We start from the raw sequence: 230,686 nt of genomic DNA on the forward strand, positions 1-230,686 counted from the left end.
TATATTTCGGGTTCTGTGCAACAAATTCATGTAGCTTTTCCCCATAATTTTCGATCCATTGATTTACTACTTTTTCGGTTATTTCCATTCCTTGATATTCTCTTCCTGCTTTTGCATATGTACTTTCAAAATCTTCCCATAACAGCTCGACCCATGTTTGTGCTTGAGTAACCGTAATGGATTGATTTATTTCCAATAACCGATCCACCAGCCTTCTTTGATAATCATGCATCATCTTTTTAACCTTCTTTCTTTTTTCTATATGAAGTAATAGTTTTTTTATTAAAACAAATACTAAGTCTGTAATAAACTTGTTGTTTTATTACGACACCACGGATTAAACATTGGAGGTTTTTTTATGAGCAAAGGTGTAGACAATATAAATGAAAATAAATTTGAAGGGGAACCTCGCGCGAAACCGGAATTTGCTTCAAAACGGGCAGATGGTTCAATTAATACCCATCCACAAGAAAGAATGAATGCTTCTTCTCATCGAGAAACGAATAAATAATCTTTTGAGAGCAGAGAGGCAGGAAAAATATATTCTGTCCTCTCTCTCTTCTCATGTATTAAACACGCACTTTTAGTAAAGAAATAGGAATTCCTTCTATTTTTTTATCATTGCTGCGAATACCCCAAGCAAAAACTCCGTTTAAATAGTGAATTTTAAATAATACACCAGGATCTCCTTCTATTTCATAAACTTCATTTTGTTTATAATCTGCTGTATTAACTAAATATGCTTTAGCTAAAACGGCTTTTCGTTCTAAAACGGCATATTCATTGACCATTCCCAATTGTTCAGCCTTCTTCGCTTTTTCATTTAATAAAGCTATTTCTGAACGAAGCTCGTACTCTGTCATCATGCTATAACGTTTTGTATGCATACATGAATTCCTTCCTCCGTTTTATTACCCTGGATAATAAAAAGCTGGCCATTTCTTTATAAAGTGAATGGAAGACTCTACTTTATTTTATAGGAAAGATAGCTTTCTGCTCAAAGATAAAGCCTCACCAAAGGAAAAATTCAATCTGTTATCTCTTCCAAATATCGATCAATCTGTTCAATAATAAATCCTTTTCTATATAAATACTGTTTCATCTTTTGTTTAAATTCATATCCGCTATATTTCGCAAACTTTCTCTGTGCTTTTTCCCCTTGTACACGAATCATATCCATTTCATCAGCCACTTCATCCATAAAAGAAGGTTCATTTTTCACTTCTTGAATAATAGCAGAAGTATGTCCTTTTCTTACTAATGTTTGCTCAAGCTTCTGCAAAAGCATACGCTTCGATTCCTTTTTATTGCTTCCAATAATTTTATTGGCTATTTTTCGAGCTGAAAATAATTGATCATCAAAGGATAATTCCTTGATTGCCTCTTCGATAATAGATACCTCTATTCCTTTATCCTTTAGTTCTCTTTTAATAACTTGTGGACCTTTATCTGTTGTATTTCTTTGTGTTCTAACGTAGGAAAAAGCATAGTCTTCATCATCAAGGAATTTCATCTCATAAAGCTTTGTCATTACCTCTGAAATAACAAAGTCACCTTCTACCTTTGTTTTTAAATGGCTTCGAACTTCTGCGTCTGTCCGTTTAACTTTCGCTAAATATTTCACGGCAAATGAATAGCCTTTTCTTATTTCATCATTAAATTGAATTTCGCTTAATAATAAGGAATCCAATTCTAATCCTTTTTGAAGTTGGTATTTTATTAATATGCCTTCATCGACACTAAAAGCATATTCTTCTTTTCCATTTTTTACTGTAAAAATATTATATCGATCTGTTATCTGTTTCTGCCTTGTAATTTTAGAAATGATCAAGTTTTTATCCCCCTCATGATTTTTTCTGTTTTTTCCGGGAATATAAAAGAAGAGATATATTTTATATACCATTATCATACATGAAAAATGAGCGTTTTATTATATTATTACATTATAACTCAAACTTCGCAGTTATAATTCCTCTTCATCTATTGCCATAACTTTGGTTTAGAACAATCAAAAAAGGAGGAGTGAGTATTCTTTTAGGGTGTTTTTTTGCAAACATTATTCCTTACAAATAGGGGGTTGCTTGGGGCGTACGATGAGTCCACAGGAGTCTCGCATATCCGCTTCAATCAGGCTATTTTGAACAATTAGTTGCTGGCGTTTTACTGGTGAAAACACCCCTCTTATAGAGGTAGACTCAAGCGGCACATATAAAGGAGGCGGATATTATCAATTTTTTAATTGCTGGAGGAACTGGTTTAATTGGTGAAGCACTTATCACTACTTTATTAGATCAGGGTCATACTGTTTATTGCTTAACAAGAACTGCTTCCAATAAAAAAAAGAAGAAACATTTAATTTATGTTCAGTGGCTTAACAGAAATCATGGTTCAGAACACTTACTTAAACAAACAACAGTGGATATTGTTATTAATTTAGCCGGGAAATCGCTTAATAGCGGCAGATGGACACATAACACAAAGCAGCAGCTAATAAATAGCCGTCTAGAAGCTACAAATGCACTTATGAATATAGTAGAACAACTGCCCATTAAACCGAAGCTACTTCTGAATGCGAGCGCTATCGGAATATACGGTACTTCCGAAACAAAAATTTTTAGTGAAACGGACAAGGCTGCTCATGATTTTCTTGCAACTACCGTCTCTAAATGGGAGGAATGCGCCAGCAGCAGAGCAGCACAAAATAATATTCGAACAGTCTTTTGTCGTTTCGGGGTTGTGCTATCCAATAAAGGAGGCGCATTGCCCTCCTTAATTTTACCGTACAAATTATTTTTAGGAGGCAAAATTGCCAGTGGTAAGCAATGGGTTTCTTGGATTCATATTGACGATGTAGTAAAAGCATTACTATTTATTGTAAAAAATGATTCCATATACGGCCCAGTAAACTTTACTACTACCAGTCCTGTTAATATGATGGAGTTGGGAAGCATAATCAGCAAACATTTGCACCGTCCTAATTATTTTCCTCTTCCTTCCACTTTATTGAAAGCAGTCTTAGGAGAGATGAGTATTTTAATCACAGAAGGACAAAATGTTTTCCCCCATCAGTTAGTAAACCATGGTTACTCTTACAAATTTAATTCTATAGAAGCAGCAATTTCGGATCTTTATTAAGTATCTTTTTTTTAAACGAAGGAGAAACTATAACAAATGAAAGGATGTTGCAAATGGAAAAGCGAAGACAACAGCAAAAATCAAAGCATACTTTATCTAGTATGCAAGAAGTTACTTATACCCATGAATTTAAAAAAGCGGACAAAGCAGCAGAAGAACATACTAAATCAAAAAAGAATTAGTTTTAAGCAGACTAGAGGATCAAGTTCGTGTTCCTCTAGTCTCCTATTTATAACCACAATTGATAGCAACCGCTTTCTTTATGCAAATTAAACTTATCCACAGAATATGATGGTTTTTTGTTTCTTCCTTGTGGATAATGTGTATAAACCTGTGGAATACTTCTATAGCAAAGATCTTGATGTGAATAAAAAGTGAATAACCGCAGCAATTTTCCACATATTTATTTTTTGGTTCATTATAAGCTAAGATTACTCTTTACTCTTCTCATACAATTTTTTTACTATTCCCTCATACTAAGAATTTATTTTCCACCATTAAGAAGCCTGAATTCATCTAGAATTAACCAGAATGCCAGACGAGCAAGATTGTAGGAGTGAGTGACTGCGAAAAAGCCATTAAGGTGCTGGCTTTAAGCGCTACGTCTTTATGTTTTTTGGACTGACACAAGTATACAGAATTAAAACCACTCCGTTATCCATCATTTCCTAGACAAAAAAACTGCCATAAAACATGGCAGTTAGGACTTTTTAAATAAAATGCTTCTTTTTTCAATAAAGTAAAAAAAATCCTTAGAAAATGCTACTTAATAAACTACTTTGGAATCTGACATATGACTTTTCAATATTACTTCTTTCTCTATATAGCTCGATTTAATACCAAAATGAGGAGAAAGAATTTCAACCGCTTCTTTCCCGTGCAGCAATAATTTAACCGCTCGATAAGGAATATTAATTCCAGCTAAGCAGCTGTAATGAAGCCCACCAGACATTCTTGGATTAATTTCCAATAATTTTGGTATGCCATTTTTATACTTTACTTGAATATTATAAACAAAGGGAATTTTTAATGCCTTATTCATTTCTTTTGCTATTGTAAGCAACTCTTGATTATCTTCTAGTTCTCTAATTCTGCCTTTTGCTTTTTTTCTTGGGATCGCTGTCATTAATACTCCATCGTAGGCTAAACAGTCAATGCTGTACTCATAACCATCCAAGTATTCGGAAACCATTAGCGGAGGGAATGAACTTTGCTGTTGCAGGATCGTATAGGCTTGTTGAAATGAAATAGTGGATGTAATACCTTGATAAAATAAGGTTTGAATAGTATCTACTTTTTCTTGAACAATCCGAAAACCATTTCCTCCCTCTCCAATTACTGGCTTAAAGCAAACTTTATGTCCTTTTTCTTTTAATAGACTATAAGCCTTTTTAAAATCTTCAGCATTATTTACAATAAAATAATCAGGAATACTTACATACTTACTTAATACAGGATGGTTCTGTATGTAACGATATGTTTGTTCTTTATCATCTAATATTTCCATTAGATCTGGATCGGGGCATACTAACACCTTAACACCTAAATCATGAAATTCCGATAAATGTTGCGCTATTAAAACATTTTCTTTTCTTGGAACAAATATATCAATAGAATGTTTTTGACAAAATTCTAAGCAAAACAAAATATACATTTCCCCAGAAACAGCTGGTTCCTTAAAAGCAGCATCACAATAGCTTAAGTACAAAGCATCTTCATTTGTGGATGTACCATACACTTCAAATTCCTGTCCATCTGAGTTGTAGCGAATCATATCGATAAAGTGTGCTACTGTTGTGAACCATTGGTTAAACCAGATTCTTTTCTTCATTACTTTATCCTTTCCAACATACTGACGGATTAATTTATCTTTTATAATCCGTAAATAAATAGTTTGCTTTATTTTTTAAATAAAATGTAAGAAATCATAAATTTTTTGAACTGTGCAGGCTGTCTAGCTCCAGCGCCTAGCTCTAGTGAGTATTGCCCCATGCCTCTAAAAGTAAAAAACACTTTTTGAGTCATGTGAACATTTTTCTTCAGAGCTGTTCAAGGCGCTTGCGCTTTTCTATTGTCTAGCTCCAGCGCCTAGCTCTTGTGAAAAATAACCCCATGCCTCTAAAAGTAAAAAACACTTTTTGAGTCATGTGAACATTTTTCTTCAGAGCTGTTCAAGGCGCTTGCGCTTTTCTTATTATTCGTCAAAAACAGATAATACTCCTAAAATTACTGATATATTCGACAAATATTGTCGAAATCCTCTATCAATAACTCCCTCCAAAAAATTATTTTATAAAAACACTATTTGGTCTAAACCGAAATACGGCCTTATGTGCAAATTCACTTTAAATAAAACATAGTATGGTTTGAAGAACCGTTCCCAATGTCATCAAGCCGAACTTCAATATATTAAAAAAAGTATGTCGTAAGCCTCAGGAAATGAACTAGGAGTTTCCCAATCAATGAACAGATTTTTTGTTGCTAGTAGTCGATAATAATGAGATGTTTGTTTATTTCTTTTAGCAACGGGAAAAGATATAGTAGATTTTTATTCATTGATAATGATGGCTTAAAATTCTATTTAACTGTCTAGCTCTGCATAAGAGGGAGTACAAACAATTGATTCCTAACCTTCCTGCTGCTTCCTTCTTTCAAGCTGATATAATTTAAATCTTCAAATATTTTGTTATAATAGACTAAATTATGTTTAAAGGAGACTTGTACATGACTAATTCAAAAAAATTTATCGGTTATATTGGTACATACACGAAAACTAAAAGTAAAGGAATTTATTCATTTGTACTTGATACAGAAAAAAAGAAGATAACAAATATTGAATTGGTAGCTGAAATTGATAATCCTACCTATTTAACAGTTAGTAAAGATAATAAACATCTTTACGCTGTAGGGAAAAAGGGATCTCTTGGAGGCGTTTCTGCTTATACTATCGATTCTGCATCGGGTAAGCTTGAATTGCTTAATAGCCAATATACAGAAGGTGCTTCTCCATGTCATGTAAGCGTTGACGATGGTAAAATTATGGTTTTATCTGGAAACTACCACAAAGGAACTGCTGATGCATATCCTCTTGATAAGAATGGTTCTATCCAACCTGTTTCTTCTATTATTGAGAATAGCGGATTTGGCCCTAATAAAGAGCGCCAAGAAAAACCACATATGCATTTTGTTGGATATACCCCGGATGAAAAATATGTGGTGTCTGTTGATTTAGGAATTGATCGCTTAGATACATACAAGCTGTCAGAAGGCGTTCTAAAAGAAGTAAATAGCTTATCTGTAAAACCTGGAAGTGGTCCACGACATATCGCTTTCCATCCCAATGGTAAATTTGCTTATGTGATGACTGAGCTAAGTTCTGAAGTGATTGCTTTATCTTATGATGCAGAAACAGGGAGCTTTGAGCAGCTACAGTATATTTCAACTATTCCAATTGACTTTACAGAAAATAATCAAGGCAGCGCTATTCATGTTTCATCAGATGGCAAGTTCGTTTATGCAGCAAATCGTGGCCATCATACTATTTCTATATTTAGCGTGAACCCTGATACTGGACAACTTGTGTTTGTCGATCATACTTCTACAGAGGGAGTTTGGCCACGTGACTTTATATTAGATCCGACAGAACAATTTTTGATTGCATCAAATGAACAATCAGATACACTAACATTATTCCAAAGAGATCCAGGTACTGGAAAACTAACATTACTGCAATCTGAAATAGAAGCACCTGAACCTGTCTGTGTTAAATTTTTGCATTATTAATATGGCTACTTCATTTGTGTTACGCTTGGACTTTTACTAGAAGTAACCAATCAGATAAAAAGGAAGCTGACTTTATTAAGCTAGGAAAAATAGCTTATCTAAGTCTGCTTCCTTTTCATTTAGGCTAAATATGCCTCTTGTACTTGTTTATTTGTTATTAATTCCTCTCCCGAACCTTCAAGAACAATTTGTCCTGTTTGAATAACGTACCCCCTGTTAGCAATTTGCAATGCTTGGAATGCATTTTGCTCAACTAAAAGAATCGTCATCCCTTCTCGGTTCAGCTCTTTAATTATTTCAAATATTTGTTCCACAATTATCGGTGCCAATCCCATGGAAGGCTCATCTAGCATTAATACTTCCGGTTGCATCATAATGGCACGTCCAATCGCAAGCATTTGCTGTTCCCCGCCACTCATCGTTCCGCCTTTTTGGTCCACCCGTTCTTTTAATCTAGGAAAATATTCAAAAACTTTTTTCATTCTTGTTTCAATTAACTTTTTATCTTTTACAGCAAAAGCGCCTATCAATAAGTTCTCTCGTACAGATAATTTAGGAAAAATCCTTCTTCCTTCCGGCACTTGTGAAACACCTAGTATAGCTGTTTTATGTGCAGCAATATTCGTTATTTCATTGCCTTTATAAAAGATAGATCCCTGTTTCGCTCGAACCTGACCACTTATTGTTTTTAACGTCGTTGATTTTCCTGCTCCGTTACTTCCGATAAGCGTAACAATTTCGCCTCGATCTACATGCAGGCTAATTCCCTTTAATGCCTGGATGCCGCCATATGATGCTTCTATACTATTAAGTTCCAGTATTTTCTCCATGCTGTTACCCCCTTTAAGCAAGTGATACCGCTCCTTTGCCTAAATATGCTTCAATTACCTTAGGATTCGAACGAATGTCTTCCGGTCCGCCTTCCGCAATCTTCTCTCCATGATCAAGCACAATAATATGATTAGAAATTTCCATTACCAGTTTCATATCATGTTCGATTAAGATAATCGTCAAATCTAATCTATTACACATATCTTGTATTAAATCAGTTAATAATCTTGTTTCTTTTGGATTCATTCCAGCTGCCGGCTCATCTAATAATAAAATGCTAGGTTTGGTTGCTAAAGCACGGGCAATTTCTAATCTACGCTGAGCACCATATGATAAGTTTCCTGCTGCTTCATTTAACAAATCAGCAAGACCAACATATTCTAGTAATCGATAAGCCTCTTGTTTTGCTTCTTCCTCTTCATGTCTAGATTTTGGAAGTTGGAGTAAAGTCCCTAATAGATTTCCTTTTATATGATTATGCATTCCAATTAGTACGTTTTCTAATACAGTAATATCATTAAATAAACGAATATTTTGAAACGTCCGAGAGATGCCATGCTTTGCAACAGTATGTGGCTTTAACCCTGCTATTGATTTTCCCTCCAAAAGAATTTCTCCTGATGTTGGTTTATACACGCCTGTAATCATATTAAAAAAGGTTGTTTTTCCTGCTCCATTTGGTCCAATTACAGCCGTTATAGAGTTTTTCTCCACATACATATCAATATTTGAATTTGCAACAAGCCCGCCAAAAGTTTTGGTTAATCCTTTAACCTCGAGTACATTCACTTGATGTTCCTCCTTGTGCATTTAAGTCCTTACAGAGATTTTTTACTACTCCTAGTTCCCTGTTTTAATTTCTTTGCATTAAATTTTAAATTTTTTACCGGTATCAATCCTTGTGGACGATACAATGTCATGATAATTAATAATGCACCGAAAATAAATCTTTGCATTTTTGCCGGAGATAACGCATCAGGAATAACCGCAACAGAACTAAGCCATGATGTAATCTCTGCTAAAACTTGTAAATTTAATATAGTAATAACGGAAGCTCCTAAAATAACACCTGGAACACTTCCCATACCTCCTAAAATTACCATAACAAGAATAGTAGTAGATTCTAAATAGGTGAAGCTTGTTGGATCAATAAATGTTTGTTTTGCAGCAAATACAACACCCATCATTCCTGAAAAAGAAGCACCAATTGCAAAGGCAGTTAATTTTGTTTTAACAAGTGGAATTCCCATCGCTTGTGCAGCAATTTCGTTTTCTCGAACCGCTTTCCAAGAACGTCCCAATTTTGTATGTTCTAATTTCGTAACTGTATAGATAACGATCAAAAATACTACTAATACAACATAATAAAATTGATTTGGGAATATTAATTGAACCCCAAATATTTCAGGAGGACTAATGCTTGCAAGTCCCATTGCTCCATTTGTAATATTGACCGGTTTATCTAAATTATTAAATACAATTCGAATAATTTCTCCAAATCCAAGGGTAACAATTGCTAAGTAGTCACCTTTTACACGTAAAACTGGAATTCCCAGCAAAACACCAAATAAAGCAGCTACAAACAGACCAAGAATAATAAAAACCCAAAAGCTGTTTCCTGATAAAGGATAATGGCCAAAAGGCATAAAGTTAGACGCCTGTGTAGTTGCAAAAATACCGTATGTATATGCACCAACTGCAAAGAACGCTACAAATCCTAAATCAAGCAATCCAGCTAATCCAACAACGATATTTAAACCTAATGCCATACAAACATATATTCCTACCATTGTAGCAACTTCCATGTAGGACTGATAGGCAGGACCGTGACTTGCTGAAAAGGGAAGAACAAATCCCAAAATGATAATTCCCAAAGCCCATTTTATTTTATTTCCTAACTTTAAAAAATAAAGAATTAAAAGGGAAAATAATAGTAGTAAAAATGCCACAACCGATTGCTGCGCAAGGTATAAACTAGCACTCGTTACTAATACGTATACTAAAAATAGTATTGCTTGTGCCATTTTATTGTTTTGTAGTGTATTCATTATGTTTGACATTGTTCCCACCTACACTTTCTCTGCTACGGCTTTCCCAAATAAGCCTTCTGGTTTAAAGATTAGGACAATAATTAAAATAGCAAAAGCAACAACATCTTTATATTCTGCTCCTAAAAGACCACCTGTAATAACAGATAAATTAGCAGCGGTAAACATTTCAACAAGACCAATAATCAATCCTCCAACCATGGCTCCGCGGATATTCCCAATACCGCCAAGGACAGCTGCTGTAAATGCCTTTAGTCCAAGAATAAAGCCAATATAAGGGTCAATTGTTCCATATTGAATAGCAAAAAGCACTCCTGTTGCTCCCCCAAGGGCTGAACCAACAAAAAAGGTAACTGAAATTACTTTATTTACGTTAATAGACATCAAGGATGCAGTATCTCTGTCTTGAGCTACTGCTCTCATTGCCATGCCCCATTTTGTTCTATTAACAAACACATCAAGAGCAACCATTAGTATGATGGCAACAATAATAACTACTAGAAAAGAACTTTTAAAGCTTGGGTTGTGAATACCTGAGATAATAGAATCTAATGGTACTTTTATTTGTCCTTTAAAAAAACTTGGTGAAGTTAAAATATAATTTCCTTTATATAGTTCTGTAATAAAGCGCACAATATCCTGTAGTAAGAAGGATATCCCTATAGCTGAAATAAGTGCAATTAATTTCGGAGCTTTTCGTAATGGACGATACGCCACTCTTTCAATTCCCATTCCCATTAGACCTGTGATTAAACTGGATATCACAAGCATAATAATTAAACTAAATACAGCCGGCAGCATGGAAGTCCAGCCAAGACTTGTCAAAATAATTAATACGGCTGTTCCAATAAACGCACCCGTCATAAAAATTTCTCCATGTGCAAAGTTTATTAGCTCCAAAATTCCATAAACCATTGTGTATCCTAATGCTATAACTGCATATACAGCACCGAGGGTCAGACCGTCTATCAAAACTTGCGGTAATGTTTGTAGTATTTCTGTCAGCATTTTCTTCCCCACACTTTTGTTTTAAATTTTATTAACTACAATTAACTTTTTAAGTTATTTTCTTTTTTAGTTGTCCTTCTTGCTTATTCTTTTAAAATATTGCTTGTCTGCCATTAGAAAGGTAACTGATATAATCCCTTTGAACGATCATCAATCGGTTTATCATACAAAATTTTATCTAAAACCGTTTTTTTCTTATTGATAAAATATAAGAAGGGTACGGGATGTCCATACCCTCCTTATCTAATTATTCTTTTTCAATTTCTCCATCTAAAGTAGCTGGATATTTCGCTTCATCAAATTTATAGATGAAGATTTTTGCATACGTGTTATCACCTTTTTCATCAAAACCAACTTGTGTTACTACCCCTTTATAATCTTTAATGCCGCGTACTGCGTTCATAACTTGTTCACGAGATGGCATTTTGTTGTCGTTCTCTTTAATCGCTTTTTCAATACCAGCTAATAATACACCAGCACTGTCATATGCATATGCAGAATAAGACTCAATCGGTTTATTAAATTTCGCTTTATAATCATCAGCGAATTTTTTACCTTCTGGTGTTTTTCCTGTATCACCTGCAACAGAAGTTAAGAATGTATTTTTCACTGCATCGCCTGCAATTTCAACAAATGTAGAAGAGTCTAAACCATCTCCGCCCATAAATGGAACATCAATTCCTTTTTCACGAGCCTGCTTCACTATAAGTCCGCCTTCAGCATATAAACCGCCAAAATAGATTAAGTCAGGCTTTTTAGAGGCTACTTGGTTTAGAACACCATTAAAGTCTTTTTCTCCAACAGTGATTCCTTCATATCCTACAACTTCAGCACCCATTTTTTCTGCCGCATTTCTAAATGCATCTGCTAAGCCTGAACCATAGGCTGTTTTATCTTGGATAACAAAGATTTTTTTTGCTTTTAATGTTTCAACTGCATATTTTGCCCCCGCTGGTCCTTGGAAGTCATCACGTGCAACGACACGGCTTACAGATTTAAGGTTGCGGTCTGTAAAATCAGTTGCTGTACTTGCTGGTGATACACTGATAATTTTGTATTTTTCATATACTTCAGAAGCAGGAATGGAAACTCCTGAATTTAAATGGCCAACAACACCTAATACAGATTGATCAGCGCCAATTAATTGAGCATTTGCTACCCCTTTTTTCGGGTCTCCTTGATCATCTTGAGCTTCCAATTTTAGTTCGAAACCTAAGTCAGAGAATTTATCTTTTTGGTCATCTAATGCTAATTGTGCACCTAATTTAATTGCTTCTCCTAAAGTTGCACTTCCACCCGATAATGGAGATTGCGTAGCGATTTTAATAACTTTTTTTCCATCTGCACCACTATCTTTGTCCGTATTATTGGATGAAGCACACCCGCTCATAAAGCCAAGTGCTAAAGTTGCTGTCATCGCTAGTGATAGTACTTTTTTCGAAATCATAGTTAGCCCCCTAATTTTTCTTTTTCTTTAGGAAGATGCTAGTTACACACCTTACTACTCTAGGAATATTATCCCATAATAGTAGTTCCATGTTTGGATTATAATCCTGTATTAGACAAGTGTCTTTGTTTTTGTTAGATTATCTGACAATATATTTTCTAAAAAGTGCGCAAATTCCGACTTTTATTTTCGTATTACGAAATTCATGAACAAAACACACCTTCATTCGACAATTTCCAACAATTTTCTTGTTAGAAAATTAAAATACAAAACATAATGCATTCCTTGTAGGTTTAAAGTACCAACTAGGAAGAAACCATGTCAAAAAAAAGCAGCTGCCAGGTAAAGAGTAAATCTCAAACATAGTTGTCCGAGATTATCTTTTCCTAACAGCTCCATCGCTTACTATATTATTCTATTGCCTACATCCATGGAATATCGGTGTTTACAACACTTGCGAATGCTTTGCTATGTTCTCTTCTGTCTTTTCGAATTTTTACTCGCTGATCTGCTGTATTATACAGCATTAATTCTTCATTTGACTGAGGAACTACTTTTGGAATTTGTTTCGGTTTGCCATTTTCATTTAGTGCTACAAAGGTTAAAAAAGAAGTAGCTGCTAATTTTCGTTCTCCCGTTTTTAAATTCTCCGCTATTACTTTCACAAAAACTTCCATCGATGAATTCCCTGTATGAGAAACATAAGATTGCAAGCAAACGGAATCAGTTGGTTTGATTGGAACTAAAAAGTCGACAGAATCCGTCGATGCTGTAACAACATCACTTCTCGAATGTCTCGAGGCAGAAATGGACGCCACATCATCAATATAGCTCATTAATCTTCCGCCAAATAATGAATTATGGTTATTCGTATCAATTGGAAATATTCTGCTCGTCTTCACTACTAGAGATTCTTTGCAAAATTTCTCTTCGCGTACATCCATTGAACTCAACTCCCCTTAAAAAGCATATTTTTTAATACGTTAGTATACTCGTTAAGGAAGTAACAAGACATGCTTCTTCCCCATCCTTTTTACTATTTTTAATTGTAAAGTGGTACTTTCAATAAAAATATTGTAGTGGAAGCTTCTGATTTTTGTAAAGATAAATATCCTCCTTGCGCTTTTGCCAATAGCTGACTATACGGCAGACCCAATCCTAATCCCCTCTCTATATCCTTTTTATTTTTTCCACGGTAAAATCTTTCAAATATATTTTTTTGTTCTTCTAAAGGAATTCCATATCCATTATCTTCTACTGTGATTAGCGCATTTTTTTCGTCAGATGATACACTTATTTTTAACTTTCCATCTTTTTTGTTTTTAATAGCGTGCAAACTATTGTTTAATAAATTAATGATTATTTGTTGAAGTCTTACACTATCCATAAAAGCGTAGACCGGATGCTCTGGACTGCTATAGGTTAAAACAACATGGTTTAAGGCTTCTGCGTGCACAATTTCCCATTGATATATTATTTCTTTAATCACTACTTGCAAATTGATTTTTTCTAATTTAACGGTAACAGATCCAGCACTAAAACTATTAAAATCAAGTAAGTCTTCTACCATACTTTGCAATCTCTTTGCTTCTTTTAAACTCATTGTCAGAAATTCTTTTTTCTTCTCTTCTGAAACTATATTATCATTAACAGCTTGTATCAGTGCACTGACAGAAGTAATTGGTGTTTTCAGTTCATGGGTAACACCTGCAAGCAGTTGTGTTCGTAATCCTTCTAATGTTTTTAAACGATTGGCAAGTTCATTAAAGGAAATTATAAGCTGATGCAATTCTTTTTCATGAACCTCTTCATTTAAGCGAATATCATAGTTTCCACTCATTAAACTCTGCGCACCATTTGCCACTTCTTCTACTGGTTTTGCCATTTTTTTTGATAAAAAATAGATGACGAACCAACCAAGCAATGCAAGGCTGGTTAAAAGCAAGCCTAATAGCTGATATTCTTCCGGGTTAATATGATTCAGTACATTATGAGGCTGTATTATATACACAGAACCAATTAATGTCTGTTCTTTTTTTATAGGGGAGATAATCACTGTAGCTTTTTGATTATTCGTTAAAGTTACTTTTTTTTCCGCTAGTTCTTCTTCCAGATCCATTGATTCAATCAATGAACTTTGCTCATTTTTAAAATCAGGGCCTCTGTCCTGCGATAATGAAATTAATTTCCCTGTATTGGTTTTCATATAAATGGCAAGTGGAGCACCTTTATTAATAGAACGCTGTCTATCCTGCAGAAACGGCAAGCCTGTAGCAGAAAATTCATCCACTTTCATATCACTAATTCGATCGGATAATTCTTGTGCCACCAGTTTCGTTAACTCTAACCGATTTTCCAAAGCATTATGCCGAATCCAGAAAATCGATATCACCCCGATGATAACGAGTCCTGCTACTAATGTGAGTAAGTACCGCATTGTCCAATAATAAAGAAGGGGAGTTTTGCTACTATTTTTTTTCTTGAACATAAAATTGGTAGCCCAATCCACGTAATGTTTTAATTTCTCCATCTAAAGGATCCCACCCATTCACAAGTTTTCTGATTCTTTTTATTGCAAGGTCTACGGCCCGGTCACTCCCGTCATAATCTCTTCCCCACACATGATCAAGCAGCTGTTCTCGTGTAAAGGTCTGATTTGGATTGCTTGTTAAAAAGAGAAAGACGGAAAGATCTCTTGGTGTAAACGGTATCTCAATTCCATTCAGAAAAACTTGATGTGAACGATAGTTTATTTTTAAATGACCATAATATTTTATATCGTCTTCTCTTTGGTATTGCGGGGATCTTCTTAATACAGCTTGAACACGAGCAATTACTTCTTCCGCAATAAACGGTTTCGTTATATAATCATCTGCTCCCTCACCAAAGCCTTTTAATTTTTGTTCTGTATCGGATAGAGCTGTAAGCATAATGACAGGGCAGGCAGTTTTTTGCCTTATTTGCTTTAAGACAGCCCAGCCATCCATATATGGCATCATAATATCCAATAATACTAAAGAAGGATAGGATTCAGCCAATTTTTGAAGTGCTTCCTCTCCATTATAAGCATAGCTGACCGTATATCCTTCCTTCTCTAAATACGCTCCTAATACCATGGATATCGCTAATTCATCTTCTACTATTAATATATGTTTCATACTGTTATTCCTTTTGTTTTTTTCTTATTATACATAAAAGAATGCTTTTTATAAAAAAAGAGGGTTACCCACCTATAAAGTCACTCCCCACAACCAGCTTATCTATATTACGTTAGATATAGATAAGCTGGATTGGATAATAACCTTATTGATAGGATAAACCCACTTTCTTTTTGTCCAGCTGCTGTGCCTAGCCCCTTTGAAAAAGAACATTTTTCTTTGGGGCTTTCAAGGCGCTTCCGCTTTTCTTTTTGTCCAGCTGCTGCGCCTAGCCCCTTTGAAAGATAACCTCTTTCCTCTAAAAGTAAACAACACTTTTTGAGGAAAGAGAACATTTTTCTTTGGGGCTTTCAAGGCGCTTCCGCTTTTCTTTTCTACTGATATCTTAGTGCTTCTAGTGGGTTTAAGTTAGATGCTTTATTGGCTGGGAATATACCGAATATAATACCGATTATAACGGAAAACCCTACGGAACCTCCTACAACCCACCATGTAATTTGCAATGTCATATCTAATGTATTGGATAATAGTTCTGCACTTCCAATGCCGATTAATGCTCCTATTATTCCGCCTAATGCACTTAAAACAATCGCTTCTATTAAAAACTGAAGCATAATATCTTTTTTTCTTGCTCCAATTGCTTTTCTAATGCCAATTTCTCTTGTCCTTTCTGTTACCGAAACTAGCATGATATTCATAATGCCAATTCCTCCAACAATTAAGGAAATACTTGCAATTCCTGCTAGCAGCAATGTCATCGTATTATTCACCGAATCTAATGCATCTGCTACAGATGATTGATTTCGGACAGTGTAAGAAGTCTCATCTCCACCAAATTGGTTGTAAAGTTCTTGCTTCATTTTTGCCATACCTATTTCAACTGTATCTTCAGAAGTCATTTTTACCGTTGCAGAGGTTACATACGTTTGCCCGATAAATCGTTGAGCAGTTGTAAATGGTATCAATATCTGATCATCAACTGAACCAGATAATTCTTCTCCTTGTTCAGCTAAAACACCTATTACTTTAAAAGTAGTTCCATCAACTTTCACTGTTTGATTAACAGGATTTGAAAAACCAAAAAGCTCTGTTGCTACATTCGATCCTAATACCACTACTTTATTCCGGTTATCTAAATCTACATCTAGGATTGTTCTTCCTGATTGAATCGTGATTTCATTCACTTTTTCATAAGAAGGAGTAACACCATTAACGGTAACACCATCACTTGATGTCGTTCCATTTTTCACTGTACTATTAGAAGTAACAGTAGGCGAAACAGCTTCTACTTCGGAAAAATCCTCAAATGACATTAATTCATCGTATGTTACTACTTCTTCATCACTAGAATTTCCTGACAAATTAACTGAAACAGTCGTTGTTCCAAGACCAGAAACCTCATCAGAAACTGATTGAGAAGCCCCCATTCCAAGAGATGTTAAAGCAATAACAGCAGAGACACCGATAATAATGCCGAGCATCGTTAATATTGCCCGCAGCTTATTCATCGTTATATTTTTAAAAGATATCTTTATTGCTTGACCGAGTTTCAAGAATTCACTACCTCCTTTGCCTCTATAAGTTTTCCATCATGGATTCGGATTACTCTTTTGGCTTGTTTTGCTATTTCTAAATCATGTGTAATTAAGATAATGGTATGACCTTGTTCGTTCAGGTCTTTTATTAACTTCATTACTTCCATGCCTGTTTTACTATCAAGCGCTCCAGTTGGTTCATCAGCCAGGAGAATGGGCGGATTTCCAGCAAGAGCACGGGCAATTGCCACACGCTGCTGCTGTCCTCCAGATAATTCCGTTGGTCTATGTCCTGCCCTTTCTAATAACCCAACTTTTTTTAATGCATGTAAAGCAATCTCTTTTCGTTCCTTACTATTCAAACCTCTGTATATTAATGGCAATTCTACATTTTCGAAAGCTGACTGTTTTGTTAATAAATTAAATGATTGAAAGATAAACCCTATTTTATGGTTGCGGACTTCGGCAAGCTGCTTACTTTTTAATGCAAAAACATTTTCTCCGTCAAGGTAATACTCACCCGAATCAGGTGTGTCCAAACAGCCAACCATGTTCATCAACGTCGATTTCCCTGAACCTGAAGGACCTATTATGGCAATAAAATCTCCTTTATTTATAGAAAGGCTGACATTATTTAATGCTTTCACGGTTTCACCGCCAAGTGAATATTCCTTATTTACATTTTTTATTTCTACCAATCTCTTTTCTTCAATCATTAACGGTTTCCTCCCCCGCCTTGGCCCGGCATACCGCCTCCATTGCCAGATGGCATTTGTCCGCCGCCAGCACCGCCTGGCATCTGACCTTGACCTCTACCAAACATATTTTGTGAATTTTCATCACTGCTAGATTCAAATGTTGGTAGTACAACAGTTGTTCCCTCATCCAAGCCACTTGAAATCTCTGCAACATCTTCGTTTTCTAAGCCGACTTTTACTGTTTGTTTTGTAGTAGTTGTTTCTGTTGTTCCATCTTCTGAAGTTGTTGTACCTGATGGAATTAACACATAATACTCATCATCTTGTTTTTGTACTGCTTCTACAGGGACAGTAACAACATTTTCTTTACTGCTTGTAGTAATAGTTGCTTCAGCAGTCATTCCTACTAATAATCCTTTTGGTTTGCTTAACTTTACAGTAACAGCATATTTAGCAACACTTGAGCTGTCAGAATTAGCTTCTTTTGCTACGTTTGTTACTTCGCCTGTAAACTCTTTATCTTCTAAAGCACTAGCTGAAATGGTTGCTTCTTGTCCGACTTTCACTTTTGAAATATCTAATTCATCTACATTTACAACCATTTCTAAATTGCTATAATCTGTAATTTGCAGTACTTCTGTGCCCATTGATACATTTTCGTCTTCTTCTACATTAAGTGCTGTAATTTCACCAGAAAAAGGTGCTTCAATTGGATCAGCATCGCCGTCAAAAGTTACTAACTCGTCGCCTTCTTCTACCGTATCTCCGACTTCTACTAGAACTTCAGCTACTGTTGCATTTTCCGTTCCTGTAACTGTTTCTTTATTAATGGCTGCAATACTTCCCGTACCGCTTACTTTAATTTCAACATTTCCTACTTCTGCTGTAGATGTTTGTGTTCTTGCTTGGGCCACTCCCCCGCTATTTTCCTCTTTAGAAAATAAGAAATATGCTCCAATTCCAGCACCAATTATTACAATGATAATGCCACTAACGATCCACTTTTTTATATTTTTTTTCATCCTTTTTCTCATCCTCTTTCTATTAATTAAATTTAGCTGCTATTCGTTTTGCATAAAAAAGCAAGTTTTCATGCTGCCCTCCTTTTTTTATTTACTTATATAAGACCAGTGTGAAAGTCTTCCTTTATTGACTTGGGTGTGCTTTACAATTAATAGAATAAAAAAGTAATATGTCAGGAATAAGTCGAGGGAGAATTTTTTTATTTTTATTCATTTTCATATTTTTTCTAGATGCTTCCTTTTTTTACGAAAGTTAAACTTTATGTATTAATAAACACAAAAAAAAGTGAAGAATAACTCTTCACTTTTTTTGCTCATTTAATTAGCAATGCTTCTGTTTCATCTTTTATACCAACAAGTCCTAGAATAGTTAGAAATAGATTTTGTGTGCCTAAGTAATCATCTGTTGGATCAAAATATTCTTCCAATGTATGAATTCCTCCACAATCACCACCGCCACCTAATGTAACTGCTGGTATGCCTAAACTAATCGGTACATTAGAATCCGTGCTGCTTGCAAAAGAAAGCTCAGGGTTTAGCCCTAACATTCTAGCTGCATGTAAAGATGCTTGCACAATAGCATGCTCGCTGTTTTGTGTTCCAGCTGGTCTATCTCCTACTAACTTTATGTTTACTTCAATAACTGTGTGATCGCTGTTCCATCGATTATTTTCTTCTTTTGCTGCCAGCTCCAATAGATTCATCACATTCTTTTCCAACTTCAGCAACTCTTCTTGTGAATTAGAACGTAAGTCGATCATCATACTTGCTTCTTCCGCAATAGTATTAACAGAAGTTCCACCTGTAATGGTTCCTACTGTAAAAGTTGTTTTTGGATCGGTTGGTGTTTCGATATCGGCAATCTTGCTTATAGCTCGTCCTAACGCATGGACAGCACTAGGTATTCCAAAATCTCCAAAACTATGTCCACCTGATCCTTTATATGTAACATGATATCGGTGGCTTCCTGTTGCAAGATAAACAATTCGTTCAGGCGTTCCAGGCTCAATCGAAATAAAAGCATCTATATCGTTTCTATCCTGAAATAACCCTTTTACACCCCTTAAGTCTCCTAACCCCTCCTCTCCAACAGTCGCCCCAAAAATAATATCCCCGCTTGTTTGAATATTCGTTTCATTAAATGCCCTTGCTACTGATAAAACAGCTGCAAGCCCTCTGCCATCATCCGAAATACCTGGCGCATATACTTTTCCATCCTTCTTTTTCACCTGAATAGCAGTGCTTTCCGGAAACACGGTGTCTAGGTGGGCACACACAAATATTCTTGGACCATTTCCCGTCCCATAACGGATGCCAAAAACATTTCCATGCTGGTCTGTCTCTATTTGCGAAAGACCCAATAGCTCCAATTTCGATTTATATACTCTTCCTTTTTCTTCTTCTAAAAAACTCGGAGCGGGAATGCAAGTAAGTTCGATTTGTTCTTCTAATGTATGGCTAGCATCTTCCTTTAAAAAAGCTATTCCCTTTTTTACAAGGGCATTTTCTATTAACTGTTTCCATGTATCTTCGAAAGACTTTGCTATATCTGTCATATACGTGCATCCCTTCCTTTACTTATTTCGTGAATCTAAGTAATAACTTTATTATATTCTAAATTTTCGATTAATTCCATTTAAAAATCTGCCTTGCTTGAAAGACAGATTTTTAAATATTATCGTGTTGGCAGTATTTGCACCGTCCAATCAGCCCCTGCTCCAAGTGAATAGGTATTAGCCATTGATTGCTGATTTATGGCCAGCCCTACATTATCTAAAGAATTTATATAGGCGATGGATTCACCTATTTGGGCATCAGCAAATGATCTCCCAAAGATTATTTGCTTTTTAAAAACTTGTTCTTTTTTAAAAAAGATAGATACCTCTACCATATTTCCATACAAAATTTCACTTTTATTTACTAACTCTCTATCTCTTCCATAAAATGTATAGGATTCACCACTATTTGGAAGCCTATTTTTGGCTTCATCTATTAACCGAACTTCTTGCAAAACATCCTTCATATGAGAAATCGTCCCATTATCAGGGGTAATAATATAGTGATTATCAACCGTTTTAGCGACAATACTTTTTCTATCCGAGCCGACTCCAGGATCTACTACTGAAACAAATACAGTTTCTCTTGGCCAATAGGAAACCGTTTGAAGTAAACGATAGGAAGCTTCCCAAATATGAAATGGCGGAATATCATGTGTTAAATCAAAAATGCAAAGATTGGGATTAACACTTGTCGCCACTCCATACATCGCACTCACTGCTCCATCACTCAGACAAAAATCTGACTGCAATACCAATGATCTCAACAAGCATCCATCCTCTCAAGCTGCAATTCCTCTTTGTTAAGCTACTGTTCATCTCAATCGTTACTTTCTCTATCCTAATAAATTTTTATGCGAAAATAATTAGAACCATGCTTATTTTTTAATAGCATACTGAATAGCTACCAAAAAAAATAATGCACAGGCTTGAAGTTTTCATTCCAAAAAACATTGACGAACATAACTATCATGCTATAATATTATTCTTTGTTTAGAGATTGTCAGTCGTGGTTCGTAACCATCCCACGTAAAAAAACTAAGGGAGAGTAAAAAATGAAAATAAAAACACTTGCAGTAAATGCGATGATTGCTGCACTTTATATTGCTGTATCTGGTATTATTGCGCCATTCGGTTTTACGAACATACAATTCCGCGTTTCCGAAATGTTTAATCATTTAATTGTATTTAATAAAAAATATTTATACGGAATTGTGATTGGTGTATTTTTAGCTAATTTATTCTTTTCGCCAATGAAGGCACACGACCTTATTTTTGGTGTCGGTCAATCAATCATTGCATTACTGATTACCATTTTTGTCGGCAAATATGTTAAAAACATTATAAAACGAATGATCGTCAATACGATTGTATTTACATTTACGATGTTTATTATTGCATATGAACTATTCTTAGTTTTTAAACTACCGTTTTTATATACATGGTTTACTGTTGCGGTCGGTGAATTAGCTGTTATGGCAATTGGTATTCCGATTATTTATCTTGTGAATAAACGTGTTCATTTTGATAAATTAATAGAAGATAAGCAAAGTGTTCAAAATACAAAGTAAATATTTAGTAAACGGTTCAGCATTCCAACTCTTCAATGGAAAACTGAACCGTTTTACTTTTTTAATCAGACATTTAAGCATTCTCCATTAGTTCGCAGGCCGTTCTGTGCTTCGAGCATCAACAATAAAACTTCTATTCATGATAGAACAAGCTGCTTCTTTTCATGGTTCATAGTGCAAGATTGGTTGGATAGACTTGTCTGAATAAATCTCCACTTTCTCCATGTTTGTTTTTCCTTTGCTCAGTCTCCAAAAAAATATGGGATAACACTATATCAAATGAGTGCATATCCATATCTAAAAATATCTATTTATTTGTTTTTTATTTGTTCGAGAGTGGTTTTTAATTTATGATCTATTAGTGCAAAATCTTGTTCTGCCTTTATTCTACTTTCACGAGCATCTTCTTGGATTTTCCATGTCTCTTTTAGTGTTGAAATGAGATCGAGCTGTGTATTTTTTAACAGATCAATCTCTGCAAATCCGCTGTTATTCTCTTTCTCTATCATAGGATGATTCGCTAACTTTGCATTATTTTTGATTATTTCTTGGTTTGCTTTATTTATCTTGTTTTGCGTTTCTACTGCATGGCGTTGTCGCAGCAGAGAAAGTGCAATGGCCACTTGGTTTCTCCATAGTGGAATAGTTGTGAGAATAGAGGATTGAATTTTATCAATTACCTTCTTATTGGTATTTTGAATTAAACGAATTTGCGGTGCTGTTTGAAGGGTAATTTGCCTACTTATTTTCAAATCATATATTCTGCTATCTAAACGATCAGCAAACTCGAGCATGTCATCGACTTCTTGGCGTTTCATCTCATTTTTTTGTGTTTCTGCTTCCTTTTTCATTTCCGGAATAATGTTTTTATGTAAATCTTCCAGCTTCCATTCTGCTGCTGCAATATATATATTAAGTGCATAGAAATATTCTTTATTATTCTCATATAATTGTTCCAATAAATGGATATCAGATAATAAGATATTTTTGCTGCGTTCTAACTTCACACTAATTCGATCGATTTGAGCACCTGTTTTTTGATATTTTGATAAAATCTCCTGCACAGAACTAGACATTCTGCCAAAAAGTCTAGCAAAAAATGATTTGTTTTCCATCTTTAATTCATCTGGATTGATTTCGTTCAACTTGCCCATAAGCTCGCCAATAATATCGCTTACTTCTCCCACATCCTTTTTTTTCACATGCTCTAACATGGCATGGGAAAAAGAAAGCAGACTTTTTTGTGCTTTAGCACCGAAAAAAATCATTTCCCGGTGTTTTTTCGGATCAAGTTTCTCAGCTAATTCATATGCTCTTTTTTTCTCTTCCTCTTTGAGAACGTCAAGAAGGCGAACTGATTTCTCTCTCGCCTCCTCTCCTCCTATTTGGACAGTTTTCTCATTTGCTGCTTCAAGTGACTGAGAAAATTCCTTTTCATATTCTTTTCTCAAAAGCGAGTTCAAATCATCACTCATTTTAATCTCCTGCTTTCATCAAACAAGCTACTATCCTTTTTCTTTAAAGTAGTATGCTTCACTACATCCAATTCAAAATTCAGGTCATCAATATCATCTATAAGTAATTCATGAAGATCTTCTTCAATCGATTTAGTTAATTGTTCCAATGTATTTCTCGTCTCCCGAAGAGTAACTTGCAGTTCGCGATTTTTTTTAGGCTGTGCTGATAATAATGCATATTTTTCTGTAATTTCAACAACTGAATCTAAATGAGAGTAATAAAACTTCTCTGCTCGATAAAACCTTTTTGGCACTTGTGTCGTCAATCGGTATATCTTTCTTGTAACCCGCATTAAATCGACTCGCTGTTTGATGGATGAAAAATGACGTACAGCAAATACGGCTCTATTTAAACGTGTAATTTTCGTCTTTGCTTCTTTTAATTGCTTATCAATAAATTTATATTCTTTTCTAGTTAGTCCCTGCTTCTTTAAAAACCGATGATGAACTACTCCATCAGTTAGCAAGTATGCAGCAGTGCCTGCGATGATTGCGTATATAACTGCTGGGAAAAACGTTTGATCAAAAAAGAGGATACTGCTAAACCAAGTTATTATACCGGTTGGGACTGTCACTCCTGACCGAACAAGAAAAAGTAAAACTGGATTCAATCTCATCGACTCCTGACGTTATATTCCTTCTTTTATTTTACGATTTATTCAACTAATAGTTTCATTTAAGTAAAATGTAAAATATTCCTTTTCTCTTTATAGAATAACGAAAAAATCAAGAAATTGCTATGGACTTGAAATGGAATCTAAAGTAAGTCTTAAGACGTATTTATGGATAGTTAGTTTGTATAGTGCGTGTTCAAAAAGAGGAGCAAGAATTTCGAGACGGCTTCACTTTGAGCATCAGTTCCACAGGATGTGATGACTTCAACGTTGTTTACAGGACGGGAGCGTTTTTTATTGAAGATCCTCGAGTTAAATACGATAGAAGCGAAAAATAAGCCAACGAAGAAACTAGCCGAGTCCTTTTTTGGAACAACCTCGTATACTAGTTTCTTTTTATCTTACCATTCATTACTTATTTTATATGCTTCCATCTAAAATAATATCCTTTCACAAAACGAAAAGCATGGGTTGCAGAATCAATATATGGCTCCAGTAAGCTAATGTTTATTCTTAAAAGAAAAATAACAGCAGTAAAAAAATGAGTGGTTAAAAGGGGAGCTATTCACGGGGCAATAACAAAAAAATAAACCTAATTAAAGGGAGGTGAGTGACGCTTGTTCCATCCCCAATTAGGCTTAAGTAATTTTAATAACTAAAACTTTGCAGTTATAAATTCCACTTCTTGTATTGCCATACCTTGGTTTAGAGCAATTAGAAAAGGGTGATTGATTAGTCTTTTTAGGTATTTTTTTGCAAACATTATTCCTTATAAATAGGGGATTGCTTTCCGTGGGTCGTGCGATGAGCCTCCTCAGTCCAATCGCCTGCTTAGGCCTCATCTAACCCGCTAATCCCACAGGAGTCTCGCATATCCGCTCCAATCAAGCCGTTTTGCCCCATAAGCTTTAGTTGCTGTCATTGAACTGGTAAAAACCCCCACTTTATTGAATAGACTAAAAGTGCACATTTTGGGAGAGCAACGTTCTCACCTTTTAAAAAACAAGCCTCCCATTTTATTGTTCTAAACCGAGTCCTATCAAGATTTACAAACGAATTTGAGGTGCAAAGTTAATAAGATATACTCTCGTTTTAAACTTGACTATTTAATCAGTTGTTTCACTAATTCCTTATTGCGTTTTTTGAAAAGTTCATTATGTGATGAAACCATTCCATATTTATTAGCATCCGGTTCAATAAATTGTTTTGCCTTGTTTACTGCATTTGCAGCATCTTGGAAAGCCCCAGCTATTAAATGTAATTTTCCGTCATGATGAAGAATATCTCCAGCCGCATAAAGTCCATCTACGGAAGATTCGCTAGTGGCATTCCCAGCAATATAATAATTATCTGCAATCTTAATATTTAATTCATTATCTTGAAGCAATGTCGATTCCCGTTCATAGCCATGATTAATAATAACTTCATCAATGGATAAGCTGTTAATTTCCCCTGTTTCATGATTAGTCAGTTCCACAAATTCAATTGCTTCATGGTTCTCACATGCAATTAGTTTTGTAATCGATGTTTGGAAAAAACATTCAGCAGTGCTGTTCATTAATTGCGTTACTTGCGATTCATGTCCCGCTAATGCATTTTTTCTATACGTTAAATAAACTTTTTTAGCGATTGGCTCTAACTCATTCGCCCAATCAATTGCTGAATTTCCTCCACCTGAAATAATGACTGTTTTATCTTTGAAACGCTTTAAGGATTTTACAGTATAATTTAAATTGGCTACTTCGAATCTCTCTGCCCCTTCAATTTCAAGCTTTTGCGGATTTAAAATTCCGCCTCCTACTGCAACAATAACCGTTTTGGATAAATGCACCTCACCTGAAGAACCTTGTAAAACAAATATTCCGTCATTATTTTGTGTAATCATTTCCACTTTCTCATTTAGAACAACTTCAGGGTTAAAAGTTAGTCCTTGCTCAACAAGCTGCTGAATTAATTGTTCACCTGAAATTGGAGTAAGCCCCCCAATGTCCCAAATCATTTTCTCTGGATACACATGAATTTTCCCACCTAACTGTGGCTGGTATTCTATGAGTTTTGTTTTCATTTCTCTAAGACCACTATAAAACGCTGAATAAAGCCCCGCTGGCCCTCCACCGATTATCGTCACATCATATAACTCTTCCTGTTTCATTGATCATTCACTCCTCTATAACAAGTAGTATTGATTATCATTTTCAATTAGATTAAATATACAATGTTTTTAACGTTTATACAATAGCAATCATTGATTATTTAGGTGATTGGGAAAAAGGAAATACACTTCTTTTAGGAATAATATAGGAAACTAATAATTGTTTTTCCTATTGTATTTTTTGGCTCTTCGCTATTTAGTGTTGAAAAAACAAGTTAATAGGCCAGTAGTTTCTACCATTCCTGTTTGCCGTCGTTATTGTGGCACAAGAATAAAAACCAAAACCGGACAAGGGAATATGTTCAATTGCTCACTCAACATTCACCACCTGTAACATGAATAATTACCCAAATATGTGGGCACACTTATTCATGGACAAGGGAATGTGTTCGGTTGTGAGCGATACATGGCTCCATACTGTAACGCATTCTTTTTTGTTTGTAGGAAACCAAGATAAAATTAATCATGGTTCTATAATCAAATCCATTTTATTAACTGTTGCATAGATCATTGCTATAAAATTATCTGGTGAGCGATATCCACGTGCTTTTCTTTTGGCAGCTTGAACCAAACTATTTATTCCTTCAAGCAAACCGTTGGTCAATTTGGTTTTAAACCATCTCAAAATACCATCTTTATGCTTTTTTAAAGATTGTGCTAACTTAATTATCGGTTCCAGTTGAGATCGAATAGCCCAATTGTATCACTCATCAAAGTATAGTTCGGAGATTCCGGTTGATTTAGTAAACATTTTCTGCAGTGACAATTTCATACGGTATGCTCGACCAGTCGCTAAATCCATGTCCTTTAATTTGGCGTATTTTTCCTTTTGTTTTTCAGTCAGATTTTCTTGGTTTTTAAGCCATACATATCGTGAATTTTTTAGTTCAGGTTGGGTGCCCTGCTCTTGCCTTCGCACCTTGTCTAATGCTTCATTGACCATTTTCATCACATGAAATTTATCGAAGGTAATCGATGCTTCAGGGAAATTATCTTCAATTCCTGAAATAAATGACGGAGACATGTCGCAACAGAATTCTTTAATTTGAGAACGGGCAACCCCTTTACTATCAAGAAATTGGCAGAATTCCTTCAATACCTCTGCACTTTTACCTGTTGTGACAAAGATTACTCGTTTGGTATCCGTATCAACAAATAATGTAACGTACTTATGACCTCTAGTACGTGAAGTTTCATCCATAGCTATATTTTTAACATTAGATACATCCATGTTTTCAACTGCTTTATCAACGTAGTATTTAAAGACTCGCCAAAGACGAGTATCATGTTCACCAACTTTACGCGCAACTGCAGCAACAGGCATTTCAACCATCAATGACAGGACATGATATTCGAAAGGCAAAGAAAAGCCAGCTCCTGGGCGTGCCCAATCAATAACAACGGTACGAATTTTTCCACAAGATTCACACTTAACCCTAGGCATTCTTGCATGAAGTAAGGTTTGATATTGCCAAAAGTCGAGGTGTCTCCATGTACGGTCTAGATCCTGAATATCATGGACCTTACATCCTGGTGATCCGCAATTAGGGCATGAGAATTCGGCACCTTTTCTGTACTCAAGATAAATGTGAAGTGTTTTTTCTTTTTTGGCTAACTCATGATGGAAAACATACCACGGCTCAGGTATTTCTAAAGCAGATTCAAATACATTATATTCTTCTTGGATATCTTTCATAAAGCAGTCAACTCCTAGAATTCTACTAATTTTTACCCAGTATTGACAGCTATATGAGATTTTAAACTAAACACTAAATAGCGAGGAAGCTATTTTTTTAAGGAAGATGAAAAAAATGAAAAAGGAGGAAAGTATATGGCAACCCTTCAAAAATGGGGAAATAGTTTAGCCGTTCGTATCCCTACGCATTTTACCAAAAATATAGGCATCCGAGATGGATCAGAGATGGAACTTCAACTTTTGGATGGCGGGATCATGATGAAACCTGTTCAAACGAAGCCAACACTAGATGACTTATTAGCAAAAACAAAGGGGCGAACCAATCCACATTTAGATTACGGCTTTGGAAAAGCCGAAGGGAAGGAAATGATTTGATTATAACGGTACCTAAAAAGGGCGATATCAGCTTTTTAGACTTCAACCCACAACAGGGGTGGAGCAAGCCGGTAATCGCCCCTACACTGGGAACTGGCGAAGATTGGAGGAAATGGCACATCAAGACGTCCCTGATGCATTACATCTTTAGATGTAATCTCCGTACTCTTCGTCATAGTCGTTGTTTTCCCCTTCGAACAGAAAATCGTAAGCCTTCCCTACTTGTATTCTATTTTCATTTTCATCTGATTTAACTTGAACTGCGATCTTCTCACGATTTTTACTCATTAGAAAACCACTCCTCTCTTAATGATCATATATTACCATACCCACAAGTGCTTTTCCTAAGTTTTCCCTATCCGACTCATTCTGATCCTATTAGATTGAGCGGAACTTCAATTTGTGAAAAGGATAGAATTTCATGAAAAACGAAACGTTATTCCGCTACGCTACCTAATCAATAAACGGGATGAATGGAAAAACAAAACATAACTCGAACAGGAGATAATGATATGCCAAATACAAAATAGATAGCTGGAGCAAAAGAACTGGCAAAGTAAACGTAGAAAGCCAAATCCAAACGATGATAAAATCAAACCAATAGGATTTTGATGTAACATACCACGAAGAACATGGTTGGATTGTCGTAACTTCTTATTGCTCCATGGGTGGATGTACAGAGGACTTTGTCTCTTGTCAGTCAGAAGAATTAGCAAAGATCTATATCATAAAAATGGTATGATCCGTGTGGGAGGGATGGCCAGTGAATAGTAAAAAAAAGGATGATGATAAAATGAAAGCAGTAGTTCAAAAACAACAAACGGATCGTAAATCTAAGATTCATGACATCTTTGCAAAAGCAGTTAAAGCAAACGACAAAGCATTAGAGCGTCTTAGCAATAACTAATGGAATTATATAAACAAGAAGAGTAATTATTACGGTTCTGACAAACGTAGTGATTGCTCTTTTTTTATCAGCAAAACGAAAATGGAGGAAAATATAGGACAAGCCTTCAAAAATGGGGAAATAGTTTAGCTGTTCGTATCCCTACTCATTTTGCCAAAAATATAGGTATCCGAGATGGAACTTCAACTTTTGGATGGCGGGATCATGATGAAACCTGTTCAAACAAAGCCTTGCGGAAAATTAATCACTCCTTCTCTAACTAGCGGTAACGTTATACGATTCACACCCACATTCAAAAACATTATAGATATTCCATCATTTGCTAATTTTAATTCATAAATTCGACTGATATCGAGTCGCCTTCAAGGATGCCTTTGGTATGCCTTAATATTCCTATGATATCGTCACCTGTAGTTCCCATACTCTTGATAATTTTATCGAAATTTTCTGATCGGGCAAACACTCTGGATTTCAAGAAGAATTCTATATCAGATATTGTCGCTTTATTTGGGATATATATGCTAGCATGCCTCGTACTGTTCTCTAGGGGTACAACCGAGATACGTGTAAAAATGAGTCATAGCATGGTTTTTATTTCCATGAATTTTTCGGCATAGGGGACCTTCCACAGGCCTATCAAGTTAACATAAGTCTGAAAATAGGGGAATTTTTTAACGATATGCTACGTTCTTGTTACAAATGGTATTGTGAAAGACAACACCTAATATATCAAAAACTGTTATTTCACTGTTATTTCTCATAACGGTGAGATTTTCCTTTTTTATAGAGGACAAACAGGCGAAGCACCTGTTGTTTACATATCACGGAGCACATCCCAGCTGTTTATCGTCGGATCAATCGTGACCGGGTATTGGGTTTCCGGATCTTTCAAGAATACCTGATCCGCAATAACATCAACAAACGTTTTCCCATTTTCTTCACGTAGATCAAGAGAGACTTTTTCCGAGTATTCTCCTTTTGCATCTGTCATATAAGAATTTTCAAAGAACCATACTGTTTTTCCCTGTGAATCTTTGAAAATAATTGTCCCATTTTTCTCTTTATGAGGTGTTACACCCTTCATCTTCAGCTCAAAACTGAATGTATTTTCGTTTTGTTTTGATACTGATTAAGAATAATATCTTCTTTCACCGCGCTACCCTGTACACGATAAAGAACATCGACGTTATCGAAAACACCTTTATAGTTCACTTCATTATTTTTCTCGGTTCCCTGTGCTTTTTTTGCTTTTATTGGAACGAAGCTAATGGTTTGTTCATTCTTTTCAACTGTAACAAGTTCTCCATTTCTAGTTTCTTGTGTAAACCATACCTTTTGATCATTTGCGGTATTTTCAAATTTTCCCACTTTTTTTGTGCACGCTGCTGATTCTAAGTTGTCTCCGAACTTGGAAAAAAAATCCCCTCCATATAGTAGTGTAACATCAACGCTTAATCCGTGAACTTTTTTACACTGTATACTGTAAGGGGATACAAAATATGGACTTTTTTTTTATTTAATACTTTTAATATTTTTAATTTTAATGATTTTGCAATTCATCTAAATCTGTTGGTGGCTCTTTAATTCCAACATCACTGTTCTTTTTATCTTTTACACTTCCGCTACGCCCTGAGTTTAAAATATTCTTAGTTTCACCATCGTATACTACGTACTTTGATTCAAACATTTTATCATTATCAATTACTGTGGCTAAGAAATATACTTGACGATTAGGATCTATATGAGGTGCATTTGAGGAATACATCGTTTCAGATCCATACTTACCTAACTTATCTATAGCAGATTTTAAGTCTTTATACGATACCTTTTGTCTAATATTTAAATCAGCATTTTTAAACTCTTTATATTGATTTTCTTTTAGACTTAAATAAAACTCATTCGCACTTTTAAAGTTTTTATCAGAATTATTCTCAAAATACTCGTTCTTGTCTCCTTTACTCACTAAAGTAGATGCAATAGAAGAACCTAAACCAAAAATACTTGTGAACAAAATAATAAATGAAACTAGTGTTATTACTTTTTTCAATTTTATTTCCTCCTTTCATTGTCCTTAAATATAATTTCACAAAAAATTGTTTTTTATACTTATTTATATTTTTTTGATTTATATCCTTCCCTTTTAACCCAAAAATATCACTGATGTAATCGTCTTGTACTCAATTAAGAAAAGGTTTGACTGAGGAAATTAGAGTCAAAATTCTTACAAAAGCATTTACCAGTAATTTATTTAGATAACAGAAAGGAAAACTAAATGGTAGGAGCAAAAATTAGTTTATTTGAAAATTCCAACAAAAAAATTTGGGTGATTTCCAATAACAAAACGAGGAGCTGATATTTTGAAAATGTTATTTATTCTTTTGATTATTAAATTTTGGATAGATATTTTACCTATATGTACTGTCCGCAGCCACTTTCGATGGCGGTTAACTGGCCAGTGGCAGTGACATGGCAACTGAATAACAGTCACCCTCAATGCCACTGGCATTTACAAAAGTCAGCTTAATTGCCGATGGTTTAAAATGTCAAATCCCCTATCAGATCCTTCGATTCTTTTTTAAGCAAACCATTCAATTGATACAAGGTATTTCTAATTTCCATTAACTCGTTTATTTCCGTTCTTAACCGCTCAATGGTTGCTTCCATCTCGACAATTCCATTCTCCAATTGTACATAATAATCGGTACTTACACTTCTACAGTTCATTTACTACCCGATGGATATGGGATTCTCCCACAATCTTATTTCCTTGTATGAAAGCATCTAATAGGCTTTGACTACATAGTGTATTAATTTTTCTTGGAATCCCTTGGCTGAAGTTATAAATTGCTGTAATAGCCTCTTCCGAAAAGATTTCTTGGGGTGTTTCTACCACTTTTAATTGGTGACGAATATACTCATTCGTTTCTTTTTCTGTTAGACCACTTATTTGATATCGCATTTGAATTCGCTGTTCAATGGCTTCCATTTGCTTTACCCTTAATAGATTCCGTAAACTAGATTGCCCCACCACGATAAGGGATAGAGGGGACATGGAATCTTCTTTAAAATTAAGAATGAAGCGAAGTTCTTGTAGCATAGAATCGGAAAAATGATGAGCTTCATCTAAAATAACGACTATCTGCTTTTTTTCATTCTCATAAATATCAAGCATCAAAGACTGATATTGACGCTTCGCATCTGTTGATCGAAAGGCTGGTTGGATACCGAAGTTCTGCAGAACTTCTCTATAAAAAAGTTTTGGTGTTAGGGAAGAATCACAAATATATAGGTAATGATAATGAATCGGATCTAATTGCTGGACCAATGATCGAATAGCCGTTGATTTCCCCATCCCTGCTTCTCCTGTTAAAAGGCAAAACTGACGCTGTTGTACCGAATATTCTAAACGGGCAGCAGCTTCTTTTTGGCTGGAGGAATGGAACAAGTGCATTGGAGAAATTTCACGGGTGAAAGGAACTGCCTTCATTTCAAAAAAGTCTAACATGATTCATTCCCCCTTGATTGTGTCTCTTTTAATTTGGCAAAACTAGTAGTCCCTATTTGTTTTCGCTTTTCTTCTTCCTGATGTTTTTTCAACTGCTCTAAGAAACTAGAAACTCCTGCAGGCGTTTGAACGTTATCTGTTTCATCCGGTAATTTGGAGTGGCTTTGATTTCGAAGTACTGCCGGTTTCGCATCTTCGAAGCGTTCATTATCCTTCCATACTTGAATGGTTGTTAAATCAAACGGATTATATCTGATTTGAATTCGTTTCCCGCGTAAGGAGGAATCAACATCATATTGATTTCCTTCTAGTTCAATTATTGCTGTTTTTCGGACAGTTCGTTCCTCTTCCCAAAGAAAAATGTCTTTTAATATTTCTGCAGGAAGGTGACGCGTATGATTTGCCTGTGCTTCATATCGCTTTTTAGGTGTTTGTTTTGTACTTCGATGAATTCGGTTATCATAAGCTTCTAACCAAGAGCCCAAGTAATTGTTCAATTGCTTCAATGTCAAGAGCTTCCCCTGATTAATTAATAAATTTGCTTCTCCAGTAAAGCTACTATCTACAAATTGAAAAAATTTCTCAATTTTCCCTTTTGATTCTGGCGAATATGGCTTAGCATGGATAAGCTTAGTCCCCATTCTCGCACACATAATATGAAACTGCTTAGCACTATAAACGGAGCCATTATCACAGAAAAACAGGTTGGGTACTCCAAACTTTAAAACAGCTTTTTGGACACACCTTTCAAGACGAGGATACCTTTCTTCCATAAAAAATTCCGCATGCATAATTCGGCGACTATGATCATCGATTATAGCTATAAGATAAGCCTTTTTACGTTTTTCAAGATTTTTTGGATCGGGTAAGTAAAGAGTGTGCTGCGTATCTGCCTGCCAACAATCATTTGGTGTATCATGTTCAAAATGACGAAACTCCTTCTTTACCGCACGGTAAAGGTCCTTTTTACTCCAGCCCATTTCTTGAAAATAACGAGATAAAGTTCGTGGTTTGAGGACACCTAATGGAACTGTTTCCTCTAACTCTAGTATTCTGATGACCTGTTCAACACTTCGACTAGGTAATTCCTTTCGTAATTCGATTGCACGTTTCAGTATATCTGGGTTCTGATTTTGTAAACTTCCTTTTTTTTCTCTTACTTGAGGCTTCAGGCCTTCAAACCCTTTCTCTTCATATGCTTGAAGGTACCTTTCTAATGATCGAACACTTACTGTACTTCGTTCACTGCCTGGGATGGTATACCTTTGCTTTGCAATTTCCCTCAAAAGGGCATACCTTTCCCCAGGTTGTAGCTGTCTTTGAACAACTGGAGCAATTAATCCAAATCGAAAAGCAGCTAATTCATTACGTATCGTTTCATTCATCTTGTTTTCTCCTTTCCTACCATAAAATAGGGAACTAACCCCATTTTCCCCGAATTACCTTTTGTAGAATAGGGACATATTTTGTGGAGTAAGAAAAAGGAAATAAATCCAATTTTGCGTAATTAATCCGACAGCTTCACTGACTTCAGGAGTACGAGAAACGTTGGCGGAGATTAATCATAGAAAATAGCCTTCCTTTACAAGGAATAGACTCTTTTTTACCAAAATAGAAAGAGAGAAGAAAATGAATCTCTTGATTAGAGGTTATTCCTTGTCGATAAAGAGACAGTAATCCATCTGCTTCTTGGAACTTCACAGCCCATTCTTTTCGTTGGCTAATCCACCATTCCCCTAGAAAATTAAAAAAATGTTTCTTCCATCTATAGAGAGTTTTAAGGGATATCACAGAAACAGAAGAAGTGGTTAACCATTCAGCTAACTGACTAATAGGAATTCCCGCCATCAACCACCGTACAAAAAATTCATAAATATGATTCGCAAACCTTGCCCACGAGAGAGAAAAGCAAGGCATTAATGAAAAAGTCATATTACAAACGGGACATCTTCTTCGCATGATAGGAATCCGGAAGGATTGATGTTTAAAATGAACTGTTTTTTCATATTTCCCGTGTTTTCTGGTAATCCTCCCGCAGCAAGGACAAAAAGTATTTTCATTGTAAGTTTCGATGAATCTTTTATATTTCTTGAAAGTAAGAGGACAATCTAGTAAAATATGCATAGTAAGTGGGAGGTTATTTGTTCTCTGGCCGCCAAGCAAAGAGGAACAAATAGCCTTTTTCCTTTTCTAGTTTAAGAGCCGTCAGCTCTACTGACCCATTATACTATGGTCAGTAGAGCTGACGGCTCTTTTTTTGCATTCTCTCCGATAAAAATAGAGACCAGTACTCTCATAATAGCGACATTAGAGCAGGCTACGAACAATGTACTAACAGTTAAAGTAATATACAACATTATGTCATGTATGGGAGAAACGTTTTAATAACGACAATTATTTTGGGGAATTTGTTGAAAATAATCTTATTAAGTCGAAAGTATTCCTAGAGTTATAACTTATTATGAAAATCTTAGTATATAGTAGAATTGGGTGTTTTATCCCTATAAAAACAACTATAACCAGATAGTTATAACATGTATAAAATATATTATACTTGAATTTATAAATGGAAAATTTTCTCTAATAATTGAGAGGTTTTCACTAATTCAAAAGGAGGGAAGAAGAAATAATTACATAAAAAAATCTTATCTTTGCAACTTGGAGGCAACAAAGATAAGACTTTTCTATTAGAAGGGAGGTAATCAAGTTTTTGTCGTTTATCATTTCTATTCCTTTATGTTATTAACTGTTATCTATTATATACTTTTTTTAAAAAGATATTCTTACTTTGGAGGAATTTAATAATGATAAAAAAATTATTAACAGTTGGGTCTATTATAACACTATCTTTGATTGTTGGAGCTACTTCCAGTTTTGCAGCATCTACCCTTAAAGCTTATAAATATGGGTATTCTTATGTTCCTAACTACTCTTATGATCTACAAGGGTATGCTAGTATTTCTTTAACTGATACAGGTTATGTAACAGGATATGGACAAACAAGATTAACAGGATTTTTTGAAGGCACAGCACCAGTTGATTCAATGTCGGTGAAAATTGATGGTTATATTAATGGTAGTTATTACACCACTGCTAGTAAATCAGCTAACAAAGGTTCAGCAAGTCCTAACGTATCTATTAACTTGGGAAAAAATGATTGGAGCATCCCATATAATGTAAAAGGTTATCACAAAGCTTATCGAAATGGATCAAATATAAGTACTGCATCTACCTCGGTTCAATGGTAGTGTATTTGGCAATTAAGGATATGCATTAACATGTATCTTTTTTCATTACTCATGTTGCTTGACATGGAGTCTCTACGGGCATGATAAAGGCAAAGGAAATGCACCGTAAAGCTTTGCAGGCGAACAAGCCTATCATACCCGCCACTCCATATCAAGCTGTGAATATGCAAAATAATGTGCATACACTTAATTGCCAAACGATACATCTTTTAATTGCCAGCAACAATGGAAGAATGGTTTAATTTTATTAAACCATTCTTTTTAATAAAAATAGAGGAGTATTTACTTGAAAAGAATTATCTTTTTAATTTTTATAATTTTATTAACAGGATGTTCAAATAATGACAGTGTTTATAAATCTAACTTGCACTATAAAAATAGTAAAACATTAATTAAAAACGATGATCCCAAAGCTCCTATAGGAATGGAATTAGGATTTTTTGATGAATCTTCCATTGATGAGGACCAAGTAATACATAAAGTTGATAAAAATGAAATTTATTCTCCAAAAATAAGTGTAGGAAATTATTTTCAAGAAACATTTAAATTCCGTTTATTCTTCTTAATAGATTATAAGCAAATCCCTGTTATTACTGATGAAAAAGTATCCTTTATTGATGTAAAATTAAAGCCTGACGAAAAAAGAGATATTGATGTGGAATTACCAAAAAGTGATCTAAAACAAGGCTTGCATGATTTAATTGTAATACTCGTTCGTGACCCTGAAAATACTTTAAATAAAAATCAATTTGTTTCAGAAGATCAAGTTTATTTATCAAGAAGAGTTGCACTTATTGTAGAAAATGGACAAACGAGTCCAGTTAACTATAAAGCGGTAAGTAGTCAGGAGTCAAAAGATATAATAAGTAGTCCTATTATAACAAAAAAAATTAATGGAAAACCAAGAGATTATCTTTCATTTATTTCTTCTAAAGATAATGTTTTTTTAAATTTTGGATCTAATAAAAATGATAAGAGATTTGCTATAATCGGTATTATTAATTCTAAACAAATTAAATTAGAATTACCGTATTTATTAGCAAAAACTAAAGGGAATATGAGTTTGCCGATATCTTTTTATGAATATAAAAAAGAGCTTCCTGCAAATGCATTAATTGCAATTATTGATGACCCCTTTACATTAGATAAAAATAATTTAATACAGCAGAAGATTCAATTTACCAATTTAATAACATTAAAAAAATAAATACTATCTATTTACTATAAAATCTACCTAGTTTATTAAAAGTAGGAATAAGATTAAATAAAAAATCCTCTTCTGGCGTCAGAAGAGGATTTGAGTTGCTTTTTTCTCTTCTAATCGTTCAGACAATCATTTTGTCTGTCGGAATTAGCACAGTATTCCGAAGAACCCTGCTGCTGAGGTATCATAGGGCCTTTTCCCTCCACCTCTCTAGATAAGATTTATTATTATTAGAGGATGTTCAAAAAGGCACCAAATTAAAGCTTCGAATCTCTTCGTTGGCTTGCTTCTAATTTGTTACTTTTTTGAACAATCACCATTAGTAAATGTACCAACAATTAAAGCAGGATAAAGAATAAAAGTCGCAGGGAATTAAAAAGCAAGAAAAAGAAAGATCTACACAGTTAAACATTCCTTATATACCAGTTACAGAATAGGGAAAAATAAATGAGGACATTCGAAAAAGAAATGCACTTATTGAAGAAAGAAAAGAACATCAATTCGCCAGATTATACGTTCCATTCCGGTCAGGCTGTTTTTAATGGCTATGGAACAATTAAGGGTGAATGGGCTATTATTTTTTCAGTAACAACGGATGCCTATATTGAAGTATTAAAACAAATAACTGACAAGCTTTTAAAACAAGTAAGTTGTATTGTTTTAGTTTCTCCGACTTTAGGTTCAAACTGTTTAATAAGTAACTATATAAACAAGCTTAATTCAAATGCAGAAATTATTAGCTTTTCTACTATTATGGTGATACACGATGGATGGACGACAGACCGACCAATACTGTTCTTACGACAGCGGTCAAGAAAAAAATTTATATAGGATCGACGAACTATCCATCTAATAATGTCGATAGACTATGTAAGGTGTTTCAACAATTAGGTATCGCTCTAGAAACCATGGAATCTCCAATTGAGGCGGAAACGAGAAATATTTCTATATATGTTCATTCACCGTTATTTATGAATGATTTTTCATTAAGTGCAATATTTGGGGATATAGAAACCAAGAAATATGTTTACAAATTGTATCCTGAGGGGCCTATTACTCAATATTTAATTCGTAATCTGCTGACCCAATGGAAAGAAATTATGAATACCGGGTAGTCTGGATAATTATACCTACAATATTAAATACTGGATACTGTCACAAATTATGGTAAAACCCTTAGATGTTGTCTAGAACGATGTGTTGTCCTATCTACTTGAGATAGATTTAGAAGGTAGCTCACCAGATTACCAAAAACAATATTTTTTGTAACAACGTTAATTAGAAATTCTGGTGCTTGATTTTATTAGGTTTATAGGTTGCCAAAAATAATTACCAAAAGTTTTACCAAATACTTTTACAAAAATGAAGTCTCTTGTACAATAAAATTATTAAGTTGTGCAGGGGGCTTCTTTATGATAATTGGTTATGCCCGAGTTTCTACAGTTGACCAAAATTTAGACCGACAAATTAGATTACTTTCTGAGTATGGTTGTGAAAAAATGGTTCAAGAGAAATTTACTGGGACTATAAAGGATAGGGATGGACTTAATTCATTGTTAGATGTAATAAGGAAAGGTGATACCATTGTAGTAGAAAGTATTTCACGCTTAGGGAGAAGAACACTTGATATTCTTTCTATTATTCAGCAATTCGAGGATACAGATGTAAAGTTCGTTTCCATTAAAGAGAACATGGATACAAGAACATCAACGGGTAAAGCCATGTTTCAAATGATGTGTGTCATCGCAGAGTTAGAAAGAAATTTAATTGTAGAAAGAGTTAAAGAAGGATTAGAAGCAAGTAAGAAAAGAGGAAAAAAACTTGGAAGACCTAAAGTGGATCAAGGGAAAATTGAAATAGCTTTGAGGATGTATGACAGTAAAGAATACTCGGTAAAAGAGATTGTAGTAGGTACAGGACTTTCACAGGGATCATTATATCGAGCGATTAATAAAAGGAAACTAGAAAAAACGAATTAATAACTTTTTAGATTTTTAGGGAATAATGTGACGGGCTAGGGAAACTATCCTGTCACTGCCCTAACTTACAGAGGATGGAGTTGGTAATTTGGCATCTATAGAACGTACGGCTTACCCCAGATTTAAAAAACGTCCTGCTTCAAAAGAACTTCATGATGTTTACTCTCCTACATCCGAAGAAAATCAATTTGCACATAAAGTTGCCAGAGGACCAGTTTCAGTTCTAAGTTTACTAGTTATGTTAAAATCTTTCCAACGTCTTGGTTATTTCCCTCGGCCGAAAGATATTCCTTTAGAGATCGTGATTCATATTCGGACTTGTTTGAATCTCTCTACTAGTGTTGAACCGAATTACAATAGTAAATCAATTTACCGACATCAAAAAGCAATAAGAGAATACCTCGATGTACGTCCTTATGGAAAAGAAGTATTACATATTGCAACTACTTCAATTTATAAGGCCACTCAGGTAATGGACAATCCAGCTGATCTTATCAACGTATCCATTGAAGTATTAATAAAAGAAAGATGTGAGTTACCTGCTTTTAGTACATTAGATCGATTGGCTCGCCGTATAAGAACCTTAGTGAACCACCAGCTGTTTAATTCATTATTTTCAAAACTGACTCCTGAAGTTAAGCAAAAATTAGACCAATTACTTGTTACTACAGATGATAAACGGACTTCTGAATATAACTTTTTAAAAGAAGTTCCAAAAAGCGCAACACTTTCTCATATGAAGGAAATACAAATAAATTACACTGGTTAACTAATTTTATAGGAGAAATTGATAGCTTACTAGAGGATATTCCAAATTCAAAAATTAAGCACTTCGCTTTAGAAGCAAAAGCGCTTGATGTATCTGAATTAAAAGACTTTAATTTTCCTAAGAGATATACACTGTTACTTTGTATGACTTATCGCTCAAAAATTTCAGCTATTGATAGTTTGGTAGAGATGTTTCTCAAAAGAGTCAGAACTATACATAATAAAGGAAAAGAGGAGCTTGAACTCCTTCGAGAAAAACATAGGTCAAAAACTGAAAATCTCATCTCTGTTTTGGCAGAAATTTTGGATACCACAAGTATAAATGAGGACGATACCTTGACCGGTCAAAAAATAAAAGAGTTATTTGGAAAAAGAGGTGGTATCGACTTATTAAAAGAAGATTGCGAATCCATTTCATCATATAATGGCAATAACTACCTTCCTCTTTTATGGAAATTCTATAAAAGTCACAGGAAAACTCTTTTTAGATTGATTAATATGATTGAAATTGATTCAACCACTCAGGATCAATCACTTTTAGAAGCCTTGCGATTTTTACGTGATCATGAGAACCGAAAAATTGAAAATCTACAAATAGATTTTGATCTTTCATTTGCTAGTGAACAGTGGAAAAAAACGATTTATGTTCCTAAAGAAAATAATTTAATTTATCGTAAACACCTTGAGATCTGTATTTTTTCCTATCTTGCGAGCGAGTTAAAAACGGGGGACCTTTGTGTGAAGGGATCAGAAAATTTCGCCGATTACCGTGAACAGCTCCTTTCTTGGGATGAGTGTAAGCCTATGGTAGCTGAATACTGTAAAGAACTCGATTTTTCTTCAAATTCAGAAGATTTTGTTCAACAATTAAAGCACTGGCTAGAGGATACTGCACAAAAAGTAGATATAAGCTACCCTGATAACGGCCAAGTAATCATTAATGAAAATGGAGAACCCACGTTGAGAAAAATAATGAGAAAAGAACAACCTCAGACAAGTAAGGCGTTAGAGGCAGTTATTTCTCAACGGTTACCTGAACGAAATGTTTTAGATATTCTTTGTAATGTTGCACATTGGACAAAATGGACACGGCATTTCGGACCATTATCTGGTTCAGATCCTAAGCTTGAAAATGCAATGGAACGTTATATCATTACTTCTTTTGGGTACGGATGTAATTTAGGACCAACACAGACTTCTAAGCATATGAAAAAGTTAGTAACCCCACACATGATTTCATTTGTAAATCGGCGACATATTAATGCATCTAAAATCGACGAGGCTGTTCGTGATATTTTAAATCAATACAATCAATTTAGTTTGCCTAAACTATGGGGTGATGGAAAATCGGCTGCTGCGGATGGAACAAAATTTGATCTCTATGAAGAAAACTTAATTTCTGAATACCATATAAGATATGGAGGTTATGGCGGGATTGCGTATCACCATGTTTCAGATACTTATATTGCACTCTTTAGCCACTTCATTCCATGTGGGGTATGGGAAGCAGTTTATATCATTGATGGTTTGCTAAAAAACAAATCAGACATTCAGCCCGATACATTACATGCTGATACTCAGGGTCAATCAACGCCTGTTTTTGCACTTGCACATTTATTGGGGATTAATTTAATGCCTCGTATTCGAAATTGGAAGGATTTAAAATTTTACAAGGCTGATAAGGACACACAATATCACCACATTAACCAATTGTTTAGTGATACCGTTGACTGGGAACTAATTGAAACACACTGGCAAGATCTGCTCCAAGTAGTTCTTTCTATCAAATCCGGGAAAATATTACCTTCTACACTACTTAGAAAACTAAGTAACTATAGTAGAAAAAACCGATTATATCAAGCTTTTAGGGAATTAGGAAGGATTGTAAGAACTGTATTTTTGCTTAAATATATATCTGATATAAAACTAAGAGAGCAAATTGGTGCTAGTACAAACAAAGTCGAAGCATATAATGGATTTTCTAAATGGTTATTTTTTGGTGACGATGGCATCATTTCAGAAAATGATCCAGAAGAACAAGAAAAGCGAATTAAATATAATGATTTAGTTGCCAACGCAGTAATATTCCAAAATGTATGTGACATAACACTTATTTTGTGGGAACTTTCTAAAGAAGGATATGTATTTTCAAAAGAAGATATTGTCATGCTTAGCCCATATTTGACTAGGCATATAAAACGTTTCGGAGATTATATGATCGATTTAGAAAATGTTCCACAACCAATCGAGGGAGATATTCCTATATAGTATATAAACGGAAAAAAGCAAAAAGGGTTATAAATGGTAATTTATTCCAATCTATGACCCTTTTTTACACGTATCTCGGTCGTACCCCCTCTACATCGACTCTTCCTGTAGCGGAATCATACCTTATTTTTGAAATGACCTTTCCATTCTGTAGCATATTGAATCTCAAGTCTTTTGTCTCATCCATACGTTCCCCTCCGCATCTTCCAGTCTTGTTTATAACTCTTTTAACTCTCTACGTGTTCTTTATCGTATAAATCATTTTCAGTAGAATAATAAATGCTTCATATTCTTTAAATCTTCTTATGTCTTGTGAAATCTTCCATTTTTAACAAAACAAGCTTCGTAGAGTTGTAAATTCGCACTTTTGGGACGGGCCCCCTATTAGGCGAATTCAGCTTATCCTACTTCCTTACCATCTTTATGTTCTTTTTCAGATAATCAAATTCAGGGAAAGTTAAGCTATCAGCTACTATCCCTGAATTTTTTAGTCTTTCCGAAATATGAAAGAATATTATAAACTCCCCTGGTGTATGGATATCCATTCCATCTATTGTGAAATTAAATAAATTTTCCCCTGTAACAATCGAGTCTGGGATTATGAGGATATTGTTAATGAAATAAAAATCAAAACCTTCTTTCACCATTGCATCAAGTCTTGTGAATACAGTGGAATTACGCTCAGAATAATTACTCCAAATAAGTTCGGGAGAGTGTTTATTCAACCATAAAATCGCAATATGTGGCTTATTTGAAAATACTATTGTCGTCATTTTGACCTCCTTGAACTCGGAGTAAACTCTGTCTATTGTCCGAATTTAATAGCCAACTATTCTTACTAAATAAAGAGTAATTATGTATTATCTAGCATTTAGTGAATTAATATAGACGAGATAGCAAGCAAAATCACCAAAACATTTTCGGTCATTTTCGATAGTTCCCAATTGATTAAACCAATCAGCATTCCAATTTTGCTCTTTCATATATGAAGCGATTAACTTTAGGCTGAACATAAAATCATTGTGCTGCCTTGTTCTTCTCTCATCTACTTCTCTTCGTTCCGTGAAATTTTGTATACTCCATTTCGCTCTTGTATTTGCATAAATTATGGCATTGTTCATCATTTCTTCCCAGAATTCTTTAAATTCCTGGTCATTTAGATTTGCTGATTCGATAATCTGATTATAAATAGTCGAAGATTCTTCAAAAGGTAAACAATTATTGGCTTTTAAATAACCATTGTATGTATCCATATTTACCACTATTAAACCCTCCTCTTTGTTATTTGATATTCCATCCAAGATTTATCCATTTCTTTAGTGTAGCTTGAATATATACCTGTATAAGTATCATATTTTAATAGAGGAACGATACCGCTTCTTTCCGCTTCTCCGTCAATAAAAAAGTGACTTTGTTTATCCCAAAATACTTTTCCTAAATACTCACTATCCGCTGAAACAGTTACGGTTGAGATATGACCTGCAATTATATCTTTATAAAAAGAACCTGTTTCCGCTGGATATTCCCATGTGAATTCCTCTGGTTGTGTAGCATATTTCCATAAAAATGGATCGGTTTCACAGATGCCTGCATGGACGTAGATTTGTTTATCTGTTTCATAGTATAAAGGAGTTTTCTTTTTTTCAGAAAGCCAATCTAAAAGATCAGGGTGTAGCTTTCTAATTTCTTTTATTATGTATTCGCTCACTTCTGAGTAAGATTCTCTTTTTATTTCCATTTTTCCTATTATATTAATAAACTGTTCACTTGAAAAAAAACTCTTTACAGTAAGAAAATTCAAGTCTTGAGAAAGCCATTGTATTTCATCCTTTAATGTGTACCAGTCAATAAACATTTCTTCATGATTTCCTAGTAAAACGATGACTTGTTCCGGGTATTTCTCTTCTAATTCCTTTATATGATAAAGCGCTTGACAACTATCTTTTCCTCTATCTACATAATCTCCTAAAAAAATTAATTTATTTTCTTTGCTAGAATCTAAGTCAACAAGACTTAACGTATTGAGCATGAATTCATAAAACCCATGTATATCGCCTATAGAATAGATCGTCCCCATATAAAAACTCCTTTAAGTTATTGTCTAATCCGTCATTCTATTTATATGAAAGCCTTTTACGCGAGCTCATTATATTTACCCGAAAAAGCAGTAAACATATAGATATTTGACACTATATCACTCCTTATCTATCAAGGCTTTGATTTCCATTAAACGATTACCTGACAGCAATTTGCAATTATTATCTATATCGCTCATCAAATTTCTGCCAAATTTCCCGGCTCTTTTCACTTGAATTTTCTTTAATTATGTGTGAATCAAATAGTATCTGATAAGTACTTGGATCAATTATTTTTATTAAATCAGAACTAAAAGGATCTTTGCATATTCTATGTAGAGGGTTATTTGAAGCATCGAGTGATTGTATTGTCACACCACTAAATCGAATCTGAAAATTTCGTTTAAAGGACTCTATGGAGGCCTTTCTAATTGGATTATATATTCCTGCAACACCACCAGGTATACTGCCATGAATAACAATAAACTTCCCTGCTATTGCTTGCCATGAAGACATTTCATTATTATTAAGTTTAATTTCAAATATAGGATTAAAATTTTCTTCAAACATTTCTTTATTTGCGATAATTAGAGGATCTAGTGGCACCGTTGAAGTAACTGACCAACTTTTATTTTTTGATAATTTACGTCTGGAAATCTTATAATAAAAAATGTTATTATTATCTATCTCAAGCACCTTACTCATTTGTTCATCGCTAATGGAGTAGTAGTGATGAACAGATTCGTATTCTATATCTATTAGTTTCACAAAAGGATTATCAATAAAATTCTCATTTTTAAATTGAATGATATCATTCAATATATTATTTTCAGAAGTCATATTTATTTTTTCTTCAATATGCGCCTCCAAGTTTTCCTTGGTAAAATCAAATAGTAAAGCTTTAATTGTATCTCTCATATTGAAAACCTCCTTCTATAAATTTGAAAAACCTAAGCCGCTAAAAAGAGCTAGTCGTATACACTAGCGAAAAATATTTTTTATTTGAATTTCTTATTGGTTTTTCATTTGATTAACTCTTGTAGCATTTCTTTACCACGAATTTCAATGGAACGGTTTATTTTCCTAATTACTTCAAGAATTTGTATTGTATTAAAATTTGATGGTAATTTTTTATTGTTCATTGTATGTCCATCCCAGTACATTTGAATTTTTCTATTATCTAGATATGCGCCTATGTATTTAAACTTTTGGCACTGCTTTAGAAAAGCATCTTCACCAAACTCTTTTAAAAAGTATTCTAGCGTTATATCCCAATAATCATCAAATAATGCATTTCGTTTAGTATTAAAGCCTTTCGGAACTAATGTAAAATTTCCGATTGAATGTGTTAACGCTGCGAATTTTTGTACTTCTTCATGTTCATTTATTTCCTTGTAATAATCATACTCGTCCAACAACCATTCATATCTTAACTTATAATTGGAAATACCACTTGATTTCCAATATAAACTACCCTGTTCTATATCATAAGCCAATAATAGTAGACGATAAATACGATAAAATGAATTCATTGTATCAGAATCATAATTTACAAATTGTTCATCAGAAAGCCTCCATATTTTATTATATAAGCTTCTAGCTAACTCACTTCTATCACAGTCAAAAGAAGAACCACTAATCTTATATTTTAAAAACTTCTTAACTGGATTTTTCTCGTGCTTGACTTCTTCTTTAGGAGATTCATTTTTAAAATCATAATGGTAATCATTATTTTGTATAAATTGCTCTGTATTCATATAATTCAACCTCCAGAATATTTTATTAAATTTATTTGTTACATAAATGAGGAAGTACATCCATAAACACAAGTCGTAAAGTATATGCTAACTCGTGCATTAGTAATATTGATTCAGATTTATCGTTGTCATCTGTTGCATATTTATCCCATTTGAAGTTTCTTGCATACGAATAGCAATGCAAGTATTCGATATAGCGTTCCCTGCTTTCTACTTCCTCCTTATTTTTAGGCGAGTAGTTAAATGGCAATATTTGTGCGAGTTCAAAATCATCCTCAGTCCAATCTTTCATTGATGGATTATAATTTACTGAGTAACATGTATGGAAATAGTTCAAATTTGGATTGACTTCAAACCACTTTGGATCTTTCACTCCATCAACACCACTATAGCTTTTTACAAAAGTATTTACTGTGTCGATAATTTGTAACGTCTTCCTAAACTCTTCATTATTCAAAAACAGCATCGAATGTAATGTGGTATATACTTTATTTAACTTATTTTCCAAATAGTCCCATGCATCCTTATTGGTAAGTGGGATATAATTGTAGTAATTAGTAGGAATATATAAATAAATAATTTTCTCCAACGGCAGCACAATTTTTTCAATAATTTGTAACGCTTTTACCTCATCACTAATAACCCAAAAAGACTTTGCTTCAACAAATGATGGATTGCCTTTTTTATTCACTCGCTTAACATGTCTAATTAACTTTGCTTCTTCCGATAGTAAGAATTTTTGCTGAATAACTTCATGTAAATTCATAAAGAATGCCTCCTTATTCAATTGTCAATATAATTACAAGTCATATCGTATCAAATAATGGAGACATTATTGACTCCCAGTTTTTGTGACCGACCTATTTTTTCTTATCAAATTTTGTTATGTAATAAATAAAGTTTGTAAAATTAATTGCGTATTTCGTTCCACCAGAACTATTCTGACGTATTAGTATTGGATTCTCACCGTCAACATAACGATTTAAACTTTGTTCGATTTTTTCCTTGCTGAGTGGTAACGTATTATTATGTTTTGCATTTTGTACAATTTGCTCAACAGTCCAATATTCATAAGGATTTTCAAACATAATCGTAAAGCAAATTTTGTCGTTTGGCTTGAACATTAAGTTACTACTTAACAGCATTAACCTATATAATTTTTCCGTATCAATAAAAAGCGGCGTTTCCTTTTTAAAAAGAGTGTATAATTTTTTTATCGTTTCATGATTTGTTCTCCGAGAGGGACTCGTGAGTTTTTTTATAAATTCTTTCTCATGCAGAAATCCTTTTTCGCACATATATTCTAATAGTCTTGTTTTATTCTTAAAGCCTTTGCCATTAAACCCCCATTGTTCTCCTTCTTTTACTAGCACCGTCTTTTCCTCATGGATTAAATAATGTATTGTATTTTCCATCAATTCACTGTAAATAAAATCAAAATTAAGTAAAATCATATTGATTCCACCTTTCTTGTCTCATTATAAGTCTCCTTTCTAGGTTAATTCGTTTTTGTTTTAACTATATTAGGGAGTGCTGAACAACTCCTTTACGTAATTTTATAACGAGTTTGAATTGGAAATTAGATAATATATTTCGAGCCCACTGTTGGAAAACAGGCAAAAAAGAATCCCGGAGGACCTTTTCTATATTCATGACGAGGAATTGTAGGGCAATGACAGTCTCACTTGTCTGTCTTAGGCGTGCTTGAATTAAGCCAAGCCCATATTTGCGCTTACCTTCGCCGAATTTCCCTTCGATTGCGTTTCGTTCAGCATTATCTTACCGTTCGACCCGCTTCTGTTCCGCATTCTTCTGTCGATCGATGGAGGGTCTACCCAGATTAGGGTCGCTTAACCTTATGCCCAGTCCTTTACAGAGCTGACGATTTTCACGAGTCCGATAGATTGTGTCGGCCAAGACCGCTTCAGGATAGTAACCGAATCGCTCTTTGTAACTTTCAATGGAATCCTTTAGAAAGATACCTTCATGATAGGCGTCCCAACTGAGTGTATCTATGAAGGCGTAGCCATCTGCCAGACTGACGGATAACTTAGCACCAAACTCTACTGGGGCATTTGTTTTCCCTCTCACAATCGGGCGAATATGCGGCTGGCTTATGCTAACTATCCGATCTTCGACTGAATGGGATTGATTCTTATACATCGTGGACTGTTGACGATAAATTTCCTGGATAACAAGCAGGTCACGATATTGCTTCGTATTCAACTGATCAAGTCCAACTTGGGCAACAAGTTTCTCGACATGGAGTAGATTTCGTTTAACATAGCTTAGTTGGCACTCCATACCTTTACGGATTTTTTGATAGCCCGGCTTCCGTTGTTTCGTCAATGATAGGTACTCTTTGCGAGCTTTCACTCGGTAGGTACGCGGTTTCTTCTGTTTGCCGACCAGTGGTTTATGAAGCGTGTCCAACATCATTTCAAGTTTCTCACGTGATTTGTTCAGTAGCCCGATATCCGTAGGATAGGTGATATCGGATGGTGCGCAAGTAGCATCCAGAAGCAGCTTTCCTTGATTCGGAGGCAATGTTTGTTCCGACGAACTTGAAGAGCTAGGCTTTTCAGTGGGATGACCATCGCCAGTTGGTGGCTCATCGTCCTGACCTTTCTTCTCTTTTTTCCGCTGTTCTAATACAATGGATTCATTCAGTTCATTGATAAGTTCCGCATTGAAACGCTTGCGAAAATGTGTCATGGAAGAAGAGTGAAAAGGAGCAGCTTCTTGAAAGGAATGCAGCCCAATGAAGTATTGCAGATAGGGATTTTCTGTGATGGATTCGACTGTTTCTTCATCGCTTAGACCTAGTCTTTCCTTGATAATCAGAGAACCAAGTGCAAGTCGGACATTATAGGCCTTGCTTCCTTGTTTAGTATCTCCAAGCTTCTTGATATACGTTTCTTCGACTTCGTTCCAGGGTATAAGGGAAGCCATGACAACCCAACGATTATCAGGGTTTAACTGCCCTCCGAATGGCAAGAAAAATTCGTGTGGCATGATCATCTGATTTTCATTATGTTCGTACATGGCAAGCCCTCCAAGTCTATATTTTTGTTTTTTTTATTATTTCACCTTACATCTTTATTCGACAAAAGATGCGGAAAACCTTTTGGTTGAAGGAATGTTGGGTTGTTCAGTAGCACCTATATTAGATTTTCACTTATTTGACGAAAACTAAATTAGCCAGATTACATGATAATTATGGATTTACTAGGTTATCAGAAAGTTAGTATGAATAATTCAGGAATAATACAACACAATGATTTACTTAGTGGTCAATTTCTTAACATGCAGCTTGGACCAGGAAAGAATAATGATAAAACATATGGTACCGTCTGCCTTGAAACGTAGAGGCGGGCGATTTGTGTTTGCGTGATCTTGGTTACATTAATTTAAAGAAGATAAAAGAGAAGCATTTTAATTTTTTAACTCAAGAATAAGTTAAAAAAACTTATATCCCTGCCCTAAAAGGTACCAATTTTATTAGTTGAAACATGGTGTCTCACCCCAAAAGTTAGAGTAAAAACCTAACTTTTGGGGTGTTTTTGTATGGAAAAATATAGTGATTAAGTAAGCGTCAAACTTCACCCACATGATTTGAAGCTTACCTATACTGATAAACAAACTTTGAAACTAATCGAAGATATCTCAGGCAGGAGTGATGGACAATGGGTTAGTGAAACCGAATACAGAAGGTACGACACGAAATGTTTATCTCATAACATATGAAATGCGTACAACATATCGTATACCATGTGCCATTTCATGAGTGTCTGACAGGTGCGATACAACACATAGCATATAACCGAACGGCGTATCACACCGTATGCGTATAGGATACGATACGCAATGCGATACCGTATAACGGTGCGTACTTAATCACGTATGCTATGCGTATCAAATGAGTACGTCATACGTATAGTATGCGACATATCATAAAGATGATGGTTTGCGTATCCTATACGCATATGGTTCGTTATCTCATGCGTATGAGATACGTATGAAATACGTATAAGATGTAGTATGAATTAAATATTGCATATCGTTTCATATGGCATATGGAAAGTATGTGTGTTTTATACGGCACGGTGTGTCACACGGTATATGATACGGTATGTCAAATAAGATAACATTTGTTGCTGCTGCAACCGGTTAAGAATGTGAAGAGTCACACCACCAAACATATCCCATAAGGAGAGATGATCATGGCAGATTACACATACACAGGATTAACCGCCTATATATTACCGCATACAGGAGACATGGAGAAATTAAACCTATTAGCAGACGCAATCGAAGGGTTGAAAGCATGCGTCGAATCGGTTGAATTTGATAAAGATGCATACGAAAACGTTGTCTGCTCAGACGGTTACTTGCATATTTATTCTAATGAAAGCCTATGTTACCCACATGAGTCAGAACTCCCACAAGGTACACCGGAAGAATATGCACGCCCAAGCGTAGAAGGTGTCACGATTAAAGACATTTCTTTCATCAAACTGAATATACCGACCGTTTCTAAATCATCCGAAAGAATCGAAAGTTTTATCTATAAATCTCTACGTCCAGTGCTTCTTGAGTTATTTGGAAACCACATTGTTAGCATGAAAACCAAAACAGCGATGGAATACGAAAACTTCCGAGACGGAAAAGAAACCGTATTAGTGAGCGTAAAAGATAGAGTGAAATCACACGTAGCAGCATAACCGATAGCCGACACCTGGTTGTCGGTTTTTTTTGTTAGCAGATTCGCCATGCTATTCTGATCGAAGTACCAGATCCTCTTAATCAAACGATACCGAAAAGCCTGACAAAACGCTCTCCTGTCAACGAAACGGAGGATGGAAAGCCGGGTCCCGCCTTTTGGTCGGTGGTATCTGTTGCCTCTCTCGCTAGCGCTCGTATAACCGCTCCCAAAAGCCCTCTCTTTCCATCCTCCAAAGATCTATCTAATCAAGGTCAACGGGCGTTTTTACGCGGGTCCCGCGTCGTTCAGTGGTCTTTCTTGACGTTCTCGCTAACGCTCGTATAACCGCTTCTCTCCTTCCCACGCAAAACCTCCCAAAACGTGGCATTCGAACAGAGCGGAGCCTTCCGTCGTTCGGTGCTCTTTCCTGCCTTTTTTAGCGCGTACTTCTTCTACGAATCCGTACGTACGTATCCCATTTTTTTGGCATACAAGCGCCTCTCTCTGTCCCCTCTGTTCGAACAAAACGTATCTCTCCCGAAGCCCTTTAAGAAAGAAAAAGTTATTTTTTTTAAAAATAATAGTTTCACAATAGAGATTTGGTAAATAGCAGTGTTACAATGAAAACTGGTTCCATTAGTTATATCGCTCTCCATACAACTGATATGGAAAAAGCATTTGAAAAGATTCAAAAATGGATATCCAGATTATTACCAATGGAATAGAAGAATTACCTTACTGAATAAAAGGAATGAAGTGTTTTATCATTGCAGAACTGAAGTTGGAAAAGGTTGAGTTTTGTCAGATAATAGAATGAGAGGGTAATCACTCTAAACATAGATGGGGGGAAATGCAGCATTTTCATTAGGTAAATACAAACATTTGGAATAAAAATAAATTAGCGCGTCCTGTCCCAATGGCACAACTCTGATAAAAAATTTACGTTTTAACATGTAGATACATCCATATTCTTTATTAGGAACTTGCCGCTGAAATCATTATAAGGACAGCACTATTATACGAGGTGAAAGAATTGAAGAAAGCTTTTTGTATTGGCGAGGCATTAATTGATTTTATCCCTGTTCAAAAAGAGAAATCATTAAAAGAGGTTACTAGCTTTGAACGTGTGGCTGGTGGCGCCCCAATGAATGTGGCAATTGCGATTGCAAAATATGGGGGAGATTCGGTTATGCTAACAAAATTAGCTAATGATAGCTTTGGAGATTATTTAGTGGATGTGCTTCAAGAAAATGCTGTAGATACTTCCTACATTATTCGTTCAGAGGAAGGTGAGACTGGTTTAGCCTTTGTATCAGTCGATCAATCAGGAGAAAGAGACTTTAGTTTTTACAGAAAGCATGCTGCTGATTTATTATTTGCACCAAATGAGGTGAACGCAGCTTGGTTTAATGAAGGAGATTTGCTTCATTTTTGTTCTGTTGATTTAGTCGAAAGTCCAATGAAACAGGCTCATATTAAAGCAATAACTGAATTAAAAAAAATCGGCGGGATCGTTAGCTTTGATCCGAATGTGCGCCTTCCTTTATGGCCAGATAAAGAAAGCTGTCGACGCACTATTCTTGAATTTATTCCTTTAGCTGACATTGTGAAAGTATCAGATGAAGAATTATCTTTTATCACAAATATTCAAGAAGAAAAAGAGGCAATTAGTTCGCTTTTTGTCGGCAATGTGAAAGTAGTCGTTTATACAAAAGGAAAAGATGGAGCTATTATCTATTTAAAAAATGGAGAAAAATTTGAAGATAACGGATTTACAATAACTGTTTCAGATACTACTGGAGCTGGGGATGCGTTTATAGGCGGGTTTTTATCAGAACTGCTGACATTGGATACATCAAGTGATAATCTATGCCAAAAAGTTAGTGAACATCATCAACAATTACTTACTTTCGCCAATGCAAGCGGCGCACTTACTGCTTCCGTTAAGGGCGCCATTCAAGCGGCACCTGGCAAACAACATATATTGAATTTTATTGCTACCCAAAGGAATAATAAATAAAGAATAGAAGAAGGTGGTCAATCCTTCATTAAAAGCACTGGCTACCTTCCTATTCTACTTGCAGCGTAGCCAAATAAAAGTATACGTAAATGGAATCTTGCAAATGAATGATTTGCTTGCATACACTCCTGGTGGAAGCGGCGTTGGTCAATGAGCGATTACAGTACCAGCTGTACTTTGGATATTACAACATAACCTTGTATATCCTGTACTGCGAAGCTAGAGACGCCTCACATTTCAAAGATCTTATACTTTCGTACCTTTAAATGAAAGGGGACGTCCAAGAAGTCAGTATAACTGACTTTCTGAACGTCCCCTTTTTCATGAGAGTAACTCATATTTCTTCCGCCACTCTTTAATGATCTTCCACTTTTGGCTTCCTCTTTGGTTTGCGGAATTTGCTAAATCTTTTTAGTGATCTTTTTGCACTTCTTTTAGCGATTCCGTCATTTTGATATTTATCAGATAGTCCCTTTCAGTCTGCAGTTTCTGCAAAAATGCACTTGCCTACTTTTTGAAAATGCCAAATGGTTTTCCAATTGGTAAAACAACATATCCAAAATGTATATTTAACACAATGGCTCCACATCCATAAAAGGATAATAAAGCAATGCACATCTCTGCCATTCCAGCTATCATATGTGTAACTTCATACATAATGCCAAAAGAACTTAAAGATAATCCAATAAATAAAAGATCAATAAAGACGAAAATAAAAAATAATACTTTATGTGTTTCTAATGCCCCTATTGTCATAAATAAGCTAAAAATTAAATAGCCAATAAATGCAAAGCCCAGTTGTTTTGCATCCATATTTGCGGTAAGTGTTTCACCAAAAACACCTAATTGAATCAACCAAGTTGTTCCTACACCAAACCAGAATAGACCAAAAGCGCCAAAAGCAGTTGTGCCAAAAATATTATTATGCTTTGCATCTAGCATCGATGCAATCAGCTGTGCTATTCCTCCTAAGAAAAAGGCCCATGGCAAAACCAAAGAAACTCCTTCTGTTAAGCCTAATTTTTGCGATGAAGCAACAAATGTTACCATCGCAAGGCCGAACAAACCTAAAGCGGATGGATCTGCTGTTGTAATTTTAACTTGTGTGTGAGTCTGAGTTCCCATAAATTCCTCCTAAAATAAACATACCTATGTAATTTATAAGATTCCTGTAGGTGTGTCAATACAGAGTTGCTGGGAATAAGTAAATGTTTTCATCCTCTTTTTATATAGCCTCAGTTCATTTAGAACATTGAAATTATTGGAATAACAAGTTTACTTTATATCAAGTCAGATTACTGCCTAATCTTTAATCGATGATCTTTGATTGATAAGTGAAGAAGTGTAAAAACTTCATTTTTTTTATATATTTTCAAATTTTTAGGAAATAATAAATAATATATTGTGATTAAGGGGTATTTCTATGCATATTCTACTAAATGTTACTGGGTTTATAGTTGCTTATATATGGGGAGATTGGAAAAACTGGAAGAAATATTATCCCACCTATCTTTTTTTTATTGGAGGAGATCTATTTTTTAATCTTATTTCTTATAATTACAGGCTTTGGGAATATAAAGAAACACTCGCATTTAGTAATCTTTTAGATGGACACCTTGTCATCAGCCTCTTTATTATGGCAGTTGGATATTCCTCCACTATCCTGATTTATCTCGGTAATTTTCCAACACAACGATATAAACAATTTCTTTGGATTTTATTATGGATTTTATTATTTAGTTTCATGGAATTTATCAATAAGCATTATTTTGATATAATCGAGCATCATCATGGTTGGAGTGTATATTGGTCGCTTTTATTTAACATTGTAATGTTTCCAGTCTTAAAAATCCATGAAGAACATCCCTTTTTGGCATGGATTATTTCTATTTTATTTTTTATTTTCTTATACAATCAATTTGATTTTCCTAAAGATTCATTTCTTTAATTTCTCTTACTACAGATAAAATGTAAAGTAAGTTATTTGCTAAATATAATAATATCCATTTCATATGAATTTTTCCATTCATTTAATAAATCGAATTTTTTTATTAACAAGCTTTTTATTATCTTCTATCATTCCTAATATTAATAATAACGTCATAAATTAAGTGAATTTTAAAATCATTACATTACTCCTTCTTTTGATGATAGTTATATTGATTTGAAGGTTGGTTTGGTTGTTCTTCTACTACCAAAGAAAAAAGGAATCCGAACAACCTAATATCTCTACTACCATTACGGATTGCTGGTTATCGTCTTTTCCTTTTAGGTAGACCCATTTGGCCAGTAGGTGAAATTCCTGCCGGTATTGGTGGAGCCTACTTTTTGTACTTGTTAGCAATATCTTAATTTTGTTTGTAGGCTCCCTTGAAAAAAAGGTTCCGCAGGTGGAATAGACTTCGCTTTCTGCTTCAAACTTAGGTCATAAAACAATATAAAAAGCTGCTTCTTTTCTTATAATAATCGAGTAAAAAGGAGTATTTTAAGAGGTTATTCAAAAAGTCGGTAAAAATGACACGTCGAATTTCTTCGTTGGCTTCACTTTTCCGCTTCTCACGTATCAATACCATACGCTGTGATGCTCAAAGTGAAGCCGCCTTGAACTTCTTGGTCCTTTTTATCCTCCTTTTTGAACACGCACTTTAAGTATGTTGTTCGAGAGTTATTTATAATACTAGTAAATATGGATGTTCGAGATAATAAATCACTCGCCCTAAAAATTCTGCTGCTGGTGCTCCGTCTAATACACGATGGTCGAATGTTAAACTTAGCGGTAATTTTTTTATTGTTATCACTTGTTCATCTTCTAATTTAAGCTCTTCGATAAATGTTCCTACTCCAAGAATGCCTGTTTCTGGTGTATTTAAAATAGGAGTGAAATATTCAATCCCTTGTGCACCCAAATTTGTGATCGTAAAGGTAGACCCTGTTAATTCACTGCTGTCTGCTTTCCCAGACTTTGCTTTTTCTATAATATGACTAATAGCCTTTGCCAATTCTCCCAGAGGCAGTTGTTCAGCATGTTTCACAACTGGCACAACTAACCCATTGGCAAGTGCTGCAGCAATTCCTAAATGTACTTCTTCGTATTTATACAGTTTATTATCAATTAAATGGGTATTCATGAAAGGTTTATCTCTCAAGCTAAGTGTCACTGCTCTTGCTATCAGTACGGTTAATGTTAGTTTAATAGGAATATCACTATTACTTGCTTCATTTCGTACTTGTTTTTGGAATTCTATTAATTTATTTATCTCTGCTTTACGATGCAATGTCAGCTGTGCAGTGGCAGAAATGCTTTCATGCATACGTTTTGCGATAACACTGCGTATCGGTGGCAGCTTTTCTATAGTGGCAGCTGTATTTACAGTCCTTTCTTCGGCTTTCATTGGGGCTGTTTCTATTTTCTTTCTTTGCTCCAATTGGTTTGACTCAACTGGTGCGGTAGGATGTTGGTCTCTTTCTTTTGCATATAATTCAATATCTCGTCTTGTAATGCGTCCTTTTGGTCCGGTTCCTGTTACTTGAAGTGTTTCTACACCAAGTTCTTTTGCCTTTTTGCGAGCAGCTGGCGAAATGCGAATCTGCCTGTTCGGATGTTTCTCCACGTCCTCTTTACTTTCTATAACCTTGTTTTCCTTATATGGAGTTGGGTTTACAGGTTCTATAGCAGAAACAGGTTTTGCTTTTTCTCCTGCTTCACCAATAATTCCAATTACTTTGCCGACTTCTACTTCTGCATCCATGTCTTCGATGATTTCAAGTAATACACCGCTTGCCGGTGCTTCCACTTCACTTGTTAATTTATCCGAACTAATCGTTGCAACTCCTTCTCCTGCTATAATGGCATCCCCTGGTTTTTTCAGCCATTCTACAACCGTTCCTTCCTTCATTGTCATTCCTAATTTAGGCATTACAATAGATGTGGACATCTTCTCTCCCCCCTTTTATCGAGCTAATGTTAAGTCATTAACTAGTTCTTTTGCTGTTTGGACAACCCTCTCTGCATTTGGAATATAAAGCTGTTCTAAATTTGCTGCAAATGGCACCGGAGAATGTGGTGCCGTAATCAATTTAATAGGCGCATCCAAAAAGTCAAAGCCTTTGTCCGCAACTAATGCTGAAATATCTGCTGCCACACTGCAACGGGGATTTGCTTCATCCACTATGATCAATCTTCCTGTCTTTTCAACAGATTCTAGAATCGGTGCTTCATCTAATGGAGATAAAGATCTTGGATCAATAATCTCTGCTTGTATTCCTTTGTTTGCTAATATACCAGCTGCTTCCATGGCTACATGTACCATTTTGCCAATTGCCACAATGGTTACATCTTCTCCAGATCGTTTCACATCTGCTTTTCCAAGAGGAATCGTATAATAGCCCTCTGGCACATCCCCCTTCATGCTGTAAAGTGTTTTATCTTCAAAAAATACAACTACATCATCATCTTGAATCGCGGAAATCAACAAGCCCTTTGCATCATATGGAGTAGAAGGAACCACTACTTTTAAACCTGGAATGGCTGTAAACATTCCATAAAGTGATTGTGAATGCTGTGCCGCCGCACTTGCTCCTGCTCCATGATTGGTTCGAATCATTAAAGGAACCCTTGCTTTACCGCCGAACATATAACGCATCTTCGCTCCTTGGTTTAATACTTCATCCAAGCAGCTTCCAATAAAATCATTAAACATTAGTTCAGAGATTGGTCGTAAACCTGTTACTGCCGCTGCTACTGCGGCTCCCATATACCCAGCCTCTGCAATCGGCATATCAATCACTCTTTTGCGGCCATACTTATTGCCCAATCCTTTGGTTACGCCAAAAACACCACCCCATGCTTCTTCATCTTGTAAATGATCCACCGTTGCTCCGCCTGCAACATCTTCCCCAATTAAAATTACTTTTTTATCTCGTTCCATCGCGATATCAATTGCTTCATTAATTGCTTGTGAAAACGTTATTTTTCTCGTCATCTGTTTCACCTCATTATGATAATTTATAATTGACATACACATTTTCTGTTAATGTTTCAGGGCTAGGCTGACTACTGTTCTCAGCAAATAAAACAGCTTCTGTTACTGCTTCCTCTACATTTCTTTCAATGGTCTCTACCTCTGCTTCTGTTAATAAACTTTTTTCCAATGCATATCCCTTAAATTTTTCGATGCAATCCTCTTCTACTGGCCATTTTTGTTTATCTGATGAAGATTTATACGTTTGACTATCTCCTTCAAAATGTCCATAATTCCGGTAAGTTACTGCTTCAATTAACGTTGGTCCTTCTCCATTTCGAGCTCTTTTTACTGCTTCCTTTGCTGTCTCATACACGGCAACTATATCTTTACCGTCTACTTTTACGCCTGGAATATCATATGCAATAGCACGATCTACAATCGATTTTGCAGATGTTGCATATTCGAACGGAGTTGCTTCTCCAAACCCATTATTTTCTACAACAAAAATTACCGGCAATTTTAAAGCAGCTGCTATATTAATGCCTTCATGGAATGTACCATGATTATTCGCCCCGTCTCCTGAGAAACAAACAGTGACTCCATCCGTTCCTTCTACATAAGCAGTTAATCCCGCTCCAACTGCTAAAGGAAACCCGCCGCCAACAATACCATTTGCCCCAAGCATTCCAACATCAAGATCTGCGATATGCATCGATCCGCCTTTGCCTTTACACAGACCCGTTTCTTTTCCAAATATTTCAGCCATCATGCCATTTAGATCACACCCTTTTGCTATGCAGTGACCATGACCACGATGTGTACTTGTAATATAATCTTTTTCATTTAAGTGAGCACAAACTCCAACTGCAATTGCTTCTTCTCCGGCATACAAATGAACGAAACCGGGGATGGATCCAGTAGAAAAGATTTTATGCACCTGATCTTCAAATTTTCTTATCTCATTCATTTTCGTATACACCCAATATGCTTTTTCTTTATTCATCCCTTAATCCTCCCTGTTCATCTATTCCTTGTTTCACCTAGATTTTACAAGAATCACCCTTAAAATGAAAGCGCTTAATTTTATTAACTAAGCTTTTTTTATATAAAAAATGAAACAACTCTTTGCGAATTGTTTCATTTTGTCTCATAAAGTATTTCGCTGTATTTTTTTCATTTCATAATAGATAAAAGAAGCTATAGACATCTTGCTCTTCGCTACAAGACTTACTTAAATAGCTGTCTCACTTTCCAAAAAGTTTCTCAATTGTATCATTTATGAACTTTTTACTCTTTGCCCAAATTGTATTTTTTAATTTTTCGATACAAAGTCGCTCTGGATACATTTAATTCTTTTGCTGCTCTTCCTATTTTTCCATTGCAACTTACCAATGCTTCTTTAATCCTATTTATTTCTAATTTTGTTTTATAGTTAATAGACGGAGAAGAGACAGCATCGGGTATTAACTGATTTGAACAGCTAATCAGGTAATACAGTTCATTATCTGAGGGGATTTTATTTGTATAAAGTATTTCACATCGTTGCAATATATTATGCAATTCACGGATATTTCCTGGCCACTTCCCTTGCAAAAATATACTCACTAGTCGGTTTTTCCAGTGTGGATGCCAATTTATCCTATCAAAATAGGCATCCACATAACTTTCGATATCTTCCGACCTTTCTCTTAGAGGAGCAATGTTTATAGGATAAGCATATATTCTATAGAATAAGTCCTTATACATTTTCCCTTGTTCTACAAGCCGTCTTAAATCTGTACTTGCTGCTGTTATGATCCGTATATTTGTGCAGTTTTCTCTTTCCAATTGATGAAGAAATTGCAATACTACAAGTTGCATAGTTGATGACAGTTCCCCTATTTCATCTAGAAATAGCGTACATTCCTCGATTTCATTCAGATACTGTTTATTCGTTAAAGAAAGTGAAAAATTACAGCCAAAAAGCTCTTCTTCTAATTGCTTCTCCGTTATATTTCCACAATAAATAGAAAGAAATCGTTGTTTTGCTTTCGAGCTATTATCATGAATTGTTTTAGCAATTAGTTTTTTTCCAGTGCCTGTTTCTCCAAATAGATGAACAACAGTATTAGTAGGTGCTACCTTTTCCACTTCTTCTAAGAGATGTTTATATGTAGAGCTTTTTCCTTTTACTCCTTTAAACAAAAAACGAGCGATTTTCTGTAAGGGAATGCGATAGCCAATGATCCGATTTTCCTGTAAGATAGGCAGATACACATCTGATAATGGAATATTTTCCTCAATTAGTGTCTGCAAAGGAAGTCCTATATATCTTTGATACTTCTTATCTATCCCCTTTGATAAACTACAAATGATTTTGTCAAATGTACATATAATAAATTCTCTTTCAGAAGAATAATTCCTATTCGTTAACAAGTAAACTTCTTCCATCACTTTCTTTTTCCAATCAAAAGAGATGGAATCGGCTATTAATTTAACAGCAGATAAAACATAATTTACATTAATAGAAGAATATACACTTGAGATATTTAAAATACCAATCAGTTCATCCTTATGATTAAAAATGGGAGAAGCAGAACAATTCCAAATTTGTGATGCAGCAGCAAAATGCTCATAACCTTTAACCGTAATTGGTCTTTTTAATCTTTTCGTTAGACCAATTGCATTTGTTCCCACCTCCGTTTCATCCCACTTTGCTCCTTCTTTAAATAAGATATTTTCAGCTGCCTTTTCTACAGTGTTTTCTCCATTTTTAACTAAAATATAACCTTCCTTATCTGTTAATATCGTGGCATATCTCCAGCCAGTCAATAAACTTTGTAAACGCTTAATATTCGTTTTATATAAATGAATTAATAAGTGATTTTCTTCTTGTCTTTGAATTAGCTCCTCTTGTGTTAAGATGCAGTTTGCTGCACCGCCAAATGGGTTTACTTCCTGTTGTCTGCATAGTTGCCATGACTCCATAATTTCATTGTTAAGCATAGTCTTGTCTAATGAACCCTCACTTATAAAACGCTTCCAAATTTGTTCTGAAACTGCTTGTTTCCCCATTCACACATACCTCCTCTTACATAGTTTAATGAAATAAGAAATGAAGTATTACTAATACTTATTATACAAAAATTCAGCATATAGATAGGTGAATAAGCGATAGAATTCTATTTATTTGAATAAGGTAATTGCCCATCCCTTGTCATCAATGGAGAAACTAACTTCCCAATAAAATGAATCTACAGAAGATACGATAGGAAGAGATGATACCCTTCCCCTAAACGGATAAAAAGAAGAAAAAGGAAATGCTAGTAATGGAGTGGGTTGGGCTAAAGCCGAGCCCCACGGAAAGCGAAGTGTATGCAGGCTGCGGGTGATTACCACAAACCTTCTTTTTTACTTGAATAAAAACCCAAACAATGACACGAAATATTTTTTTACATTTTCGTATTATGGTTCGGGTTTATCTTCGGCTGGAATACTTATGTCCCAGCTTCTTAATCTTTAGTCAAAGCTATTAACAGCTATTTGTTTCTTATTTTTGATATTGCTAATCTTTACTACTGTATAAATAATTGCTGCTATCCAAACAATAGCAATCCCTGCATATACATATGGATAAACCGTTGTGTTTTCAATCCAGGACGTGACTAATGTTCTTGCATTCACTAAAATAATAAAACCACCTACAAGTACACCCATTAATTGCGCATGAATTTTTTGAACTAACCATGCAGCAATTGGTGCGGCTATAATTCCACCAAGCATCAATGCACCTACCCATAACCAATTCACTTGTTCCCATCCTAATGAAATAAAGAAACCAAGTGTAGCGGAAACTGCTATTGCAAATTCACTTGTATCAACCGTACCTACTACTTTACGGGCACTCATTCCTTTACGGGATAACAAAACAGGAGTAGCAATTGGACCCCAGCCACCTCCGCCTGTTGCATCAGCAAAGCCTGCGATTAGTCCTAATGGAATTGCTTGTTTTCGACTAAGCATTACACCCTTTTTCTCTTCATTCGGACGAAAATTTACTAAAAATCTAATTAGGACATATGCTCCTAAAATAAGCAAAAATAACGAAATATATGGTTTAGCCAAATCTCCTGGCAAATTGCTTAGAAATGTCGCTCCTAAAAAAGCTCCAATAGAACCTGGAATAATCAATCGATAAACGGTTTGCTTATCTACATTTCCAAACTTTATATGAGATGCTCCAGACGCAGCTGTGGTTACTACTTCCGCTAAATGGACAGAGGCAGAAGCTACTGCCGGCGCAATGCTAAAAGCTAATAAAAGAGAAGTTGATGTAACTCCATATGCCATCCCCAATGCACCATCAATTAATTGTGCAAGCAAGCCAATAAAAGCAAAAACGATTAATTTCTTCATACAAACACCTCTTAAATAATATGAATAGAGCAAAAAAAATTACAATAGAAAAAGGCATAACCCTTCTAGATAAAAGGTTATGCCTTCGGTTTTTCCGATCAGCCACTTATTTTCTAATTAAACAGATTATATATTTCATTATTCCTACCTGTCAACTAGTATTTTAAAAATAACTAATAATTTCTAAAATTATCTTAAACTTACAATTTTATTTACATTTATAATTCATATGTTGATCTTTTCATCATCTAAACTAACGAAATAAAGAAAAAATAGAGAACGAGCAATCCGAAACTTACTGTGAGGAAGGTTTCACTTATGATGGACAAATTGTTCCGATATAAAGTAGTTTCTTTCCTCCTCCCAGATTACTAGAGACAAAACGGGTTGAAGAAAACAAAACCACATAGCATTAGCATTTGTTTTCTTTCGTAAAGCTGGCTCACTCTGCCCCATTCTCATACAAAAAGACAATACCCAAAAGAGTATTGCCACATAAAACAGTTAATTTTTAAAAATTAGAAGCTGTTTTCCAATTCATCTATTAAACTTCCAACATAATTCACCGCATTACGAATCGGTTCGGGAGTGGACATATCCACATTCGCTAATTTCATAAGCTCAAACGGTTTTAGCGTTCCGCCAGATTTTAATACAGAAAGCCATCGGTCGACAGCCGGTTGCCCCTCTTCTTCTATCATTTGAGCAACAGCCGTTGAAGCCGTTAACCCCGCGGAATACGTGTATGGATAAAGTCCCATATAGTAATGAGGCTGGCGCATCCAAGTTAAACCAGCTCCTTCATCTATTTCCACGCTGTCCCCCCAAAAATCCGATAGTAGTTCTATATTTTGTTCACATAGAATTTTTGCTGTAATTGGCACCCCCTTTTCCGCGAGTTCATAAACACGACGCTGCAGCTCTCCTTCTAAAATATGGGTAACAAAATTATGATAATATGTACCGATTGATTGAAGAATTACCCATCGACGCATCTGTTCATTCTCTGATTGCTCCAAAATATATTTGCTTAATAACATTTCATTCATAGTAGAAGGTGCTTCGATAAAGTATCTAGAGGCACGAGTATTAGAAATACTTTGATTGCGGCCAGCTAGCACAAAATGGCCAGCATGACCTAATTCATGTGCTAAGGTAAACGCATTTCGCATCGAATTATTCCATGTCATCATAATATATGGATGGACGCCATAAGGACTAGCGCAGAATGCCCCAGATCTTTTCCCAATATTATCTGCTAAATCTACCCAGCGATTATGCAAGCCTTCTTCCATAATACGGCTATATTCTGGCCCCATTATTTTCAATGCATCCAAAATAAGCTTAGATGCTTCTTCATATGAAATTTCAGGATTATAAGCGGCATCGAGAGGCGCCTTCAAATCACTGTAATAAAATTTTTCTAACCCTAAAACTCGCTGTTTTAATTTGGAAAAACGACGCATATGTGGTGCTAATTCTGTTAAAATCGTATTTAATTGATTATCATACATTTCTTTCGTTACCTGCTGTTCATGTAACAGCATATCTGTAACTGATTCAAACTTGCGCAGCCTTGCTTCAATAACTTGCTTCTTCACTTCTGTAGACAATGTTGCTGCATATGTATGTTTGTATTGATTTAATGTGCTGACAAAAGACTCATATGCTTTTCTTCGCAGTTCTGTATTAGGTGATTCCTCATATTTAGCATAAGAATTAAAGGTTAATGGAAATTCTTCTCCCTCCTCTGTCTTAAATGAAGAAAACTGCATATCAGATGTTTTGCTGCGCTGATAAATCATGTAAGGAGCATCATGAATTTCACCAAAAGCAGCTAATACTTCCTCCGTTTCAGGAGACAACATATATGCCTTTGCTTCTAATAAGTCATTGAGTGTTTTCGAGAATTTCTTTAGCTCTGCCTCTTGTTCAATATAGTCCTTAATTGTTTCTTCAGATAAAGCAAGAATTTCCGAATCAATAAATGCTATGCTTGCACTTACAGTTGAATACATAGAAGCAGCAAGAGCAGCATTTGTTTGATTTACTGGATTTGTTCCATCAGCTGATTGAAGCAGACTAGCGTATGTCATCACACGAACTATCCTCTTGTTTAGCAAATCTTTAGACAATAAACAATCTAAAAGGTTCTTAGCATTTTCATGAAGACGACCTTTATATTGAGCAACCGTTTCAGTATCGCTTTCTAACGCTTGTAACTCTGCCCGCCATGCTTCTTCTGTTTCAAATAAATCACGTAAATCCCATGTTTCTTTCACTGGAACCGCTGAGCGCATTAACGTTTCTTTCATTAATTCCTTCATAATAACTTCATCCCCTAACAGCATAATGATTTTAAAACCTTGAAAAATATTTCGAATTCCGAAAAGACTACTTTTATTATATAAGAAAAAGGATTTGTATAAAAGAAATAGACTCCCTCCCCATTTCACCATAAGAAATAAACGCTATTAGAGCTTATTCAAGGAGTCTGGTAAAAAGGGCACACACTATTATTATTCAAATAATGCTTTTACTGAAACTTTTTCTTTTTTTCAACGTATTATTTGTTGTAAAGAAATTGGAAGTGAAAGAAACTTGAGTACAATAACGAAACAAAATGATGAAGATTAAGAAAAAATGAAGAGTACTCATTACATTATTCTTCTATGAAAGGTGTCTTTAACGTTATTCAATAAAAATTTTTTATTAATATGGAGGTTTTTACATGAGAGGCGACATAATTTTTTCTCTATTTCCCTTGTTGACTATTTTCTTATATGGGGTTCCAGTATTATTTGTTATTTGGTTTTTACTCAAGATCCTTAAATTACAAAAAGAAAAAAACAGTATTCTAAAAGAGATTGCAAATAAATTAGATAAATTGGATAAACCCAACTTATAAAGTTCAAGAGTCGTTTAATTACGACTTTTTAACTTTGACTAAAACAGCCTCAAGCCATTTTCACAATAAACTAATACTAGCAATAATCAAAATCAAACCAAATATAAAACAGATATACTTTGCGTGTTTTTGCTGCCCTCTATCAGGAATTATTGCATATCCATATAGATCGGCATTATAATAAACATCGATCTTCGTCCCCAGCGGTATCTCATAATTCCCATTATATAGATCTACCTGTTTGGTTTCCTTTTCTATCGTCTCAATCTCCACAATCACAAACCGGCCTTCTTTATAGAATCCTGCTTGATCATCCCAATACCTTCTTAATTCCGTCTCTATTACCTTGCCTTCGTAACAATTTTCAGGTACTAATAGTTTTTTCCACTTCTTATCCCCTTTTATTGCAATCCATAACATGAGAACTCCAATAGGAAAAAAAAAGAAAAATCCAATCACATCCACTCTCCTCCTTTTCTTCTCTTCTTTCCTTTACCACAAAAATACATTAGTCAATACTTAATTAACATGCTTTTTAAAAATAAAAGCATCAAAATTTTCTTATAACACCAACTAAAAAATGTAATTATATGAAAATTTATTCAATCGCAACATTATCATTAATAAGTTTATGATAAAATCGACATGTTTTATTACTATCTAAATAACGGTTATATACATAAAAGCTACAAAAAAGTAGCTACATGGAAATATGTTTTTGAATACAAATTTATTTTTAACAGCAAGTAGAATCTAGTTTAAAAAATCTGGCTAACACTTTTGCACAGACTCGAAGATAAAGTCAGACAAACTACCGTATTTTTCATTTTAGGAAATAAAGGACGAAATCTCTTAACCTACTCAATTTAACAAAAACACATAAGAAACACACATGATTTCACACTCACACCCCGGCATGAAAATTTTTTCTAAGCCGGGGTTTTACTTTTTTGTCCATTTTTCCATACTGATTAATGCTATGGGAAGTAATCTTTACGTGCGCTTTTGTGGTGGTTCGACCCTGTATAAGAAACTGTTTGGAATTTGCCTTGTGTACACCCCTTTGTTGACTCTTCAATTTTTGAGGATGATCACGTACAGAAAAATGCTGTTTGACCAAGCTTATTCCACTTTCCATAGACACTACTTTGGAGGTTGTTTTATTTGGACATTTTATTAACCCATTGTGCCGGAATGGATGTTCATCAAAAAGAGATTGTAGTTTGTGCCCTAACTGGCACTAATAATGAATCCATTCAAAAAGAAACCAAGACTTTTTCCACTTTAACCAAAAGTTTATTTGATTTATTAAAGTGGTTAGAAGAAAAACAAATTACACACATTGCTCTGGAAAGTACCGGAATCTATTGGAAGCCGGTATACAACATCCTTGAAGGATATTTCGATATTACTGTGGCCAATGCCCAACGTATTAAAAACGTTCCTGGTCGTAAGACCGATGTTTCAGATGCAGAATGGATTGCCAAGCTTCTTCGTCATGGATTGATTGAAAAAAGCTTTGTCCCTTCCCAAGATCTTCGGGAATTAAGAGATTTGAACCGTTTACGCAAGAAATGGGTTGGTAACTTAACAGCTGAAAAAAATAGAATTTCAAAGGTCCTCGAATGTTCAAACATAAAGCTTGGTTCAGTTATTTCTGATATCTTTGGGGTTTCTGGACGTAAACTTTTGAAACAGTTAGTCGATAATGGATACCTTGATAAGGCTGATGTTGATGCCAATATCCATCATTCTCTCCGCAAGAAGGCTGATACCATTTCCGATTCTCTTTTCGGAACATTAAATGAACATCAAATGTTTATGATTAAAAGCTCTTGGAATCATATCATGTATTTGGAAACTTCCATTCAAGAACTTGAAAATAGGATAGATACCCTGCTTCATTCCTATCAAGAAGAAAAAGAAATACTTTTATCTATCCCAGGTATAAAGGAACACACAGCTGCTGTTATTATTGCGGAAATCGGAACAGATATGAGCCAATTCCCTTCATCAAGACATTTAGCTTCTTGGGCTGGTGTATCACCTGGCAATAATGAAAGTGCTGGTAAAAAGAAAAGTTCCAAAAGCGTTCAAGGAAACCCACATATAAAAGCTGCTCTTTGTGAGGTTGCTTGGGCTATATCAAGGTCGAAAAATACCTCAATGTCAAATGTTTTTTGGTCTCTATCTGCAAGAAGAGGAAAGAAAAAAGCTTTACAGGCTATTGCACATAAAGTTTTAAGAATTATATATACCCTATTTATTAATAAGCAACACTTCTCTGAACCACGTCTAGCTGGTTAGACGACCTTCCATTACAATACTCTATTAAGGTTGTGATTTTTTTAAAAAATTGAGGTCACACCCTTTCTTTACTATTGTCTTTTTTCTAGAAGTCCACGCTTCAAGATTTTCTTTACACCAAAATCCTGTACCCGCCCTATCAAATAGAACACGTTACTGTATTATACAGATACCCAGAATAGCCACTCGCCCGTTTTATTTTCACAGAAAAAGCGTGGGACGCCTTGTTTAGCTCCGAAGAAAATATTCTCCTGCCTTAAAAACTGTTTTTTACTTTTAGAGGCAGGAGGCAATATTCACAAGAGCTAGGTGCTGGCCGATTATAGACGCCACATCCTTCTGTCTTCATCGGCATTAGTACGTCCTGTACATCGAAGCCTGGATGTGGACACTGCTAAGTTATCCACCGTCCCATTTTGTTTATCATTTTCTAGACAACAAAAAAGGCTGACAGAATTTCTCCCGCAGCCTGATACAGTTAATATTATTTACTTATTTCGAAGATGGAGCCGAAGAAACCTCTGGTGATGTTACCTTTTCATAAAAATCGACGAATTTATCTCGATCATCGCTATCACGGTATGCCATGGCGACGCGAGGATGTTCGTTAAGAACACCTGAAATCATATAAGGAATAATATAACCCCACTCCCATTTTTGGCGCATTTCCAGCATATGTTTTTCAATCACACCAAGAACCGGCTTCATCTCATAGCTCGGCTTTTGTATATAGCTAACAAGAAGCTCTGTGTTGCAGTTTCCAGCTGCACGTCCCATTCCATAAACAGATGAATCAAGGAAGGTAACTCCATTGCGCAATGCAGTTATTGTATTGGCAAATGCTAACTGCATATTATTATGTGTGTGAATTCCAAGCTGTTTATTAGGAATCAGCCCTTTAAACTTTTTCACTTGATGCTCAATATCAGCAGGATCTAGGCTGCCAAAAGAATCAACGATATAAACAACATCTACAGGACTTTCCTTTACCATTTCAAATGCTTCAATCAGCTGATTTTCAGGTACACTGGATAAAGCCATAATATTAAGAGAAGTTTCATAACCCAAATCATGAAACATTTTTACTAGCTCTAACCCTTTATCTACTTCGCGAATATAACATGCCACCCGAATCATATCCAAAGCACTTTGCTCACGAGGTAGTATATCATTAGGATCTACTCGTCCAATATCTACTAAAGCAGATAGCTTCGTGAACTTTTTCTCAGGAATAATTTCCTTCAAGAAATGATCATCAAGAAATCTCCATGGATTCGGTTCCGTTGCATTAAGCAGCTTAGCAGAATTTTTGTAGCCAATCTCCATATATTCAACGCCAGACTCGCTTAGGCCATTATAAAGGTCTTGCACAAATTCAATGCTGAAATTCCAATTGTTTACTAACCCTCCATCACGAATGGTACAGTCTATAATTTTACATCGATTTTCCATGCTAGTAATTTCCCCCTATTTCTGCTACTTTTATATTTCCACTTTCACGCTTTTATGCTTTTACGCTTTTATGTATTAAAATATCCTAATGTGTTTATACCATAGTTTCATCATTTATGTCAATCATGCATTTTAAAATTAGACTGCTATTAAACAAATTTCAACACTAAAAAAGAAAAACAATGGGTGCTAAAGTTATTATTCACCATTATAACATTAATAACGAAAAAGAAATTTTTTCTAATTAAGAAAAGCGCTAGAAACTAATCTAAGTTGAAAAATTTAATACTTTCTTACCTTTTAAGAAAAGGACTGGAGCCATTGCTCACTTCTAAAGAAAATAATTTCACACTTATAGAAACAGAAGCTTAGCTCACAGGATCCATATACATGAACGTCAATAATCTTATGTTTTCTCATTAAAAAAAGGACTGCTTCTACATTAAAAATTACATGCAGAAATAGTCCTTTCATCAAGATACAAGCTAGCCTGTTTATGATTTTTCATGTATCATTTTTTGTTTATATTTAGAACTTAGTTCATTTCCATTTAAGAAAACAATTCCTGTTGCTACTAAAAACAAGATCCCCGTTAATGCAAATACGGCTTGAGCCGGAAATATTCCACCAATCACTCCACCCATCATTGGTCCAAGCATTCCACCTACTTGGTTGGCAGTTTGATTAAGCCCAAATGCCCTGCCTCGAAAATCCTCCGAGGTAGACTTCACCACAAGTCCATTTAAGGCTGGAAATACTGCACAGAAAAATAGACCAAATATAAAACGTGTAATGGAGAATCCCCAGATATTACTGAAAATAATTTGCGCAAACGTTCCGATCGCTCCACCTAATAAGCCGATAAATAAAACGCGGTTAAACCCTACTTTATCTGCTAATCTTCCCCAGTATGGTGCCATTAATACACTTGCTATCCCTGGCAAGGAAAAAACGATACCAGCTAATAAAGAGGCTTTATCCGAAGATCCGCCTAATTCCACAATATATAAAGGAAGAATTGGCTCAATTGTCATGATCGAACACATTGATACAACCGTTAACACTAATACAAGCACCAAGGTTTTATTAGCAAATGCAATTCTTAAATCATTCATGACAGAACCTTTTTCCTTGCTTGGCGTAAAATTCTCTTCTTTTACGAAAAATATAATCAGCAATGTCGAAAGAAGTACAATAAAGCCAGCACTGGCAAATGCCATTCTATTCCCTGCTAAATCGGCAATAAATCCTCCAAGCAGCGGACCAATGATTCCCCCTGTCGCTGATGCAGTGGAAATCATGGAGAGTGCATACCCTGTTTTTTCAGAAGGAGTATTGGTTCCAACCAATGCAATGGCTCCTGGAATAAATCCAGATAGTAAGCCTTGCATAATCCGCAGTACTAATAATTGATAGGGATTTGTTACAAATGCCGCTAATGTATAAATGACAAAAAGAACAAACCCTGCACGGATTATCATTGGTTTCCGGCCATACTTATCAGCGACTCTGCCCCAGAATGGCGCTGAGATTGCACCTGCAAAAAATGCTGCGCTAAATAATAACCCGGACCACATTTCCGTATGTTCGTGTACATTTAGTTCTAAAAGAAAAATAGGCAAAAAAGGAATAACCATAAAAAAACTTGCTGCAGTAAAAAACACACCAATCCACAATACTATTAAATTACGCTTCCACGTAGCCATTTCAATCCGTCTCCCGAGTATCATATGCTTTACAATATTTTAAAAGCACATGATATGTTGATACTCACATCATAGCATACGCGGTTATTATTTTCACTATCGAAATATTTGTTTTCCGAATTAATTTTTGACATTTTTTCGACAGAAAAACTGCTTGAATATTTCTTGAGGCTGTTGAATGACCATAAGTGCAAAAAAAATAAGCTTATCAAGCTTGTCTTTTCTATTAACTATCCTGAGGGTTTCGCAGGTGGAATACACTTCGCTTTCCTGCGGGAGTCTTCGTGTATTCCACCTGCTCTCTACATTTATGGTGTTAATATCTGTGTTTGTTATGAAAATGACCTTATTTTAATCAAAAGACTTACTTATTATTGAAAGAAATATCCATTAATTGTTAATATAGACAATGAGGTGAATGATGAATGACTGAAAAAAATAATAACAGCAAATGGATAGTTTCAATTCTTCTAACTACTATAATGGTCTTTATTATTGCAGTGACATTATTAATTTCTAGATCTTTTCCAAATTCATTTGGATTAGGGAAAGTAATTGTAATTCATGTAATAACCATGATAGGGTTTATCTTTTCTTTCTTTATTGGACGAAAAAGCTCAAGACCTTATAGGCAATTTAGTATCATATCCAATTTTGTTCTTTTTTTGAGTCTTTGCGTAGTGACATTTCTATTAGCAGTAGCAAATGGCATTTCAGAACCTTAAATCCAAATATCAACCCGACTAAAGGTAACGCGAATAGGATGGCCAGTAAAACATAACCAATCCAGCCGTTTCCTTCGCTTATTTTAAAGCCAGTCTCACCATATGTAGCACCTATAATATAAGATAGAATAAAGACTGCAACAGACCCTAAGAAGCAAGAAAAAGATATGCTGGTGTTTTTGCTTTTCATATTCCAAACCTCCCCTTTGTGTTGTGAATATAATGGAACATAATATACATAATACACAAATATTGGGATTATACATAGATATATCGAACTGTTTTAATGGAATATTTTTCTAACACTTACTTTTCAGATAAAAAAATGACTATCCATAAGATAGTCGCGCTTTTATATTATTTTAGTTTTTCTCTAGAATTTTTTCATTCCTGTTTTTCTTTTGTTCCTATTTTCGTACAGAAAGCAGCAGCAATTAAAAGCAAGATGGCTACTGTATAGGCTAGAGCTCCTTGCTCAAATATATTAATTAATACCAGGTTAGCACCAATCGCTAATATAATCAAAATAACCACATATTTATTTAAACGCAAAATTCTCCCCCCAGTAAATTTTCAGCTTCTTTAACTTTTTCCTTTTCTACATGAACAATCAAGTTTCCTAACAGGATCATTTTACACCATTTTTCTTTTTCAACTTAAATATATCGTTTCTTCCATCGTCATCCTAATATATTGTTGAATTGCATTGTCAAGCTGACTATCGTCCTTTTCAAGCCAATTTTCTGGAATTACCAAGTAAGCACTAGTTTCTCTGTTTAGATAACGATAGACAATTTGTGCTTCATCGATTTCTTCTTTTTTCATCTCAAAAGCAATATTGGATGCTGTTTGTTTGAAACAAGTTTGAATATTGAGTTTCATCCATTCCCCAAAATCAAGCCTATTTTTTTCTAAGACATAGCCTTTTTTCAGCAGGATTTTGTTTTGATTAATTAGGAATAATTTCACTTTGCAATCATTAATTTTTTCAAGAACGACGATATTTTTCTTGTCTTTCGTAAATGTGAGAACTTTTTCTTTTTGAATAAGTGACTGAATGGCTTCCAAGCCGTCACGAAGCTTTGCCGCTCTTTCAAAATCAGCCAGAACTGCCGCTTCCATCATCAGGTTGTGCATTTCTTTTAATAAGCCTTCATCCGTTCCTTTAAGAAGGGCAATAAAGCTTGTCATAATTCGCTGATATTCTTTCGCTGCAGTGCTTTGAAAACAAATCCCAATGCACAATCCTAACGAGTAATTTAAGCAGGGGTTATTTGTATTCCCTTGATTGCTGCATTGTAGTTTAAAACACTCTTGCAAATGTTGGATTGCTTTTCCAACCACTTTTTTGCTTGTATATGGTCCAAAAGAAAAACAGCCATTTTTTAGATCCTTTTCATAAGTGCACTCAATCCGGTAAATCCCCTTATTCATTCGAAAGGTTATATACGTGTAAGATTGGGGACTTTTCATTAATTTATTATAAAAGGGCTTTATTTTCTGTATTAATTGGCATTCCAGCATAAAAGCTTCAAATTCTGTATCTGTTAAAATATAGTCAAAATCCTTTATTTGCGTAACAAGCTTTTCCACCTTTTTCGAATGATTCGTTGAGTTTTGAAAGTAGGATTGAACTCTATTTTTTAGATTTTTTGATTTTCCCACATAGATAATATGCCCCAAATAATCTTTCATTAAATATACTCCTGGGGAGCTAGGAAGGTGTTTAACCTTCTCTTTCACATTCAAGATCTCTCCTCCTACTAGAAAATATAAAACTAGCTTTTTCCATGACTTTTCCAATATTCATAGATAACCTGTTTAAATATTTGTGTTAATTCTTTATTTTTCTTCGTTTGCAGCCACTCTGTTTGGTCAATTGGCAAATTTAATTTCAATGTGATTTTTTCATTAGGCATTTCATATTTTCTTATTTCCTCTAAAGTAATTCCTTCCTCTATGTTTGGAAACAAAGAATCATTTTCATTCACTATATGAAAATCTTTATACTCTTCTATATCGTTCCATTCACAAAATAAATGAAGTTGAGGTAATGCTCCTGATAAACTTCTTACATGCATGAATGTATTTATAACTCGACCATCTTGTAATTCTATCTCTAAGATTAGGTTTTCTTCATGATTATATTTTTTCAAAGCTACTTCACTAACAATCATATCCAACTCTAACGTGTATCCCGTATTCGACTCAAAGATATAGATTGCACTATTAAAAATATGGATTATCTCTCCATCAATTTTTACTTCTTTAACCTCTATCATAAAATACGCTCCTTCCATGCATTATTTCGACATAAAAAGAGTATTTCCCTGCAAAAACAAAGGGAGGTTCCTCTTGCCTCTTTTTGAAGCAGAAAAACCGTCCCTGTTTAATTTATCTATATTTTAATGCTAATCCCTTTAAGAAATTCCGAGCGTATCTATCCCCGCACGCTACGTAATTTTTATGGCCTTCTTTTCTTAATAGCGCACTTAGTTCACCTTTTGTGATGATTACTCCTGCTTCTTCTAATATATCAAGCATGTCCTCACTTTTTAATGCAAGTGCTATTTTCAATTTCTTTAGCAATACGTTATTAACACTGCCATTATTCTTGATAGACATTGCCGGTTTTTCAGGTTGACCTGGTTTCGGATCTTGTTTCCCTCTTTTAAACGTAATAAGACCATTCAAAAAGGACTCTAACATGAAATTGGTACATTCTATATGATTCTCATCTATATACTCTTCATTGCCAAATTCCTCTTCTTCACTGTCCTTTGATTTTGTAAGCAGCTTTAGCACTTCTTCTTTCGTTACTTCCACGCCTCCAAGTTTAAATATCTCTATCATATCTGTATTCTTTATATCTAGAGCGTATCTTAATCGAATTAAGATATCATTATTATTCATATTCACTACTATTTACCTCCTGAAAATATGTACTGGCACAGCGTTCAAAACGTATCATCCGAAACCTTCTAATTTACATAACTACATGTAGTATCACCAAGAAAATTCGTTCTATAAAGAGGTTGTTCAAAAAGTCCGGTAAAAATGACACATCGAATTTCTTCGTTGGTTTGCTTCTCCGCTTCCCACGTATTAACTAGAGGATCTTCAACTAAAAACGCTCACGTCCTGTGAGCAACGTTGAAGTCACCACATCCTGCGGAAGGCCGATGCTCCAAGCTAAACCGCCTCGAACTTCTTGGTCCTTTTTATCCTCCTTTTTGAACACGCACTATAAGCTTACCTCAGCTGATGCCCATTAAAATAATAGTTTAACATGTTAATGACATGTTTTATAGCTGATCAGAATTTGTATTTGTATCATTTATATGAAAAATCCCCCTGACCTTCAAATTTGAGGGCAATTTAATGCTTATTTAAAATGCATTTTTATTCTATCATCTCAACAGTATACACTTCAAAATAAAACAGCTCCCTCACTTTTTAAGCAAAAGAGCCGTCTCTAATAAGCTTCTTCCCCTTCTTTAATTGCTTACTTCTCTCTCTTTCATTACTCGAAACATCACAATCATGCAAACTATACTGGCCAAAAGTACAACCACACTAACAAAAACAGGAAATACAACTGGCAGTCCGAATAAATTTATAACCTTTAAGTCACTGAATAGATATTCAGCCTTCATCATATAAAGCGAGGAAAACAGCATGATATTTCGCAGCCATTCCCATTGAATCATTTCATATATGACAAATGGGAGAATAAACACACTTGCACTTATAAAGAAAGTAATTAACACATTTTTATTCAGCATAGAAAGAAAGAGAATCAATAATGCAAAGCAGAGTGCTGCTAGTAAATGCAACCCAAATTGAATCAAATGATATTGCAAAAAAGTAAACGGATAAGGAGAGAAAGTGAGATAAAAATTATATTGCATCGCCATATCCCATCCTTCCTTACCGTATTGGATAGAATGTAAAAACAATACCCATAGTTCCCAAATCGCAACAACTGCCATTGTATAAAGCATGGAAGCCAATATCTTTGCCCAAACAATCGTTTTTCTTCCTTTTTTGGAGCTAAGCATATAATGATCGATGCCTGAACTATATTCATTAGAATAACTTGTAGATAATCCTATCAGCAGCATTGCAGCCGTTGCCACAAAGCTAAACATACTCGTAAATTCGATGATTCTCATTGGTCCATCATGATAAGAAAAATACGAAACATCAATCTGCTTAAGCATTGATGTTTCCATTTCTGCTTTATCCGTATTCTTATTTTTTAGTTCTGCTATTTTTTGTTCAGCCCTTTGCATTATCCCCTGACCAAATGCAATATTTTCATAAATTCCATATTTTATCCATACCTCTTTCGCCAGCACTTCACCATTTTCCAGCTCCTCCATCTCTTTACTTAATACTGTATTCTCTTTCTCTGCTTGTTGAATCTTTTCTGATGTTAAAGGTCCTGTCCATTCTTGATAAATTTCTTTTTTTTCTGCCGTTTGTTGCTGAAAAATAAAACTAGTAGAAAGAATCATGAAACCGGTAAAAACAATATATATAATTTTTTGATTGAAAATTTTGTACAGTTCCCACTTAAATAGATCCATTATACAAGTACCTCCTCGTCAAAATAATAGAGGTATAAGTCTTCTAAATTAGGTATTTCTTCTTTTGCATGATCATTCGGTTTTTCTTCATGAATGATTCGCAATTGTATATCTTTATCCAAACGTACGATATTTCCGATTTTATAGCGTGATTGATAGAAAGCAACTTCTTCCTCTCTTACTGTTAAATTCCAAACTTTGTTTTTCATTCCTTTTAAAAGTTCTTGTGTTGTTTCTTTTTTAATTAAACGACCCTCTTTTAAGATCAGTACTTCTTTTGCAATAAATTCAATATCAGAAACAATATGTGTAGACAATAAAACAATTCTGCTATCAGCTATTTGTGATAATAAGTTTCGAAACCTAATTCTCTCTTTTGGATCAAGACCTGCTGTCGGTTCGTCAACGATTAATATTTTTGGATCATTTAGCAAAGCTTGAGCAATGCCTATTCTCCTTTTCATTCCGCCAGACAACTTGCCTGTTTTTTCTTTTCTTTTGTCTGTTAATCCTACTAGTTCGATTACTTCGTTTACTTTCTTTTTTGCTTCTTGTTTCGTTAAACCCTTAAGTGAAGCGATATACATTAAAAACTTTTCTGTTGTAAAGCTTTTATATAATCCTACATGTTGAGGAAGATAGCCGATTATTTCACGATACTGATGATTTAAAACATGAATATCTTGACCATCTAGCAAAATCCTTCCAGTTGTTGCCTTGGAGACACTCGCAAGTATGCGCATAAAGGTCGTTTTTCCAGAACCATTGGCACCTAGTATTCCATAAACACCTGTTGAAAGTTCTACATGGATATCATTTAACGCTATTTTTTCGCCAAAGTTCTTGGATAGATGCTCAATGGATAGCTTCATTTTCAAATCCCCTTTTAAACATATTTATAGCTTTGAAGAGTGCCATTATTGCAGATATTATGCAGATAAAAATAAAAACTGCAACAGGCACACCTTCTATTTTTTTTATAAATGACGTTTGACTCAACATACTGCTGCATACAACCCAAAGAACGATTCCCGCAGTAATAAAATAAACGTTTCGTATTTTACTCACTAACATGAGAGAAAGAGCGGTAATGACGCTAAAAGGAGTTATCCAATAGAGAAGCAACTTTCCTATTAAAATAGTTGGATAAGAAATGGAAAGAACCCATGTTGCCAGTAAATTAATAACTGCATTAAACCCTCCTACTACCACCATTTTTGATAAAATAATTTCTTGAAAACTAAATTTTAGCGATATCTCTAATTCTGCCATGCCAATATTTCTGCTTTTTATCACTTCTATTAATCCAGTAATAGTAGGAATAGGTGCAAAAATCATGATGATTAGGTAAGGACTCTCCTTTGTTAAAAATATCCCCAACAAGCATGTGACTAAAAATATACTATTTGCTATCCAAAACAACGGGCTCACATAAAAAACTTCATTGAGAGAATGTTTTAAAATTATTTTTGAATAATCATAAAGTTGCTTCCAAGTTTTCTCTTTCTGAGGTACATATGGACGAAGCACCTGAATAGTCGTCATGATTTCCTCTTCACTTGGAAATTCTACATCAAATTCTGTTAAGGAGTATCCAAGTTCTTGTTCTATCTCCAAAAAGGCTTCATCTAATTCAGCTTCTTCCTTTTTCACGTTTTCGTACATCTGCTTCTTCCTCCCTTCTTAGCATCGCTGCTAATTTCGTTATTCCTTGTCTCAGCCGTGATTTAACAGTTGAATCACTTGTTTTCGTTATTACAGCAATCTCTCTAATTTTAAAATGCTGGTAATACTTTAATAGAATAGCTTCTCGCTGGTATTCTGGAAGGGTCTGCATTGCTTGCTTGACTTGTTCTCTCGCTTCTTTTCTTTCAAAAATATACGTTACATTATTTTGTTCGTTCTCTGCTACTTCCGGCAATTCCGTTTGTTGGGAACTCACTTTGTATTCCTTGCTTCTCCAATAATCTCGACAATGATTTATGGCAATTGTAAAAATCCAGCTGCTAAACTTCCCTTCATTTGTGTATGTACTGATTCTTTGCATCATTTTAATAAAAATTTCTTGTGTTAAATCATAGGCTGTTTCCTTATCGACTATTTTTCGATAGACAAAGGCATAAATAGGCTTATAGTATTTCCTCGTTAATACCTCCATGGCTGCTTGGCTTCCAGCCTGTATTTCCTTCACCAATTCGTGATCTTCAGGCATTTTTATCACCTCATTTTAGTTAGACGAATATATTTTGAAAAAGATTTAATTAATTGTCTATATTTTTCATTCTTTTAGATAAAAAGGGATAATGAGTTTGGTTTACATATTTATCATACTGTAAAAAACTAAAGGCGCTTGTCAATTAAAGACACCATATCCTTTACGTCGAAGCTGAATGTGGACACAACCATTAAGTTATCCCACCATCCCATTTCGTTGATAATTTCATGGACAAAAAAAATAGCTCATTCATCAAAATGAATGGGCTATGCTTAATCCTCCTTTTTGAACACGCCTTTAAAGCTACGTCAGTTATTTGGAGATCGCCTGGCTTTTTCTAGAATAAGAGAAGGCTATTCCATGGCTTTTATTTCTGGAGGCATTGGGCGACTATGCCCATACAGACCTATATAAATGTGATCAATTTCTTCTCCATTCAGGTCTCCGTATTTCAGCAAGTCTTCAGCAATCGCATGAACAAAACGATCGTGTTCTTTAACCAGCCTTTTAACTTGCTGCATTTGGTCTTTTAGCAGCTCGTTTATTTTTGGCCGCAGTGCCTTGAGGGCATCAGCCTGTGATCCTATGGAGAGCCAGCTGAACAGTTCCTCTCCCATTCCGACCATACCAAGATAAGCGCCTGCGAGCAATGTAGCCTGCCGCAAATCAGAGGTTACGCCGTTCAACTTTTTACCAAGAAACTCCTCTTCTACCGCTCGAGCTGCCAGACATACTTGAATACCTGCTAGCATCTCACTGTCACTTTGATTATATCTCTCTTTTGTTGGCTTTGTCGCAGCAAGCCCTAAAGCACTTCCCCTCCGAATAATTGTCACCTTCCAGACACGGTCATGGGGATTCAGTAGATACTGTGCTACCGCATGGCCAGCTTCATGATAAGCGACATTCCGTTTCTCATCATCGCTCATAGAACGGAGCGGCTGTTTAAGTCCCCATTCATACGTTTCCATTGCATTCCGAAAGTCCTCATAATGAGCAGATTCCGCACCTCTCTGATGGGCAATTACCACTGACTCATTAACGATATGCTTTATCTGTGCAGGACTATAGCCAATTGTATCAATTGCTGCCTTTTCTGGTGTTAAACTGGCATCTCGTTTAATCTTTTCTAAATAATACTGAAAAACATCCAATCTTCCATCATAATCTGGAGAATCCACCACAAGCTTCCGGTCAAAGCGACCTGGTCTAAGGAGGGCAGGATCAAGCACATCTGGCAGATTAGTAGCTGCAATTGTGAGCACGGCCGGACGCTCAGCCTTCTTTCGCCGCAATCCAAGTGAACGAAGCAGCTTCGCTAGCTTTGTGTTATCAATATTCGGCGGGTCCATCTGCAATAGAAGTTCGTTTAATAAACCTGAACCACCTCCCATGCCGAGCATCCCCATTCCTCCCCCTCCTGAAGATTGACGAGCCATGCCAATCGCATCAATTTCATCAATAAATATAATGCAGGCTCCATATACTTTTGCAAGCTTGCGAGCCTTCTTGTAAATTCCCATTACCTTCAGATTGCCAACACCAAAAAACATGTTTTGAAAGCTAGGAGCAGACGCATATGCAAATGGTACTTGGGCTTCATTCGCGATTACTTGTGCCAGATAAGACTTCCCGGTACCAGGAGGTCCACTAAGAAGCAATCCTCTGATCGACTCACCGCCCATTTCCTTAAATTCCTTCACTCCTCTAAGCAAAGTGACAATCCGATTGGCATTTTCAACAATTACTGGGTTTCCCCGATAATCCTTCCAGGTTGAACCTGTTTCTCCAGGCAAAATCCAATAAGTACGCCCTCTTGCCAGAAACCAGAAGAGAGCAACAAACTGAATAATCATAAACATCATCGCGAAGAGGAGCTGTAACGCATATCCGACAATCGTTAATGTAATTCTCCAGTAAGTCGGACCACCAGCATATAAAAGTATGCCTATAACAATAATAATGACAGTCCACAGAATAACTTTACGCCACTTGATCCATTGATAGTTTTTCATGGACACCCCTCTTTCGATTACTGAATTTTCAGTTTTTTTTAAAAACTGTTTCTTTTACTTAAATAATATCATATAAAAAAGATATATATGAACTTGTATTCTGATAGGTGAATTTTCATTCCTATTTAGAAAAATTTATAAAAAGCTATTAAAAAAACCCTCTATTCAAGAAGGCTCAATCCATAACATTCATTAAAATTTACGGATAATATCCATTATATATTTCACTGATAATGCTATGCCGCCAACAAAATAAAAAACTACCAATGTCCATGTTGTAGGATCAATTGGAATCATGGATAGGATGATATTTAACGGAAAGATATAATACAGAATATCCTTTAAATAGTCCAGAACAATCATTGGACTGAAAGATCCTTTCCAGAAGGATTTGAAAAAGGCAATAAGAAAATCAATAAGCATAAGTCCAAATACAGCCCACATGGTATAAATAAACCAACTGGTAAGCATAAAATTCATTCATCATCACCACCTTTATACATAATATTATGCAGATTATGTATAAAGGTGCTTTTCGTAGAGAGACAGATTCGCTGTCCCTCTTACCGTTTATTTTTTATTTACAGAGGCATCATAAATGGAAGTTACAGCTGATTTTAAAGCAACATTAAATTCATCGTCTGTTTGTTTAACATTTAAATCTGCACTTAATGCTCTAGAAAAACTTGCAATTACGCCCTCATTTTCTTTTAATTTTCTATTGGCTTCTTCTCTAGTATAACCACCAGAAAGCGCCACAACACGAACAACTCGTGGATGTTCGACTAATTCTTTATATGCATTAGCAACCGTCGGAATAGATAGTTTTAACATCACGTTTTCTGTTTCAGCTAATTTATTTAGCTGATTTAATAATTCATCTTTTAAAATAGCTTCTGATTTTTCTTTATCACGACTAGTAATATCTACTTCTGGTTCAATAATTGGTACTAGGCCAGCTGCAATAATTTGTTTTCCGACTTCAAATTGTTGAGCCACTGCCGCTTTAATACCCTCTGGATTGGCTTCTTTAATAACGGAGCGCATTTTTGTACCAAAAATATGGCGTTCATTTGCGTGCTGCAGTTTTTTATCTAAATCCGGAATCGGTTTCATTAACTGTACACCGTTAGATAGATCTGCTAAACCTTTATCGATTTTCAAAAAAGGAGCAATTCCTTTTACCTCAGCCAAATAATCCGCTGTGTATTTTCCTTCTATCAAGCGATCCATTGTTTGTTCAAATAGAATAGCACCAAGAATATATGTAGAATTAAAAGCAGGTGATGTAATAATTCGTGTCCGCATTTCGTGAACCAGATCAAACATCTCTTCTTCATTTTTATAAGTATCTTCTAATACACCGTAATTTAGCAATGCTTTTGGAGTACTGCCTCCACTTTGGTCTAGAGCAGCAATAAATCCTTTATTATTTTTGACTTTTTGGAATTGATCTTCAAGCATTTTTATCTACTCCTTTATTATAAAGTTAGTAACCTTATATTTTTACCCAGTAAATGACAGAAGAAACATCTTTCTTGTTATTTTTTGATTTTCTCGAGGATTATTTGTGCAAAGGCAGGAATTGTTTCTTTTTCATTATTTCTATAGTTGGTTATTTGGTTACTTTAATTTAGGCTACTCTGAAAAGTGGTTTTGGGCTCTCACGATAGAGTCCGCAGTCAAATACACTTCGCTTTCCTGTGGGCGAGTGTCGAGCCTCCTCGCTGCGTGGTCTCGTCTTTCTCTCATTCTCACGGGAGCCTTCGTGGATTCCACCTGTTCTCTGCTTCAAACTATGGCGATATGTCAAAAAGCAGTATTACTGTTTTTTAAGTGGATTCTTTATGGATTAAATAATTATTTACTAATATATTGGTTAGTACATATGTTACTATTTTTACTATTAGAAGAACTGGAGGAGATATTATGTTATTTGCCAATACACCAAATCCACCTTATTATGCTGTTATTTTTACTTCTCAAAGAACGGAAAAAGACGATGAAGGCTACGGAAAAATTGCTCATTTAATGGATGAACTTGCTTCTAAACAAACAGGGTTTTTAGGTGTGGAGAGCTCTAGAGATCAAGATGGAATCGGTATAACTATATCCTATTGGAATAGCTTAGAATCTATAAAGTTATGGAAAGAAAATATACCTCATCAAAAAGCTCAAGCAAAAGGGAAAAGTGATTGGTATTCCAGATATATTACTCGCATCTGTAAAGTGGAAAGAGATTATTCTTTTAGTAAATAAAAATAGCTTATGTAAGGGTTCGTATTATCGAGGACTTTATTGTTTAAAAAATCCACTAGTATCTATCCTAGTGGATTTTTCCCTTTCACCTGTTTTAACGTCGCTACTATAAGAAAGCTAACAATCACTAATAAAAGCCATGAACTTACCTTTCCTAGATGAACGAGACTCCATGCTTCGGTTTGGTTTGGATATTTCCAAGCACCAAAAAAAGTTGCTATATTTTCGGCTATCCATATAAAAAATCCAATGAGCACAAAAGAAAGGGCGAGCGGCATACGGTATCTCGTTCCATTCACCTCATATGTGACCTTTGATTGCCAAAAGACGATTATGACAAGTCCTGATAACCAAAAGCGGACGTCTATCCAAAAATGGTGAGTGAAAAAATTTAAATAAATCGCAGTGGCAAGCGGTACAACTACCAAAAACGGCGGCCAATTAATGAGTTCCACTTTTAATCTTCTCCACGCCTGACAAAGATAACTCGCTACACTAGCGTACATAAATCCGCTATACAAAGGCACACCATAAATTTTGAAATATCCTTCCTCTGGATAAGACCAGGAGCCCATATGTACCTTAAAAAGTTCAAGTGCCAATCCAATAAGATGGAATAATGTAATAACCTTTAGTTCATCTCGTGTTTCGAGACCAGAACGCACCATCCAGCCTTGCATCAAAAGGCAGATGATAAGCAGCCAGTCATATCGTGGAAGCATGGGAAGTGGGATGATTTTTGTAAAAGCCAAAGAGGCAAAAATAACGACAGGAAACAAACAGGATAGAGCCTGCTCCCAACCAAAACGAACAAATTGTTTAAGTGCTCTCCTCATTTTTTGTCTCCTTTTTTGAATGGTTCCATTCAAGAGTAGCTCCCCTTTTATGAATTTGATTCCCATTTCATTTATCTTGGGTGTCTTCATCACGTCGGTATTCTAAAATATCTCCTGGTTGACATTCTAAAGCCTTACAAATCGCCTCTAAAGTGGATAATCGAATCGCTTTTGCTTTTCCGTTTTTCAAGATAGAAAGATTAGCCATCGTGATTCCAACCCTCTCCGAAAGCTCTGTAACACTCATTTTTCTTTTAGCCAGCATCACATCAATATTAATTATAATCGCCATTGTTTTCACCTCAGACCGTTAAATCATTTTCAGATTTTATATCGATGGCTTCTTGTAAAAGCCTTTGAAGAACAGCAGCAAAAACTGCAATGACAATGGAAGCAAAAGGAACAATCAATCCAATAAAAATAACACCTGGTGCATCGTCTTTATCCGCAAATAGATAAAAAAGCGGCAAGACTAGTACATGCAAGCTACTGATTATAATGGCACAGTATTTGATCTTCTTTAGGGCTATTACAGATAATTCGGAGAAAGCTTTATTCTTGTCAATATAGCTTAACATTTTGATAGCCTGATAAAGAGCAAAGTAAAAAACGATCGCCGATGCATAAAAAATGATGGCAACGAGATATTTTATAGAAGCAAACTCTGGTAACAATTTCTCTGCCAGATCCCCTAACTCAGGCACCAAAAATATACACAAAGCAAGAATTGGAATTCCAATAAAAAAAACAGCTATTTTTAAAAAGAGCGTTGACACTTGTTTCATAAAAAAACACCTCACCTATTTATTTTCCATTTGAATTTAACATATAATTTATCGTTTTACAATAAATTATTATTGAATATTATTATTTATTTATTGATATAATTAAATTCATTCTAATTATTAAAGGCAATTGGCTATTTATCTTTTTCGCTAATCTGGCTTTTTTGCAAAATAAAAAGAGGCACTCACCTTCTGAAGGTGAGTGCCTCTTTACTTTATATAAAATTTTTTTACAAAGTATGATGCTCTTTAAGAATCTGTTTAAAATATGACTTAAACGTTCATCTGCTATAGCAGGTGAATTTTTGATAACGAGTATATTTTCCCTAAAAATTAATTTATTTACGAGTTCTGCTTAAAGGACAGCTAGCACATCGAAACGCACCATCCAATAAAGCATGCCAAGTAAAAGATAAAGGAAGTACGGTGAAACCAGCTTGTTTTAACGATTTTTGAAGCTTCCGATGTCTTTTTTGGACAATCACTTTGTTAGGACCAATGACTAAAACATTGCTCCCCATCTGCTTTCTCGTTTTTCCATCAATTTCAATGAATTTGTAATCACTAAGCTCCTTAGGTAATGGTTGTTGGAGTGACTCACGATGAATAATGGCTTTTTTGGGTCCTACAATCGTCATGCAGCAATCAAGATGAAGAATTGCGTCATTGGATAACTGGATAGGAACTACATGCCAAGAATTATCGAGATGGGATCTCAGCCATTCTACACCGGCAAGATTGCTAGCATATTTTCCAACCCCCACAAATATGTAAGGCTTATCAATGATTACATCTCCACCTTCTAAAAAAATATCTTCTTTGGTCGGAACAGACAGGATATCATTATTATTTGAGACCATATCAATAATTTTCTGGTAGCCCAAAAGTTCTTTTTTCCGCATTTCAATTTGAAGATTTCCTTCTATTAATTGATTACCAAGACTTATTACACTGTCACGAGCAAACATCTGGCCAATCCCTGGAGCATCTTCTGTTTTTGGTATAATAGGGTCAACAGTTAATACTTCCACACCATGATCTTCTAAAAGTTTTTTTAATGAGTATAATTCTTTTTTGAATTGTCGTTTTATCAATTCAGGCACTTTTTTTCCTTTAAGCATACGATACACATAATTAGTGAGGAATTGCTTCCATGCAGGCATTCCTTCTTCCTGTTCAATTTCATGAGCATCCGGGAAATAGAGTGATTCCGCACTGCCAATAATAACTTTTTCCAAAGGATCGTATTCATTGTAAATAGTTATGTTCATTTTTTCGTCCTTTCTATCCGTTTTCTTTGAGTAATCAATTCCATATAAACTCCAGTTGAAGAAATTCGTAATGAGCAGAAAGCTCTTTTTGGATGGCTTCCTTCTTTTTTAACAAATCTTTGGTATCAACCATTTGTGTTTTACTCTTTACTTTTGCACATACTTTAAATAGCATACCAACTTTATAGATTGTACAAGCTTCTAGAACGAGAGAAGCTTCCAAGTGATTCTCGATTCGTTTTTTTATCGTTTCTTGAATAGGAGCATCGGTTAATTTTCCACCACTTAATTCAATAAATGCTTCTTTCAATACACGAAAAGGTGTCTTGATTGTTAAACTAGCTAAAATGCTTGTAATAAAGAAGTCGCCTGTATAAAGTAAAAAGCTCCAAATTGAATCTTCTTTGATAAAAAAAACAATTAGGGCCGTTAAACCAATTCCGGCAGACATAATTCCATCTATCATGGTTCCTTTAGTTTCTGCCTGAAGGAGTGTACTAGCACCATTCATTTTTTGATTTTGTCGATAGTAGTACCATGACAAACCTAAACAAAGAATTACCATGATAATCTCATAAGGAATAACCGGACCTATATTCATCTTTTCCCCTTGGCCATAGGCGAAATACAAAAAGGCTTTTTTACTGACTGTTAAGAGAGAAGCACACAGTAAAAAAATGGATAATAAAGACTTAACTATCGCATATAGCGGTTCCAATAGGAAAAGTCCCTGTGGAAAATGCTTTGTTTTCTTTGGACTTATTTTTGAAATAAAAATAGCAGCGATCCCCGAAGCTAATGCAATTATTGTAAAATATGCATCCACAAACAATGCCTGAATCTTCGTTAGTTGATATACCCATAAACCAGCCCCTCCCATAGCAAGATTGACTATGATACCAGCTAATAGCCCTTGTTGTTCTATACGTTTTTGATTCATAATTTCCACCACTCACAAATTTCGATTGATTTTTTCTAGAATTTCTTGAAGTTGTTTTTTTTCTTCTCCTGTAAGAACAGCAATACAACCAAGAAATAATTGATCAAAAAGTTGATAATTATTTTTAAAATATTCTTCAAGCTCTTCACTCAAGGTTAAATATTGAACTCTCCCATCTGTCTTAGATGGTCTTTTTGTCAGATATTTTTTTTCAATGAATTTCTGAATAATTCTTGTAGCAGCAGGCTTTGAAATTTTCGCTTTTTCCGAAAACTTGGTAAGTGTAGGCTTTTTCAAAGAATACAAAATATCTAAATAATGTTCGTCATTAGAAGATAATTCCGAAAAATTCTGATCTCTTTGAGAATTGTTTTGATAGAGAATTGTTGTTTTTTCATATATATCAGAGAACTGTTGACTAATTGTTTTCATACTTCCCTCTCCTTTTGGTTAACAAAAGTAATTACTTTCGTTAACTATATTAACACAAAAAAAGTTTCTGTCAAACTAATTTTAGTCACAGTGACGACCCGAAATTCGTCGAAGATTGTTAGATTAATTGAAAGGTCTGTAATCTTTCTTCTTACAATAAAAAACCTCTTCAAGTTTTGATTGGAAGAGGATATCCTTTACCAGTGCAACCTTTTTTATAATATCCGTTTTTTTCAGATTTCCTTGATAATATATCAGCAAGCATTTCCCATTTAAACTCCCTCAACACTAAACTTTAACAGAGCCTAATAATAAATAAAACTCGCGATAATATAGTAAATGTACATTAAATAACTAATGGTGACTAAGCAAAGTGAACAAATATTTATTAATTTCGAATATCCTACCTTTTTAAAAAGATGGTAAGTTAATACGAAGAGACCTAGAATAATCAATTGTATGATAACTGTTATATAGAAATATGCATGTAAAGACTCTCCTCCTCCAATGTACATACCCAGACCTACTAAAATAATCCCAAATAACCCATATATAGCAGTAGTATTATTTAGCGTTCTATTATTAAATTTTACTGTTTTAGCTGGAAATAATGTTATTCCTAACACCATGAAACCTATACAAATATGAACTAAAAATGCTAACAATATTATGTCCCCTATCTTTTGATTTTAGTCACAGTGACGCCCCGAAATTTGTCGAAGATTGCTAGATTAATTGAAAGGTCTATAACCTTCTCCTCGCAATAAAAAGCCTCCTCAAGTTTGATTGGAAGAGGCTCTCTTATATACTACTTATATTAATTTCAGGTGGTTTTTGTAAACTTTAAGAATGGAAATAACACAAAGAAATTAAATTATTGCTGTCGAAGGTTATTAATTTTTTCTTTGGTGAAGCCAGTAATATCACTTATGGTTTTATTGTCTATCCCTTTTTGAATCATACTAAGTGCCAAATCTCTGATAGCTTCTTGTCTTCCTTTTTCTAGTCCTTTTTGTTCGCCCTTTAGTAATCCTTCTTGTAATCCTTTCTGTAATCCCAAGCTTTCTGCCCGTTTTAACGCGGATTTTTCATCCAATAACGCTTTTCTTCTTGCCTCGTATGCAAGCAATACCAAGGATAAAACATCAGCCACTGATAATTCGTATGTTTTATAGCATCACTAATTTCCCAGTGAAAACACATAAGTATTACATGATTGAAATTAGATTGTATATTAATCAGAAATTCAAGTACCTAAAATATTGTGCCTTTAAAATATTTTCCGTTTAAATACTGACCAAATCCAGGAAGTGCGATGCTCCATATTAATTTTCAAATATGTTTTATTCACTGATCATGCCCCAGCAATTGTTTATACTATATTTCTTTTGCAATTTCTTTTCTATTAGGAGCAAGTGGGGGCTGTTCTAACCATTTATTTTGAACCATAATATTAAACCATTTTTTTGTAACCATAAGATTCTTTAGAATAGTACCTTCATAAGTTGTCACAAGGTCTGTTCGCATGGCTGATGCTAGGCCTGCCCCATGATAGTTTTGTGCCGCTTGAAACAAGAATCCAATATGATATAACATTAATTTATCGGAAAAAGGAGAGTCCGTTGAAGTTGTCACTTCTGTTTCCCAATATTTAGGAACTGGTAAGTTATCAGCTTGCATTATTTTTGAAAATGCTTTTATTTGACCATCAGCTGTTTTTTCGGATTCGGTTAAAAACTTTCTTACTTCTTTTGTTTGAGCGACTTGACTGAATGCGATAGAAAGGGTTTTAGCCATAATGTTTTTTTTTAGGTTGAAAGAAATACTAATGATTTCTGTCGCTGCTAGTTTTCTACCCTTTCCGAAGAATCCATCTATGAAATCTTGGCTGGAAACATATTCAGGGTTTTTAGCTGGATAAAATAAAGGGTCTCTTTGAAAACTTCCTTTCTCAAGCAATAAATCAATTGTTTGATGATACATCCTTTTTCCATCATTATCACAGGAGTCGTAAAAGTACCGTAAGTCTTCTCTTACAGAAACGCCCAATGAAGTTGAGTGTCCCAGCAAACCATGTAATGTCATGATATGCAAATAATTTAGGCAAAAGATATCTGTAAACAACCTCTGTTTATCTTTAAAGAGGTCAGATTCTGTGAATCCAATGGGAACTGGAAATCCCTCATTTTTTATAAAAGTAACGATTTGTTGTTTTTGCTTTTCGAATGTTTTGATAGCATCTTCAAAAATGGCTTTAATTGACTCATCCTCAATAATAGAAAACATATACCTATTTACTACATCAACTGCTGTGCCATTAATATATTCTCCCCACAAAGTTCCTATTTCGGAAGATGTGAGTTTTAATTTTTCCTTTTCCATATTGTCACCCTTTTCTATATTGTTACTTTTTTAAATATTATTTACCAATTCATCATGAGATATGAATTTTTATTGGACATAAAAAGAGGGAATAGATTCTTAGTGAACGAAGTCAACAAAAAAGGCAAGCAAAACTTTGCTCACCTTTTTCCTACTACAATAAGAATTTTTTATACCGCCATTTACTTTCCATATCCCAACTTCTATAGGCATATACTCACACCTCTATATAATATTATTTAAGAGAAAAAATAGTAATTTCCACACTGTTATTTATAGTATAATATTACCATATTCCCCTAGGAGAAAGGTGAGTTAAATTGTCAAAAACTAAATCTTTAACACACGACGCAATAATAAAGGCATTAGATTGGTCTTATGATAAAGCAATTAATGGTGGTGTACCTGGAATGGACACTGCCATAGAATTAGCTGATAGTTACTTGAAAAAGAGTGGAACCTTAGATGAAAAAGTTAAAAGTTTAATACTATGGCAAAACACCAAAAGTGCTACTAGTGGATTTTTAACAGGTTTGGGGGGACTTATTACATTACCTGTTGCTGTACCCACCAATATAACAAGCGTTATTTTAGTTCAAATGAGAATGGTTGCGGCTATTGCACATATGGGTGGTTATGATGTAAAAGATGACCAGATTAAATCTTTTGTTTATGCTTGTTTAGCTGGAAGTGGAGCAAAAGATATTCTTAAAAACGCAGGGATCCAGATAGGGAACAAACTCGCATTAACCGGTATTAAAAAAATTCCTTTCGAAGTAATAAAAAGAATCAACCAAGCTGTAGGATTTCGTTTACTAACAAAGTTTGGAGAAAAAGGAGTTATAAATTTAGGCAAGATGGTTCCTTTAGCAGGAGGAATTATTGGTGGTACCGTAGATGCAGTTGCTACAAATACTATAGGGAACGTTGCATACAAGCTGTTTATTCAAGAACAAAACATTAATAGTAATGATGAACCTGAAATTATTGATATGTTATAGCAATCGAAGCATCTACATACTTACTCTAACTTGCATTAATTAGAAATCAGCTTGATGCTACATATCAAATAGGATTTAAAGCTTTTACACTTAACAGTGATAATATTCAAGAATGGGAAATAGTAAATAAAGCTATTTCCCACGATAATTGTGATTTTTTAATTGTTGCTTCTGAAAGATTTCATAGTAAACCTTTTAAAGAGGAAACATTGCCACTACTTGAAAGAGGTCCTGGAATAGCATTAATAGTTGTAGATGAGGCACATTGCATTTCAGACTGGGGACACGATTTTTGACAAAAATACAAAAAAATCATTCAATTTGTTAATACATTAGAAAATCAAATACCTATGCTGCTACAACCGCTACAGCAAATGAACGAGTTATTTTAACCACAGTGACGCCCCGAAATTTGTCGAAGATTGCTAGATTAATTGAAAGGTCTATAACCTTCTCCTCGCAATAAAAAGCCTCCTCAAGTTTGATTGGAAGAGGCTCTCTTATATACTACTTATATTAATTTCAGGTGGTTTTTGTAAACTTTAAGAATGGATATGACACAAAGAGATAATTAGCAATTAATTATTGCTGTGAAGGCTATTAATCTCTTCTTTTTTGAGACCAGTAATATCACTTATGGTTTTACTGTCTATCCCTTTTTGAATCATACTAAGTGCCAAATCTCTGATAGCTTCTTGTCTTCCTTTTTCTAGTCCTTTTTGTTCGCCCTTTAGTAATCCTTCTTGTAATCCTTTCTGTAATCCCAAGCTTTCTGCTCGTTTTAGCGCAGATTTTTCATCCAATAATGCTTTTCTTCTTGCCTCGTATGCAAGCAACACTTCAGGATCTTGACTGACACGTTCCCATTCGTCCATTGCTTTTTTTAATACTTGATCTTCTTGCATTGGCAATCTCCTCCAATACTTGCGTGATTTCTTCGTCTTCAGAGGCTTCCAGTAATAATAACCATCTTACTAATTGATCTTCTCTTGAGTCGACTTCTTTTCTGCGCCATTTAATAAGAAGTTTAGGAAGTTCCATGAAATGAATTTCTAGCATGTCGGTTAACAATACTTTTTCTTCTTGTTCATATAACTGAAAAATGGAATGGTAATGGTGGATGTGAGATAAATAACGAAAATTTATAATGTTAATCGTAATCGTTTGACATAGCTCGTTATTGTCCATTCCTTCTTTCATTTGGCGACTATACATTTTGGACCAATAATAAAGGGTTCTCTTTTCCATATCATGCTTATTATTTAGTTGAATTTCAATATTTATGCGCGTTCCGTCTTCTAATTGTGCGTGAACGTCTAGAATGGATTGTTAATCTTCGAGGTTTTCTTTATTAAAATGTGGATCTAACAGGTGAACGATTGTAATTTTCTTTTCCGCAGATAAACGTAGAGCGGCAATTAAAAAAGTAGCTAAAATCGATTCATTTCCATGGGTTCCAAAAAGTGATTTAAAGGCAAAGTCAATACGCAAATCTAATCGTTTGGTCATTATCTCCTCCGTAAATTCTCTTTTATTTAGTCATAAACTTGTTATTTTCAGTCACCCGTACAACCACAAGAGGTGTTTATGCCCACATCACAGAATCGATAAAAGAAAAACTATGGATTTCATCGAAAAATTCATTTCAAAATAAGTTTTAAGCAAGGCATGTGGTCAATGTGAACATACCTTACTTAAAAACCTTGTTATATCAACGTTAGTAAAGCCACACACTCAACATGAGCCGTATGCGGAAACATATCCACTGGCTGAATATACTCTACCTTATATTCCTTCGACAAATAATCAATATCCTTTGCCAATGTAGACGGATTGCAGGATACGTATACAAATTTCTTTGGTTTTACTTTTTTAATGGCGTTTAGTAGTTTTTGGTCGCAGCCTGTTCGTGGTGGATCGACTACTACTACGTCTGGTTGCCAGCCTTCTTCTACCCATTTTGGGAGCCAATGTTCGGCTGTTCCTGTTACGTAGGTGGCATTTTTGATTCCATGGCGGGTTGCATTTTTTTGTGCGTCTTGAATTGCTGCATCAATGGTATCCATCCCTCGGACTTCGCTTGCACCATCTGCCAGCCATAATCCGATTGTTCCTACACCGCAGTATGCATCGGCAATTTTTTCTTTGCCTGTTAGTGCGGCAGCTTTTTTTACTTCATCGTACAATGTTACCGTTTGAATAGGATTTAATTGAAAAAATGCTCGTGCAGATAATTCGAAATGGATGTCTCCCAATGTTTCTTGAATTACTTCTTCTCCTCTTAAATGCAAGGTTTTTTCTCCGAATATAAGAGACGTTTTGTTACCGTTAATATTTTGCACAAGTGATTTTACTTCTGGTAGTCTTTCTTGAATTTCTGCCATGATTTTCTTTTTACGCGGCACTTCTTTTTGCGTTGTAATTAATACCACTTGCACTTCGCCTGATTGAAAGCCTGCACGGGTTACGATTGTCCGGACAATGCCTTTTTGTGTACGCTCATTATAGATTGGAACTTGCTGTTCTTCTAGTATTTGTCTTACTTCTTCTGATACTTTATTTGTTAATGGATGCTGCACCATGCAATTTTGAATAGGAACTAACCGATGGGAATCAAGTCCATATAAACCTGCAATAATTTCACCGTTTTTCTGCTGTCCCATTTGAAATTGGCTTTTATTGCGATAATTCCATGGGTCCTTCATGCCAAGAGTCGGACGAATAACCAATTTGTCCACTTTTAACTTGGTATGGCGCTCCATTGATTGCATCACAATATCGCGTTTTTCCTTTAGCTGCTGATCGTATGCCAAATGCTGAAGCTGACACCCTCCGCATTGATCATAGATCGGACAAGGCGCTTTTACTCGGAATGGAGAGGCTTTGCGAATTTTTTTTATTTTTCCTTCTGAAAACTTAGGCTGAACTTTTGTTGCTTCCACTACCACTTCTTCACCAGGAAGTGCACCAGACACAAACACAACCTGCCGTTTGAAATAGCCAACGCCTTCTCCATTAATGCCTAGACGTTTTATTGTTAAAGGGAATGTTTGTCCTTGGGTCAATTTAACCGTATTAGTTTGCTTGTTTTCTTTCATTTTAATGCTCCGTTCTTTTATAGTGCGTGTTCAAAAAGGAGGATAAAAAGGACCGAGAAGTTCGAGGCGGTTTAGCTTCGAGCATCACAGCGTATGGTGTTAATACGTGAGAAGCGGAGAAGCAAACCAACGAAGAAATTCGATGTGTCATTTTTACCGGACTTTTGAACAACCTCTTATAACTAGAAATCATCCTTTAATAATAAGGCTTCTTATTTCGAATATCCAGCTATTCTATTTACCAAATCATTCAATGCTTCGCCATAAATAAAGAGAAGCATAGCTTAAATAAGGATGCCAATGAATAATTAACTCCTCCATTTGTTCTTTTGTTGGCTTTTTTTCTAACTGAAGCAGATTTTTCAAGGCATTTTGAATACCTATATCAGCAATCGGAAATAAATTATCTCTTCCTAATCCGAATAATAAAAAATTTTGTACCGTCCATGGTCCGATTCCTCTTAGCGGAAGTAGCTCTGCCATTATTTCTTCATCTGTTTTTTGTTCTAAATGTTCTAAATGCAAATTTCCGTCAGCTATTTGTTTCGATAAATTAATCACATATTCTGCTTTTCGTGTGCTGAATTGCAGCTCTCTCAACTCTTCCACTGTCAATTCTGCGACGGTTTCTGGCTGTGGATAAAACCAAACTCCTTCTTTTTCAAAGCCATATGTAGTCACAAATCTTTGCGTAAGCGTATAGGCAAATTTGAGATTTAGTTGTTGATGGATAATGCATTTTACTAAACAGTTATATGGACTGAAATCTAATACAATAGGTGTGCCGTAGTGGGTTTCAAACAGTTCTTTTAAATCGGTACTTTGAAAATGATCATGAATGGAAAGAAGTGATTTATCCCACTGGAAAATCCGCGTTATTTCTTGTAAAAGCATTGCTTCCTTTTTTCCGTTAATCCCATCTACCTCAAAAGCAGATTGCTCTGTTGTTCCAGTTGCTTTAATAGTAACAACATACGGAATTTTTTCTATTAAAAGTGGAACCTTCACACTTCTATCAGCAATATTCACCTCATGAAGGGGATCTAATGCTAAACGACTTAAAACAAAATCAAAATTATATGGTCCTGCAACTTTCATTTTCCGCAAAAGGAATCATCCGTTCTCTTTTTTTTCGTATTATAGCATGGATATCGCTGGAAATACTACGGCTTCGATTCCTAAGAATAAGTATTGTTTCAGTTTTCACTTGTTTTGTTTCATTTTAGCTGGTTATTGTTTCAGTTTTATCCTTTTTTGTTTCAGTTTTTGCTGATTTTATTTCAAATTTTCCGACACAGCTATTTTCCCTATCAAAAAAGCAGACCCAAATCGGGTCTGCTTCATTCAACCTTATTTTTCTGCGTCAAATCATCCAAGCTCTTGAAGGTATAGCCTCTTTTCTTTAACTCTTTAATTGCTTGTTCGAGTGCGTCAGCATTATCTTTTGAAACGGTATGAAGCAGCATAATACAGCCTGGATGTGCTTGGGCCATAATATTATCATAGCTGTATTTCCAGCCTTTTTGCTGATCGGTTTTCCAATCAACAAAAGCCAATGACCAGAATACTTGTGTATAGCCAAGTTCTTTTCCTAATTTAAGGGTGCGCTCACTAAACACTCCCCTTGGCGGACGTAGATAGGTCATGCCTTTTTTTCCAGTTAGTGCTTCTGTTTCTGTTACCACTGTCTCTAATTCTGTTTTCAGTTTTTCATCCGAAACTTGGGTGAAATCCGGATGATGGTAGGAATGATTACCGATAATATGGCCTTCATTCGCCATTCTTTTTACTAAATCAGGTGCGCTTTTTATATAATGACCAGTGATAAAAAAAGTAGCTGGCACTTTCTCTTTTTTTAATACATCTAATATTTTTCCAGTGTAGCCATTTTCGTAGCCATTATCAAATGTTAGATAAAGAACTTTTTTATCTGCAGTATCTTTATAATAAGCCCCATATTTTTTTAGCAGTTCGTCTAGCTGTTTACCTGCTTCTGCCGGCTGCTCATTTGCTGCCTTTTTAAAACCCCAGTTGATCGGACTGTTGGAAACATTGGCAAATGCATGTTGGATTCCAACAGATAAGATAAGACAGAGCATAACAGCATATTTAACTATAAGCTTCACTTGCTTTTCCTCCTTAACAAACCATAATCTTCTTTTTATTGTTTGTGTTATAAGAGGAAAAAATGCTTGGTTAATTCTACATAAAAATTTCTTTTATCTTCTTTTTTATTGATTTTATTTTTTATTTATCTTCTTTTTTATCGGATTTATCGATTTTTTGACAAAATACGCTAAATTACGACTCAGTTACTGAAAAACAACGTCCTTAAATTGAGCTAATTTTTCTAATGAAGACTTCTCCACATCTTTGTGAAGGGAATTGCCATGTGCATCCATTGTGACTACTGCTTTAAAGCCTTCGACGCGCAAATGCCACATTGCTTCTGGGATGCCGAATTGCATTAAATCCACTCCTTCAACCGATTTCATACAGTCTGCGTAATATTGAGCCGCACCGCCAATAGCATTTAAATACACACCACCATGTTCTTCTAAGGCCTTTAATGTTTTAGCACCCATTCCGCCTTTTCCAATAACAGCTCGAATGCCGAATTTTTTCATAATATCACCTTGATACGGTTCTTCTCTAATGCTAGTAGTTGGTCCCGCTGCCTTTACATGCCATTTTCCCTCATCATCTTTTAGCATGACTGGTCCGCAATGATAAATAATTTGACCATTTAAATCAATAGGAGCATCGTTTGTACTTAAATGTTTATGGATGGCATCCCTGCCTGTATACATCATGCCATTTATTTGCACAACATCGCCGACCTTCAATTGGCGAATAGCTTCTTCACTTACTGGCGCCTGTAAGGTAATCACTTCTTCTTGATCTGCTGATGGGGCCTTTTCTTCTTTGTTAAAATCTATTTTCTCTCCGTCTTGATATTTCCATTCTGAAATCGCTCCTGTATCTGCATTTATTTTTACAGCCAGGCGACGAAAAGCCCAACAATTATACGCAACAGAAACGAAAAAGCTTGCTGGGATTCTGTTCATCACTCCCACTTTGCAGCCTAAAAGTGTTGTTTCGCCTCCAAATCCCATCGTTCCAATCCCAAGCTTATTAGCGTTTTCCATAATATACGTCTCAAGTGCAGCAAGCTCAGGAATAGGGTTCGTATCTTCAACAGAACGAAAAAGCTGCTCTTTTGCCAAATCATAACCAGCAGAACGATCGCCGCCAATTCCTACGCCAATAAAACCAGCACTGCAGCCTTGACCTTGTGCCTGATAAACCGAATGCATGATACATTTTCTGATTCCATCTAAATCTCGTCCCGCTCTCCCTAATCCTTCTAGTTCAGCAGGGAGACTATATTGAATATTTTTATTTTCACAGCCCCCACCTTTTAAAATTAAGGCAACTTCCATATAATCCTTTTCCCATTGCTCAAATTTAATAACTGGTGTACCTGCGCCTAAATTATTTCCACTGTTTTCTCCTGTTAAGGAATCCACTGAATTCGGTCTTAATTTGCCTTTTTTAGTGGCAAACTCCAATGCTTCAAAGATAGCTGCTTTTATCTCTAATTGATTCGTTTGAATGGGTGTTTTTATTTTAAAAGTCGGCAAACCAGTATCCTGACATATTGGTGAAACTTCTTCATCTGCCATGCTGATATTTTGGGTGATTGTCGCTAAGCTCATGGCAGAACGAGTACCCGCACTTTCTGCTGCTTTTGCCTTTTTTATTGCCCTTCGTACATCTTTCGGCAGATTGGTAGAAGTTTCTACAATTAATTGGTACATGCTTTCTGTGAGTTTTTTTCTATTCATATTATTGCTGCTCCCCCTTATCCTTTTTACGAATAACCTATCCCCAACCTAATTTCGTAATAGGAATTCCATCTATAGAAAATTATACTCTTCCTGTCAAAGTGTGAGAAGTGTTTCGCAACCGTTTTCATTTATTGTTTTTTAGAAAAAGCATTTTTCTCAAAGTTTATTGTTTCTTACAAAAGTAGGGAAAGAATACTTAACAGCCTGTATCTAACTGCTGTGGAAATGCTTGAAAGACTAGACTTATGTAGGAGAATTCAACTTCACTGGCAAGAAGAATAAAATCATACTAGGGGAAGGCCCCAAAAATAAAATGAGTTATGGAGGCCTGTAGTGTAGAGCTATTTTACATCTCTATGCTTAAATTCATTGCATTTTGATTCGAGATCATCAATCATTTCAATTAAACGATCAATATCTTCTAATTCTGCTTCTTCTGGATCAATTGCATCAAGCACATCTAAAAACATATTTAACCTTGTTTTTAAAAAATCTACTTGTTCGTTTTTGCCAGTAATGGAACTACCCAAATAAAATCTCTCCTTTCACTAATGTAATCATCCTACCGAACTTTTTACCATTCAGCAATGCCTAACTTTTATTATCTTTTATCAGTTTACACGTTATACTGCTTTTTACTCCTATTGAATAATCTGCCCATCATTTATATGACAATTTTTATTCATAAACTTATTAAAGGCGTTAAACAGAATTAGAACACGTTATCTAACCCCACTTTTTTGAACTTGCATTAATAGTTGAAAAAAAGATCACCATTTTCTCTACATTCGGCGATCTTTTTCTTCGAGTGGATAAGGCTTTATTTTCAGGTAAAACAAACAATAAGACACGAGGCACCCTGACGGAAATTACACTTTATGATAAACTGTTAATAGAAGCAATAGCTAAAAACATATGCTTTATAAACTCGGATGATTATTTATCATTCGGTTTCCTTGAACTGCCGGGAGGTTTGCATTTTCTGCTACATTACTTGATTGAACCTTTACCGTGTTGCCGGCTTCTTTTAATTTTTCTGTAATTGACTGCAATTCTTGTTTTGATTGATGATACGTATCGACTGTATCTTTGGCGATATCCTTTACGTCATTCGCTCTTACACGAACTGTATGTTGAATTTGTTCATATAATGCTTGACCATCACGCCATGCATCTCTAAAAATAGCAGCTGCATCGTAAAATTTTTCACTAAATTTATCCTTCACTTCTGAAGGGTTTTCTTTTAATTCTTGCACCATCTGATTAGAACAAGTTTTGATTGACTCTAATTTTAACTTGACATTATTTCTTGTTGACCTATCCATGAGGGAAAATGTTGTACCAACGAGGCCGCCAATTACCATACCAGCTATTAATTTACTGTTTCGTTTCGCTTCAACAGACATACAATTCCTCTCCCTTTTGTCATTTTATTTTAACCATTCCCTGCTGCATTTTTTTTTAAACAAAACTGTATTCTAAACGTTTATTGCATTGAATTAAAATAATAAATTCTTAAACAAAAAGCAGCCGGCATAAACGAATACACTCGAGGGAAAGCAAGAAAGTCTAGACCCCGCAAAAAGGAGGCTTGTAGATGAGCCCACAGGAAAGCGAAGTCTATTCCTTGCTGCAGACTAAATTAATCGTACTTATTTTCAGGGTAGCCTAAATAAAAAACGTTTGACAACCTAATCATTTCGCTCAATAATACTAAAGATTTGAATGAAAAAGGAGTAAAAAGATGATTTCTCAAAAAACATCCATTAACCCAGATATTGATCCATGGGAAGCGTATATGGATATCGAACAGCACGGAAAACTAACCCTTTCCAATATCGAATTTACAACCACTACATTATGCAATATGCGCTGTGAACATTGTGCTGTCGGTTATACGCTTCAACCAAAAGATCCTCAAGCACTTCCAATAGAATTGCTAATAAAACGACTAGAGGAAATTCCTCATCTTCGTTCCATCAGCATCACTGGCGGTGAGCCGATGATGAGCAGAAAATCTGTCGAAAATTATGTCGTTCCTTTATTTAAGTATGCACAAGCCCGAGGTGTAAAAACACAAATAAACTCTAACTTAACATTAAGCTTGGATCGATATGAACCGATTATTCCTTATTTAGACGTACTGCATATTTCACATAACTGGGGAACAGAAGAAGAGTTTGCAGAGAGAGGCTTTGCCATGATGGCAAAAAAACCGACCTATGCCCAAAGAGGAAAGCTGTTTCAAAATATAATTACAAACAGCAGAGCATTAGTCGAAGCAGGTGTCGTAGTTTCAGCAGAAACAATGTTAAATAAACGCACCCTGCCCTATTTAGAACATATTCATCGCCAAATTGTAGATGAAATGAAATGTCAGCGGCATGAAGTGCATCCTATGTATCCCTCTGATTTTGCATCAACATTAGAAACGTTATCACTTGATGAGATTCGGAATAGCATTCATCATCTCTTAGATATACGGGATGAAAATGTTTGGATGTTATTCGGCACCCTTCCCTTTTATCCATGCAATAGCAAAGAAGAGGATTTACAGCTTTTAAAACGACTATATGCTAGTAAAAACGTAACCGTTCGTAATGATCCCGATGGACGCTCCCGTTTGAATATTAATATTTTCACAGGTGACGTTATTGTAACTGACTTTGGTGATACACCAGCATTAGGAAATATCCAGCATGATCAATTAGAAGATATCTTTCAAAAGTGGATGGCAACTGATTTAGCTCATTCTCTTAATTGCCATTGTCCGAGCGTGCGCTGTTTAGGACCGAATGTGTTAGTGAAAAACAGCTATTATCAAGACGTTGATTTTCTTAAAAGAAAATCACTTATTGCAAAATAATCTATCACCTGTAAAATAAATGGAAATTCTGCAGATAAAAAAATAAACAGCATGGATAGCTCAAGCTTCCGTGCTGCTTATTTTTTAAAATTACGAAGTACGCAAGTTATCTAGGTTTATCACTTGCTAGGAACCCAAAGGAAACATGATCTTGCACAGGAATCCAAGCCCCGATTCCTTGTGATGTCACGTTCTTCACAATAATCATTTTTTTTCTGCCTTTCAACATTAAATAGACTTCCCCATAGGTTACTTTTCCTTTTTCATTAACTGCTGGAGCATACCCATATAAATAGCCGAGGTTTTTTGCAGGAATATTATATACTTGGTCTTTTTTTGTTCCTGTTCCAATGACCGTTTCAAACGCAAGAGACAATCCAGACTTTTGCGTTGCTTTTACCAGCATCATTTTTTTCACATCTTCCGCACTTGGAATTTTTGCTGTCAAACCACCTCTAACAAGCTTTTGAGCTTCTTGCACATAATGAATTTGATATGGTGCTTTTCCGCCTCTATTATCAAAGAAATTTGTATTGATTTTTTGGTATTCCCAATTAGGCGCCGTTTCTGTCGACTCATAATTTAATGGCCACTGTCCTAAATAAACAATCGCTTTGTATCCTAGTGCAAATGGCGAACTGTTAACCGTCGATTCATTTAACATGCGAATTAGGTCAGGATTTTCTATCTTAATTTTCGATGAGTCAATTAGCTGCTGTGTTAGTTCACTTGGCTGCAGCTTCGGCATATCCTGTGCTGGATTGGGATACGTATTTTCTTTTGTTATATTCATAACAGAATTAGGAATTGCTATTAAATTTGATTTAGGCAATTCCACTTGTTTTTTATTATTTTTGGCATAAGCAGGTGTTATAATTGAAAGCATCATTATAAACGTGAATAGTACAAACGAAATTTTTTTACTCAAAGTTAGAACTCCCTTCCATTGCAATAACTACTATTTATAGTGCGTGTTCAAAAAGGAGGATAAAAAGGACCAAGAAGTTCGAGGCGGCCTTTACTTTGAGCATCGTAGCGTATGGTATGGATACGTGAGAAGCGGAAAAGTGAGGCCAACGAAGAAATTTGACGTGTCATTTTTACCGGACTTTTTGAACAACCTCTTATAGTTATTTTTTTCGGAGTTCCCCATTCTTATCCATTATTTTATAACTTAATTTTTTCCTGCCTTATTTAATAGACAATTTATTCATTATTCCATTGCAATAAGGGTGAAAAAATTGTATTGCAGGTCCGATTCCAAAGGCAATAATTACAGTTCCGACACCAATCGGTCCATTTACAAGCAAAGCAAACAGCATTGCTAATACTTCTCCAATTAATTTCGCCGCCATAATATTCAGCCCGAATTTCTGCTGCATACTCACCATAAAATGATCAATTGGATTTAATGGAAAACTAGCTTGTAAATACGTAGCGATTCCTAAACCGACAATAACTAAGCCGGTAATCAGTAATATTAATTGATTTTTCAACTCAAAATAATGAAAGCTATTTATTAAATGAGACATCCAAAAATCTACAAAAAACCCTAATATAAATACGGTAAATAAGGATAGAAGCTCTGGCCTTGTTTTTAATAAACAAGCATTTATAATAATTAAAACAATCCCAATAATAACTATCCAGCTGCCAATCGATAGGCCGATTAAATGAGATAGTCCTACATTTAATGCGTCCCAAGGACCTGCTCCAAGATTCGCTTTTATTGTAAGAGTCGCACCAAAAGATAATATGAACAGGCCAGATAGATAAAAAAGACCGCGATAAAATAAGGACATTTTGTCTCCCCTTCTCTTCTTTTGATTAAGCTCCCTTGAAAATTGGTGCTCTCAAAAGGGTCCTCAGGCAGAATACACTTCGCTTTCCGTGGGGCTACGTTTGAGCCTCCTTGGAGATTTGCTCCTGCGGTCCCGCAAATCCCATAGGAATCTTCGTGTATTCCGTCTGCTCCCTGCTTATACATTTAAGAAATCTGCTTCTTTTCATGGGCCATGATGCAAAATTTTCTGCCTGGTTGCCTTTTCTAAAAATATGACTGGCAGGTTGCTCTTTGCAAATGACAATATTCATTAACATTGCTTGGTTTATTCATTATTTTATTGAATTCAACATACATGTCCTTAATACATATGCATGTTTTTAAAAAACTTGTACAATTTTTAAAAAAATATAAATCTGAATATTTACAACTATTAAAAAATAAAGTATACTTAGGTTATCAAATAAAAGGAGGGCAGAATAGTCAAATCGCTTTTTTTAACTTATAAAAGGAGGTATAAAAACACTCTTGTATATTCATCAATCCAGATTTATTTTATCGCAAATTAAATTAGAAAAAGGTTGGTGATCGAATGGAAGCGACTTGATTTACTTCCCTAAACAGAACATATTTATTTCATATTCGTACTTATTCTTTAAAAACATTCTAATAAAGGAAGGATGATTCAAACAAAAGAGCCAATCTGCTGTAAAGAAAGCAGATTGGCTTTTGTTTTGCTTCATTTTTTTATCGCTACCTTTTTAGCAGCTCTCCTTTTTTTCTAGAAACTACTGATTTGGCACTTCCCCTTCAGCAGACAAAACTTCTGTAAATAACAAAAAACCACGAGGCGTTTTACTTTCCTCGTGGCTCTTTGTATAAAGTGACCCTTTCATTAGGGAGTCTTACTTCGGTATTCAAACTTCGAGCTCCAAAAAAATCATTTATTGGAAACTTCCTTTATAATAAGTAAAATCCAATTCCCATTATAAAATACGCGGCAAGTAAGGTTGCACCTTCAAACCAGTTTGTTTCCCCATCATTTGATATAATGACCATTAATAATACAGAGGCTGCCATCGATACGAGCTCTGGCAACGAAAAGACCAAACTTAATGATGTTGGGAAGAATAAAGATATTAATACTAATAGTGGTGCAACAAACATAGCTACTTGTAGAGTGGAGCCTATTGCAATTTCAACTGCAATATCCATTTTGTTCTTAAATGCCATCAATACGGCGGATGCATGCTCTGCTGCATTACCAACAATAGCAACTATAATAATCCCGATAAACAACTCCGTCCATCCAAAAGATTCAGCCACTACTTCAAATGTATGTACTAAGTTTTCAGAAACATATGCCACTGCTATTGTAGCTATCGCTAAAACAGCAATACTCTTTTTTACAGACCATTCTGGTATCTCATCATGAGCATCATTGTTAATCCCTTCTGTTTCTGATTGATATACACCTCTATGTGTTACCAATTTAAAAAATAATGCGGCTAAATATAATACGATGAGTATGACGGATATCCCAACACTTAATGTTTGTGTTTCGCTTCCCGTCATTGTCATAGAGAATACTTCTGGGATAACAAATGCGACAATTACTGCAAACATTAATAATCCAGAATTATGACGTGCGTCAAACACATTATAATGCTGTCTTTTATATTTGATTCCTCCTATAAAAAAGGACAATCCAGCAACTAATAATAAGTTTCCTAGCACCGACCCAGTAAGTGATGCTAATACCACTTCCGTTAACCCTTCTCTCAATGCAAAAATAGCAATTATTAATTCCACTGCATTACCAAATGTTGCATTTAATAGGCCGCCAATTCTAGGTCCGGCGACAATTGCCAAGCTTTCCGTTGCTCTGCCCATAAAACTGGAGAGGGCAATAATGGTTAAACAATACACAACAAACATTAAAATACTCGGCAAGTGTAAAATCGAACCGATAATGGATAAAGGCACTCCTATAATAGCAGCAATCATAAAAATTTTATTTACCATATAGATCCTCTTCCTTTCATATTCAAATTCTAAGTTTCCCTTTTCTTACAAAAGATAAACACAATGATACAAATACACAAACCTTCCATTTCTCTCCAACTATTTTACCATAGTTTGAACATTGAAAAAGGAGGATAAAAAAAGAATAGACGTGCAAATTATAAAAGAAGGTAAGTTAAAAGGAGTGTGTCTGTCTTGAATGAATTATTAAAAGAAAAAATTGTACAGCTTTTTAAACACCACAAAATTGGTACATTGGCAACAATCCAAAATAATAAGCCATACAGTCGATTTATGCTGTTCCTAGCAGAAGGGCTAACGCTTGAGCAATAGCAACTGGATCTATCAGTATTATTTTTTGGAAAGAACGATTATTCAATAGGTGTGTTCGTAGTACCGTCGTACCACCAAAATCATGTCCAACGATGATAGGGTTTTCTAAACCCCAATGATCTAAGATTTCATTAAGTAATAAATTTTGTACACCTAGCGATACATCAACTTCAGTTTTTTCTGAGGCCCCGTATCCAAGTAAATCATAATAATAAACAGTGAACCATTGACTGAGCCCCGGGACTATATGCCGCCAATTAAATGAAGACCAAGGAGTTCCATGTACTAGGACTAGAGGAGGACCAGCTCCAAAAACTCCATATCTTACTTGTCCATAGCTTGATTTGAATGTTTTAGATAATTTATTTTCAATCATTTTAAAGCTCCTTTAGTCTTTTATTAGTTTTTCCTTGATAATATTTCCTAGCCTTCTCTCTATTTCCACAGAGCTCCATTGAACACCATTGTTTACTTCTATTTCTCGTCTTATCTATAAATAACCAATCACATTTTGCACTTCCACATTGCTTAACTCTGTTAAGAGTCTTACTTGATATTAGAAGTTTATAAAATGAGCGAACAATTGGATTGAGAATGGAACAGATACCACCGTCATCAAGGTGGTTTACTTTTATTTCCTCTTCATCACTTTGATATATTTCTATACTATTATGAGCTTCTATCAACCAATTATTATATACATCTATATCTTTTTTGTTTACGCATCTTTTATTAATAATTGAATACATAATATTGAACATAGAATCTCTAAGTAATCGTATATCTTCTATGTTTATTTGAGTATTTATGTTATCCAGCTCATTACCAAGATTAAGGTTTTTAGCCCACTCGATTAAATCAGATGTATTTATTAATAGTTCTTGATAAGATTCATCGTATCTATTGTTCGCAGTATTAATGAATTCCAAACTTAAATCTCCACCAATGCTTTTAGCGTTAAGATAATTCATATTCACACCACTTTCTAGCCAAAATTATAACCACCTAAATAATTATAGTAGGTTATATGCCCTTCTGTCAAAATGGTGATTTTATAAAAAACTGTACATTAGGCAGATATAAGAACTGCTTTTTTGGGGAGGAAGTTTTAGAATCGATGGAAGAAGCTAAATTATTATCAATATCAATAGATTTTGATTAGTTTGATTTATCATTCCTCCCCCATTCTCCTCCATATTTTTTTATTGCAAACCGTTCCATTTCCAGTTAACATCATTTAGTAATGCTAAATTTTTTCGGTTATTTTTGCAGGGGAGTTTATAGATATGACTAACAAAAGATTTTGGATATTAATTTGTATGGTTAGTATTTCTGGTTTTAGCCAAGGAATGCTGCTGCCATTAATTTCGGTTATTTTTGAAAGTGACGGGGTTTCCTCCACCCTTAATGGATTAAATGCGATAGGATTATATATTGGAATATTACTTATTTCCCCGTTTATGGAGTATCCATTACGTAGATATGGATATAAACCCGCTATTGTGGCAGGTGGCCTGACAGTTATCCTATCCCTATCTCTATTCCCATTATGGAAAACATTTTGGTTCTGGTTCTTTCTGCGTTTATTGATAGGAATTGGAGATCATGCCTTGCATTTTGCAACTCAAACATGGATCACCTCTCAATCCTCTGAAAAAAATCGCGGGAAAAATATTTCCTTGTATGGATTATTTTTTGGAATTGGATTTGCTGTTGGACCTTTATTAACACCACTAGTAAAAATAAATGAAGCTTTGCCATTTATACTTTCTTCTCTTTTGTGTTTAAGTGTGTGGATATTTGTCTTATTTATTAAAAATGATTATCCTGAACAAACCATTGCGGTTAATTCATTTAAAGAAACAATGAAGCGTTTTTCCATTGCCATAAAGTATGCATGGGTTGCTTTTCTTCCCCCTTTAGCATATGGTTTTTTAGAATCAAGCTTAAATTCAAGTTTTCCTATTTATGGCCTTCGAATTGGTCTTGAAGTTGTTAATATATCCATTTTGTTAACGGCATTTTCCACCGGTGCTATTCTTTTTCAGCTTCCACTTGGTATCCTAAGCGATACTTATGGCCGACGAAAAACACTTATTACGATTCTTTTTATTGGCTTCGTTTGCTTTTTAGCAGCAAGTATCTTTGAAGTATCGTTTCCCATCTTAACTATTTGTTTATTTCTTGCTGGAATGGCAGTCGGCACTACTTTTTCGTTAGGGGTAAGCTATATGACAGATCTAGTTCCATCTAATTTACTTCCTACTGGTAATTTATTATGTGGAATTGCCTTTAGTATTGGCAGTCTTTCTGGTCCTTATTTAGGTGGCAGCTTTATTCAACAATTTAAAGAACTCAGTTATTTTCTAGTCATCAGCAGTATGCTGTTAGTATTATGTTTCATTGTCTTATTTTTTGGAAAACAAAAATCAGTTAAATCCAACAAAAATTTTGGAACAAACTTATAGGAATTGCATATATATTATGTTAGGATGAATGTAATTAAATAATTTCTGTTAGCAATTTTTAGTCCTATTCAACAAAAAACCAATTGCCTTAACAGTTTTTCGGAAGAAATGATGCTGTCACCTTATTAGGTGGCAGCTTTCGTGTTTTTTAAGGGTAATGAATGTGATTCTCTCTCTCAATAAGAATAATCATCTTTGCTAAAAGAAATAAACTAATTTACTAATTAGGAGGAATAAATATGACAACAGATACAAGAAGCCTTGCACAGGAACAGGAAGTAGTGGAGAGCAGTATATTTCAAAAAATAGCACCCCATATTGAATTAATTGCTGCCATCATTAGTGGAATCTTCATCTTATTAGGCTGGATTTTCAACCACGCTCAACAAGAAAACTTATCAATCACTGCTTATATACTTGCATTTATTATCGGCGGATTTGCAAAAGCAAAAGAAGGCATAGAAGAAACGATTGAAAATAAAGAATTAAATGTAGAAATGCTAATGGTATTTGCAGCCATCGGTTCTGCTTTGATTGGATATTGGACAGAAGGAGCTATATTAATCTTTATCTTCGCATTAAGCGGTGCTTTAGAAACATATACGATGAACAAAAGCAATAAAGAAATTTCCTCTCTTATGAGTTTACAGCCAGAAGAAGCCGTAAGAATTCTTGCAGGTGGAAGAGAAGAAGTTGTTCCAGTTGCTTCATTATCTATATCCGATCAAATACTTATTAAACCAGGGGAAAGAGTTCCAGCAGATGGAAAAATAATCATCGGTGCTAGTTCCATTGATGAAGCAGCAATAACTGGTGAATCTTTGCCCGTTACAAAAGGGATTCATGACGAAGTTTTCGCAGGAACAGTTAATATTAATGGTTCGATTACAGTAGAGATTACCAAAAATACAAACGATACTCTTTTTCAAAAAATTATTACCCTTGTTCAATCAGCTCAAAGTGAAAAGTCTCCTTCTCAAGCATTTATCGAAAAGTTTGAAGGTACCTATGTAAAAGTCATTTTATCTTGTGTTGCTGTGATGATGTTTCTTCCTCACTTTCTATTTGACTGGTCATGGAATGAAACGTTTTATCGAGCAATGATTTTATTAGTTGTGGCATCTCCATGTGCACTTGTTGCCAGCATTATGCCCGCTACATTATCTGCGATTTCAAATGGCGCCAGAAATGGAATTCTTTTTAAGGGTGGCATTCATTTAGAGAATTTAGCTCATATTACAGCGATAGCCTTTGATAAAACAGGTACTCTCACAAAAGGAAAACCAGTTGTTACAGAAGTCCTTGTTAAAGAGGGATTAGCAGAGAAAGATGTATTGCTAAACACAGCTAGCATTGAAAGTCATTCTAATCATCCATTGGCAAAAGCAATTGTTCAGTATACAAAAGCTGCTTATGATACAGAGCTGCTTCAGCCAAATAGTATTCAAGACACCTCCGGCTGGGGAGTAACTGCTGTAATGCACGAGGAAGAATGGAAAATCGGAAAAGCTGAATTTGTTGGTCAAGAGGAAGCATATGCTTTTTACAACGGCGCTTATGATCGCTTTTCTACAGAAGGAAAAACGGTTGTTTTTGTTCAAAAATCTTCAGAAATCATTGCATTGATTAGCTTAAAGGACGTCGTGCGTGAAGAAACAAAACAAGCGATTGAAACTTTAAAGAAGCAGGATATTTATACGGTTATGCTTACAGGGGACAGCGAAAAAACAGCAAAAGCCATTTCCAAAGAAAGTCATGTGCATAGCTATATTGCAGAATGTCTGCCAGAAAATAAGGTAACACATATAAGAGAGCTAAAAGATAAATATCAGAATGTCGCAATGGTTGGAGATGGCATTAATGATGCACCTGCACTTGCAACAGCAACTGTTGGAATAGCAATGGGAGAAGGCACAGACGTAGCCTTAGAAACAGCAGATGTTGTGCTTATGAAAAATGACCTGCCGCGAATCGCCGAAGCCATTAAGCTTTCCAGAAAAATGAACCGCATTGTAAAACAAAATATCATTTTCTCAATAACGGTTATCATGCTACTAATCAGCTCTAATTTATTGCAAGTTCTTGATCTTCCCTTTGGAGTAATCGGCCATGAAGGCAGCACCATTTTAGTCATCCTAAACAGTCTACGCCTTTTACGCAACTAAAAATTTCAACTGACTGCGGACTCATTGAGAGCATGTATACACGAAGACTCCCGCGGGAATGCGAGAAAGACGGGACCCCGCAAGAAAGCGAAGTGTATGCAGGCTGCGAACACATCGAGAGTCCATTCCTATTTTCTACAACCATGCAACAAATTTTGCACCATCAACTAAAAAGAGGCAGTTTGATTAGGTTTCTTGATATGTTGAGCAGGGAGCAGCCGGAATATACGAAGACTCCTATGGGATTTGCGGGACAGGCGAGACCCCGCAGGAGTGAGCTGCGAGGAGGCTCGCCGCCCGCCCCATGGAAAGCGAAGTGTATTCCGGCTGCGGACTCATTGAGAGAGCCAAAGCCTCTTTTCAGAGGAAACCTAAAAAAAGAGGTAACTCAAATTTTGAGTTACCTCTTTTTTGTTATTTAATGATAGCCATTTTGTCCATTTGCAGAACCAGAAGTTTTATGCTTCGGTTTACTTTTACCCTTTTGTTTTGTATCGCCATCTTTTTTTGTGTGCTTAGTCATAATGTAATACCCCCTATTGTGTTGTTTCCCCAATAATAGTTTGTACAGTATGACTCTTTTTATAAAGGTAAATAACGGATTTCATTCAATCACTTTACCATCACAGTGAATAAACCTTTTTAGCAAGTTTTCTTTTTATCTGTATAGTAAGCGTTAATTTCTCCGCCAATCATAATAATAACACCGGTTAAATAAAACCAAATCATCGTAATAATAATCGCACCGATGCTCCCATATGTTGCAGAATAATTGCCAAAATTCCCAACATAATAGGAGAATCCGAATGAAACAATCACCCATCCTACTGTTGCAAAAATTGCCCCAGGAACCGCACTGACACATTTCATTTTCTTATTTGGAGCAAACCAATATAACGCTAAAAATACAATAAATAAAATAGCAGGACTAACTAAGAAGCGAACCGCACCCCAAACAGTTAAAAATTCATCAGACAAGCTAAATTGAGAAAAAAGAAATAAACCTATTTGTTCTCCAAATACAGGCAATAATAAAGCAATTACTACAACAGCAATCATCGCTAATGTCAAAACAATCGACATAGCACGCGCCACAATAAAAGAGCGAGTTTCTTCCACATCATATGCCTTATTAAATGCCTTTACAATGGCGTTTAAGCCATTTGATGCAGACCAAATGGTTGCAATAATCCCAAAGGATAATAATGTTCCATTTTTACTTAACACTTGTTCCAAATTTGATTCAATGATGTTCATGCTGTCGCCGGGAGCAAATGTTCCGATTATTCCTAATAAATCTTCCTTCGTTATCGGTAAGTAGGGAAGCAATGTCATCATAAAAATGATAAGTGGAAAAATGGATAATAAAAAATAATATGCTAATTGAGCAGCTAGATCAAACACATCATCTTGTTTTATTCTTTGTGCTATTTTTTTTGTGAATGTTATAACCTCTCCCATTCTCTTCACCTTCCTCATCCACTTGTGGGTTATATCTGTTTGTTATGTACTTCCCCTTAAAAAGGGACTTAAAAACATAAAAAATAAAACCTTTTATTAGAGGTTGTTCAAAAAGTCCGGTAAAAATGACACATCGAATTTCTTCGTTGGTTTGCTTCTCCGCTTCTCACGTATTAACACCATACGCTCCGATGCTCCAAGCTAAACCGTCTCGAACTTCTCGGTCCTTTTTATCCTCCTTTTTGAACACGCACTATTAGAAAAGTTTATTCCTTAAATAGGAAACAAGAAAAACAGGAGGATTCCGACCTATAAGACGACCAATTCCATCCTGTTTATCATTTTTCCACTTTAGAAGAGCAGCCCACTAATAAAAGAGGAATAATACATCGTAAAGGCTTTAAGGTAAATAGTGTACGCTAGATGTTTGTTTGTTTTCCTGTTGTTCATTACTTCCCTTGGAAAAGGCTTGCTTTGTATCTTTAACAATGCCAGCAATTGCTGGAGTGACTTGTTTTAATTCTTCTACCTTTTCTAATACAAATGAAATATCATTTGATAGCTTTTCTGCAGTTGTTCTTATTTTTTCTGATTTATTGGTGATGGCTGTTGTTATACTATCTAGATCTGTCATAGTTGCTTTTAATTTTCTCATTGTTTGGACAGTGTTGTCTCTTGTTTGCTTTTGAAATAAACTTAATGAAGCTCCAGCTAAGCTGCCTAACATCATTCCTCTAAAAAGACTGATTTGTGTCATCCTTTTCACCCTTTCTTTTATTAATATGGCTACCCTGGAAAAAGCTTTGGCTCTTTCAATGATTCCGCAGCCGGTATACACTTCGCTTCCCATGGTGCTACGCTTGAGCCTCCTCAGAGTTAAAGCTCCTGCTATCTTCTCATCTTTCCAGGAATTCCCATAGAAGACTTCGTGTATTCCGGCTGCTCTGTGCTTTAAACTTCGGTCATAAAACAAAATGGAATGTGCTTCTTTTCATGTTAATAATGGTTTGTTGTGATGATTTCCTTTAATAAGGCTTGACAGCCCTCTTTTACTAAATCATATACTTCTTCAAAATTACCTGTATAATACGGATCTGGTACTTCTTTCCCCTTTTTTTGTTCGGTATAATCTAATAACAATCGAGTTCGTGCTTTTGAAGCAATTCCTAACTTTTTAATGTTCTCCATATTGCTTGGGTCCATTGCAATTAAATAATCAAATTGCTCTAAATCCTCTGATATAAGCTGTCTTGCAACGATGCCAGCATCACTGATATTGTTCAGCTTTAGTATATCTCTCGTTCCTTGATGAGGGGGATTTCCAGTATGCCACCCCCCTGTACCAGCTGAATCACAACTTATTTTATCTTGTAATCCTTCTTTTTTAACAAGATCACGAAATATTGCTTCTGCCATCGGTGAACGACATATATTTCCTAAACAAATAAATAAAACGTTAATTCCCATAATAGTTTCCTCCATTCTTTTCATAACATACATAGATAAACACTAGCATTTCTGCTAATTTGAAGCAATTCTCTCTTTCATGGAAGGTTCTTTATTTTTTATCATTAATAAAGAACATTTTCAAAATTCTATTTTATCTCGTCCAAATATTATTGACATTTTTGCAAACCCATGAAAAGATGTACTAAATAGTAGGAAAACTTCCATCTGGCAAGGGTCTTACTGCCTGTTAAAAGCAGGATAACTTTCATTTAGAAGAAAGGAGAAATATACACATGAATTTAAATACAAAATCACCTGAAAATGTAGAATATATGATTGACCAAATCAAAGAAAAGCTAAAAGTATTAAACTTTGGGGCAATTAAACCTTCTCATTTTGATGGGGAAATGTACGAAGAGTTAAAAGAATTGTATGAACATGTTATGAAAAAAGATTCCTTTAGCCCTAATGAAATGCAGGCAATTGCAGAAGAATTAGGATCTATTCGTAAATAAGCAGTAGAGGGAAAGCTTTGTCATTCCCTCTTACACCCTCCAGGATACAATTATTGCTCCGTTAAAATAATCGGGCCTTCCTTTGTAATTGCAATGGTATGCTCATATTGCGCAGAATATTTTCCATCGACTGTACGAGCTGTCCACCCGTTTCCGTCCATTTTTATCCCTGGCTCACCTAAATTAATCATTGGTTCAATTGTAAATACCATTCCTTCCTTTATCCGCGGTCCTTTTCCTTGTAAACCAAAATGAGGTACATTTGGCTTTTCATGAATAACGGCACCTATGCCATGCCCAACAAATTCTCTTACAACCGAAAAGCCTTTTTTTTCTGCGAACTGCTGGATAGCATAACCTATATCACCAATTCGACTACCAATTTGCGATTCCTTTATGCCAATATACAAAGCTTCTTTTGTTGCTTCTAATAAACGATCAGCGTCATTTGCTATCGGACCAACGGCATATGTCCATGCAGAATCTGCTAAAGCTCCATTATAATTTACAACCATATCGATCGTAACGATATCCCCTGCACGAAGAGGTTCTTCTCTAGGAAAACCATGACAAATCTCATCATTTATGCTCGAACAAGTAGCGAAAGGATAATTTCGGTATCCTTTCTGTTCTGCTGTTGCTCCATTTTCTTTTAAAAAATTTTCTACAAATAAATTAATTTCCATCGTTGTTATTCCTGGAATTATTTTCTTTCTGATCTCTTTATGACAACTAGCCAGAATCTCTCCCGCCAATTTCATTTGTTCTATTTCTCTTTTTGATTTTAAAACAATCATTATCTGCCTTCCCTTCCACTTGTTATACAGTTCCATTATGTTCTTTATTATATATATAATAAAATGGGGAAAAAAACACAATATTTCTAGCTTTCCCATATAACAAAAAAAGAAGGGACAAAATAAATTGCCCCCTCTTTATATAATGCTTATATTATTTTAAAAGTTGTAGTGATTCTTTAATAAAAGCAGGAATATCTTCTGGTGTTCTGCTCGTTACTAATTGGTTTTTACAAACAACCACTTCTTGGTCTTTATAAGTAGCACCTGCATATTCCATATCTACTTTAATTGATTTATATCCAGTAGCGCTTCTTCCTTCTAAGGTTTTTGCAGTAATGAGAAGCTGTGGACCATGACAAATAGCAAATACTGGCTTTTCTGCATCCATAAATGCTTTTGTAAATGCTACTACACGATCATCACTTCGTAGTTGATCTGGCGAAAAACCTCCAGGAATAAACAATGCATCAAACTCGTCTGCCGATACTTCATTTATGGCTTTATCAATTTTCACTTTTGCTTCTTTTTGTTTGCCTTCCACCGTTTTCCCTGCTTCTAATTCTATTGTAACTACTTCATGACCAGCTTCTTGAAATGCTTTTGCTGGATCTGTAAATTCTACATCTTCAAACATATTTGTAATAACAGTTGCGATTTTTTTCCCATGTTTAGCATCTCCCATTCTTATATTAGTCTCATGAGTAAGTTTCCCCAAATAAAAAGAATCAAACATACGAACTAAAAAGAAGAAAAAATACTTGTGTTTAAATCCTTATAAATATGTTAAATAAAAACTATAAGAGGTTGTTTAAAAAGTCCGGTAAAAATGACACGTCGAATTTCTTCGTTGGTTTGCTTTTCCGCTTCTCACGTATAACTTAGAAGATCTTCCACTAAAAACGCTCACGTCCTGTGAGCAACGTGGAAGTCATCACATCCTGTGAAAGGGTGATGCTAAAGGTGAAACCGCCTCGAACTTCTTAGTCCTTTTTATCCTCCTTTTTGAGCACGCACTATAATACTTTATTTCTCTAGCTATATTTTTTAAAAGGATATTTGTCTATCTTAAAAACGTTATATACCTGATAAGAAAAACCATCGAACAACTTGTTCTTTATATGGAACTTCTTGTTTATATTTGTTATGATAATATTACATATAGTGATAAGGTGAGTGAGACTGTATGATCGGAGACCGTGTAAAGCAATTACGAAAAGAAAAAAGAATATCTTTATCAGAATTAGCCGAACAGGCTGGTGTTGCCAAATCATATTTAAGTTCATTAGAGAGAAATTTACAATCCAATCCATCCATACAGTTTTTAGAAAAAATTGCTGCCGTTTTTAATATTCCTGTTGATCATTTAATTAATGAACAACAAAATAAAGAAGATTTAGATTCAGAATGGCTTAAAATAGTAAAAGAAGCGATGGATTCTGGAGTCTCAAAACGTGAATTTCGAGAGTTTTTAGAATTTAATAAATGGAGAATTGAACAAAAAAAATAAAACCTCCATATATGAAGGTACATTCTGCTGCAAAGACACATTTTTTTGTGTCTTTTGTTTTTTCTATCTCTATAACTAGGTGAATGAAACTAGTACTTTTTCAGCCGTTTTGAATGAAGCAATCATTTAAATTATTCCGAATAAAATTTAGCACATCATGTTTATCTAGTCCTATTTTTTTCGCTTCCATAATTAATTTCAGCCAATCTGTGTCTAGTTCTTCCGTTAATAATTTGTCATTCATCCCTTCATTCTTCCCTTCCTTCAAAATAAGTCCAACTATTTATTATCCTTCCTTTTTCTAGACTTGGTTTTTACTCTGTCTTATTTTCTAGTAACAATCTATTTATCAACTTTGCTTGGATTTTTTTATCAAAATATATATTTTGATATCCTTTTAAAACCTTTTTAAAGGAAAAATTAATATGAATTTGTTCAAAAGTTATCGCATCAAAAAATGGATATTCAGTTAAATCATTATGACATAACGGACAATACCAGGAACCTATCTCACTACTACTATAGGAAGGCCTATGACATTTATCACAATTTTTCCGGTATATTTTCTCCACCTTCTTATCTTTCTCTTTTTTCACTTACTAATTGCATACTGATTAAACAAAAATCTAGTAGTAAAAACAAGAATAGTTCTTTTTAAATAACTTTTCGTTCTTTTTACAGAACCTTTATAGGTAGTATAGTTCAAATATATCATTTTGAAAAATTCTGAATTCGCTCATTTTTTCTTTTTAACGAACGTTTTTCGTTCTTTTTCTCGAATTACCTCCTAATAACTAGCTTTTTTATATTTTTTATTGAACGATTTGTTCGTTATAATGAAACTATCTATAGATAAGACCTAAGGAGACTATTCTAAATGGTAGGAGCTCGCATTAAGTTATTAAGAACCCAAAGAGGATATTCTATTAATGAACTTTCCGAACTGGCAGGTGTTTCAAAATCTTATTTAAGCTATATAGAACGTGGTATCCAAAAAAATCCATCGTTAAAAATACTTTCAAAGCTTGCTAAAACACTTGATACTAATTTGGAAGAATTGTTTGATACAGAGGATTCCTTACCTTCAGAAACAATAGATGAAGAGTGGATGAAGCTATTGGAGGAGGTTATTAAGGAAGGGATTACAATCGAAGAATTTTCCTATTGTTTAGAATTTATTAAATTTAAAAAAATGATAAATGATAATTAAGTATGAGGCTGGAATTAAGAATTAATTAGTCCCTCTTCTTTCAACTTTCAAATGATATAATCTTCCCTGAAAAGAGGATTGCACTTTCAATTAATCTGCAGCCTATATACATTTTGCTTCCCCGCGGATCTTCGTGTATGCAGGCTGCTTCTTTTTATGCGCCATGGTGCAAATTTTATTTGCTTGGGTGTCTACTTAGTGGAAATATTTTTTAAAAGCCTCTTGCAATTTTTTTTGATTCATTTCTTGATTGACCGTTTCAAAGGATTGTAATGTTAAGATGGAACAGGCACTACCAATTTTACAGGCATCTTCTGTTTGTAGTCCTTTTAAATGGGAGTACATTATCCCTGCAAGAAGCGCATCTTCTGCTCCTGTTACGTCTGCAATACTTACTGGTGGCAGAAGAATCACTCCTGCTTCGCCCATTTGAGTAAAAAAAATAAGCCCGCCATCTCCCCTTGTTATAACTACTTTTTCTACTCCTTTTTCTAGAATGTTTTCGGCAGCTTTAAAAAAATCCCCATCTTCCTTAATTTCTATATCAGATAGTGTTTCTGCTTCCTCCTTGTTTGCTATTAACCAAGTTACTCCACGTAAATCTTTAGGCAATTTTTCAACCTTCGAGGAGGATACAGGTTTAATACAAAGTGGCAGATTTTCGTTTCTGCAATTCGTTATAATTTTACTCAACACATCTGCTGGAAAATTAGTGTCTAAAATTACAAGTTCAGCTGAAGCAATATGCCCCCATTTTTTTTCAATGTTTTCAATCCCTACCGAGTCATATATAGACATATCTGCAAGAGCTACTACTAATTCTCCATCTGTATCTAATAATGCCGTATAGGTTCCTGTTGAATAATCAGCAGAAAACAAGGATGGTTTTACATCTACGAACGTTTTTGTATGATCAAAAAGCCATTCTCCTTCATGATCTGATCCAACAATAGTTAACAGCGAACTTTCACAGCCTAGTCTACCAAGGTTTTCGGCAACATTTCTTGCAACTCCTCCACATGATTGACTGCTATTCGCTGGGTTGGAAGTGCCAAACTTCATATCGTTTTGTACTTGTATTTTCCGATCAATATTCGCTCCGCCTATGCAAATAATTTCTTTTTTATTCGGCAGTACATATGCTCTTCCTAAGAGTTTTCCTTCTCTTGTTAATGTGGAAATATATCCTGCGACAGCTGATCTGGACAACCCCATTTTATCTGCTATTTCGTTTTGCGTTAAGAATGGATTATCTTGTATTAAATGAAGAATTGCAAGCTCTTTTTCATTCAAGTTTACCACTTCCTACCAACATTTATTTTGACTATAGACTTTTGTTTTAATTATAGACTTCTGTTTACGTGATAACAAGTCCGATGCTATTCCCTTATAAAAAACATTAATAAATAGGACATTTTGCTTTTTAAAAAGCTTCTTTAAAAAAAGGCGCTCTCTATAAGTCCGCAGTCGGAATATACTTTGGCAATAAAACAAAATAGAATGTTCCCCAAAAAAAGATTGTTTCCAATAGTCATTATGGTGAGTGACTATTGAAAACAATCTTTTAATTTTTAACGGTTCGTGGTTGAATTAAGATTTCTACGCGGCGATTTTTTTCTTTTCCCTTTGCGGTTTTATTGCTGGCAATTGGTTTGAATTCTCCGTATCCCTTTGCACTAAAAGCACTCGGATCTAATTTATCATTATTTAGCAGTAATTTCATAAAATTAATCGCTCTTGTTACACTTAATTCCCAGTTCGATTCAAAATTAGAATTATGAATGGGAACATTATCTGTGTGCCCACTAATGATAATACTTCTAGGTGGATCCATGATTAGTAATTTGGCAATTTCAGCAACTACTTTTTTGTCATCTGCTCTTATACTTGCACTACCTGAAGCAAACAGAACATTATCTCTTATAGAGACAAGCAACCCTTCATCTGTTAAAGAAGTTTCCAGCTTATTTGTCAGCTTTTCTTCTTTTATATAGGAATTGACTTTTTCTTGGATTGTTTTTAACTGGTTCTGTTCTTGCTGCTTTTGTAAATTTTCTAATTCTTCTTCCGTCATAGACGATGAGTTGCTTTTTTCTTGTTTCTTATTTGCATTATCCAAGTCCACTTTTTCTTCTACAGGAGATGGTGCCGGGCTGGGATATTCAAATATGCCTGTTCCACTTTGAAATTCCTTATTAAACACATTTGCCAGTGCTGCAAATTTTTTTGCATCGACAGAGCTCATTGCGTATAACACGATAAACAAAGCTAATAATAATGTTAATAAATCAGAATAGGGAACAAGCCAAGACTCATCGACGTGTTCATCATGATGTTCCTTTTTTTTTCTTTTTTTACTCATTATTATCCACACTGCTTTCCGCTTCTTCTAAAAATTTCTTCCTTTCAGAAATTGGTAGATAAGAAGCTAATTTTTGTTCAATTACCCTTGGTGCTTCTCCTTCCAAAATCGATAATATTCCTTCAATCATTAAATATTTTTGACTAGCTTCTATTTGAGATTTTCTTTTCAACTTATTAGCAAAAGGATGCCATAAAACATATCCCGTAAATATTCCCAATAACGTAGCAACAAAGGCTGCACTGATTGCATGTCCTAATCCTTCTGCATCATCCATATGCCCTAATGCAGCTATTAAACCGATAACAGCTCCGAGCACTCCTAGAGTAGGGGCATATGTTCCTGCCTGTGAAAAAATAAGTGCTCCTGCCCGATGTCTATCTTCCATTGCTTCTATCTCTTCTGATAAAACATCTCGTATATATTCTGCGCTTTGTCCATCAACAGATAACGATAAGCCATTTCGTAAAAAAGGATCATCTATTTCGTTTGTTTTTGCTTCTAGTGCCAACAATCCCTCTTTTCTTGCAAGCTGTGCCCATTCAGAAAACATACGAATAAGCTCGGGAGTATTTTGCTGCTTCTGTTCTTTAAACAAAATGCCAAATAATTTCGGTACTCTTTTAATCTCACTTGTGGGAAATGCAATAACAACCGCTGATGCAGTTCCTAATATAATAATTAATATAGCTGCTGGATTGGCTAATACCGCTGGACTTACGCCTTTGAAAACCATCCCAACTCCAATTGCAATAAATGCAAGTATCACTCCTATGAGAGATGTTTTATCCATTATATTCACCTATCTTATTTCATAATATTTCTTCTTTCCTGCAAAAAACTAATCGATGCCTACCACTAAACGTTCATTGAAAAATCATCTACTCTTTACTTCGACAATTTTTGCCTATTTTTAAGGGAATTTCTTTTTTATTTTCATTAAATCAATATTTTGTCACAATTCTACACTTCTTTTCTCTGAAAAAAACAAAGAAGAGAATGTTTCTAAAACACCCTCATTGTATTAAAATAATAATAATCTTTCTATTATTTCTAGCATTCTTAGAAAGTCAGAATACCTCAAGCTGTCTTAATCAGGCTATAATGAAGTATTGCAGTAAAAGGCATCTTCATGATTTTCTCCATAATTTATTTTCTATTTTCTCTTGATATCTTCGAAAGGAAGCAGAATGAGAAGCCCCTCTTTTTTCTTGCATCATTTTATTAAATCGCAGTAATTTTTCGTTATATTTTTTTTGAAGTTCTTTTTTCTTTTCCGTATCACAGCAAGATTTTATTAAATCCTCCATTGTTAACAATTCCTGCTTTATTTGATTTTCTTCAGGACAGAATCCTGCATTTTTTAACACTCTATATGCCATTCGAAGTTCTTCTGGAACTGCTGCCAAATCATCTTTAGGTAACGGTTTTCCAAAACCAGGTAAGTTTTTAAATTCTCCATTTTTATACGCTTTTTTTATTTTATCTTCTGAAATCAGCGAAGAAAAATCCATTATATACCTCCTAAGCCTTTTCTTCATCTTATCAAAATTGTATCAATACATACAGCTGGATTTCCCTATCCTTAAAATAGGCACTCTCCATGAGTTCGGTGAAGGTTGCACTTTCGCTTTCCCGCGGGATCTTCGTGTATTCTTGCTGCTTCCTGCTTCCACATAACAAGAGACTTCATCCCCCATGTTGCATGAGTGTTACCTTAAAAGAAGTATAGAAATACACCTTTTCAGACAATATAAACAGAAAAGAAAGGGGGTTGTACAATGGCGCGCGGAAAAGATTTTGAACATAAAAAAAAGCATCACCCAGGTCCTCTTCCTGAAGATACACGTTTGCATACACATGCTGAAGATGCACCGGAAGATGAAGAATTTATTGTTACGCAAGAGGCTTTTAAAAATCGTGTGGAGGGTGAAGAGGAATAACCTTCTTCTTCTTTTAGACTTGAGACACGATTTAATAATAAGAAAACATTGCTGTTATGGACAAGTTGATCTTCGTTTCAGGATACTGGATGCTCTTTTGTGGAAAGCTATATGCTTCAGGCCGTATTTGTTTATAACAACAATCCATAGGTAGTAAAAAGAGCAAATGATTATTTCACATCATCTGCTCTTTTTCTTATTAATCGAATTTTATTCCTTTTAATGCTTCTGCAAGCGCGTTATTGATTGGCTCAGATTCTTTATCTTGTTGTTTTAAATATTTCTGGACGCTGCGTTTATCTACTTTTCCACGACCTTCTTTTTTACGTCGAGCCTCAAAAGCAGATAGTTTTTCGCGATATCCACATTTACATGTGAAGATTTGGCCCTGCCCTTCACCGCGAAGTTCCATTTTCTTTTTACATTGAGGACAACGTGCATTCGTTACACGGGCTACATTCTTTCGATGGCCGCATTCACGATCTTGGCACACAAGCATTTTCCCTTTTTTGCTATTCACTTCTAGCATTGGTTTTCCACAATCAGGACAAGACTTTGTAGAAATATTATCGTGTTTATATTTTTTATCGCTTGCTTTAATGCCTGCCACAATTTCTTTTGTATGTTCTTTCATTTCATTGATAAATACATTTTTGTTCAGTTTGCCTTTCGCAATTAGTTCCAGCTTTTGTTCCCATTCAGCTGTTGTTTCTGGAGATCTCAATTTTTCTGGTACTAAATCGAGCAGCTGACGTCCTTTAGAAGTGATAGAAATTTCCTTGCCGCCCCGTTTTTCGATTAAAAATGAATTAAATAATTTATCAATGATATCAGCTCGGGTTGCAACTGTGCCAAGTCCTCCAGTCGATTTTAACGTGTCCACAAGCTTTTTATCCTTTGTTTCCATATATTTTGCTGGATTTTCCATTGCGGATAGTAATGTAGCCTCTGTAAAGCGTGCAGGAGGTTTTGTTTGGCCAGATGTTTGAATGATTAATTTGGTTGGCAGCACATCTCCTTTTTCCATACGAGGCAATAACTGTTCTTTTACATCATCCGTTGTGTCTTCCTCATCAAAACGATTATCATATACTTCTTTCCAGCCCGCATTTATGACTGATTTACCTTTGGCAATAAATTTCTCCGCTCCTATTGTCGCTTGGACTGTTAATTGCTCATATTCAAAAGCAGGGAATAATACAGCTAAGAAACGTTTTACGACAAGATCATAAATTTTTCGTTCCTTATCTGTGAAAGCTGAGAAATTCACATAGCCTTCTGTAGGAATAATTGCATGATGATCGCTTACCTTACTATTATCTACAAAAGCTTTTGTTGCTTTAATTGGCTTCTTTAGTATTTTATAAGCAAGTGAACGATATTCTCCAGCACCACATGCTTTTAAACGTTCAGGAATTGTACCAACGATGTCCGTAGACAGAAAACGTGAGTCTGTACGAGGATAGGTTAATACTTTATGCTGCTCGTATAGCTTTTGCATAATATTTAGTGTTTCTTTTGCTGAATAACCAAAGATTTTATTGGCATCACGTTGTAGTTCTGTTAAATCATATAGAGCTGGTGAAAATGTTTTCTTTGCTTTACGATCAATAGAAACAACCGTCGCATCTTTACGTCCAAGTGATGTAAGGATTGTGTCGATTTTCTCTTTATTAAAGTTGCGATTATTGCCTTTCGCATCTTGCCACGTTAATTTAAGTCCATCTGTTTGCGCTTCAATGCCATAAAATGTTTGAGCTTTAAACGTTTTTATCTCTTCTTCTCGTGCTGCAATCATCGCAACAGTAGGAGTCTGAACTCGTCCACAGTTTAGCTGAGCATTAAATTTTGTTGTTAATGCTCGAGTGGCATTTAAGCCAATATACCAGTCTGCCTCCGAACGCGCTACTGCTGAAGCATATAAGTTTTCATACGCTTTGCCAGGCTTTAAGTTATTGAATCCATCTTTAATGGCTTTATCGGTTACAGAGGAAATCCATAAACGTTTGATCGGTTTACTAACTTTTGATTTATCAATAATCCAGCGTGCAACTAACTCGCCTTCTCTTCCTGCATCTGTAGCCACAATGATTTCATTTACATCATTACGATTTAACTGTGCTTTTACCGCATGAAACTGCTTTCCAGTTTGTTTCATAACAACTAACTTCATTCTTTCCGGAAGCATAGGAAGATCTTGCAAATTCCAAGTTTTATATTTATTATCATAAACTTCAGGGTCTGCTAAGGTAACCAAATGCCCTAGTGCCCATGTGACGATATATTTGTTTCCTTCTAAAAATCCATTTCCCTTCTTCGTGCACTTTAATACATTTGCAATATCACGTGCAACGGAAGGCTTCTCCGCAATAACTACACTTTTTGCCATTTATTCGAACTCCTTTATTCATTCATACCTTCTAATATAACATAGTTTCCATATAGAAATTACTTATACCATACCTATTTAACGGTCAAAAAAAGTTAGATCCCTACTACCATTTAACGTAGAAGGATCTAACTTTTTCATTACTATTTGTTTCCTTAAATCAGGGAAAGGCATCCATCGGTTTATCTAAACTCTTTGTAGTTCCGCTCTTTCCTCAACAGATTAATGGGAAATCCGATCAACATGGGCCAAATGTTTTTTACCTGTAGCAACTACTAACATTGCGAATAAAACAAAGATGGCTCCTGTTATAAATGGAATATGCGGAGAATATGTTTCTGCCAATTTATTAGCTAGCCAGGGACCAATTGCTCCTCCTATAAAACGAACAAAGCTGTATGCAGCAGATGCGGTTGCTCGTTCAACGGGAGCTACTTCCATAACAGCTGTTGTAATTAACGTATTATTTGTACCTAAAAACAAACCTGCAGCGATAACAGAGATGATAATTACTTCTTTGCTTTCCGTCCATATTCCCATTGTTAATAAAGTCAGGGCAAATAGCACAAGCATTACACACATCGATTTGATAGTACCAAAGCTATCTTGAAGTCTTGGCGCAATAAAAACAGAGGTAATAGCTAGGCATAAGCCCCACCCTAAAAATACAAATCCCAGCCCATGTTCATTTAATCCCATTACAAATGGGGAATACGCCATTAAGGTGAAGAAACCGATATTATATAAAAAGGCAGTTAACCCTAACCGAAATAATCCAGGAAATTTCAGTGCTTTAATCGGATCCAATAAAGAGCTTTTTACCTTTGGTTTTGGCAGCTTCGGCATTTTTATCAATAAAGCGAAAAAAGCAACCATCATGAGAATGCTAACACCAAAAAAAGGACCTCTCCATGAAATAGATCCTAACTCTCCTCCAAGAAGTGGACCAACTGAGATGCCTAAACCTATCGCTGCTTCATATAAGATAATGGCTTTTGCTGTTCCGCCTATTGATAAGCCAACGATAGCCGATAAGGCCGTTGCAATAAATAAAGCATTGCCTAATCCCCAGCCGCCACGAAATCCGACAATTTGCCAAATTCCATTAGAGGATCCTGCAAAAGCAGCAAATATTATTGTAAATAAAATACCCGTCAACAGTGTCCATTTTATTCCAATCCTACTGGAGACTACACCAGTTATAAGCATAGCAAGACCAGTAATTAAATTATAGCTGGAAAATAATAAGGAAACTTGACTCGGTGTTGCATCAAGCTTTGCAGCTATCGCCGGCAAAATAGGATCCACCAATCCTAATCCCATAAACGATATAATCGCTGCAAAAAAAATAACCCAAACAACCAGTGGCTGTTTAGCTGATTTATGTTGAGAATGTATTGTGTTTGTAGACATATTGAAAAAGCCTCCTTGCTTTTATCATCATTCTTTAAAAAACGTTCTTGTTTTATTATAGAAATAAATAACGTTTACGTCAACGTTAACTTTTGGATATTAGAAAAAACATGATGTATAAACAAGCACATTCTGTTTCTTCATAATTTTTGTTCACAGTACCTTTTCCCGTTGACTTGCTCTTTTAGCCTGCTTATGACAAAGTTATAGTATAAACGCATGTGTACAATTATGTTTTATTTTTTTTAATGGAGATTTATTCAGCTGCTTCCATTATTTTTTATTTAACTTAAAGGAGCATCATAAAATGAAGGAACTAAAAATTGATGATGTCGCAAAAAAAAGTGGTCTTACGAAGCGGGCCATTCGTTACTATGAACAAATAGGGCTGCTTCCTTCACCGCCAAGAAGTGATGGCGGCATTCGCCTCTATTCCGAGGAGCATGTTGCATTTTTAGAAAAAATTACAAATGCAAAAGAAGTGTTAGGTTTTTCTTTGCAGGAATTACAAGAATATATCGCCTTAACCGATGCATTAGAAATGCAAAAATCAGATTATCGACAGTTCAAGGGGACAAGCCTACAAAAAGAAAAACTTGAAAAAATTCTAGCAACAACTCTTGAGCAATTGAAATTAATTGCCCAAAAGAAGGAGAATATTTCAAAAGTGGAAAATGACTTACTTTCGTTAAAAGAGCGGGCGGAAGCAGCACTGCAAAAGTATCCGGATAATCGTTGAATTCTACTGTCTATTTAGATAAGCAAGCGGGTAAAAAAACGAGTAATCAAAATCCTCGCTGAAGGATAGTCGTTATCGACAGTTTGGATTTGATTACTCCTTCTTATTTTCCTATAAACTTTTTGTATAAATCATCTAGTTTCAGTTCTCTTGTACTTTTGACATGCCAATCTGCTTTTTGTAGATACTCTTCGTCTCCAACCCCAACAGAAAACATCTTTGTCTGCATAATGCCGCTTAATCCAGCTTCACCGTCTTCGATTGCTGCACAGTTTCTATATTCAACGCCCAATTTGTCAGCAGCTGTTAAAAAAATCTCTGGGTCTGGTTTTCCCTTTTTTAAGGAATGGGGATCAACAATACAAGAAAACCACTCCCTTACACCAAATCGTTCTAATAAAAAGGGAGCATTGGAACTAGAAGATGCAATCGCTAACTTTATTCCTGCCCCTTTTAACTCTGCAAGAAATGCTTTCATTTCTGGAAGCATGTGACTTTCATCTAAATCAGCAATTAATTCTCTGTAATAATCACCTTTTTTATTTCCCAATAGTTTTTTATCCTCTTCGGACAAAGACAAATTGCTTCTTGAAACGAGCTCATTTATTAGAACCGTTCGCGGAATTCCTTGAAAACGCAAATTATCTTCTTGAGAAAAGGAAACATTCAATTCGTCAGCAATTCTTTTCGTTGCCTCATAATAAAAAGAAACAGTGTCTGCAATCACTCCATCAAAATCAAAAATAACCGCTTCTAATTCTCTACTCATCATTTCCTCCTAAGACTGTATATTGATTTCATTATAACAAATTCCAGAAACGAAAATGTTAATAGCCTATTAGTTTATTTCTCCATCCAAAAAAGCTACAATAAAAAGTAGTATTATAATAATAGGATAATAATAACAATACATAGAGGGATATTATTATTACCTCAAGTAAAGGAGATTTAAAATGAGTACATTCCAACAGAATCTTGAAAAATATGCTGATCTTGCTGTAAAAGTTGGCGTTAACATCCAAAAAGGTCAAACACTTGTTATTAACACTTCGATTGACGCAGCAGAATTCGTACGCATCATTGTAAAAAAAGCATATGAGGCTGGCGCAAATAATGTAGTTGTCAATTGGGCAGATGATGTTGTTACTAGAACTAAATACGAACTAGCACCAGCTGAATCCTTTTTAGAATATCCAAAATGGAGAGCAAAAGAAACCGAGGAATTAGCTGAAAATGGCGCTGCATTTATGTCTGTACTAGCTTCTAGCCCTGATTTATTAAAAGGCGTTTCCTCTGAAAAAATCGGAAACTTTCAAAAAGCATCTGGAAAAGCTTTAACAACATTCCGCAAATATATTCAGTCAGATAAAGTCAGCTGGACTGTTATTGGAGCAGCCTCTCAAGAGTGGGCAAACAAAGTATTCCCAGATGCCCCAGCGGAAAAACGGGTAGAATTACTTTGGGACGCTATTTTTAAAGCATCTCGTGTTGATACGGAAAATCCAGTGGATGCATGGGCAGCACATGACAAAACATTGCATGAAAAGGTAGATTATTTAAATAAAAAAGCATATAAAAAACTTCACTACCGTGCCCCTGGAACTGATTTGACCATTGAACTTCCTGAAAAGCATCTATGGTGTGGTGCAGGTAGCATTAACGAAAACGGGTTAGAATTTATGGCAAATATGCCAACAGAAGAAGTGTTTACAGTTCCTCATAAAGCTGGAGTAAACGGCACTGTCTCTAGTACAAAACCATTAAGCTATGGCGGGAATATTATTGATGATTTTTCCGTTACCTTCAAAGATGGACGTATTGTAGATGTCAAAGCGAAAGAAGGGGAGGAAATTCTTCGTCAATTAGTAGAAACAGATGAGGGTTCCCATTACTTAGGAGAAGTAGCGCTTGTACCACACCGTTCACCAATTTCTCAATCAAACATCTTGTATTATAATACATTATTTGACGAGAATGCTTCTAACCATCTAGCAATTGGAAGCGCCTATGCATTCTGTATTGAAGGCGGCAAAAAAATGTCCAGTGAAGAATTGGCTGAACATGGATTAAATGAGAGTATTACTCATGTTGACTTTATGATAGGCTCCAACAAAATGGACATCGATGGAATCACGGCAGATGGCAGTGTGGAACCAATCTTTAAAAGTGGGGATTGGGCGTTTTGATTACGTCACAGTGACGACCCGAATATTCTCTAAATTTGTCGAAAATTAGATTAGATATTAAAAATAAACTACCTTGAAAAAATCTTTGGCTCGCTCAAATAGTCCGCAGCCGGAATACACTTCGCTTTCCATGGGGCGGGCGCCGAGACTCCTCGGAGCTTTGCTCCTGCGGGGTCTCGCCTGTCCCGCAATTCCCATAGGAGTCTTCGTGTATTACGGCTGCTCCTTCTAAAAAGAGGGAAATCTGCTTCATTTCATGTACCATGTTGTGAATCACTATAAGCAAGAGTGTTCTTTTTTAAAATATCGACCTATTTTTTTCTTAATTCGACTGTTTCGATCAATTCTGCATGATTAATATCCATTTTTAGCTCATATTTTCCTGCATGATAGGTGGCTATTGCTCCTTTATCCTTCTTGTTAACAATAAGATCTGGTTCTCCCAAAGCTTCTCTCACATTATCCATTGTCTCTTTCAATCGGGTACCTGGAATTTCAATTGCTGTAACGAGTTCGTTATTTTTATCATAATGGTACGTTACTTCTGGAAATATTAAAGCAATCGTGTCTTTATCTACTTCTTTTTGTATATAATTTTCATTTGATTTTTTGATTTCATTACTAGTTGTTCCGATAGGATATTGACTGCCAATCAGCATCCCCTCTTTGGCTTTGCTCATTACAGAAGATCCTATCGATAAATTTTTAAAGGGATAATAAGCCTCTTTTTCCACCCAGTTTTCTATCGCTCTATTATCTTGCACAATCGTATTGTCTAGCATTTCTAAGTTCATCTCTTTCGCGTTCAATATCCATGTCGTAATCTCAAATACTTTTTTATCTCTTTCGGTAACAGTTTGCAAATAATTTTGTTCAATATTTTTTATCCTATTTTTATAAATAGATAAACCCGATTCCTTAATATACATTAATTTTCCGTTCTTTATCGTATACATATACAGCCTTGTTTCATCTGGAGCTGTTTGTTGTAGAATCGCAGCTATTGTGTGCTTATTCACATAAAATGTATCATTGTTTTTATTCATTAAATTAAAAACAAAATAATCTTCCATCTCAACTGTTTGTTTATAAGCAAATACATTGTCTTTTTCATTTGCCAAATAGAAAGAAAATTTTCCTTCTAAAATAGGATCCTCTTCATTGCCGAGTGTATTGGCTTCTTTTAATGTATACTTTTTCTCTTGATCTGCAACTAAATAAGCTGCATACTCTTTATTGCCTTCTTTTAAATCCCATTCGTAAAGGGCATTTTCTCTCACCCAATTTACATCTCTTTTTTCTTCTGTTTGTTTACTAACTTTATTAATTTCTAAATCTTTTTGCTTCTCATTTTTATTAATCGTATTTATAATCATGACCGTTAAGCCCAATACTACTAAACATATATATATATAAGGTTTCATTATATTCTCCTGATAATTTTACAGTTTTATTACTTTCATGTTACTAACTATTTAATAATAGTAACAAAAGGAACCTCGTACTACAAATCTAGCTTTTTCCAATTCTTCTTATATCAACCTAATTTGCTTAAAGATAGGGAGAATTAATTCATTTTTCTTTTGAAAATACAACCCTTTTTACTTGCGTTATTCATTTCTAGAACGATACTATTTTAATAGATACACATTCCTATTCCATTACTTTTAGCTTGTTTAAAGGAGGTAACTACATGGTTCAATATCATATTCTTGTTTCTGGTAGAGTACAAGGCGTTGGTTTTCGTTATTTTGTTCAGATGGAGGCACTCTCCAAGCATATTACAGGCTGGGTAAAAAATTTAAACAACGGTTCTGTAGAAATAATGGCTGTTCAATCTAAACAAATTTTGACTACCTTTATAGAAGATTTGAAAAAAGGCAATCACTTTGCGGCTGTTCATCAAATAGATCTAACAGAACAACAGCCTTTAGAATCATTTTCTTCCTTTAATATTGTGTACTAGCTTCCTTTATTATGTTTATTCTCTTTCCTTCCGCATTAGTTATCAAAAAGAAGAGTATATAAAAACAACATGAATCATTATGTTCCTTTATAAACATTAGGAATGGGTTTACTATTTTTTTTACTATTGTTACTATATAAATCAATATAAAATTTTACAGAAAAGATGAATTGCTCATTATTTTTATTTTCATGATAAGAAAACAAGCAGTAATTCAACTTAGATACATTTTAGGAGGACTGTAGTATGTGGAATGAATTTAAAAAATTTGCCATGAGAGGAAATGTAGTCGATTTAGCTGTTGGGGTCATCATTGGAAGTGCCTTCAGTAAAATCGTCAGTTCTCTAGTAAAAGATGTTATTACACCGCTAATTGGCATTCTTATTGGAGGATTAGATTTCTCTAACCTTTCCTTTAACTATAAAGAAGCTGATATCATGTATGGACTATTTATCCAGTCGATTTTCGATTTCTTCATTATCGCTTTTTCCATTTTTATGGTAATTAAAGTACTAAGCAGATTTAAGAAAAAAGAAGAAGTCAAAAAAGAAGAAACAAAGAAAACGGACTCAAAAGAAGAACTTCTTATGGAAATTCGTGATTTATTAAAAGGCGATGTTGTACGCGAAAAATAATAGATAAAAATGAAACTATTTTATCCTTGTCACGTAAATCCTTTAAAGTAACTTTATAATGGAGGAAAAGAAATGTACGCATATAGTACAAAAAATGAACAAATGCCATCTGTTTTAAGAGCCTTTGCTGTTTCACTGGGAATCGCTTTTGTTGGAACAATGCTAGGGAATTACATCCCAGCATCCTTATTTTTACCGTTAGCTATTTTGGAATTTGTCATGCTGATTATTGCATTTTTTGTAAGAAAAGGTAAATCATTATCATACACATTTTTGTACGCATTCACTTTTATATCAGGTATTACAACGTATCCAATAGTCGCTCATTATGTTTCTGCAATTGGAGCAAATATCGTGATAATGGCATTGGGAACAACGACCGTCATATTTGCCGGATTAGCGGTTTATGCAACTACTACTAAACGTGACTTTTCTTTTTTAGGCGGCATGCTCATGGCTGCATTGCTTGCGCTAGTTGCCATTTCGATTTTTCATTTAATTTGGCCATTAAGTTCTACCGCAATGCTTGCATTTTCCTTTATCGGGGTTTTAGTATTCAGCGGTTTTGTTATCTTTGATTTCAATCGCATGAAGCATCATGGTGTTTCAGCAGAACAAGTTCCATTAATGGCTTTAAATTTATATTTAAATTTCATTAACCTATTTATTAGCATTCTTCGTATCTTTGGTATTTTATCAAGCAAAGATTAAAGCTAGAACGAGAGAACATAGAAGCTGCCTATTCGTCATTTGATTAATAGGCAGCTTTTTTTTACTCTAATTAAAGCCATAGACTGCCTAACTTAGTGCTCCATACACTTGCAAAAATAAACGCATTCCCTCTTTAATTTCCTTCTCGTTTAGAAACGAGTAGCTTAATCGTATATAAGGTATATTCGTTTCTAATGGATCACAAATCTTCCCTGGGACAAAGGATATCGACTTTTGTAATGCTTGTTGTTTGAAATGCTCCATGTCGATTTCTTGTGGAAGTTTTATCCATAAATTAAGTCCACCTTCCGGGCTGTCCCAACTAAAGTTTTGTGCCGCTAGCTCATTCTCCATCATTTCTTTTCTTATTTGCAAGGCAATACGAAGCTTTTCCATATGTGTCTGCACTCTTTCCGATGTTAAATAATAGAGAAAAGCCTTTTGGTTTAATAAAGGGGTTCCATTATCAGCCAACGCTTTTCCCTTTACTAACCATTTCATAATAATAGGATGTGCTAAAACGGCACAAATTCTTAATCCAGGAGCAATATATTTGCTAAAACTTCTTAAGTAGATAACATATCCTGCTGTATCATACGTAAAAACTGGCTGTGGTGGTCGTTTATAAAAATAAATTTCATGAAAGGAGTCATCCTCTATTATTAAGCATTGATACCTTTCAGCAAGTTCTACTAATTGTTTTCGCTGTTCTACAGGTACCGAATATCCTGTTGGATTGTGGAATGTAGGGTTCATATAAAATAATTTCGGTTTATATTTTCTCATTAGCATTTCTACCGTTTCCAATGAAAAGCCATTGTGACGTATGTCAACTGGTAAAAGCCTCGCTCCTCTATTCAAAAAAATATCAACCGCAGCACTATAGGTAGGACTATCGATCATTACATAATCATGTGACTGAACAAATACTTTTGCGACAATATCGATTCCCTGCTGTGCACCAGTTGTAACCATAATAGATTCTTCTGGAATATCAAAACCATAATAACGATAAAAATAGGTGGACATCGAATGTAACAATTCAGCATCTCCTTTTACTGGTGCGTAAGTTCCTAATAAATGAGGATAACGATCAAATATTTCCTTTACATGCTGTGATAAATATCTATTTGGCAATAACTTCGGGTCGATTAAAGCGGTAGAAAACATATACTTAACCGTTTCACTATGAATATCTGATAATTGGCTATTTTGTACATAGGAGTGTATTTTCGGTTGATTTAAATCACTAGCACTCTCTTCTCTTTTCTTATTTGTGTTTGTCACAAAATATCCCGATTTATCTTTTACAGAAACATATCCCTCTTCTTTTAATAACTGAAAAGCTTTGAGAACCGTCAATCTATGCACTCCTAATGAATCTGCAAGAATCCGTACAGACGGTAATTTGCTTCCAGCATCCCACTCGCCATTATGTATTCGCTGCACTACATAATCAAACACTTGATGATAAAGAAGCATTTTTGTCGAATTTGGCATTTCCCTCTGCCTCCCTCCATCTTTATTATCCATCAATTAATCGGTCATCTGGTCTATGGCTAATCATCTGGTCTGTTTATTCTACCGTAATATAGCTAATAGGAGGGGTTATGATGATTATTTTTTTGTATAGTGTTATGTGTTTTATTTTTGGAACAACCTTTTTGGCCATTAAGGTAGGAATTGACGCTGGATTTCCACCGTTTCTTTCTGCTGGTATTCGTTTTTTATTGGCGGGATGTATTATCTTTTTTTATTTTTATATAAAAAACCGCAGCATCTTATCTTTATTATTTCGCAAAGAATTAATTGTGACAGGTTTTTCCTTAACCTTTATTACGTTTGCTTCTCTCTATTGGGCAGAGCAATATGTAACTTCTGGCATTGCTGCCATTCTTTCTGCTACAGGACCTATGCTCATTATGCTTCTACAGAGTATCTTTTTAAAAACGCGTACAACGAAAATAAGTATGATTGGTATTTTTATCGGCTTCATTGGGGTCTTATTTTTATTTTTACCAGGTTTAACATTTGAGGTTAGTACACAATGGTTTGTTGGTTGTACAATTATTCTTTTCGGGGAAATAGGGTATGCTGCTGGAACGATCTATTCCACTAAAGTAATAGCGAAATTCCAGTCGCAATCGCCAATTGCTTTAAATGCTGTTCAGATGATTTATGGTGGTATATTTTTAATCATTATTGCGTTATTTGCCAATGAAAGTATTCCTGCTTTTTCGACAAAGGGTATTATTTCAATCATTTATTTAACCATTGCTGGCTCTATGCTCGGGCATACTATTTATTATTATCTTGTAGCGAAAACTAATTCATTTATTCCATCTACTTGGCTTTATGTCTCACCTATTATTGCATTATCCATTGGTCGTTTTTTTTATCATGAATTTTTCCATCCAATTATGCTGATTGGGGCATTTTTTATTCTTGCAAGCCTACTATTGATTAATTTACCGAAGATTACAGGTTTGGCCAGAAAGAAAGTGTTATCTGTCAAATAAGGTCGACAACTTTTCCTTATCTTCAAATTCAGACAATTATTTTCTAGGAAATTAAAAATCTTATCATTTCCTGGAAAATAATTATTTATTCGACAGGATGAAGCGGCAGGATTTTCTGCTAAAAACGAAGTATTTGTCATTTTTCCAGAATAAGTGCCAAAATGCTGTGCTAAGATGTAGCTTGTTTTTGTGGCTTTGGCTCGCTCAATTAGTCCGCAGCCGTTATACACTTCGTTTTCCATGGGGCTACTGTTTTTAGCCTCCTCGGAGCTTTGCTCTGCGGGATCAACCTGTCTCGCAATTCCCATAGGAGTTTTCGTGTATTTCGGCTGCTCCCTGCTTCAACTAATAAAAACTTAGGAAAACTACTTCTTTCCTTGTGCCATGGATGGCTGTTCCCGAGAATAGGCTTGGTAGTTAGCGGTTTTCACGAGGTGAATCGACCATAAAGTGTAGCATAGATTAGTTTTTTGGTGTTTTATACCGATTGGCTAATTCTACTGTTTCTTTTCTTCTTTTTTTACGCCCTTCAGCCCGATTTTCAGCTGTTTCATATAATCTAATTTCTTCTTCTGTCTCTGGAATAACTTCCGGGACGTTTGTTGGCTTTCCGTTCTCATCAATTGCAACCATTGTTAAAAAGGACAAGGCACATAGATTACATTCTCCTGTTAATAAATCTTCAGCTGTAACTTTCACAAATACTTCCATGGATGAAGTACCTGTATAAGTAACAAACGCTTCTAAGCAGACTGAATTCCCTTCGTAAATCGGATGGAGAAAATCGACGGAATCAGTTGAAGCAGTTACGATATTTCTTCGGGCATGACGCATTGCTGCAACAGCAGCCGTATCATCAATATAAGCCATTAATTTCCCGCCAAATAATGTTCCATACGTATTTGTATCTGTTGGAAATACTATACTTGTTTTAATAACAAGTGATTCTTTACAATGTTTAGACGTTTTCATATTTCCTCCTTAGCCTTCATAATGGAGTGGTATTAATCTATTGTTCCAATAAAAAACAAGTATCATACTTGCTCCATTATTATATGTTAAGAATAGAAGATGCGTCTATCTTGTATATGTCATAAATTAAGGTTGTTATCTAAATGTTTATTATTGGATGTTGGCATAGCACTTAGACTTATATGGGAACGCGGGATAAGCGAGATTAGGAGACTCGGATCTCAGCGAAGTATGAATGCTACGATTTAAAAGCAAAAAATTCTACCCTTAATTACCGAAAAAAAGAATTTCTTTTTTTCGCTTTTAATAAATCTCCCATCCATCCTTTTGATTTTAAATACAAATAAACGATGATGGTAGAAAAGACGATAATGAAAAGAGAAAAAGGATATCCTAATTTCCATTTTAGCTCAGGCATCCTATCAAAATTCATGCCCCATAATGCTCCCCATGCCATAATTGGCGTGCATAACGTTGTCAGTACAGTGAGTGTTTTCATTATTTCATTTCCTCGGTGCTGAGATACTACTTCTTCAAAATGAACCAAATTAGTTAATTCCTTATCATATTCTTCTACTAAGGTTAATCCTCTTTCAATTCTTTTTCCAATTCTTTTAAATTCTTTTCCCTCTAATACACTTTCTCCAAATGCTTCTTCCATCGCAAACTTAAGCTCTAAAAATGGCATCATGACATTTTTCCAAATTAAGATTTCGTGTCGAGACTGGTAGACTTTTTCTAGTGTTTTAATACTATTATTCTCTTTAACCTCCCAGATTAGTTCATCCAGCCGATCTTCATATGCATCAATATGATACAAAATCTCTGTCATAACCGAACCTAAAATAATCATAAATCCTTCTATTGGTGAGGAAGCCCGCTTTATTTCATGGTGGATATCCATATGTCTATTTAGATGAAGAGTGTCATCTTTAAAATCTAAGGTAATTAAACACTCGTTCGTTAAGAAAAAGTGAAAAAGCTCGTAATCTTCCCTACTATCTATTTCTCGATGATAAATAAGGGAGCCGCTTAGAACCTCTTTTCCTTCATTCTCTGTCTTCATTTGCAAATAATTTTTATTTTTCTCCTTTATTGTTCGGCTCCAGGTTCTTATCGGATTCATATATTTTGAGTGTATTAAATCGATCTCTTCCTGCTCTTTTAGCAGAAACCATTCCCAATCATTTATATCGTATTTTTGCACAAAGTTCACCCCTGCATATTTTCTTTCTATACTTAGTATTCCCCTTCAGCAGTCAGTACAAACAACTAAAACCCCATCATTATGCCTAGTTTCTTTCAAAATATTTTGGGTAAATAATAAAGGAGGTTATCTATTTAAGGAGGGAAATAGTTATGCATATGAAAAAAGGTTCTGTTCGAACTTTCGCTTTAGTAGGTGCTGGAATTGGCAGTTTATTTATTTTCTCCACAAAAGGTAAAGAACTCATGCAACTGATAAAAAACACTTTTTTATCTGCTGATAAAGAACATTTACTTAATAAAGCAGGAAACCCAGATCCAGAGGATATTGGTGATAATAATATGGTAAATGAAGGGGCTATGTATTCCGTTTCCTACTATAATAAAAAAACAGAAGAACAGTGATAGATAAATAGAAAATAATTGTCCTGTAGACTCTACCCTCATGTAAAGAAAACAGGTAGGGTCTAGTGGCAATCAAGTTTTTCGTTATTTATATAACGAAATCTATTCTTTTCTAAACAGTGACTAATTTATTTGCCATTTTTGGCTTTAATTTATCTTTTGCCCGTTTCATTCTTGTTTTTACAGTGGATAGGGGCGTTTGTGTTTTATAGCTTATTTCCACTAATGATTGATTATGATAATAAAACAACATAAGTGGCTCCGAATACATCTTCGGTAATTCATCTAATGTACCGATCATTTCTTCTTTTGCACATTGTTCCATCATGGATTCTTCAGGAGCTATAGAAACTGAAGAATCATTAACATGCACATACATATAGACAGACTCTTCCCAAAACTTCTTCGCCTTCTTTTCTTTTCGCCAATAATCTCTACATTTATTAAGGGCAATTTTATATAACCAGCCTCTTACTTTTTCATATTCTTCAAAAGAAGGAAAGGCAATATAAGCAGAAATTAATACTTCTTGATAAAGATCCTCTGCTAATTCTTTATGCTTTACTAAGGAAAAAATATAATGGAAAATAGATTTTCCGTATTCATTAATTGCTTGTTCAAAATAAATTTCTTTCATTTTTTCAATATTCTGTAGGGGGATCATCCTTCCCCTCCTTCCCCTTGTTTACAAGTCTTTATATAATAAACGAACCCCGCTCCTAAAACCCCTACACTTTTTTCAAAAATTTATAATATAAATAAGAAAATCTACTGCACTCGATTAACGGGGTTCAGCCAAACGGAAAAACCAATTTTTTTGCAAATGGTCATATAATGTAATAACGCCAAAATGACTGCACCTAAGTTCATACCAATCGCTATACCGCCCATTTGCAGCTGACTTAATGATCCCAGATAATAGATGGCCGTATAAGAAATTACTGTGGACCAAACCGTATGAAATACAGCATCTTTTAATAAACCAAACCCTATTAGAAAAGCTTGCATTGGAATGATAAAATAGTGTAATAAAAAATATGGCCATAATAATTGCACCATAACGGCCGCGTTAGATGAATGAAAAAAAGTAAACGTTAATGGCTCTGCATAAAAATAAAAAATACTTATCGCTATTACACCGTAAACAATGGTAATAAACACAACCTGCTGTAAAAGCTTCTGCAGCTTCTGATAATTTTTGTTGGCATATGCTTTTGATACAGTTGGGATAAGCATGGTCATGAAAGAATGAGCAATAAAAGAAGGGAAAAAACCAATTGTCAAAGCAATTCCAGCCAACATCCCAAACTGTTCGGTTGCATTAGCTGCTGAAATCCCTGATGCGACAAGTGCTCCTTTTATTAAAAATGGCTGGATGGCATGTGTTAATGCATGAAATATTCTTAAACCAGTTGTTGGTACAGAAACCGAAAGCAAGTCTTTCCAAATAACCTTCGCTCCCAGTTCTTCGTTCGTTCCTTTTTTGATACGTTGGTATTGAATAAAAAACATATGCATTAAGTAAAGAAATACAACAATATCACTGCCGACAATCGTACAAAAGGCAATCAATACAGAGGTATTTAAATCAAAGGAAAACCATTGAAATAAAAATACTAACATGCCCAACTGAACAATTTTTCGCAGAAAATTAGAAACTGCAATTTTCCCCATTTGTTGCTTTCCCATAAAGAATCCTCTTGCAATACTCGTGAAAGAGATAATTGGCAACAGCAATAAAACTAGCCATCTCAAAATAGGATGATAGGATTGGAATATCGGAACTAACGGAATCACGATAGCTGCAATAATCGTTAAAACAATCGTAAAAATAATGGTCCATTTTATGACCTGCTGCAGCATGCTTTGATGATATTTCGCGTCTCTTTCCGCAATAAATTTGGAAATAGAAATAGGCAATTCAAAGCTTGCTAATAAAACAATTAAAAAAATCGTTGGCAACACAGTCATAAATAACCCTAATCCCTTTTCCCCTAACTCTCTTGCCATGACCATATTAATTAAAAATTCAATGCACTCACCAAAAAATGCCGTTACAATCAACAAAAAAGTTCCTTTATAAAATGAGCTCATCGATTTCTCCTTCGTCTATCCCTTTTCCACATATATTTTGTAAAAAGAGACCAGTTTTTCATTCGCTTTTTACCATCTATATGAGACAAGTTCTAAAAATATATTTATATTTTTAGATAGACAAAGAGAAGTAGTTAATCAAACGTTTGATTAACTACTTCTACTAAACAAAAAAAGCCCCTCATGCAAGGCTTGTATAAGGAAAGACTTACATTAGAAGCAAATGAGCATAAGACTCGCTCGTGAAAAACAAAGCGGACTGCGGTTTATACGACCACACTTCAAACAACAAAAAACACCCGTCATTTTGTTAATCAACAAGAGAATGCTTAAAAGCATAAATAACTGCTTGTGTTCTATCTTGCACTTGAAGTTTACTTAAAATATTGCTTACATGTGTTTTAACCGTTTTAATCGCAATAAAAAGTTTATCTGCTATCTCCTGATTGCTTTTTCCTTCTGCCATTAATAATAGAATTTCCATTTCCCTTGCCGTTAACTCTTCATGCAAAGGCTGCTTTGTTTTTCCACGCATTTTAAGCATCATTTTATCTGTTACCTCTGGCTCCAGCACGATTCGTCCATGAAAGGTCTCACGTACTGCATTGGCAATTTCACTTGCTTTAGACGTTTTCAGCATGTAGCTGGTTGCTCCTGCCTCAAGAGCCGGATAAACTTTTTCATCATCTAAAAAGCTTGTTACTATGATTATTTTTGCTTCTGGCCAGCTGCTTATAATTTCCTTTGTCGCTTCAATTCCATCCATTTCCTTCATGACTAAATCCATCAAGATAATATCAGGGCGAAGTTCAAGTGCTAAAGAAACACCCGTTTTTCCATTGTCTGCTTCTGCTATGACATCAATATCCGGCTGTGCAGAAAGATAGGACGACACCCCTATTCTTACCATTTCATGATCATCTACAAATAATACTCTTATCAATTATTGTTCCCCCCGGACTTGCAGCAAAGGCAATTTCACTTCCAAACGGGTTCCTTTTTCCTTAAGGCTTATAATCTTTAATTTCCCGCCAAGTTCTGCTGCTCTTTCCTGCATATTTTGCAAACCATATGATCCAGTCTTGCTTGATTCTACATCAAAGCCAATACCATCATCCAACACTCTCAAAATAATAAACCCTTCTCTTTGAATCAACTGCACTTCTAACGTATTTGCTTTTGCATGACGCAATGTATTAGAAACGGATTCTTGTAAAATCCGAAATAAATGATCTTCTATGCCTTTATCTAAATTCAAATCTTCTAGTTTCCATGATATTTCCATCGTCACTTTTTGCAGTAATTCCGTTAACAGCTCAATGACGCCTTCTTTTAATGTTTTTCCTTTTAATGCTACTGGCCTTAAATGCAATAAAAGAGCCCTCATTTCCAATTGGGATTGATGAATCGTCTCTTCTACTAATTTTAATTGCTTTGTCTCACGATCATCTGACAGTGGCCTTGTTTCATTTATTGCCGACAGTAGCATGGAAGCCGCAAATAATTGTTGACTTACCGAATCATGTAATTCTCTTGCCAGCCTATTTCTTTCTTCCTCAATAATCGTCTGCACCCTTATTTCTTGATCTTCTGCGTGTTCAATGACAAGTTTTTGCGTTAATTTCGTTTGTTCCATTAACTGGCTCTGTAGGCTTTTCAGTTTTTTCGCGACTATATTTACTTCTTCATAATACGGCTGATTTTGCGTAGGTACATACTCTTGTTTTTCCATATCATCCAATACACTTTCCAGCTCACTCATTTGTTTTTTCCAAGATAGTCCTGACAATATTCCAAACAAAATGCCCATCATTATGGCAACACTTGATATAAATAATAAAAAGGGAATTCCCATTACTTCTCGTTCCCATAAGAGTATCCAATCATTTGGAGGAAAAATAATTATATATGCCGCAGAGAAAAAAGCAAAAAAGACTAGTGAAGAACAAATGCCCCAAACAATTTGTCTCTGAATAATGCTCATATTCTTTTCACCTCTAAGCTTCCTGCAATAAAGCTGGTGAAAATCTTTATTCGTGTTTCTGCCATATCAAATGTGGCATTTCGCATGTGAATATTTTTATTAATCACATTGCTATCTTGTTCACCAAAAATATTATAGGAGCCAAACAAAATAGAATGATTGATGCTTGCATCCATATCATATGGTACATATATTTTTACGTTGCCTATAATATTTCGTATAAAGATAACTGTTTCTCCCTTTGGCAGTACAGTATAGCTTAAATCAATCACCGTTTCTCCAATTCCAGCCTGAATATTTATATCATTCCACTCATAAACATGATCTGGTGTTTCATTCCGCTGAAAAAAAGTATTTTGAAAAAAGGGCTGTTTTATCAATAATTCTTCTTTCTCTTCCTTTTTCTCTTTAATAATCGGTTTTATTGTTTCTCCCTCTTTATTCTTTTGAAAAAGCTGGATGGCATAATAAAGCAGCACACTTCCTAATAAAAATTTAACCGTTACCATATTCAAAATACTCACAAGCAATAGTAACAGTCCAGCCCAGAAAAGAAGCTTTCCAACCCTTTTGTTTTTCCCTTGCTTAGCAAAATACATCATCCCTACAGAAACAAGGAGAGAAAAAATAATCCCTGGATTAAACACAAATACTTCTAAAAGCAGGAGAAATCCTCCGATGACCATTACCCAGTTTGCATAATTATCTTTTAGTCGATCAAACAATGGCGTTCCTCCTTTCGATATCATTCGATCCCTCTGAATAAATAGAATATTTTCTACCCATTCAGAGTGATCGAAACACTTACTCTTCTGCTATCCAAAAACAGCTCTTTTCATTATCTAAAAAGGTGCACTTAATCTGCACCTTTTTAGAATACCATTTTTTGATAAAGAAATAGAATAATCTTTTTTTCAAAAGGCTAGAGATAATCTGAACTTATATCTTTTCTTTCTGCATGTCTTTTTCAAGGCTCGCTATTTTCGCGTCAATTGTATGCTGATAATAAGATGTATTAATTTTTTGTTCTAATGAATCAATATACTTTTCAATCTCTTCAAAGGAAGTCTTAGCCTCTTCTTTTATCCCTTTTTCATCCAGTACTTTATCTATCGTGGAATGAGCATGGGTAATATTTTCTTTGCCCATCATTTCCAAACGGCGAATATTCATATCCTTTAGTTTATGCACCATCTCTATATACTTAGCCTCTAATTCTGTTACTTGTTTTTCCGTGATTTTTACAGATTCTTTTAAACGTTCACTGCGCTCTTCATAATGATTCTTCTCTAATAGAGCAAATTGCAGCAATTCTTCTTCTCCAGCTTTTTCCGCAACAGCTGCTTGTTGTGTTCTTTTCGCTGCCATCTCTTCAGCTGTATGCAGTTCCTTCGTAAACTCTTCCTTTAATTTATATTGACGCTCTACTAATTTTTTTACTTTCTCCGTTTCCTTTTCACACTCTCTTAAATATTGATTAAGAAGACCAATTGGATTTTTATTCTCCTTTTTATCTAACACTTCATTGATATCTGCTAAAACGGTATTTTTAATTCTTTTTAATAAATTCGTCATAAATTTTCTCCCTCTTCCGATTAATTTTTATTTAAATCTGACCATTGCTTTTCAAAATTTTGAAATGGGTCATTTTCTTTCTTGCTTTTCACTGTAGGTTTATTCCATTTTTTAAAAACCAAATATAAAATATAAGCTGCTGCCAAACCTAAAATGGCTGGTAAATGGCTGGCAGTAATCCCTAACATAACGATGCCTGCAATTCCCCACAATACCTTTTCTAATGTTGTACTGCTTTTGACAAACTGTTTAAAAACCAGGTAAAGAATTGCTGCACTTATAACTAATCCAATTAGTGGACCTAACTGTGACAATAAAATAATTGCCGCAGCAGCCCCTATCATAAATAATCCAAACTTTTTCATTTGTTATCGCTCCTTTCTTATCTACTATGTTACCTGCATCCCAGCTTTTTCATAACGTGCTCCAGCTTGATTTTGCTCTACGACTATAGTCTTAGCTTTATCTACTCCTAATTTAAGAATAAAAGCGCAGACAGACACCCATACAAAAAAATTCCACACCATAGCACATGAAAAGAAGCAGATTTTTTAAGTTATATAAGCAGGAAGCAGTCAGAATACACGAAGACTCCTGTGGAAATTGCGAGACAGACGAGACCCTGCAGTGAACGAGAAGACTCGGCGCACGCCCCATCGAAAGCGAAGTGTATTCTGACTGCAGACTCATTGAAAGCGCATCACTTTTCAAGGTAGAAACCCATGCAAACAAGTTTGCACCATAGCAGCAGATTTTTTAAATTTATAAGCAGGAAGCAGCCGGAATACACGAAGACTCCTATGGAATTAGCGGGACAGGCGAGACCCCGCAGGAGTTTACTCCGAGGAGGCTCACCGCCCGCCCCATGGAAAGCGAAGTGTATTCCGGCTGCGGACACATTGAGAGAGCATCAATTTTCAGGGTAAACACCCATGCAAATAAATTGATACCATGGCGCATGAAAAGAAACTGCTTCCTACTTTTTTATGAACTAAGTTTGAAGCATAGAGCAGGTGGAATACACGAAGACTCCCGTGGGAAAGCGAGAAAGACGAGACCCTGCAGGAGCGTAGCGACGAAGCGGCTCGGCACTCGCCCACAGGAAAGCGAAGTGTATTCCACCTGCGGAATCCTTTTTTCAGAGTAGCCTTGAAAAATTTTATTAAGTAGCTAAACTCACCCTAACGTATGCCAATATAAAACAAAAACCCCGCTGCAAGAGCGGGGAAAGAAACGAAAACGATATACAAATTATCTAATCTTTCATTTTTCCTAATTAAAGTTCAAACTGTCTTTATAGAGCAACCTGTTATACAAGAATAACCAACCAGAGTGTATACAGCTATCCTATCAACCTATTATAAATAACCCTAGCCCTTGTACGATCATCAGTACCATGAATAATTGCCCGACCATCTTTAAAGAGAACGACTCGATGGTCTTCATACTGACATGCCAACAAATATTGGTTTACCGTTAAATGTTCAACCATGTCCTTCCACATATTAGATAAATGCTGTAAATCAAGAGTGCGGGAAATACCTGGCCGGATATGAATGGCATCCCTTCCGCACAGCACATCTGTTTTTGTATGACCCTCCATCGATAAATAAGGATAAACCGCATTTTTTCCGCAACTAGGACAGTTATCATTTTTAAGTTTCCTTACATTAATTTCAGATTTTTCCATGTTCCAAATGTCAAAGGAATAAAGGATTGAGTCTACTTCTTCCCCAGTAAGGATTTTAAAAGACTGGGTTACTTGAAAAGCAGCAACTAATTGAACAATAGGGCTAATTACTCCCACCGTATCGCATGTTACCGTCTGTCCAGGAAGATGCTCTATTAAACAGTGTAAGCAAGGAGTCTTGTAGGGTTGAACGGAATATGTCAGCCCATAGCTTGCAACACACGCACCAAATACAAAGGGTATATTCTGCTTTACTGCTGCATCATTAATGATTAATCTTGTTTCAAAATTATCAGTAGCATCAATAATAATGGAAGCATTCTTTATGAATTCTTCTACATTTGCAGCATTTATATCTGCTACCACACTATTTATGGTTATTTCGCTGTTTAGTGACTCCAGCCTTGTTTTGGCTGCAGCTGCTTTTGGTATTTTCCTTTTGGCATCTTCTTCTGTATACAACTGCTGCCTTTGCAGATTACTCCATTCCACATAATCCCGATCAACAATTGTAAGCTTTCCAATGCCTGCTCGTACAAGCATTTCTGCTGTTGAGGACCCAAGCGCACCAGCTCCCATTATAATGGCATGACTATTTTCTATTTTGCTTTGCCCTATTTTTCCTAGGAATAATTTTTGTTTCAAATAACGGTTAGTCAAGATTTCACCATTCCAAATGCAGGGCTGCTTGCCACCCCATAATTTTTCTCCTCTATTCTTCCAGCTTCAAACCCTAACTGTCCTGCTTCAATTGCCAGCTTCATTGCATAAGCCATTTTAATTGGATCCGTCGCTCCTGATACTGCTGTATTAAGAAGCACTCCATCTGCACCAAGCTCCATTGCATAGGCAGCATCTTTTGGAGACCCAATTCCAGCATCTACAATCACAGGAACAGAGGATTGCTCGATAATAAATTGTAAGTTTAAAGAATTGATAATCCCTTTTCCTGATCCAATTGGCGACGCACCAGGCATGATTGCATGCACACCCAAATCTTCTAATCGTTTTGCCAGCACTACATCATCAGACGTATATGGCAACACAATGAACCCTTCTTCAAGCAGCATCTCAGAGGCTTTTAATGTCTCAACTGGATCTGGCAACAATGATTTATCACAGCCGATTACTTCCACTTTAATCATATCGCATAAACCAGAAGCTTTTGCCAACTTTGCAATTCGCACTGCTTCTTCCGCCGTTTTCGCTCCTGCAGTATTAGGCAGCAAGGTATAACGGGATAAGTCCAGTTGTTCTAAAAAGTTAGGCTGGGATTCTTCAAAAATATTCATTCTTCTAACAGCAAATGTTAAGATCTCTGCACCAGAGACATCTACTGCTTTTTTCTGAATATCAAATGATGGATATTTCCCCGTCCCTAATAGTAATCTCGATTTAAATTCTTTATTCGCAATGGTTAACATATTATCCGCCTCCTACAAAATGTATCAGCTCCACTGAATCGCCCTCCGAAAGACGGGATACAGTGTACTGATCTTTTAATATAATCTCTTTATTTAATTCCACTACTACAATTCTATTTTGCAATTCATATAAAACTAGTAAATCAGCGAGCGTTTCCACTCCTACTGGCAGTATTACTGATTTTCCGTTTAAGTTGATTGTCACTTTTCCACCTCCCTATACAGAGATTTTGTTTCTTCTATCTACTTGAAAGGCCTTTAACCATGTTTCTTCTACTTGATTGCCGACAATCAGATCTTTAATCAGCTTTCCTGTAGCAGGAGCCATTAGTATGCCATTTCGCTGATGCCCCGTTGCAAAAAAGAGATTGTCATCTTCTGGATGGGCTCCAATAAAAGGATATCCATCAAAGGTCATCGGTCTAAAACCTGCCCAATAGGATTCCATTTTCATTTCCGTTATGCTCGGCATTATTTCCTTCGCTTTTTGAATGATTTCTTCTATCCCGCCAATTGTCGGTCTTGCATCCCAATCATTCCATTTTTGTGTTGCTCCAATAACAAGCTTATTATTATTTCTTTGCACCATATAATTTTGTTTATAAAAAAGCGTATGATCCAGTGGTTTTCCTTCATTAATGACCGCCAAGCATTCACCCTTGACTGGTATAACCTGATTAGTTAACCCTAATTGCTGAAAAAAACGATTACTCCAAACGCCACTGGCCACCACAACATAATTGGCTTGAAACTCACCCTTTGCTGTGTGAATAACGTAATGATCACCTCGTTTTTTTATGTCTGCAACCTCTGTATATTCAAAAATAGATGCTCCATAATATTGGGCTGTTTTGCTTAGTCCATTGCATGCAATAGCTGGTGTTATATGAACATCCTCTTTTAAATGTGCGGCACCAATAATGGAATTTGTCACAGGTACTTTTTTTAACACCTCAGCAGCTGGCAGCCAGTTAACTGCTGAATGAGCGAGAACTTGTTGAAGCGCTTGTTTTTCTTCTTCTGAAAAAACTAATTTCAATATCCCTCCTTCCTTGCGTTCCATATCAATTCCACAGCACATTTGAATTTCATTCGCAAGTTCTTTATACAGCAATTGACTGCTTCTAACAAAAGGGTATAATGATTCAAATTCTTTAAATTCAGAATGTGCTCCAAGCATACCGGCTGCTGCACTTGTAGATTTCCCGCCTATTTCTTGGGCTTCGAACACAGCAACATCGATTTTTTCCTTTGCTAAAAAATAAGCAATGGAGCACCCGATTATTCCTCCACCGATAACGGCTACTTCATAGTTTCGTTTCATATTGTTTACACCTCTCTTGAAGCTTTTTTACTTCTTCCAAAGGATCGGCTGAGGAAAAAATGGTCGACATTACAGCGATTCCATCTGCACCATACTGATGTACGACCTCCACCCTTTCTTCTGTGATTCCTCCAATCACAAATAATGGAATGGATAATTCTCGCTTTATTTTTTCAATAGATTCAATAGCGATTGGCGGCTTTCCCTTTTTGCTGTTCGTTTTAAAGCAATGCCCATATAAAATATAATCCGCTCCATCTCTATTTGCTTGAATAGCTTCCTCTATGCTGTGAACAGAAGTACCGATCGTCTTTTCCGGAAAAAAATTTTTCACTTCTTTAACCGGCAATCCACTTCCCGGCAAATGTACATTATCTATACTTAACAAGGAAGCAACATCTAAACGATCATTTATAACTAGCTTTTTTTTATCCACACCTTGTTGTAATAATCGAACGCACAGCATAAACACATCCCGTGCAGGTTTTGATTTTTCTCTAATATGTATGTAATCTACAAAAGTGTGAATTTTCAATATTTTGCATGCGAGTTCATCAATAGAATGCTGATTGTCGGTAACAGCAATAAGCTTCAATCAAAAATCCCATCCTTTCCATCTAGAATTGCCCTTTTACATTCACTGATTTTTCTTTGTTTTAATAGCTTGGCAACGCAAAAAACCACTCTCCTGTTCAGGAAAGTGGTTTAAAAATTCGCATAAAAAGAGCCTACAATAGAATAAGCACAAAAAATACAATTTTCCACTTTCCTACGCAGGTACGAGCCTGTTCAGGTTTTGAGGGTTTAAAAGTAGCTACTTTATTCTCAGCCCTTATCAAGGGATCCCCTAGTGTCAATCATCATTCATTTAATTAATTACTATTCTATCATAAGATAAAAATTAATCAAATTAAGTATCCGATAAAAAGCTTTTAGTTCGAATGCCAGATCGTCTTAATGTTATTTCACAATTAACATCTACTTTCGCCTCTGCAAAATGCTCATTCCAATCCGCTTTCACTTTAATAAATTGGTCATAATCTTGCCGCCTCATCATTTCACCAAAACCAAATATATCTGACTGATACTCCTCTTGAACCTTTTTTATTGTCTTTTCAACTTGTTTAGATACTGTTTTGTTAACTAACTTTTCATATAAGAAATAGGTTTTAATATTCGTAATTGATTTATAGCATTGTGTTGCTTCTAAGTAGCCTTCTGCTTTAATATTCACTCTAATAACTGGTCTTCCTTCTTTCCATTTCACCTGAACATCTGTATTCGTTTGTGTCACCCGAACAGAACTATACTCGTTATCCTTGCTGTTACAGTTCACAGTAACTGTTGTTTGCTTGAGATAATTATTAATCAATAAGTAACTTCTTATATCTTCAAGTGGCAAAAAACCTTGGAGCTTCTGATTTTTAAAAACAGCTAATGAATCCAATTCGACAACACTATCTGGGGTAACCTTAGTTAGATTGTCCATACTTCCCCCCTTCTTGCTATCCCCTTTGATTTTTACGGTTTCCAGAACTGGTTCTTTTCCTTCTAGTGTTAAATCCGAAATGAAGTCGTTAATTCTCACATTAGGATCACCACCCCATTCTGATAATATATTATCAATTTGTGGAGAAATCTTTAGTGAGGAAGCTTTCTTAAAAGGATACGTTATTTTCAATACATCTTCCGCTTTCTGGTCTCTAACGATAATTATTTTGAAATCATCTCTTAACTCTCTATTTCTTTCCAAGTAATCAATAAATTCCATTAACCCTAACTTAGCAACATCCTCACTAATAACTAAAAGCTTCATATGTGAATAAATCGGGGTCTGGGCAAGGTACTGATTAAATTGATGGGTAATTTCTGATATAGAATCCCCTTCAATCCCTTCTACAATAGAAGGCGCATTCCCCTGAGAAGTTTGACTCGTTAGCTCTACCGCATTCAATGCTTCTATTGTTACTTTATATTTTGCATTATCACCAAGATCAACGGCCATTCCTGATACAAGCTGTACCTCTGATAATTCTTTTCGATCCCAGCAGCCTGATAAAAGAAAACAAACACTAATTATAAAGAAGAGGAGACATAATTTTTTCAACTTTTTCCCCCGCCTTTTATTTTTGGTGGAGAAGGGGAGCTATCATTTTTCTGCTTCTCACTTTCATTCGGGCTTAAGTAGGCTGGGCGCTTATTGACAGACCATACAGGAAAACGAACAAAAACATCCTTTTGATCTTCTATAATAAAAGGGGCTACTGGTGCTAAATAAGGAACACCAAAGGAACGCAATGAACTTAAATGAGCCACCATAAATACTAATACAAGCAATACCCCATATAATCCTAAAATAGAAGCAACAATAATAAGAATGAATCGAATTAAACGGGAGGCGTTTGCAAAGCTGTAATTCGGAAATACAAAATTCGCTATCGCTGTTATTGCTACGATAATAACCATTATATTGGAAATGATTCCTGCTTCTGCAGCTGCCTGCCCAATAACTAGTGCACCAACTATCGAAACTGTCTGCCCAACAGCCCGAGGCATACGAACTCCAGCTTCTCGTAAAATTTCAAATGTAATTTCCATAATAAATACTTCTACCACAGCTGGAAACGGCACCGATTCCCGTTGCGCAATAACACTTAATAACAATGTTGTTGGCATTAATTCAGGATGAAAAGTTAGAATTCCCACATAAGCAGATGGCATCAATAATCCAATCATAAAAGACAAATAACGAATCATGCGGACAAAACTACTCATAAAATAATTTTGATAATAATCTTCAGCAGAAGTAAAAAAATCCGTTAATACAGCCGGAACAATTAATACAAATGGCGTTCCATCAATAATGATAGCTATCTTTGCATCCATAAGACTTGATGCCACAGAATCCGGACGCTCTGTATTCATTGCAAGTGGAAATACTGTTGCACTTTTATCAGCAATTAGTTCTTCTATATTCGCAGATTCAAAAATAGCTGATATATTTATTTTTTTTATTCTGCTGCGAACCTCCTCCAATATTTTTTCATTAACAATACCGTGCATATAACTAATAAAAATCGTTGTGCGCGATTCATTTCCAATCATATATTTTTCAAAACGCAAATTATGATTTTTTATTCTTTTTCGAATTAAATTAATGTTTGTAGATACATCTTCCACAAAGGCATCTTTTGGCCCTCTTACAACTGTTTGAGTGGAAGGTTCCGTTACAGAACGGCCTTCACTATTGATAAAGCTTAAGCTTAATACTTCTGGTATTCCTCGAAAAGCAATAATAATCCGGCCATCTAAAACACCAGATACAATATCATCAACAGTTTTCAGTAACTCATATCCCGATACTCCAAAACTCCTTTTGCTCAGTGCCTCTAAATCTTCCACATTTGCAATAACCCTATTATTTTCAACTGGGCTTTCTAATGTCTTCCCCAGCATTTCCTTTAATAGATCCGTGTTAACAACTGTCTCAAGATAAACAATCATCGCCTCACTTTTACCAATCATTACTTCATCTACTTGTAAATCAGCTGTATTTCCAAAACAATTAAATAACTCGGACTTTAATTCGTGAAAAGAGAGCTTTGTTAACTCGATATGTTTTACTTTTGTTGGCTCTGTATATGAAGGAATCTGCTTTTTATTATTTATAGCAAGCAGTTTTTTTAAATAATTCATATATTCACCTCCCTATTTTGTTTTCTGCCCTTCTTCCATTTTTTAAATAATAGTGTGCCTAACACTAAAACTGGTATTCCATACTCTAATGGCAAATGCAATAAAAATTTAGTAACATACAATCCTTCCTTTATATGATCTGAAAAATCAACAGAAATAAAAACAGAAAACATACTTATAATGCAAGCACATGGAATAGAAAAATAACGAAAAGGTATTTTAAAAATATATTCTAACCCTTTCAATCCTCCGTACAAAAAAACGGAGCTTTTAATTAGTATGCCTAGCATCATCATAAATACAACAAGTGCATCTATTCTCTCAATAAATTCACCTATACTTACAAGTCTAGCTGCACTTAATAAAGGAAAGTTAGAGCGGATTGCTGTATTTTCTCCTAAAGCAACAATACTGAGAAAAACGGAAGCCATTAATAGAAAACTTGCTATCACAACCCCCAGCAAACATATTCTTTTGCTATATTTAAAGTTGGTGATATTGGATAAAATCACCGTAAAAGCAATTAGTTCTCCATATGGAAAGACAAAAATGGAAGGAACAACCGCTTGGACAACTCGCTTCAAATCACCTGCCAATACTGGCTGAATATTAAATAATTCAATATTTCCACCTGCATATAAAAATAAAAAAATCAGCAGCATAAAAGCAAAGGTATATGGTGTAAATATTTCTGATGTCCTTCCCAATACTTCAATTCCCATATAAAGAATATAGCCAATCAAAAGCATTAAAGTAAAAATCGTTACTTCAATGGGTGTGTACGGAAGGATAGCTGAAGCAATCAATTCGCCAAAATCCCTTATTACACGACAGGAGATATAAAAAAAATAAATGATGTATACACTGGTCAGCCCAACGGCTATAGAACGTTTAAAACAGTATTCAAATAACTCAAACAGGTTCTTTCCAGGCAATAGAGATAAGATATAATAATAAAAAGATATTACAATCAACCCAATGAACATTCCAATTATCACTACAATCCATGCATCCCGTTTTGCTTCTAAACCAACACCTATTACAATCGCACTGCCGAGCAGAAAGTTAATAATAAGTGTCAATAACTGACTTAAAGATAGCTTTTCCGTTAACATCGCTTTTCAACACCTTAAATCATTTTAGTAAACCCGTTACATTTCCTCTTTTGACGACATATTTTTATGTTTTACTTTTTTCGTTTTCCAACGTTTTACCAGAATAACCACAACAATAAGAATAGGGAAAATAAATTGTAGCGGTAAATGTAATAGGAAGGGAATTACTAATAATCCTTCCTCCATATGGTCTGAAAAATTCCGGCTAATAAAGATGGAAAACATGGAGATCACACAACAAATAGGAATAGAAAAATAACGAAAAGGTATTTTAAAAATATATTCTAACCCTTTTAATCCCCCATAAATAAAAATACTGCTTTTTACTAATGACCCTAACATCATAGTAAAAACGACTATGGCATCAATCCTTTGTATGAATTCTCCGATAGACACAAGCCTAGCAACACTTAATAACGGAAAATTAGAACGCAAGGCAATATTTTGCCCTAAAGATAATATCATTAAGACAGAGGATATTAATAAGATAAATCCTGAACTAAGCACGCTGAATATAACAACTTTTTTGCTGTATTTATCATTTGTTACATTGCAAAAAATACAAAGAAAAACAATTAACTGTCCATACGGACGATCAATTCCATAGGGAAAAATATCCTTCCATAAGGGACCCATTCCTTCTCCTAAAATCGGTTTTATATTCGTCCAATCAATATTTTTATTCACATAGAGAAAGAGAAAAAGTAAAAAAATAAATCCCACAGCATAAGGGGTGAAAATTTCTGATGTTCTCCCTAATACTTCTATCCCTAAGTACAAAATATACCCTATCAACAATGTCATTGTTAAAACGGTAAATTCCACAGGGGTTAGCGGAAGCACTGCTGACGATATTAACTCGCCAAAATCCCTTATCACTCGACAAGCAAAATAAAAAAAAAAACAATATATACCATACTAATGAAAATTGCTATTGGACGTTTAAAACAATATTCGAATATTTGATACAAATTTTTTCCTGGCAATAATGATCCTATGTAGTAATAAAATAAAGAAAGAATCAACCCGATAGCTAAGGAGATTAAAATAACAATCCATGCGTCTTCTTTTGCTTGCAGTCCTAACCCTATCGCAATTGCGCTTCCTATATAAAAATTAAAAATCAATGCAGCAAGCTGGCTTAATGAAATGTTTTCTTTTAGCATTCGTTTAAACGATACCTCTCTTTTATAAGACGTATTTCGCAACGCGTGTTTTTTAAAATCTTATTGTGGGTTTGATTTAGTTTTATTTTTTTTCATTCGAAAATCAACAACAATAGACCAGACAAAGCCTAATAAAGCTGCTAGAACAATCGTCAAGGCTCCTGCACCAATTTCTGCGTTATAAATGTTTGCCACACATTTTTTCAGTCCTGCATGGAAAACAAACATATCTAAAACAACGGTGAGAATGCTCATTAGTCCTATTATTAACACATACGCAAATGTAACCATTCCATGTTCTCCTACTCTTTCATCTTCTGTTATTATCATGTGAAATTTGTCCAATATTATGCTATCTTTCTTTATAAAGATAAATTTCCCTTTTCAGCCAACAGCCAGTAATCTCTTTTCCAATGAAGAGATGAAACGAATTGAATGAAACCATGGGCAAGGCAAGCTAGTTAACACTTACTTCTTGTGAACTAACTATTTACTAAATTAAGCATCAACATTTATCAATATGGTCAAGCTAAACCCTAATTTATAAAAATTCCAATAGAAAAAGCCCCTTGAAAAACCTTGTTCTTCTTTAACAAGAACAAGATTCCTTCAAGGAGCCTTTACCTTATAGAGGTTGTTCAAAAATTTGTTAGCTCATCTTTCGCTTCTACGTATTTAACTAGAGAATCTTCAACTAAAAACGCTCACGTCCATTGGGCCTTTTTATCCCCCGTTTTGAACGCACTTATATATTATTACACGAGATCCCGAGGAATTTTTTCTTTCCACGTTTTATTAAACACTTCTGTTTCCCCTTCAAAAGCTATTACTTTATTCTCTAAATAGAAATAGGTTTTATCACAAGTCATGATACTTACATTTTCTAATCTTGTTTGCCACTCACCACGCCCAACATCTAGTTCCCATTCACAGCGAACTTCTGCCGATAAAGGATCTCCTTCTTTTATCGTATATCTATTACGATTTACACTTCCATATTCAATACCATTTGGCAGAAGACGGCGTTTTCCTTCATCAGAATCATCTATCAGTGTCCATACATCTTGAATGAGATCATGTCGAACTTCACGATTTCTGCTTTCTTCTCTTATTATTTCCTTTTCAGCTACCTTTGCCGTTTCAGGGGCCTCAAAAGGTGGTAGCATTTTATCGATAGGCTGCGGAGTTCTAACAGGCAATTTCAAACGAGTATCTTCCCCAGTGTAAACTTGAAGTGTCGCAGCTTCTGGAGATGGCCATGCATGTGGCCAATATGTTGGTGACAATGCTATCTGCCATTTATGACCAGCTGGAAGCACATATCCAACTGAATTTAAACGGATATTTACTTTATACTGCTCACCAGGTACTAGCTGTGTTGGAAACTCATGACTATCTCGATGCGTTAAATTGAGCATCCCCCAGCTAACTAATGTAGAAGAACCATCTGGTGCAACATCACATAAACGCACGGAAAGAAGTGCATTTGGCTTGTCAGCCGAAAGCTTCACGTCTATTTCAGGGAACCCAAGAATTTCCATCGGCGAATCTAATACCTCTGAAGTAAAACAAACGGATTGTCCATTTTCTAGTCGTTGGTCGGAAGCTAGATCGCCTGGCTGTCCAAATGGGCACCATACCCCAGCATACAAGCCATGCGCCTGCATACTTGAAACCGTAATTTCTTGTTCTTTATTTGCTGTTTTCACAAGAAAATCTTGTTCTAAATAGTAATCAGCTGTTTCAATATGTTGAGCTGGCCACTCTTTCTCTGCAACCCAGCGGCCAGGGCGTTCTAAATATTCCACTTGTGGAGGAACACTTTCTTGCATCCAAGCTCTAAGCATTGGCTCCTCCATAATTCCTGTATCTTCTCCTTTTAACCATTGATCCCACCAACGCAAGCATTCTTGCAAAAATCCGATTTGGGGACCTGGAATAGCAACTTCTGGATATTCATGTGCCCATGGACCAATTAATCCTTTTTTAGGACCAGGCAAACCTTCCAACATTCTAAAGATGGCATCTGTATAACCATCTGCCCATCCCCCAACAGCAAAAACTGGAATATTCACATCTTCATAATTTTCACAAATAGAGCCATGCTTCCAGTACTTCCCACGTTTTTGTTGCCTTACCCATTCTTCTACAAATGGTGGAGTTTTCTCCAATCGATCGAGCCAAATTGGCTTCCAGTCATCTCCGACTATTTTAGGGTCAGCTGGTCTTGCGTTATATGCTAACATGGTGGATCCCCACCAAAGCATATCAGAAGCAAGTATACATCCACCCTTATAATGAACATCATCCGCATACCGATCATCTGTGGAACATAAAGTAATAACTGCCTTTAAAGGAGAAGGACGGCGTGCTGCTACTTGCAGTCCATTAAAACCACCCCATGATTTCCCAATCATTCCTACTTTCCCAGTAGACCAGGATTGTTCTTCTATCCATTTTAGAATATCTATTGCATCATCTTGTTCTTGTTTTAAATATTCATCATACATGATCCCTTCAGAATCACCGCATCCTCTCATATCAACACGAATGCTTGCATAGCCATGTCCAGCAAAATAAGGATGACGAATAGAATCTCTTAATGCAGTAAAATCATTTTTCCGATATGGTAAATACTCTAATATAGCAGGAACTGGATCCTGCTCTGCATCTACTGGAAGCCAAATACGAGCAGACAATTTTTTTCCATCTGACATAGGAATCCAAACATGCTCTATTTCACGAACTTCTCTTGGAAATTCTGTCTTTATTGTAAGATGTGTATCACGAACATTAAAAACCATTATATTACCTCCAATTTACTATCTATTATTAATTAAAATAATTGTGCAACTTTCCAACTAATATACTATTTCACCTTTCCCCCAAATATAATCATGATTATATTTTCGATATTGGTTATGGTAACATAATCAATATTGGATCACAACCTAAGTGATAGTAAAGTTATTATTTATACTTTTCCCTTTATTTACTCGCTTATAGAAACGTATAATCAAAAATAGATAAAATAATTAGTATTTGTTTAAGGAGAAATTTAATGAATAAAAAAGAAATGAAAAGAAGCAGAATGTGGAAGTACTTTATTGACGCAACTTCAGAAATTATTGAAACAGAAGGAATTGATAAAGTAACCATTCGAAAAGTTGCGGACAAAGCAGGTTATAACAGCGCTACTATTTATAATTATTTTTCTGAGGTTTCTCATCTTATCTTTTTTGCATCGATGAAATTTTTAAAAGAATATACAGAAGATGTTTCCGTACAAATGGGAAAAGGAAAAAATTCTCTAGAAAAATACTTATTAGCCTGGGAAAGTTTTTGCAAGCATTCATTTAGACAGCCGCAAATCTTTCACGCTATATTTATAATGGATTTAGGTGATAACCCTGAAAATTTATTAGAACATTACTACCAATTATATCCTGCAGACTTAACTAACATTGATGAACATATAAAACCAATATTAGTGGAACGCAATCTTTGGAAAAGAGGAAAGTCCATTTTAGAATTAGCTCAACAAGAAGGTCTGTTAAAAGCAGAAAATGTAGAAGCAGTTAATGAAATGACCATCCTTATTTGGCAAGGAATGTTTACGAATGTATTAAATAACCGAAAAAAATACACAACGGCAGAAGCTGCCAATGTAACATTGAAATACATAAATGAACTCGTTGCATCAGCCAACTCCTTTAACTTCTCAGTAAAATAATAAGAAAAGCGCAAGCGCCCTTGCTCAGCCCCGAAGAAAAATGTTCTCTTGACTCAAAAAGTGTTCTTTACTTTTAGAGGCAAGAGGTTATCTTTCACAGGGGCTAGGCGCTGGAGCTAGACACTCATCTAAGTTGAAAAATTTTATACTTTCTGATCTTATAAAATAAACCCACAGAAGAAAGAATTTCTCTGTGGGTTTAAAGATTAGCATCTTTAATTTTTTTTTGCTGCTTTACTCACTGGAGTATAATCTACTATTTTTCCTTCATAGAAGTCTTTTCGTTCTAACGGAATAGCTAATTCTTTTAAAAATTGTTTTAGTTCTCTTTCTTCTCTTTCTGTCACAATATTTATAACCATTCCTTTTGCACCAAATCTGCCGGTTCGTCCAGAACGATGAATATATTGTGTTGTATTATTTGCTAAATCATAATGTACAACATGGGTGATTTTTTGAATATCCAATCCTCTTGCTGCCACATCTGTTGCCAAAAGCATATTTGTTTTGCCTTTTCGGAAACTGTTAATTGATTTAGAGCGTTCCATTTTGTTCAAATCACTATGCAGCATGCTTATTTGTAGCTTTTTATAAGTCAGTTTTTCATGCAATACAGTTAAGTTGCCAATATCTTTAACAAATACAAGAATTTTGCTATCCTCTAATCTTGCCAATCGTTCTATAACTTTCAATTTATCCCGATGTTCTTCTTGAAAGTATACATGCTCCACAATTGCTGCTTTAATTGTTTCATCTTTCTTAACACGGATTATTTCCGGATCTTTTACAAGTCCTGTTGCAATAGCAGCTGTCTTATCCGTTAAAGTGGCAGAGAATAGAACAACTTGTCTATCTAATAGCGTTGCTTTTACAATTTGCTTCACCGATTCTATATGCTCAGCCACTAAAAGCTGGTCAGCCTCATCCAATACAATCGTTTTTACTTCATGCATTTTTAACTTTTTCTGTTTAATTAATTCCAATGCTCTACCAGGTGTACAAATAGCAATATGAGGATGTTTTTTCAACTTTTCTAATTGCCTTTTTACATTAGCACCACCAATAAAAGAAGCAGCTCTAATTCCACTTCCCTCTCCCCATTTTTGTATTTCGCCTAGAATTTGCATAACAAGTTCTTGGGAAGATGCCAATATTATTGCCTGCATTCCTTTATCTTCAGCATTTATATTGTTTAAGAGTGGAAGCAAATAAGCTAATGTTTTTCCTGTACCCGTTGGAGACTCTGCAATCAAGTCTTTTCCTTCTATTAAAAATGGAATTGTTTTTTCCTGAATAGAAGTAGCTCTTTCAAAATCTGCTTTCTTCCAATTTTCTTGTATAAATGGTTTTAATTTCGTCCAATATGGTTGATCCTTCATTTCGTTGCTCCTTTATGTTTTATGCCAATAGAATACGCATAAAAATATATCTATTTATTATAAATTATTATCCTGAAAATTGATATGCAATCTCCTACATTAATCTTGTTGACTATTTTAGTTTAAGAAAAGCGCAAGCGCCTTGGTAAGGCCCGAAGAAAAATGTTCTCCTGACTCAAAAAGTCTTTTTACTTTTAGAGGCAGGAGGCAATACTCACAGGGGCTAGGCACTGGAGCTAGACATTAATCTAAGTTGAAAAATTTTATACTTTCTTATCGTTTAAAAAAAGGGGAGGCAAAAAGGAATTGAACTTCGCTTTCCTTCTTGCCTTCCCCCTCAGGAACCTATTTAAATTAATGGCTGCTCATTGCCTACTGATTGAACAATATCTACTCTATCTTTAATTTTTTTCATTTTAATATCTAATGCATGTGCGGTATCTGCTGCTTCTTTTAATTCTGTTAATAAATGTTCTGGAATTCCTTTATCAAATTTATAATAGATTTTATGCTCTAAACTCGCCCAAAAATCCATCGCAATGGTTCTAATTTGTATTTCCACTGAAACTTCTTCCATTCCATTGCTTAAATAAACAGGAATTTTAATCATTAAATGCAGACTTTTGTATCCATTTGGCTTCGGATTTTTTATATAGTCTTTTACATTGACAATCTTTATATCACTTTGACTTTTTAATATATCATAAATATCATAAATATCTGAAATAAAAGAACAGGTAACTCGTACGCCAGCGATGTCATGGATATTTTCTTTCGCATTATCAACTGTAATATCTAATCCTTTACGCTGCAGTTTTAACATGATACTTTTTGGATCTTTGATTCTTGATTTTAAATGTTCAATTGGATTGTGATTATGGATAAATTGAAACTCTTCGTTTAGAATTTTAAATTTTGTATTCACTTCTTCTAAAGCAAATCGATAAATAATTAAACTATTTTTCCATTCCATTAGCTCATTGGATAATTCGTCTAGATTGAAGTTATTTTCCATTACATATGTTTGGAGTTGTTTTATATTATTCATTCGATTAATAGGTCTCCTTTGGTTTTCTGCCGACCTTCTCCGCATCTACACCCATTTTCTTGAGAAATTCGATAATTTGATCAATGGTTTTCATTTTATTATTCTCCTCTAAAGTAGAATTAATGAACATATTTCTATTTTAATAAAAAATGACCGGTCAGTCAAATTACATTTTTATTACGTTCATTCTTTTTTACTACCTTGAAAAGAGGGGTGCACTCTCAATTAGTCCGCAGTAAGAATACACTTCGCTTTCCATGGGGCGGGCGCCGAGCCTATCCCGCAATTCCCATAGGAGTCTTCGTGTATTCTGACTGCTCCCTGCTTATAAACTTAAACTATAAAAAAAATGAAATACTGCTTTTTTCATCTGACTTATGGATAGATTGGTTCAGCTAAAAGCTATTCTTTAAATTGATTATGATATAGTTCGTAATAAAAGCCTTTTTGTTTTAGAAGATAATCATGTGATCCCATTTCTATTATGCTTCCTTTATCTAATACTACTATTTTATCTGCATGTTTAATTGTATTTAAACGGTGGGCTACAACAAAACTAGTTTTTCCTTTCATTAGGCGCTGTAAGGCTTCCTGAATTTTTATTTCTGTAACAGTATCAATGCTGCTTGTTGCTTCATCTAAAATTAAAATAGCTGGATTTGCTATAATCGCTCTAGCAATGGAGAGCAATTGCTTTTGCCCTTGACTAATTCCGTTGCCGTCTGAAGATAAAACAGTATCATAAGCTTTGGGCAATTTATTGATAAAACTGTGAGCATTAGCCAATTTTGCAGCAGTCTCCACTTCTTTATCTGTTGCCGACAGTCTGCCATATCGAATATTCTCTCGTATTGTTCCTTCAAACAAATACGTATCCTGCAGTACGAAGGCCATATGAGAACGTAGGCTTTCTCGCTTTATCTTCGTAATATTCTGTTCATCTATTTTAATCGTTCCTCCTGTTGCTTCATAAAATCTTGATAATAGATTAATAACCGTCGTTTTTCCTGCACCTGTTGGTCCAACAAGAGCTAATGTTTCGCCTGGGTTTATTTGAAAACTTACATTTTCTAAGATGCTTTTATTTGTATCATAAGCAAATGATACGTGTGAAAACTTAACTTCTCCTTTAATAGATTTCAATTCATGAGCAAAATCTTCATCTTTCGACTCTATTTGTTCATCCAATACTTCAAAAACACGCTCTGCCCCTGCAATAGCTGATAATAATGTGTTAAATTGATTAGATAGATCATTTAATGGTCGGGTAAATTGCCTAGCATATTCTACAAAAATGACGATTATACCGATGGAAATCGTTCCAGACTTAAGAATAATCAGCCCGCCTGCACCAACAATTAAAGCATAACTAATATTATTTAACATATTCATTAACTTTGGTATAAAGCCAGAATAAACTTGTGCCCAGTAGCTAATATTTTTTAAATTATTGCTTTTCTCATTTAATTCTTGAATCATTTTTTCTTCTAATGAAAAGGTCTTAATGATACGCTGTCCTGAAATCGATTCTTCAATAAACCCATTTAATGCTCCTAAATGTCTTTGTTGCACTTTAAATAATACGCTTGTTCTCCTTGTTATCCACTTCATTCCCATATACATGATTGGAATAATAGTAAGTGTTAAAAGAGTTAAAGCCGGACTAATCCAAAGCATAACAGATACCGTACCTATTAATGTGAGAACACTAGAGAATATTTGAATCACGGAACTATTTAATGTAGAACTTACATTTTCTATATCATTTGTTACCCGGCTCATAAGCTCTCCATACTGCCGTTTATCAAAATAGGCAATTGGCAATTGTTGAAAATGCTGAAATAAATCAGAACGGAGCTTGTATACCGTTGTTTGTGATATCCCAATCATCCAATAATTTTGCAAAAACATAGTAAGGGAATACAATAAATAAATAATCGCCAATGATAACAAAAGCATCATCGAATTAGTCGTTTCCTTATTAACGATATAAGAATCTATCGCTTTTCCCAGCAAATATGGACCTAAAAGCCCCAACACACAGCTTGCAGCAACTAGAAAAAGGACAAGATGAAGCAGTGCTTTTTTTTGTTCCATATATCTCCATAACCGAAAAATCGTTTTACCTGCATTCCTAGGCTTTATTGGCTTTTTCCCTGCTGTTTTAGCTGGCTTTATATTTATCTTATTGTATTGAAATGGATCGGTTAGAGCTTTGAACATATTTTCCTTCCTCCTCCCCCAACTGTGACATCACTATTTTTTGATACAGCTTATTTGTTTTTACCATCTTCTCATGCGAATCAAAAGCAAGTATTTCTCCGTCCTCTAAAAGCAAGACCTTATCTGCTTTCAACGCTGTAGATATTTTTTGGGTAATAAGAAAAATCGTACAATCATATGTCGTTAGTGCCTGCAAAAGCTGTTTTTCTGTTTTCAAATCTAATGCACTTGTACTGTCGTCAAGAAGAAGAAGTTTAGGATTTCGCACAAGTGCTCTTGCAATGGAAAGCCTTTGCTTTTGGCCTCCTGATAAATTGACCCCTTTTTGGCCAATTTTTGTATCATATTGATCTGGAAATAACATAATCGTGTCATGAATTTGGGCATCCTTGGCAGCTTTTACTACTTCCTCAAAAGAAGCAGAGGGATTTCCCCATTTAATATTTTCTTTAATCGTTCCTGTAAATAATAAAGCCTGCTGCGGAACATAGCCAATTTGTTTGCGTAATTGCTCTAATGGAATGGTCTCTATTTTTTGATTATCTATATATATTGATCCATTTGATGGTTCAAAAAGTCGTGGAATCAATTGGAAAAGGGATGTTTTACCAGAACCTGTTACTCCTAATACAGCGACCATCTCTTTTTCATGAACGGTAAAATCCAAGTTATGTATAGCATCTACTTGTGCATTTGGATAGCGAAAGGATACATCCGTAAATCTAATTTCTCCTTTAATAAGCGGTTGCTTGTTTTTATTTATAGACTGGTCACTGTCCTTTTTCTCTATTTCTAATAGTTCATTTAAACGGCCGGAAGATGCTTTTAAACGGGATATAACCATAATGAGCATAGTAACAACAGATAAAGAAGAGGTAATTCTTAAAGAATAGTTTATAATCGCGACTACTTCTCCCACTTGCATTACTCCCGTATTTATTTGTACCGAACCTAACCATAGAATAAAGATAATACAAAGATTCATCACAAATAAAACAAGAGGAACAGTTATCTCCATTAGTCTTAATGCAGACTCCGTATTTCCCCGCAATTCATCACTTGCTTTTAAGAATCGGCTTTTTTCAAATTGGTTTCGCACATATGCTCGGATTAAGCGCATCGCTGTTAAATTCTCAAGCATTACACTATTTACTCGATCCAGTTTTTCCTGAACTTGTTTAAATAGCTTTCCACCTTTATTAATAACGAAATAAAACATTATAATAAGAAGAGGGATGGTAATAGCAAGAATAAAAGCAAGCTTTACATTAACAACGAATGACATGACAATTCCACCAATTATTAACAGTGGTGCACGCAGCATAAATCGCAAGCCCATAAAAATAGTGTTTTGTAATTGGGTAATATCATTTGTTAGCCTTGTAATAAGAGAGGAATTCGAAAATTTATTACTTGTAGCATAAGTGAAGTATTGAATAGTTTGGTACAGTTCTTTACGAAGACTATACCCAAAGTTCTGACTTACATGTGCAGCATAAAAAGTATTGATAATACCCGCCGCAAACGCGAGCAAAGAAATACCAACCAATACACTCCCCCAAAACAATACAACTTCTGTGTTTTGGTACGCTAGCCCATCATCAATAATTTTTGCCATAATCAGTGGTTGAACAAGCTCGACTATCAGTTCTGTTAACATCAGAAATAATGCAATGATAATCGCGACTCGATATGTACGTAGCCTTCCAAAAATTTTGGACATTTTTCCCCTCCTGTATATTTACATTGTGATTTACGCATATCTATTTAGTAACACTAAATATCTTCTTTATCATACCCCTTTTTTGTTCTTTAGAAAACTGCTTCTTTCTTTCAAAATGAGATAAAAATAAAAATGAATAACAAAAAAATCCAAGGAGATCTCCTCCTTGGATTTTTTGTTTTAATCGAATCCCTAATACTTGCTTCTTATTTGGCTCCAGTTAATGACCATTTATATAATTCATTATGGAATCCAAATACTTTTGGTTCACCGACTGCTACGTCTTTCGAAACTGCGGAGAAATCAAAATCAGAATATAAGGTGAAAATAGGCATTTCTTCACTCCAAATTGCTTGCAGCTCATTATAAATTTCTTTGCGTTTTTCTGTGTCAGGCTGCTGCTTTCCAGCCGTTAATAATTCATCAACTTTTGGGTTGTTATAATTTGTATAGTTGCTTGAACCCCCGCTTCCATAAATAGTCGTAAGATCTGGATCAATCGTATTGGTAAAACCAATTAACATTAGATCATAATCTCCGGCTTTTGCTTTGGACATAATTGTTGGAAAATCATAAGTTGCCGTATTCAATTTTAATCCAACTGCCTTTAAGTTTTCTGCAATAATATCTGCTGATTGTTCACGAACTTTATTTCCAATTGGCACGACAAAATCAATGGTTTTATTAAAGTCCCAACCAGCTTCTTTTAGCAGCTGCTTCGCTTTTTCTGGATCATAGGTGTAAGTCTGTAAATCTTTATCTAAATATGGACTAATTGAAGTATAGGGACCATCAACCACTTCCCCTTCTCCTTTTAATAATTGATTTACTATCTTTTGACGATCAATCGCATACGCTATCGCTTGTCTTACTTTAGGGTCTGTTATTTTATCTACATTAAAGCTCATATTTTGGTAACCATACGTTTTTTCTGTTTTTGATGTGACATTATCGAAACCTTTTACAGTGTCAAAATCTTGAACAGCAATTTTCCCAATACCACCAGCAGCATTCATATCAATTTCCCCTGTTTGCAACTGTGCAACAAGATTAGCGGCTGGCATGATTTTGACATACAATTTATTTAACTGGACATCGCCTAAATAATAGCTCTTATTTTTTTCATATTCTATATATTGGTCTTTTGCGTACTTCACAAATTTGAATGGACCGTTTGTTACTGTTGGTTTTTGCATAAATGGATCTTTTTGCAAGTTTTCAGGTGCAATATCTTTTAACACGTGCTCAGGGAGAATCATAAACTTCGAACCCAATTGTTCTTTTACCATATTAGGATCTACTGGTTTTTTTGTTTTGAATTGAATGGTTTTATCGTCCACTATTGTTAAAGAAGGAATTTCCGTTACTCCGTCTGGGAATTTTCCATTTTCATTTAACCCATCTAAAACAGTAAGGTACGCACCAACAGCTGTTTCTGTTTTAGGATTTGCCACCAGATTCATCGTAAAGGCTACATCCTTTGCCGTTACAGGAGTTCCATCAGACCAATTAGCATTTTTATTAATTTTAATCGTGAATGTTTGATTGTCTTCTGTATCAAAGGATTCTGCAAGTTTTGGTGCAAATTCAAGTGGTCCAGTCATTTCTAAAAAGGTATCAAACATAAATTTTTCCAGCCAAGCAGCTGCAATATCTGATGAGTTGATCGGGTTAAAACTAACGGGTGCATTCACTAATCCGATATACATCGTATTATCCTTAGATGAACCACCAGTTGAAGAAGTCGTAGCACCAGTACATGCTGCTAACAAAAACAAGGATAAAATTGCGGCTAAACTAAATACTTTTCTGAATACCTTCATCTGATTTCCCCCATTTTATCTAGTAATCTATTTTATAAAATCTTATTTTAAACTTTTTGGATCCATTGCATCCCTTAATCCATCTCCCATAAAATTGATGGAAAGAACAGATAGAAGAATCATAATGCCAGGTGGAATCCATAACCATGGCTGTGATGCTAAAACGGTAATAGATTGAGCTTCTGTTAACATATTTCCCCAACTGGCAGTCGGTGGCTGTACTCCCATTCCAAGAAAACTAAGGGATGCTTCCATGATAATAGCGGATGCAATTCCAAATGTAGCATTAACGAGAATAGGAGCAATACAATTCGGAAGAATATGTTGAAACACAATCTTAGGTGTTGAATATCCTAAAGCTATACCGGCTTTTACATAGTCCATCTCTTTAATGGATAAAACACTGCCTCGTACTAACCTAGCAATTGATGGCCATCCTAGTAATCCTAAAACTAAAATAACATTAATTAATTTTGGCCCCATAATACTAACAAGTACAAGAATAACCATTAAATAAGGAAAGGACATAAATACATCTGTAATACGCATGATTACCATATCAACCCATTTCCCAAAATAACCTGCAATTGCTCCTAAAACGGTACCTATTGCAACATAGATGGCTACTGCACCAATTCCAACGGATAAGGAAACTCTTGCCGCATATAATAATCGACTAAATAAATCTCTTCCTACTTCATCTGTTCCAAGAATATGATCAGAGGAAGGAGCGGCTGCAAACTCCCCTTCTACAGCGTATGGATTATGTGGTGCTAATAACGGTGCAAAGATAGCAATTAATGCCATCAGTGTAAATAATACTAATCCAACTACCGCCAATTTATGTTTAAAAAAACGCTTTGTTATTAATTTCAAATAACTTTCTTCTGCTCCGAGCTGCTCTTTTGCCGATACAGTAGTTAATGGATGGTTAATCTGGATATCGGTATCCATTTTCATATTTGGAACACTCATTTTCCTCCTCCTTTCTAGCTATATTTAATCCGTGGATCCACAACAGAATATAAAACATCTGTTAATAAGTTGGAAAATAATACAGCAAACGCTGCTAAAAAGTTAATGGCCATTAAGGTAGGGTAATCTCTTGAACTAATCGATTGAATGGTTAGTTGGCCTAATCCGGGCCATTGAAAGATTTGTTCTGTTACAACCGCACCACCGATTAATACAGGAATCTCCATTCCAATAATAGTGATAATTGGAATAAGTGCATTTTTTAAAGCATGTTTATTTGTGACAACAAATTCTTTTAACCCTTTAGCCCGTGCCGTTCGAAGGTAATCCTGTCCTAATACCTCCAGCATACTGCTTCTTACATATCGAACCGTACTTCCTGCAATGGAGGTTCCAAGTATAGCAGCCGGAAGAATTAAATGAACCAGCGTATCTGTAAAACTGCCTTCATTGCCTAGTGTAAACATTCCTCCAGTCGGTAAAATCTTAAATACTAATGCAAATACATAAATAGCTCCTAGCCCAAGAAAAAAACTTGGAATAGATACACCTAAAAACGAGAATGTAGTTGTTAAGTAATCCATCCACGAATATTGTTTTGTAGCACTGATAATCCCAATTGGAATGGCAATAATGTAAGCAATCAGCAACGCCGTTCCCATTAGCAATAAAGTCGGCACTATACGATTAACTACTAAGTCCAAGACTGGTTCATAGGTGGTATAAGAGAATCCAAAGTCACCATGTAATAAATTATTAAGCCATCTAATATATTGAATATAAATAGGATCATTTAATCCAAGTGCTTCTTTTTTTGCTTGTATATCCGCTTCCGTTGCATCTGGATTTAAATACATATCAACCGGATTACCTGGTGCTAAGTTTATAATGAAAAAATTGAAGATTGTAACCCCAAATAATACGGGAATAGCAATTAATATTCTTCGGATGATATACTGAAACAAAATAGCTCCCTCCTTTTAATTTGATGAAAGTGGAAAATGGCAGGCAACTGAATGGTCAATCTGTTCAAGGATTGGTTCCCGTTCTTTACATATCGCCTGAGCCATCGGACATCTTGTATGAAATCTACAGCCTGACGGAGGATTGGCTGGACTTGGAACATCTCCTTCTACCACAATTCTTTCTCTATTTCGTAAATGCGGGTTTGGAATAGGATAGGCACTTAATAAGATCTGTGTATATGGATGCTTGGGATTTCGAAAGATTTCTTCTGTTTTGCCTATTTCAACAATCTTACCTAAATACATAACTGCAATCCGATCACTGATATACTTCACTGCTCCCAAACCATGGGCAATAAATAAATACGTTAGATGAAATTCTTGCTGCAAATCTTTTAGTAAATTTAATACTTGTGCTTGAATGGAGACATCCAACGCTGAGACTGGTTCATCACAAACAATTAGTTTTGGGTTTAACATCAATGCCCGAGCAATGCCTACTCTTTGCCGTTGTCCACCTGAAAATTCATGGGGATATCTTCCTTTATGAAATTTTGTCAGTCCAACGATTTCCAGCATTCGATCTACCTTTTTATTCACCTCTTCTTTTGTCGCCAGTTTATGTGCTAACAACGGCTCTGCCAGCAAATCTCCTATTCTTTTTCGCGGATTAAGAGAAGAATAAGGATCTTGAAAAATAATTTGCATCTGTGTTCTAATTTTTCTTAAGTCCCCATGTTGAATGGCTGCCAAGTCTTGTCCTTCAAAAAGAACTTTACCTTCTGTCGGAGGATCCAGCTTAACAATAGCTCTGCCTGTGGTTGACTTACCACAACCAGATTCGCCAACCAATGAAATGGTTTCTCCTGGATAGATAGAAAAATTCAATCCATCAACCGCCTTTACATACCCAACAGTTTTGGAAAGGATCCCTTTTTTAATAGGATAGTATTTTTTTAATTGTTGAATTTCTACTAATGGTTTTTTTAATTCACTAATTATTCTGTCTTTTTCGGGTAAAGTTTCTACATTCATACATTTACCTCTCTTCCGTTACTCACATCTGATGTACTGCTGTTATCTTCATAAAGCCAGCATCTTACTTTATGATCTTCTTTATTGTCTACCATTATATGTAATGGTTTTTCAGTGATACACTTTTCCATTGCATAAGGACATCTTGTATGAAAACGGCATCCTTTTGGCATTTGCTGCAACGTTGGAACAGAACCTGGGATAGAATATAAACGCTGGTGTCCCTCATATTCCAAATGAGGAATAGAATCAATAAGCCCTTTTGTGTAAGGATGCTTTGGTTCATCAAATAATGTAAAAACATCAGCCTCTTCCACTACTTGCCCTGCATACATCACCATCACTTTATCTGCCATTTCTGCAATAACTCCTAAATCATGTGTAATCATCATGATAGAAGTATTAGACTCTGCTTTTAAACTCTTCATTAATTCTAATATTTGAGCTTGTATTGTCACATCAAGGGCAGTTGTTGGCTCATCTGCAATTAAGAGTTTAGGCTTACAGGAAAGAGCCATCGCAATCATCACTCTTTGTCTCATTCCGCCTGAAAGGGAATGTGGATATTCATCAATAATTATTTCCGCTCTTGGAATGCCTACTTTTTTTAGCATCTCAATTGCATAGCTTTTTGCTTTTTTTGGTTTATAGTCCATATGTAATCGAATTAATTCAACCATTTGATTTCCAATAGTAAAAACAGGGTTTAAAGAAGTCATTGGTTCTTGAAAGATCATGGATATTTCATTTCCACGAACATGCCTCATCTCTGATTCTGCAACCTTTGTTAAATCCTTTCCATTCAATAACACAGAACCCTTTTTGATATAGCCATGTGTACCTAGTAAACGCATAATAGATAACGACGTAACGCTTTTTCCACAACCTGATTCCCCTACAATGCCAATTGTTTCACCAGGTTTTAAGTGAAAAGTTACTTCTTCCACAGAGATAACTTCCCCTTTATCCGTTTTAAAAGCGGTTTGCAGCTTGTCTACTTCCAGTATGTTTTGTTCCATTCTTCCCCCTCCTGTTGGATCAAAATGTATTAAAGCGTGGATTCTACTAGCCCCTCTTCTACTTTTGAATTCGTATACTGATAGATAAGGCTTAAAAATACCTTTGCCGTATAAAGCATTGCTTTTTCATCAAAAGTAAATTTCGGATGATGATGTGGATAAACTGCACCAATCTCTTCATTTCTAGCACCAACGGAAAAGAAACTACCTGGTTTATGCTGTAAATAATAGGCGAAATCCTCTCCACCCATACCAGGTTTTAATATTTCTACTAATTTTGCTTCTGGCAGTGTGTCTTTAATAGCTTCTATTAGAATAGTTGTTTCTTTTTCTGTATTAACAGTAGACGGATACCCTTTCGTATAACGGAATGTATACGTAGCGTGAAATGCTTTACAAACGCCACTTATTAATTCTTCCATCTCTTTCACCATTATTTCTCGTACATCCTCATCCAAGGTTCGTACAGTACCCGTTAATTCTGCTGTATCTGCGATTACATTCCCTGCATTGCCTGCATGGAAGGAGCCAATGGAAAGAACAGCTGGTTTTTGCGGGTCTATTCTTCTACTTACAATATGCTTTAATTGATTCGCTATCTGTGATCCAATTGCAACAGCATCAATCGTTTGATGTGGTGATGCTCCGTGTCCACCCTTCCCTTGAATTTTTAGTTCAAAGCTATCACTTGCTGCAGACGCTGGTCCTACTCCATACAGAATTTCTCCCAAAGGACTTCTAGATGCTAAATGTGCGCCATATACCACATCCACTCCATCTAAACAGCCATCCTCAATCATTGCAATTGCCCCGCCCGGTGGGAGCTCTTCTGCATGTTGATGAAGCAATACAATAGTACCTGCAAAACTATCTCTATTATCATGCAGCACTTTTGCAACAGCGAGCAATGTTGCCGTATGTCCATCATGTCCGCAAGCATGCATAACACCAGGAACCTTAGATTTAAATGCCACCTCTTTTTCATCCTGAATCGGAAGTGCATCGAAATCAGCTCGTAATGCAATCGTTTTTCCAGGTTTGCTTCCATATATTTTTCCAACTACCCCATTACCGCCTACATTTCTTCTTACTTCTATTCCATAACCTTCTAAAATATCTCCAATCATTTTACTTGTATTAAATTCTTGAAAAGAGAGCTCAGGGTTTTCGTGCAAATATCTTCTCCATTCCACCATCTGATCAAACATAGCTTCTACCTGTTCATACATTTTATTTATCATTGCAGCAGCTCTCCTATCCATTTTTTTTAGATAAACTCCTCAGAGGGTAATCGCTCGTTAAGGTGGTTAATATAAGACTTTCCCTTAATTAAAGAACTTGTTCTGCGACATTCTCTTCTACATTTAATGCAACATAATGATATACAATACTCAGAAAAGCTTTCCCTGTATAAACCATTGCTTTTTCATCAAAATCAAACATCGGATGATGATGTGGATAAGCAGTTCCACTTACTTTTGCTCCTGTATGAAAAAACATTCCTGGCTTTTCTAGTAAATAATAAGAAAAATCTTCTGCCCCCATTATCGGTGTTGATTGTATAAGCATCTCTTTCTTTAATGTATTTGCTACCGCTTCTTCAAAAACGGCTATTTCCGTTTCATGGTTATAAACAGCGGGGTAGCCCTTTATATAATTAATGTCACATTCCGCCTGCATGCTTTCGCAAATTTGGGTAGCCATTAATTTAATTTCACTTTCCATAAATCCACGTAAATCTTCATCTAATGTTCGTACCGTCCCTTTTAAAGTAGCTGTATCTGCAATGACATTTTTTGCGTTTCCTGCGTGAAAGGAACCAACAGATAATACAACTGGATTTAACGGATCTACTCTTCTACTTGCAATATATTGAAGCTGATTAACAAGTGCTGTACCTACCGCTATGGCATCGACTGTATCATGAGGAGCAGAACCATGTCCCCCTTTCCCTTTAACCGTAATCTCAAATGCATCTGCTGCCGCCTGCGAATAACCAGGTGTATAAAAGTATTTTCCCAATTCACTTAACGAAGATAAATGAGAACCAAACACAATATCCACCCCCTCTAAACAATTATCTTCTATCATTGCCTTTGCCCCACCTGGCGATAGCTCCTCTGCATGTTGATGCAACAGTACTATATTGCCGGCAATTTGCTCTTTATGATCTTGCAGTACTTTCGCAACTGCTAGTAAAGTAGCTGTATGTCCATCATGTCCACATGCATGCATTACTCCAGGTATTTTTGATTTATATGGTACATCCTTTTCATCTTGTATTGGCAATGCATCAAAATCAGCCCTTAATGCAATTGTTTTTCCAGGCTTTTCTCCATATATCTTTCCTACCACTCCTCTTCCACCGACATTTCTTTTCACTTCAATACCATAACTTTCTAAAATATCCCCTATCATTTTAGCCGTTTCGACTTCTTGAAAGGAAAGCTCAGGATATTGATGCATATGTCTTCTCCACTCAACCATTTGTTCATACATATCTTCTAATTGTTCATGCCAAAGCTCTAACATATTATCCCTCCAGTATTTAAATAAAATAAAATGTCGTTTTTTCTGATTCATCAAATAATTCCGACTATTCACTCTAAATTAACGCTATTCCGCCCAATAGTATACTAAGTTATTTTAATCATCATAATAACTAGATTTAATGATAAATAGGGTGAAAAAATTCACTATGATGAACTTTATTTATCTAATAACGTTGTTTGCGTTTTCATTATTATTTCTTTGCATTTCACTTGTTATAACTTCTTACAAAAAACTACAATTTTTTTATTTTCTAAGAAAAGTGCAAGCGCCTTGTTTAGCTCTGAGGGAAAATGTTCTCCTGACACAAAAAGTGTTTTTTCCTTTAGAGGAAGCAGGGGGCAATACTCACTGGGGCTAGGCTCTGGACGGCTAAAGTACACCACGGCCTGTATGTCGAAGCGGAGTGCGAACACAACTGCAAAGTTATCCCCCATTCCATTCCATTTCGTTTATCATTTCCTAAACAATAAAAAAACAGCAGTGTGATTGTTATTACCACATTGCTGTTTCCGATGATAAGCAAAATTAATCGTTCGTATCATTATAAAACCTTACTTAAAAAAGATTTTGTTCTTTCTTCTTGTGGGTTAGAAAATAATTCGGATGGAATATTCTCTTCTACTATATATCCTCCATCCATAAATATCACCCTATCTCCAACTTCTCTTGCAAATCCCATTTCATGTGTAACCACCACCATGGTCATTCCATCTTTAGCAAGATCCTTCATTACTTCTAATACTTCACCGACCATTTCTGGATCTAGTGCAGAGGTTGGTTCATCAAACAACATAATTTTCGGTTCCATTGCTAAGGCCCTAGCTATTGCCACACGTTGTTTTTGACCTCCTGATAACGAATCGGGATAAACATTGGCTTTATCTTCTAAACCAACTTTTTTTAATAATGCCAACCCTTTCTTCTTCGCTGTTTCTCCTTCGAGCCTTTTTACTTTCATTGGCGAAAGGGTTATATTCTGTAATACCGTTTTATGTGGGAATAAGTTAAATTGCTGAAAAACCATGCCAACTTCACGACGCACTTTATTAATATCGGTCCCCTTATCAGTAAGATTCTTCCCTTGAATACTAACTTTTCCTTCTGTCACTGTTTCTAATAGATTTAAACATCGTAAAAAAGTAGACTTGCCAGATCCAGATGGACCAATTATAACTACTACTTCCTGTGGATTAATTTTTACATTAATATCTTTTAATACTTCATTTGTTCCAAAGGATTTTTTTAATTTATCAACAATAATCATTCCGTATTCAACCTTCTTTCCAAACGATTTAAGAAGAAACTTAAGGTTAAGGTTAAAACAAGGTAAATGAGTGCGACCGTTAAATATGGTTCCCATACACGGTTATACTGTCCCATCATAATTCTTCCATAATACATCAGTTCAGGTGCTGCAATAACCGATGCAAGGGAAGAATCTTTTATTAATACTATAAATTCATTGCCGAGCGGCGGTATCATTCTTTTAACGGACTGTGGAAGAATGATATATCTCATTGCTTGTACATGTGTCATTCCAAGTGATCTGGCAGCTTCCATTTGTCCTTTATCAATTGACTGTATGCCTGCACGAAAAATTTCAGCTATATAGGCAGCTGCATTTAATGATAATGCAAGAACAGCGGCTAATTTTCCATTTGTTTCACCTGTTAGCATCGGCACTAGCCCAAAATGAATGATTAATATTTGTACAAATAGAGGAGTGCCTCGAAAGAAAGCAATATAACACTGAAATGGAGCCGCAAGTAATTTGTTTTTGGTCATTTTCCCTAAACCGATTAAAAGGCCAAAGATTGTCCCTATTGCAATCGAAATTAATGATAAACCAATAGTTAATAAAGTTCCTTCCCAAAATAGGCCAGCATACTCACCTATTATTGTAAAATTAAAATCCATTAATATCTCCTCCAAAAATCAAAAAACTTAATTGACCTACAGCCAATGAGGTATATGTATTACTGTTATTTTTATGTATTTACACATCTGATCAATAATTGCACTAACAGTTCTATTTTTCGTTTAATAAAAAAAGGTACCCATAAAGGAAAACCCCACAATAGAAAACTTGGCTAAGAAATGTCCCCTAGCTTTTAAATGTGGGGTTATACCACCTTTTTTGAGTACTCTTTTCTAATTCAGTCCCTTATTGCTGTGCTTTTAAATTTTCTACATCCGGTTCTGTCCCAAACCATTTTTTATAAATCTCTACATATTTCCCATTATCTAGAATTGCATTAAACCCTTTATCCATATCCTCAATTAATTCGCTGCCCTTTGGGAACATTAATCCATAATATTCTGATTCAAACCCGTCTTTATCTTCAATAACAATAAATTTATCTTTTGGATTATTTTTAGCATATTCCTCGATTACCGCATTATCTGCTACAACTGCATCTGCCCCGCCGCTTTTCATTTCTAAGATTGCGAGGTTATTATTTTCAAACTTCTTCACCTTTTTACTTTTTGCTCCTAAAAGCGCATCAACTGCATCTGCACCTGTTGTACTAGTTTGAACCGCTACTCTTTTTCCTTTTAAATCTTGTGCGGTTTTAATCGTTGTATTTTGTGGAGCTAATATTTTGTTTGTACTTTTAAAATATGGAACGGAAAAATCATATGTTTTTTTGCGATCATCATTAATCGTAATCGCTGATAGACCTACATCAGCTGTTTTATTTTGCAATTCTGCAAATAATGGATCCCAACCTACATTAACAATTTCATAATCATACCCTGCTTCTTTAGCAACGGCTTTAAAAATATCTACATCAAATCCTACTATTTCCGCCTTATCCATATATTCAAATGGAGCATACGCTGCATCTGTTACTACTCTGAGTTTCTTTTTTGTATCGCTCCCATTTGTCCCTTCCTCTTTACCACTTGTCCCACAAGCAGTTAAAATCAGCATAAATGCCATGAAAAGAGCGAATAATATTCCTTGCTTCTTCATTATTTAGTCCCCCTAAATTTTTATAGCAATATAATAAAACCACATATTTTTAACAATGGAGAATTTTCCGAAAATACGGAAGAAAAAAAACCAATTCTCCTTGCTTCTTCCCTGTTTTCTACATTTTTCAACCTTTTTCGTGTTGAATTTATTATAGCTTCCTACCCAAATTTATACAAGAAAACTTTTTTAGAAATCTTCAAAATATTTTATAATATAGGATTTTTATATGTTTTTTTAAAATAATAGGAGAAAAGGTCGTATGAGAGTGTGTAAAAGGAGGATTAGAAAAAGATGCGTTAAACCCTTACTATAAACTTTCCACTTTTTCAATGTTAGTTAGGCGCTGGAGCTAAACAGACTTAACATTTCAAAATTTTATATTATACTTTCTTCCTTACAAAAAAGGACCCTCCAATAGCCGATAAATCGACATATTAGAAAGCCCTCTTCCTTATTCTATAAAGGGAATTGCTTGGATAAAAAGCGATACAATCCAGCTTCTTTATAGGAATATTCTGTCACCTCATCAACATATGCCTTTACATTATCTGGGGCATTTTGCATGGCAACTGCGTAACCAGCTCGCTGCAATAATGGCAAATCATTTTCCCCATCCCCTACAGCTAGCACCTCATTAAAATGAAGGGAAAATTTATCTAATAAATATTGAACACCTGTTGCTTTATTTATATTTTCTGCTGTAACTTCCACATTATGTTCTGTTGAGGAAGCATATGTAAATCCAGCTTTCCTTTTTAATTCCTGTAAAAAGGAAATCCAAGTATCCATTATTACTTTCTCTTTACTGAAAAAGTAAATTTTACTAATATTATTTGGATTTAAATTATCTTTCCATTCAATATATTTTTCAACTGCTGCCTTTCTTGATCGCCATTCCATTTCTTCTACCGTTAATGGACGAGTTCCTTTAATTGCGTCAAGGATGATACTTTTATCATCCTTCAATACATAACGCTCTCCTACAGCAGGATGAATTTCATAATATAAACCTCGTGCTCTCGCTTCCTTAATTAATAATTCTACAAGAGGTGGATTTAATGAGTGCTGAAACAACTGTTTGCCATTAATAAATGCAGACATCCCATTAGAATTTACAATTCCATCTACTTCAAAGCCATCCGGAACAGTATCTTCCACCTCTAAAATAGTTCTGCCAGTTGCAATAAATACTTTCATTCCTGTCTGTCTTAAATTTGTTATATAATTGCTTAACTGGGTGCTTACCTTGCTTTCTTCATTGAGCATTGTTCCATCCATATCTAGAACGATAGCTTTAATTGTCATTATTATCTCCTTTTCATGTTAAGAGGTTGTTCAAAAAGTCCCGTAAAAATGATACATTGATTTTCTTCGTTGGCTTACTTTTTATCCACCTTTTTGAACATGCACTATTATATTTACATTAGTATTATCCCGGAGAGACGAGACCCTACAAAAAAATATACTTTCATGTAAAAAAATAAGTATCTTATAAAAAGGAATATTACCACATTTTCTCTAAACTAAAACAATATCAATGAAAAAATTCTTGGTACAATGCCTTTACTGCATTTTTTGCCATCGGTTCTTTCACGCCAAACATCATGCTTACTTCTGATGATCCTTGATTAATCATCTCCACATTAACCCCTGCATCTGCTAATGCTTTAGAAGCTCTAGCAATAGTGCCAACATTATGACGCATTCCCTCTCCAACTAGCATAATAAGCGCCAAATCATGCTCTACATGAATTTCTTCTACATGAAGCTCCTCTTTAATACATTGGATAATTTCATCTTCATTTTTTCCAGCAAGTTGATTTTGCCTTAATATTATCGTTAAATCATCGATTCCTGAAGGCATGTGTTCATACGAAATATGAAAATCTTCTAAAATCGATAATATTCTTCTGCCAAACCCTACTTCTCTATTCATTAAATATTTACTTATATAAATAGAACAAAAACCTTTATCGTTCGCGATACCAACTACAGGTCCATTAGTATTATTTCTTGTAGCAACTATTCTTGTACCAGGCACAGCAGGGTTGTTTGTATTCTTAACATTAACTGGAATTCCCGCGCGATATGCCGGTATTAAAGCTTCAGCATGAAAAACAGAAAATCCAGCATACGATAATTCACGCATTTCGCGATAGGTTAATTCCTTAATCGCTTTTGGATTAGCTACAATTGAAGGATTGACAGAAAAAACAGCATCAACATCTGTAAAATTTTCATAAAGTTCCGCTTTCACTCCATTAGCCAGAATAGCGCCTGTTATATCTGAGCCGCTTCTTGAGAAAGTAACTACATTCCCCTTTTTGTTATATCCAAAAAACCCAGGAAAAATAATGATGGAATCATTTTCTCTTAAAGCATATAAACGATCATATGATTCAGGAAGAACTTGGGCATTTCCTGGATCATCACTTACAATTAGCCCTGCATCTTTTGGATTGATATATTGTGCTTTCACACCTCTTTGATTAAAAAAATGGGCAACAAGCTTTGCATTATTATCTTCACCGCATGCTTTTACTGCTTCCATATAAGATTTTTCATTCGATTTATCTGCATCCAGAACCCCTAATAGATCTTCCTTTATTTTGTCTATTATGTCATTGGAAAGATCTAATTCTTTTGCAATGTTCGCATATCTCTCCATAATCGTCTCAATTAGCTGTTCCGCATCTTCTTCCGCCATCATTTTTTTTCCACAAGCAATTAAAAGGTCTGTAACTTTCATATCATCGTCGTATCTTTTTCCTGGAGCAGAAACGACAACAATTCTTCTCTTATTGTCTTTTTGCACAATATCTAACACTTTCTCTAATTGTTTTCCTGTTGCCAATGAACTTCCGCCAAACTTTACAACCTTCATTTCTACAACTCCCATTATTCATCAATTAGTATCTTCTGCCTAACAATCTAAGGTGACTAGTAAACTCTTTTTCTTTTACCTTACCTATTATTACTTTTTATTAGAAAAGAATCAAGCATAATTCCTCTCACAAAAAACAAATGTATTTTTATAGAGGACAAAAAAATTCATCTATTCAAATAATAACATTTTTCAAAACATGACATGCACGAAAATAAAAAAAAGTAAAGCAAAAAGCTTTTAAAATAATCCGTTTTACGATATGATAATATTTAGAAATACGAAATTGTTTTTAGAAAGAAGTGTTATACTTGGAAAATCAGCGTTATTGTAAACGAAATGTTACCATTATGTGGTTCGCTAACTTTTTTGTCAGTGGCAGTATGACAATGGTTTTGCCTTTTTTATCCTTATATATTGATACATTTGGAGACTTCTCCAAAGATTATGTGCAACATTGGTCTGGTTTATGCTTTTCCATTACTTTTGTTTCTGCTTTTTTATTCTCACCATTTTGGGGGAAAATTGGCGATAAATACGGAAGAAAAAAAATCCTCCTTACCTTAGGACTTGGTTTAGGTTTATCCATTTTTCTAATGAGTTTCGCAACCTCTGTGTGGCAGCTATTCGTTCTTCGTTTTTTCACCGGTTTTTTCACAGGATTCATCCCTATGTCACAAGCTTTTATCTCTACTCAAACTCCCAAAAAAATCGCAGGGCAAGTACTTGGCACATTACAAACTGGCAGTATTACTGGTTCATTAATTGGCCCTATGCTAGGAGGCGTGCTTGCAGATATGGTAGGTTTTTCATCCACCTTCCGTTTTACTTCCATTTCGATTTTTATCTCCGTGCTTTTAGTCCTGGCAACAAAAGAATTTGTCCTTCCTATCGCAAAGGGCACAAAAACAAACTACTCAAGCAAAGAGGTATTAGCCTATATATTCAAAAACCCTATTTTTGTTACTGTGCTATTAATTTCAGCATTAGTACAAATCGCTCATTTTAGCATCCAGCCTATTCTATCTTTATATGTGAGTGACCTCCATGGCCCAGAAAACATTGCTTTATTTTCCGGCATCGCCTTTTCAGCTGCTGGTTTAGGTAATTTATTAATGGCAAAAAAATGGGGAGAAATTGGGGATCGTACAGGCTATATAAAAATTCTTGTTCTCCTTTTATTTATTGCAGGTATTATTTATTTGCCTGGCGGATTTGTTCACCACTACTGGCAGCTCCTTATTATTCGTTTTATTCTTGGCATTTCAATTGGTGGAATCGTTCCTGTAAGAATAGCTTATATTCGTCAAGAAGCACCAATCGCTATGCAAGGAGAGGTGTTAGGATATGAAACAAGCCTGCGCTTCTTTGGAAATGTTATCGGTCCTGCATTGGGTGGCATGATTGCAGCAAACTATGGATTTTCATCTGTTTTCTTATCTACTAGTTTTCTTTTGCTAGTAAGCGGCGTTATTTTAGTCACTATGATGCATCGCCATCCTAAGTTTATAAAACAATCTGTATCATAAGAAGAGCGCATGTGCCTTTGCTGGAAATTCTGGATTCTTTCCCCACTATTGTATTGTTTTAGTGCATTAGGGGATAGGATCCCGAAATTCATTCGGATTCGCCCTTTATCAGACATTTCCCCCTCTTTTTCTTTGCATTTTGATCCTGATTCACTTTTCTACTCTAAAAAGGAAAAATGTGATAGTTGAAATAAGAAAGGAGCTGGACTTCTTGCTCGTTGACAGAAGAATCTGGATTAAATCAAGATGATATAAAACAACCATTTCAGAATATTTCTCCCTAAATGTCCTTCCTCCTTTTGATACAACAAGAAACTATCTCCAAAATTCCCTTTTAAAAAGCTAGAAATAAACCTCAATCATCCTGTAAAATATACACAAGACGCTTTAAATAAGGCATTTGCAAAAGCATACAGAATACGTGGGAGACATCCCCACTGTCACTTTCAGTTAGATAATGGCTTACACAAGAAAGGATATTAAACTAATGGCAAAATCACAGGCAAAAAAGAAGCGAGAAAAACACTTGCGTGAACATGGATTTGATACAACTATTCGCAGAGGAAGTTGGGGTTCCATTCATCCTGCTACTAAAAAAAAAAAACAAAACAGGAGCTTTTCATCCAAAAAGAAAAAAAACATCGAAAAAACCATTCTCATCAAACACAAGAGAATGGTTTTTCTGTATCAATAAATAAATTCGTTCGTGACATTCAGGATGCTATTCAGGATAATAGATGACCACAAATAAGGTGGCCATTTTATTTAGCATATTTTTGTAAACATGTGTTTGATTTGGGGTTAGCTGCAGACCATCCCCTGTTTCCAATCGATATTTTTTTTCCCCTATTTCTAAACTTACTTCTCCTTCCCCTACTAAAATATATTCTTCTCCAGCATGTTTTTCAGAACAGTGAAATGCATTCCCGTCTAGCTGAATCGTATAAATTTCAAATTTCTTCCCTGGATGAAAAGGGAATAAAGAGAATAGGCGGTATTGACTGCTGTCATCTTCAAATGCTTCCAGTTCATTAATGCTTACTTTTTTAATCGCTGCTTCCGTTTCCGCCATAAAATAGGAAAATGACACTTGTAAGCCCATCGCTATTTTCCAAAGGATAGAGACGGTGGGATTCGATTTTCCCTTTTCAATTTGTGCTAGCATCCCCTTGCTAACACCAGTCAATTCTGCAACTTTATCTAAACTATACCCACGTTTTTTTCGTAGATTTTCTAAATTTTGTCCAATCGTATTCGTAATGGATTGCATCACAATCTCCTTTAAAATGATAGTTGCTTTATTTACCATTCCTTTATATAATGTTCATTATACCATACAAAAGTATAATATATAATACAAAAAAGGAGAGATATTTCTTGGATACTTTAAAAGATTTTTCTGAACAAAAGGCTTATCCTCCTACATTTATGGATGGGGTAAAAGATTGCATTCCCACATTATTAGGCTATATTAGCATCGGAATAGCAATGGGCATTGTCGGGATAGCATCTGGTTTACATATTTTCCAAATTTTTTTAATGTCCACGTTTGTTTATGCCGGATCCGCACAATTTATTATTTGCGCCATGCTTGCTGCATCGAGCCCAATTAGTGCGATTATTTTAACGACTTTTATCGTTAATTTAAGACATTTACTGCTTAGTGGGACTTTGGCTCCAAAATTTGTAGACTATTCCTTATGGAAAAATATCGGGGTCGGGAGTTTAGTAACCGATGAATCTTTTGGTGTTGCTATCGTCAAACTGGCAAAAAAGATGCCAATTAGCGATGCTTGGATGAATGGGCTAAATGTGACTGCTTATATTGCATGGATCATTTCCTGTACGTTAGGTGCATATTTAGGAGGATGGTTTCCCAATCCGGAAATCTTAGGATTTGATTATGCTTTAACGGCCATGTTTATTGCTTTGCTTATTCTGCATATACAAACGATAAAGGCTTCTAAACTAAAACATTATTTATTTCTTATCCTTCTAATGGTTGTATGTATGCTGTTATTTTCCTCTTTTGTATCCAGTAGTCTTGCAGTCATCCTTTCTACTGTATTGGTTGCTTCTATCGGGGTGGTGACAGATAAATGATTATTACAAATGAATTTTTGCTGCTTTTATTAGGCTGTACACTTGTGACCATTATTCCTAGAATTCTTCCTTTTATACTTGTTCGTAATTTTTCCATTCCGGCTCTTGTGGAAAAATGGCTTTCTTATATACCCATTTGTATATTCACAGGTTTAATTGTAGAAAGTTTTTTAACCACTGACGCAAACGGTTTTCAATTGAATTGGAACTATCTCTTGGCAGCTGTTCCTACTTTTATCATTGCTGTTAAAACAAAAAGCTTGCTGACAACAGTGTTAATCGGTGTTTTTTGTATGGCACTTATTCGATTACTCCTTTAAAAATAAATAAGAATAGCGCTTGGCGTCCTTGCTCACCGAAATATAAATGTTCTAGCAGCTCGGACATAAGTATTCCAGCCGAAAATAAACCCGAACCATGATACGAAGAGGTAAAAAATATTTCGTATCATGGTTTGGTTTTTTTATTTATGTAAAAAAGAAGATTTGTGGTAATCACCCTCTGGCTGTTTACACTTCACTTTCCATGGGGCTCGGCTTTAGCCGCTTCGGCCCTAGGGGCTAAGGTGTCTCGCTAATCCCATTGGAGTCTACGTGTATGCAGGCTGCTCCATTTTTCAATCTATTTCTTTTTTTCTTGGCAAAAGAATTAAGTTTTAGGAATTAAGTTTTAGGAAATAACCTTTAAAAACGAAGTGGAATGGAGCGGAAGATACTCGACTCCTACGGGAAGTAGAGGAGGATCAGCTTCCTCTCCGCGGAAAGCGAGTGTTTGTAGCGCAATGGAACAACCTATTTCTTATACTTAACTCAAATTTCGTAGTTATAAATTCTTCTTCATGTATTGACTTAACTTGGTTTAGAGCAATTAGAAAAGGATGATTGATTAATTTTTTATGGTGTTTTTGCAAACATTATTCCTTATAAATAGGGGCAAGATTCTCGTTTCAGGATGCTCGCTTTCCGTGGGGCGTGCGATGAGCCTCCTCGGCTTAAGAGCGCCTGCGGGGTCTCATCTAACCCGCTAATCCCACAGGAGTCTCGCACCTTACACTCCAATCAAGCCGTTTTATCCATTAGTTGCTGTCGTTGAACTGGTGAAAACATCCACTTTATAGAAATAGACTAAAAGTGCACATTTTGGGAGAACAACGTTGAATAATAAACATAAAAAATCAACGCGCTACTAGTATTTAGTAATCATACCTTGCCATGAAATTCGAAGACAAGAACTTATTCTAAAACAGGTTGCTTGTAACGGAGGGTGCGAAGACTCCTGCGGGAAATGTGGGAAGGCTAAAGACCCCGCAAGGCAACGCCGAGGAGGCTCAGAGCTCCCACCCCGCGGAAAGCGAAGCAACCCGTAGTGGAAAGCAACCCCATAAGAAAAGTGCAAGCGCCTTGTTTAGCCCCGAAGAAAAATGTTCTCCAGACTCAAAAAGTGTTTTTTACTTTTAGAGGCTGGAGGTTATCTTTCACAGGGGCTAGGCGCTGGAGCTAGACAGCCTTCACATTTCAAAAAATATATACTTCCTCACCTTTTAAAAAACTAGCCTCCCATTTTATTGTTCTAAACCGAGTAACATCAAGACTTGCAAACGAATTTGATGGTGCGAAGTTTGAGTTGACTATATTAAAAAACATAAATAACCAGTATAGAGAAGTAACCACTTAAGTGCTAAATTAGAGCATGTTCGTCTTTACCTATTAACTATTTCGTTATGTCTCAGCCTCTTCTTCGTCGAGCCAAGTCTTGTAACAGCATCAGCACTAATCCACCCAGCAAATCAGAGTCAGAACTGGAGCAACTGCAAATCATCCTAACTACGAATAAAGAGCATTCCTCTAATGACAGGAATACTCTTTTAAAACTCTTGCATCAACAACAGATTTTATCCTCGTCTTTCACTTTGCTGACGCTAATGGATACTTCTAGTTCTTGTGCAGTATTACCAATATACATTCCTTTTAATGGAGTAATATCTGCATAATCCCTGCCGGTTGCCACACGAATATGCTGGTTTAATGCCATCATATTGTTAGTTGGATCAAATCCAATCCACCCATGCTTTGGAATATAAACTTCAACCCATGCATGTGTTTGAGAATCGCCGCGCATTGCAGCATCTTCCCCTCCATAAATATAGCCGCTTACATAACGTGCAGGTATTCCGACATGTCTGCAAATTCCAAGCATAACATGGGAAAAATCCTGGCATACTCCTGAACGTTTTTCCACTACCTCATAAGCTACTGTTTTAACATCAGTAGCTCCAGGTACATAGGAAAAGTTTGTATAAATATACTCATTCAGTTTTTGTAAAAAAAGATAGGTATCAGCATCTTTTTCTCCAAGATCATTTAAAATGTATTCAAGCATCTCTTTTTTCAACATTGTATAGGAAGTAGGCATAAGAAACTCAGCAAATTCTCCTCGAAAAGCCGCACTTTTCATAATAGCGTCCATTTCTTCTGTCATTTTCACTTCTGGAAACGGATAATCAATCTCTAAAAGAGACTGGGTTTCCACAACTAGCTCATCATGTGCCTCCCATAAGTAAAAGCTGCTCACTTCATTTCCCCAGTAATCATTATGATTATAATGCTTTGTCCACGGTTTAATGATTAATTCATAATTCAATACATGTTGATTTGGGGTAGATAATGGTTTAAAGATGCATTGATTAATACTTTGCTTTACTGGCAAGCTATATTTATAATGCGATCGTTGAAGCACTTCATATTTCATGTCGGACTCATCTCTCCTAAATAATATGTCTCCATAATTGCAATTCCTACTGAATCACAAAGAGACTGTATTCTTTGACAGTATTCATGGAGGGAAACTGGCAAATTTTTCACCGATTCATAGCGCAATTCTTGATGAAGTTCTTCTATCTTATCATAAAGCTTTTGAGAATAAGTATTTACTTGCTTTTTTTCCAACGTCTGAAATGCGTAAACAAGCTGCTGCACGCCAAATTTTGCCGAACGGGGATGTGCAGAATCAAAAAGCAAATAATCAACAATTTTTACAGGATTCATCGATGCTTGGTATTTTTGAATATAAGAATGATAGCCGCTTAAACTGCTTAGCACCGAGCTCCAATAATGGTATTGAATATCTTCTTTTTCAAACCTTTCTGTTCTTCTTTTATGATAATAAACATCCATGGTTCTTGCCAATTTGCGAATAACCTCCAAGTATTTGCCGAACATTAAGAATAAATATCCTTCTTCCTGAAGCATGAAACCTGAAATAATACCTTGTAGCAAAAAATATTTTTCGTGAATGCCTTGCAGGAACCGGTTCAATTTTTCTGTATTATCTTCAAAAAAGTTAATCCCTTTTATTTCCATATATAAATCATTGATTACTTCCCAAAATTCAATCGGCAAAATTTCCCGAATCATTTTCGCATTTTCTCTTGAGAGGGTTATACAGGAAAAGATAGAATTCATGTTTTGCTTAGAAAAGGCCAAATATTGAATGACAGATTCTCTATTATACGTATCATATAATCTTTTGAATTCTTTTTTATCGCTTGCAATTTCTATTACTTCTTCCCAGTCATTCTCTGTTCCTACCACCGGATCCTGATTTTCCAAAATACTGACAAGTCTTACTGATAATAGTTTCGCTACGCTATCTGCACGTTCCATATTCTGAGCAATCCAATAAAGAGAGTCTGCCACACGACTTAACATTTTATTCCTCCTCGCCTTCTATACTGCTGCCCAATACCCATGTATCCTTGCTTCCACCACCCTGGGAAGAATTGACGACTAAAGAACCTTTCTTTAAGGCAACTCTTGTTAGTCCACCTGGAATAACCCTTGGCTCATTATTCATTAAAACAAATGCACGAAGATCCACGTGTCTGCTTTGAACTCCCTCTGAAGTATATGTCGGCAAAGTAGAGAGAGAAATGGTTGGCTGTGCAATAAAGTTTTCAGGATATTCCATTATTTTTTTTCGAAAAATGCTTTTCTGCTCGTCTGTCGCATGTGGACCAATCAGCATGTTATAACCACCAGAAGAGTTCCTTTCTTTAAATACAAGCTCATCTAAATGAAGTAATGCATACTCATAATCTTCTTTTTTGGATAAAATATATGTTTTTACATTAGATAATATTGGTTCTTCTTGTAAATAATAGCGAATCATATCTGGGACATATGCATAAGTTGCTTTATCATCTGCCACACCATTTCCGATAGCATTGGCAATAGATACATTTCCTGCTCGGTAGGCATCAAGTAAACCTGGTACTCCGATTACAGAATCCTCTTTGAACTCCAATGGATCTAAATAATCATCATCAATTCTTCTGTAAATAACATCTACTTTCTGCAGCCCTCTTGTTGTTTTCATATAAACAACTCGTTCCTTTATGATTAAATCACGGCTTTCGACTAACTCAATCCCCATCTGCCTTGCCAAAAAGCTATGATCATAGTAAGCAGAATTAAATCTACCTGGAGTAAGTAAAACAATAGTAGGTTTTTCGATATTTTGTGGCGCAATATTTTTTAATGCCTCAAGCATTTCATATAAATAATTGTCTAATGACTGTAATTCATACTCTTTAAAGAGCTCCGGGAAAATCTTTCTCATAATAAAACGATTTTGGAATACATAGGAAAGTCCAGAAGGATTCCGTATATTATCCTCTAATACAAGGTAATTCCCTTTGTCATCTCTAATCAGGTCAATTCCTGCAATAAACACATGATTCTGCTCTGGTACTTTCACTCCATACACTTGATGATAAAAATGAGGAGAAGTAACGATTAAATCACGGGGCACCACTTTATCCTTTAATATATTCTGATCATTGTATACATCTTCAAGAAAGCAATTCAATGCTTTAACTCGCTGCTTTAACCCTTTATCAATCATTTTCCAGTCTTTCTGCGAAATGATTCGCGGCAGCGGATCAAACGGCATCGTTCTTTCTGTTCCTTCTTCATTATCGTACACAGTAAACGTAATCCCCTGGCGCATAAAATCCTGCTCTGCAAGCATATGCCTTCTTTTAATAGATTCCTCATCTAAAAGAGACATATTGTTCCATAATTTTATATAAGCAGGATGTGTTTTAACTGAATTTTCAAACATTTCATCATAATAGTCTTTTTTCAATTTATATTCATTTATCAACTAGATACACCTGCCTTTATAACCATAAATTCGACAGACTTTTGCAAATTCCTTTACAAAAATAACTAAATTTTAGAAAAATTCTCTAAATATGATGTAAAAAGTATAATCCAGGGTAATACTTAAATTATTCTACTTTCGTTTCCTTTCTTGGAAGTTTATAATAAAGTTTTGGTTATATTATTGATATAATCATTTATAGGAACTTTTTTCTTTAAGCTTTCGGGTTATTAATACATATAAATGAAAGGTGGCTATAAAAATGGATAATAATAACAATTCTAATTTTATTAAAAATATTATTACAGAAGATTTAAAAACTGGGAAACATCGTTCTGTGGTGACACGCTTCCCTCCAGAACCAAACGGTTACTTACATATCGGACATGCAAAATCCATTTTCATTAACTTTGGACTTGCGGAAGAATTTAATGGAAAGACCAATCTCCGTTTTGATGACACAAATCCATTAAAAGAGGATATCGAGTATGTGAATGCTATTAAAGAAGATGTAGAATGGCTTGGTTATAAATGGGAAAATCTTCTTTTTGCTTCTGATTACTTTGATGAAATGTACAACCGTGCCTTATTGCTAATTAAAAAAGGGCTTGCTTATGTTGATGATCTATCAGCTGACGAAATCCGCGAATATCGAGGAACGTTAACAGAGCCTGGTAAAGAAAGTCCTTTCCGAACACGTTCTGTTGAAGAAAATCTTCAATTATTTGAAGCCATGCGCGATGGCAATTATGAAAATGGTGAAAAAGTGCTTCGAGCAAAAATTGATATGACTTCACCAAATATTAATCTACGTGATCCTGTTATTTATCGTATCTCTCATACAAGCCATCATAACACAGGAGATAAGTGGTGCATTTATCCAATGTATGCCTTTGCCCATCCTTTAGAGGATGCAATTGAAGGGATTACACACTCGCTTTGCACGACGGAGTTTGAAGATCAACGTCCATTATATGACTGGGTCGTACGTGAATGTGAAATGGAAAGTACTCCACAGCAAATTGAGTTCGGCAGATTAAATATTACGAATACTGTTATGAGTAAACGTAAATTAAAACAATTAGTAGATGAGAAGTATGTAGATGGTTGGGATGATCCAAGAATGCCAACAGTTTCTGGTCTAAGAAGAAAAGGGGTTACACCAGAAGCAATTCAATCTTTTTGTAAAGAATTAGGAATTTCTAAAGGTTCTGGTGTCGTTGATTCTGCTATGCTGGATCATTTTGTTCGTGAAGATTTAAAGTTAAAAGCACCAAGAACAATGGGCGTGCTGAATCCATTAAAGGTTGTTATTACCAACTATCCAGAAGGACAGGTTGAAATGCTTGATGCCGAAATTAACCCAGAAAATCCTGACATGGGGACAAGACAAATACCATTTTCTCGTGAAATCTATATTGAACAAGAAGACTTTATGGAAAATCCTCCGAAAAAGTATTTCCGTCTTTTCCCTGGAAACGAAGTTCGTTTAAAGCATGCTTATTTTATAAAATGCGAAGAAGTTATTAAAGATGAGAATGGCCAAGTAATAGAACTGCATTGTACGTATGATATTGAAACAAAGAGCGGATCTGGCTTTACCGGTCGCAAAGTAAAAGGCACCTTGCATTGGGTAGAGGCAACACAAGCTATTCCTGCAGAATTCCGTTTATACGAACCACTTATTTTAGATGAAGAAACAGAAATAGAAGAAGGAAAAACCTTCTTAGATTATGTGAACAGTCATTCACTTGAGATCGTACAAGGCTTCATTGAACCGAATATGGATAATGTAGCAGCATATGATAAATATCAGTTCTTTAGACACGGATATTTTAGTGCAGATCCAAAGAATACTACATCCGAAAAACCGGTATTTAACCGTATTGTTTCTCTAAAAAGTTCATTTAAGCTTTAAAATAAGAAAGGCGCTTGCGCTAGACACTAATCTAAGTTGAAAAATTTTATACTTTCTTATCTTTTGTAAAAGGCAGCCCTTTTCGTCAGGGCTGCCTTTTATAAATCTCTATTCTGCTTTATCGCTGCTATATTTATTCAATATCATATTTTATCTTGAAAAACACCTGCAGTTGCTAATTTTGAGGTACTTGTTAACCAATCATACTGTAATAATTGAAGTTCAAAAAGTCTTAACGGATCATGAAACATTTCTGGATTATTTTTCAGTTTTTCTAATAAGTTTTTATACTCTTTAATTTCCTCGCTTTTTTCCTTGATCGTTTTTGCCAATATGTTTTGTGGGATATTAAAGAACATATTAACATCTCTCGCTATTCCTTTTTCAAAAAATTCAAGTTGCATGGTAAAGGTATGCTCAACAGACGCTGCCACTTCAGAGAAGTCTTCCGTCTCAAGAAATTTTTGGTATTTTGCATATAGCATTTTTTTATTTTGTGGAATGCTTCCAAATATTTTCCCTGCGCTTTTTAATAGAACTTGTGCAGGTCTAAATCGTAATAAAATATTTAAATGATCAATCGTCATGCCACTTGTCATTCGGCGGGCATCCCTTTTCCAATCATCAACAATCGTAAAATCACATGACAGTTCTAGCTGATTCTTTTCGTAAAGCATATTAAATCCGTCGCATAGCTCCTGCATATATTGTTGACTATTAGTAAGTTCTAGCTCAGACAAGTCAATCCATACAGAAATTTGATCATAAAGGTTTGGCAATAATGTATGCTGCACATATTGATTAACTCGTTTATTCATCTCTTCATTTAGTTGAACATGAATTTTTCCAAAGTCACTATCTTCTTTCACCATATCTTTACATGATTTCAGCATTTTTGGAATATCTTCCATAATTTTTTTGCTCATTGTTTCCTTTAAATCATCAAACTTTTCTGTAATAACTTTTGTTTTTTCTATTTCCATATCATTCAATTGATTACTGGCGCCAGTCAATTTACTAACAATTTCTTCATACATCGTTAAAGTAGCTCGTAAGCTATTTTCCATATCCACTCGTTTATTAAGCAGATTAGTTATCAAGTCCTGAATGATAGAAATACTTTTAGCAGTTCTCTCTTCTACCATCATTCTATTTGCAAAATGCTCTTGATAATAGCTGCTTATTTTAGACAGCTGCATGTTTCTGTCGTCTTGCTTGGAATAAATAAAAATTTCACTTGTCGGAAAATAATGTTGAATAGTAGAAGTAGCCTTCTGCAAACGTTTTGTGGCAACCTTCTCATTATCTACTTCTTCTACATAAATTAAAAACTGAATCGTAAGCTGTGATACCTTTTCTTGCCATTCTAATAACTTTTCATATTCATTATATTGAAAGAGTGTTCTATCATTTATTACATATACTAAACTATCCGCTAACAAACCATATTCTTCATACTGTTCATTGTTCAGAAACGGTGCGGTTGTAACAACCCAATTATTTTCACTTAAGAAAGATGATGGTGTATTTAACTCATATACTTTTACCTCTTCTTGCGGACTATCCGTTTCAAGTAATTCATCATAAAAATTGGACAGATTGTCAATTGTACCATCATCATCATCAGTTATTTCCTTAATTTCTAAGTAGTCATACCCCTTGATTGAAACCAGACTTGTTGTTTCTTCCGCTAAGAGCGTTTCCCCAATCAATTCATTTATATATTCATTTACTCCACTTTCAGGAGATCCAACTATTAATAAATGAGCAGCCTGTGATGGAATATATTCGACCACTTTTTTTGCAAATTTTTTATCTACTCGAATATCATGATTATCTGCCCATCTTAATATTTCTTGAAAGAGTTCTATAAATTTACTTGAATCAACATTCGTTTCCAACGTCTGATTGATCATATTTTCTGCTTTTTCCACATAATTTCTTTCAATAGTAGATGGAAATAAATCATTCCATCCTAATATATAGGAGGCAGCAACGATTTCTTGTTGATCTTCTGCAATCATAAACAAGTTGCTTAAAGCTATTGGCGAGATCTCTGCAATAGCTTTAATTGGATAAGATCCACTTATTAGTGCTAAATATGTTTTATTTAATTCAGCAGAAAGATCTATCCATGGCTCTGTTGGTTTGTCTAATATTTTATAAAATAAAAGATTAAATTCCTTTAACCAAGTTAAATAATAACTTGTGTTTTTGTAGTTTTCCCATAAAGATAATGCAAAACGTTCAAATAGCTGCAAATCCAACTTATATAGTTCTATTAAACTAGTTAAAAAATAGGCAGGTTCATACTTTGCCGTTTTTCCTAAATCTGCATATTTTATTAATGCGGCATACCACTTTAATGATTCCGTTCTTGTTCCTTCATTTACAGCTAACTCTATCGCATACTCCCAATACTCTTGTTCTTCAAAATAAGACCGAGCAAGCAAAGTCATATTATTATAATCAGGGTTGCTGATAATTAATTTTTTTATTGTTTCAAGTGCCATTTCTTGATTTCTTTTTTCTATGTAAAGGGCAAATAATTGTAGCGAAATTTCCACCTTTAACAGTTCAGATTCAGATTGAATTGCTTTATAAATACTTTCAGCAGTAGATAATTCTCCTAATGCCATATATGCATCGGCTAAATTTTTCTTTGCCCACGGCTCCAGATCGTTGTTAATGTTTTCCCATTTAAAAATAGCCGTTTCATAATCTTGATACTGAAAATAAAGCTCACCTTGTGCAAAACGTATGGAAGTCAAATCGGGTATATTTTTACTTTGTTCAGTTATATATAATTTTCCTAATACCTCAATAGGAATATCCGTTCTGTCCTTTGTATATCCTTCATAATATTTCTTTTCTATCAATTTTTTTTCTAAAGTCATAACTTCCCCCTGTTATTCTATTAGAATTGACCAGTTCCATGTCATTAATAAAGTATTATATGCGTGTTTTCCAAAGAAAATTACTAGTATCTCTAATAGATACAAACCTTCGATCAACCTGCTGCTTTCATCCTTTTGTCTATCCTCTAAAAATCTGTCATTTTCTTTTTTACTTTGCTTTCATTGTAGCAAATGTAATTTCTTTCTTTATTGCGGGAATAGTTCATTTTTATTACAGTTGTTTTACTTTTAAAAGAGAATGATAGAATGAAGTCTACAAGCTAAATCTAAAATAGGTTTTCCTTTATGAGGAAAAATTTTTTCAACAACAAAAAACATATATGTAACTAGGGTACTTAAAATATAAATGATCCTCTAGTGTCATTATACCCTTTCTTGCCTTCTTTTATCATCCATTAAAGATACACTCTAAAAATTGAACTAGTTATTTAATAGGACTGCGCTCTCGATAAGTCCGCAGTCCGCATACACTTCGCTTTCCTACGGGAGTCTTCTTGCCATGCTTATTGCTTCCTGCTTCAACATATCAACGAACTTAATCAAGCCGCCTATTTTCGTCGTTCATGGTGTAGCATTTTTTGTTGGATGGGTCTCTATGATCATGATTATTTACATAACAAAAAAAGAATCAAAGCATTCCTCTTTGATTCTTTTTTGCTATTTTATAATTATTTTGTTTTGTCTTCTTTTTCAATCTTTTCTACTGGTGATTGTCCATGCCATTCTTCTGTTTTGTTTCTTTTTCTTTTTCTAATTTCATTTACAGCAAAAATGGCAATTATAATAAATATTAAAAGAAGAGGTACTGCGAAAAAACCGTAAAATAAACTGAAAATGCCATTGAAAAACTCTCTCATTTTGAACCTCCTTCGTATTAACAGGAACTGGTTAATACGTTACGCCCTATTGTAAGTATACTAATAATATTCCCTTATTCTTCAGCTTTAAACTTACAATATAGAGGTTCTTCTATTGTTACAAAAAGTTGTAATACCCATTTTTGATAATAAAATTATTTTTGGTTGGCTATCCTGAAAAAAGGCTTTGGCTCTCTCGAATAGTCCGCAACCGGATTACACTTCGCTTTCCATGGGGCGGGCGCCGAGCCTCCTCGGAGCTTTGCTCCTGCGGGGTCTCGCCTGTCCCGCTAATCCCATAGGAGTCTTCGTGTATTCCGGCTGCTCCCTGCTAACAACAAACTCAATCACACTCGCCTATTTTCATTCTTCATGGTATAAATTTTTGTTTACATGAAAAGTGTGTTTTGCTCTCTCGAATAATCCGTAGTCAGAATACTCTTCGTTTTCCATGGGGTGAGCGGTGAGCCTTTTCGGAGTAAACTCCTGCTATCTTCTCGTCTTTCTCTCGTTCCCATAGGAGTCTTCGTGTATTCTGACTGCTCCCTGCTTCAATTACAAGGATAAACATAAGAAAATCACTTCTTTTCATGTGCCTTGGTTTAAATTTTGTTTGCATAGGTATCTTCTGCTTATTTCACAGGTAATGCTTTCAAGAAGTCAATTGCATCTTTTAATGTGCTAACAGGCACTATTTTTATATCATATCCTTCTTTTTTTACTTCGTCTTTGATTTCTTTCTCATTTGTATCCTCTTTATTTATATCTTTAGGGTAAAAGAAAATATCCACCCCTGCTTTATGTGCAGCTACAATTTTATGTCGGATGCCGCCAATTTGTCCGACATTTCCTTTTGCATCCATTGTTCCGGTACCAGCAACTTTATAGCCTTTTGTTAAATCTCCGTTTACCATTTGGTTATATATTTCTAATGAAAACATTAATCCTGCAGAAGGTCCGCCTATATTTTCCGTATTAATCTTCACATTCAAAGACGGATTAATTGTTATATTATCTTCGGGGGCAATGCCTATCCCTACCTGGCCTGTACTTTGCTTTACCACAATTGTTGCAATGGAAGCCGTTTTTGTTTTGTTATTGTGGGTAAACTGTACTTCTACTTTTTCGCCTTCTTTTTTCCCTTTTAAATAATCTATTAGTTGATTGGCTTCTTCAAAATCCTTGCCATCCACTTTATGAATAATATCTCCTACTTGAATAATTGATTTTGCCTTTGAAGTTGGCAGCACACCAGAAACAAAGATTCCATTGTATTGATAATCCACTTTTTTATTGGCTTCATGAAAACTAGAAATAATCGCACTTTGTTTCGAGGTATCCATCATATGAAGCAGCAATGCATTATACTCTTCATCTGTCAACGTCCCTTTTACTTCCTTTTCCTTTTTCACTTCTGTATGAGGGGCTACTAACCCATATAGCCATATATACGGATTAGTTGCTTTAATGGAATAGACAGTAGTTAAATTCAGACTGCCTTTCTCCGATTTATGGCCATCCTCAACGGTCACTTTTGCTGCAAGAGGTTCAATCGACCCTGGCTGGTTTAAATAATAAGGGGTTGGAATAAATACTAAAATGATCATTATTCCAACGATTGCAATAAATATCTTTTTTTGAAGTCTATTTTTATTCGCCTTATTCATGTTTTCTTATACTCCTTAACTCAATTTCTCTTTGATTTACTACATTTATAACATAATAATGCACGTTAATCCTAAAAATCACATTAAAATAAGATGGGATTACGCCGAATATACAGGCAAATAGCTCTTATACATTCTGTAAAGCCTTTTTCAACAAAGAAACACCTTTTTTGATTTGTTCTGTTGTTAGTCCCCCATATCCCATAATAATTTTTTCCTTGTGCCCACCTTTATTAATACTGTATTGTTCTACCGGATACACACATACCCCAAATGATTTTATTTGATGGCAAATTTCCTCTGTAAAATCAACACCTGGAATTTCAACTACTAAATGCATGCCTGCTGCTTTGCCAATAATTTTTGATTTTTTAAAAGAGTGAAGTATGCTGTTTACTAATACTTCTCTTCTTTCTTGATATATTCTTTTCATTTTACGAACATGCCTATCTAGATGCCCTTCCTTAATAAAACGTGCTAACACAAATTGTTCAATGGAGGAGGTATGGCGATCTGTAAACCATTTCAATTGTTGGAATGCTTCGACTAAATGTGGTGGTAAAACCACATAGCCTATTCTTAAAGCAGGCGATAATATTTTACTAAATGTTCCAACATACAGTACATGTTCTTGTTCTATTCCTTGCATAGACGGCACAGGAGCATCTTCATATGTAAATTCACTATCATAATCATCTTCTACAATATAACAATCCATTTTTCTTGCATACTCAATGAGCTGCAGCCTTCTTTGTATGGACAAAATGCCCCCTAAAGGAAATTGGTGGGAAGGAATAACAAAGACAAAACTTGGTTTTTCTTTCGGCAATAATTCTGGGATAATCCCATTTGCATCAACAGCAACTGGATAGACATGCGCATTTGCATAAGTAAATATATTGCGCATCTCATCTGTGACAGGGTCTTCTACAGCAATATACTCCGTTTTGCGATCGGAAATAAGCAGTTCCGTAATAAGCCTTAATCCCTGTGTTGCACCAGAGGTTATAATAATTTGGTTTGGCTGGCATTGCACCCCTCTTGCTCTATGTAAATATGCCGCTAATACTTCCCTTAATTCGCTTATTCCGCATGGATCACCATACCCAAAAATATGCTGTGGTGATTCATTGCAAATTTCTTTTGTCAGCTGCCCCCATTTTTTGCGTGGAAAATGATCAATGGCTGGATTACCGCCCCGAAAATCAATTAATGTATTCTCTTCTTTTTTTATTTCCTTTGTTTCCTTTTTATAGGGGTTAACCCGTATATTCGATAGCGATGTTCCTTTGGCAACAAATGTACCAGCTTTCGGTTTCACCTCCAAATATCCCTCTGAAATAAGCCGATCATAGGCCTCTAAAACGACATTCCGCGATACGCCTATTGTGGAAGACAAATCTCTTGAAGATAATAATTTCTCTCCTTCTTGCAACTTTTTATCTAAAATTCCTTTACGAATTTGTTCATAAACTTGCTGGGTTAAAGACTTAGCACTAGAACGGTCTACTGTTGTAAAAATCATCTTTTAATTCCCCCTGAATTTCATCTGGTACTATAAAAGTATTTGATTACTGGTTCTACTATATACCAGTATAACATGTTATGATTTTGAAAAATATGAAAGAGGGGATTGTACATGAAAACAATCGGTTTAATTGGTGGGCTTAGTTGGGAATCTACGGTAGATTATTATCGCCTTATTAATACATTAGTAAAAGAATCTTTAGGTGGACTGCATTCTGCAAAATGTCAAATGTACTCCTTTGACTTCAGCTCCGAGGAGTAAACTTTGATAAAAAAATGTGAAAGATGTTAAAGTAACTTATTCACATGTAAAAATTTACCATTGTCATTTTCGTCCTTTTTACCAAAAAAGACAAGCCAATTTCGTCATTTCCATTGTGAAATTGTGGATAACTACTTTTCTCTTTCCCAACACCACATCCTTTTGTTATAATTATGGCACTAGGTAAATCTAATTTGCATTGGTTTTCCCAGTTGTACTATATCCTCGTTTGTTAGTGTTTGCCCGCGCAAGGCTTCTAACAGTCGCGAGGATATTTCTTTTACCGTTTTTTTGACGCGCTTCAATGCTTTCGACCCTTGCTCATGAAGCACCATTATGATTTCTGTAATCTGGGCCAATAAATAATGATTTTTCATGGCATTGTAATTTTTACTGCTTGCGTGTTGAATGTGATAGCGTAGGTTTTTTTGTCTGTTAAATCCCTCGTTTTCTATTTTCCAACGGCTTCGTCCAGTGTTAACGAGCCTTTTGGCATTCTTTTTTGTGATTTTTATGTTGGTAAGGAAAAGAAACTTTTGTTTTCCCTTTTTCGTCTCCATTTCGTATTCCAGCACACTTTGTTGATGTTCCCTATAAACAATTCCGTTCACCCAAGTAATTCTTCCTTGTTGGCTATCTTCATTTATATTCAAGACATTGTCTTCCATATTTTTTAATACCTGAAACTCACTGGCAATACTTTTGATGCGATCTTCCTTGAATCGAAATAAATAGTTCCACTTATATTTCTTGCATTGGTTAAAGACCTTTTCACACGCATAAAGACTATCGGCAATGATACAGATGGGCAGCCGTTTGAATGTGTCTTTAAGTCTTGTAGCCAATCGATAAAAAGCATTTAGTTCACAATCTTGTTTCTCCACGTCTTCCGATTCATTTTCAATAAATTCTGAGTCAACACTCAGCACCATATCTCCAACAACCAATTTAGCTTCTAGGACGTGATGCATATAGATGGTCTTTGTTTTTTCTTCACCCGTTTCCTTATCCTTTTCCTTGTAATTTCGTCTCAAGCAGTGGTCACAATGCTTTTCATTAAACGTGAAAATGCCTGTACCATCAATGATAACGCCCCAATATTTCCCCTCAATCCGATAAGAATCAAAGCACCTCTTTTTCAATAATTCTTTGATCATGTACGTTCGGATATGTTCAAGTTCTGCTGGTTTCAACCGAGAAAGAAAATTATTGATTGTGTCATAGTGGGGTAATTCTTCCAAATGTTCAATCCCTAAAATTTTTCCTATATTTTCAATGCACTCGTCCTTGTTGAATTCATTCGTCATTTCACGCATGCTTTTTAGATTACAGGTGTTTTTTAAAATAACCATCATCAAAAGGACTTCTGGGTCATAAATGGTATAGCCCTGGTGTCTTGGATCCTTTACTTTTTTAAGCAACTTATTAAAATCTTTAAAAAAGTGTTTCTGCGTTTTCAGAAACTCGAATAAAAAGTTTATCCCTTTTTCTTTATCACGTTTGTCTTTTCTAGTTATCATAAAAAAAATCCTCCCAAATATCAATATAATAGGGTTTTGTATATCCTAATTATCCTATATTTGGCGAGTGTTAGGTGGAATTATCTCGAAAAACTTTTACTCTTCAGAGCTGCTTTGACTTTGAGGAAATTGTTGCTTTACAAAAGAGTGGAAATTGGGAGAAAGCAACGGAGTTAATGGTACACGCTGCAAAAACTTTGGAAAATGGCGGTGCTGATTTAGTATTAATTTGCACTAATACAATGCATAAAATGGCACCAGAAGTACAGGAAGCACTTTCTGTTCCATTAATTCATATAGCAGAAGCAACAGCAAAAAGTGTGACAAACAAAGGTCTGCGAAAGGTTGGTTTATTAGGAACAAAATTCACCATGGAGCATGATTTTTATAAAGATATTTTAGAGGAAAATGGAATTTCTACTGTTATTCCAGAAGAAGCAGATAGACAAATTGTTCATGATGTTATATTTAATGAATTGTGTAAAGGAATATTCCTTCCAGGTTCAAAAGAAAAATACATGGAAGTCATCAATAAATTAGCAGCTGAAGGCGCTGAAGGGATCATATTAGGCTGTACAGAAATCCCCTTATTAATAACAGCAGAGGATACAGATATCCCTCTATTTAATACTACTTATCTTCATGCAAAAGAAGCTGTAACAAACGCTTTAGAAACAGCTCTTATAAATTAGTATGTAAGGAAACAACAATGATGAAGCTTAAAATCTTGTCGTCATAACTAATCGAAACTCTAAGAAGCCGGGACATAAGTATTCCAGCCGAAAATAAACCCGAACCATGATACGAAGATGTAAAAAGTATTTCGTATCATGGTTTGGGTTTTTATTTATGTAAGGTTTGTGGTAATCGCTTTCCGTGGGGCTCGCGCCTGCAGGGTCTCATCTAACCCGCTAATCCCACAGGAGTCTCGCACCTTTCACTTCAATCAAGCCGCTTTGATCCATTAGTTGCTGTCGTTGAACTGGTGAAAACATCCATCTGATAGAAATAGACTAAAAGTGCACATTGTGGGAGAACAACGTTGATTAATAAAATAAAAAATCAACGCTACTAGTGTTTAGCAATCATACCTTGTAATGAAATTCGAAGACAAGAACTTATTCTAAAACAGGTTACTTGTAACGGAGGGTGCGAAGACTCCTGCGGGAAATGTGGGAAGGCTAAAGACCCCGCAAGGCAACGCCGAGGAGGCTCAAGCTTAGCCCCGCGGAAAGCGAAGCAACCCGTAGTGGAAAGCAACCCCCACAATAAAAAACAAGCCTCTCATTTTATTGTTCTAAAACGAGTAAGATCAAGACTTGCAAACGAATTTGATGGTGCGAAGTTTGAGTTAACTATATGAAAAAACATAATTAACCAGTATAAGGAAGTAACCATTTACGTGCTAAATTAGAGAATCTTCGTCTTTACCTATTATCTATTTCGTTATGTCTCAGCCTCTTTTTTTAAAAATAATTGCGCCCTTAACTAAAAAACTCTTCATCCTGAGCGATTGCCTTTGATAAGGTTGACGTAATGGAAATTTTATCAAATGATAATCCAAGTTGAATAGCAGTAGTCGCTATTTCTGGTCGAATTCCTGATAAAGTCGTGTGAACTCCTATCAAACTTAATCCATGTATTAATTGAAAGATTTGATGGGCAACCATTGTATCAATAATAACAACACCTGATAAATCAATGAATAATTGAAAAACCTTTTTTTCTGCACATTGTTTAATAGTATGTTCTAAAATAGCAGAAGCACGAGCAGTATCAATATCACCGACTAATGGCAAAAGCGCCCGATTCTTACTTAATAAGATAACAGGTGAACTTAATTCATTAATCATCTCTTGTTGAGCAACTAATTGTCTATGAGAATAATGGTGATACTCTTCTGTAAATTTCAAAATAATCATATCGAAAACATGTACGATTATTCGATTCCAGTTATTCACTCTACTTTCACCAACTGATTGCTCTTTTGCAAACTCTTCAACTAAAATAAAGTATTGTTCTCTCACACGGATAAATTCGCGAATAATATAATGAATTGGTGTATTTAAATGCTCTCCATCTGAGGCAATCTCTAAGATCCAACTTTGAAAATCACGATAAAACTTAGTTTCATCCTCAACGAATGCTTTAGCTAAATACAAATGAAATGCATTGTTTTGCGCTTTTAACGTTTTAATTATTTCAGGATCCTCGGAAGAATAGACACCCTTTGGATCACTTTTATCTAAATTTGCATACCATTCTTCCGTAAGCCTTGTAGCATTACTGATAAAAAACGTGTATAACTCTTCATTCCGCTGCAACAGTTTCCACCCTCATTTCTATTCAACTATCTTTTTTCATTAAAAGATCAGCTATATAGAATTCTAATAATAAAAGGAAAAATGAGCAAATTTTTATTACTAAAAATCGCAATAATATTATTCAGATATAGATTAAATTGTCAACCGAATAGGATTTCCCGATGGATCTGCTGTATAAATTATATTATGTTCCCTCGTATAGGATACTCCCATTTCTTTTAATCTATTTTCTATTTGCTCCGAACTTTCCAAACTTGGCAGCTTTAACTCAAAATACTTTAATCCAGTATGGTTTTCTTTCGGAGCCGGTACACCGATTCCATTCCAAATATTTAAACCAATATGATGATGATAGTTCCCTGTGGAAATAAAATATGCTTGATTTCCATATTTTTGAACAATTTGAAAGCCTAATCCTTCCACATAAAAACGGACTGTTTTATCCAAATCTCCTACATGAAGATGGATATGTCCAATAATAGTCCGTTCTGGCAACCCGTTCCACTCTTGGCTACTTCCTGCTTCTAATACTGCCTCTGCATCCAACGGCAGCGTATCCATTTTCACAAAATCCCCCGTCCATTCCCAAAATTCCAGTGAAAGATCACGATAAATCTCTATTCCATTTCCATCTGGATCTGCTAAATAAATCGCTTCACTTACATTATGATCTGAAGCTCCCTGCAACGGATAACCTGTTTGCAATAAATGCTGCAGTATCATGCCTAAGTCAGCTCTATTCGGTACTAATAGAGCAAAATGATATAATCCAGCAGTACGTCCTTGCTTCGACTCTATATGATCAAGCTGTTCCAAATACAATAAGGGAGTTTTGCCATCTGCAGTTAAAATGGCTTTACCTTTTGATTTTTCACTTACTTTAAATCCAATAATCGTTTCATAAAATAAAATAGATTTCTCTAAATTTTTCACTTTTAATGTCACATTGCTTGTATATACATTTGGAAATGCATGAAATCCCATTTTTAATTTTCCTCCTATCATTTGGCCATTTTATCAAAATTTTTCTATCTTCATTTTCCTATATACTTACTTTATGTAATGTATTATATTTTAGTAATTAAAGTTTGTAAAGTAAATAACTTGTAATTTATTATATTTTTACTTTAAATAATAAATGTTGTATACTAGAAAGAAGGAGTGATGCAAATGAACCCATCCGCTATTTGCCCTAAGTTCGAAAAGGCTATGGGAATCTTGAGTCAGCGCTGGACTGGATTAATTATTTATCAGTTATTAAATGGGTCCCAGCGTTTTTGTTCCATTGAATCTTCCATTGGTATCAGCGGCAGACTTCTTTCTGAAAGATTAAAGGATTTAGAACAGCAAGGAATTGTTTCAAGAGCTGTATACCCTGAAACTCCAGTTAGAATTGAATATTCCCTAACAGAAAAAGGACGCTCCCTTGAACCTCTTATGAAAGAAATTGAAAAATGGTCTCAAAAATGGCTAAATAATTAATTATCCGACTGCTGAGAAAAACCTCAAAAAAGGCACACTCATTTTGAGGGTACCTCCTGTACAGTATATAAAAGGGAAAGTTGCAGTTTTAATGGAATTCACTAAAACCTTCCTTTCCTTTCAAATAAATTTTTCCATTGCAGTAAGAAAAGCGAAGGCGCCTTGCTCAGCCCGAAGAAAAAGGGTCCTCTTGATTCAAAAAGTGCTTTTTACTTTTTGAGGCATGAGGCTATACTCACTAGAGCTAGACAGCCTTCACCTTTCAAAAATAGAAAAAAATGAAGGTATTACAACCTTCACTTTTTTCCCTAGCTAATCTTCATCCTTAATATCCAAATCCTCTGGAATGGGCTCATTTAATAATTCTTCTACATATTTTTTATACTTCTCCACTTGTTTAAAATGAGTAGTAAACTGTTCCTTATTTATTAAATATTGTTCTCCATCATAAAGCGCTCGTATTCGTTTCTCCATTATTAGTTTTTTCACTTGCTTTTCGGATATGGACAATAATTCCGCAGCCTCTTCTATTGTAAGATACATCCCTTATACACCTTCTTTACTTTGCTATTTTTAATATTCCCTTACAATTTCTTTATATATCCTTAATCCTGCCTTCAAATGAATTGGCTATACTGAACTTGTAACAAATAATTATATTTATTGCTTGTTTCCGTTAATAATGTTTTTACAAAAAAATACATTTAATTAGTAGGAGGAGTAGTAATGGCTATAATTCTTAATGGTTTATTTTTAGTAGAAGTAACAGCAATATTTGTTTATATTTTCTACAAATCATTTTTTGTTTCTGTGAAAAAATAAGTGCCTTTTTCTCGTAAGCTTCTATTCCCTCGGTTAAATACCATTGTTTTACAATCTCCAAGCAAAGTTTTTTTAGTTATAAAAAATCTCCTTTTTTTTCCTTTTGTTGTCCATCCATTTTTTTAACTCTTGTGTTGTCATAGGTTTTGCAAAATAATACCCTTGAATAATAAGTTCACAACCACTAATAGAGGATAAAAATTCCACTTGCGCTTTATCTTCTACCCCTTCAATGATAATGGTTAAATTAAGTGATTGACCAAGAACAACTATTGCTTTCATAATCTCCGAATCTTTATCTGAATGAGGAACACCATCAACAAAAGACTTATCTATTTTTAATGTTGATACTGGCATTCTTTTCAAATAGGATAAAGAAGAAACTCCTGTTCCGAAATCATCTAAAGCTACAGAAAACCCACATGTTCGAAATTCTTTAACAGATTGGATTGCTCCTTCTATATTAGCTACAGCGCTTGTCTCTGTCATCTCAAGTTCTAATTGCTCTGCATTAATTCCATAATTTATTAAACTCTCTTTTAGCACGGACAATAATCTTGGGGAAGTTACATATGTTCCTGGTATATTTATAGAAACCTGCATATCTAGTCCATCTTTTTTCCATTCGATAATTTGCTTACAAACCTTATGAATAATCCAATCTGTCACATCATTCATTATGCCGTTTTTTTCTAAAACAGGGATAAAGATGGCTGGTGACAGTAAGCCATGAATAGGATGTTTCCATCTTAATAATGCTTCGACTCCAACAATATCATTTTTGCAGACAGAAACTTTTGGCTGATAAACAATAAAAAACTCATCATCCCCCATTGCACGATCTACATCATGTACTAATTGACTCTCCAATGACTTTATATGGACAGTTGAATCAAAAGGAATAATAGCATTCTCAAATGCAGTGGAAGGATGATCTAACACTGCTAGTGCTTGTTCGTAGATTTTTTTTCCATTGTTTTTATCTAGTGATGCAGAAACGGATATGGCTGTTTTAAGCTTTAACAACTGATCATCTATTGAAATTGAATTAGAAAGAATAGTAGATATATTTCTTAATTCTGTCAGTAATTCTGCTGATAAATCATTACTGGTAATAAATGCAAACCGATTCCCTTCAATTCGATATAACTCGACACCCACTGGTTTTAATCTTTCACACAGATTAGAAATATACTTAATCACTCTGTCACCAAATGAATAGGTATATAGATTATTAAACTTTTCCATATCATGAATATGTAAAATTGCTAGTTTTCTCGAAACTCCATTTGTTTTTAATGTTTTCTCAAATTGTCTTCTGTTTGGTAATTTCGTTAAAACATCAAAATAATTTAATCGATAATCGACATAACGATCTATTACACTAGACAAGATAGATGTTATCAATATTACCGATATACCTGCAGCAATAACGATTATAAGAGTATTCATATTCATGTGATGCATATGCTGGCCGGCTATATCTATTGTAGAATAAACATAATATCGTACAGAATGCATCCCTGTATAATGCATACCAGCAATTGCCGTACCTAATAAAATAGATGTACATATTTTAAAAATTATATTTTTCATATATCTATGAAGTCTTCCAAATATGTATAATGACACAAAAGACGCTACAATGGCTATTATAATAGAAAGGATAAAATAGCCAAGATGATAGGCATACTTTACTTTCATTTCCATCGCCATCATTCCTATATAATGCATGGAAGAAATACCAAGTCCCATCACAATGCCAGAAATACTATATGTTTTAATCGACTGCCCCGGAAGGCTAGAAGTATAAAAAGCAAGAAAGGAAGCGACTATTGCTGGCAAGACAGAAAGTATTGTCAGCAGTTCATTATAATGCATTTCAATTGGAAGCATATAGGAAGTCATTCCAATAAAGTGCATGGACCATATTCCAACTCCCATTGATATAGAAGCAAAAATCAACCATACATAACGCGGAAGAAAACTGTTCGATTTTATTCGCTCATGGATGGATAAAGCAGTATAAGTGGATAAAAATGCGATAACAAGAGATAGAACTACTGTTGGAATAGAATATTTACCATACAAATAGATCACTTCATTAACATCAGGTAATGTAAACATTTATTATTTCTCCTTTTAAAAAATAAGGATGCACACGTAGTAAATCTTAATTCTAGTATTTTGGGTAGACATCCATGCAACCAAATTTGTACCTTGAACGATGAAAACCAGACCCGTTTGATTACGTTCGTTATTATATTGACTGCGGACTATTAGAAAGAGCCGCTTTTTAGTGGTACCTACCAAAAATACACTAAGTATTTTTTCCTATAAATGAATATACTCTTTAATTAAAAGATGTCAACTATTTACACCTTATATCCTCTTATTAGCAGCTAATTAAGAGGATGGCAAGTGTTCGAGTTACCCTCTATCAATGACCGCTCCTCTCCTTATCTATGACATTCGTTTCGTATATTAAAAATTTCTCATTGCCATCTTTTTCAATTGAAGCTAATGCAATGGTTGCCTTTCTGTTAAAGGAAGAGTGATTGTCTAAATAAAATTGATAATCCTCGGAAGCATAATATAAAATTATTTCGACCTGTCGATTATTTTCAGAAACAGATCGCAAAATATTATTTATTACCTGAATCAATTTCATAAATTAAACCCTTAGAGCCGCAAGCTATCTGAGGCACAAAAAAAGGAGTACCTCCCCAAAATGTCGAAATAAGTAAGCACCACACAAACTTATGAGACTGGAGGAAGACTCCCTATGACTATTATACGACAAGGAAGCCTGTTTGGCCTACAAGAATTATATGATTTAGAACCTACCCAACGTTTTGAAGCTATTTTTTCTTCTATTGACATGGAACCAATCTTCGCTGTGGTAACGAAGAAATCACGTTTTGGAAGACCCGTTGAGTTGAATTATGTAGCGATGATTTGTTCACTCGTTGCTAGAATCACAGAGCGTATTCCATTTATTAAAGATTTAGTGAAAAGATTACAGAATGACATGATTTTTCGCCTCGATTGTGGCTTTTTAGTGTCCGATACTATTCCGTCAGAAGCAGCTTATTCCAGAATGGTCACCATCCTCAGTGAATCGAATGTACTTGAAAAAGTCCAAGGAACCTTGCTTCATCAAGCGATTTCAGAAGGCTTTATTTCCGATGATACAGTAGCCATTGACGCAACTCACTTTCTCGCAAAAGATGCAGCACCACCAAAGGAAGAACAACCGAAAAGTGAACCAAAAAAGCGTGGGCGTAAACCAAAAGAAGAACAGGAAAAATGGCTCATCGAAAAAGCGGAATGGAAAGCCAATCTGCCTCTTTTTGATAAAAAAATCGAAGATCAGTTAGCCATTCCTTTAGCCGAACTTCGAGCTGAAATTCCTCAAGATCCACAGTGGGGTGTGAAGAAAAACAGCGAAGGAAAAAACGTTTTTTGGTATGGATTTAAAGCTCATTTGGCTGTTGGAACATCCAGTCAATATATTCTTCAATCCCTTCTTTCATCGGCTAACTTGAATGACGGAAAGGCTGCGATTCCTTTATTAAAAGGAATTCACGAACGACTATCACTTTCTTCTTTACTCTATGAAACAATGGACGCTGGTTACGATTTTGAAGCCATTTATACGCAGATACATCGAATGGGTCATCGAGCTGTGATTGCTTATAATAAACGCAATGAACCAGAACCAATTGGTTTTGATAAGCATTTCGCTCCTACTTGTGTCCGTGAACATTCCTATCGTTATGATAGCTTTGATGGTAAATATGAAACACTAAAATACACACGTCCAAACGAATGTATGGACTGTCCATTAGCCAATGATGGTCTATGTCAAAAGGTGTATAAAGTAAAAATCACTACCGATTTAAGAAAATATACAGCGCCAGCACGTGGATCTCAAATATGGAATAAGATCTTCAAAAGACGCACGGCGGTAGAACGTGTGAATGCTTATCTTAAGGGATATTTTCAATTAAACAATGTTCGTTATCGTACAGGAAAAAAGGCTAAAGTCCATTTTGACCTCGTTACGTTAGTTTATAATGCTTCAAAATTAGCTGCAGATCGTCTGAATCAAATGTCCAATCAACACCAAGTTGCTTAATCAAAGTAAAAAAAATTAAAAGCATTTAAATTCTGCAAGTTTTTGATTTTTTAAAAGTTGGACTTATGAAATTGACTCACCTTTATAAAAATAGGAAATGAAAAAGGATTAAAAAAATAAAAATGGCTGTCTAACGGGTCAATAATATACTCCTCCGCTTTACAAAGCAGAAAATGGATTTTGTCCCCAGACTTCTTCCTTTTTTTACAATAACTAGCTCGATTCATTAAAGCTTCATGGTAAAATATTTCATTAAATTCTATCCCTACAACTGTTGATTGAAATAAAAAATGAATAAAAAAATTCAACCTTCCTTTCCCACATCCAAAGTCTACAACACGATCATGTCTTGTTAATTCATACTGTTCAAAAAGTCTTTCTAAATAGTGATAAGGTGTTGGTTCATACCGATGATAATGAAAAGATTTATTAAACCCTTTTTGTTCTCCTTTCGTTTCAATCTGAAACAGCTCCTCATAGTATTTATCTTCCATTTAGTTCCTCCCGTTATTTTATTAAGCTATTCGTTCTCCCGATATTCATTAGGTGTACGTCCTTCTACTTTTTTAAATACCTTTCGAAAATACTTATCATCCTGATAGCCAACCATATTAGCAATTTCATATATCTTTAATTGACTATTTTTTAATAATGATTTCGCCTTTTCTATTCTTGCTTTTGCTAAATAATCCGTAATATTCACTTGAAACTCTTGTTTGAATTTCCGCGAGATATATTCTCTGCTTATATAAAAATGATCTGATATTTCCTGAAGCTTTACATCCCGATGAAAGTTCTCCAATAAATACTTCTCAATTTCCTTCATAATAGTAAGCTTTTTCTTTTCAGAGATTCTCTTAAAAAAAACGAGTATTTCTCTTTTTATTGTATCTTTATAAAAGTGAATGTTAAACGTACCATCCTGATTAAAAAACAATGCCATTCGCTTCTCTATATCGGTATATGTCTTCAATGGAATTTGATAATCTTTATACCATCTTTGACTGATTACTAAATATTCATTTTCTAATTGGTATAGTTGCTTTAAAGAGAAATATTGCTCCCTCGTATAATCATTTGTTATTCGCTCTAGTAGTTCTGATAATATCTTTTGATCACCTGTTTGTACAGCTAATTTTATATCAGCAGAATAAGCCATTAAACTTTTTAATTCAGGCGCACCTTTCTCCTTCTGCAAATATACTCTTATGTCTCTTTTTTCTAATATATTGCTATCTAAAAGCAATTGTTTTGCTTCATCATATGATTTTTTCAACATACTGCTGTCCATTACTGGCACTCCTAAACAAATCGGACAGGAAACTTCAAGAAGCTGAACTAAGCTTTCATAAATTTGTATTAAAGATTCTGTAATGACTTTCCTATCAGCCCAATAAATAATAACAATTTCCCCTTTATTGGATAGATAACGAAACGCTATGCCGATATTCCTTTTTATTAGGATTTCATTTATCACATTTAATATAGAAAAGTAGGTTAAATCACGATCATTCCTAAAGGCTTGTATGGATTTTCCATTTATCTGAACTAATGCAATCGTATAGTTTCTTGCTAAATGAAAACCCCATTCCTCATATAACTCTTCTTTTATTACAGTGCTATTCAAAAATTGTGTAAGCTTCCTATCACGATAAATTGGCTTCATTTGATTCATTAATTGATAGCTGCTTACACTTTTTTTTCTGTCTTGTTCTTCTTTTTTCCATTCTTGTACAACATTTTCTAGAGCATGGTTGAGTATATCTGGGTCAATTGGCTTTAATAAATAGTCTGCACTCCCAAAATGAATTGCCTTGCGCATATAATGATAATCATCATGCCCTGTTACAACAATTGTCTTGCTGCTTGATTGGTTTTTCTTAATCCACTCTAATAATTGTGCTCCATCCATTTTCGGCATCTTCATATCAGAAAAGATAATCTCTGGTTTATATTTTTTTATATAATCAATTGCCTCTTCCCCATTGCTTGCTTCGTAAATTTGCTGTATCCCATTTTGTTCCCAATCTGCAAGCAATTTTATTGCTTCACGTACATGCTTCTCATCATCAATGATTAATGCTTTCATAGATATTTCACCCCATTTGGCAAATTCCTTGGTAGAGAGAGAGTAACGGTAAAGCCTCCCCCTTTTTTGCTGACGATTTCCATTTTTGCTTTATTGTCATAATATATTTTTAAACGATCATAAATATTTTTCAACCCAATGGATTCTCTGTCTACCACATTTTTATTGTTGTCTTTCTGTGATAAGCAATCATTCATTTTCTTTAATGGCATTTCATCCATGCCAATTCCATTATCTTCAATAGAACAAATAATATAATTATCTTCCACGACTATCATGATATTGATATGGAATTTATTATCATGGTGAACAAATCCGTGCTTAAAGCAATTTTCCACAATTGGTTGCAAAATCATTTTCGGTATTTGGAGCAACTCCGCTTCTTTTGTTACGTGTACTTGAAATTCAACCTGCTCTTCGAAGCGTTGTTTTTGCAATAATAGATAGGATGTAACATGCTTTACTTCTGATAATACTGGTACAATATCTTCCTTCATATTCATGCTATACCTCATGATATTGGATAATGCCATTAACAATGAGTAAACTTTTGTTTCTTTTGCTTTTAATGCCAAGGTTCCAATGGACTGCAAAGAATTATATAAAAAATGCGGATTGATTTGTGATCGCAGCACACGCAGCTGTGAGGCCTTATTTTCAATTTCTAATTTATATTCTCTATCAATCAAAGAATTAATTGTGAAAATCATTTTTTTAAAATGATTTCCTAACATGCCAATCTCATCGTTTCCCAATGACTCAAAATCAGCCTGAAATATGCCTTTTTCAACTTTTTTCATATTATCTATCAGTACTTTAATTGGAGCAGTTATTCTTATTGAGATGATAAAGGTTGTTAATAAAACGATGGCAAGTGCAACTAATCCAATGAGGCTATTAATAATTACCGTTTCACGAGCACTTTGATAAAGAACATCGTAAGGAATTCGTTTGGCAATATACCATTTCTTTTCCTGAATAGTAAAATCCTCAAAAACGATGACACCTGAAAAACCCTTCTCCTCCCAGTCGATGTTTTTTTTAGAAGCATCTTTTGCTTTTATTTGTTGAAACCATTCTTCCTTATTCTGCTTTCCTATTTTGTCTTTATTAGAGGAATAAATGACAATATTATTTTCATCCATTATATATATATCTTCCATGTTATCTGTATATAATCGATCAGCAATATCTTTGATTTTTGATAAATTAATATCAATAGATAAAAAGCCTAGAAACTTCTCTGAAGGAATTTCCCTTATAATATTATGAAAGCTTAGAACCATCTTTTCCTCTGAATCTGGAATAACAGCTAAATTATTATAACTATAGATTACATGTGGCGGCTCTATTAAAGAATACTCTTTATTTGCTCGCTTAAATTTAGCATAATATGGATGAGAAAAGACATCCTTATATTCTCCTCTTCCACTAATGCTGGAATGATAATTGGTATAGGAGTTTTTTCCTTTTTCGATATACAAATGCATCTGTTCTATCTCTTGCCGTGAATTGAATAAATAGGCAAGTGCTCTCGTTACCTCCGCCTGATTGGAACTTAAATTATCTGATATTCCATTTTTTAAGACCATCATAAATGGTGAATAGCGATAAAGTACTGTTGATATTTGTGCCACATCTTCTAAATAAGTACGCAGCTCCTCTTCCCCTTTTTCTATTGAATCATGACTGGAAGACACAAAATTTTTATTAATAGTCTTGGTTGTTTCATAATAAGTAATAATAATTCCTGCTCCGAACGGCAGAACTGCTGCCAGCACTAAAAAGACGATCAGCTTTTTGCGTATTCCCCATTTCATTTTACTTTCTCCCCTCCCCAAAGTTATCTTTCTAACTTAGACGGTTATAATAACTGAAGCATCTTTCTATCTTTGTTCCAATATAGTATTGACTAGGAAGAAAAATTCATTATGAATCAGTTCAATATTTTCCACCCTTCACATCAATGTAAACGGTTTCAACATATTATACAATGCTTTATAGTAGAAATACAGGAGGTGGCGTTAATGAATAATCATAATAACTTAGAAAAAGTAAACCATTCAGTTCCTATAGCCAACAAAAAAAGAACTACGAAAAAGTCTCTTTCCTTTAACCAAAAAAGAAAATGGAAAAATGCCGGTTTATTCACCTTATTTGTTGGTCCCGTATTTTTAGCCTTTGTGATAGTAGTTCTTATCCCCTTTTTTTCAGGTGTTTTTTATTCGTTTACAGATTGGAATGGAATAACCGGGCAAATCAAGTGGGTAGGATTAGATAACTTCATCTATTTATTCACAGATGATAAACAATTTCAACAATCATTTCTTCTTACAACCAAGTATACAGTTATTTCCATTATATTAACAAATTTAATCGGTTTTGGTTTAGCAATATTAGTAACTCAAATGTTAAAAACAAGAAATATATTGCGTACCGTCTTTTTTATGCCTAACTTGCTCGGCGGTTTATTATTAGGATTTATCTGGCAATTTATTTTTGTTAAAGGTTTTGTTTCTATCGGAGAATTAACCGGGATTCCACTTTTTGAACTTGCATGGTTAGGTGATGCGAAGACAGCCTTTTGGGGAATAGTCATTGTAAGCGTTTGGCAGGGTGCTGGATATATTATGATTATTTATATCGCCGCATTACAAAATGTACCCCAAGAATTAATTGAAGCAGCAAAAATTGATGGCGCAAACAGATGGCAAATACTCCGTCATATTACGATGCCGCTAGTTGCACCAGCTGTAACGATCTGCTTATTCTTAACAACTGCTTCTTCCTTTAAAATATTTGATGCAAACCTTTCTCTTACAAATGGTGGTCCATTTAAATCAACAGAAATGTTAGCGCTTAATATTTATACAGAGGCATTTGTAAACAACCGCTACGGCATTGGAGAAGCGAAAGCATTAATCTTCTTTATTGTAGTTGCTGCTATTACAGTTCTTCAAGTAACTATTTCGAAAAAGAAGGAGGTTGAATCTTAATGGGTAATAGATATACTGGCAGAACATTTATTGTAGAGATATTTGCTATCTTACTAGGAATCGCCTTTTTAGTACCATTTTATTATGTTATATCAAATTCTTTAAAGCCTTTTGCCGAAATTTTAACAAATACTTCGGCATTACCAAGCGTTTTGAAATTTGAAAACTATGTCAATGCATTTGAAAAATTAGACTTTCTAAAGGTCTTTACAAATTCATTGATTATAACAATTGCAAGTAACCTTGTTCTTGTTGTCTTCTGTTCAATGGCAGCTTATATGCTTGTTCGAACAAAAAAGAAAATCAGCAATATCATCTTTATGACCTTTGTTGCTGCTATGATTATTCCGTTTCAATCTATTATGATTCCACTTATTAAAACAGCTGGAAGCTTGAACATGTTAAACAGTATTTGGGGTCTTGTTTTTATGTACTTAGGATTTGGTTCTGGCATGACGATCTTTTTATACCATGGCTTTATTAAAGGAATTCCTGTTGAGCTAGAAGAAGCGGCTATTATTGATGGCTGTTCACGATTTGGTGTGTTTTGGAGAATTGTTTTTCCACTGCTAAAACCAATTACTGTTACCATCGTTATTCTAAACAGCCTATGGATATGGAATGATTTTCTATTGCCTTCATTGGTACTGCAAAATCCGGATTTAAGAACGATTCCACTTGCAACGTTTTTCTTCTTTGGACAATATACGAAGCAATGGGATCTAGCGTTGGCAGCATTAATGATTGGAATTATCCCTTTACTGATCTTCTTCTTCACGATGCAAAAGCATATTATTAAAGGGATTACAAGCGGCTCTATTAAATAATACAAACGGGAGCATACGCAAGTCACTATCCATACATTCGATAGCGACTAGCGTTCCATATAAATTTTCCTAAAAAAACCAGGAGGGGAAACTATGAGTTTCTTAAAATTTAAAAAATATTCTCTACTAACAGGTGTGTTAACAGCTTCACTAATTTTTGCAAGCGCTTGCTCGAATGAAACATCTGGTAATAACAACAATAGCGGAAAAGATGGCAAAGTGGTAGTAGATATTTTTAACGGTAAAGTAGAAATTGCTGATCAATTAAAGGCTTTAACAGATAATTATACGAAAGAACATCCAGACGTTTCCTTTAATATTGAAACAGTCGGCGGAGGAGCAGATGGATCTGCTGCTTTAAAAGCTAAATTTGCATCTAATCAGGCTCCAGATATTTTCGGCAACGGCGGCTACCAAGAAGCACTGACATGGTTGGATAAATTAGAAGACTTATCCGATCAGCCTTGGGTAAAAGATGCGTACGAAAACGCTCTAAAACCAATGACGGTAGACGGAAAATTATATGGACAGCCTGTTAATCTAGAAGGCTATGGTTATGCCTATAATAAAGCATTATTTAAAAAAGCTGGTATTACAGAACTTCCAACTACTTTCTCTGAATTAGAAGCTGCGGCAAAAAAACTAAAAGCAGCTGGCATTACACCATTCTCTAACGGCTATGCAGAATGGTGGGTATTAGCAAACCATGGACTAAACGTTCCATTTGCTTACCAAGAAGATACAGATCCTTCCTTTATTAAAAACTTAAATGAAGGTACAGCTAAAATTGCAGGAAATCAATACTTTAATGATTACTTTAAATTATTAGATTTAACTATGAAATATGGTAATAAAAATCCATTAACAACCGATTACAATACACAAGTTACACTTTTTGCAAGCGGTGAAGCAGCAATGATTCAGCAAGGCAACTGGATTCAGCCAATGATAGATAAAATCTCTCCTAATATGGAGGTCGGCTACATTCCAATGCTGCTGAATGATGATAAAGAAAAAGCGGATAAATTAATGGTTGATGTACCAACAAACTGGGTTGTTTACAAAGGAGCGCCAGATGCAGACAAAAAGGCAGCATTGGACTTCTTAAACTGGGTGGTTACTTCTGATACTGGTAAAACAGCATTAGTGAAAGACTTCAAATATATCCCAGCGTTTAAAACCATTGAAGCAAGTGCAGAAGATATTGGTCCTTTAGGTGCTGCTCTTCAAGAGTACTCCAAAAATGGAAAAACATACTCATGGCAATTTATGAAATATCCTGATGGTGCAGGACAGGAATTTGGTGCAAGCGTGCAAGCATATGTTGGCGGACAAAAATCAAAAGAAGAAGTAATGAAGGCTCTTGATGATACTTGGGCTAAATTAAAAAAATAACACAAAATAACTAAAAATGGGTGATCAATGAGTCGCTTTGTCGACTACTGGATCACCCATTATTGTCCTTCTGTTTGGTTTTCAAGTATTCAAACAATCTCTTAATTCCTTTTTTTCATGAGCTTCATAAAACATAAACAATTTTTTAAAGGAATTGTGTTTATTTTGTCATAGTTTAGTCATAATTATTGGGTATGATATGAATATGGTAAGCAAGTAACTTTTTCAAGTTCCCCCTTGAAAATATAGCATTCCCTTATCCAGCTTTAAGCTGGATTTTTTTTGTGTTAAAGAACTTCTATTTATTGAAATGCTGGCAATGCTGTATCTTTATAGTCTTCTTCCAAAAACTTTTTCACTTCAGGACCAGTCATTTTATCCGCAAGTACTTTAATTGCTTTAGAATCTGCATTATCTTTACGGGCAATTAGTGTAATCGCATATTTTGATTCCACCCCTTCTGTTAAAAGAGCATCCTTTTTTGGTGTCAAACCAAGGGGAGCTGCATAAGCAGGTGTCATAATGCCAAGATCCGTATCCTCTAACACTCGAGCCAGCATCAATAAGTCTACCTTCTGAAACTTATAATGATGTTTATTTTCTATAATATCCGCTTCCGTAGCATTAATTCCTAATCCATCCTTTAGCTTAATTAATCCATATTTATCAAGTAAATGAAGAGAACGGGCAATATTTGTTGGATCATTTGCCATTGTAATGGATGCACCATCAGGCAATTCATCGATATTTTTATAACGCTTAGAGTATGCTCCATATACTGCGTGATAAATTGCTTTAACTGGTACTAGATTTGCATCTGAATTTTCATTGTATTGCTCCATATAAGGAACATGCTGAAAGAAGTTTGCATCTACTTCTTTATTGGCAAGTGCATTATTCGGCTGCACATTATCACTCAGTTTAACAATCTCTAGGTTAATGCCTTCTTCCTTCATTAATGGTTTTACAATATCTAATATATCCGTCATTGGCGGAATTAACGTAGCAACTTTTAACGTTACTTCCTTCTTCTCATCTGATTTTGGTCTAGCTTTATCCGAACATCCTGCTAAAGCAATAACGCTTAATAACAGGAGCATGATAATCTTTTTCATCTCTGACTACCTCGCCTACTATGTTTTTTGATCATCTTATTTTTTCACAGATAACCTCGAGTTATTATAGCTTTTGTGGAAAAAGAAGTCACGTATTCGAAACCATTGATTTCCCCTTATTAACTTTTTTAGTAGCTGTATTATTTCATTGTATCTTTCGCTTATCTTTTTACATCCCCTTTGGTCCAAACATATAACTATATATAGTTTTACTATCCATGTATACAGATGATAAAAATTTATGGCTATGTAGGAGGAAAAACATTGTGAAGTCTGGCTTTGTTTCTGACAATTCAAATATAAAAAAAACAAGCGGAACCCCAAATCTTTTTTTCGACTCTAAAGATAGTGTTTTTTTTGAAAGAGATCCTGAAAATATTGCATATGAAGTTACTTCTACGCAGCTGCCTGCAATGGTCGGAGGCGCCTTTGTAGACCTCTACCTTACAAAGGGACATATTAGGAAACCGCATTGGCATCCGAATGCATGGGAATTAGATGTTGTTGTCTCAGGTGAAGCCATCGTTTCTATTATCGATCCAGATACGAAGAAGCTCCATCATTATAAAGCAAAACCTGGCCAACTTGTGTTTATACCCATGGCTTGGTGGCATTGGATCACACCTGCATCAGACAAATTGCATCTTCATCTCTTTTTTAACAATGATCAATTTGAAACAGCAAGCGGTTCTGATACATTGCGTTTGACTCCTCCAGAAGTTTTCGAACTTTCCTGTGGAGTGAGCGCACAAAAAATAGCCGATGCCTTATCTCCAATTAAAGAATCTGTCGTAATAGGATCACCCTTAACAAGACATCAAATAAGTGATACTATTTCCAAAACCCTTGAGGAAAACAATGAAAGTACAAGACCAGCTAAAGATGCTATATTTATTAACATTAATGGTAAACAAATGAAATTTTAATAAAAGGATGTTGCTATTAGCCGACATTTTATTCGCTAGAAAAACATAAAGTTTCCGTAAATATGTCGGAAACTTTTTTTAACGGTCTACAATTAAACCGTTCCTCTTTCCATTAATTTAGCTAATACTTCTTTATGTGAAATGGTATTAGTTTTAATTGCCTGCCGGAAAAGATTTCTGCCGATTTCCACTAGCGGGATGTCGATTGTGGTTATATTCATTACTTTAGCTATGGGCTGATTATCAAAACCTATTAGTGCCAATTCCTCTGGTATCGATATATGCTCATTATGACAACAAGTAACAATTCCAGCAGCAACTTGATCACTAGTGACCAATAATGCTGTTGGCGGTGTATCCATATCTTTTATTCTTTTTATTACCTTTTCCCCATCCTCAAAATGAAGACAATTCTCCACAACATAATCATATCGATAAGGTAAATTATATTTCCTTAAAAAATCCTTATAAGCAATTTCCCGCTGTTTGCTATTTACTCCAGATTTTCTTCCAATACAATAGCCAATTTTTTTATGACCTTTCTGATACAAATACTCTAACGCGTCAGTAAATATTTTGTAATGGTTTACAAAAGTGGAGGACACATTTTCTCTCCTCCTATTTTCACACAAAACAATCGGTCCGTATGGTAAATGTTCTTCAATAGTAGACCATTCGCAAGTTCTCGAACATATAATTAATGAATCTATTTGTTTCTGTTTTAACATTTCGAAAGCTTCCATTTCCCTATTTTCTATATAGTCGGTTTGAAACAATACTAGCTTATAATTATGTTCCAAAGCTAAGTTTGCTATTCCTTTTAAAAGGAGACCAAAATAAGGATGATCTGAAAACGGAAGCACTACTCCCATTAACAGCGTTTTTCCTTTACTCAAATGAACAGCATTTATATTTATATGATAATTACTTATCTTAATAGCTTCTAAAACAGCCTTTCTTTTCTCCTCGCTAACATATGGTTGATTATTTAATACACGAGAAACGGTGGTAACGGAAACTCCAGCCATTTTCGCTAAATCTCTAATATTTGTCATATGATCACCTTTTCAAAAAAAGAAATAACTCTAAATAAATGCGGGTTCAAAAAGGACCTAGAAGTTCGAGGAGGCTTTATTTTGAGCCTCGGCCTTCCACAGGATATGGTGACTTCAACGTTGCTCACAGGACGCGAGCGTTTTTAGTTGAAGAGATTCGACGTATCCTATTTACCGGATCTTTTGAACCATCTCTATAAACTATACTGTCTATATTCTAAAATTACCAATTCAAGAGAAATAATCCTCAAAAGATTGCATCGGTGTCACTTCCATTGATTGTCCCGATGTTTTTAAACAAAAATAAGCAGCTGAATAAATAATGGAGCAAAGTATTATTAAACTAAACATGATATCCACTCCCTGCGTTCTAATTATGCTTTGATTGTAAAGTATGGAACGCGTTTCATGTCAAACACAAATGATAATTAGCTATAGTACAAATATTTCCTTCTCGATTGCAAGAGAATACAAAAAGAGCCCATCCTTATGAATAGGGCCCTTTCAGTGTATAAACAATATTACTTTTTAATTGCCGTTCGTATAATCATTGAACCTAAGCAATCTTTTCAATAGAAGTATTGGGCTGCTTTTTCTTTAGGGTAAGCATCACAAGAAAAGATAAGCAGTATAAAACAGCCAGATAAGTCATTGCTACTGTCATATGATAGTTCTGCAAAATATACCCAACAAGAATCGGAGACAGTCCACCGATTGCTCTACCAAAATTAAAAATGGTATTTGTAGCAGTACTGCGAATTTGAACGGGGTAATAACTGCTTATTAATGCTCCATAACCGGCAAACATTCCATTTGAAAAGAAACCGACGATAGCGCCGCCAATAAGTACACCTGCACTGCCCTCCGCATAAGCATATAAAAATACCGCAACAGCTGAGGCAAGAAGGAAAATACCATATGAACGCTTCGCACCGAATTTATCCATGAATTGACCAAATGTCAACATTCCAACAATCATCCCAACTGCTGTACTTATTGTCCAAATGGCCGATCCGGAAACAGACAATCCTTGTGATTGCTGAAGCATGGATGGCAGCCAAATCATTAATCCATTGTAACCAGCAATTTGAACGGTTGCCATAATCGCTAACGAAATCGTTGTAAGGGCTATTCTTGGAGAACTAAACAATTGTATCAGCTTGCTTTTTTCTTTTTCTTGTTTCATATCAGTATTTTTTTGCTTTTGGCTAGCTATCCATTCTGGAGATTCCGCCAAGTTCTTTCGGACAATAAAGGCAAAAATAACGGGAAGCACTCCTACAAAAAACAATGCTCTCCATCCTAATGTCGGCAAAATAATAGCACTAAGAAGAGCTGCAATAATAACACCAAATTGTGCCCCAATACTTACATAAGAAGAAGCTCTCCCTTGTTTATTTTTTGGCCATGCCTCTGCAACAAGAGCCATTCCAATGCCATACTCTCCTCCGGCACCGAGCCCCGCTATAAACCGGAATAAGTATACTTGTTCAATATTTGTTGCCAATCCCGTTAATGCAGTACCTATTGCAAATAAAATAATGGTATAAGTAAAAACTCGCACCCTGCCAAATTTATCTGCTAAAATACCGAAAATCACCCCACCTACAAGCATTCCGATATTCGTAATTGATGAGATAAGTCCGCCTGTTGTTAAATCAATATGAAAGTCTGCAATAATCATCGACATAGCAAAAGAGATAAACATTATGTCCATACCCTCTAATGTTAAGCCTGCTACTGATGCCGTAACCGTTTTATTTTGATAATTCATGTTTTCCACCCTCCAATATTTTTTGACAAAAATTACATCTCTTTAAGTTGTGAAGGAATGGATATTTGGTAACTTACTCCATTCTCTTTTTAAGCCTCACAGGACTTCATTTAAAAGAGCTTTTTATGAATATTTTGCAGAACAGTGAATTGAGCTTATGCCACATAAAAGCTAATCTGAAAAGAGGTGATACAGACTCTCAACGAATCCGCAGCCGGAATACACTTCGCTTTCCATGGGGCGGGCACCGAGCCTCCACGGAGCTTTGCTCCTGCGTGTCCTCGCCTGTCCGCAGATCCCATAGGAGTCTTCGGGTATTCCTGCTTCCCCTTCTTATAACCATAAGATAAGATACCTGCTTCTTTCCATAACCATGACAGAGCTTTAATAAAAAATCGAGTAGGAGGCACATTTCCGTGCCGACCTCTCACACCACCGTACGTACCGTTCGGTATACGGCGGTTCGAAAGTTTATGAAATCACCTTCGATAAGGATTTTAAACCTTGATCTTGCCAATATTGATTATTTAATGCAAGATGTAATATAGGGTTGTTTGATAGGCGCCAATATCCCTTACGGGAGTTGGCGTTCTTTTTAGCTTCTTCCTTATATATCCCAAGTTTTACAAGGTTCTTATATTTCGTTTTAACCTTCTTCCACTCTTTCCACCTACACGCTCTTAACCTACGTCTCGTATGACTATCGATTTTATGTGCGTATTGCTTGATATCCGCGATTTTAAAGTAATTTCCCCAACCTTGTATCAGTTGGTTTATTTTCTTCACACGGAATTCCATGCTTACTCCCCAATTTCGGTTGGTCCATTTCTTTAATTTTTCTTCGAACCTTTTCTTCCGCTCTTTTGGCACAAATACTCTAGTTTTCCTTCCTCTTTGGTAGAAGCTTACTCCTAAGAATATCCGTGCTATCGGCTTTCCCACCGCACTTTTCTCCTGATTCACCTTCAACTTCAATTTTCTCTCGATAAATTGAGTGATGCTTTCTTTTATTCGTTCTCCTGCTTTCCTGCTTTTAACGAAAATATTACAATCATCTGCATACCTCACAAATTTGTGCCCACGCTTCTCTAATTCTTTATCTAATTCGTGAAGCATGATGTTGCTCAGTAACGGACTTAATGGGCCACCCTGTGGTGTTCCTTCTGTATTCGGTTTAATTAACCCATTGTCCATCACTCCTGCTTGGAGATATCTTCTGATTAGTTTCAAGGTTGGTTTATCAGTGATCGTTTTCGCGATAAGCGACATGAGTTTGTCATGGTTAACACGGTCGAAGAATTTCTCTAGGTCTATGTCTACGACAAAATTGTAGCCATCTTCGATATATTGTCTTGCTTGTTCTATCGCTTGATGTGCGCTTCTATTTGGTCTAAATCCATAACTATACGAACTAAATTGTTTTTCAAAGATGGGGGTAAGTTTCTGCACAATTGCTTGTTGAATGACTCTGTCTGTCACGGTAGGGATTCCAAGTTTCCTTGTTCCCCCGTTCGGTTTGGGGATATCCACCCTTCTTACTGCTTTTGGTTTATACTTTCCTTCTCTAATAAGTTCTCTAATTTGTTGACCTTCTTCTTTCAAATAAAGGCGAGTAGCTTCTATATCTTTCGCATCGACTCCTGCTGCTCCTTTATTCCTTTCCACCTTCTTGAAAGCATGGTTCAAATTATCTAGTTCTGTTATCTTTATAATTAGACTTACCGTTGATTTCATATTGTTCCCATGCTGTTGAGGTTGCATAAGGCTAACTCCACTCTATCCGAGAAACTCCGGTTTTCCGAACCTTCTTTTCTCGTATAGTCATTTTGTTTCTGTTTCCTCGTTTCCTTATCAATAACTCTAGCACGGTCGCTCCTTTCGTTCCGTCCTTCTCAAATCCTAGATTTGATACTATGACTTCGGCTGACTTCTCTTGATTCAGCTATCTATCACTAGATAGGTTCCCAATAGGATATTCAAGAGACCTCCCGGGGTAAGTTCACTCGCTTTCTCCTCATCTATCTGCCACATTTATTCTCATTTCATCCGGGGATATTTAGGACTTCATTTTGTTTAGCAAACTCGTCCTGAAATGAAAACCTCTAATGTGATTCGTATACCTCAGACCAAGGATTTGTCTAGGGCTTCCTTCAGATTCCGCGTCACCACGGACACCCTTGCCTTCGACTAATGGTTCGCATATCCCAACGCCCATAGCGGACTTGCACCGCCTAGCTAGTGAACATGCCCGGCACACTAAAAAGCCCTTTTGTCGCAGAGGACAAAAGGGCATGGATATGCAAAGATAATAATACAATAAGATTATCTAATGGCCCTTTTCGGTCTCTCTGTACCGTAATTAAAGGATTATTTCATTTTCATTAATACTAGCATGTTAGAGAGTAGGATTCAATAATAAGTTTTATGCTTATCAAATCTATCGTCAGCAATTAAAAGATAAATACTAATACAATTTTCACCCAAAATAATTAAAGAATCTCTTCTAAGAGTAAATTCCATTTTAATTAATATATTCATCTCTTAGAATACTGTATATTTCTAAATAAACTATTCCTTTTCCCGGCCATAATGCATTCACTGCCTTATCTAATTCTGTCTAAAAAAATTGCATTAATTAAATCTTTTCTTGGAAATCCATTTATTCATAATAATGATTGTTAAGGCAACCCATAGGAATGCCATTATTATATGTCCGATCACTTCTGTATCGATTGTTCCAAAATTTAATACCTCCATAGCATATTTACTCATACTAGCTGGATTCATATAGTCTAAGACAGGACTTAAGCCAACCATGATTCTACAACTCAATAAAAATACAATAGAAATTAGCGCAATAATACCCTGACTAGTAAAAATAGTACTAATCATTGTCGTGAAGGAAACCATAAACAACACCCATATCAGATAGAAGAATAACGCCATAACCAAATCGTTGAAATCCACATTTGTATACAATAATTGTACATACAAATAAGAAACGGAATAGCCTAACACTATACTACAAGCAACAAACAAATAATTAGAAATGATTTTTCCAGTTATATACTCCATAATCTTCACAGGTCTTGTAAGAATAAAAGCTAACATACCATTTGCTTTGTCTGACTGCACGATTCCCATCAAAGAAACAACAATAATCATTATGCCTAACTGATCAAACTGGGACCCTAATGTACTAGCCAGTATTTCTCCGCCTTTTTGAGAAGCCATATTTGGATCAATTATGATACCTTTTCCATTGCCTAGCGTCTTTAATATTGCTGGCAAATAATAACTTATCACTGGTTGAGTTATTCCTAAAAATATAAATACAAGAGGCAGCCAAATAACTTTATATTCGCGTACCATCTGGATAAATTCTTTTTTCGCTAAAACAGTAAAAGTATTCATTATTCCCCCACCAAACTTAAAAACTTTTCTTCTAATGTATCAGTACCTATTTCAAATCTAACAAGATCCACTTGATACTCCAATGCGTTAGCTAGTAGCATATTCTTATGTAACTCGATATCTTCCAATTCTATTTTCAGTTTATTTCCTACTATCTCTAAACCTTTTACATAGTTTAAATGCTTGATATTTTCAATCCACTCTTCACATCTCCCTTTAATTTCACATTTCACTTTATTTTCACTATTTCTATTTAAAAGTTCCGTTAATGTGGTATCGGCAATCTTATGTCCCTTTTTTATAATGACAAATCTTTCACATATTTCTTCTGCATCACTCAAAATATGTGTTGATAATAAAATTGTCGTCTTCTTCTTTATTTCTTGAATAATATTTAAAACTTCTCTTCTTCCAATCGGATCTAATGCTGATACTGGTTCATCCATTACAATCAAAGATGGTTCATGTAGCAATGCTTGTGCAATTCCTAGTCTCTGTTTCATTCCACCTGAAAAAGTTTCAACCTTTGAATTCTCTTCTCCGTTTAACCCTACTTTCGACAGTAGCTCTGGAATAACATCTATTAGTTCTAGTTTTGTCATCCCAGACAGCTGCCCCATAAAAGCAAGGGTTTCCTTAGCAGTCATCCATTGAAAAAAATTTGGATACTGTGGCAAGTAGCCTATTTCTCGTTTCATTTTTGAAATTTGCTTTCCATCTAATAATACTTCGCCTATACTTGGATCAATTATATCTGATATTATCTTTATTATTGTCGATTTACCAGCTCCATTAGGTCCTATCAATCCGACACATTTTCCTGCTTGTAATTCCATCGAAAAATTATTAACAGCTGTTTTCTTTTTGAATTTTTTGGTAATTTTTTTAATTTCTAATTTCATATTCCATCACTTCCCCTTCTGCCGATAACAAAATACAAAATTGGCCCCATCATATTAACTAAAATAATAATGAGCGTCCACAATAGAACATTCTTCCTCCTTTTTCTATGCCTATACAAATCAATTAAAGCAATAAAAACTAATATCATCCCTATTACCATTACCGGTAAAATAATCGGTAAAAAGGACATAAAATCAACATTTTTTAATTCATCCATTCCGTAATGCAATTTCATAACAATCGCTCCTTTATTTATATTATCATTATCGATAACGATAACATAATAACCTAAATATTACATCTATTTTTATTAAAATATTGTTATGATTTTTATTATTATTTATAATGATAATGTTATCACTATAAATAATATCGATTTTAATAAAGGAGATAAAATGGTTAATAAAGCAGAGATTTTAATTCATCCAGTAAGAATAAAGATTTCCCAAGCTTTAATGAGAAACAAAAAAACGGGTCTAACGCCTCTAGAAATGGTAAAAATCATTAAAGATGTTCCTCAAGCAACACTTTATCGTCATATACAAGTTTTGCTTGAATCTGGCGTTATTCGCATTTTGAAAGAAAAGAAAGTAAGAGCCGTTTCAGAAAAATACTACACGATAAATGAAGAAGAGGTAAAAATTAGTTCAGAAGAATGGAAAGAGGCATCTAACGAAAAGAAGCTAAACTATTATTCATGCTATCAATTATCCTTAATGGACCAATATCAAAACTATCTTACTAAACTAAAAGAAAGAGGCTGCTCAGAAGATAGTTCCACCTTTTCACTTGTTGAGTTACAACTTGACGATGAAAATTTCAACAACTTCCAAAATGAATTTAACGAACTAATCGTTAATTATTATAAAAAAAACACCCCGGGGGCACCAAGCCGAACAGTTGGCATTACTATTATTCCAGAAACTTAAAGAAAAGAAGCCTCAAAAAGGCGGAAACCTTTACTGGAATCAACCAGAAATTATATGGAAGAAAATGAAAAGGAAGTAGTATATGAACTTATCTGTACGTAAAGAGCAAAGAATTAAATCGATTGATGTATTGCGGGGATTTGCTATCTTAGGAATTTTCCTCGTCAATATTCCTACAATGCTTGGAATAGAATCTTCATTAGAAGAACGGAGCTACCACGGTTTTGATGCTTATCTAAGACTTTTTTACGATTTATTTGTGCAAACAAAATTTTATGTTATTTTTTCCTTTTTATTCGGATTAGGATTTTGGATTTTTATGAGTCGCGCGGAGCAAAAAGGGGCAAACATATATCGATTATTTGTGCGACGATTAGTTATTTTACTCGTATTTGCTTTTGTTCATATCGTCTTGTTTTGGAATGGGGATATTTTAAATACATATGCCGTTACAGGCTTTTGGCTACTTCTTTTTTATAAACGGAATCCAAAAACGATTTTTATTTGGTCCATTGTGCTGTTAATACTATCTGAGATGCTAACTATATTAGGTTCATTCGTTGAAACAACTGAATTTGTCAGCGCAAGCGTTCCGGCTTTTAATCAATTTAACGGCTGGTCTGAACATGCTTATGGTAGAGTTCAATTCTTTTTGAAGTACAATATAGCATCTAATATTATCTTATCTCCGGAGATTTTAGGATTATTTTTACTCGGTCTGTTCGCAGGAAAGATAGAGCTTTTTCAGCGTGTAAGTGTGTTACGAAAACAAACACGCATAGTTCAGATAATCGCGCTCCTTTTAACGATACCAAGCTGGCTTATGCTGATTGTGAATTTTTCATCAACAAACTATAATCCAATGGAAAGCTATGTTTATGTTGTAACAAGTGGGAAGACATTATCGGTTTTTTATGTAACATCCCTATTATTATTGCTTGAAAAGGAAAGATGGCAACTATTCTTATCACCAGTTGGCTGTGTAGGTCAATTAGCTTTAACCAATTATATAGCTCAAACGATTGTTACTACCACCTTATTTGCACTCTTATTCGATAACACGGCTGATATATCGCTGTGGCAATCCGCTATTTATTGCCTTGCTTTTTATACGTTGCAAATATTTTTGAGTAAATGGTATCTTTCTCAATACAGATTTGGTCCCCTTGAATGGTTATGGAGAAGAGGGACATATGGAGGGGGGAAATCTCTAAAAGCAACCGAATTGAAAAAGCCAAAAATTCATGGCTGATTTTTGAACCGCTAAGTGATTCACAATCCCATTTCGTTTATCATTTCCTAGATAATGAAAAAAGGCTGAGACATAACTAAATAAATAATAGGTAAAGACGAACATTTTCTAATTTAGCACGTAAATGGTTACTTCCCTATCTGGTTATTTATGTTTTTTCATCTAGTTAACTCAAACTTTGCACCTTCAAATTCGTGCGCAAGTCTTGATATTACTCGGTTTAAAACAATAAAATGGGAGACTTGTTTTGTATTGTGGGGGTTGCTTTCCACTACGGGTTGCTTCGCTTTCCGCGGGGTGGGTGCTGAGCCTCCTCGGCGTTGCCTTGCGGGGTCTCAGCCTTCCCACATTTCCCGCAGGAGTCTACGCACCCTCCGTTACAAGCAACCTGTTTTTAGAATAAGTTTTTGTTTTCGAATTTCATTACAAGGTATTATTGCTAAACAATGGCTCGTTGATTTTTTTTAGAAGATAAGAAAGGATAAAATTTTTGAACTTAGATGAGTGTCTAGCTCCAGCGCCTAGCCCCAGTGAGTATTGCCTCCAGCCTCTAAAAGTAAAAAACACTTTTTGAGTCTAGAGAACATTTTTCTTCGGGGCTAAACAAGGCGCTTGCGCTTTTTCTGTGAAAATAAAACGGGCGAGTGGCTATTCTGGGTATCTGTATAATACAGTAACGTGTTCTATTTGATAGGGCGGGTACAGGATTTTGGTGTAAAGAAAATCTTGAAGCGTGGACTTCTAGAAAAAAGACAATAGTAAAGAAAGGGTGTGACCTCAATTTTTTAAAAAAATCACAACCTTAATAGAGTATTGTAATGGAAGGTCGTCTAACCAGCTAGACGTGGTTCAGAGAAGTGTTGCTTATTAATAAATAGGGTATATATAATTCTTAAAACTTTATGTGCAATAGCCTGTAAAGCTTTTTTCTTTCCTCTTCTTGCAGATAGAGACCAAAAAACATTTGACATTGAGGTATTTTTCGACCTTGATATAGCCCAAGCAACCTCACAAAGAGCAGCTTTTATATGTGGGTTTCCTTGAACGCTTTTGGAACTTTTCTTTTTACCAGCACTTTCATTATTGCCAGGTGATACACCAGCCCAAGAAGCTAAATGTCTTGATGAAGGGAATTGGCTCATATCTGTTCCGATTTCCGCAATAATAACAGCAGCTGTGTGTTCCTTTATACCTGGGATAGATAAAAGTATTTCTTTTTCTTCTTGATAGGAATGAAGCAGGGTATCTATCCTATTTTCAAGTTCTTGAATGGAAGTTTCCAAATACATGATATGATTCCAAGAGCTTTTAATCATAAACATTTGATGTTCATTTAATGTTCCGAAAAGAGAATCGGAAATGGTATCAGCCTTCTTGCGGAGAGAATGATGGATATTGGCATCAACATCAGCCTTATCAAGGTATCCATTATCGACTAACTGTTTCAAAAGTTTACGTCCAGAAACCCCAAAGATATCAGAAATAACTGAACCAAGCTTTATGTTTGAACATTCGAGGACCTTTGAAATTCTATTTTTTTCAGCTGTTAAGTTACCAACCCATTTCTTGCGTAAACGGTTCAAATCTCTTAATTCCCGAAGATCTTGGGAAGGGACAAAGCTTTTTTCAATCAATCCATGACGAAGAAGCTTGGCAATCCATTCTGCATCTGAAACATCGGTCTTACGACCAGGAACGTTTTTAATACGTTGGGCATTGGCCACAGTAATATCGAAATATCCTTCAAGGATGTTGTATACCGGCTTCCAATAGATTCCGGTACTTTCCAGAGCAATGTGTGTAATTTGTTTTTCTTCTAACCACTTTAATAAATCAAATAAACTTTTGGTTAAAGTGGAAAAAGTCTTGGTTTCTTTTTGAATGGATTCATTATTAGTGCCAGTTAGGGCACAAACTACAATCTCTTTTTGATGAACATCCATTCCGGCACAATGGGTTAATAAAATGTCCAAATAAAACAACCTCCAAAGTAGTGTCTATGGAAAGTGGAATAAGCTTGGTCAAACAGCATTTTTCTGTACGTGATCATCCTCAAAAATTGAAGAGTCAACAAAGGGGTGTACACAAGGCAAATTCCAAACAGTTTCTTATACAGGGTCGAACCACCACAAAAGCGCACGTAAAGATTACTTCCCATAGCATTAATCAGTATGGAAAAATGGACAAAAAAGTAAAACCCCGGCTTAGAAAAAATTTTCATGCCGGGGTGTGAGTGTGAAATCATGTGTGTTTCTTATTCAACGCTGTTCTACCAAAATGTGCACTTTTAGTCTGTTTTTATAAGGTGGGTGTTTTCACCAGTTCAACGACAGCAACTAATGAATCAAAACGGCTTGATTGGAGTGAAAGGTGCGAGACTCCTGTGGGATTAGCGGGTTAGATGAGACCCCGCAGGCGCTTGCGCCGAGGAGGCTCATCGCACGCCCCACGGAAAGCGAGCATCCTGAAACGGAAAGCAAGGCCCCTACTTTGAGTAGTTAAGTATTAAAAACTATGTTGTTCCACTTCGTTTTTAAAGGCTGTTTTCTAAAACTTAATTCTTTTTCCAAGAAAAAATGAAATAGATTTGGAAAATGCAGCAACCTGAATTCACGTAGACTCTAGTGGGATTAGCGAGACAGCTGAGACCCTGCAGGCAAAGAGCCGAAGCGGCTAAAGCCGATCCCCACGGAAAGTGAAGTGTATTCAAGCTACGGATCATTACCACAAATCTTCTTTTTTACATAAATAAAAAACCCAAACGCATGATACGAAATGTTTTTTACATCTTCGTATCATGGTTCGGGTTTATCTTCGGCTGGAATACTTATGTCCCGGCTTCTAATCCATTTTCATCATTTGTCCAAGCGGCCTCGCTTACTAAGCTTTGTCTTTAAACCTTCTGCCATCTTTAGCTATCTAAAAAATCTAATGCTGCAGATGCCAGTACTTTTGCGCCATTCAAAAGTGCTTTTTCATCAATATCAAACTTTGCATGATGATAAGGATAAACAAAACCTTTCTCCTTATTAGCTGAACCTGTAAAGAAATACGTGCCAGGAATTTTTTGTGCAAAATAAGAAAAGTCTTCTGCCCCCATATTCGGTGCTACTACTTGAATATTTTCTTCTGGCAGTACATCTTTTGCAGCCTTTACCATTAATTGATTAAGGTTCTTATCATTTTTTGTTGCTGGATAGCCAAAATGATAATCCAATTCAAAATCAGCACCAAACGCTTTGCATGTATGTTCTGTAATTTGTTTCACCCAATTCGAAACATCTTGACGTACTGATTCATCAAATGTGCGCACTGTTCCCTCCAGACGGCCTTCTCCTGGAATAACATTTGTTGTATTACCAGCTTGAAAAGAGCCTATTGTTAACACAGCTGACTTTAATGGGTCTACCTTCCGACTAATTACTTGATGCAAGCTGCTGACTAATTGTGCTCCAATTGCGATCACATCCGTCGTATCATGTGGGAAAGCACCATGTCCTCCGACTCCTTTAATCGTAATAAAAAAGTCATCGCAAGCTCCAAGCACGTACTCATCATTATGCCAAAGGTGGCCGACTGGCAGATAATTTTCCATATGTGTAGCAAATATAGCATCAACGCCATCTAAGGCACCGTCTTCAATCATTGTTTTTGCACCGCCAGGATCTTCTTCCTCTGCATGCTGATGAATAAATACAATATTTCCAGCTAATTCCTCTTTATGTGCTGCCAATGCTTTCGAGATACCTAAAGCGATAGCAGTGTGGGCATCATGACCACATGCATGCATAACACCTGGATTTTGAGATTTATAAGAAACCTCATTTTCTTCCTCAATAGGCAGAGCATCAAAATCAGCTCGGATAGCAACTGTCTTTCCTGGCTTTGCTCCACGAAGCGTAGCCACAACACCATTACCTCCAACATTTGTTTGCACTTCTAACCCCAGTTTTCTTTGATATTCAGCAATAACACTTGCTGTCCTCTCTTCTTGAAAGGATAACTCTGGGTACATATGAAAGTCTCTTCTGATCTCTACCATTTCATCATAAAGTTCATCTATTTTCTTAAAAACTGTTTGTTTCAATTCTTACACTCCTTTCTTAAATGAAAAAGAATGCTGTTTATTAAGTAAATCTTTTCTTTGTTTTGGTTTCTATTCTACCTAATACGATATCAGCAATGATTGCCAACAAGGCAGCAGGAATGGCACCAGCATAAATTCGTATATCAGATTGCTGGCTGATTCCAGAAATAATTTCCTTTCCTAGTCCACCTGCACCAATATATGGACCAATACAAGCAACGGATACCGCAATAACAGATGCTACACGCAATCCAGCCATCAGAAAAGGAATCGATAATGGAAATTGTACTTTAGCTAACAGCTGAAATGCTGTCATGCCAATTCCAGTACCAGCTTCTAATATTCCTTCATCTACTTCTTTTAACCCAACATACGTATTTCTGACAATTGGCAGCAGGGAATAAAAGAAAAGTCCAACTACCATTGTTTGGAAGCCAAGTCCTAAGTAAAGCAGTAAAATTGCTAACATTGCTAAACTCGGAATTAATTGCAAAATATTTGTTAAAGATAAAATAATAGGTGCTAATTTTTCGAATTTTGCTGCTAAGATACCTAGTGGAATACCTACAAGGAGAGATAGTCCTATCCCGTAAAGCACCATTAATATATGTTCCATTCCTAGTGACATTAAGGTAGAGGAATTCTCCACCATATATTGTCCTAGTCCCTTTAAAAAGTCCATGCTTGAATCACCACTTTAATTTATTCTATCATGCCTTTTTCTTTCAAAAATTCAACTGCTGCATCTTTAGGACTGCGTTTATTGATATCAACTTCGCGAATCATTTTCGTCATTTCTTCTGTGCTTACTAATCCAACAATCGAATCTAAGATTTCGCTAACTTCTGGGTAGTCCTTCACGATTTCATCTCTTGCAACAAGCGATGCATTGTAAGGAGGGAAGAAGTTTTTATCATCTTTTAATAGCTTTAAATTATTTTCTATTATTTGCGGATCAACTGTGTAAGCCGTAATGACATCCATCTCATTGTTTGCAATACCTTTATACATTAAGGAAACTTCCATGCCGCGAACATCACCAAAAGAATAGCCGTATGCCTTTTGATAGCCTTTATAGCCGTCATTTGCCCGTTCTACCCATGCAGAATCGGTACCAACAACAAGCTTTTTAGCAAATGGTTTTAAATCAGACATTGTTTCAATATTATTTTTTTTAGCAAAATCGCCTTTTACGGCAATACCATACATATTCGTAAACCCAATTGTGTCATACCATTTTATATTATATTTATCACCAAAAAGTTTTTGCGCCTGTTCAATCGTTTTTTGTGGATCTGTTGAATACTCCACTTCATTTTTATCAAAATGATTGTTGTATACTTCGCCAGAATAAAGTGTTGCAATATCTAAATCTTTACGCTTAATTGCACCTAAAATCTGAGGACTTGCTTGAATATCTTCTACTAGCTTTATTTCATGATCTGTTTTAGCCTCGACTAATGTTTTAACAATCTGGCCCATTATTTTTGGATCCGTATATGATTGTGCTCCATATGTTAAAACATCTCCACCATCTGCAGATTTCTCTTTTCCACAACCTGCAAGAGCAAGAAGAAGTATTGTTATAAGAGTAGTTACTATTATTTTTTTCATTTTTAAACTCCTATTCTATTTGAATCTTAATTTGTACGGAAAAGCTTTTTTTCGATTTGAGCAAAAATTAAATCAATAATCAGTGCAATAGCCACAGCTACTATTGTTCCAGTAAGTATCATGTAGAAATCGTTATAGCCGATTCCTGCTAACACCAGGCTTCCTAGACCACCAGCGCCAATAACTGCTGCCAATGTTGTCCAACTAATAACATAGACTGTAGTTACACGAATACCTGACATAATATATGGCATTGCGATAGGCAATTCAATTTTTACTAGACGTTGGAACGTACTGTACCCCATTCCTTTTGCCGCTTCGACAATACCAGAATCAATTGACTCTACTCCAGCATAAGTATTGCGCAATAAAGGCAGTAAAGCATACAAAAATAATGCCACCACTGCTGGCTTAAATCCAATCCCCATAATTGGGATCAATATAGCAAATAACGCAATTGTCGGTATAGTTTGGAATATATTCGCAATATAAAAGATACTATTCTTGAGCATTTGATTTTTCATTTTCGTCATATAAATTGCTAGTGGTACCGTCATAACAATAGCCAATGTTATGGCAACAATCGATAATATGATATGTTCATACGTATATCCTAAAATCGAAGCATATTTCTCCTGCCAAAATTCAATATAGTCTGTTATCAAATCCATTTATTGGACACCACGCTTGTTTCCAAATTTCCCATGAAGATTTCGCAATAATTTTTCTTGATTTAGCATACCGATGTATTTGTTATTGAAAGAAATCGGAACTATTGAAACTTTCTTTTGAATAATTCCATCTATATCGTCCGTTTCTTCATAAGATAGAATCGATTTGTCTATAATAGCTGAAACCTTTTCTTCTTTATGAGCCATCGCTTTGTATAAAGTAATCATTCCGATATATCGTTGATTTGTGTCCGTAACAGGAAGAATATCACGTTGCTTTTCTACCATGATATCAACTGCATGCTTCACAAGATCCTCTTCTTTTACTGTAGGATAGCTAGTATCGATAAAATCCGCAACAGTTGACATCTCTTGGGATTGCGTCAATCGATCAGAACCAATAAATTCTTTTACAAAATCATTCTCTGGATTAGCTAAGATTTCAGATGGTGCCCCTTGTTGAACAACCTCTCCATCTTTCATCAGAATAATTTGATCAGCAATTTTAATTGCTTCATCCATATCATGGGTAACAAATATAATAGTCTTTTTAATATTTTTTTGGAGATGGACTAATTCATTTTGCAATTGTTCTCTACTAATAGGATCCAATGCGCTAAAAGGCTCGTCCATTAAAATGGTAGATGGTTCTGCTGCAAGTGCACGTATTACGCCAATACGCTGCTGCTGTCCGCCACTTAATTCTGAGGGATAACGTTTTTTAAATGTTTCAGGTGCAAGTCCAACCATATGAAGCAGTTCTTCTACTTTTTGATTAATTTTCTGCTTATCCCATTTTAAAAGCTTTGGAACAGCAGCGACATTATCATAAATATTCATATGTGGGAAAAGACCAATACTTTGAATAACATAACCGGTTTGACGTCGCAATTCTATCGTATTGATTTGCTTGATGTTTTTTCCATCAATTAATATTTCTCCGTCTGTATAATCCGTCAGTTTATTTAATAGTTTCATTGTTGTTGTTTTTCCACAGCCACTTGGCCCGATTAATACATTAATTTTTCCTTCTTCAAATGTAAGATTAATATCCTTTAATGCATGAAATCCATCTGGATATATTTTGTTCACTTTTTTTAATTCAATCAAAAACTTTCCCCCTCTTATTTTTTCAAAAAATTTATACAGAACAAACTGTATGAATTATACATAATTCCCCATCAAATATACTATACTTTACAAGTATTCCCTTTTTATGATGTAGTACAATATCGCTTAATAGCAGAACATAAAGTACATAATATTCTAGTAATAAAAAAAAATCAATCATGATTAGAAAAATTCTTGACTTTTCCTATTCAAAAAGCAGCTTAAAACTTATGGCTGATACTTTATAGCTTAAGTAATGAAAAGGGTTTCTTATTTTTTGATAAATTAGGACAAAATTTTTTTTGACAATTAACCTATTATCAACTATTCTCTTTCTGTTATTATGCAGAATTAGAAAGATTTAGAAAGAATAAATCAACACTTTTCAATCCGAAACGAACATTTCTTAACAAATTAATACTTGCAAAAAAATCATAAGAATAAAAAGGCTATCATTCTTCCAAAAAATTAGAAGAATGATAGCCTTTTTGTTTGTTATTTTAATTCATCCGGAATAAACCAATAATCATCTTTATTATGTTTTTCTAAATAGGACTTAAATTCATCTGATTGGTACGCATCTGCTACTGCTTTTGCCCATTTTGTGTCTTTATTCGATTTATCTACAACTGCCACCAATTCTAAATGCTTTAAGACATCTTCAGAAAGTAGCTTTTTGGACGGATCCATCTTAGAAGCATAGACGATACTGCCAGGAACTACCCCATAATCTAAATCCTGCAGAGCACGTGGGATTTGAGCAGAATTCATTTCCTTGATTTCTAGGTTGTAAGGATTCTCTACAATATCTTTAGAAGTTGCCTTTACTAATTCAATTCCATCCTTTAATTTTATTAAATTTGCTTTTTGAAGAAGTCCATAGGCTCTAGCTGCATTCGAAGCATCATTTGGTATGCCAATAGAATCACCTTTTGCAATATCATCTAAAGATGTTTTTTTCCCTGGGAAGATACCAGCAGGAACCGTTGGAATCGGTGTTAAACTAGTAAGACTTGCTTTTTTATTATCATTAAAATTGTTCATATATGCCGTATGCTGATCAACATTTAAATCAACACTTCCCTCAGAAAGCGCTATATCTGCTTGAAGTAGGTCACTAAATTCAACATTTTCAATTTTATA

205 protein-coding genes, 10 pseudogenes and 3 riboswitches (2 of these 218 running past the window's edge) are annotated in these 230,686 nt (G+C 35.1%); of the genes and pseudogenes, 53 read left to right on the forward strand and 162 right to left on the reverse strand.

Annotated elements, in window-relative coordinates:
* Positions 1-232: the 5' portion of a YfhJ family protein gene (locus AC5LWL_RS20170; protein WP_493436672.1), read on the reverse strand. 38 nt of this gene lie to the left of the window's left edge; the window shows 232 of its 270 coding nt (coding positions 1-232); the start codon lies at positions 230-232; its stop codon lies beyond the left edge, outside the window.
* A gap of 126 nt (positions 233-358) precedes the next feature.
* Between AC5LWL_RS20170 and AC5LWL_RS20175 the strand changes: the two genes are divergently transcribed.
* Positions 359-511, forward strand: a complete 153-nt coding sequence (locus AC5LWL_RS20175; RefSeq protein WP_493435973.1) for a small, acid-soluble spore protein K — start codon at positions 359-361, stop codon at positions 509-511.
* Positions 512-569: 58 nt separating this feature from the next.
* Here the strand turns inward: AC5LWL_RS20175 and AC5LWL_RS20180 are convergent, their stop codons facing one another.
* Positions 570-887 (reverse strand): YfhH family protein, encoded by a 318-nt coding sequence (locus tag AC5LWL_RS20180; protein ID WP_493435974.1) that lies wholly within the window; start codon positions 885-887, stop codon positions 570-572.
* Between the two features lie 140 nt (positions 888-1,027).
* Positions 1,028-1,831, reverse strand: coding sequence for a recombination regulator RecX (recX, locus tag AC5LWL_RS20185; protein WP_493435975.1), 804 nt, complete (start codon positions 1,829-1,831; stop codon positions 1,028-1,030).
* A 407-nt stretch (positions 1,832-2,238) separates the two neighbouring features.
* Here recX and AC5LWL_RS20190 point away from each other — a divergent pair, with 407 nt between their 5' ends.
* Both AC5LWL_RS20190 and AC5LWL_RS20195 read left to right on the forward strand, forming a co-directional pair.
* Complete coding sequence (locus AC5LWL_RS20190; protein WP_493436673.1) at positions 2,239-3,135, forward strand: TIGR01777 family oxidoreductase; 897 nt, start codon at positions 2,239-2,241, stop codon at positions 3,133-3,135.
* Between the two features lie 53 nt (positions 3,136-3,188).
* On the forward strand, positions 3,189-3,317 hold the full coding sequence (locus AC5LWL_RS20195; protein ID WP_493435976.1) for a YfhE family protein: 129 nt from the start codon (positions 3,189-3,191) through the stop codon (positions 3,315-3,317).
* Between the two features lie 584 nt (positions 3,318-3,901).
* Here the strand turns inward: AC5LWL_RS20195 and AC5LWL_RS20200 are convergent.
* Entirely contained in the window at positions 3,902-4,966 is a 1,065-nt protein-coding gene (locus tag AC5LWL_RS20200; RefSeq protein WP_493435977.1) for an ATP-grasp domain-containing protein, read from the reverse strand.
* A gap of 893 nt (positions 4,967-5,859) precedes the next feature.
* Here AC5LWL_RS20200 and AC5LWL_RS20205 point away from each other — a divergent pair.
* Entirely contained in the window at positions 5,860-6,918 is a 1,059-nt protein-coding gene (locus tag AC5LWL_RS20205) for a lactonase family protein (protein WP_493435978.1), read from the forward strand.
* A 119-nt stretch (positions 6,919-7,037) separates the two neighbouring features.
* Here the strand turns inward: AC5LWL_RS20205 and AC5LWL_RS20210 are convergent, their stop codons facing one another.
* The 13 genes from AC5LWL_RS20210 to AC5LWL_RS20270 all read right to left on the reverse strand — a co-directional run bounded on the left by AC5LWL_RS20210 (position 7,038) and on the right by AC5LWL_RS20270 (position 20,991).
* Positions 7,038-7,748: an ABC transporter ATP-binding protein gene (locus tag AC5LWL_RS20210; RefSeq protein ID WP_493435979.1), complete on the reverse strand. Its 711-nt coding sequence runs from the start codon at positions 7,746-7,748 to the stop codon at positions 7,038-7,040.
* A 13-nt stretch (positions 7,749-7,761) separates the two neighbouring features.
* Complete coding sequence (locus AC5LWL_RS20215) at positions 7,762-8,538, reverse strand: ABC transporter ATP-binding protein (protein WP_493435980.1); 777 nt, start codon at positions 8,536-8,538, stop codon at positions 7,762-7,764.
* A 29-nt stretch (positions 8,539-8,567) separates the two neighbouring features.
* On the reverse strand, positions 8,568-9,809 hold the full coding sequence (locus AC5LWL_RS20220; protein ID WP_493435981.1) for a branched-chain amino acid ABC transporter permease: 1,242 nt from the start codon (positions 9,807-9,809) through the stop codon (positions 8,568-8,570).
* Positions 9,810-9,818: 9 nt separating this feature from the next.
* Positions 9,819-10,805, reverse strand: coding sequence for a branched-chain amino acid ABC transporter permease (locus AC5LWL_RS20225; RefSeq protein WP_493435982.1), 987 nt, complete (start codon positions 10,803-10,805; stop codon positions 9,819-9,821).
* A gap of 247 nt (positions 10,806-11,052) precedes the next feature.
* The gene (locus AC5LWL_RS20230; RefSeq protein WP_493435983.1) at positions 11,053-12,252 is read right to left on the reverse strand and encodes a branched-chain amino acid ABC transporter substrate-binding protein; all 1,200 of its coding nucleotides are present in this window, start codon (positions 12,250-12,252) and stop codon (positions 11,053-11,055) included.
* Positions 12,253-12,674: 422 nt separating this feature from the next.
* Positions 12,675-13,196, reverse strand: a complete 522-nt coding sequence (locus tag AC5LWL_RS20235) for an acyl-CoA thioesterase (RefSeq protein ID WP_493435984.1) — start codon at positions 13,194-13,196, stop codon at positions 12,675-12,677.
* Between the two features lie 98 nt (positions 13,197-13,294).
* The gene (locus tag AC5LWL_RS20240; RefSeq protein ID WP_493435985.1) at positions 13,295-14,782 is read right to left on the reverse strand and encodes a HAMP domain-containing sensor histidine kinase; all 1,488 of its coding nucleotides are present in this window, start codon (positions 14,780-14,782) and stop codon (positions 13,295-13,297) included.
* A complete protein-coding gene (locus AC5LWL_RS20245) occupies positions 14,721-15,410 on the reverse strand; it encodes a response regulator transcription factor (protein ID WP_493435986.1) in 690 nt (229 codons plus the stop codon). Before AC5LWL_RS20245 ends, AC5LWL_RS20240 begins: the two co-directional genes overlap by 62 nt.
* A gap of 374 nt (positions 15,411-15,784) precedes the next feature.
* On the reverse strand, positions 15,785-16,963 hold the full coding sequence (locus AC5LWL_RS20250; RefSeq protein ID WP_493435987.1) for an ABC transporter permease: 1,179 nt from the start codon (positions 16,961-16,963) through the stop codon (positions 15,785-15,787).
* Positions 16,960-17,661 carry an ABC transporter ATP-binding protein gene (locus AC5LWL_RS20255; protein ID WP_493435988.1) on the reverse strand — a complete coding sequence of 234 codons (702 nt, stop codon included), beginning with the start codon at positions 17,659-17,661 and terminating at the stop codon, positions 16,960-16,962. The genes AC5LWL_RS20250 and AC5LWL_RS20255 overlap by 4 nt, the downstream gene beginning before the upstream one ends.
* Positions 17,661-18,665 (reverse strand): efflux RND transporter periplasmic adaptor subunit, encoded by a 1,005-nt coding sequence (locus AC5LWL_RS20260; RefSeq protein WP_493435989.1) that lies wholly within the window; start codon positions 18,663-18,665, stop codon positions 17,661-17,663. Before AC5LWL_RS20260 ends, AC5LWL_RS20255 begins: the two co-directional genes overlap by 1 nt.
* Before the next feature lie 314 nt (positions 18,666-18,979).
* Entirely contained in the window at positions 18,980-20,221 is a 1,242-nt protein-coding gene (locus tag AC5LWL_RS20265) for a M20/M25/M40 family metallo-hydrolase (protein WP_493435990.1), read from the reverse strand.
* Positions 20,222-20,340: 119 nt separating this feature from the next.
* Positions 20,341-20,991: an SAM hydrolase/SAM-dependent halogenase family protein gene (locus tag AC5LWL_RS20270; protein ID WP_493435991.1), complete on the reverse strand. Its 651-nt coding sequence runs from the start codon at positions 20,989-20,991 to the stop codon at positions 20,341-20,343.
* A 233-nt stretch (positions 20,992-21,224) separates the two neighbouring features.
* A riboswitch (PreQ1 riboswitch) is annotated at positions 21,225-21,269 on the forward strand.
* Positions 21,270-21,276: 7 nt separating this feature from the next.
* On the opposite strand from AC5LWL_RS20270, the gene AC5LWL_RS20275 reads away from it, so the two are divergent.
* A complete protein-coding gene (locus AC5LWL_RS20275; RefSeq protein WP_493435992.1) occupies positions 21,277-21,792 on the forward strand; it encodes a QueT transporter family protein in 516 nt (171 codons plus the stop codon).
* A gap of 311 nt (positions 21,793-22,103) precedes the next feature.
* On the opposite strand, the gene AC5LWL_RS20280 is transcribed toward AC5LWL_RS20275, so the two are convergent.
* Both AC5LWL_RS20280 and AC5LWL_RS20285 read right to left on the reverse strand, forming a co-directional pair.
* On the reverse strand, positions 22,104-23,267 hold the full coding sequence (locus AC5LWL_RS20280; RefSeq protein WP_493435993.1) for a toxic anion resistance protein: 1,164 nt from the start codon (positions 23,265-23,267) through the stop codon (positions 22,104-22,106).
* A complete protein-coding gene (locus AC5LWL_RS20285; protein ID WP_493435994.1) occupies positions 23,264-23,926 on the reverse strand; it encodes a 5-bromo-4-chloroindolyl phosphate hydrolysis family protein in 663 nt (220 codons plus the stop codon). Before AC5LWL_RS20285 ends, AC5LWL_RS20280 begins: the two co-directional genes overlap by 4 nt.
* A 294-nt stretch (positions 23,927-24,220) precedes the next feature.
* Here AC5LWL_RS20285 and AC5LWL_RS20290 point away from each other — a divergent pair, with 294 nt between their 5' ends.
* On the forward strand, positions 24,221-24,361 hold the full coding sequence (locus tag AC5LWL_RS20290) for a hypothetical protein (RefSeq protein ID WP_493435995.1): 141 nt from the start codon (positions 24,221-24,223) through the stop codon (positions 24,359-24,361).
* A gap of 664 nt (positions 24,362-25,025) precedes the next feature.
* On the opposite strand, the gene AC5LWL_RS20295 is transcribed toward AC5LWL_RS20290, so the two are convergent.
* Both AC5LWL_RS20295 and AC5LWL_RS20300 read right to left on the reverse strand, forming a co-directional pair.
* Positions 25,026-26,075, reverse strand: coding sequence for an NAD(P)/FAD-dependent oxidoreductase (locus tag AC5LWL_RS20295; RefSeq protein WP_493435996.1), 1,050 nt, complete (start codon positions 26,073-26,075; stop codon positions 25,026-25,028).
* Positions 26,076-26,538: 463 nt separating this feature from the next.
* Positions 26,539-27,771 (reverse strand): annotated as a pseudogene (locus tag AC5LWL_RS20300) (ISL3 family transposase).
* 135 nt (positions 27,772-27,906) lie between these two features.
* Between AC5LWL_RS20300 and AC5LWL_RS20305 the strand changes: the two are divergent.
* Positions 27,907-28,146, forward strand: a complete 240-nt coding sequence (locus AC5LWL_RS20305) for an AbrB/MazE/SpoVT family DNA-binding domain-containing protein (RefSeq protein WP_493435997.1) — start codon at positions 27,907-27,909, stop codon at positions 28,144-28,146.
* Between the two features lie 147 nt (positions 28,147-28,293).
* Here the strand turns inward: AC5LWL_RS20305 and AC5LWL_RS20310 are convergent, their stop codons facing one another.
* On the reverse strand, positions 28,294-28,434 hold the full coding sequence (locus AC5LWL_RS20310; RefSeq protein WP_493435998.1) for a hypothetical protein: 141 nt from the start codon (positions 28,432-28,434) through the stop codon (positions 28,294-28,296).
* 475 nt (positions 28,435-28,909) lie between these two features.
* Here AC5LWL_RS20310 and AC5LWL_RS20315 point away from each other — a divergent pair, with 475 nt between their 5' ends.
* Complete coding sequence (locus AC5LWL_RS20315; protein WP_493435999.1) at positions 28,910-29,053, forward strand: hypothetical protein; 144 nt, start codon at positions 28,910-28,912, stop codon at positions 29,051-29,053.
* Between the two features lie 53 nt (positions 29,054-29,106).
* Positions 29,107-29,316, forward strand: a complete 210-nt coding sequence (locus AC5LWL_RS20320) for an AbrB/MazE/SpoVT family DNA-binding domain-containing protein (RefSeq protein ID WP_493436000.1) — start codon at positions 29,107-29,109, stop codon at positions 29,314-29,316.
* A gap of 551 nt (positions 29,317-29,867) precedes the next feature.
* On the opposite strand, the gene AC5LWL_RS20325 is transcribed toward AC5LWL_RS20320, so the two are convergent.
* From AC5LWL_RS20325 to AC5LWL_RS20355, 7 genes are all read right to left on the reverse strand, one after another.
* Positions 29,868-30,137: a hypothetical protein gene (locus tag AC5LWL_RS20325; protein ID WP_493436001.1), complete on the reverse strand. Its 270-nt coding sequence runs from the start codon at positions 30,135-30,137 to the stop codon at positions 29,868-29,870.
* 2 nt (positions 30,138-30,139) lie between these two features.
* Positions 30,140-30,421 (reverse strand): hypothetical protein, encoded by a 282-nt coding sequence (locus AC5LWL_RS20330; protein WP_493436002.1) that lies wholly within the window; start codon positions 30,419-30,421, stop codon positions 30,140-30,142.
* A 172-nt stretch (positions 30,422-30,593) separates the two neighbouring features.
* The gene (locus AC5LWL_RS20335) at positions 30,594-31,100 is read right to left on the reverse strand and encodes a hypothetical protein (protein WP_493436003.1); all 507 of its coding nucleotides are present in this window, start codon (positions 31,098-31,100) and stop codon (positions 30,594-30,596) included.
* Positions 31,101-31,588: 488 nt separating this feature from the next.
* Complete coding sequence (locus tag AC5LWL_RS20340; protein WP_493433162.1) at positions 31,589-31,777, reverse strand: hypothetical protein; 189 nt, start codon at positions 31,775-31,777, stop codon at positions 31,589-31,591.
* Entirely contained in the window at positions 31,767-32,558 is a 792-nt protein-coding gene (locus AC5LWL_RS20345) for an ExeA family protein (RefSeq protein ID WP_493433163.1), read from the reverse strand. Before AC5LWL_RS20345 ends, AC5LWL_RS20340 begins: the two co-directional genes overlap by 11 nt.
* On the reverse strand, positions 32,552-33,943 hold the full coding sequence (locus AC5LWL_RS20350; RefSeq protein ID WP_493433164.1) for a transposase: 1,392 nt from the start codon (positions 33,941-33,943) through the stop codon (positions 32,552-32,554). Before AC5LWL_RS20350 ends, AC5LWL_RS20345 begins: the two co-directional genes overlap by 7 nt.
* A 145-nt stretch (positions 33,944-34,088) precedes the next feature.
* Positions 34,089-34,406: a hypothetical protein gene (locus AC5LWL_RS20355; protein ID WP_493433165.1), complete on the reverse strand. Its 318-nt coding sequence runs from the start codon at positions 34,404-34,406 to the stop codon at positions 34,089-34,091.
* A 956-nt stretch (positions 34,407-35,362) separates the two neighbouring features.
* Between AC5LWL_RS20355 and AC5LWL_RS20360 the strand changes: the two genes are divergently transcribed.
* The 5 genes and pseudogenes from AC5LWL_RS20360 to AC5LWL_RS20380 all read left to right on the forward strand — a co-directional run bounded on the left by AC5LWL_RS20360 (position 35,363) and on the right by AC5LWL_RS20380 (position 42,025).
* Positions 35,363-35,806, forward strand: coding sequence for a hypothetical protein (locus AC5LWL_RS20360; RefSeq protein WP_493436004.1), 444 nt, complete (start codon positions 35,363-35,365; stop codon positions 35,804-35,806).
* A 286-nt stretch (positions 35,807-36,092) separates the two neighbouring features.
* Positions 36,093-37,013: a hypothetical protein gene (locus tag AC5LWL_RS20365; RefSeq protein WP_493436005.1), complete on the forward strand. Its 921-nt coding sequence runs from the start codon at positions 36,093-36,095 to the stop codon at positions 37,011-37,013.
* A 108-nt stretch (positions 37,014-37,121) separates the two neighbouring features.
* A riboswitch (SAM riboswitch) is annotated at positions 37,122-37,231 on the reverse strand.
* Positions 37,232-37,478: 247 nt separating this feature from the next.
* Positions 37,479-38,125 (forward strand): annotated as a pseudogene (locus AC5LWL_RS20370) (opine metallophore biosynthesis dehydrogenase).
* A gap of 297 nt (positions 38,126-38,422) precedes the next feature.
* Positions 38,423-38,989 (forward strand): recombinase family protein, encoded by a 567-nt coding sequence (locus AC5LWL_RS20375; protein ID WP_493436006.1) that lies wholly within the window; start codon positions 38,423-38,425, stop codon positions 38,987-38,989.
* Positions 38,990-39,077: 88 nt separating this feature from the next.
* A pseudogene (locus AC5LWL_RS20380) lies at positions 39,078-42,025 on the forward strand (Tn3 family transposase).
* A gap of 404 nt (positions 42,026-42,429) precedes the next feature.
* Here the strand turns inward: AC5LWL_RS20380 and AC5LWL_RS20385 are convergent.
* From AC5LWL_RS20385 to AC5LWL_RS20420, 8 genes and pseudogenes are all read right to left on the reverse strand, one after another.
* Complete coding sequence (locus AC5LWL_RS20385) at positions 42,430-42,798, reverse strand: hypothetical protein (RefSeq protein ID WP_493436007.1); 369 nt, start codon at positions 42,796-42,798, stop codon at positions 42,430-42,432.
* A gap of 87 nt (positions 42,799-42,885) precedes the next feature.
* Positions 42,886-43,278 carry a hypothetical protein gene (locus AC5LWL_RS20390; protein WP_493436674.1) on the reverse strand — a complete coding sequence of 131 codons (393 nt, stop codon included), beginning with the start codon at positions 43,276-43,278 and terminating at the stop codon, positions 42,886-42,888.
* Positions 43,279-43,289: 11 nt separating this feature from the next.
* Positions 43,290-44,102 (reverse strand): metallophosphoesterase, encoded by an 813-nt coding sequence (locus AC5LWL_RS20395; protein WP_493436008.1) that lies wholly within the window; start codon positions 44,100-44,102, stop codon positions 43,290-43,292.
* 181 nt (positions 44,103-44,283) lie between these two features.
* Entirely contained in the window at positions 44,284-45,018 is a 735-nt protein-coding gene (locus AC5LWL_RS20400) for a hypothetical protein (RefSeq protein ID WP_493436009.1), read from the reverse strand.
* A gap of 104 nt (positions 45,019-45,122) precedes the next feature.
* Positions 45,123-45,857 (reverse strand): hypothetical protein, encoded by a 735-nt coding sequence (locus tag AC5LWL_RS20405; protein WP_493436010.1) that lies wholly within the window; start codon positions 45,855-45,857, stop codon positions 45,123-45,125.
* A gap of 31 nt (positions 45,858-45,888) precedes the next feature.
* Positions 45,889-46,623: a hypothetical protein gene (locus AC5LWL_RS20410; RefSeq protein WP_493436011.1), complete on the reverse strand. Its 735-nt coding sequence runs from the start codon at positions 46,621-46,623 to the stop codon at positions 45,889-45,891.
* A 94-nt stretch (positions 46,624-46,717) separates the two neighbouring features.
* The gene (locus AC5LWL_RS20415) at positions 46,718-47,311 is read right to left on the reverse strand and encodes a hypothetical protein (protein WP_493436012.1); all 594 of its coding nucleotides are present in this window, start codon (positions 47,309-47,311) and stop codon (positions 46,718-46,720) included.
* 64 nt (positions 47,312-47,375) lie between these two features.
* Positions 47,376-48,902: pseudogene (locus AC5LWL_RS20420) on the reverse strand (IS5 family transposase).
* A 201-nt stretch (positions 48,903-49,103) separates the two neighbouring features.
* Between AC5LWL_RS20420 and AC5LWL_RS20425 the strand changes: the two are divergent.
* From AC5LWL_RS20425 to AC5LWL_RS20440, 4 genes and pseudogenes are all read left to right on the forward strand, one after another.
* Positions 49,104-49,291: pseudogene (locus tag AC5LWL_RS20425) on the forward strand (transposase); the annotation flags it as partial.
* 789 nt (positions 49,292-50,080) lie between these two features.
* The gene (locus tag AC5LWL_RS20430; protein ID WP_493436013.1) at positions 50,081-50,581 is read left to right on the forward strand and encodes a hypothetical protein; all 501 of its coding nucleotides are present in this window, start codon (positions 50,081-50,083) and stop codon (positions 50,579-50,581) included.
* Between the two features lie 1,014 nt (positions 50,582-51,595).
* Complete coding sequence (locus AC5LWL_RS20435; protein ID WP_493436014.1) at positions 51,596-52,582, forward strand: carbohydrate kinase family protein; 987 nt, start codon at positions 51,596-51,598, stop codon at positions 52,580-52,582.
* A gap of 13 nt (positions 52,583-52,595) precedes the next feature.
* On the forward strand, positions 52,596-52,736 hold the full coding sequence (locus tag AC5LWL_RS20440) for a hypothetical protein (protein ID WP_493436015.1): 141 nt from the start codon (positions 52,596-52,598) through the stop codon (positions 52,734-52,736).
* Between the two features lie 353 nt (positions 52,737-53,089).
* Here AC5LWL_RS20440 and AC5LWL_RS20445 read toward each other — a convergent pair whose 3' ends face one another.
* Entirely contained in the window at positions 53,090-53,707 is a 618-nt protein-coding gene (locus AC5LWL_RS20445) for an acetate uptake transporter (protein WP_493436016.1), read from the reverse strand.
* A 298-nt stretch (positions 53,708-54,005) separates the two neighbouring features.
* On the opposite strand from AC5LWL_RS20445, the gene AC5LWL_RS20450 reads away from it, so the two are divergent.
* On the forward strand, positions 54,006-54,530 hold the full coding sequence (locus tag AC5LWL_RS20450) for a CBO0543 family protein (protein WP_493436017.1): 525 nt from the start codon (positions 54,006-54,008) through the stop codon (positions 54,528-54,530).
* Between the two features lie 721 nt (positions 54,531-55,251).
* Here the strand turns inward: AC5LWL_RS20450 and AC5LWL_RS20455 are convergent.
* The 6 genes from AC5LWL_RS20455 to pepF form a co-directional block, all read right to left on the reverse strand.
* Positions 55,252-56,517, reverse strand: a complete 1,266-nt coding sequence (locus AC5LWL_RS20455; RefSeq protein WP_493436018.1) for a dihydrolipoamide acetyltransferase family protein — start codon at positions 56,515-56,517, stop codon at positions 55,252-55,254.
* Between the two features lie 15 nt (positions 56,518-56,532).
* Entirely contained in the window at positions 56,533-57,564 is a 1,032-nt protein-coding gene (locus tag AC5LWL_RS20460) for an alpha-ketoacid dehydrogenase subunit beta (RefSeq protein ID WP_493436019.1), read from the reverse strand.
* Positions 57,565-57,577: 13 nt separating this feature from the next.
* A complete protein-coding gene (locus AC5LWL_RS20465) occupies positions 57,578-58,549 on the reverse strand; it encodes a thiamine pyrophosphate-dependent dehydrogenase E1 component subunit alpha (protein ID WP_493436020.1) in 972 nt (323 codons plus the stop codon).
* 284 nt (positions 58,550-58,833) lie between these two features.
* On the reverse strand, positions 58,834-60,600 hold the full coding sequence (locus tag AC5LWL_RS20470; protein ID WP_493436021.1) for a sigma-54-dependent Fis family transcriptional regulator: 1,767 nt from the start codon (positions 60,598-60,600) through the stop codon (positions 58,834-58,836).
* A 444-nt stretch (positions 60,601-61,044) separates the two neighbouring features.
* A complete protein-coding gene (locus AC5LWL_RS20475) occupies positions 61,045-61,941 on the reverse strand; it encodes a sulfite exporter TauE/SafE family protein (RefSeq protein WP_493436022.1) in 897 nt (298 codons plus the stop codon).
* A 518-nt stretch (positions 61,942-62,459) separates the two neighbouring features.
* A complete protein-coding gene (gene pepF / locus AC5LWL_RS20480) occupies positions 62,460-64,268 on the reverse strand; it encodes an oligoendopeptidase F (protein ID WP_493436023.1) in 1,809 nt (602 codons plus the stop codon).
* Positions 64,269-64,672: 404 nt separating this feature from the next.
* Here pepF and AC5LWL_RS20485 point away from each other — a divergent pair, with 404 nt between their 5' ends.
* Entirely contained in the window at positions 64,673-64,849 is a 177-nt protein-coding gene (locus tag AC5LWL_RS20485) for a hypothetical protein (protein ID WP_493436024.1), read from the forward strand.
* Positions 64,850-64,909: 60 nt separating this feature from the next.
* On the opposite strand, the gene AC5LWL_RS20490 is transcribed toward AC5LWL_RS20485, so the two are convergent.
* Positions 64,910-65,308, reverse strand: coding sequence for a hypothetical protein (locus tag AC5LWL_RS20490; protein ID WP_493436025.1), 399 nt, complete (start codon positions 65,306-65,308; stop codon positions 64,910-64,912).
* Between the two features lie 705 nt (positions 65,309-66,013).
* Here AC5LWL_RS20490 and AC5LWL_RS20495 point away from each other — a divergent pair.
* A complete protein-coding gene (locus AC5LWL_RS20495; protein ID WP_493432573.1) occupies positions 66,014-67,156 on the forward strand; it encodes an IS110 family RNA-guided transposase in 1,143 nt (380 codons plus the stop codon).
* Between the two features lie 492 nt (positions 67,157-67,648).
* Here the strand turns inward: AC5LWL_RS20495 and AC5LWL_RS20500 are convergent, their stop codons facing one another.
* From AC5LWL_RS20500 to AC5LWL_RS20565, 14 genes are all read right to left on the reverse strand, one after another.
* On the reverse strand, positions 67,649-68,608 hold the full coding sequence (locus AC5LWL_RS20500; RefSeq protein WP_493436026.1) for an aldolase catalytic domain-containing protein: 960 nt from the start codon (positions 68,606-68,608) through the stop codon (positions 67,649-67,651).
* A gap of 494 nt (positions 68,609-69,102) precedes the next feature.
* A complete protein-coding gene (locus AC5LWL_RS20505) occupies positions 69,103-70,314 on the reverse strand; it encodes an MFS transporter (protein ID WP_493436027.1) in 1,212 nt (403 codons plus the stop codon).
* 642 nt (positions 70,315-70,956) lie between these two features.
* Positions 70,957-71,229, reverse strand: a complete 273-nt coding sequence (locus AC5LWL_RS20510) for a hypothetical protein (RefSeq protein WP_493436028.1) — start codon at positions 71,227-71,229, stop codon at positions 70,957-70,959.
* Between the two features lie 194 nt (positions 71,230-71,423).
* The gene (locus tag AC5LWL_RS20515; RefSeq protein ID WP_493436029.1) at positions 71,424-71,591 is read right to left on the reverse strand and encodes a hypothetical protein; all 168 of its coding nucleotides are present in this window, start codon (positions 71,589-71,591) and stop codon (positions 71,424-71,426) included.
* 99 nt (positions 71,592-71,690) lie between these two features.
* Entirely contained in the window at positions 71,691-72,782 is a 1,092-nt protein-coding gene (locus tag AC5LWL_RS20520; protein ID WP_493436675.1) for a GIY-YIG nuclease family protein, read from the reverse strand.
* A gap of 35 nt (positions 72,783-72,817) precedes the next feature.
* The gene (locus AC5LWL_RS20525) at positions 72,818-73,321 is read right to left on the reverse strand and encodes a hypothetical protein (protein ID WP_493436030.1); all 504 of its coding nucleotides are present in this window, start codon (positions 73,319-73,321) and stop codon (positions 72,818-72,820) included.
* Positions 73,322-73,433: 112 nt separating this feature from the next.
* A complete protein-coding gene (locus AC5LWL_RS20530) occupies positions 73,434-73,958 on the reverse strand; it encodes a YehS family protein (RefSeq protein WP_493436031.1) in 525 nt (174 codons plus the stop codon).
* Between the two features lie 578 nt (positions 73,959-74,536).
* The gene (locus tag AC5LWL_RS20535) at positions 74,537-75,631 is read right to left on the reverse strand and encodes a hypothetical protein (protein WP_493436032.1); all 1,095 of its coding nucleotides are present in this window, start codon (positions 75,629-75,631) and stop codon (positions 74,537-74,539) included.
* Positions 75,631-76,503, reverse strand: coding sequence for an ABC transporter ATP-binding protein (locus tag AC5LWL_RS20540; protein ID WP_493436033.1), 873 nt, complete (start codon positions 76,501-76,503; stop codon positions 75,631-75,633). The genes AC5LWL_RS20535 and AC5LWL_RS20540 overlap by 1 nt, the downstream gene beginning before the upstream one ends.
* Entirely contained in the window at positions 76,487-77,296 is an 810-nt protein-coding gene (locus AC5LWL_RS20545; RefSeq protein ID WP_493436034.1) for a hypothetical protein, read from the reverse strand. Before AC5LWL_RS20545 ends, AC5LWL_RS20540 begins: the two co-directional genes overlap by 17 nt.
* A complete protein-coding gene (locus tag AC5LWL_RS20550) occupies positions 77,265-77,843 on the reverse strand; it encodes an RNA polymerase sigma factor (protein WP_493436035.1) in 579 nt (192 codons plus the stop codon). The genes AC5LWL_RS20545 and AC5LWL_RS20550 overlap by 32 nt, the downstream gene beginning before the upstream one ends.
* A gap of 356 nt (positions 77,844-78,199) precedes the next feature.
* Complete coding sequence (locus tag AC5LWL_RS20555) at positions 78,200-79,861, reverse strand: AAA family ATPase (RefSeq protein ID WP_493436036.1); 1,662 nt, start codon at positions 79,859-79,861, stop codon at positions 78,200-78,202.
* A gap of 192 nt (positions 79,862-80,053) precedes the next feature.
* Positions 80,054-80,341, reverse strand: a complete 288-nt coding sequence (locus tag AC5LWL_RS20560) for a hypothetical protein (protein ID WP_493436037.1) — start codon at positions 80,339-80,341, stop codon at positions 80,054-80,056.
* A gap of 90 nt (positions 80,342-80,431) precedes the next feature.
* Positions 80,432-81,325 (reverse strand): fructose bisphosphate aldolase, encoded by an 894-nt coding sequence (locus AC5LWL_RS20565; RefSeq protein ID WP_493436038.1) that lies wholly within the window; start codon positions 81,323-81,325, stop codon positions 80,432-80,434.
* A 465-nt stretch (positions 81,326-81,790) separates the two neighbouring features.
* On the opposite strand from AC5LWL_RS20565, the gene AC5LWL_RS20570 reads away from it, so the two are divergent.
* The gene (locus AC5LWL_RS20570; protein WP_493436039.1) at positions 81,791-82,120 is read left to right on the forward strand and encodes an antibiotic biosynthesis monooxygenase family protein; all 330 of its coding nucleotides are present in this window, start codon (positions 81,791-81,793) and stop codon (positions 82,118-82,120) included.
* A gap of 62 nt (positions 82,121-82,182) precedes the next feature.
* On the opposite strand, the gene AC5LWL_RS20575 is transcribed toward AC5LWL_RS20570, so the two are convergent.
* The 9 genes and pseudogenes from AC5LWL_RS20575 to AC5LWL_RS20615 all read right to left on the reverse strand — a co-directional run bounded on the left by AC5LWL_RS20575 (position 82,183) and on the right by AC5LWL_RS20615 (position 88,766).
* On the reverse strand, positions 82,183-82,956 hold the full coding sequence (locus AC5LWL_RS20575) for a DUF817 domain-containing protein (protein WP_493436040.1): 774 nt from the start codon (positions 82,954-82,956) through the stop codon (positions 82,183-82,185).
* Positions 82,957-83,023: 67 nt separating this feature from the next.
* On the reverse strand, positions 83,024-83,248 hold the full coding sequence (locus tag AC5LWL_RS20580) for a helix-turn-helix domain-containing protein (RefSeq protein WP_493436041.1): 225 nt from the start codon (positions 83,246-83,248) through the stop codon (positions 83,024-83,026).
* Between the two features lie 10 nt (positions 83,249-83,258).
* Positions 83,259-83,741 carry a DUF2975 domain-containing protein gene (locus tag AC5LWL_RS20585; RefSeq protein ID WP_493436042.1) on the reverse strand — a complete coding sequence of 161 codons (483 nt, stop codon included), beginning with the start codon at positions 83,739-83,741 and terminating at the stop codon, positions 83,259-83,261.
* 338 nt (positions 83,742-84,079) lie between these two features.
* Positions 84,080-85,012, reverse strand: coding sequence for a dimethylarginine dimethylaminohydrolase family protein (locus AC5LWL_RS20590; RefSeq protein WP_493436043.1), 933 nt, complete (start codon positions 85,010-85,012; stop codon positions 84,080-84,082).
* A 34-nt stretch (positions 85,013-85,046) separates the two neighbouring features.
* Positions 85,047-85,952, reverse strand: coding sequence for a cation efflux transmembrane domain-containing protein (locus AC5LWL_RS20595; protein ID WP_493436044.1), 906 nt, complete (start codon positions 85,950-85,952; stop codon positions 85,047-85,049).
* 12 nt (positions 85,953-85,964) lie between these two features.
* Positions 85,965-86,384, reverse strand: coding sequence for a MarR family winged helix-turn-helix transcriptional regulator (locus tag AC5LWL_RS20600; protein ID WP_493436045.1), 420 nt, complete (start codon positions 86,382-86,384; stop codon positions 85,965-85,967).
* A gap of 874 nt (positions 86,385-87,258) precedes the next feature.
* The gene (locus AC5LWL_RS20605; RefSeq protein ID WP_493436046.1) at positions 87,259-87,537 is read right to left on the reverse strand and encodes an Rpn/YhgA-type helix-turn-helix domain-containing protein; all 279 of its coding nucleotides are present in this window, start codon (positions 87,535-87,537) and stop codon (positions 87,259-87,261) included.
* Positions 87,504-87,710: pseudogene (locus tag AC5LWL_RS20610) on the reverse strand (hypothetical protein); the annotation flags it as partial. The pseudogene AC5LWL_RS20610 and the gene AC5LWL_RS20605, both read right to left, overlap by 34 nt.
* A 51-nt stretch (positions 87,711-87,761) precedes the next feature.
* Positions 87,762-88,766 (reverse strand): DUF3231 family protein, encoded by a 1,005-nt coding sequence (locus AC5LWL_RS20615; RefSeq protein WP_493436047.1) that lies wholly within the window; start codon positions 88,764-88,766, stop codon positions 87,762-87,764.
* A gap of 320 nt (positions 88,767-89,086) precedes the next feature.
* Between AC5LWL_RS20615 and AC5LWL_RS20620 the strand changes: the two genes are divergently transcribed.
* Positions 89,087-89,767 carry an EcsC family protein gene (locus AC5LWL_RS20620; protein WP_493436048.1) on the forward strand — a complete coding sequence of 227 codons (681 nt, stop codon included), beginning with the start codon at positions 89,087-89,089 and terminating at the stop codon, positions 89,765-89,767.
* 578 nt (positions 89,768-90,345) lie between these two features.
* Here the strand turns inward: AC5LWL_RS20620 and AC5LWL_RS20625 are convergent.
* From AC5LWL_RS20625 to AC5LWL_RS20655, 7 genes and pseudogenes are all read right to left on the reverse strand, one after another.
* Positions 90,346-91,276 (reverse strand): annotated as a pseudogene (locus AC5LWL_RS20625) (Rpn family recombination-promoting nuclease/putative transposase).
* A 197-nt stretch (positions 91,277-91,473) separates the two neighbouring features.
* The gene (rlmD, locus tag AC5LWL_RS20630; RefSeq protein ID WP_493436049.1) at positions 91,474-92,865 is read right to left on the reverse strand and encodes a 23S rRNA (uracil(1939)-C(5))-methyltransferase RlmD; all 1,392 of its coding nucleotides are present in this window, start codon (positions 92,863-92,865) and stop codon (positions 91,474-91,476) included.
* A gap of 246 nt (positions 92,866-93,111) precedes the next feature.
* Positions 93,112-93,963: a DNA-3-methyladenine glycosylase family protein gene (locus tag AC5LWL_RS20635; RefSeq protein ID WP_493436676.1), complete on the reverse strand. Its 852-nt coding sequence runs from the start codon at positions 93,961-93,963 to the stop codon at positions 93,112-93,114.
* Positions 93,964-94,205: 242 nt separating this feature from the next.
* Positions 94,206-94,964 carry a delta-lactam-biosynthetic de-N-acetylase gene (pdaA, locus tag AC5LWL_RS20640; RefSeq protein ID WP_493436677.1) on the reverse strand — a complete coding sequence of 253 codons (759 nt, stop codon included), beginning with the start codon at positions 94,962-94,964 and terminating at the stop codon, positions 94,206-94,208.
* A 213-nt stretch (positions 94,965-95,177) separates the two neighbouring features.
* Positions 95,178-96,713: a fumarate hydratase gene (locus tag AC5LWL_RS20645; RefSeq protein ID WP_493436050.1), complete on the reverse strand. Its 1,536-nt coding sequence runs from the start codon at positions 96,711-96,713 to the stop codon at positions 95,178-95,180.
* A 344-nt stretch (positions 96,714-97,057) separates the two neighbouring features.
* Positions 97,058-97,246: an SE1561 family protein gene (locus AC5LWL_RS20650; protein ID WP_493436051.1), complete on the reverse strand. Its 189-nt coding sequence runs from the start codon at positions 97,244-97,246 to the stop codon at positions 97,058-97,060.
* Positions 97,247-97,636: 390 nt separating this feature from the next.
* Positions 97,637-98,122 (reverse strand): hypothetical protein, encoded by a 486-nt coding sequence (locus AC5LWL_RS20655; protein ID WP_493436052.1) that lies wholly within the window; start codon positions 98,120-98,122, stop codon positions 97,637-97,639.
* 338 nt (positions 98,123-98,460) lie between these two features.
* On the opposite strand from AC5LWL_RS20655, the gene yfkAB reads away from it, so the two are divergent.
* On the forward strand, positions 98,461-99,582 hold the full coding sequence (gene yfkAB / locus AC5LWL_RS20660; protein WP_493436053.1) for a radical SAM/CxCxxxxC motif protein YfkAB: 1,122 nt from the start codon (positions 98,461-98,463) through the stop codon (positions 99,580-99,582).
* 106 nt (positions 99,583-99,688) lie between these two features.
* On the opposite strand, the gene AC5LWL_RS20665 is transcribed toward yfkAB, so the two are convergent.
* From AC5LWL_RS20665 to AC5LWL_RS20685, 5 genes are all read right to left on the reverse strand, one after another.
* Positions 99,689-100,510: a YfkD family protein gene (locus AC5LWL_RS20665; protein ID WP_493436054.1), complete on the reverse strand. Its 822-nt coding sequence runs from the start codon at positions 100,508-100,510 to the stop codon at positions 99,689-99,691.
* Between the two features lie 262 nt (positions 100,511-100,772).
* Positions 100,773-101,384 (reverse strand): YczE/YyaS/YitT family protein, encoded by a 612-nt coding sequence (locus AC5LWL_RS20670; protein ID WP_493436055.1) that lies wholly within the window; start codon positions 101,382-101,384, stop codon positions 100,773-100,775.
* Between the two features lie 941 nt (positions 101,385-102,325).
* Entirely contained in the window at positions 102,326-103,390 is a 1,065-nt protein-coding gene (cax, locus tag AC5LWL_RS20675; protein WP_493436056.1) for a calcium/proton exchanger, read from the reverse strand.
* Positions 103,391-103,682: 292 nt separating this feature from the next.
* On the reverse strand, positions 103,683-104,099 hold the full coding sequence (locus AC5LWL_RS20680; RefSeq protein WP_493436057.1) for an alpha/beta fold hydrolase: 417 nt from the start codon (positions 104,097-104,099) through the stop codon (positions 103,683-103,685).
* Between the two features lies 1 nt (position 104,100).
* Positions 104,101-104,694: a CGNR zinc finger domain-containing protein gene (locus AC5LWL_RS20685; RefSeq protein ID WP_493436058.1), complete on the reverse strand. Its 594-nt coding sequence runs from the start codon at positions 104,692-104,694 to the stop codon at positions 104,101-104,103.
* A 315-nt stretch (positions 104,695-105,009) separates the two neighbouring features.
* Here AC5LWL_RS20685 and AC5LWL_RS20690 point away from each other — a divergent pair, with 315 nt between their 5' ends.
* Entirely contained in the window at positions 105,010-106,191 is a 1,182-nt protein-coding gene (locus AC5LWL_RS20690; protein ID WP_493436059.1) for an MFS transporter, read from the forward strand.
* Positions 106,192-106,430: 239 nt separating this feature from the next.
* Positions 106,431-108,356: a heavy metal translocating P-type ATPase gene (locus AC5LWL_RS20695; RefSeq protein ID WP_493436060.1), complete on the forward strand. Its 1,926-nt coding sequence runs from the start codon at positions 106,431-106,433 to the stop codon at positions 108,354-108,356.
* Positions 108,357-108,998: 642 nt separating this feature from the next.
* Here AC5LWL_RS20695 and AC5LWL_RS20700 read toward each other — a convergent pair.
* From AC5LWL_RS20700 to AC5LWL_RS20710, 3 genes are all read right to left on the reverse strand, one after another.
* On the reverse strand, positions 108,999-109,817 hold the full coding sequence (locus AC5LWL_RS20700) for a YihY/virulence factor BrkB family protein (protein WP_493436061.1): 819 nt from the start codon (positions 109,815-109,817) through the stop codon (positions 108,999-109,001).
* A 400-nt stretch (positions 109,818-110,217) separates the two neighbouring features.
* Positions 110,218-110,574, reverse strand: a complete 357-nt coding sequence (locus tag AC5LWL_RS20705; RefSeq protein ID WP_493436062.1) for a YtxH domain-containing protein — start codon at positions 110,572-110,574, stop codon at positions 110,218-110,220.
* A gap of 239 nt (positions 110,575-110,813) precedes the next feature.
* On the reverse strand, positions 110,814-111,284 hold the full coding sequence (locus AC5LWL_RS20710) for a low molecular weight protein-tyrosine-phosphatase (protein WP_493436063.1): 471 nt from the start codon (positions 111,282-111,284) through the stop codon (positions 110,814-110,816).
* A 275-nt stretch (positions 111,285-111,559) separates the two neighbouring features.
* Here AC5LWL_RS20710 and AC5LWL_RS20715 point away from each other — a divergent pair, with 275 nt between their 5' ends.
* Positions 111,560-111,781, forward strand: coding sequence for a DUF1128 domain-containing protein (locus AC5LWL_RS20715; RefSeq protein ID WP_493436064.1), 222 nt, complete (start codon positions 111,560-111,562; stop codon positions 111,779-111,781).
* 50 nt (positions 111,782-111,831) lie between these two features.
* Here the strand turns inward: AC5LWL_RS20715 and map are convergent, their stop codons facing one another.
* Both map and AC5LWL_RS20725 read right to left on the reverse strand, forming a co-directional pair.
* Positions 111,832-112,578 (reverse strand): type I methionyl aminopeptidase, encoded by a 747-nt coding sequence (gene map, locus AC5LWL_RS20720; protein ID WP_493436065.1) that lies wholly within the window; start codon positions 112,576-112,578, stop codon positions 111,832-111,834.
* Positions 112,579-112,732: 154 nt separating this feature from the next.
* Positions 112,733-113,263, reverse strand: coding sequence for a type 1 glutamine amidotransferase domain-containing protein (locus tag AC5LWL_RS20725; RefSeq protein WP_493436066.1), 531 nt, complete (start codon positions 113,261-113,263; stop codon positions 112,733-112,735).
* A 501-nt stretch (positions 113,264-113,764) separates the two neighbouring features.
* On the opposite strand from AC5LWL_RS20725, the gene AC5LWL_RS20730 reads away from it, so the two are divergent.
* Positions 113,765-114,088 (forward strand): helix-turn-helix domain-containing protein, encoded by a 324-nt coding sequence (locus AC5LWL_RS20730; RefSeq protein WP_493436067.1) that lies wholly within the window; start codon positions 113,765-113,767, stop codon positions 114,086-114,088.
* 100 nt (positions 114,089-114,188) lie between these two features.
* On the opposite strand, the gene AC5LWL_RS20735 is transcribed toward AC5LWL_RS20730, so the two are convergent.
* Positions 114,189-114,332 (reverse strand): anti-repressor SinI family protein, encoded by a 144-nt coding sequence (locus AC5LWL_RS20735; protein ID WP_493436068.1) that lies wholly within the window; start codon positions 114,330-114,332, stop codon positions 114,189-114,191.
* A gap of 633 nt (positions 114,333-114,965) precedes the next feature.
* Between AC5LWL_RS20735 and AC5LWL_RS20740 the strand changes: the two genes are divergently transcribed.
* A complete protein-coding gene (locus AC5LWL_RS20740) occupies positions 114,966-115,298 on the forward strand; it encodes a helix-turn-helix domain-containing protein (RefSeq protein ID WP_493436069.1) in 333 nt (110 codons plus the stop codon).
* A gap of 195 nt (positions 115,299-115,493) precedes the next feature.
* On the opposite strand, the gene AC5LWL_RS20745 is transcribed toward AC5LWL_RS20740, so the two are convergent.
* The 4 genes from AC5LWL_RS20745 to AC5LWL_RS20760 all read right to left on the reverse strand — a co-directional run bounded on the left by AC5LWL_RS20745 (position 115,494) and on the right by AC5LWL_RS20760 (position 119,174).
* Complete coding sequence (locus AC5LWL_RS20745; protein WP_493436070.1) at positions 115,494-116,600, reverse strand: carbohydrate kinase; 1,107 nt, start codon at positions 116,598-116,600, stop codon at positions 115,494-115,496.
* Positions 116,601-116,862: 262 nt separating this feature from the next.
* A complete protein-coding gene (gene motB, locus AC5LWL_RS20750) occupies positions 116,863-117,660 on the reverse strand; it encodes a flagellar motor protein MotB (protein WP_493436071.1) in 798 nt (265 codons plus the stop codon).
* Complete coding sequence (motA, locus tag AC5LWL_RS20755) at positions 117,653-118,453, reverse strand: flagellar motor stator protein MotA (protein ID WP_493436072.1); 801 nt, start codon at positions 118,451-118,453, stop codon at positions 117,653-117,655. Before motA ends, motB begins: the two co-directional genes overlap by 8 nt.
* A 337-nt stretch (positions 118,454-118,790) precedes the next feature.
* A complete protein-coding gene (locus AC5LWL_RS20760; RefSeq protein ID WP_493436073.1) occupies positions 118,791-119,174 on the reverse strand; it encodes a DnaJ family domain-containing protein in 384 nt (127 codons plus the stop codon).
* A gap of 267 nt (positions 119,175-119,441) precedes the next feature.
* On the opposite strand from AC5LWL_RS20760, the gene AC5LWL_RS20765 reads away from it, so the two are divergent.
* Complete coding sequence (locus AC5LWL_RS20765) at positions 119,442-119,603, forward strand: hypothetical protein (protein ID WP_493436074.1); 162 nt, start codon at positions 119,442-119,444, stop codon at positions 119,601-119,603.
* A 199-nt stretch (positions 119,604-119,802) separates the two neighbouring features.
* On the opposite strand, the gene AC5LWL_RS20770 is transcribed toward AC5LWL_RS20765, so the two are convergent.
* Both AC5LWL_RS20770 and AC5LWL_RS20775 read right to left on the reverse strand, forming a co-directional pair.
* On the reverse strand, positions 119,803-121,992 hold the full coding sequence (locus AC5LWL_RS20770; protein ID WP_493436075.1) for a DNA topoisomerase III: 2,190 nt from the start codon (positions 121,990-121,992) through the stop codon (positions 119,803-119,805).
* A gap of 222 nt (positions 121,993-122,214) precedes the next feature.
* Positions 122,215-123,405 carry an MFS transporter gene (locus AC5LWL_RS20775; protein ID WP_493436076.1) on the reverse strand — a complete coding sequence of 397 codons (1,191 nt, stop codon included), beginning with the start codon at positions 123,403-123,405 and terminating at the stop codon, positions 122,215-122,217.
* A gap of 307 nt (positions 123,406-123,712) precedes the next feature.
* Between AC5LWL_RS20775 and AC5LWL_RS20780 the strand changes: the two genes are divergently transcribed.
* Positions 123,713-124,144, forward strand: a complete 432-nt coding sequence (locus tag AC5LWL_RS20780; RefSeq protein ID WP_493436077.1) for a MerR family transcriptional regulator — start codon at positions 123,713-123,715, stop codon at positions 124,142-124,144.
* Positions 124,145-124,247: 103 nt separating this feature from the next.
* Here the strand turns inward: AC5LWL_RS20780 and pgmB are convergent, their stop codons facing one another.
* Positions 124,248-124,913 (reverse strand): beta-phosphoglucomutase, encoded by a 666-nt coding sequence (gene pgmB, locus AC5LWL_RS20785; protein ID WP_493436078.1) that lies wholly within the window; start codon positions 124,911-124,913, stop codon positions 124,248-124,250.
* Positions 124,914-125,097: 184 nt separating this feature from the next.
* Here pgmB and AC5LWL_RS20790 point away from each other — a divergent pair, with 184 nt between their 5' ends.
* Positions 125,098-126,330 (forward strand): aminopeptidase, encoded by a 1,233-nt coding sequence (locus AC5LWL_RS20790; RefSeq protein ID WP_493436079.1) that lies wholly within the window; start codon positions 125,098-125,100, stop codon positions 126,328-126,330.
* A gap of 311 nt (positions 126,331-126,641) precedes the next feature.
* Here AC5LWL_RS20790 and AC5LWL_RS20795 read toward each other — a convergent pair whose 3' ends face one another.
* The gene (locus AC5LWL_RS20795; RefSeq protein WP_493436080.1) at positions 126,642-127,754 is read right to left on the reverse strand and encodes a DUF4309 domain-containing protein; all 1,113 of its coding nucleotides are present in this window, start codon (positions 127,752-127,754) and stop codon (positions 126,642-126,644) included.
* A 269-nt stretch (positions 127,755-128,023) separates the two neighbouring features.
* Here AC5LWL_RS20795 and AC5LWL_RS20800 point away from each other — a divergent pair, with 269 nt between their 5' ends.
* From AC5LWL_RS20800 to AC5LWL_RS20810, 3 genes are all read left to right on the forward strand, one after another.
* Positions 128,024-128,296, forward strand: coding sequence for an acylphosphatase (locus AC5LWL_RS20800; protein WP_493436081.1), 273 nt, complete (start codon positions 128,024-128,026; stop codon positions 128,294-128,296).
* A 246-nt stretch (positions 128,297-128,542) separates the two neighbouring features.
* Complete coding sequence (gene mscL, locus AC5LWL_RS20805) at positions 128,543-128,932, forward strand: large conductance mechanosensitive channel protein MscL (protein WP_493436082.1); 390 nt, start codon at positions 128,543-128,545, stop codon at positions 128,930-128,932.
* Positions 128,933-129,004: 72 nt separating this feature from the next.
* Positions 129,005-129,643: a Bax inhibitor-1/YccA family protein gene (locus AC5LWL_RS20810; RefSeq protein WP_493436083.1), complete on the forward strand. Its 639-nt coding sequence runs from the start codon at positions 129,005-129,007 to the stop codon at positions 129,641-129,643.
* Positions 129,644-129,730: 87 nt separating this feature from the next.
* Here the strand turns inward: AC5LWL_RS20810 and AC5LWL_RS20815 are convergent, their stop codons facing one another.
* The gene (locus tag AC5LWL_RS20815; RefSeq protein ID WP_493436084.1) at positions 129,731-131,143 is read right to left on the reverse strand and encodes an aminotransferase-like domain-containing protein; all 1,413 of its coding nucleotides are present in this window, start codon (positions 131,141-131,143) and stop codon (positions 129,731-129,733) included.
* Between the two features lie 110 nt (positions 131,144-131,253).
* On the opposite strand from AC5LWL_RS20815, the gene AC5LWL_RS20820 reads away from it, so the two are divergent.
* On the forward strand, positions 131,254-132,162 hold the full coding sequence (locus AC5LWL_RS20820; protein ID WP_493436085.1) for a DMT family transporter: 909 nt from the start codon (positions 131,254-131,256) through the stop codon (positions 132,160-132,162).
* A 462-nt stretch (positions 132,163-132,624) separates the two neighbouring features.
* Here AC5LWL_RS20820 and AC5LWL_RS20825 read toward each other — a convergent pair whose 3' ends face one another.
* Both AC5LWL_RS20825 and AC5LWL_RS20830 read right to left on the reverse strand, forming a co-directional pair.
* Complete coding sequence (locus tag AC5LWL_RS20825; RefSeq protein WP_493436086.1) at positions 132,625-133,134, reverse strand: acyl-CoA thioesterase; 510 nt, start codon at positions 133,132-133,134, stop codon at positions 132,625-132,627.
* A gap of 271 nt (positions 133,135-133,405) precedes the next feature.
* The gene (locus tag AC5LWL_RS20830; protein ID WP_493436087.1) at positions 133,406-134,341 is read right to left on the reverse strand and encodes a magnesium transporter CorA family protein; all 936 of its coding nucleotides are present in this window, start codon (positions 134,339-134,341) and stop codon (positions 133,406-133,408) included.
* A gap of 152 nt (positions 134,342-134,493) precedes the next feature.
* Here AC5LWL_RS20830 and AC5LWL_RS20835 point away from each other — a divergent pair, with 152 nt between their 5' ends.
* Complete coding sequence (locus AC5LWL_RS20835) at positions 134,494-134,745, forward strand: YbyB family protein (RefSeq protein ID WP_493436088.1); 252 nt, start codon at positions 134,494-134,496, stop codon at positions 134,743-134,745.
* Positions 134,746-134,857: 112 nt separating this feature from the next.
* Here AC5LWL_RS20835 and AC5LWL_RS20840 read toward each other — a convergent pair whose 3' ends face one another.
* The 18 genes and pseudogenes from AC5LWL_RS20840 to AC5LWL_RS20925 all read right to left on the reverse strand — a co-directional run bounded on the left by AC5LWL_RS20840 (position 134,858) and on the right by AC5LWL_RS20925 (position 153,617).
* Complete coding sequence (locus tag AC5LWL_RS20840) at positions 134,858-135,409, reverse strand: RNA polymerase sigma factor (protein ID WP_493436089.1); 552 nt, start codon at positions 135,407-135,409, stop codon at positions 134,858-134,860.
* Positions 135,410-135,513: 104 nt separating this feature from the next.
* Positions 135,514-136,839: a polysaccharide biosynthesis protein gene (locus tag AC5LWL_RS20845; protein WP_493436090.1), complete on the reverse strand. Its 1,326-nt coding sequence runs from the start codon at positions 136,837-136,839 to the stop codon at positions 135,514-135,516.
* Positions 136,840-137,149: 310 nt separating this feature from the next.
* Positions 137,150-137,782 carry a response regulator gene (locus tag AC5LWL_RS20850; protein WP_493436091.1) on the reverse strand — a complete coding sequence of 211 codons (633 nt, stop codon included), beginning with the start codon at positions 137,780-137,782 and terminating at the stop codon, positions 137,150-137,152.
* On the reverse strand, positions 137,783-138,823 hold the full coding sequence (locus tag AC5LWL_RS20855) for a sensor histidine kinase (RefSeq protein ID WP_493436092.1): 1,041 nt from the start codon (positions 138,821-138,823) through the stop codon (positions 137,783-137,785). It lies immediately after the preceding gene.
* On the reverse strand, positions 138,820-139,548 hold the full coding sequence (liaF, locus tag AC5LWL_RS20860; protein ID WP_493436093.1) for a cell wall-active antibiotics response protein LiaF: 729 nt from the start codon (positions 139,546-139,548) through the stop codon (positions 138,820-138,822). The genes AC5LWL_RS20855 and liaF overlap by 4 nt, the downstream gene beginning before the upstream one ends.
* 214 nt (positions 139,549-139,762) lie before the next feature.
* On the reverse strand, positions 139,763-140,398 hold the full coding sequence (locus AC5LWL_RS20865) for a PspA/IM30 family protein (RefSeq protein WP_493436094.1): 636 nt from the start codon (positions 140,396-140,398) through the stop codon (positions 139,763-139,765).
* A gap of 20 nt (positions 140,399-140,418) precedes the next feature.
* Entirely contained in the window at positions 140,419-140,763 is a 345-nt protein-coding gene (locus tag AC5LWL_RS20870; RefSeq protein WP_493436095.1) for a lmo0954 family membrane protein, read from the reverse strand.
* A gap of 977 nt (positions 140,764-141,740) precedes the next feature.
* Positions 141,741-142,748 carry a ThiF family adenylyltransferase gene (locus AC5LWL_RS20875; protein WP_493436096.1) on the reverse strand — a complete coding sequence of 336 codons (1,008 nt, stop codon included), beginning with the start codon at positions 142,746-142,748 and terminating at the stop codon, positions 141,741-141,743.
* Entirely contained in the window at positions 142,745-143,512 is a 768-nt protein-coding gene (locus AC5LWL_RS20880; protein ID WP_493436097.1) for a thiazole synthase, read from the reverse strand. Before AC5LWL_RS20880 ends, AC5LWL_RS20875 begins: the two co-directional genes overlap by 4 nt.
* A gap of 1 nt (position 143,513) precedes the next feature.
* The gene (gene thiS / locus AC5LWL_RS20885) at positions 143,514-143,717 is read right to left on the reverse strand and encodes a sulfur carrier protein ThiS (RefSeq protein ID WP_493436098.1); all 204 of its coding nucleotides are present in this window, start codon (positions 143,715-143,717) and stop codon (positions 143,514-143,516) included.
* Between the two features lie 12 nt (positions 143,718-143,729).
* Positions 143,730-144,836 (reverse strand): glycine oxidase ThiO, encoded by a 1,107-nt coding sequence (gene thiO, locus AC5LWL_RS20890; protein ID WP_493436099.1) that lies wholly within the window; start codon positions 144,834-144,836, stop codon positions 143,730-143,732.
* The gene (locus AC5LWL_RS20895) at positions 144,820-145,431 is read right to left on the reverse strand and encodes a thiamine phosphate synthase (protein WP_493436100.1); all 612 of its coding nucleotides are present in this window, start codon (positions 145,429-145,431) and stop codon (positions 144,820-144,822) included. Before AC5LWL_RS20895 ends, thiO begins: the two co-directional genes overlap by 17 nt.
* Positions 145,432-145,585: 154 nt before the next feature.
* A riboswitch (TPP riboswitch) is annotated at positions 145,586-145,695 on the reverse strand.
* A gap of 51 nt (positions 145,696-145,746) precedes the next feature.
* The gene (locus AC5LWL_RS20900) at positions 145,747-146,943 is read right to left on the reverse strand and encodes a Ger(x)C family spore germination protein (RefSeq protein ID WP_493436101.1); all 1,197 of its coding nucleotides are present in this window, start codon (positions 146,941-146,943) and stop codon (positions 145,747-145,749) included.
* A complete protein-coding gene (locus tag AC5LWL_RS20905) occupies positions 146,940-148,532 on the reverse strand; it encodes a spore germination protein (RefSeq protein ID WP_493436102.1) in 1,593 nt (530 codons plus the stop codon). Before AC5LWL_RS20905 ends, AC5LWL_RS20900 begins: the two co-directional genes overlap by 4 nt.
* Positions 148,529-149,647 carry a GerAB/ArcD/ProY family transporter gene (locus tag AC5LWL_RS20910; RefSeq protein WP_493436103.1) on the reverse strand — a complete coding sequence of 373 codons (1,119 nt, stop codon included), beginning with the start codon at positions 149,645-149,647 and terminating at the stop codon, positions 148,529-148,531. Before AC5LWL_RS20910 ends, AC5LWL_RS20905 begins: the two co-directional genes overlap by 4 nt.
* 36 nt (positions 149,648-149,683) lie before the next feature.
* Positions 149,684-150,813: pseudogene (locus tag AC5LWL_RS20915) on the reverse strand (GerAB/ArcD/ProY family transporter).
* A 60-nt stretch (positions 150,814-150,873) separates the two neighbouring features.
* Positions 150,874-151,104 carry a hypothetical protein gene (locus AC5LWL_RS20920; protein WP_493436104.1) on the reverse strand — a complete coding sequence of 77 codons (231 nt, stop codon included), beginning with the start codon at positions 151,102-151,104 and terminating at the stop codon, positions 150,874-150,876.
* Positions 151,105-151,568: 464 nt separating this feature from the next.
* Entirely contained in the window at positions 151,569-153,617 is a 2,049-nt protein-coding gene (locus AC5LWL_RS20925; protein WP_493436105.1) for a CocE/NonD family hydrolase, read from the reverse strand.
* Between the two features lie 257 nt (positions 153,618-153,874).
* On the opposite strand from AC5LWL_RS20925, the gene AC5LWL_RS20930 reads away from it, so the two are divergent.
* On the forward strand, positions 153,875-154,546 hold the full coding sequence (locus AC5LWL_RS20930; protein WP_493436106.1) for a TetR/AcrR family transcriptional regulator: 672 nt from the start codon (positions 153,875-153,877) through the stop codon (positions 154,544-154,546).
* Positions 154,547-154,761: 215 nt separating this feature from the next.
* On the opposite strand, the gene AC5LWL_RS20935 is transcribed toward AC5LWL_RS20930, so the two are convergent.
* From AC5LWL_RS20935 to AC5LWL_RS21010, 16 genes are all read right to left on the reverse strand, one after another.
* The gene (locus AC5LWL_RS20935) at positions 154,762-155,925 is read right to left on the reverse strand and encodes a DEAD/DEAH box helicase (protein ID WP_493436107.1); all 1,164 of its coding nucleotides are present in this window, start codon (positions 155,923-155,925) and stop codon (positions 154,762-154,764) included.
* 349 nt (positions 155,926-156,274) lie between these two features.
* Positions 156,275-156,940 carry a GTP pyrophosphokinase gene (locus tag AC5LWL_RS20940; protein ID WP_493436678.1) on the reverse strand — a complete coding sequence of 222 codons (666 nt, stop codon included), beginning with the start codon at positions 156,938-156,940 and terminating at the stop codon, positions 156,275-156,277.
* A gap of 435 nt (positions 156,941-157,375) precedes the next feature.
* Entirely contained in the window at positions 157,376-159,196 is a 1,821-nt protein-coding gene (locus AC5LWL_RS20945) for an ABC transporter ATP-binding protein (RefSeq protein WP_493436108.1), read from the reverse strand.
* Positions 159,159-160,919 carry an ABC transporter ATP-binding protein gene (locus AC5LWL_RS20950; RefSeq protein ID WP_493436109.1) on the reverse strand — a complete coding sequence of 587 codons (1,761 nt, stop codon included), beginning with the start codon at positions 160,917-160,919 and terminating at the stop codon, positions 159,159-159,161. Before AC5LWL_RS20950 ends, AC5LWL_RS20945 begins: the two co-directional genes overlap by 38 nt.
* A gap of 206 nt (positions 160,920-161,125) precedes the next feature.
* The gene (locus AC5LWL_RS20955; protein WP_493436110.1) at positions 161,126-162,742 is read right to left on the reverse strand and encodes an ABC transporter substrate-binding protein; all 1,617 of its coding nucleotides are present in this window, start codon (positions 162,740-162,742) and stop codon (positions 161,126-161,128) included.
* A 42-nt stretch (positions 162,743-162,784) separates the two neighbouring features.
* Positions 162,785-163,717 (reverse strand): oligopeptide ABC transporter permease, encoded by a 933-nt coding sequence (gene opp4C, locus AC5LWL_RS20960; RefSeq protein ID WP_493436111.1) that lies wholly within the window; start codon positions 163,715-163,717, stop codon positions 162,785-162,787.
* 14 nt (positions 163,718-163,731) lie between these two features.
* Positions 163,732-164,682 carry an ABC transporter permease gene (locus tag AC5LWL_RS20965; protein WP_493436112.1) on the reverse strand — a complete coding sequence of 317 codons (951 nt, stop codon included), beginning with the start codon at positions 164,680-164,682 and terminating at the stop codon, positions 163,732-163,734.
* A 15-nt stretch (positions 164,683-164,697) separates the two neighbouring features.
* Entirely contained in the window at positions 164,698-165,717 is a 1,020-nt protein-coding gene (locus AC5LWL_RS20970; RefSeq protein ID WP_493436113.1) for an ABC transporter ATP-binding protein, read from the reverse strand.
* Complete coding sequence (locus tag AC5LWL_RS20975) at positions 165,714-166,736, reverse strand: ABC transporter ATP-binding protein (RefSeq protein ID WP_493436114.1); 1,023 nt, start codon at positions 166,734-166,736, stop codon at positions 165,714-165,716. Before AC5LWL_RS20975 ends, AC5LWL_RS20970 begins: the two co-directional genes overlap by 4 nt.
* A gap of 29 nt (positions 166,737-166,765) precedes the next feature.
* Positions 166,766-167,977 (reverse strand): M20 family metallopeptidase, encoded by a 1,212-nt coding sequence (locus tag AC5LWL_RS20980; protein WP_493436115.1) that lies wholly within the window; start codon positions 167,975-167,977, stop codon positions 166,766-166,768.
* Positions 167,978-168,065: 88 nt separating this feature from the next.
* A complete protein-coding gene (locus AC5LWL_RS20985; RefSeq protein ID WP_493436116.1) occupies positions 168,066-169,268 on the reverse strand; it encodes a M20 metallopeptidase family protein in 1,203 nt (400 codons plus the stop codon).
* Positions 169,269-169,830: 562 nt separating this feature from the next.
* Positions 169,831-170,553, reverse strand: a complete 723-nt coding sequence (locus tag AC5LWL_RS20990; protein ID WP_493436117.1) for an amino acid ABC transporter ATP-binding protein — start codon at positions 170,551-170,553, stop codon at positions 169,831-169,833.
* The gene (locus tag AC5LWL_RS20995) at positions 170,550-171,206 is read right to left on the reverse strand and encodes an amino acid ABC transporter permease (protein ID WP_493436118.1); all 657 of its coding nucleotides are present in this window, start codon (positions 171,204-171,206) and stop codon (positions 170,550-170,552) included. Before AC5LWL_RS20995 ends, AC5LWL_RS20990 begins: the two co-directional genes overlap by 4 nt.
* A gap of 247 nt (positions 171,207-171,453) precedes the next feature.
* Positions 171,454-172,266, reverse strand: coding sequence for a basic amino acid ABC transporter substrate-binding protein (locus AC5LWL_RS21000; RefSeq protein ID WP_493436119.1), 813 nt, complete (start codon positions 172,264-172,266; stop codon positions 171,454-171,456).
* 459 nt (positions 172,267-172,725) lie between these two features.
* Positions 172,726-173,574, reverse strand: a complete 849-nt coding sequence (locus tag AC5LWL_RS21005; RefSeq protein WP_493436120.1) for a Cof-type HAD-IIB family hydrolase — start codon at positions 173,572-173,574, stop codon at positions 172,726-172,728.
* Between the two features lie 229 nt (positions 173,575-173,803).
* Complete coding sequence (locus AC5LWL_RS21010) at positions 173,804-175,153, reverse strand: aspartate kinase (RefSeq protein ID WP_493436121.1); 1,350 nt, start codon at positions 175,151-175,153, stop codon at positions 173,804-173,806.
* A 311-nt stretch (positions 175,154-175,464) separates the two neighbouring features.
* On the opposite strand from AC5LWL_RS21010, the gene AC5LWL_RS21015 reads away from it, so the two are divergent.
* Positions 175,465-176,682: an MFS transporter gene (locus AC5LWL_RS21015; protein ID WP_493436122.1), complete on the forward strand. Its 1,218-nt coding sequence runs from the start codon at positions 175,465-175,467 to the stop codon at positions 176,680-176,682.
* A gap of 487 nt (positions 176,683-177,169) precedes the next feature.
* Complete coding sequence (gene brfA, locus AC5LWL_RS21020; RefSeq protein ID WP_493436123.1) at positions 177,170-177,376, forward strand: ribosome rescue factor BrfA; 207 nt, start codon at positions 177,170-177,172, stop codon at positions 177,374-177,376.
* Positions 177,377-177,403: 27 nt separating this feature from the next.
* Here the strand turns inward: brfA and AC5LWL_RS21025 are convergent, their stop codons facing one another.
* Positions 177,404-177,952 (reverse strand): helix-turn-helix domain-containing protein, encoded by a 549-nt coding sequence (locus tag AC5LWL_RS21025; RefSeq protein ID WP_493436124.1) that lies wholly within the window; start codon positions 177,950-177,952, stop codon positions 177,404-177,406.
* A gap of 158 nt (positions 177,953-178,110) precedes the next feature.
* Between AC5LWL_RS21025 and AC5LWL_RS21030 the strand changes: the two genes are divergently transcribed.
* Positions 178,111-178,785, forward strand: a complete 675-nt coding sequence (locus AC5LWL_RS21030; protein WP_493436679.1) for an AzlC family ABC transporter permease — start codon at positions 178,111-178,113, stop codon at positions 178,783-178,785.
* Positions 178,782-179,105, forward strand: a complete 324-nt coding sequence (locus AC5LWL_RS21035; RefSeq protein WP_493436125.1) for an AzlD domain-containing protein — start codon at positions 178,782-178,784, stop codon at positions 179,103-179,105. Before AC5LWL_RS21030 ends, AC5LWL_RS21035 begins: the two co-directional genes overlap by 4 nt.
* Before the next feature lie 1,558 nt (positions 179,106-180,663).
* Here the strand turns inward: AC5LWL_RS21035 and AC5LWL_RS21040 are convergent.
* The 3 genes from AC5LWL_RS21040 to AC5LWL_RS21050 are packed head-to-tail and all read right to left on the reverse strand — an operon-like array spanning position 180,664 to position 183,948.
* Positions 180,664-181,533: a transglutaminase family protein gene (locus tag AC5LWL_RS21040; protein WP_493436126.1), complete on the reverse strand. Its 870-nt coding sequence runs from the start codon at positions 181,531-181,533 to the stop codon at positions 180,664-180,666.
* Positions 181,530-182,492 (reverse strand): alpha-E domain-containing protein, encoded by a 963-nt coding sequence (locus AC5LWL_RS21045; protein ID WP_493436127.1) that lies wholly within the window; start codon positions 182,490-182,492, stop codon positions 181,530-181,532. The genes AC5LWL_RS21040 and AC5LWL_RS21045 overlap by 4 nt, the downstream gene beginning before the upstream one ends.
* A 1-nt stretch (position 182,493) precedes the next feature.
* Positions 182,494-183,948 (reverse strand): circularly permuted type 2 ATP-grasp protein, encoded by a 1,455-nt coding sequence (locus AC5LWL_RS21050; RefSeq protein WP_493436128.1) that lies wholly within the window; start codon positions 183,946-183,948, stop codon positions 182,494-182,496.
* A 262-nt stretch (positions 183,949-184,210) separates the two neighbouring features.
* On the opposite strand from AC5LWL_RS21050, the gene AC5LWL_RS21055 reads away from it, so the two are divergent.
* Complete coding sequence (locus tag AC5LWL_RS21055; protein ID WP_493436129.1) at positions 184,211-185,866, forward strand: glutamine--tRNA ligase/YqeY domain fusion protein; 1,656 nt, start codon at positions 184,211-184,213, stop codon at positions 185,864-185,866.
* A gap of 143 nt (positions 185,867-186,009) precedes the next feature.
* On the opposite strand, the gene AC5LWL_RS21060 is transcribed toward AC5LWL_RS21055, so the two are convergent.
* The 4 genes from AC5LWL_RS21060 to pdxR all read right to left on the reverse strand — a co-directional run bounded on the left by AC5LWL_RS21060 (position 186,010) and on the right by pdxR (position 192,833).
* Positions 186,010-188,763: a tetratricopeptide repeat protein gene (locus AC5LWL_RS21060; protein WP_493436130.1), complete on the reverse strand. Its 2,754-nt coding sequence runs from the start codon at positions 188,761-188,763 to the stop codon at positions 186,010-186,012.
* A gap of 689 nt (positions 188,764-189,452) precedes the next feature.
* Positions 189,453-189,641: a hypothetical protein gene (locus tag AC5LWL_RS21065; protein ID WP_493436131.1), complete on the reverse strand. Its 189-nt coding sequence runs from the start codon at positions 189,639-189,641 to the stop codon at positions 189,453-189,455.
* A gap of 632 nt (positions 189,642-190,273) precedes the next feature.
* The gene (locus AC5LWL_RS21070) at positions 190,274-191,308 is read right to left on the reverse strand and encodes a SepM family pheromone-processing serine protease (RefSeq protein ID WP_493436132.1); all 1,035 of its coding nucleotides are present in this window, start codon (positions 191,306-191,308) and stop codon (positions 190,274-190,276) included.
* Between the two features lie 127 nt (positions 191,309-191,435).
* Positions 191,436-192,833: a MocR-like pyridoxine biosynthesis transcription factor PdxR gene (pdxR, locus tag AC5LWL_RS21075; protein ID WP_493436133.1), complete on the reverse strand. Its 1,398-nt coding sequence runs from the start codon at positions 192,831-192,833 to the stop codon at positions 191,436-191,438.
* Positions 192,834-192,947: 114 nt separating this feature from the next.
* Between pdxR and AC5LWL_RS21080 the strand changes: the two are divergent.
* A pseudogene (locus AC5LWL_RS21080) lies at positions 192,948-193,094 on the forward strand (aspartate racemase); the annotation flags it as partial.
* A 182-nt stretch (positions 193,095-193,276) separates the two neighbouring features.
* Here AC5LWL_RS21080 and AC5LWL_RS21085 read toward each other — a convergent pair.
* The gene (locus AC5LWL_RS21085; RefSeq protein WP_493432582.1) at positions 193,277-194,617 is read right to left on the reverse strand and encodes a transposase family protein; all 1,341 of its coding nucleotides are present in this window, start codon (positions 194,615-194,617) and stop codon (positions 193,277-193,279) included.
* A 74-nt stretch (positions 194,618-194,691) separates the two neighbouring features.
* Between AC5LWL_RS21085 and AC5LWL_RS21090 the strand changes: the two genes are divergently transcribed.
* Positions 194,692-195,309, forward strand: a complete 618-nt coding sequence (locus tag AC5LWL_RS21090) for an aspartate/glutamate racemase family protein (protein WP_493436134.1) — start codon at positions 194,692-194,694, stop codon at positions 195,307-195,309.
* Between the two features lie 792 nt (positions 195,310-196,101).
* Here the strand turns inward: AC5LWL_RS21090 and AC5LWL_RS21095 are convergent.
* Both AC5LWL_RS21095 and AC5LWL_RS21100 read right to left on the reverse strand, forming a co-directional pair.
* Positions 196,102-196,941 carry an STAS domain-containing protein gene (locus AC5LWL_RS21095; RefSeq protein ID WP_493436135.1) on the reverse strand — a complete coding sequence of 280 codons (840 nt, stop codon included), beginning with the start codon at positions 196,939-196,941 and terminating at the stop codon, positions 196,102-196,104.
* Positions 196,942-197,073: 132 nt separating this feature from the next.
* On the reverse strand, positions 197,074-197,925 hold the full coding sequence (locus AC5LWL_RS21100) for a VOC family protein (RefSeq protein WP_493436136.1): 852 nt from the start codon (positions 197,923-197,925) through the stop codon (positions 197,074-197,076).
* Positions 197,926-198,111: 186 nt separating this feature from the next.
* Between AC5LWL_RS21100 and AC5LWL_RS21105 the strand changes: the two genes are divergently transcribed.
* Entirely contained in the window at positions 198,112-198,423 is a 312-nt protein-coding gene (locus tag AC5LWL_RS21105; protein ID WP_493436137.1) for a winged helix-turn-helix transcriptional regulator, read from the forward strand.
* Positions 198,424-198,735: 312 nt separating this feature from the next.
* Here AC5LWL_RS21105 and AC5LWL_RS21110 read toward each other — a convergent pair whose 3' ends face one another.
* From AC5LWL_RS21110 to AC5LWL_RS21120, 3 genes are all read right to left on the reverse strand, one after another.
* Complete coding sequence (locus AC5LWL_RS21110) at positions 198,736-198,966, reverse strand: excisionase family DNA-binding protein (protein ID WP_493436138.1); 231 nt, start codon at positions 198,964-198,966, stop codon at positions 198,736-198,738.
* 351 nt (positions 198,967-199,317) lie between these two features.
* Positions 199,318-201,372, reverse strand: a complete 2,055-nt coding sequence (locus tag AC5LWL_RS21115; RefSeq protein ID WP_493436139.1) for a bifunctional diguanylate cyclase/phosphodiesterase — start codon at positions 201,370-201,372, stop codon at positions 199,318-199,320.
* 313 nt (positions 201,373-201,685) lie between these two features.
* A complete protein-coding gene (locus AC5LWL_RS21120) occupies positions 201,686-201,916 on the reverse strand; it encodes a hypothetical protein (protein ID WP_493436140.1) in 231 nt (76 codons plus the stop codon).
* 114 nt (positions 201,917-202,030) lie between these two features.
* Between AC5LWL_RS21120 and AC5LWL_RS21125 the strand changes: the two genes are divergently transcribed.
* Entirely contained in the window at positions 202,031-203,386 is a 1,356-nt protein-coding gene (locus AC5LWL_RS21125) for a transposase (RefSeq protein WP_493432662.1), read from the forward strand.
* Positions 203,387-203,463: 77 nt separating this feature from the next.
* On the opposite strand, the pseudogene AC5LWL_RS21130 reads toward AC5LWL_RS21125, so the two are convergent.
* The 3 genes and pseudogenes from AC5LWL_RS21130 to AC5LWL_RS21140 all read right to left on the reverse strand — a co-directional run.
* A pseudogene (locus AC5LWL_RS21130) lies at positions 203,464-203,880 on the reverse strand (SAM-dependent methyltransferase); the annotation flags it as partial.
* Positions 203,881-203,906: 26 nt separating this feature from the next.
* Positions 203,907-205,475 carry a response regulator transcription factor gene (locus tag AC5LWL_RS21135; protein WP_493436141.1) on the reverse strand — a complete coding sequence of 523 codons (1,569 nt, stop codon included), beginning with the start codon at positions 205,473-205,475 and terminating at the stop codon, positions 203,907-203,909.
* Positions 205,472-207,295: a sensor histidine kinase gene (locus AC5LWL_RS21140; RefSeq protein WP_493436142.1), complete on the reverse strand. Its 1,824-nt coding sequence runs from the start codon at positions 207,293-207,295 to the stop codon at positions 205,472-205,474. The genes AC5LWL_RS21135 and AC5LWL_RS21140 overlap by 4 nt, the downstream gene beginning before the upstream one ends.
* 207 nt (positions 207,296-207,502) lie before the next feature.
* Between AC5LWL_RS21140 and AC5LWL_RS21145 the strand changes: the two genes are divergently transcribed.
* From AC5LWL_RS21145 to AC5LWL_RS21155, 3 genes are all read left to right on the forward strand, one after another.
* Positions 207,503-208,471: a carbohydrate ABC transporter permease gene (locus tag AC5LWL_RS21145; protein ID WP_493436143.1), complete on the forward strand. Its 969-nt coding sequence runs from the start codon at positions 207,503-207,505 to the stop codon at positions 208,469-208,471.
* Positions 208,471-209,298 (forward strand): carbohydrate ABC transporter permease, encoded by an 828-nt coding sequence (locus tag AC5LWL_RS21150; RefSeq protein ID WP_493436144.1) that lies wholly within the window; start codon positions 208,471-208,473, stop codon positions 209,296-209,298. Before AC5LWL_RS21145 ends, AC5LWL_RS21150 begins: the two co-directional genes overlap by 1 nt.
* A 93-nt stretch (positions 209,299-209,391) precedes the next feature.
* Positions 209,392-210,693 carry an ABC transporter substrate-binding protein gene (locus AC5LWL_RS21155; protein WP_493436145.1) on the forward strand — a complete coding sequence of 434 codons (1,302 nt, stop codon included), beginning with the start codon at positions 209,392-209,394 and terminating at the stop codon, positions 210,691-210,693.
* Between the two features lie 302 nt (positions 210,694-210,995).
* Here the strand turns inward: AC5LWL_RS21155 and AC5LWL_RS21160 are convergent, their stop codons facing one another.
* Positions 210,996-211,808, reverse strand: a complete 813-nt coding sequence (locus tag AC5LWL_RS21160; RefSeq protein WP_493436146.1) for a MetQ/NlpA family ABC transporter substrate-binding protein — start codon at positions 211,806-211,808, stop codon at positions 210,996-210,998.
* A 263-nt stretch (positions 211,809-212,071) separates the two neighbouring features.
* Here AC5LWL_RS21160 and AC5LWL_RS21165 point away from each other — a divergent pair, with 263 nt between their 5' ends.
* A complete protein-coding gene (locus tag AC5LWL_RS21165) occupies positions 212,072-212,734 on the forward strand; it encodes a cupin domain-containing protein (RefSeq protein ID WP_493436680.1) in 663 nt (220 codons plus the stop codon).
* 92 nt (positions 212,735-212,826) lie between these two features.
* Here the strand turns inward: AC5LWL_RS21165 and AC5LWL_RS21170 are convergent, their stop codons facing one another.
* The 6 genes from AC5LWL_RS21170 to AC5LWL_RS21195 form a co-directional block, all read right to left on the reverse strand.
* Positions 212,827-213,789, reverse strand: coding sequence for a LacI family DNA-binding transcriptional regulator (locus tag AC5LWL_RS21170; RefSeq protein WP_493436147.1), 963 nt, complete (start codon positions 213,787-213,789; stop codon positions 212,827-212,829).
* 556 nt (positions 213,790-214,345) lie between these two features.
* Positions 214,346-215,563, reverse strand: a complete 1,218-nt coding sequence (locus AC5LWL_RS21175; protein ID WP_493436148.1) for an MFS transporter — start codon at positions 215,561-215,563, stop codon at positions 214,346-214,348.
* 471 nt (positions 215,564-216,034) lie between these two features.
* Positions 216,035-217,324, reverse strand: a complete 1,290-nt coding sequence (gene ltrA / locus AC5LWL_RS21180; RefSeq protein WP_493433353.1) for a group II intron reverse transcriptase/maturase — start codon at positions 217,322-217,324, stop codon at positions 216,035-216,037.
* Positions 217,325-218,194: 870 nt separating this feature from the next.
* Positions 218,195-218,977, reverse strand: a complete 783-nt coding sequence (locus tag AC5LWL_RS21185; RefSeq protein WP_493436149.1) for an ABC transporter permease — start codon at positions 218,975-218,977, stop codon at positions 218,195-218,197.
* The gene (locus AC5LWL_RS21190) at positions 218,977-219,879 is read right to left on the reverse strand and encodes an ABC transporter ATP-binding protein (protein ID WP_493436150.1); all 903 of its coding nucleotides are present in this window, start codon (positions 219,877-219,879) and stop codon (positions 218,977-218,979) included. The genes AC5LWL_RS21185 and AC5LWL_RS21190 overlap by 1 nt, the downstream gene beginning before the upstream one ends.
* Positions 219,876-220,115, reverse strand: a complete 240-nt coding sequence (locus AC5LWL_RS21195) for a PLD nuclease N-terminal domain-containing protein (protein WP_493436151.1) — start codon at positions 220,113-220,115, stop codon at positions 219,876-219,878. Before AC5LWL_RS21195 ends, AC5LWL_RS21190 begins: the two co-directional genes overlap by 4 nt.
* A gap of 160 nt (positions 220,116-220,275) precedes the next feature.
* On the opposite strand from AC5LWL_RS21195, the gene AC5LWL_RS21200 reads away from it, so the two are divergent.
* The gene (locus tag AC5LWL_RS21200) at positions 220,276-220,809 is read left to right on the forward strand and encodes a helix-turn-helix domain-containing protein (protein ID WP_493436152.1); all 534 of its coding nucleotides are present in this window, start codon (positions 220,276-220,278) and stop codon (positions 220,807-220,809) included.
* A gap of 82 nt (positions 220,810-220,891) precedes the next feature.
* Positions 220,892-222,061, forward strand: coding sequence for a DUF418 domain-containing protein (locus AC5LWL_RS21205; protein ID WP_493436153.1), 1,170 nt, complete (start codon positions 220,892-220,894; stop codon positions 222,059-222,061).
* Positions 222,062-222,891: 830 nt separating this feature from the next.
* On the opposite strand, the gene AC5LWL_RS21210 is transcribed toward AC5LWL_RS21205, so the two are convergent.
* The 7 genes from AC5LWL_RS21210 to AC5LWL_RS21240 all read right to left on the reverse strand — a co-directional run.
* Positions 222,892-224,034, reverse strand: coding sequence for an IS110 family RNA-guided transposase (locus tag AC5LWL_RS21210; protein ID WP_493432573.1), 1,143 nt, complete (start codon positions 224,032-224,034; stop codon positions 222,892-222,894).
* Between the two features lie 938 nt (positions 224,035-224,972).
* Positions 224,973-226,148, reverse strand: a complete 1,176-nt coding sequence (locus AC5LWL_RS21215; RefSeq protein WP_493436154.1) for a M20 family metallopeptidase — start codon at positions 226,146-226,148, stop codon at positions 224,973-224,975.
* A 40-nt stretch (positions 226,149-226,188) separates the two neighbouring features.
* On the reverse strand, positions 226,189-226,830 hold the full coding sequence (locus tag AC5LWL_RS21220; RefSeq protein ID WP_493436155.1) for an ABC transporter permease: 642 nt from the start codon (positions 226,828-226,830) through the stop codon (positions 226,189-226,191).
* 20 nt (positions 226,831-226,850) lie between these two features.
* A complete protein-coding gene (locus tag AC5LWL_RS21225; RefSeq protein ID WP_493436156.1) occupies positions 226,851-227,762 on the reverse strand; it encodes an ABC transporter substrate-binding protein in 912 nt (303 codons plus the stop codon).
* A 26-nt stretch (positions 227,763-227,788) separates the two neighbouring features.
* On the reverse strand, positions 227,789-228,433 hold the full coding sequence (locus AC5LWL_RS21230; protein WP_493436157.1) for an ABC transporter permease: 645 nt from the start codon (positions 228,431-228,433) through the stop codon (positions 227,789-227,791).
* A complete protein-coding gene (locus AC5LWL_RS21235) occupies positions 228,434-229,543 on the reverse strand; it encodes a betaine/proline/choline family ABC transporter ATP-binding protein (protein WP_493436158.1) in 1,110 nt (369 codons plus the stop codon). It abuts the gene before it with no gap.
* Between the two features lie 495 nt (positions 229,544-230,038).
* Positions 230,039-230,686, reverse strand: the 3' portion of a protein-coding gene (locus tag AC5LWL_RS21240; RefSeq protein WP_493436159.1) for a MetQ/NlpA family ABC transporter substrate-binding protein. It continues 180 nt past the right edge of the window; only the last 648 of its 828 coding nucleotides appear in the window; the start codon falls outside the window, past its right edge; its stop codon occupies positions 230,039-230,041.

It is taken from the genome of Niallia sp. WK069_GA_01 (genome assembly GCF_983173855.1).

Bases quoted from the DNA above. Each gene is read 5' to 3' on its own strand.
- AC5LWL_RS20175 (WP_493435973.1), top strand. From the start codon at position 359: ATGAGCAAAGGTGTAGACAATATAAATGAAAATAAATTTGAAGGGGAA.
- AC5LWL_RS20180 (WP_493435974.1), bottom strand. From the start codon at position 887: ATGCATACAAAACGTTATAGCATGATGACAGAGTACGAGCTTCGTTCA.
- AC5LWL_RS20195 (WP_493435976.1), top strand. From the start codon at position 3,189: ATGGAAAAGCGAAGACAACAGCAAAAATCAAAGCATACTTTATCTAGT.
- AC5LWL_RS20200 (WP_493435977.1), bottom strand. From the start codon at position 4,966: ATGAAGAAAAGAATCTGGTTTAACCAATGGTTCACAACAGTAGCACAC.
- AC5LWL_RS20205 (WP_493435978.1), top strand. From the start codon at position 5,860: ATGACTAATTCAAAAAAATTTATCGGTTATATTGGTACATACACGAAA.
- AC5LWL_RS20210 (WP_493435979.1), bottom strand. From the start codon at position 7,748: ATGGAGAAAATACTGGAACTTAATAGTATAGAAGCATCATATGGCGGC.
- AC5LWL_RS20220 (WP_493435981.1), bottom strand. From the start codon at position 9,809: ATGTCAAACATAATGAATACACTACAAAACAATAAAATGGCACAAGCA.
- AC5LWL_RS20225 (WP_493435982.1), bottom strand. From the start codon at position 10,805: ATGCTGACAGAAATACTACAAACATTACCGCAAGTTTTGATAGACGGT.
- AC5LWL_RS20230 (WP_493435983.1), bottom strand. From the start codon at position 12,252: ATGATTTCGAAAAAAGTACTATCACTAGCGATGACAGCAACTTTAGCA.
- AC5LWL_RS20235 (WP_493435984.1), bottom strand. From the start codon at position 13,196: ATGGATGTACGCGAAGAGAAATTTTGCAAAGAATCTCTAGTAGTGAAG.
- AC5LWL_RS20240 (WP_493435985.1), bottom strand. From the start codon at position 14,782: ATGGAGAAATTAAAACATTACGTGGATTGGGCTACCAATTTTATGTTC.
- AC5LWL_RS20245 (WP_493435986.1), bottom strand. From the start codon at position 15,410: ATGAAACATATATTAATAGTAGAAGATGAATTAGCGATATCCATGGTA.
- AC5LWL_RS20255 (WP_493435988.1), bottom strand. From the start codon at position 17,661: ATGATTGAAGAAAAGAGATTGGTAGAAATAAAAAATGTAAATAAGGAA.
- AC5LWL_RS20260 (WP_493435989.1), bottom strand. From the start codon at position 18,665: ATGAAAAAAAATATAAAAAAGTGGATCGTTAGTGGCATTATCATTGTA.
- AC5LWL_RS20265 (WP_493435990.1), bottom strand. From the start codon at position 20,221: ATGACAGATATAGCAAAGTCTTTCGAAGATACATGGAAACAGTTAATA.
- AC5LWL_RS20275 (WP_493435992.1), top strand. From the start codon at position 21,277: ATGAAAATAAAAACACTTGCAGTAAATGCGATGATTGCTGCACTTTAT.
- AC5LWL_RS20280 (WP_493435993.1), bottom strand. From the start codon at position 23,267: ATGAGTGATGATTTGAACTCGCTTTTGAGAAAAGAATATGAAAAGGAA.
- AC5LWL_RS20285 (WP_493435994.1), bottom strand. From the start codon at position 23,926: ATGAGATTGAATCCAGTTTTACTTTTTCTTGTTCGGTCAGGAGTGACA.
- AC5LWL_RS20295 (WP_493435996.1), bottom strand. From the start codon at position 26,075: ATGAAACAGGAAGAGTTATATGATGTGACGATAATCGGTGGAGGGCCA.
- AC5LWL_RS20305 (WP_493435997.1), top strand. From the start codon at position 27,907: ATGGCAACCCTTCAAAAATGGGGAAATAGTTTAGCCGTTCGTATCCCT.
- AC5LWL_RS20310 (WP_493435998.1), bottom strand. From the start codon at position 28,434: ATGAGTAAAAATCGTGAGAAGATCGCAGTTCAAGTTAAATCAGATGAA.
- AC5LWL_RS20325 (WP_493436001.1), bottom strand. From the start codon at position 30,137: ATGAAGGGTGTAACACCTCATAAAGAGAAAAATGGGACAATTATTTTC.
- AC5LWL_RS20340 (WP_493433162.1), bottom strand. From the start codon at position 31,777: ATGAACTGTAGAAGTGTAAGTACCGATTATTATGTACAATTGGAGAAT.
- AC5LWL_RS20345 (WP_493433163.1), bottom strand. From the start codon at position 32,558: ATGTTAGACTTTTTTGAAATGAAGGCAGTTCCTTTCACCCGTGAAATT.
- AC5LWL_RS20350 (WP_493433164.1), bottom strand. From the start codon at position 33,943: ATGAATGAAACGATACGTAATGAATTAGCTGCTTTTCGATTTGGATTA.
- AC5LWL_RS20355 (WP_493433165.1), bottom strand. From the start codon at position 34,406: ATGGCGGGAATTCCTATTAGTCAGTTAGCTGAATGGTTAACCACTTCT.
- AC5LWL_RS20360 (WP_493436004.1), top strand. From the start codon at position 35,363: ATGATAAAAAAATTATTAACAGTTGGGTCTATTATAACACTATCTTTG.
- AC5LWL_RS20375 (WP_493436006.1), top strand. From the start codon at position 38,423: ATGATAATTGGTTATGCCCGAGTTTCTACAGTTGACCAAAATTTAGAC.
- AC5LWL_RS20385 (WP_493436007.1), bottom strand. From the start codon at position 42,798: ATGACGACAATAGTATTTTCAAATAAGCCACATATTGCGATTTTATGG.
- AC5LWL_RS20390 (WP_493436674.1), bottom strand. From the start codon at position 43,278: ATGGATACATACAATGGTTATTTAAAAGCCAATAATTGTTTACCTTTT.
- AC5LWL_RS20395 (WP_493436008.1), bottom strand. From the start codon at position 44,102: ATGGGGACGATCTATTCTATAGGCGATATACATGGGTTTTATGAATTC.
- AC5LWL_RS20400 (WP_493436009.1), bottom strand. From the start codon at position 45,018: ATGAGAGATACAATTAAAGCTTTACTATTTGATTTTACCAAGGAAAAC.
- AC5LWL_RS20405 (WP_493436010.1), bottom strand. From the start codon at position 45,857: ATGAATACAGAGCAATTTATACAAAATAATGATTACCATTATGATTTT.
- AC5LWL_RS20410 (WP_493436011.1), bottom strand. From the start codon at position 46,623: ATGAATTTACATGAAGTTATTCAGCAAAAATTCTTACTATCGGAAGAA.
- AC5LWL_RS20415 (WP_493436012.1), bottom strand. From the start codon at position 47,311: ATGATTTTACTTAATTTTGATTTTATTTACAGTGAATTGATGGAAAAT.
- AC5LWL_RS20430 (WP_493436013.1), top strand. From the start codon at position 50,081: ATGGCAGATTACACATACACAGGATTAACCGCCTATATATTACCGCAT.
- AC5LWL_RS20445 (WP_493436016.1), bottom strand. From the start codon at position 53,707: ATGGGAACTCAGACTCACACACAAGTTAAAATTACAACAGCAGATCCA.
- AC5LWL_RS20450 (WP_493436017.1), top strand. From the start codon at position 54,006: ATGCATATTCTACTAAATGTTACTGGGTTTATAGTTGCTTATATATGG.
- AC5LWL_RS20455 (WP_493436018.1), bottom strand. From the start codon at position 56,517: ATGTCCACATCTATTGTAATGCCTAAATTAGGAATGACAATGAAGGAA.
- AC5LWL_RS20460 (WP_493436019.1), bottom strand. From the start codon at position 57,564: ATGACGAGAAAAATAACGTTTTCACAAGCAATTAATGAAGCAATTGAT.
- AC5LWL_RS20465 (WP_493436020.1), bottom strand. From the start codon at position 58,549: ATGAATAAAGAAAAAGCATATTGGGTGTATACGAAAATGAATGAGATA.
- AC5LWL_RS20470 (WP_493436021.1), bottom strand. From the start codon at position 60,600: ATGGGGAAACAAGCAGTTTCAGAACAAATTTGGAAGCGTTTTATAAGT.
- AC5LWL_RS20475 (WP_493436022.1), bottom strand. From the start codon at position 61,941: ATGAAGAAATTAATCGTTTTTGCTTTTATTGGCTTGCTTGCACAATTA.
- pepF (WP_493436023.1), bottom strand. From the start codon at position 64,268: ATGAAGGAATTAATGAAAGAAACGTTAATGCGCTCAGCGGTTCCAGTG.
- AC5LWL_RS20485 (WP_493436024.1), top strand. From the start codon at position 64,673: ATGAGAGGCGACATAATTTTTTCTCTATTTCCCTTGTTGACTATTTTC.
- AC5LWL_RS20500 (WP_493436026.1), bottom strand. From the start codon at position 68,608: ATGGAAAATCGATGTAAAATTATAGACTGTACCATTCGTGATGGAGGG.
- AC5LWL_RS20505 (WP_493436027.1), bottom strand. From the start codon at position 70,314: ATGGCTACGTGGAAGCGTAATTTAATAGTATTGTGGATTGGTGTGTTT.
- AC5LWL_RS20510 (WP_493436028.1), bottom strand. From the start codon at position 71,229: ATGAAAAGCAAAAACACCAGCATATCTTTTTCTTGCTTCTTAGGGTCT.
- AC5LWL_RS20525 (WP_493436030.1), bottom strand. From the start codon at position 73,321: ATGATAGAGGTTAAAGAAGTAAAAATTGATGGAGAGATAATCCATATT.
- AC5LWL_RS20535 (WP_493436032.1), bottom strand. From the start codon at position 75,631: ATGGATCTATTTAAGTGGGAACTGTACAAAATTTTCAATCAAAAAATT.
- AC5LWL_RS20540 (WP_493436033.1), bottom strand. From the start codon at position 76,503: ATGAAGCTATCCATTGAGCATCTATCCAAGAACTTTGGCGAAAAAATA.
- AC5LWL_RS20545 (WP_493436034.1), bottom strand. From the start codon at position 77,296: ATGTACGAAAACGTGAAAAAGGAAGAAGCTGAATTAGATGAAGCCTTT.
- AC5LWL_RS20550 (WP_493436035.1), bottom strand. From the start codon at position 77,843: ATGCCTGAAGATCACGAATTGGTGAAGGAAATACAGGCTGGAAGCCAA.
- AC5LWL_RS20555 (WP_493436036.1), bottom strand. From the start codon at position 79,861: ATGAAAAACTATCAATGGATCAAGTGGCGTAAAGTTATTCTGTGGACT.
- AC5LWL_RS20560 (WP_493436037.1), bottom strand. From the start codon at position 80,341: ATGAATTTTATGCTTACCAGTTGGTTTATTTATACCATGTGGGCTGTA.
- AC5LWL_RS20565 (WP_493436038.1), bottom strand. From the start codon at position 81,325: ATGCTTGAAGATCAATTCCAAAAAGTCAAAAATAATAAAGGATTTATT.
- AC5LWL_RS20570 (WP_493436039.1), top strand. From the start codon at position 81,791: ATGTTATTTGCCAATACACCAAATCCACCTTATTATGCTGTTATTTTT.
- AC5LWL_RS20575 (WP_493436040.1), bottom strand. From the start codon at position 82,956: ATGAGGAGAGCACTTAAACAATTTGTTCGTTTTGGTTGGGAGCAGGCT.
- AC5LWL_RS20580 (WP_493436041.1), bottom strand. From the start codon at position 83,248: ATGGCGATTATAATTAATATTGATGTGATGCTGGCTAAAAGAAAAATG.
- AC5LWL_RS20585 (WP_493436042.1), bottom strand. From the start codon at position 83,741: ATGAAACAAGTGTCAACGCTCTTTTTAAAAATAGCTGTTTTTTTTATT.
- AC5LWL_RS20590 (WP_493436043.1), bottom strand. From the start codon at position 85,012: ATGAACATAACTATTTACAATGAATACGATCCTTTGGAAAAAGTTATT.
- AC5LWL_RS20595 (WP_493436044.1), bottom strand. From the start codon at position 85,952: ATGAATCAAAAACGTATAGAACAACAAGGGCTATTAGCTGGTATCATA.
- AC5LWL_RS20600 (WP_493436045.1), bottom strand. From the start codon at position 86,384: ATGAAAACAATTAGTCAACAGTTCTCTGATATATATGAAAAAACAACA.
- AC5LWL_RS20615 (WP_493436047.1), bottom strand. From the start codon at position 88,766: ATGGAAAAGGAAAAATTAAAACTCACATCTTCCGAAATAGGAACTTTG.
- rlmD (WP_493436049.1), bottom strand. From the start codon at position 92,865: ATGAAAGAAAACAAGCAAACTAATACGGTTAAATTGACCCAAGGACAA.
- AC5LWL_RS20635 (WP_493436676.1), bottom strand. From the start codon at position 93,963: ATGAAAGTTGCAGGACCATATAATTTTGATTTTGTTTTAAGTCGTTTA.
- pdaA (WP_493436677.1), bottom strand. From the start codon at position 94,964: ATGCTCTGTCTTATCTTATCTGTTGGAATCCAACATGCATTTGCCAAT.
- AC5LWL_RS20645 (WP_493436050.1), bottom strand. From the start codon at position 96,713: ATGAATAGAAAAAAACTCACAGAAAGCATGTACCAATTAATTGTAGAA.
- AC5LWL_RS20655 (WP_493436052.1), bottom strand. From the start codon at position 98,122: ATGTCTGTTGAAGCGAAACGAAACAGTAAATTAATAGCTGGTATGGTA.
- yfkAB (WP_493436053.1), top strand. From the start codon at position 98,461: ATGATTTCTCAAAAAACATCCATTAACCCAGATATTGATCCATGGGAA.
- AC5LWL_RS20670 (WP_493436055.1), bottom strand. From the start codon at position 101,384: ATGTCCTTATTTTATCGCGGTCTTTTTTATCTATCTGGCCTGTTCATA.
- cax (WP_493436056.1), bottom strand. From the start codon at position 103,390: ATGGTAAATAAAATTTTTATGATTGCTGCTATTATAGGAGTGCCTTTA.
- AC5LWL_RS20680 (WP_493436057.1), bottom strand. From the start codon at position 104,099: ATGATTGAAAATAAATTATCTAAAACATTCAAATCAAGCTATGGACAA.
- AC5LWL_RS20685 (WP_493436058.1), bottom strand. From the start codon at position 104,694: ATGAATTATCTTAACGCTAAAAGCATTGGTGGAGATTTAAGTTTGGAA.
- AC5LWL_RS20690 (WP_493436059.1), top strand. From the start codon at position 105,010: ATGACTAACAAAAGATTTTGGATATTAATTTGTATGGTTAGTATTTCT.
- AC5LWL_RS20695 (WP_493436060.1), top strand. From the start codon at position 106,431: ATGACAACAGATACAAGAAGCCTTGCACAGGAACAGGAAGTAGTGGAG.
- AC5LWL_RS20700 (WP_493436061.1), bottom strand. From the start codon at position 109,817: ATGGGAGAGGTTATAACATTCACAAAAAAAATAGCACAAAGAATAAAA.
- AC5LWL_RS20705 (WP_493436062.1), bottom strand. From the start codon at position 110,574: ATGACACAAATCAGTCTTTTTAGAGGAATGATGTTAGGCAGCTTAGCT.
- AC5LWL_RS20710 (WP_493436063.1), bottom strand. From the start codon at position 111,284: ATGGGAATTAACGTTTTATTTATTTGTTTAGGAAATATATGTCGTTCA.
- AC5LWL_RS20715 (WP_493436064.1), top strand. From the start codon at position 111,560: ATGAATTTAAATACAAAATCACCTGAAAATGTAGAATATATGATTGAC.
- map (WP_493436065.1), bottom strand. From the start codon at position 112,578: ATGATTGTTTTAAAATCAAAAAGAGAAATAGAACAAATGAAATTGGCG.
- AC5LWL_RS20725 (WP_493436066.1), bottom strand. From the start codon at position 113,263: ATGGGAGATGCTAAACATGGGAAAAAAATCGCAACTGTTATTACAAAT.
- AC5LWL_RS20730 (WP_493436067.1), top strand. From the start codon at position 113,765: ATGATCGGAGACCGTGTAAAGCAATTACGAAAAGAAAAAAGAATATCT.
- AC5LWL_RS20735 (WP_493436068.1), bottom strand. From the start codon at position 114,332: ATGAATGACAAATTATTAACGGAAGAACTAGACACAGATTGGCTGAAA.
- AC5LWL_RS20740 (WP_493436069.1), top strand. From the start codon at position 114,966: ATGGTAGGAGCTCGCATTAAGTTATTAAGAACCCAAAGAGGATATTCT.
- motB (WP_493436071.1), bottom strand. From the start codon at position 117,660: ATGAGTAAAAAAAGAAAAAAAAAGGAACATCATGATGAACACGTCGAT.
- motA (WP_493436072.1), bottom strand. From the start codon at position 118,453: ATGGATAAAACATCTCTCATAGGAGTGATACTTGCATTTATTGCAATT.
- AC5LWL_RS20760 (WP_493436073.1), bottom strand. From the start codon at position 119,174: ATGGATTTTTCTTCGCTGATTTCAGAAGATAAAATAAAAAAAGCGTAT.
- AC5LWL_RS20765 (WP_493436074.1), top strand. From the start codon at position 119,442: ATGGCGCGCGGAAAAGATTTTGAACATAAAAAAAAGCATCACCCAGGT.
- AC5LWL_RS20770 (WP_493436075.1), bottom strand. From the start codon at position 121,992: ATGGCAAAAAGTGTAGTTATTGCGGAGAAGCCTTCCGTTGCACGTGAT.
- AC5LWL_RS20775 (WP_493436076.1), bottom strand. From the start codon at position 123,405: ATGTCTACAAACACAATACATTCTCAACATAAATCAGCTAAACAGCCA.
- AC5LWL_RS20780 (WP_493436077.1), top strand. From the start codon at position 123,713: ATGAAGGAACTAAAAATTGATGATGTCGCAAAAAAAAGTGGTCTTACG.
- pgmB (WP_493436078.1), bottom strand. From the start codon at position 124,913: ATGAGTAGAGAATTAGAAGCGGTTATTTTTGATTTTGATGGAGTGATT.
- AC5LWL_RS20790 (WP_493436079.1), top strand. From the start codon at position 125,098: ATGAGTACATTCCAACAGAATCTTGAAAAATATGCTGATCTTGCTGTA.
- AC5LWL_RS20795 (WP_493436080.1), bottom strand. From the start codon at position 127,754: ATGAAACCTTATATATATATATGTTTAGTAGTATTGGGCTTAACGGTC.
- AC5LWL_RS20800 (WP_493436081.1), top strand. From the start codon at position 128,024: ATGGTTCAATATCATATTCTTGTTTCTGGTAGAGTACAAGGCGTTGGT.
- mscL (WP_493436082.1), top strand. From the start codon at position 128,543: ATGTGGAATGAATTTAAAAAATTTGCCATGAGAGGAAATGTAGTCGAT.
- AC5LWL_RS20810 (WP_493436083.1), top strand. From the start codon at position 129,005: ATGTACGCATATAGTACAAAAAATGAACAAATGCCATCTGTTTTAAGA.
- AC5LWL_RS20815 (WP_493436084.1), bottom strand. From the start codon at position 131,143: ATGCCAAATTCGACAAAAATGCTTCTTTATCATCAAGTGTTTGATTAT.
- AC5LWL_RS20820 (WP_493436085.1), top strand. From the start codon at position 131,254: ATGATGATTATTTTTTTGTATAGTGTTATGTGTTTTATTTTTGGAACA.
- AC5LWL_RS20825 (WP_493436086.1), bottom strand. From the start codon at position 133,134: ATGAAAACGTCTAAACATTGTAAAGAATCACTTGTTATTAAAACAAGT.
- AC5LWL_RS20835 (WP_493436088.1), top strand. From the start codon at position 134,494: ATGCATATGAAAAAAGGTTCTGTTCGAACTTTCGCTTTAGTAGGTGCT.
- AC5LWL_RS20840 (WP_493436089.1), bottom strand. From the start codon at position 135,409: ATGATCCCCCTACAGAATATTGAAAAAATGAAAGAAATTTATTTTGAA.
- AC5LWL_RS20845 (WP_493436090.1), bottom strand. From the start codon at position 136,839: ATGAGCTCATTTTATAAAGGAACTTTTTTGTTGATTGTAACGGCATTT.
- AC5LWL_RS20855 (WP_493436092.1), bottom strand. From the start codon at position 138,823: ATGAGCATTATTCAGAGACAAATTGTTTGGGGCATTTGTTCTTCACTA.
- AC5LWL_RS20865 (WP_493436094.1), bottom strand. From the start codon at position 140,398: ATGACGAATTTATTAAAAAGAATTAAAAATACCGTTTTAGCAGATATC.
- AC5LWL_RS20870 (WP_493436095.1), bottom strand. From the start codon at position 140,763: ATGAAAAAGTTTGGATTATTTATGATAGGGGCTGCTGCGGCAATTATT.
- AC5LWL_RS20880 (WP_493436097.1), bottom strand. From the start codon at position 143,512: ATGTTAACCATTGCGAATAAAGAATTTAAATCGAGATTACTATTAGGG.
- thiO (WP_493436099.1), bottom strand. From the start codon at position 144,836: ATGAAACGAAACTATGAAGTAGCCGTTATCGGTGGAGGAATAATCGGG.
- AC5LWL_RS20905 (WP_493436102.1), bottom strand. From the start codon at position 148,532: ATGAATTATTTAAAAAAACTGCTTGCTATAAATAATAAAAAGCAGATT.
- AC5LWL_RS20910 (WP_493436103.1), bottom strand. From the start codon at position 149,647: ATGTTAACGGAAAAGCTATCTTTAAGTCAGTTATTGACACTTATTATT.
- AC5LWL_RS20920 (WP_493436104.1), bottom strand. From the start codon at position 151,104: ATGGTTACATTTGCGTATGTGTTAATAATAGGACTAATGAGCATTCTC.
- AC5LWL_RS20925 (WP_493436105.1), bottom strand. From the start codon at position 153,617: ATGGTTTTTAATGTTCGTGATACACATCTTACAATAAAGACAGAATTT.
- AC5LWL_RS20930 (WP_493436106.1), top strand. From the start codon at position 153,875: ATGAATAAAAAAGAAATGAAAAGAAGCAGAATGTGGAAGTACTTTATT.
- AC5LWL_RS20935 (WP_493436107.1), bottom strand. From the start codon at position 155,925: ATGAAGGATCAACCATATTGGACGAAATTAAAACCATTTATACAAGAA.
- AC5LWL_RS20940 (WP_493436678.1), bottom strand. From the start codon at position 156,940: ATGGAAAATAACTTCAATCTAGACGAATTATCCAATGAGCTAATGGAA.
- AC5LWL_RS20945 (WP_493436108.1), bottom strand. From the start codon at position 159,196: ATGTTCAAAGCTCTAACCGATCCATTTCAATACAATAAGATAAATATA.
- AC5LWL_RS20950 (WP_493436109.1), bottom strand. From the start codon at position 160,919: ATGTCCAAAATTTTTGGAAGGCTACGTACATATCGAGTCGCGATTATC.
- AC5LWL_RS20955 (WP_493436110.1), bottom strand. From the start codon at position 162,742: ATGAAGGTATTCAGAAAAGTATTTAGTTTAGCCGCAATTTTATCCTTG.
- opp4C (WP_493436111.1), bottom strand. From the start codon at position 163,717: ATGAGTGTTCCAAATATGAAAATGGATACCGATATCCAGATTAACCAT.
- AC5LWL_RS20970 (WP_493436113.1), bottom strand. From the start codon at position 165,717: ATGAATGTAGAAACTTTACCCGAAAAAGACAGAATAATTAGTGAATTA.
- AC5LWL_RS20975 (WP_493436114.1), bottom strand. From the start codon at position 166,736: ATGGAACAAAACATACTGGAAGTAGACAAGCTGCAAACCGCTTTTAAA.
- AC5LWL_RS20980 (WP_493436115.1), bottom strand. From the start codon at position 167,977: ATGATAAATAAAATGTATGAACAGGTAGAAGCTATGTTTGATCAGATG.
- AC5LWL_RS20985 (WP_493436116.1), bottom strand. From the start codon at position 169,268: ATGTTAGAGCTTTGGCATGAACAATTAGAAGATATGTATGAACAAATG.
- AC5LWL_RS20990 (WP_493436117.1), bottom strand. From the start codon at position 170,553: ATGATTATTGTTGATAAATTAAAAAAATCCTTTGGAACAAATGAAGTA.
- AC5LWL_RS20995 (WP_493436118.1), bottom strand. From the start codon at position 171,206: ATGGATTTTAATTTTACAATAATAGGTGAGTATGCTGGCCTATTTTGG.
- AC5LWL_RS21000 (WP_493436119.1), bottom strand. From the start codon at position 172,266: ATGAAGAAGCAAGGAATATTATTCGCTCTTTTCATGGCATTTATGCTG.
- AC5LWL_RS21005 (WP_493436120.1), bottom strand. From the start codon at position 173,574: ATGACAATTAAAGCTATCGTTCTAGATATGGATGGAACAATGCTCAAT.
- AC5LWL_RS21010 (WP_493436121.1), bottom strand. From the start codon at position 175,153: ATGAAGGTTGTAAAGTTTGGCGGAAGTTCATTGGCAACAGGAAAACAA.
- brfA (WP_493436123.1), top strand. From the start codon at position 177,170: ATGGCAAAATCACAGGCAAAAAAGAAGCGAGAAAAACACTTGCGTGAA.
- AC5LWL_RS21025 (WP_493436124.1), bottom strand. From the start codon at position 177,952: ATGCAATCCATTACGAATACGATTGGACAAAATTTAGAAAATCTACGA.
- AC5LWL_RS21030 (WP_493436679.1), top strand. From the start codon at position 178,111: ATGGATGGGGTAAAAGATTGCATTCCCACATTATTAGGCTATATTAGC.
- AC5LWL_RS21035 (WP_493436125.1), top strand. From the start codon at position 178,782: ATGATTATTACAAATGAATTTTTGCTGCTTTTATTAGGCTGTACACTT.
- AC5LWL_RS21040 (WP_493436126.1), bottom strand. From the start codon at position 181,533: ATGAAATATGAAGTGCTTCAACGATCGCATTATAAATATAGCTTGCCA.
- AC5LWL_RS21045 (WP_493436127.1), bottom strand. From the start codon at position 182,492: ATGTTAAGTCGTGTGGCAGACTCTCTTTATTGGATTGCTCAGAATATG.
- AC5LWL_RS21055 (WP_493436129.1), top strand. From the start codon at position 184,211: ATGGATAATAATAACAATTCTAATTTTATTAAAAATATTATTACAGAA.
- AC5LWL_RS21060 (WP_493436130.1), bottom strand. From the start codon at position 188,763: ATGACTTTAGAAAAAAAATTGATAGAAAAGAAATATTATGAAGGATAT.
- AC5LWL_RS21065 (WP_493436131.1), bottom strand. From the start codon at position 189,641: ATGAGAGAGTTTTTCAATGGCATTTTCAGTTTATTTTACGGTTTTTTC.
- AC5LWL_RS21070 (WP_493436132.1), bottom strand. From the start codon at position 191,308: ATGAATAAGGCGAATAAAAATAGACTTCAAAAAAAGATATTTATTGCA.
- pdxR (WP_493436133.1), bottom strand. From the start codon at position 192,833: ATGATTTTTACAACAGTAGACCGTTCTAGTGCTAAGTCTTTAACCCAG.
- AC5LWL_RS21085 (WP_493432582.1), bottom strand. From the start codon at position 194,617: ATGATAACTAGAAAAGACAAACGTGATAAAGAAAAAGGGATAAACTTT.
- AC5LWL_RS21100 (WP_493436136.1), bottom strand. From the start codon at position 197,925: ATGGGATTTCATGCATTTCCAAATGTATATACAAGCAATGTGACATTA.
- AC5LWL_RS21105 (WP_493436137.1), top strand. From the start codon at position 198,112: ATGAACCCATCCGCTATTTGCCCTAAGTTCGAAAAGGCTATGGGAATC.
- AC5LWL_RS21110 (WP_493436138.1), bottom strand. From the start codon at position 198,966: ATGTATCTTACAATAGAAGAGGCTGCGGAATTATTGTCCATATCCGAA.
- AC5LWL_RS21115 (WP_493436139.1), bottom strand. From the start codon at position 201,372: ATGTTTACATTACCTGATGTTAATGAAGTGATCTATTTGTATGGTAAA.
- AC5LWL_RS21120 (WP_493436140.1), bottom strand. From the start codon at position 201,916: ATGAAATTGATTCAGGTAATAAATAATATTTTGCGATCTGTTTCTGAA.
- AC5LWL_RS21125 (WP_493432662.1), top strand. From the start codon at position 202,031: ATGACTATTATACGACAAGGAAGCCTGTTTGGCCTACAAGAATTATAT.
- AC5LWL_RS21135 (WP_493436141.1), bottom strand. From the start codon at position 205,475: ATGAAAGCATTAATCATTGATGATGAGAAGCATGTACGTGAAGCAATA.
- AC5LWL_RS21140 (WP_493436142.1), bottom strand. From the start codon at position 207,295: ATGAAATGGGGAATACGCAAAAAGCTGATCGTCTTTTTAGTGCTGGCA.
- AC5LWL_RS21145 (WP_493436143.1), top strand. From the start codon at position 207,503: ATGAATAATCATAATAACTTAGAAAAAGTAAACCATTCAGTTCCTATA.
- AC5LWL_RS21150 (WP_493436144.1), top strand. From the start codon at position 208,471: ATGGGTAATAGATATACTGGCAGAACATTTATTGTAGAGATATTTGCT.
- AC5LWL_RS21155 (WP_493436145.1), top strand. From the start codon at position 209,392: ATGAGTTTCTTAAAATTTAAAAAATATTCTCTACTAACAGGTGTGTTA.
- AC5LWL_RS21160 (WP_493436146.1), bottom strand. From the start codon at position 211,808: ATGAAAAAGATTATCATGCTCCTGTTATTAAGCGTTATTGCTTTAGCA.
- AC5LWL_RS21170 (WP_493436147.1), bottom strand. From the start codon at position 213,789: ATGACAAATATTAGAGATTTAGCGAAAATGGCTGGAGTTTCCGTTACC.
- AC5LWL_RS21175 (WP_493436148.1), bottom strand. From the start codon at position 215,563: ATGAATTATCAAAATAAAACGGTTACGGCATCAGTAGCAGGCTTAACA.
- ltrA (WP_493433353.1), bottom strand. From the start codon at position 217,324: ATGCAACCTCAACAGCATGGGAACAATATGAAATCAACGGTAAGTCTA.
- AC5LWL_RS21185 (WP_493436149.1), bottom strand. From the start codon at position 218,977: ATGAATACTTTTACTGTTTTAGCGAAAAAAGAATTTATCCAGATGGTA.
- AC5LWL_RS21190 (WP_493436150.1), bottom strand. From the start codon at position 219,879: ATGAAATTAGAAATTAAAAAAATTACCAAAAAATTCAAAAAGAAAACA.
- AC5LWL_RS21195 (WP_493436151.1), bottom strand. From the start codon at position 220,115: ATGAAATTGCATTACGGAATGGATGAATTAAAAAATGTTGATTTTATG.
- AC5LWL_RS21200 (WP_493436152.1), top strand. From the start codon at position 220,276: ATGGTTAATAAAGCAGAGATTTTAATTCATCCAGTAAGAATAAAGATT.
- AC5LWL_RS21205 (WP_493436153.1), top strand. From the start codon at position 220,892: ATGAACTTATCTGTACGTAAAGAGCAAAGAATTAAATCGATTGATGTA.
- AC5LWL_RS21220 (WP_493436155.1), bottom strand. From the start codon at position 226,830: ATGGACTTTTTAAAGGGACTAGGACAATATATGGTGGAGAATTCCTCT.
- AC5LWL_RS21225 (WP_493436156.1), bottom strand. From the start codon at position 227,762: ATGAAAAAAATAATAGTAACTACTCTTATAACAATACTTCTTCTTGCT.
- AC5LWL_RS21230 (WP_493436157.1), bottom strand. From the start codon at position 228,433: ATGGATTTGATAACAGACTATATTGAATTTTGGCAGGAGAAATATGCT.